We start from the raw sequence: 226,107 nt of genomic DNA, 5'->3' as shown, positions 1-226,107 counted from the left end.
GTCATCACCAGCCAGGCCGCGGCGCCGAGCAGCAGCGCCGCGGTGCCGCCGGTGACCGCCCCGGCCAGCACCGCCGTCGGCGGCACCAGGTACACCAGCGCGAGACCGGCGACCGTACCGAGGAGCAGCAGCGGGTTGTGCCGCAGCTGCGCGTACGCGCTGCGGGAGACCATCCGCCACAGGTCGTGCAGGCGCGGATAGGGGCGCACGCTGTCCACCCGGTCGGCGAGCCCCAGCCAGATGCGGCCTCCGGTGCCCTGTACCGCCCGGGCGAGCGCCACGTCGTCGATCACGGCGTGCCGGATGGCGTCCGGGATGCGCGCCCGCTCCGCCGCGTCGGCGCGCAGCAGGACGCAGCCGCCCGCCGCTGCCGCCGTGCGCGAGCCCTTCCGGCCGATCCGGCGGAACGGGTACAGCTGCGCGAAGAAGTAGACGAAGGCGGGCACCACGAGCCGTTCCCACACACTCGCCACCCGCAGCCGGGCCATCTGCGAGACCACGTCGAAGCCCCCGGTGCCGGCCGCCGCCACCAGCAGCCGCAGGCTGTCCGGCCCGTGCGCGATGTCGGCGTCCGTCAGCAGCAGGTACTCGGGGCCACGCGCGCGTGCGAGACCGATGCCGTGCCGTACCGCCCACAGCTTGCCCGTCCAGCCCGCCGGCGGCTCACCGGGCGAGGTCACCGTCAGCGGCAGCCCGCCGTGGCGCGCGGCCAGCTCCCGGGCCAGCTCCCCGGTGCCGTCCGTACTGCCGTCGTCGACCAGGAACACCTCCGCCCGCCCCGGGTAGTCCTGCGCAAGCAGCGACGGCAGACTGAGCGGAAGCACGCCGGCCTCGTCCCGGGCCGGCACCACCACGCACACGTCCGGCCATTCGGCGGGCTCGCGCCGGGGCGGCAGCCGGACGTCGGTGCGCCAGAAGAAGCCCTGGCAGAGCAGCAGCCACAGCCAGGCGGCGAGGGACACGGCGGCGATCCATGTGAAGGCGCTCACCCGCGCAGTCTGCCCCATCGGGCCTGCTCCCAACGGCCCATCGTCTATCGTGGCCGGGTGAAGATCGCGCTCATCGACTCCGGAATCGGCCTGCTGGCGGCCACCGCAGCGGTACGGCGGCTGCGCCCCGACGCCGATCTCGTCCTCTCCTTCGACCCGGAGGGCATGCCCTGGGGACCGCGCACCCCCGAGGGCATCACCGAGCGTGCCATGGCCGTCGCCGAGGCCGCCGCCGCCCGCCGGCCGGACGCGCTGATCATCGGCTGCAACACGGCGACCGTGAACTCCCTGTCGGCACTGCGCGCGCGCCTGGAACCCGGCATCCCGGTCATCGGCACGGTCCCCGCGATCAAGCCGGCCGCCGCCGGCGGCGGCCCCGTCGCGATCTGGGCGACCCCCGCCACCACGGGCAGCGCCTACCAGCGCGGCCTGATCGAGGAGTTCGCCGGCGGTGTGCCGGTCACCGAGGTGCCCTGCTGGGGACTGGCCGAGGCCGTGGAGCACGCCGACCGGGCCGCCGTCGACGCCGCCGTGACCGCGGCGGCCGCGCTCACCCCCGACGACGTGACGACCGTCGTCCTGGGCTGCACCCACTACGAACTCCTGGCGGAACGTATCCGCACCGCCGTCCAGCGCCCCGGCGCCGCACCCCTCGCCCTGCACGGCTCCGCCGGTGCGGTGGCCGCCCAGGCGCTGCGCCGGATCGGCGCCCGGCCGGCCCCCGACGCGCCGGCCACCGGCACGGTCACGGTGCTGCTCAACGGCCGCGAGGGCGAACTGCCCGAGGCCGCGCTCGGCTACGCCGAGGCCCGGCTGCTGCGCACGGCCAGTCCTGCCGCGTCCCAGTGAACCGTCCGGGGCCGGGGATACCCCCGATGTGAGCAGTCACCCTCCGCAACGCGGTGCCCGCGCAGCGAAACCTGAGTAATCTCGTAGACATGAGGGACCACCCCCGCGACCGCTCTCCGGACGAGGACGCCTCACACCCGGACGTCTGGACCGGGCGCGCCACGAACCGGGTCCAGTGGCTGCTGGCCCTGGTGGGCGCCGCCTGCATGGCGCTCGGTATCGAACTGGCCGTGGACTCCGCCTGGAACTCGGGCGTGACCGCCCTGGTGATGGCCGTCGTGGGCTGTATCGCCGCCGGGCTGCTGGTCCTCTTCGGCACCCTCGCCTTCGTCCATGTCGACCTGCGGCTCGACAGGGAGTGTCTCGAAGTCCGCTGCGGTCATATAGGAGTACCGCGCCGTCGTATTCCGCTCTCCGAGGTGGTCGGCGCCGACTTCTCCCCGCAGATCACCCCGCGCCACTGGGGCGGCTGGGGCTACCGCTGGCGCCCCGAGAAGGGCACGGCCGTCGTCGTCCGCCGTGGCGAGGGCATCGTCCTGCGCCTGTGGGACGGCCACACCTTCACGATCACCGTGGACAACGCCGAGTCCGCGGTGCGTGTCATCCGGGAACGCCTGCGGACGATCACGCCGGGCACGGCGCACTGACGCGGGCCGCACCCGGGGCCGGACCACATGTGGCCGGACCATGTGTGGCGAGTACACATGTGGCCGGGCTGCGCGGCCGTACCGGTGGCCGCGTGCGGGGCCACACAGTCGTACGGCTCAACTGCCTGGCGTCCCCACCCCTCCCGCCACCCACGGGCGTGCCGTCGCCAGACCTGCCAGCAGGCCCGCGCCCGCCGACACCGTCGTGAAGCTCAGCGCGTTGCCGACCGCGGCGATCACGGCCAGGGCGGTGAGTGCCGCGCCCGCCGTGAGGGCGACCGGGGTGGCGCGGGGGGACCGCCACAGGGCGTAGAGGATCCAGCAGAACGCGGTGGCCAGCAGAAGGACGCCGACCAGGCCCTGCTCGGCGGCCAGCTGGAGCGGCGCCGAGTGCGGCTTGCCGTCCGGCAGCAGGGCCTCGGACGCGGTGCCGCTCAGCTCGCCGAAGCGCCCGGGGCCGACTCCCTCGGCGGTGTTCCGTTGCGCGAGACGCAGGGCGTCCCGCCACAGCAGGACGCGATGCTCCGTGAGAGGTCCCTCCAGGGCGGTGGCGAGGCCGGCCGGCAGCACGTCCGCGGCGACCGCCCAGACCGTGCCCGTCACCAGGGCGGCCGCCAGAGCCAGCCCGGCGACCGCCGGACCCCGCCGCCGCATCCGGCCGGCGGCCAGGGAGCAGAGCAGCACGACGGCACTGGCCGCGCAGCCGACTGCGGAGCCCACGGCCGCGCCGGCCAGCACGATCCCGGCGGCCAGCATCCGCAGCCCGAACCGCAGCGCCGGAACCGGCGTCGCCCACGCGGCGCAGCACGCGCCGCCCGTCGCGAGAGCCAGCAGCGCCGCGACGGCACCGGCATGGCCGAGCGGGGTCGCGAACTGGGGGCCCGGCGCCAGCCGGGGCATCGCCACCGCGAACGCCAGCCCGGCCAGCGCGCCGGCACACGGCGCGGCGACCGGCAGCAGCGCCCCGGACACCCGGCCCGCGGCATAGCCCGCGGCCACCGCGAGCACCGCCAGCAGCACGCCCTCGGGCCGTCCGTCACGGCCGGTCGCCGCGATCAGCGGCCACGCGGCGCACGCCCCGAGCACCACGACGCCCACCACGTCAGAAACGTTTCGTCTGTCATTGTCCGCGCCCGTGTCGGCAGCGGACGTCATCCCGGTCGACCCCACCGTCGCCCCCCGTACCCCGGTCCCCCGACCTGCGGCGGGCCCCGCCACCCGCCTCGGCACACCGTAACCGGTGATGCCCGCTTTGTGGATGACTTGCGCGGGAACGGTGTGATTCCTGCATGCCGGGACCGTGCTGTCGGCCGCAAGGTCAACCGCCGTACACTCCCGGAGTGACCGTCACCGCAACCTCCGTCGACCAGTCGGACCAGCTCACGCCGCGCCCCGCGCCCAGCGCACGCGGCCTCCGGCTGCTCCGCCGCCTGGTCCCGGCCGCCGCCTCCGCACTCAGCGGAGTGCTGCTGTACGTCAGCTTCCCGCCGCGCACCCTGTGGTGGCTGGCGCTGCCCGCCTTCGCCGGATTCGGGTGGGTGCTGCGCGGCCGCAGCTGGAAGGCGGCCCTCGGCCTCGGCTACGTCTTCGGGCTCGGCTTCCTGCTGCCCCTGCTCGTGTGGACCGGCGTCGAGGTCGGCCCCGGGCCGTGGCTCGCGCTGGTGGCCATCGAGGCGATCTTCATCGCCCTGGTCGGTGTGGGTGTGGCCGCCGTCTCCAAGCTGCCGGCCTGGCCGGTGTGGGCGGCCGCCCTGTGGATCGCGGGCGAGGCGGCACGCGCGCGCGTGCCGTTCCGCGGCTTCCCCTGGGGCAAGATCGCCTTCGGCCAGGCGGACGGCGTCTTCCTGCCGCTCGCCGCGCTGGGCGGCACACCGGTGCTCGGCTTCGCCGTCGTCCTGTGCGGCTTCGGTCTCTACGAGGCGGGGCGGCTGGCCGTCGAGGGCCGGCGTACCCGCGAGATCCGTCGCGGAGCGGCGGCCGTGGCCCTGCTGAGCGTGGCCGTGCCCGTGGTGGGCGCGGTGGCGGCGCGGTCGCTGGTGAGCGACAAGGCCGAGGACGGTTCGGTCACCGTCGCGGTCATCCAGGGCAACGTGCCGCGGGCCGGCCTGGACTTCGCGTCGCAGCGGCAGGCCGTGCTCGACTACCACGTGAAGGAGACGCTCAAGCTGGCCGCCGACGTCAAGGCCGGCAAGGTCGCCAAGCCGGACTTCGTGCTGTGGCCGGAGAACTCCTCCGACGTCGACCCGTTCTCCGACGCCGACGCGGCCGCCGTGATCGACGGGGCCGCCAAGGCGATGGGTGTGCCCATCTCGGTCGGCGGGGTCGTCGAGCGGGGCGGCAAGCTGCTCAACGAGCAGATCCTGTGGGACCCGGTCAAGGGCCCGACATCGACGTACGACAAGCGGCAGATCCAGCCCTTCGGCGAGTACCTCCCGCTGCGCGGACTGGTCGGCGCCATCAACAAGGACTGGACCAGCATGGTCCGCCAGGACTTCAGCCGGGGCACCAAGCCCGGTGTCTTCGACATCGACGGCACCAAGGTCGGCCTCGCCACCTGCTACGAGGCCGCCTTCGACTGGGACGTGCGGGACACCGTCACCCACGGCGCCGAGATGATCTCCGTGCCGAGCAACAACGCCACCTTCGACCGCAGCGAGATGACCTACCAGCAGCTCGCCATGTCCCGGATCCGCGCGGTCGAGCACAGCCGGACCGTCACCGTGCCGGTGACCAGCGGCGTCAGCGCGATCATCATGCCGGACGGGAAGATCACCCAGAGGACCGGCATGTTCGTGCCCGCCTACCTGGTGCAGAAGGTGCCGCTGCGCACCTCCGAGACGCCCGCGACCAAGCTGGGCATCCTCCCCGAGATCGCGTTGGTGCTGGTCGCGGCGGGTGGCGTCGGCTGGGCGATCGGGGCCGGAGTGCGCGGCCCGCGCGCCGGTGACGCGTAGCCGTACACCCGCTGTACGCCCGGTGGCTTCGGCGGGGCGCGCGGAGCCGGGCGTTAGGGTCGGCGTATGGCTACTCCTGACTTCATCCGCACGATCCGGGCCGCCGCCGGCCACCAGCTCCTCTGGCTGCCCGGGATCACCGCCATCGTCTTCGACGACGACGGCAGAGTGCTGCTGGGCCGCCGCACCGACACCCGCAAGTGGTCGGTCATCGGCGGCATTCCGGAGCCGGGGGAGCAGCCTGCGGCCTGCGCCGTCCGGGAGGTCTTCGAGGAGACGGCGGTGCGCTGTGTCGCCGAACGGGTGGTCCTCGTGCAGGCGCTGGACCCCGTCACCTACCCGAACGCCGACGTCTGCCAGTTCATGGACATCACCTTCCGCTGCCGGGCCGTCGGCGGCGAGGCCCGCGTGAACGACGACGAGTCGCTCGACGTGGCGTGGTTCGACCCGGACGCCCTGCCGGAGCTGAACGAGTTCGGGGTGTTGCGGATCAAGCAGGCCATGTCGGATGCACCCACGTGGTTCGACACCACGGCATTCAGCTGAAGTATGTGTGCTGACGCCATGGGGGAGCGGGTGGCGGCCCCCTAGGGTCGACTCATGAGCCCGCCCAGCACCCGCTCCGCCCCCGGCCGCGCCCCCGTCCTCGATCTGCACGGCCGCACCGCCCTCGTCACCGGTGCTGCCGGGGGCATCGGCCGCGCCTGCACCCTCCGCCTGGTGGCCGCCGGCGCCCGGGTCAGAGCCGTCGACCGGGACGAGGCGGGGCTCGCCGAGCTCGCGGACACGGCCGGGCGGGCCCCGGGCGCGGCGGGCGGCGGCGCCGTCGAACCGTACGTCCTCGACCTCACCGACCTGGACGCGGCCGAACGGGCCGCCGCCGGCACCGACGTCCTCGTCAACAACGCGGGACTCCAACTGGTGCGTCCCATCGAGGAGTTCCCGCCGGACGTCTTCCACACCGTACTGACCGTGATGCTGGAGGCGCCGTTCCGGCTCATCAGGGGCGCGCTGCCGCACATGTACGGACAGGGCTGGGGCCGGATCGTGAACGTGTCCTCCGTCCACGGGCTGCGCGCCTCCGCCTACAAGTCCGCCTACGTGGCCGCCAAACACGGCCTGGAGGGGCTGTCGAAGACGGCCGCTCTGGAGGGCGGGCCCCATGGAGTGACCTCGAACTGTGTGAACCCGGGCTATGTGCGCACCCCACTGGTCGAGAAGCAGCTCGCCGACCAGGCCCGGGCGCACGGCATCCCCGAGGAACAGGTGCTGACCGAGGTGCTCCTGGCCGACAGCGCCGTCAAGCGGCTCGTCGAACCGGAGGAGGTCGCCGAGGCCGTGGCCTATCTCTGCGGCCCCCAGGCGTCCTTCGTCACCGGTACCTCGCTGGTGCTCGACGGCGGCTGGACGGCCCACTGACGGACCGGGCACCCGCCGCCCGCGAGTTTTCCACAGGCCCGACGGGCCGCAGCGGCGATGCGGAATCCTGTGACCATGTCTCGCGATCACGTGCAGTCCATCCGGCGGCCGGCCCCGGCCGCCGGTGTCCTCGACCCGGGTGCCGAAGCACCCGGGGGCGCCGAGCCGGCGTACCTCGAACTGCTGGCCAGGGGCGCCTCGGCGGAGGCGTACGAGCAGCCGGTGCTGCTCGCCCGCGCCGAGAACCGGCCGCCGGAGCGGATCGCCGCGCTGGAGCGGGCCAAGCTCCTCGCGCTGCGGGTCCGCACCGAGCTGGAGGGCAGACGCCGACGCGAGGCCGAGCTGTCCGCCCTGTTCGAGACCGCGCACGACCTGGCAGGACTGCGGGACGTGGACGCCGTGCTCCAGGCCATCGTCCAGCGCGCCCGCTCCCTGCTCGGCACCGACGTCGCCTACCTGAGCCTGAACGACCCGGCGCGCGGCGACACCTACATGCGGGTGACCGAGGGCTCGGTCGCGGCCCGCTTCCAGCAGTTGCGGCTCGGCATGGGGGAGGGGCTCGGCGGACTCGTCGCGCAGACCGCGCGGCCGTACGTCACCGACGACTACTTGAAGGACGACCGCTTCCAGCACACGCTCCCCATCGACGCCGGGGTGCGCGACGAGGGCCTGGTCGCCATCCTCGGCGTCCCGCTCATGCTCGGGCCGCAGGTCATCGGGGTGCTGTTCGCGGCGGACCGGCGGGCACGCGTCTTCGAACGGGAGCAGATCGCGCTGCTGGGCTCCTTCGCCGCGCTCGCCGCGGCCGCCATCGACACGGCGAACCTGCTCACCGAGACCCGTTCGGCCGTGGCCGGACTGGAGCGGGCCAACGAGGTCATCAAGGACCACAGCGCGGTCATCGAACGTGCCTCGGACATCCACGACCGGCTCGCCGAACTCGTCCTGCGCGGCGGCCGGGTCCGCGACGTGGCCGCCGCCGTCTCCCAGGTCCTCGGCGGCACGGTCGAGTTCACCGACACCGCCGACCCGCGGCCGCTGGAGACCTCGCGCACGGAGGGGCACGCGGTACGGCACGGCGGCGACTGGATCGCCGCGGTCGCCGCGGGCGGCGAACTCCTCGGCGCGCTGGTCCTGCGCGGCCGGCCCGCCCTCGACCCCGTCGACCAGCGCACCCTGGAGCGGGCCGCGATGGTCACCTCGCTGCTCCTGCTGGCCGACCGCTCCGCCGCCGAGGCCGAACAGCGGGTGCGGGGCGAGCTGCTGGACGACCTCCTCGACGCCCGTGACCGCGAGCCGCGCCGACTGCGGGACCGCGCCGCCCGGTTGCACGCCGACCTCGACGCCCCCCATGTCGTGCTCGCCGCCCGCCCGGAAGGACCGGCCGCGGACGCCGAGCAGGCGGCGGCAGCGCGCCGCCGGCTGTGGTCGGCGGCCTCCCGCCTCGCCACCAGCCGGCACGGCCTGGCCGCCGCCCGCGACGGCGGCACCGTCCTGCTGCTGCCCCTCGAACCCGGCGACACCGCCACCGACGTGGCCCGGCGCACCGCCCGGCACCTCGGCACCGCCGTCCACCGGCCGGTGACCGTCGGCGCCTCCGCCCCCGTCGCCGACCTCGCCACCCGCCCCGACGCCGGGGCCGCCGCCTATGCCGAGGGCCGCCGCTGCCTCGACGCGCTGCGCCTCCTCGGCCGGGAGGGGGACGGCGCCGCCGCCGAGGACTTCGGCTTCCTCGGCCTGCTCCTCGCCGGCGAACGGGACGTCACCGCATTCGTCACCCGCACCATCGGCCCGGTCGTCGCCTACGACCGGCGGCGCGGCACGGAACTGCTGCGCACCCTCGACACCTACTTCGCCTGCGGGATGAGCCCGGCCCGCACGAAGGACGGACTCCACGTCCACGTGAACACGGTGGCCCAACGGCTGGACCGGGTGGCCCGCCTCCTCGGCGACGACTGGCAGCGTCCCGCCCGGGCCCTGGAGATCCAACTGGCGCTGCGCCTGCACCGGTTGGGGGCGCCGCCGGAGCGCCGCTGACCCCCCGGGGCGGGCGCACCGACGGCGACGGGTGCGAACCGGGCGCCCGCATCGGGGATCTCAGGACGGGCGACCGTCCTTCCGGATGTCCGGGCCGACCGGGGGCGGGACCGGCTTGGTCCAGTCAGGATCGGCCCACCCCTCCGGCTGCTGCGGATCCGGCAGGTCCGGGCGGTACCCGGGGTCCCGTTCGCGGCGCAGTCTCACGCTGCTGTGCAGCACGGCGCCGGCGGGCAGAGGGCGGTGGCGGCGGCCCACGAGAGTCCACAGCGGGCCGTTGCGGTGCACGGGAGCACCGGCGAACTCCTCGCTGACCGCGCACGTCGTGTCGTATGCCTTGTCCCGGAACACCAGGTTCCCGGTGACACCGTCGGTGATCCACTTCAGCGGGATCGCGGAGAGCAGCGGCGCGCCCTCGGCGTGCTCGAAGGTGCCGCCGACGTCGGAGTGCACTCCGGCGAACCACACCTCCTGGGCGGTGTCCGGACGCTCCGGGCGGCGTGTCACCAGGAACTCGCGGTAGGGGCGCCGGGTCTCGTCGAGCGACACGGCGTGCCGGATGCGGGCCGCGTTGGGCAACTGGTGGGTGTACGGCCACTGCAGACTGCCCAGGCGCAGGAGCCCGGCCGCCTTCACGGTGTCCCACACGCCGAGGTAGGCCACGGGCAGGGCGTGGTGGGAGACCTGCCGCAGGTTGTTCTGCTTGACCTCCTCCCACAGCGGTTCGCCCTCGGTGCGTCGGCAGAACGCGTGCGAGAACCTGGCGACCTCCTCCTCGCTCCTTTCGATGTCCTGGTTGAAGGCGTACTTCGCCACCGCGTACGGCACGAGGTTCTCCGAGCCAGGGCGCATGAGCCCGGGCTTGTTGAGCATGCCGACGAGCGCACGGGCGGTGTAGGCGCCGCGGCTGAAGCCGAAGACGTACACCAGGTCGCCGGGATGCCAATGCCGCATGAGGTACGTGTAGGCCTCGGCGAGGTTGGTCCGCAGTCCGCTGCCGAAGGCGAGCCCCCAGAGGCGGGAGAGCCGCCGGCCGACGGGGCCGCCGACGGAGGGGGACGACATGGTCCCCACGCCGGGGTCGTAGTAGACGAGCTGCCGGGCCGGATCGTCCGCGTCCAGCATCTCCATCAGCCGCACCACGTTGGTGGGGTTGTTCGCTCCTACCTGGCAGCCCGTGCCGTCGAGGCAGATGACGATCGCGCGGGGCATGTCAGCGCTCCGTTCCAGCCCTGGACACGGTCGCCGCGCCGGCCGCCGCGAGCGGACCGGCGGCGGTGTGCCGGCCGGCAGGTATCTGCCGGGCGAAGGCCTGCATGGCCACGTCGCTGTCGGCCGGCAGTACCGCCATCAGGCTGTGTTCCTGGGCCTCCGCGATCGATGGCGCGGCCTCGCTGCCCTCGGGGACGAAGGTCAGACGGACCGCCCCGTTGCCCGAGCCGCGACGGTCCACCGGAGCGACGGCTCCGTGGGTGCCGTCCGGCAGTGTCACCCACAGCTGGAAGTCGTCGTACCGGACGAAGTCCGCGCCTTTCACCGGCCAGGGGTAGTGGTGTTCGCCGGGCACCGTGGGGAGGATGCCCTGGTGGTTTCCGTGGCTGAGCGGCACGCACGAGTTGAACAGCGAGTCGGTCCACGCCTCGACCCCGTCGGCGTCCCCGACCGGCGTGCGCAGCAGTTCCTCGGCCTGCTCGTAGCCCAGTTGGGTCAGGGCGGGCAGGGTGCGGGGGAAGGCGGCGACCAGTTCGGCGGCCTCCTGGCGGAGCCGGTCTACCTTCGCGGGGTCGGCGCAGAACTGCATGCTCCACTCGATGCCGACCCGGGCACGGAACATCAGCCAGCGGTCGGCGCCCCTGACCCAGAGACTGCCGCCGTGGTGCATCTCCCAGCGCTCGGAGCCTTTCGGTCCAGGTCCAGGTCCCGGTCCAGGTCCCGGCCCCGGACTGCTGGGCCGGGGGCCGTAGGGAAGGTCGGTGTCGTTCATCTGGCGGAGGATCTTGTGCGCTGTGTCCTTGGCCGCACGGAAGTGCGCCGATTCGAAGCGCTTCGGATGTTCGACGAGGCGGATGTGCCACGGATGGCTCTCCGATTCAACGCCGCCGAGCTGGAGTTCGGGCTGTGCCATGGCAGGCCTCCTAGGCCCGGCCCCACGGATTGCTCCCCGGCTCGCGAGGCGAACCCCCCTTGTCCCATCTGCCGAGCCACTTGCGCGGCGGCCACGTGAGATCGCTTCGGGCACCCTGCCGGCGTCAACTGCGGCGACTGCGGCAATGGGGCACTGGCCGGTCGCGGAACCCACCGTGGGCCGAGGACACCGGCACTCCACAGGGTGGCCGGTTTCTCAGCGACCAGAACTCGCCGCGCACACTCGTTCCGACTGCCCGACCAGTTTACTGCGGCCCGCTCCCGGCGTCGAAGCGATGGCCGGGGCGCATGGTGGCCACACCCATGTGTGTGCGGCCACCATGCCGGCGGTGTCAGGAGTTCTGGCTGAACGCCGAGTCGAAGGAGCCGGCGGGCGGCTCGATCCGGGTGAGTTCCCGGACCCGGGCCAGCGCGTCGGCGGCGCCGACCAGCCGGTCCATGCCGGCGTCCTCCCACTCCACGGAGATCGGGCCCGCGTACCCGATCGAGTTGAGCATCCGGAAGCAGGCCTCCCAGGGCACGTCGCCGTGGCCGGTGGAGACGAAGTCCCAGCCGCGCCGCGGGTCGCCCCAGGGCAGCTGGGAGCCCAGCCGGCCGTTGCGGCCGTCGAGCCGGCGTACCGCGTCCTTGCAGTCGACGTGGTAGATCCGCTCCCGGAAGTCGTAGAGGAAGCCGACCGGGTCCAGGTCCTGCCAGACGAAGTGCGAGGGGTCGAAGTTCAGGCCGAACGCCGGGCGGTGGCCGATCGCCTCCAGGGCGCGCACGGTGGTCCAGTAGTCGTAGGCGATCTCCGAGGGGTGGACCTCGTGGGCGAAGCGGACCCCCTCGGCGTCGAAGACGTCGAGGATCGGGTTCCACCGCTCGGCGAAGTCGGTGTAGCCGCGCTCGATCATCTCCGCGGGGGCGGGCGGGAACATGGCGACGGTGTGCCAGATCGAGGAGCCGGTGAAACCGACGACGGTCCGCACGCCGAAGGCGGCCGCGGCCCGCGCGGTGTCCTTGATCTCCTCGGCGGCCCGCCGGCGTACCCCCTCCGCCTCTCCGTCGCCCCAGATCCGGGCCGGCAGGATCGCCCGGTGGCGCTCGTCGATGGGGTGGTCGCAGACGGCCTGCCCGGTGAGGTGGCAGGAGACGGTCCAGACCTTCAGGCCGTGCTTGTCCAGCAGGGCGCGCAGCCCCGGCAGGTAGCCGGCGTCCCGCAGGGCGCGGTCGACCTCGAAGTGACCGCCCCAGGTGGCGAGTTCGAGGCCGTCGTAGCCCCAGCCGGAGGCCAGCCGGCAGACCTCCTCCAGCGGCAGGTCGGCGAACTGCCCGGTGAACAGGGTGACGGGTCGTGGCATGGTGGCTCCTGTTCTGCGGTGGTCGGGTGGTGGGTGCCCTCAGCCGGTCACGGCCGTCCAGACGCTGGCGGTGCGGGCGCTGGCGGCGACGGCGTCCAGGACGCGCTGGACGCGCAGCCCCTCGGTGAAGGACGGGGTCGGGTCGGCCCCGGCCGCGATCGCCTCCACCAGGTCCTTGACCTGGTGCGTGAAGGTGTGCTCGTAGCCGAGGACATGGCCGGCCGGCCACCAGGCGGCGGCGTACGGATGCTCGGGCTCGGTGGCGAGGACGCGGCGGAAGCCCGCCGTGCGGCTGCTCTCGGCGCGGTCGTAGAAACCGAGTTCGTTGAGCGACTCAAGGTCGAACACGAGCGCGCCGAGCTCGCCGTCCACCTCGATCCGCAGGGCGTTCTTGCGGCCGGTCGCGAAGCGGGTGGCCTCGAAGACGCCGAGGGCGCCGCCGCCGAAGCGGGCGGTGAAGGCGGCGGCGTCGTCCACCGTGACCGGTCCGCGGCCACCCGCCGGGTCCGGGCGTTCGGCGACGAAGGTCTCCAGCACCGCGCTCACGCCGGTGATCGGCTCACCGGTGAGGAACTGGGCCAGGTCGACGGCGTGCGCACCCAGGTCGCCCAGCGAGCCGCTGCCCGCCCGCTCGGCCCGCAACCGCCAGGTGAGCGGCGCCTCGGGGTCCACCAGCCAGTCCTGGAGGTACTGCGCGCGCACGTGCCGGATCCGGCCCAGCCGGCCCTCGGCCACGAGCTGCCGGGCCAGCGAAACCGCCGGCACCCGGCGGTAGTTGAAGCCGACCGCCGACCGTGCCCCGTGGGCGGCGCGGGCCTGCCGCGCCGCCGCGGTCATCGCCTCCGCCTCGGCGAGCGAGTTCGCCAGCGGCTTCTCGCACAGCACGTGCTTTCCGGCGGCCAGCGCGGCCAGGGCGATCTCGGCGTGGCTGTCGCCGGGGGTGCAGATGTCGATCAGGTCGATGTCGTCCCGTTCGACCAGCCGCTTCCAGTCGGTCTCCGTGCCCGCCCAGCCCTGGCGGTCGGCGGCGGCCCGCAGCTCCGCGGCGGAGCGCCCGCACACGGCGGTCAGCTCGGGCCGCAGCGGCAGCTCGAAGAAGCGTGGCGCGGTACGCCAGGCATGGGCGTGCGCGGCCCCCATGAACGCGTAGCCGACCATCCCGACCCGCAGTGTCCCGGCCATGTGGTCAGGCCTCCTCGGGCCGGGCGCCCGCGGGGACGGCCGCCGGGCGCTCGCAGCTGCTGGTGATCCGCACCGCGTGGCCGCTCTCGCCGGCGGCGAGGAGCGACTCCATCACGTCGAGGACGTGCTGGGCGAGTTGCCCGGACGCACGGTGCGGGGTGCCGGCGGCCAGGGCGCGGGCCAGGTCGGAGACGCCGTAGCCGCGGGAGGCGTCCGCGTAGCCGCCCCGGACGGGAAGGTCCTCCCAGCCGTCGCCCTCGGCGCGGAAGAGCCGCACCTGGCCGTCGAAGCCGTTGGGGTCGGGCACGGACAGCGAGCCGGCGGTGCCGTAGACCTCGATGCGGGGCAGCTGGGCGGCCCACACCTCGAAGCTCATCACCAGCGTGGAGAGCGCACCGCTCGCGTGCTCCAGCACCCCGGTGACATGCGTGGCCACGTCGACGGGGAAGTCCGTGCCGGCGCGCGGGCCGCTGCCGATGGTCCGGGTGGAGCGGACGGTGGAGGAGAAGCCCGTGACCCGGCGGACCGGGCCGAGGAGGGTGACCAGGGCGGTGAGGTAGTACGGGCCCATGTCGAGCAGCGGGCCGCCGCCCGGCCGGTAGTAGAACTCCGGCGCCGGGTGCCAGCGCTCGTGGCCGGGCGTGGTCATGAACGCGGTGGCCGCGACCGGGGTGCCGATGTCCCCGGCGTCCAGGGCGGCCCGGGCGGTCTGGACACCGGTGCCCAGCACGGTGTCCGGGGCGCAGCCGACCCGTACCCCCGCCCGTTCGGCGGCGTCCAGCACGGCGCGTGCCTCGGCGGTGGTGGCGGCCAGCGGCTTCTCCCCGTAGACGTGCTTGCCGGCGGCGATCGCCGCGTGGGCGACCTCGGCGTGCGCGGCCGGGATGGTGAGGTTGAGCACGAGGTCGACGTCGTCCGCCGCGCAGAGCTCGGGCAGCGCCAGCGCCCGGGCGCCGGGGACGTCGGCCGCGGCGGTCTTGGCGCGCTCCAGGTCGAGGTCGGCGACGGCGGTGAGCCGCAGGTTCGCCAGCCGGGGAAAGGTCCTGAGGTACGCGCCGCTGATCTGGCCGGCGCCCACCAGGCCGATCCGCAGCGGGTTGTCACGGTGGTTCAGCGGGTCGCCCATCGCAGGCCCCTCCTCAGCATGGTGTCGACCCCGGGAACTTCGAGGTCGGCGAGGTTGTGTCCGACGGCGATGACGAAGACCCGGCCCGCGCCCCAGCGGCGGGTCCAGGCGACCGGCACCACGGTCCCGCCGAGTTCGGGGTGGTCCGGGTCCGGCTCGTACACGGAGTCGGCGAGGACCTCCACGGCCGGGTCCATGTGCAGGTAGTACTGCTCGGTGGTGACGGTGAACGGCTCGATCCCGGCCAGCACCGGATGCCCGGCGTGCTCGGGCCGCGGCCGGACCTCGTACGTGCTGAACTGCCGTGGGTGGTGGACGAACTGCCCGCCCGTCATGAGCTGGTACCGGGTGTCCGAGCGGAACGCGTCCACGATCCCGCCGTGCCAGCCGGCGAGCCCGGTGCCCGCCCGTACGGCGGCCGCGAGGCCGGCGGACTGCTCGCCGGTGATCGAGCCCATCGTCCAGCACTGCACGATCAGATCGGTGCCGGCCAGCAGTCCGGCGTCGAGATAGCTGTCCAGGGTGTCGGAGACGGTGACGGCATAGCCGTCCTCCTTGAGCGCGGCGGCACAGCGGTCGCCGGCCGGGACCGGCACATGGCCGTCCCAGCCGCCGCGTACCACCAGGGCGTGTTTGGGGGTCGTCCCGGGTTGCTCCGTCATGGCGTGCTCGTCCCTTCCGGGTCGGGCGCAGTCCGCCACTGCTCCTCGGCGGTGAAGCCGAGGAGTTCGCGACTGCGGCTCAGGGAGTACGGGGTGCCGAAGCCCTCGGGGGCCTCGGTCACGGGGGTGTCGGGGTGGTAGCGGCCCAGGAGTTCACGGGTGGGCCGCAGCGCGGTGGTGTCGGGGGCGGTGACGTTGACGAGGTGGTGGCCGGCCGGGGCGCGGTCGAGGGCGGCGAGGACCGCCCGGGCCGCGTCCGCCGTGTGCAGCCAGGCCCACAGCCCGCCGCGGTCGTGGCCCGGGTCCCGGTGCACCCGGTCCAGGTGCGCGCGCAGCCGGGCGCCGCTGCCGATGAACGGGAAGCGCAGGCTGAGCACGCTCATCCCGTCGCCCGCGTACTTCCGGGCCGTCGTCTCGGCGATCAACTCGCCGGTGCGCTTGGAGAGTCCGTAGACGTCCTCGGCGAGATACGGGTGCTCCTCGGTGACCGGGATCCCGGTGGGCGAGCGGTCCACCCGCGACCAGGCGAGGCCCAGCGCGGAGAGGCTGGAGACGAACACCATCCGGCGCACTCCGGCCCGGGCCGCCGCGTCGAGCACCCGCCAGGTCCCCTCCACATTGGTGGTGAACACCTCGTCCGGGGTTCCCATGGTGGGCGCGGGCAGCGCCGCGGCGTGCACCACCGCGTCCACCCCGTCGACCAGCCGCCCGATCAGCGCGGGCTCGCGCAGGTCGCCCAGCAGGGTCTCGTCGGCCGTCGGACAGGCCGTGCGGACGCGGTCGTGCGCGCGCACCTGCTCGCCCCGGTCGGTGAGTTGCCGGACGACTTCGCGTCCGACCATTCCCGCCGCACCGGTGACCAGGACTTTCACGTCGGGTGTGTCCTTTCCGCTGGAAGGCGAGCGTGACGCCGGACGATCGAGACCTTAGGAACGGGCCATTTAGCATGTCAATACTCGTGAACGGCCTGTCATTGATGGGGGCCCGATGGTCAAGTGGCGAGTTTGACATGCTAAATTGACGCCCATCGAGATCCCCGCGGACCGCAGGAGGCCGATCGTGGACGGCGGCAGACCCGGGGGCGGCGCGGCCGACGACGCACCTCGCACCCCGCTCTACGCGCAGGTCAAGCGCACCCTCCTGGAGGCCATCGCCTCCGGTGAGTACTCGCCGGGCGTGCCCTTCGTGACGCAGCGGGAGATCTGCGAGCGCTTCGGCGTCAGCCATGCCACCGCGGTGCGCGCGCTGAACGAACTCGCCGCCGAGGGCTGGGTGGTGCGCCGCCGTGGACTCGGCACCTTCGTCGCCGAGCACCCCGGCCAGGGAACGCGGCACGGCGGCGGGAGCGCCGACCGCGCCATCGCCTGCATCCTGCAGTTCCAGGGTCCGCACGTCTCCCAGATCCTGGCCGGGGTCGAGGCGGCCTGCGCCGAACTCGGCTACCGGCTCTACCTGCGGCACTGCGAGGGCGACCCGGAGCGCGAGAGCCGCGCCCTGGTGGACGCCGTCCGGGACGGGGTGAGCGGCATCGTCGTCTACCCCGCGGAGGGCGCGGGCGGCCACGAGGGCTGGACGGAGGTCGAGCGCTCCGGCGTTCCGCTGGTGATGGCCGACCGCTACCGTCCCGACCTGGCCCACGACGCCGTCGTCGCCGACAACACCGCCATCGGACGGGAGTTGACGAAGACCCTGCTCGCCGCCGGGCACCGCACCATCGCCACCCTGTGGGACGAGACCGACACCAGCAGCGTCCGCGACCGGCTCGCCGGCCATGTCGAGGCGCTGCGGCAGGCGGGGCTGCCGATCCGCCCCGACCTCACGGTCCTGCGCCGCTACCGCGACCTCCCGCCCGAACAGCGCCGGGGCCGGCTGGCCGGACTGCTCCGCGGTGACAGCCCGCCGGACGTCCTGCTCTGCTCCAACGGCTATGTGCTGGCCGCCGCCGCGCACGACCTGGCCGCGCTCGGCTACGAGGTCCCCGGCGACGTCGAACTGGCCGGCATGGACGACGCGGGGCCCTTCGACGTGCTCCCCCTCACCGCGGCCGCGGTCTCGCTGCCCTCCCGGGAGATCGGCGACACCGCGATGCGGCTGCTCCACCGCCGGATCACCGAGCGGGCCGGCGGCCGGTCCACGGCCGCGGTCCCCGAGGTGACGGTGCTCCCGGTCACCGTGACGACCCGCCCGCCGACCGCCGCCCACCTGCGGATCGTCGGCGGTACCGCCCTCAGGTAGCCGCGCTTCGAAATCCCGCTTCCCGACGGAAGGACGAGAGTGCCCAGCACACCGCCGCACTCCGGCATGTCCGAACGCACCGACCCCGACCGCCCCCTCGACCCCGACCGCCCCCTCGACTCCGGCCGTTCCTCCGACTCCGGCCGTTCCTCCGACTCCGGCCGTTCCTCCGACTCCGGCCGTTCCTCCGACTCCGGCCGTTCCTCCGACTCCGGCCGTTCCTCCGGCCCCAGCCGTTCCTCCGGCCCCGACCGCCTCTCCGGCCCCGACCGTCTCCTCGGCCCGGACGGTGGACTGCCGCAGGCCAGGCCGCCCTGGACCCACCGCGACAGCCTGCGGATCACCCGGGTCCGCGCCGTCGTCACCGCCCCCGAGGGCACCCCGCTCGTCGTCGTCCGCGTCGACACCAGCGACGACGGCCTGTACGGACTCGGCTGCGCCACCTTCACCCAGCGCTACGCCGCCGTGACCGCCGCCGTGGACGAACACGTCGGGCCGCTCGCCGTGGGCCGCCACCCGGCCGACATCGAGGACATCACCCGGCTCGTCCACTACTCCTCGTACTGGCGCAACGGCCCGGTCCTCAACAACGCGCTGTCCGGGCTCGACCAGGCCCTGTGGGACATCGCCGGCAAGCGCGCCGGGCTGCCCGTGCACGAACTCCTCGGCGGACGCTGCAGGACCGCCGTCGAGGTCTACTCGCATGCGGCCGGCCACACCGTCGCAGAGACCCTCGACCGCGCCGAGGAACTGATCGAGGCCGGCTACCGCAACGTCCGCCTGCAGACCGGCCAGCCCGGTCTCGGCGCCTACGGCGCCCCCGGCACCGGCGGCGGCTACCCGCGCTCACCGCACCCCGACGGCTGGGACCCCGAGCGCTACCTGCGCTCCACACCGGCCCTGTTCGCCGCCGCCCGCGGGCGGCTGGGCGACGGCGTCAACCTGATGCACGACGTGCACAGCCGGCTGACTCCCAAGCAGGCCGTGGTGCTGGCGAGGGCGCTGGAGCCGTACGGGCTGTCCTTCCTGGAGGACGTCGTCGCCCCCGAGTTCTACGACCACCTGCCCGCGGTCCGCGCCGCCTCCCCGGTGCCCGTCGCGGTCGGCGAGCAGCTCGGTTCGGTGCCGGACGCGGTCCGGCTGGTCCGGGACGGCGGCGTGGACCTGCTGCGGCTGCACACCTCCTCGGTGGGCGGGCTGACCCCGACCCGCAAGCTCGTCGCCCTCTGCGAACTCCTGGGCGTGCGCACGGCCTTCCACTCCCCGGGCGACATCTCGCCGGTCGGGGTCGCGGCCAACCTGGCCGTCGACATCTCGTCGCCCGCCTTCGGCTACCAGGAGTCGCACGAGTACAACGAGGCCACCCACGAGGTCTTCCCGGGCACGCCGGTGGTGGCCGACGGCAGTCTGCGCCCCGCCGAGGAGCCCGGCTGGGGCATCACCCTCGACGAGAAGGCCGCCGGGCGGTTCCCTCCGGTGAAGTTCCTCCACGAACGCTGGTCCGCCCAGGTACGGCGGCCCGACGGGGCGCTGGAAGCTCCGTAGCCCGCCCCGGCAACGGGAGACGGGAAACGGGAAACAGGGGGGGGCCGCCTGGACCGGCGGCCCCCCTCGGCAGGTCTCCGCTGCCTACTCCTCCGCGGCCACCGCCGCCGTGGGCGCCGTGCCGACGCCCGTCGAGCCGGTCGCGGCGCCGCCCGCCACGCCCTCCACGAGATGGCGCTGGAGCAGGGCGAAGACGACCAGGATCGGAGCCGCCACGATCACCGTGGCCGCCGCGATGAGCGGCCACTGCGAGGTGTGCTCGCCGAAGAACCCGTACAGCCCGCGGGTCACCGGCCACAGCACCGGATCGTTCAGCATGATCAGCGGCAGGATCAGGTTGTTCCAGGACGCCACGAATCCGAAGACCCCGAAGGTCGCGAGCGCCGGTTTCATCTGCGGGATGACGATCTGGAAGATGAACCGGACGTACCCGCAGCCGTCCAGTGCCGCCGCCTCGTCCAGCTCGCGCGGGATGGACTTGATGTAGCCCACGAAGAAGAAGAATCCGGCGCCGGCGAGCGAGGTGAGGACCAGGAACCCCACCCGGCTGTCGTACAGCCCGAGCGCCCTGGCCTCGACGAACAGCGGGATCAGGCCGCCGGGCAGGAAGCCGGAGAAGACGAAGAAGCCGTACAGCGCGTTGGAACGCTTGAACCAGCCGCGCGAGATGGGGAAGGCCAGGAACACCCCCAGAATGAGGGTGATGACGTCCGGGACCACCGCGTAGATCACCGAGTTGACCATCTCGGTGCCGAAGTTGCCCTGCGTCCATGCGTCGCCGAAGTTCCGCAGCGTCCAGGTGTCCGGCATCCCCGTCGGGTCCTTCAGGAACGACTGGTACGGCTTGAACGCCTGGAGCAGCAGGTAGACCAGCGGCAGGGCGAACAGCCCGGCGGAGACGACGAAGCAGAACAGCTGCGTCCCGGTCAGCCGCAGCCCGCGCAGGACCAGGCGGCGCCGGTCGGACGGGACGGGCTTCGCCGGTGCCGGGGGAGCGGAGCGCCGCTGCGGGCGCGCGGTCTGCAGGCTCACAGCGACACCTCCCGCCTGCGCAGCCCCCACAGCAGGCCGCCGCCGACGACCAGGGTGAAGGCGAACTGCAGCATGGCCAGCATCGAGCCCCGGCCGAGGTCGGAGTTCTGCCCGAAGGCCGTGTCGAACATGTACATCCCCAGGGTCCTGGTGCCGTAGTTGCCGTCGGTGAGCACCAGGACCAGCGCGTACTCGCCGATGCTGCCCATGGCGGTGAGGAAGACGTTCACGGTGGTCGCCGGGGCCAGCATCGGCCAGGTGATCTTCCAGAACGTCTTCCACCGCCCGGCTCCGTCCAGCGATGCCGCCTCGTAGAGCTCGGGCGGGATGCGGCGCAGCCCGGCGATGTAGACGAGCATGGTGTAGCCGGAGAACATCCAGACGTTGATCAGCACGATCAGCCAGATCGCCCAGTCGGGGTTGCCGAGGAAGGCGTTGGCGCCGCCGAACAGCGAGTGGTACGCCTTCTCCGTCGGGCCGTTGTTGGGGTCCAGCAGCAGCGAGAAGAGCACCGCCACGATGGTCACGGAGAAGATCTGCGGCATGAAGATCAGCGCCCGGTACAGGCCGTAGCCCGTCCGCCGGCGCTGGAGTACGAGCGCCAGCCCCAGGCCGACCACGATCTGAAGGATCGTTACTCCGGCGACGTACTTCACGGTCACCACGAGGCTGTCCGACAGGTCGGGCCAGGAACCGGTGAACTCGTTGCGGTAGTTGCACAGGCCGCAGAAGTCGATCGGGGTGCCGGGCAGCCCCGAGTACTGGGTGAGCGAGTAGTAGACGGTGGCCAGCGACGGGTACAGGCCGAACACCAGCCAGCCGACGGTGGGCACCGAGATGGACAGCCAGGGGATCCAGCGCCTGGTCCGCCGGGTGCCGAAGGGGCAGGTGGACACGGTGCGCTCCTAGTGCTTCACGCTTGCGGAGTACGCCTTGGCCGACTCCGAGAGCGCCGTGGTCATCGACTTGTTCCCGAAGGGCTGCACGTCCTGCAGCTTCGGCCCGCCCGCGTAGGTCGAGGACCCGGTGGTCGGAATCCACGGCTGGGTGGAGTTCGGGTAGCCCTTCGACGCGTTGGCGGTCAGCCAGTCGGTCCAGGACAGCGACGGGGTCGGCACGTCGGGCTCGGTGGAGATCGAGCCGGTGGCCTTCACCCAGGCCGTGTAGTTGGTCTTCTCGGTGAAGAAGTCCAGGTATTCCAGGGCCAGTTTCTTGTGCTTCGCCCACACCGGGACGGACCACGACAGGTCGGGGGCGAGCGCCGGCCGGTTCCAGGCGGCGTTGTCGGTGCCGGGGACGGCGAAGAAGCCGAAGTCCAGCTTCGGGTTGGCCTGCGCGATGGTGTTGCCGTCGTACGAGCCGTCCACGAAGAAGGGGTAGTCGTCGGTGTTGGACGCCCACACCCCCGGCGCGGTCTGCGCGGGCACGCCTGCCGCGTTGGGCTCGATGTACGACATGATCTCCGCGTAGCGCCTGGCGGCGTCCTGGTACAGCGGGTCGTCCCAGTTCGCCTTTCCGTCCCAGAAGTCCTGGGCGCGCTGCTGGTAGACGGACTGCGCCTGCGAGGCCGGCTTGTCCTGCATCAGCAGCTGGTTGATGATCCCGGCCCAGATGATGTTCTGGTAGCCGTCCTTGCCGGCCACGTAGATCGGGCTCAGGCCCTTGGACTTCAGCAGCTTGAGGTCGGAGACGAACTCGTCGTACGTGGTCGGCACCTTGAGGCCGTACTTGTCGAGCAGGTCCTTCTTGTACCAGAGGCCGGTGTTGTTGACGTACTCGGCGGTCATCACGCCGTAGATGCCGTCCTGGTAGCCCATCGCGTACTTCTGCGCGGTGAGGTCGAAGCGCTTCATGAACGGCTGCTTGCTCAGGTCCATGAACTGGTTGTTGGCGATCAGCGCGGCGGTCCCGTTGACCTTGATGTCCGTCTGCTCCGGCGGGAACGCCGCCGGGGTGGGCGGGAACTGGGCCAGCACGTCCACGTTCTTCGAGGCCAGTAGCGAGTTCTGCAGCGTCGGCCAGGCGTTGGCGGCGGTCGGTGCGGTCTGCAGCTTGACCTTGACGCCGGGGTGCGCCTTCTCGAAGGCGGCGTTGATCTTCTTGGTCTGCGCCACCGCGGCGGCGTTGGTCCACTCGGCGACGACCAGGGTGTTCTCGGACGAACCCCCGCTGTCGCCGCTGCACGCGGAGAGCCCGGCGGCGGCCAGGGCGCAGGCGGCGGCAGCGGCCAGGACGCGGCTCGTACCGCTGAGCCCGCGGGGCCAAGGGGTGGTGAGGTAACGGCTTCTGTCGGCCATGTCGCTCCTCGGTAGGAGGTACGGGAAACGGCCGACGGGAGTCCCGGAGATTGATCCGAAGCATGTGGCTGCGTGAGCGGTGCGTCAAGGCGATGCGCAGGGAGAATTCTGACGGATGACAAAGAACTTCTCTTACAAAAGGCTGGTGGAAACGTCGGTATCCGCGCAACGGTGGTGGCATTTACGCAGGTGAATGGCACTGAATCGAAATCTTGGGGATGTTCTTCCGCTGAGCTGTTGTCTTGGTAACACTCATGGTTTTCCATAATCCCTGCCGCGCCGACGGGAGGCCCTGGAGAAGCACCGCCGGTCCGTGTCCCCGCTCAACTCACCCGGAAGGGCTCAGCCGATGCTGCGCACGTCGAAGTCCTCGAGACGCAGAACGGTTCCACTGCTCGCCGCCGCCGCGGCGGTCGTCGCCACCGCGGGCACGGTCGTACCGGCCGGCGCCGCGACGCCGGCCGCCACCGCCGCGCGGAGCGGTCCGTCCACCCTGTGGGCGACCCAGCTGCAGTTCGACGACCACGGCACCCCCTGGTCCACGGCCCAGTTCGAGGCCATCAGGGCCAAGGGGATGAACAGCGTCGAGATCAACATGCCTTGGGACCGGATCGAACCCGCCGAGGGCACCTTCGACTTCACCGCGCTCGACACCGAACTCGCCAACGCCGCGGCCGCCGGCATCCGTATCGTGCCGATCTTCTGGCAGGCCGGCTGGGGCGGCAGCCCCGCGTCCTGGATCACCAGCAGGGAGATCACCAGCGGCGGCGGCACCGGAATCGCCCCCGCCTGGTGGGACACCGGCGAACAGCAGGCCTACTTCGACTACGTCACCACCACCGTCCGGCACATCACCGGCAACTCCGGCTACGGCGGCTCGATCCTCAACTACGGCCGCCTGGACGCCCAGTGGGCCAACGACGGCAACGGCGGCTGGGCACCGGCCGACATCGCCTACTTCCACGACCACTGGCTGCCGCGCACCTACGGCACCGTCGCCCGCTTCAACACGGCCAACGGCACCGCCTACGGCTCCTTCGCCGAGGTGCCCGCGGCCACCCCGGGCCAGGCACTGGCCGGCGTCTACCAGAACTTCCGGCAGTGGAGCGTCCAGGACACCTACGACCGGCTGACCGCCGCCGTCCGCAAGGTCTCCCGCGGCCCGCTCTACTACTACTTCGGCGGACACATCGCGAACGCCCCCGACATCGGCAACCTGCCCGACATCTTCTTCGGCCTGGCCCGCAGGTACGACGTCACGGTCATCGAGGACGCCGCCCAGTCACCCGGCCTCACCCTCACCTTCGGCAGCCTGGCCCGCGGCTACCACGTCCGGCTCGCCCAGGAGTGGACCGCGCCCACCGAGGCCGAGATGCCGGCCCAGGCCGTCCAGTGGATCTCCAACTACGGCATGGGCTTCCCCTACGCCGGCGGCGAGGACTTCTTCATCCACGACGGCACCTCCAAGGACGTCATCGCCTACCCCATCTACACCGACGCGCTGCCGACCCTGCAGGGCCTGTCCGGCTCCTACCCGCAGGCACCGGTCGCGGTCTACGTCGACTACTCCAAGGCCTGGGGCAACGCCGCCGGCGGCAGCCTGAACGCCGTCGAGAACCAGCTCACCGCCCTGTGGTCGCGTCACCAGAGCGGGTTCACCGTGGTCACCAGCGACGAGGTGAAGAACCACGCGGCGGACCTGTCCAAGTTCCGCGCGGTACTGCCGCTGAACGGCGCCGACGCCAACGTGACGGCCTACCGGAAGGCCGGCGGCACCGTGCTGGACAGCGGAGACCAGCTCACCCGGTACGCTCCGGCGTACGCCGAACTCGCCAGCGCGCACGCCCTGCAGGTGGTGCCCACCACCGCTGCCGGCCACCACAGCGCACAGCTGGTGCTGGCCGAGATCAACCCCTACTTCCCGTACGACGGCGCCGTCGTCCTGCACCCCGCCGGGCTCGACCTGCGGGCCGGCCGCTACCACGCGGTGGACGCGGCGACCGGCAAGGCGCTGCCGCAGGTGCCGCAGAGCGACGGCGGCGCCTGCGTCCCGCTCCGCATGGGCACGGCCTCGCTCACCGAATGGAAACTGGTCCCCGGCCCGGCACCGGCCGGCACCCCCGTGCCCGGCTCGTGCTCCACCACCTCCGGCGGCGCCACCACCGTGGGCGCCACCGCGGGCGGCAACGACGGGTCGTCGGGCGCCGTCTTCCAGAACGTCGGCGCCACCGGCCTCGGCGCGGACGGCAACCTCGACACCGTCACCCTCGGCGGCCGGAGCGCCTACGAGACCTGGACCACCGCCCGGACGGGAGTCGGCAGCGCGAACGCCTACCTCCAGCTCGACCCGGGCAGCGCCGTGGCCCGCGCGGCCACCGTCACCGTCCAGGTCACCTACTGGTCCGAGGCGGGGCAGGGCTTCACAGTCCAGTACGACACCCCGGCCGACGCCTACCACAACGGGCCGACGGTCACCGGCGACGGCAGCGGCAGCTGGCAGACCGCCACGCTCACCCTCACCGGCGCACAGTTCGACCAGGCCCAGAACCTCCAGGCCGACCTCCGGCTCGCGGCCACCGACCCGGCGCAGCCGCTGTACATCCACAGCATCTCGCTCACCGCCGACGGGAACTGAGGGCGGCCCACCGGCCCACCGGCCCTCCGCCCCGAAGGAGAACCACTGTGCACGACGGCACCGAGCCCGCTCCGGAGATTCCCGGCGTCCGGGCGCCGACCAGCGATTGCGTCCACGGATACGATGCCTTCCGCCGGAGCGGTCCGGAGGGACCGCAGGGAAGGGGGACCACCACGGTGCGACCCACCCCGCCGCCGGTCCCCGGGAGGCCCCGTGTCCCGCCCCCGCTCGTCACGACCCGCCGCACCCGAGGCGGTGCCGGTGCCTGACGCTCCATCCCGGTCATCGGCGGAGGACGAACTCGACGTCCTCCGCCGTTGGGCGGCCGGCCCCGGGCCACGTGCCCTGCGCGCCTCGATCGTCCTGCAGGCCGCCCTCGGCCGCCACAACTCGGAGATCGCCCGCAGGCTCGGCGTCTCCCGGCAGACCGTCGCCACCTGGCGGCAGCGCTACGCGGCCGAGGGCCCGGCCGGGCTCGCCGGCCGCCCGCAGTCCGGGCGCCCCGGGGTCGTCGACGAGGGCGACGTGGTCACCGAGACCCTCCTGGCCCCGCCGGACCGGCGCTCCTCCCGCAGTGTGGGACGGCGGCTCGGCTGCTCGCACACCGCGGTCGCCGCCGCCCGCCGCCGCTGGAACCCGGGCCGGGCGGACCGGGGCCCGCTGCCCCCGCTGACCCCCGCCCTCGCCGACGGCGACGGCGAGGTGTGGGTGGTCGGTGTCCACCACGACACCGGCCGCACCCTGGTGCTGCTCGCTCTCCGGCAGCCCGTACCCGGCCAGTCGGCCGCCCCCGTGCTCAGGCCGCCCACGGACGCGCTGGCGGCCGTGGCCGCCGCGTTCACCGACGCGCTGGACCCGCACGGCCGTGCCGCTCCGGCCGGGCCCGCCGATCCGGCCGCCCGCCCGCCGGGCCGCCCGGCCGCCGAACCCGACCAGGCGGTGAGCGTCTTCCTCGCCGCCGCCCGCCGCGCCCACCCCCGGGCCGACCTCCACCTGGTCGTCCTGCGCGGCCCGGCCGCCGGGCTCGACGAGCTCTGCCGGCGGGCCCGGGTGACACTCCACCAGCCACCCGAGCGGACCGGCCCGGTGTCCTTCCTGCGCGCCGTACTCGCCCTGGACGCCGTCCGGCACCCGTCCTCCTCCGCCCGCGTCCTGCTGGACCTGGCGGCGGACCTGGCCGGCCCGGCACCGGTGCGCTGGATCCGGGAGCCGCTGCCGGCCGCGCCCGGCGAGAGCCCGCCCGGTGCAGCCGGGCCGCTGCGCGCGGCCGCACCGGCCGGCAGCGGCGGTGCCAACCAGATCGACCTCGGCTCGTTCAACGAGTGCGTGGTGATCGAGACGGTGCGGCTGGCCGGGGCGATCACCCGCGGCGAGATATCCGACCGCACCCGGCTGACCCAGCAGTCCGTCTCCCGCATCGCCCGTTCGCTGCTGGACCGCGGCCTGCTCGTCGAGGAACGCCGGCAGCACTCGACCGTCGGCAAGCCGCGCGGCCTGGTCCGGCTGCGGGACGACGCCGCGCACGCCCTCGGCATCCACATCGACCCGGAGGTGCTCACCGCGGTCCTCGTCGACCTCTCCGGCCGCATCGTGGCCCGCCGGGTCGAGAAGATCACCCCCGAGCCGCGACCCGGTGCGGTCGTCGCGCAGATCGCCGCCCTCGGCGAGGCCGTCCTCGCCAACAGCGGGCAGGCGGTGCGCGAGAACAGCTTCCTCGGGCTCGGGGTGGTGGTGCCCGGCCCGGTCGACACCGTCTCGGGCACGGTCCTGGACCCGCCGCTGATGGGCGTCCTCAAGGACGTTCCGCTGCGCAGCCTCCTCGAACAGCGCTTCTCCTGCCCGATCCTGGTGGAGAAGGACTCCACCGCCGCCGCCGTCGGCGAGCGCTGGATCGGCCGCGAGAGCCGCGCCCGCGACTTCGTCTACCTCTACCTCGGCACGGGCGTGGGCGCGGGGCTGATCCTCAACGGCGACATCTACCGCGGACTCACCGCCAACGCGGGGGAGTTCGGGCAGCTGTGCGCGGTCACGCTGGGCCGTGTCGAGCCCTCGGGCCGGCCCGAGGTGCTGCCCGAGTGCAACCCGGCACGCCACGTGCTCACCCGCGCCGACGGCCCTCGCGTGGCGGGTGCGGCCGGCCAGGTGCCGAAGGACCCCCCGACGGTCCGCGAGGCCGCCCAGGCGATCGGCAGGGGCGCCCTGGCGCTGATCGACCTGCTCGACGTCGGCCTGGTCGTGGTCGGCGGACCGTTCTGCACCGGCCCCGCCGCCGACGTCTACCTCACCGAGATCGAACGGGCCGTCAACGACTTCCCGACCGCCCGCAGGCTGCGCCGGGTCCACGTCGAACGCTCCGTGAGCATCCACGAGGCGGCCGCCGTCGGCGCCGCCTCGACCCTCTTCCACGCCGCCTTCACCCCGCGGCTGCGCCGGCACCCGTGAACCCCACGGGTGCCGGCGCGGGCCCTCGGGCGGCTCAGCCCACGGCCACCGCGAACACGTGCAGGGACACCTGGTTCACCGCGACCGGCGCGCCCAGGTCCGGCAGGGTGAGACAGGCCGGGGTCCTCCCGGCCGCCAGCGGCACCGTCTGCGCGTAGACGCTCACCCGCTGGTCCTTCCTGCCGTCCCCCGTGTCGAGGTACGGGGTGGAGGCGAGGATGTCACCGCCGGGCGGGGCGGTGTTGGACCACCAGTCCGGGAAGGTCAGCGAGAACGCCTGGGTGCTGCCGTCGGTGTAGGTGATCAGCCCGGACCCGGACCCGGAGCCGGAGCCGTCGCCGTACGCGCTGGTGCCGAGCAGACCCAGCTTCGTGGCCCCGGCCGGGACCCCGGTGAGCGGGACCGTCTGGCCGAGCGCGGCGATGTTGTCTTAGCCGCCGGTACCGGTGACGGGCCAGTCGTAGCTGAGCCCGCCGGGCACCGAACTGCGGCTGGCCGGACGGCATGTGCTGGCGATCGGCGCCGAGGTCAACGTCGACTACCTGACCCTGCTGGTGGTCGACCTGGCGAACCGTCAGGTGCACCACTGGCACCGCCCCTTCGACGCCCACCGGGCCGGTGCGGAGGCCAGCCTCGCCGCCCTCGCCCAGGCGTGCTCCGCATGGCTGGACTCCCTCCCGGAGCGGCCGGCCGGCGAACGCGCGCCGTTCGTCGCGGGCCTCGGCGTGGCCGTCCCCGGTCTGGTGGACGAGCGCCGCGGGAGGGTGGGCCGGGCCCCCAACCTCGGCTGGCACGACGTGCCGGTGGCCGAACTGCTGACCGCCGGGCTCGGTGACCGCGTCGGCCCGGTGACGGTCGGCAACGAGGCCAACCGGGCCGCCCTCGCCGAGTACCGGGTCGGCAGCCACGCCGGCACCGGGCACCTGGTGTACGTCACCGGCGACGTGGGCATCGGCGGCGGCCTGATCGTGCAGGGCCGGCCGCTGCTGGGCGCCCGGGGGTACGGCGGCGAGGTCGGCCACATGCTCCTGGACCCGGCGGGCCCGCTGTGCGGCTGCGGGCGGCGCGGCTGCTGGGAGGCGTTCGTGGGGCTGGAGGCACTGCTCGCCGAGGTCGCCGAGCCGTCCGCCGGGCCCGGTGCGGGGGAGTCCTCCGAGGAACGGATCGCCCGCGTGGTCCGGCGCGCCGAGCAGGGCGACGCGACCGTGCTGGCCGCACTGGCCCGGCTCGCGGAGCACGTCGGGACCGGCTGCGCCAACATCGCGGCGTTGTTCGACCCCGACGTGATCGTCCTGGGCGGCTACTTCACCGCGGTGGCCCGCTGGATCATGGCCCCCGCCCGCACCGCGCTCGCGGCCCGGCTGCTCGCGCCCCCGGCCCCGGGGACGGGCGAGCTGGCCGTCTCCGGCCTGGGCTTCGCCGCCGCGGCCCGCGGCGCCGCCACGCACATCATCGACCGCGTGATCAGCGATCCCCACCTTCTGCTCGTCACGCGGAGGCACTGACGGGGGGCAGCCGACAACACGCCGTACGTACGTCCTCACCTTGCGTCACTCCGCCGCCGCCCCGCGCCCGCCGCCCCGGGGCCCGCGTCTTGCCCGTCCCGGGGGCCGGGGGCACGCTGGTGGCATGAGCGTTCACGAGAGCCCCACGCTCATCACGTCCGTGCAACGTGCCTTCCGCCTGCTGGAGGCGGTGAGCGCGCACGAGAACGGCGCGCCCGCGAAGCAGCTGGCCAGGGAGACGGGCCTGCCCCTGGCCACCGCCTACCACCTGCTGCGGACGATGGTCCACGACGGGTACCTGCGGAAGCTGGGCGACGGCGGCTTCGTCCTCGGCGAGAAGCTGGGCACGCTGCACGCCACAGGCCAGAGCCAGGCGCTGCTCAGCCGGGTCCGGCCGACCCTCGCCGCGCTCCGTGACGAGCTGGGCACCGCCACCTACCTCACGTTCTACGAGGGGGGCGAGATCAGCGTCGCCGAGATCGTCGACGGCCCGCGCACCCCCCGGGTCGACCTCTGGGTGGGGTTCGAGGACGCCGGGCACGCCACCGCTCTGGGCAAGTCCGTGCTGCGCGAACTGGACGAGGACGCCCGCCGCGACTACCTCTCCCGGCACGATCTCGCCGACCTGACGCCGCGCACCATCACCAGCCTCCCCGAGCTGCTGCGGAGCCTCGACGCCGCTCCTCTGGCGCCGGCCGTCACGGACCTTGAGGAGTACGCACTGGGCACGGTGTGCGTGGCCGTGCCCATCTACCGCGGTGACGTCCTCGGCTCGCTCGGCGTCTCCCTCCCGGCGGAACGGCTCAGCCGCCTCCCGGAGGTCAGGGCCCGGCTGATCCCGACCGCGGACCGTGTGACCAGGGGTCTCTCGCTCACTATCTGAAATCCCGCTCCTTGTGGCTCGCTGACCGAACCCCTTTCCTGGATGAAACGGACAAGCCGGGCTTATGGCCCGCACGGGTGAGGATTGCGGACAGAGACATGAGTCAGGCGCGAGAGCAAGGTGACAGCCACCGGCCGTGGTGGCCGCTCGGGAAACCGGCGGCCGGGCCCGGGGCACCGGTCCCCAGGCGGGCCGCCTCACAGCTGTCCGCCGGCATGCCCGTCGCGCCGGTTCTGATCGTCTTCGGCATCGCGTTCTTCGACGTCGTCGGCGGGTCGGGGATGTTCTGGCTCCCGCTGCTGGCGGCCGGTCCGGCGCTGGCCGCCAGTACCAACGGCCCCCGGGGCGTCCTGTGCGTGGGGTTCCTCGCCGCGGCGCTGGGCGCGAGCCTGGGCGTCCGGGACGCGGGTCCGGGGCACGAGCTGGCGGCCGTTCTCTCGGCACTGCTGGCCGTCACCCTGGCGAGCGCCCTGGCCAGCGCACTGCGCGGTCGGCGGGAACGGGTGCTCGCAGCCGTCCGCTCGGTCGCGGAGGCCGCGCAGCACGCCGTCCTCAAGCCCATCCCGGAGACCGTCGGCCCGTTCCGGGTCGCGGTCCGCTACAGCGCGGCGGCGGCGGAGGCCCGCATCGGCGGCGATCTCTACGCCGTGGTGCCCACCCCGCACGGGGTCAGGCTGATCGTCGGCGACGTACGCGGCAAGGGGCTCCCGGCTGTGGAGATCGCCGCGCTCGTCCTCGGTGTCTTCCGCGAGGCCGCCTACGACGAGCCCGATCTCCTCGCCGTCGTCGGCAGGATCGAGCGCAGCCTGGCGCGCAACCTCGGCCCCGACGACTTCGTCACCGCGGTGGTCGTCGGACACCCGCGCCCCGGGCAGCTGGAGGTGGTCAACTGCGGCCACGCGCCTCCCCTGCTGATACCCGCCTCGGGGGGTGTGTCCGCGGTCGAGGCCACCCACCCGGCTCCGCCGCTCGGACTGCGCGTCCTCGTCGACGAGCCCCCCTGCCTGGAGATCCTGCCCTTCGCCGAGGGCGACCAGCTGCTGCTCTACACCGACGGGGTCATCGAGGCCCGCGACCCGGCCCGTGAGTTCTACCCGCTGGCCGAAAGGGTGGCCCGCCACGTGTCCGGCGAGCCGGAGCACATCCTCTCCGCGGTCCACGACGAACTGCTGGCACATGTGGGCGGCCGGCTGCACGACGACGCGGCGCTGCTCCTGCTCCGCATGCAGGACGTGGCGGAACCGGTTCCGTCCGGGTCGGAGGAATCGGCGGAATCGGAAGATGGGGAAGCGGCAGTCCGGGAAGCGGAGGGGTGCGGGGGCCGCGAGTCCGTCCCCGCGGTGTCGCGCACCCGGTCCGTCGCCTTCAACGCGGACGGGGGGCGGCGGTTCGCCGGCGTGTTCTCGTCGGGGGCCGGCCGCTGACCGAGGGGGGTACCCCCATGCCCGGAGGGGCGCTCACACCGAGACGAGTTCCGCCCACCGGGTGACCGCACCCGGGTGCGTGTGCATGCCGTACCGGGTCGCCAGCGCGTGGACGATCTCCTCGCCCCGGCCGTGCTCGTCCGGGTCTATCCCGGCGGGCGGCTGTCCCGCCGTACGCGCGGGACCCGCGTCCGTGACCTCGATGCGCAGGGTGCCGAGTCCGGCGTCGCGCGTCCACGCGAGCCGCAGCACCGCCGGGGGCAGCGCATGGATCATCGCGTTGGTCAGCAGTTCCGACACCACCAGCAAGGCGTCCTCGATGACGTCCGGGGACACCTTCCAGGCGGCCAGAACCGCGCCGGCCTGCCGTCGTACGTCCGGTACGGCACCGGCGACGGGCGGCATCGGGAAGACGTATTCGCTTGCCCCCCGCACCCGCGTGTTGAGCTGTACCGCCATCTCGTGTCTCCAGGGGTCAGTGCCACAGGCCCTGCATCACGCACCTCGGCACGTCGCCAGGCCTCAAAGCACGCTAAAGAGACACGGCGGGTCGGGTCAATGAACGTGGGTCGGCATTACCGAACGCCGCCCCACGCGCCGCCGCCGCGGCGGCCCTCCGCACGCACGGCAGACCTTCCGGGACGGTAATAAGCTCGCTTCATGACCGGTCCGGTCCAGTCGATCGAACGGGCGGCCGCGATCCTGCGCCTGCTCGCCGGTGGGCCTCGCCGACTCGGGCTCGGGGAGGTGGCGGCCTCGCTCGGGCTGGCCAAGGGGACCGCCCACGGCATTCTGCGCACGCTCCAGCACGTGGACTTCGTGGAGCAGGACGCGACCACCGGGAAATACCAGCTCGGAGCGGCTCTGCTGCACCTCGGCACGAGCTATCTCGACGTCAACGAGCTCCGGTCGCGGTCCATCAACTGGGCCGACGCCCTGGCCGCCCGCAGCGGGGAGGCGGTGCGCCTGGGCACCCCCCTGGAGGGCATGGTCCTGGTCGTCCACCACGTGTTCCGGCCGGACGACACCCTCCAGACCCTGGACGTGGGCGCGCTGCTGCCGCTGCACGCCTCCTCGCTGGGCAAGGTGCTGCTGGCCTACGGCACCGCCACCGTCGACTCCGCCGTGGAATCGGGGCTGGACGCGTACACCCGGCACACCCTGGTCACCCAGGAGCAGCTCACCCGGGCGCTCGCCGAGGTCCGGGAAGCGGGCTGGGCGACCGAGGTCCAGGAGATGAGCATGGGCGAGGCGGGGCTCGCCGTGCCGATCCGGGGGCACGGCGGACTCGTCGTCGGCGCCATCGGGCTGTCCGGCCCCGTCGAGCGGATCTGCGACAGCCAGGGCCGGCCCCGGCCCAGCCTGATCACACTGATCCGGGAGGCCGCGAGAGCGATCTCCCGGGACCTGGGAGCCGCCCGCTGGTAAGTCCCCTCGCCCCCACGCCCACTCCGCGACCCACCGGAAGGCGGACCCGATCATGGTGGAACGCTATGTGATGTCCATCGATCAGGGCACCAATTCCACGCGATGCATCCTGTTCGACCGGGGCGGGCGGCTGGTGTCGGTCGCGCAGCGTGAGCACCAGCAGCACTTCCCCAGACCCGGCTGGGTCGAGCACGACGCGGTGGAGATCTGGCACAACCTGCGACGGGTGATGTCCGAGGTCCTGACCGGCGCCGGTACGGCGGTGGACGCGAGCCAGGTCGCCGCCATCGGCCTGGCCAACCAGCGGGAGACGACCGTGGTCTGGGACCGGCGTACGGGCGTCCCGCTGGGCCGCGCGCTCGTCTGGCAGGACACGCGCACGGCGCCGCTGGTCGAGGAACTCAGGATCCGGCCCGGCGAGGAGTTCTTCCTCGACCGGTGCGGCCTGCCGCCCTCCACCTACTTCTCGGCGCTGCGCATCCGCTGGCTCTTCGACCACGTCAAGGGACTCGAACAGCGTGCGAAGGACGGCGAGGTGCTGTTCGGCACGATGGAGAGCTGGCTGATCTGGAACCTCACCGGCGGTGCCGACGGCGGTCTGCACATCACCGACGCCACCAACGCCAGCCGCACCATGCTGATGAACATCCGCACGCTCGCCTGGGACGAGGAACTCCTGGCGTTCTTCGGCGTCCCGCGTCCGATGCTGCCCGAGATCCGGTCCTCCGCGGAGACCTACGGCGAGGCCCGCTCGCAGCTTCCCGGCGTGCCCATCGCGGCCGCACTCGGCGACCAGCAGGCGGCGCTCTTCGGCCAGACCTGCTTCTCCCCGGGCGAGGCCAAGTGCACGTACGGAACGGGCAGCTTTCTACTGCTCAACACCGGTACCGACGTCGTGCGGTCCCGGCACGGACTGCTCACGACCGTCGCCTACAAGATCGGGGACCGGCCGCCGGTCTACGCCCTGGAAGGCTCGATAGCCGTCACCGGCGCGCTGGTCCAGTGGTTCCGCGACCGGCTGGGTCTGATCAACAGCGCGCCGGAGATCGAGACACTCGCCCGGACCGTCGAGGACAACGGCGGCTGCTACATCGTCCCCGCCTTCTCCGGTCTGTTCGCACCCCGCTGGCGCAGCGACGCCCGCGGGGTCATCGTCGGCCTCACCTCCTACATCACCAGCGGGCACCTGGCCCGGGCGGTCCTGGAGGCCACGGGCTGGCAGACGCGCGAGGTCGTCGACGCCATGAACGCCGACTCCTCGGTGGCACTGAAGGAGCTGAAGGTGGACGGGGGCATGACGGCGGACAACCTGCTCATGCAGTTCGTCGCCGACGTGCTCGACGTGCCCGTCGTACGGCCCATGGTCTCCGAGACGGTCTCCCTGGGGGCGGGCTACGCCGCGGGGCTCGCCGCGGGCTACTGGCCGGACCTTGAGGTCCTGCGCCGCAACTGGCACCCGGCCGCCCGGTGGCTGCCGGGAATGGACCCCGGCCACCGGGAGTCGGAGTACGACAACTGGCAGCGGGCCGTCGAACGGTCGCTGGGCTGGATCAGGTCGCCCGGGTCGTCCTGAGCGTTCTCCTTTCCGGGACCTGTTTTCCGCCGCCAGTTCCCGCGCTTTCTTTCCGTGTCCTTTCCGCTTCCCTTCGGCCTTATGTTGGCTCGGTGGAATCCGGTCCGGGCGGCCCCTAGCGTTCTTTCACGGGCGCTTTCACGGGCGCTTTCACGCAGGAGAAGCGAGCGAGGAGCGAAGGGGGAACATGTCCGTATTTCCGTCCAGTGAAATGGCCGTGAAGGTCTTCAGCAGTCTGTTCACCGTATTGCTGGAGGACGACGATTTCGTGGCGCGGGCCCGGCAGGAGGGACTGTCCGTCCGGCTCGTGCACACGAAGCCCGACTGCGAGCTCTTCGTGTCGCCGCAGGACGGCGTCCGCATCGGCGGCGAACAGGCGCGGCCGGCGGCGATCACCCTCCGGATGTCCTGCGACACGGCGCACGCGCTGTGGATGGGGCGGCTCCTGGTGCCCGTCGCCGTCGCCACGGGCCGGCTCCGGATCCGCGGCAGGGTCGCCAAGGTACTGGAGCTGGTGCCCATGCTGCGGCCCGCGTTCGACCGGTACCCCGACATCGCGGCCGCCGCCGGTATCGGCGCGTGAACCGCCGTGCGGCGAACCGTCCCGAACACCGAACCCACGCACAAGGAGTGACACCGCACGTGAACACCGCTCTCTCCGAATCCGTGTCCGAGGCGACGCTGAACTTCGACGTGCTGCCGAACGACGTCGAGCAGTTCCGGGCGGCCGCAAAGGAATTCGCCCGGAACGTCGTCGAACCCCGCGTACAGGAAATGGACCAGAAACCGGCCGCGCATTTCGACTGGGACCTCGTCGGCCGGGGCCACCGGATCGGTCTCACCCGCGCTGCGGTCCCGAAGGAGTACGGCGGCCTCGGCGTGGGGATGCTGGGCGTCGCCACCGCACTGGAGGAGGTGGCCGCGGTCTGCCCGGGCACGGCACTGGTCTTCGGCGCCACCCTGCTCGGCCAGGCGCCGATCCTGCTGTCCGGCGACCCGCGGCTGCAGGCCCGCTTCCTGCCGCTGTTCTCGGGCGACGAACCGGTCCTCGCCTGCAACGCGGTCACCGAGGAGGACGCCGGCTGCGACCTCATCATCCCCTCCCAGGCGGAACACGCGCGCAACGTGACGACCGCCCGCCGGGACGGCGACGACTACGTCCTCACCGGCCGCAAGCGGTTCATCACCAACGCGAAGGTCGCCGTGTTCGCCTCCGTGTTCGCCACCATGGAGGGCAGCCGAGGGGCGACCGGGCTCACCTCCTTCATCGTCCCCCTCGACCTGCCCGGCGTGGTCCGCGGACCCGTGGCGGACAAGATGGGATACCGCGCCTGCCTCGGCAGCGAGCTGGAGTTCCACGAGGTCCGGGTGCCCGCCGAGTACATGATCGGCGCGGAGGGCGAGGGCATGGCCATCAACATGGCGCAGAGCAACATGGCGCGCGCCGCGGTGGCCGGCATCTCCACCGGCGTGGCCCGCAGCGCCCTGGAACGGGCGATCGCCTGGTGCGGCGAGCGGGTCCAGGGCGGACGCCCCCTCAAGGACCAGCAGTTCACGGCGGCGAAGCTGGCCGGCATGGCCGCCAAGGTCGACGCCGCCCGCATGCTGTACCTGCGGGCGGCGGACAAGGTCGACAACGAACTGCCGCCGCCGGTCTACGAACCGGCCGCGGCCAAGCTGTTCGCGGACCGGACCGCGATCGACGTCGCGGAGACGGCCCTGTCCCTGCTCGGCGCACGCGGCTACCTGCGCTCCTACGGCGTGGAGAAGACGATGCGGGACGCGCTGGGCACCCGCATCTACGAGGGCACCCCCGAGGTCCTGGCACTCGCCGTCACCGAGAGCCTCTACGCCGAGAAGGACGAGTGGTGAGCGCCGCCGGCCGCGCCGCCGGCCCCGCCTTACCCGGTACCCCGGCCCCGGAGCCCGCCGCCGGCCGGGACCCCCGCGCCCGGCGCTACGCCCGGGACATCATCAGCCTCCACGACCGGCTCAGCTACCGCCGGCTGCCCCTGGAGCTGAGGGGCGACCCGCTCTCCCTCGTCGAGGACCCCGACGGTGCCCTGGTCACCGTCACCGGCCGCGACAGCCAGTTCCCCTCCCGCTACCTCAAGGGGATGCTGGGGTTCCGTCTCGCCCAGTACCTCCGGCTGAACTGGATCTCCGCCGAAGCGGTCCACCGCACCGGGGCCTTCCACGAACCGCTGCCGCACTCGCCCGTGGAGAACATCCACACCGTCACGCTGTGCGCGCGCTCCGGGAAGATCCGCGGCTACGTGGGACTGGCCTGCTCGGCGGACCCCGAGAGCCTGCCCCTGGACTCCGCGTGCCGTACCCCGTTCCCGACGGAGGCCGCGCACGGCATCGACCTGCTGGGCAGGTACGCACGGCCCGGCCTGGGCACCCACCAGGCCTTCGAGTTCAAGCGGTTCCTGCGCGACCAGACGATGCCGCGCGACGAGCAGCACACCCGCGTTCCCTGGCACCTCATGCTCGGCATCGGCGAGGCGCTGCTCGCACTGGGCGACGGCGTGCGCGTGGTGCTGGGCGACGCCAAGGAGCACGTCGCCCTGCGCCATCTGCGGCTGGTCGGCTTCGACCTGCACGTCGTCGAGGGCACCGCGCCGTCCCTGTGCGCGTCGGACCCCATGGCACCGATCTACCGGCAGACGGTGGTGGCCAAGCCGTTCGCCGCCCCGGTGCCCGCCGACATCGCCTGGTACCGGGACGTGGTCCGCTCCTACCTCGACGGGACGAGCGACCTGGCCTCCTGGCAGGCCGTGATCACCACCCTGGCCGCACGCAGGACGCGCACGGGACACCGTCCCGACCCCGCACGAGGAGGGACTCGCAGGTGAACGACGGCGACCGGGAACCGATGCCCGAGACGGCCGGAGGGCCCGCGGCGAAAGCGCGGTTCTACGCCGAACTGACCGCCCGCAACGCCGGCGTGGTGCCCGAGGCCGATCAGTGGGCGCTGCGCACGGCCACCGTCCTGGTGGCCGGCTGCGGATCGATCGGCGGCGCGGCCGTCGAACCGCTCACCCGGCTGGGCCTGCAGAAGTTCGTCCTCGCCGACCCGGGGACGTACGAACTCAACAACCTCAACCGGCAGTCGGCGACCGTCGCCGACCTCGACCGGAACAAGGCCGCGCTGGCCGGGGACCGGGTGCGGGCGATCAACCCGAACGCCTCGGTCGAGGTGTTCACCGAAGGGGTCACCGGACAGACCGTCGAGAAGCTGACGGCCTCCTGCCAGGTGGTCATCGACGGGGTGGACGTCACGACCCCCGAGGGCTGGCGGGCCAAGCTCCTGCTGCACCGCCACGCCGTACAGCGGCGACTGCCCCTGATCACCGGCTGGGACATGGCGGGCACCCAGTACGTGCGCTGCTACGACTACCGGTACGTCCGCGAACCGTTCGCGGGGGCCCTCGGCCCGCACGACGCCGACCGCTACGACATGTGGGACCTGCTCCGCCGGGCCGTGCCGCTGCGGCACGTGCCCACCGACATGCTGGCCGAGATCCGGGCCAACCACGCCCGGACCGACTACAGCTTTCCGCAGGTCGCCTACACGGCCATGGCGTTCGGTGTGATCAGCTCCCACATGGTGGTGCGGCTGCTGACCGGGCAGCGGGTGCGGCCCGAGGTCCGTCTCGACGTGCACCAGAAGGCCAGGCCGCTCGGGGAGCGGTGGCGGACCCGGGCGCGATGGCCGGTGGAGCTGGGGGCGCTGCTGCCGGAGCTGCTGCGGCTGGCCCGGCGGTCCGGCGCGGGCCGGGCACCGCTGGCCGCGGTCGACCGCGACGTCTCCTGAGCCGCCGGGCCCGAAGTTCCGACCCACGGCCGCGCGTTCACCGGCGAAGCACCGGGTGCGAACGCGCGGCCGCATGACGCAGGCCGGGCGCGGCCGGGCCGCCGGCGCGCGCCCGCGCAGCCATCGCGACCACGGAGGTGGACATGAGTGTTCGGCAACGGAACGTGCTGTGGACGTTCTTCTGCTGTGGCCTGGGCGTGGCCATGGTGTCGCTCGACAACCTCGTCGTCATCACGGCCCTGCCGTCGATCCGCGAGGACCTCGGCGGGAGCATCCAGCAACTGGAGTGGACCGTCAACGCCTACACCCTGACCTACTCGGTGCTCATGCTGACCGGCGCGGCACTCGGGGACCGGTTCGGCCGGCGGCGGATGTTCGGCATCGGGCTCGGCGTCTTCGTCGTCGCGTCGGCCGGGGCCGCGCTGGCCCCCGGCATCGGCGCCCTGATCGCCGCCCGTGCCGTACAGGGCCTGGGTGCCGCGCTGTTGATGCCGCTGAACCTCACGATCCTCACGGAGGCGGCGCCGGAGCGGCGGCGCGGTGTCCTGCTGGGCGCGATGAGTGCCGTGGAGGGCGTCGCGATCGCCATGGGCCCGCTCCTCGGCGGAGCCGTGGTGGAGCACCTGAGCTGGCAGTGGATCTTCTGGATCAACGTGCCGGTCGGCGTACTGGTGCTGCCCGTCGCCCGGTGGAAGCTCACCGAGAGCCACGGCCCCAGCCCGCGTCTGGACCTGGTGGGCACGGTCCTGGCCAGTGCCGGGCTCTTCGGGATGGTCTTCGGCATCATCAACGGTCACGCGGACCACTGGACCAGTGCCCGGGTGCTGCTCTCGCTGGCCGGCGGCGCGGCCGTCCTGATCGCCTTCGTCGGCTGGGAACTGCGGGTCGAACACCCCATGTTCCCGATGAAGCTGTTCCGCCACCGGACCTTCGGTGCCGTCAACGTCGCCGGGCTGCTGATGTTCGCCGGCATGTTCGGCTCGGTCTTCCTGCTCACCCAGTTCCTCCAGGGCCCGCGCGGCTACACCCCCCTGGAGGCGGGCCTGCGGATCCTGCCCTGGACCGCGGTGCCCGTCTTCGTGGCGCCCCTGGTGGGCCTGGTCTCCGACCGGGTCGGCGGCCGGGCCGTCGTCGCGCTGGGCCTGGCCCTCCAGGCCATCGGACTGGGGTGGATCGCCGCCCGGGTCTCGCCCGAGGTGCCCTATCCGTCGCTGATTCCGGCACTGGTCCTGTGCGGCCTCGGCATGACCTGCTACTTCTCGCCCACCGCCAACATGGTGATGAGCGCGGTCGACGCCGGCGAGCGCGGCATGGCCTCCGGGTCGATCAGTGCCTTGCGTGAACTCGGCGGCGTGCTCGGCATCGCGGTCCTCGCGTCGGTGTTCTCCGCGCACGGGGACCTCACCACCGCGGACCGGTTCACGGACGGCATGGTCCCGGCGGTGTGGACCGGCGTCGCCCTGATCGCCTGCGGGGCGCTGGCGGCCCTGCTGGTACCGCGGCGCCCCCGGGACGGCCGCCCCGCCGACCCCGAGCCGGTCGTGCCGGGGTGCGTGGGCGACCTGGTGTGACGGCATGCCCACCACCGGCATGTCCGGTCGGAGGGGAGAAGGATCGGAGGGGAGAAGGAGAGGAGGGGAGGGGACAGTGCCGAGCGCACCGATCCGGGTCCTGCTGGCGGACGACCGGTCCATCGCCCGCGCCGGAATCCGGTCCGTTCTCGACGAGGACGGCGGCATCGAGGTGGTCGGCGAGGTGTCCGACCTGGCGGGTGCGGTGGGCAGGGCCCGTGCACTCCGGCCGCATCTGGTGCTCGCCGGCGTCCTCCGGGGTGCCGCCGACGCCGTGCAGCTGGTCGGTGAACTCTCCGCGAGCTGCGGCGACGAACGGCCCGGCGTTCTGCTCATGGCCCACGAGGGCGCCCCGGACGCACGGATCGCCCTCCGGGCCGGCGTGCACGGGGTCGTGCTGCCCAGGGTCACGCCGGAACAGCTGCTCTCCGCGATTCACGTCGTGGCCGCCGGCTACCGGATCTTCTTCGAGGAACAGGGTCCTGCGGGGGGCGGCGGCCGGTTTCCCGAGCCGGTGGAATTCCCCGGCGCTCCGGCGGCGGGTGCGGCGGGATTCCAGTCGCTGACCCGGCGGGAGCGGGAGGTGTTCCGGCTGCTCGCCCAGGGACTGAGCAATACGGAGATCTCCGCGGTCCTGGTGCTGAGCGAAAACACCGTGAAATCCCATGTGCAACGGCTGCTGGAGAAACTGCACCTGCGCAACCGGGTGCACGCGGTCATCCATGCCTACCGGACGGGCCTGCTGGCGCAGCCCTGCCCGGAGCCCGTCCGCCGGTGGACCGGCTCCCGCGCTCCGCGGGCGCTCCAGTGAGCCTGCGGTGCTCCGCGCGAGCCCTGTTGAGCGCATGGCGCTCAACAGGGCTGGTCTTGTTGGCTGTTGTGAAGATCAGTCGGTCGAATCGAGGAGATATCCGCGTCCGTTGGCGGTCCGGACCCGCAGCCCGAGGGAGACCACCTTGCGCCGGATTCTCATGATGTGCAGGTCCAGGGCGTTCTGGCTGGCCGTGCCGCGCCGGTCGCGGAGCAGGGCGATCAGTTCGTGCCGGGCCACGAGGGTGCCGTACCGCTCGACCAGTGGCTGCAGCAGGTTCATCTGGGTCGGTGACACGGGCACCATCCGGGTGCCGTAGCGGAGCAGCCCGTCCTGGTCGAGGACGGGGACCCGGTGCGTGCCGGCTCTGGCCCGGAGCGCCGCGACCCGGGCGGCGAAGTCGGCCCTGCTGACCGGCGCCCGGATCCAGTCCTCCCGCGAGTCGCTCGGCACCGGCGGCGTCGCGCCGTTCTCCACCACGAGGAGGCGGAGGATTCCGCGGCGCCGCAACTGTTCCAGTTCCTGCACCTCGACCGGCCAGCGCAGGACGCGTACGTCCTGGGTGGCCTGGAATAACTGCCCCTCACTGTATTGAGGCACGAATTGACTTCTCCTTTCGTACGCGTGGAATAATGCAGGGTTCCGCGGGTTTCGTTCCCCCCTGCGGCATTACTACCTCACTATGCAGGGTGTTCAAGCGTCGCTGCAACAAGTCAATTGGCGGGGCACCGCCTGGTTATCTGCATAAAATAGGACAGGGCGCAGGCTGTTAATAGTTCTAATGGTCCTTTGTGTGGTGCCGCGGGCCCGAGCCGATCTCGTGAAAAGGAGTGAAGCGCCGGGCCGTGCCGGGCGGGTAGATTTCTCCGGGCAGGCGTGCCGACGAAAAAGGCCGGTATTCGAGAAATCCGGGAAAGGCATGGAAAGGGCAGAAGAAATTCTCACCTCCGGGGAATTACTGATCGCCATCATGGCGCTGGTGACGGCGGGGCCCCCTCCGGCGTCCTGGGAGACGCAGGGGAACCTCCCGCCGGCGACGCAAGGCAAGAGACAGGAACACCGCGCGGAAGGAACCCGTCATGCTGCCCGCGACCACTGAAGCGAGCCGGCCCCCCGCCGGCCGGCCCACACCCCCGCGTGCCGAGGTGCTGGTGACGGGCCTCGGAGCGACCACCCCGCTCGGCGGTGACGTGCCGTCCAGCTGGGCGGCCCTGCTGTCCGGCCGGTCCGGCGTGACCCGGCTGGACACCCCCTGGGCCGAGCAGCTGCCCGTGCGCATCGCGGGAGGCATGTGCGAGGACCCCGCCTTCCGGCTGGACCGGATCCGGCGGCGGCGCCTCGACCGCAGTCAGGCGGCCGCGGTGGTGGCGGCCGGGGAGGCGTGGGCGGACGCCGGCGCGCCGGAGGTCGAGCCCGAACGGCTCGCGGTGGTCGTGGGCACCGGCATCGGCGGCGGGCTCACCCTCCTCGAACAGGACGACCGGCTGGAGAAACGGGGCCCACGCGCCATCTCGCCGTACACGGTGCCCATGCTGATGCCCAACGGCAGCGCCGCGGCGGTCGGTCTGCTGCTGGGGGCGCGGGCGGGCACGCACGCCCCGACCAGCGCCTGTGCGTCCGGTGCGGAGGCGCTGGCGGTCGGCACGCTGCTGATCAGGTCCGGCCGGGCGGACGTGGTCGTCGCGGGCGGCACGGACGCCTGCCTGCACCCGCTGGCGCTCGGCGCGTTCGCCCGGATGCGCGCCCTGTCCCTGCGCAACGACGCCCCGGAATTAGCGTCCCGGCCCTTCGACCGGGACCGCGACGGGTTCGTCATGTCCGAGGGCGCGGGCATGGTCGTACTGGAGCGCGCCGGCTTCGCACGGGCGCGCGGCGCGCAGGTGCACGCGACCCTGTCGGGCGCGGGGGTCACGTCCGACGCGTACGACGTGACGCTCCCCGCCGTGGAGGGCCAGGTGCGGGCCATCGGGGCGGCGCTGCGGGACGCGGATCTCGCCGGAGCCGACATCGGCCATGTGAACGCGCATGCCACCGGTACGCCCCTGGGCGACGTCACCGAGGCCCGGGCCGTACAGGAGGCCGTGGGGCCGCATCCGGCGGTCACCGCCTGCAAGTCCGCCACCGGCCACCTGCTGGGCGCCTCCGGCGCGGTCGAGGCCGTCTTCACCGTCCTCACCCTGGCGCACGGCCTGGTCCCGCCGGTCCGCAACCTGGACAGGGCCTCCGACGGGATCGAGCTGGACCTGGTGTCCGGCGCGCCGCGGCGGTCACCCGTCCGGGCGGCGCTGTCCACGTCCTTCGGGTTCGGCGGTCACAACGTGGTCCTCGCCTTCACGAGGTAGGGCGCGGGTCGGCGGCCCGGTCCCGGCAGGACGCCAGCAGGTCCGCGACGGCCGCCGGACGGGTGAGCTGGGGGCAGTGCCCCGCCCCCTCGACCACCGTCACCGGCGTGTCCACCGTGTCCACCGGGTCCGTCAGCGGATCCGCCGACCCGACGACGATGTCCACGGGCAGCCGCAACTCCCGCAGCACGCGGCGGAGTTCGGCGCGCTGCCGGTGGGCGTCGCGCAGGGCGGCGACCACCCGGCGCGAGGTCCCGGCCCGGCGCAGGTCCAGCGCGAGCGCGTCGAGCCCCGGGCCCTCGGACAGACCGAGCGGACGAGCCAGACGGGCGGCGGGAGCCGTGCGCAGCAGGGGCACGGCCAGGGGCGAGCGCAGCACCGCGGCGGTCGGCCGCTGCAGGAAGGCCGGCGCGACCAGCACGAGTGCCGCGAGCCGGTCGGGCCGGGCCGCGGCGTAGCGCAGTGCGGGGCCGCACGCGAGCGAGTGCGCCACCAGCACCGGCCGGGTCTCCACCGGGCGCAGCAGGTCGGCGAGCCAGTCGTCGAGCGTTCCCCGGCCCGCTCCCGACCTGCCGAAGCCGGGCAGGTCGGGAGCGAGGACGGGCGCGTCCAGGCGGTCCGTCGTGTCCGCCCAGGCGTCGGCGCTCAGCAGGAGCCCGTGCAGCAGCACGTATCCGGGGCGCCGCCGCTCCCCGGTCACCCAGGTGCGGGTGCCCGCCACGTCGTGGAAGCCGTAGGGGCGGCGGCACGGCCCGGAGCGGCCGAATCGGGTGGCGACCAGGTCGTCGGCCCACTGGCGCAGCGCCGCCCGCACGGGCGCCATGGACAGCCCGTGCGCCTCGGACAGGGCGCGGGCGGCTGCCGTGTCGTAGCGGTCGGTCGACAGGAACGACAGGGTCTCGGGATCCGCCCGGGTGATCGCGCGGGGCAGCCTACGCAGCAGACCCACCGGGACCGAGCGGCTGGGGGAGCGCACCCCCATGTGCTCCGCGAGCAGGCCGGCCAGCGCGGGCAGTTCGGGGGTGGAGTCGTCCAGCACCCAGTAGGTGCGGCCCGCGCTCCCGGGGTCCTGCGGAAGAGCGGCCAGGAACCGGACGAAGTGGTCCAGGGGCACGACCGGGAGGAAGACACCGGGCCCCCCGGGCAGGGCCCGCAGCCGGCCCTGCCAGAGCCCGCGGACCACTTCGGCCAGGCCGAGGTACTGGCCCGGCCCGATCACCGTGCTGGGATTGGCGATGCTCAACGGAACCCCCAGCTCGCCGGCGCGGGCCCGCACCGCCGCGTCGCCCTCCTGCTTCGACGCCTCGTACGCGCCCAGCCTGCGGTAGTCCGGCGGCCGTCCGGCCGCGACGGCCGCCATGCGGTAGCCGCTGATGTGCACCACCCGGCGCAGTTTCGGCAGGCCCGCCGCCCAGTCGACCACCTGCACGGCACCCGTCACGTTGACCGCCCGCGCCTGTGCCGGCGTGATGCCGAACGCGAAGCGCGCGGCGGTGTTGTAGACGTCGCGGACCCCGGACAGCCCGTCCGCGGGCAGCCCCAGACCGGGGGCGGTGATGTCGGCCCGGACCATCGTCAGGGCGGCACGGTCCACGCCCTGCCCGTCGAGCCACGCCGTCAGCCCGTCACCGGAGCCGCGCACGGCGGCCGCCACCCGGTGGCCCCGGCGCAGGAGTTCCGCCACCAGGGAGCGGCCGATGAAGCCCCCGGCGCCGAAGACGATCGAATCGGTCGAGTCGGTCGAGTCCGAGAGCATGCTGTCTCCTTGCCCGGTCCGTGATGCCGTGTCAGCGCTCGGGGAACCGGACCGGGGCCCCGTCCGCGGAGCGGCTCCCACCGTACCGAAACACCCGGGGCGAAGCGGACGAACCATGCCCGCACCACACGTTCGGGACGATGTGCCCGGAGGTGCAAGCCGCCCTCGCCGCACGTGTGTTCAGGCGGCGGGTCCGGTCCGTGCCGCGGCGGCCGCCCGTGCGGCGAGCACGGCGCGCCCGTGGTCGGACTCCGGGAAACGCGCGAGCATCGCACGCAGTTCGCCGGCGCCGACGTCGGCGCCGAAGGGCTCGGTGCCCGGCTCCAGCCGCACCCCCTCGGCGAGCGGACCGGCCACCACGGGGTCGAAGCCGAACGCGTCGACGAGGTGCGCGACGGCGGCGAGGCCGTCCGGATCGTCGCCGGCGATCGCGATCGCCTTGCGTCCCGGCGTGCCCGCGGGCCGTGCCCCGTCCTCCAGGTCGTGGTAGCCCATGTGGTTGAACGCCTTGATCACCCGCGCTCCGGACAGGTACGCCTGCACGGTCTGGCTGGAGGAGGTCAGCGGGTCGGTGAGGTCCGCGCGGACCCCGTCCACCTCCCACCAGTAGTTCATCGCGTCGACGACCAGCCTGCCCCGCAGCTCTTCGGCCGGAACGCTGCGGTATTTGCCGAGCGGGAGGGCCAGGACGACCACGTCCGCCTCCGCCGCGGCCCGCGCGGCGTCCACCGGGACGGCGCCGGGGGTGAGGACCTCGACGGTGAGGGCGATCGCGGCGGGGTCGCCGGACCCCGCGATCAGCACGCGGTAGCCGGCCGCCAGCGCCAGCCGTGCCAGTACGGTGCCGACCTTGCCGGCGCCCAGGATCCCGACCGTCCGCACCTCGGCGGCCTTCGACTCCGTTGCGTTCACGGCGTCAGCCGGCGAGGAGGTCGCGGACCATCGGGACCACCTTCGTGCCGTACAGCTCGACGGCGCGCAGGCGGGCGCTGACCGGCTGCGCCCCACTGGTGTAGATCAGGTCGAACCGGCCCACGCCGAGCGCCTTGACGGCACGGGCCATCTTGCGGGCGACCGTCTCCGGAGAGCCGATGTACAGGGAGCCGTGCTCGATCTCGGCCTCGTACTCCTCCTTGCGGACCGGCGGCCAGCCCCGCAGCGCGCCTATGCGGTCACGGATCACCCGGTAGTACGGCCAGTGCTGTTCCCGGGCCGCCTCGTCGGTGTCGGCGATGAACCCCGGCGAGTGCATCCCGACCGGGTGCGCGGTCGTACCGAACTGGCCGGCGGCGCGCCGGTAGAGGTCGATGTACGGCGCGAAGCGCTCGGGAGTGCCGCCGATGATGGCGATCATGAGCGGGAAGCCGTAGCGGGCGGTGCGGATGACCGACTGCGGGGTGCCCCCGACTCCGACCCAGGTGCTCAGGTGCCCCGACTCGGTCTTGGGGAAGACGTCCGCGGCTTCGAGGGGGGCCCGCTTGGTGCCGCTCCAGGTGACGGGCTTCTCCTCCAGGAGCTTGGCGAACAGCTCGATCTTCTCCTCGAACAGCACGTCGTAGTCGCTCAGGTCGTACCCGAAGAGGGGGAACGACTCGGTGAAGGAGCCGCGGCCCAGGATGACCTCGGCCCGGCCGTTCGAGAGCGCGTCCACGGTGGCGAAGCGCTGGAAGACGCGGACCGGGTCGTCGGAGCTCAGCACGGTCACGCCGGAGGCCAGCCGGATCCGCCGGGTGCGCGTGGCGATGCCGGCGAGGACGGTCTCCGGGGTCGACACCGCGTACTCCGGGCGGTGGTGCTCGCCGAGGGCGATGACGTCGACGCCGGTCTCCTCGGCGAGCACGGCCTCGTCGACGACCTGCCGGACGGCCCGCGCGTAGGAGACCGGGGTTCCCGAGTCGTCCTGCGGGACGTCGCCGAAGGTGTCGAGACCGAAGACGAGATCGGACGCGGAGTCGGGTACGGGGTCTGACGCGGGGGCTGGCATGACAGGGCTCCTTCGAGTGGTTGACGTGTCAATCATCGCTCGCATATGATTGACATGTCAACAAGAGGAGCGGCGGCACGATGACAGCGCGGCGCAGGGAATTCCCCACCCCTGAAGAACTGCGGATCTGGCGGGACTTCATCGAGACGACGGAGGCGCTGCGCGCCGAGCTCTCGTCCCGCCTGCAGCGCGAGAGCGCCCTGTCGCCGGGTGACTACGCCGTGCTCCTCGCCCTGCGCGAGGCGGACGGGCGGCGGCTGAGGTCCTCCGAACTGGCGGCCCGCGTCGGCTGGGAGCGCAGCCGCCTCTCGCACCAGATCGGCCGCATGGAGCGGCGCGGCCTGCTCCGGCGCGAGGAGTGCGTCACCGACAGCCGGGGTGCCGAGGTGGTGCTCACGGCGGAGGGCGCGGAGGCGTTCCGGAACGCGTCCCTGCCCCATCTGCGCGCCGTGCGGGAGCTGTTCGTGGCCGCCCTCACCCCGGACCAGCTCGCCGCGGCGCAGCAGATCACCACGGCGCTGCGGAACCACCTGACGGCGCCCGAAGCCTGAGGCCCGCGGAGCGCTCTGCCGGAACGCTGCCCCATCAGGGCGTTCAGGGAGCGTCCGTGCTCAGTCGCTCAGTTCGGCCGCCCGGCGCACGAACGTGTCGTACAGGTCCCGCGCGGCCTGCGGCACCGACTCGGCCGCGCTCATCGTCGCCCCGGTCCGCTTGCGCTCCAGCAGGTCGACGCCCAGCTCCCGCTCCAGGTTCCGGACGGTTTCGCTCAGGGCGGGCTGCGACAGGCGCAGTTCGTCGGCCGCCCGGCGCAGTGAACCGAGCCGGGTCACGGCCGCTATGTATTCCAGCTGTTCGGTCCGCACCCCGGCAGAATGAGCCGCTTCCAGGGGCGCGTTCAAGGGTTTTCCTGTCACACGTTCGTGAAATCCAATGGTCCGCGATACGAGACCGGTCGGGTTTTCCTTGACGGCCTTCGGCGCGGACTGCGACCATCGACGGCATGAAGATGCGACTGGACCTCACGCGGCGACGCCACGTCGACCTCGCGCGCGTCTCCAGCGCCTCCTGTTGCGCCGCGGCCTGATCACCCCGCCACGATCCGCCGCACTTCTCTCGCCTTCTTTCGCTTCCTTTCACCTCCCTTTTCCCGCCTGAATTCACCGTGCGGTGCCCGCGTCGTCCCGGGCCCCGTGAATTCTCGCGTGCCCGAAAAACCGCGACAGGAGTTCCGCATGCCCGTCGCGCCCGTGAAATCGTCCAGTACCGCGACGGCTTCCGCACCGGCCGTAGACCGCCTGGGGGGAGGCCCGGCTCCCGGACACCGGGCCCGAGTCCGCCCGGGCCCACGCCCGACCTCCCGCTCGACGAGGCGTTCCGCGCCGTCCCGGCCACCAGAAAGAGGCAGCTCCATGGCCACCGTCCTGTCCGTCTCCGGCAGTCCCTCCGCCTCCTCCCGCACCGGCCGCCTGCTGCGCCACCTGGACCAGCGGCTGACCGCCCAGGGCCACGAGGTCGTCCCGCTCGACGTCCGCACCATCCCCGCCGAGGCCCTGCTCGGCGCCGACTTCCGGCACCCGGCGATCGTCGAGGCGACCGAGCTGTTCGCGCGCGCCGACGGGGTCGTGGTCGGCACCCCGGTCTACAAGGCCTCGTACTCCGGCGTCCTCAAGGCCCTGCTCGACCTGCTCCCGCAGTACGCGCTCACCGGCAAGACCGTGCTGCCCCTGGCCACCGGCGGCTCCGTCGCACACGTCCTCGCCATCGACTACGCGCTGCGCCCGGTCCTCAACTCCATGGGTGCCGCCCACATAGTCCAGGGCTGGTTCACCCTCGACAAGGACATCACCGTGGGGGAGGACGGCACCCTGAGCCTCGCACCGGCCGCCGCCGAGGCGCTCGTCCCGGTCGTCGACCGGTTCTCGGCGGCGCTCCCCGGCCGCACGCCCGTCCTGGCCGTGGCGAGCTGACCCGATGACCGCCCACGTCATCGCCGACGCCACCGAGGCCCTCGCCGTCGCGACCGCCCTGGCCGACGAGTTCCGGGCCGGGGCCGGCGAACGGGACGCCGGACGCCGCCTGCCCCGGGCCGAGCTGGACCGGCTCTCGGCCTCGGGGCTGCTCGGCGTCACCGTGCCCGCCGAGCACGGCGGAGCCGACGTCGACGCCCTGACCCTCGCGGAGATCTTCCGGCTGCTCGGCTCGGCCGACGCCAGCCTCGCCCAGATCCCGCAGAGCCACTTCGTGTACGTCAACGTGATCCGCCGTCAGGGCACCGAGGAGCAGCGGAAGTTCTTCTTCGCGGAGCTGCTCGCCGGCAGCCGCTTCGGCAACGCCCAGTCCGAGGCGGGGACGAGACACGTCCAGGACATCCGGACCCGCCTGGAACGGCACGGCGACGGCGGCTGTCGGCTGACCGGGGTCAAGCACTACTCCACCGGCGCCCTCTTCGCCGACTGGATCCCGGTGCTCGCCCGCGCCGAGGACGACAACCTGCACGTGGCGTACGTCCCCCGGGACGCGCCCGGCCTCACCGTCGTCGACGACTGGGACGGCATGGGGCAGCGCACGACCGCCAGCGGGACCGTCCGGCTGGACGGCGTGACCGTGCCCGCCGACCGCGTGCTGCCGCACCATCTGACCTTCCAGGGTCCCCAACTCCACGGTGCGGTGGCCCAGTTGCTGCACGCGGCCATCGACGTGGGGATCGCCGGAGGAGCGCTGGCCGAGGCCGCGGAATTCGTACGGACCCGGAGTCGGCCCTGGTTCGAGAGCGGGCTGGAGTCCGCCGCCGAGGACCCGCTGCTGATCCAGCGGTTCGGTGAACTCGCCGTCCAGGTACGGGCGTCCGAGGCCCTGCTGCGGGAGGCCGCCCGCGCGGTCGACGCGGCCGGCACCGACCTCACCGACGCGTCGGCCGCCGAGGCGTCCGTCGCCGTGGCCGCCGCGAAGGTGCAGGCGTCCGGCGCGGCCGTGACCGTCGCCGGGGCGCTCTTCGAGGTGTCCGGGACCCGCTCGGCCCTCAACTCCCTCAACCTGCACCGGCACTGGCGGGACGCCCGGACCCACACCCTGCACGATCCGACCCGCTGGAAGATCCAGCACATCGGCCGGTACGTCCTCAACGGCATTCTGCCGCCCCGCCACGGCCTCCTGTGACCACCCGCTGCCTTCGATCGGAGACCCCCGTGTCCCTCACCTTCCACTGGTTCCTGCCCACCAACGGGGACAGCCGGCATGTCGTCGGCGGCGGCCACGGCACCCCGGCGACGGCCTCCGGACGGGACCGGCCGCCCACGGTCGCCTATCTGAGCCAGATCGCCAGGGCCGCCGAGGATCTCGGCTTCGTGGGGGCGCTCACCCCGACCGGCGCCTGGTGCGAGGACGCCTGGCTGACCACGGCGATGGTCAGCCAGCACACCGAGCGGCTGAAGTTCCTGGTCGCCTTCCGGCCGGGGTTCGTCTCGCCGACGCTCGCCGCGCAGATGGCGTCCACCTTCCAGCGGCAGACCGGCGGACGGCTGCTGCTGAACGTGGTGACCGGAGGCGAGAGCCACGAGCAGCGGGCCTACGGGGACTTCCTCGACAAGGACGCCCGGTACCGCCGTACCGGTGAGTTCCTGGAGGTCGTACGGGGGCTGTGGGAGGGCAAGGCGGTCGATCTGGAGGGGGAGCACCTGCGGGTCGAGGACGCCAGGCTGGCCCGGGTGCCGGAGCCGGTGCCCGAGGTGTACTTCGGGGGGTCCTCGCCGGTCGCGGGCGAGGTCGCGGCCCGCTACGTCGACGTGTACCTGACCTGGGGCGAGCCGCCGGCCCAGGTCGCCGGGAAGATCGCCCGGATCCGGGGGCTCGCGGCGGCACAGGGGCGCACCCTGCGGTTCGGGATCCGGCTGCACGTCATCACCCGGGACACGTCCGGGCAGGCGTGGGCCGAGGCCGGCAGGCTGCTGGACGGGTTCGACCCGGAGACCGTGCGGTCGGTGCAGTCGGGGCTCGCCCGCAGCGAGTCCGAGGGGCAGCAGCGGATGCTGGCCCTGCACGGCGGACGGCGGGACGCGCTGGAGATCCACCCCAACCTCTGGGCGGGCATCGGGCTGGTGCGGGGCGGCGCCGGGACCGCCCTGGTCGGCTCGCACGACGAGGTCGCCGAGCGGATCAAGGAGTACGCGGCGCTGGGCATCGAGGAGTTCGTGCTCTCCGGGTACCCGCATCTGGAGGAGGCGTACTGGTTCGGGGAAGGGGTGCTGCCCCGGCTGGCCGCGCAGGGCGTGTGGCGGCACCCCGCCGGGGCGGGCGAAGTGGCGTCGGCGCAGGTGCCGTTCGCGTCCTGAAGGTTTCTGTCCGGCGGCGCTCTGTCCGGCGGCGCCCTGCGCCAGGGCGAACTCGGCGCGTCGCTCGGCCGGGACCGCGCCCGCATCTCCCGTCGGCCCACCCGCATGGCCGGGCGCGGACTTGTGGCCCGTGAGCGCGGCGACGGTCACGCGCCCGTCGCCGTCACCCTCACCGGCGACGGGCGCGCGCCCGTCGCCGCCGTGCGCCCCGGTCCGGAGGCCGCGGTCCGCCGCCGCCTCACGGACAGGCTCTCCGCGGCGGAGGCCGCGATGCTGAACTGCGTGCTCCGCAGGCTCCAGCCGGGGCCCCGTCGCCCGAAGAGAGCAGCAGAACTTGCGTCACTCGTCCGGCGGGCCTGGCGTGCACTCGGTCGGTGCAGCCGGGAGCCTAGGATCCATCACCGGACAAACGGGGCATCTGTTGCCTTGTCGGCATGGGCGGGTCCACCTCGAGACCGAAGGAGACGGGATGTCGCACCGCGCCGGACGAACCCGCTGGAGACGCTTCGCGGTGGTCCTGGTGCCCGGCGTCGCCGCCTGCGCGACCGTCGGCATCGCCATGGCGCAGGGTGTGCTCGCCGCCTCGTTCTTCATCTCCGGTCAGCAGTTCCAGGTCTCCGCCGACAAACTGACGGCCCGCGGGTTCAGCCTCTACGGCATGGTGGACGTCACGAGGAAGCACGAACTCGTCCCCGTCGTGGTCTCCGGTTTCCGGCACGCCACGGTCGACGGGCTGTGCCAGTCCGTCGTCGTCGACGTCCCGGTGCTGGGCACGCAGACGCTGCGGCTCACCGGCGGTGACGGCCGGCCGGCCGAGGCCTCGAACCTGTTCATCGACGCCACCAGCGAGTCGGTCGGCGACGCGTTCTTCGGCGGCCTCGACATCGGCGTCGCCCAGGGGGCCGTCACCAAGGGACCGGTCAGGTCCGGGGACCGGAACTCGCGCTTCTTCGATCCCGACGGCGTCGCCCAGCAGGCGACGTCGACCACCCTGAACGACGTGCGGGTGAGCGCGGTCGCGGTCTCCGCCGGCACCTTCAACATCCCGGGTCTGCGACTGCGGGTCCTCCAGGGCAACCGCGCATGCTTCTGACCCGGGTGGCCGCCGCGCACGGGGGCCGTGCGTCCGGGCGCAACACCTCCCCGCGGGACCGCAACCCCACTCATCAGGACAGGACGCGTGATCACCAACCCTTTCGGCAGCGGACGTGAACTGGTCGCCAGGGCGCCGGAGTTCCGGAGCAGGTTCCGCACCTGGCGTGGCGGACGTCCCTTCTGGGCCGGGCTGTTCACCTTCGCCGCCGGTCTGCCCATCCTCTACTGGCCCTACGCGAACCTGAACCTGGGCGGGATCCCGCTCGCCCTGTCGACCACCTCCGGCGCCGGGTCCCTGCTGATCGGAACCCTGCTCCTGTCCCTGGGCATCGCGCTCTGCTGCCGCCCCCATCTCCGGGTGTTCGCCGGGATCGCCACCCTCCTGCTCGCCGTCGTCTCCTTCCCCGTCGCGAACTTCGGCGGTCTCTTCCTCGGCGTGGCCCTCGGCCTGGTCGGCGGCTCCCTGGCCTGCGCCTGGCTGCCGCCCCCGGCCGGCGAGCCGCCGACGGCGCCGGACGACCGGGCGGCCGTGCCGGGTGCGGGCGCCGCTGCGGCCGCGACGGGGGAGGGGCGCAGTGGCACCTGACCCGCGCACCGGTAAGGGCGTTCCCGCGCTCCGCCGGGTGGCCCGGCCTCTCGCGGCCGCCCTGGCCGTGGCCGGCGTGGCCGTGCTGCTGCGCCTCGACGTGCCGCACGTGCCCGGCGTCGCTTCCGGCGCACGGCTCGGTTCCGCGCCCCTGGTCCGTCCCGCGAAGGGCCCCTGTGTGCTCCGTGCGGACCGGCTCGTACTCCGCGGCGCGAGGTTCCGCGGAGTGGTCTCGGTGCGTACCGGGACCGGCAGTGTCCGGGCCCTGAAGTTCACCGTACGGTCGCTGGACGCCGTCAACCTCGACCTGACCGCGGGCCGGGGCCGCGCGGCGATGCGGCTGCGGGCGAGGCCGGCGACCACCGCCACGCTCAAGGGGCAGGGCGCCGGCGGGGTGACGACCCTCTACGTCCGCAAACTGACCGGCAGGGTCACGGGCCTCGGCGGCGGCCCGCTCCCGGCCGACCGCACCGTCTCCGTCACCCCCGACGCGGTACCCCGCTGGCTCTCGCACCCGGCCACCCGCACCCGTACCATCACGCTCGCCGCGGCGACCGCCTCCCAGATCACCCAGTTCGGCGGCCGGCTGTCCATCAGGGGTCCGCAACTGCGGACCACGGCGCGGGTCCCGCACGGTGCGTGACGCCGGGCGGGGTGCCGGTGGGCTCAGGTTCCCCGGCCGGGGTCCGTCGGCCTGGCATCGGGCGGCGGTTCCGGCCGGAGTTCCGCCACGGTGCGCAGCGCCGCCTTGAAGGCGGCGTACTCCTGCTCGCCCAGCGCCCTCGCGTGGCGCTCCTCGATCGAGCGCATGACGGCGGCGGCCGCCGCCATCTGCAGCAGGCCGCGCTCGGTGGGGCAGACCAGTTTGGCGCGGCGGTCCGCGGGGTCGGGTCTGCGTTCGACGTAGCCGAGGCGTTCCAGGTCGTCGATGAGGGTGCCGGCGACCTGCTTGTGCCGGCCGGAGGCGCGGGCACGACGACCGGGTCCGGGAGGCCGTGGAGGCCACCGGCCGCCGGAAGCTGGTCTTCGCCGGGGTGTCGCTGGAGGTGTGCGTCGCCCTGCCCGCGATCTCCCGCGACGGCCGCCGGGTACGACGCCTACGTCGCCGTCGACGCCTCCGGCACCTTCAGCCAGGCCAAGCGCGAGGCGGGACTGCTGCGCATACAGGGGGGCGTCGTCGTCAGCGACTACGCCACCCTCATGGTCGAGGCGCTGGGCGACAACGCCCTGCCCGAGGCCGCGGCCTGCTACGCAGCCCTCGACATGCCGTTCGCCGTCCTGGTCGGGCAGATCTCGGCGGCCCACCGGGCCTGGCCCGGCGACACCCGGTGCGGGCGGCTGTCACACCGCCTGCAGCACCGCGTGGGCGATGCCCGTGAGATTGCCCTGGGCGGCGAGGATCTCCCGGCGCCCCGATCCGTCGAGACCGGCCGCGTAGACGGATCCGCCGAGGTCGGTCACGTACATGCGGCCGCCGTCCGGGTCGAGGGCGATGCCGATGCCCTCCATGAGATGGGTCAGGAGGATCTCGGACGTCCACCGGCCGTCCGGCTGGTCCAGCGGGGCCCGGTTGACGGTGTTGCCCCGCGGCGGGTCCCCGCGGTCCGTCCAGTACAACGCCCTCGCCTTGAGGTCGAGTTCGAGGTCGATCGGTTCCGGCAGCCCCTCGAACAGCACCTCGACGTCACCGCGCCGGTCCGGTGGCTGCCCGGCGGGCAGGGCGATGCCGGCCCGCAGGATCCTGCCGAGCCCCGCGTCGCTCGGCCCCTTCTGGGACCAGTACAGGTGCCCGCCGACGGGGTCGACGGCGACGCCCACGCACCACCTGGTCGCGTCCCGGGCGTCGTCCTCGCCCTCGCCGGTCCGGACGAGCGTCTCGACGCCGGAGCCGTCGAGTTCGCAGCGCATCACGCGCATGCCCTCGCGGTCACCCCAGTACAGCTTCCGGTCGGACGCTTCGAGGTGGAGCTGCTTCGGCGTGTGCGTGGCGCCCTCGGCGACGATCGTCGTCCGGTTGCCGCCGGCCAGGTCCACGCGCTCGACGGAGCCGTCGTCCGCCGCCGGGACGCCCATGTTCGTCCAGTAGACGTGCCCGGCGCCGACGTCGACGGCGACGCCGTCGGGGATCCGGCACCCGGTGACCAGGACGGTCTTGTCCGAGCCGTCGGGGTGCACCGAGAACAGGCGGCCGCCGCCGCTCGCCTCCAGCACGAACAGTCTCTCCCCGCCTCCCATCACGGTCCCTCCTCCGCGTCCGGCCCGGTCGCCTTCCCGGCCTCGGCCGACGGCCCGGACGACGGGTCCTGCTGCGCGCGCACGGCCAGCAGGGCCGCGAGCATGGTGTCCCGGCGCGCGGACAGTTCGTCGATCGAGTGGCCGTCCGCCTCCTTGAGGACACCGCTCACGATCGTGTCCCTGAGCTCGGGCGTGAAGTCGGGGGTGCGCAACTGGTCCCAGGACGCCGCCATGCGCGGCATGAGGGTGTCCATGAAGTGCTGGATGCCGCCCTCGCCGCCGCCGAGGTGCCACAGCAGGGACGGGCCCATGACGCCCCAGCGCAGCCCCGGCCCCCAGGACACCGCGTCGTCGGCGTCCGCCACGTCGAGCACGCCGTCCTGGATCAGGTACACGACCTCGCGGTACAGCGCGACCTGGATGCGGTTGGCGACGTGCCCGGGCAGCTCCTTCTTCAGGTGGATCGGCCTCTTGCCGATCGAGGCGTAGAACGCCATGGCGTCCCGGACCGTCTCCGGGGCGGTCCGGGCGCCGCCGACCACTTCCACCAGGGGGATGATGTGCGGCGGGTTGAAGGGATGGCCGATGACGGTCCGCTCCGGGTGCCGGCAGTCGGCCTGGATGGCGCTCATCGTGATGCCCGACGAACTCGACGCGATGATCGAGTCCGGTGGTGTGGCGTCGTCGAGGTCGGCGAACAGCCTGACCTTGAGCTCCGGGCGTTCGGGCGCGTTCTCCTGCACGAAGTCGGCGTCCGCGACGGCCTTCCGCATGTCCGGGGTGAAACCGAGGCGGTCGGGTGAGGCGCCGGGGGCGAGCCCGATCGCGGCGGCCGCGTCCCAGGCGCCTGCCACGTACGACCGCAGGGCCGTCTCCGCGGTGGGCGCGGGGTCGGTCGCCGTGACGTCGAAGCCACGGACGAGATAGTGCGTCGCCCAACTGGCACCGATGGTGCCGGTCCCGACGATCGCCACGCGGTGGACGGCCTGGTGCGATGTCATGGCTGATCACTGCTCCTGATCGTTGGCCACGGGGGGTGTGGAGGTGCCGTGCGGCGGCCACGGGACCACCCTCGGCCCGGTGGCCCGCCGGCGCATCGGGCTGCGCGCCCAGGAATCGGGAGGGTTCTTGGTCCCGCGGTACAGGGCCCGCCCCCGTGCGCAGAAGCTCCAGGCCAATTGGTATAAGAGCACCAAATCGTCCGGCAATCTGGTGTTCCGCGCCCAGTGGCTCTGTCCCCGTCGGCTCCTAGCGTCGTTCGCACCGACCCCATCGGACTCCCGACCGGAAGGAACGGCAGATGAAGACGGCACACGGCGCGGCAGCCGATCAGGGCCGCGCTCCCGCGAGCCCCGACGGGAACTCGTCCGGGGTGGAGCCGCCCGTTCTGGGCGGATCGGAGTTCTCCGACTACTTCCTGCTGGACAACCTGCTCACCGACGAACAACGGGCCCTCAAGCAGAAGGTCCGCGCGTTCATGGACCAGGAGGTCATCCCGGTCATCAACCCGTACTGGGAGCGGGCGGAGTTCCCCTTCGAGCTGGTGCCCAAGCTGGCGCGGCTGGACATCGCGGGCTTCCAGATCGCCGGGCACGGCTGCCCGGGGATGAGCAACGTGACGGCCGGCCTGGTCATCCTCGAACTGGCCCGGGGCGACCTGAGCATCTCGACCATGATGGGGGTCCACTCGGCCCTGGCCATGACGTCCATCGCCCTGCTGGGCTCCGAGGAGCAGAAACAGCGCTTCCTTCCTGCGATGGCACGCATGGAGAAGCTGGGCGCCTTCGGCCTGACCGAGCCCACGCACGGCTCGGACGTGGTCAAACTGGAGACGACCGCGCACCGTGACGGCGACTCGTACGTCATCAACGGCCACAAGCGGTGGATCGGCAACGCCACCTTCGCCGACTACTCGGTCATCTGGGCCCGCGGCGACGACGGGCACGTGGGCGGCTACGTGGTCGAGAAGGGCACGCCCGGGTTCGACGCCCAGGTCATCAAGGGCAAGACGGCGCTGCGCTGTGTCCAGAACGCGCAGATATCCCTCACCGACGTTCGGGTGCCGGCCGCGAACCGGCTGGCGAACGTCCACACCTTCCGCGACACCGAGAAGGTCCTGCTCGCCTCCCGCTTCTGCGTCGCCTGGGAGTCGATCGGGGCCGCGGTCGCGGGCTACGAGACGGCCCTGGCCTACGCGAAGCAGCGCAGGCAGTTCGGCATGCCGCTGGCCGCCTTCCAGCTCATCCAGTACCGGCTCTCCCGGATGCTCGCCGACATCACCGACATGCTGTGCATGCAGTTCCGGCTGAGCCAGCTGCTGGACGAGGGCGAGTACTCGATGCCCCGGGTCGCGCTGGCCAAGATGCACTACACCGAACGGGCCCGGGCCATCCTCGCCGACGCCCGCGACATGCTCGGCGGCAACGGGATCCTGCTCGACTACCACGTGGCCCGCCACCTGTGCGACATCGAGGCGATCGACACCTACGAGGGCACCGACACCGTGCAGGCGCTGATCGTCGGCCGTGACATCACCGGCTACAGCGCCTTCGTGCCCACGGCGCCCAGCCACCACTGACCCGGCGCGTGCCGCGGCGCCCGTCCCGGCGGGGCACCCACCCGGGCGCCGCGCGCGGCCCATCGAGGACAAGGAGACGTCATGAGCGACACGCCCCTCCTGGAGGGACTGCACGTCGTCGACCTCGCGAGCTTCATCGCCGGGCCCGCCGCGGCCACCATCCTCGGCGACTTCGGCGCCGACGTCGTCAAGGTGGAACCGCCGGGGGCCGGCGACGCCTACCGGTCGCTCAGCCGCATGCCACCGAACCCCCGCGTCGAGGGGGTCAACTACCCCTGGCAGCTGGACAACCGCAACAAACGCAGCCTCGCGCTCAACCTGAAGGCGCCCGGCGCCCGGGCCGTGGTCGAACGGCTCGTCGCCTGGGCGGACGTCCTGGTGACCAACTTCCCGCCGCACACCCGCGCGAAGCTCGGCCTGGAGTACGACGACCTGGCGCCCCTCAACGCCCGGCTGATCTACGCCGACGTCACGGGCTTCGGCGAGGAGGGCCCGGACGCGCACCTGCCCGGGTTCGACGTGACCGCGTTCTGGGCCCGCAGCGGCCTCATGGACGTCACGCGCCAGCACGACGCGCCCCCGGCGATCAACGCGTTCGGATCCGGCGACCACCCGACGGCGATCACCCTGTTCGCCGGGATCATGACCGCCCTGTACCGGCGGGAGCGGACCGGCGAGGGCGCCCGCGTCACCGCGTCACTGGTCGCCGAGGGCGCCTGGGCGGCCGGCATGTGGCTGCAGGCCGTCCTGGTGGGCGGGAAGGCCCCCCGCCCGATCGACAGGACCGACCCGCCGAACGCGCTCGCCAACGCCTACCGCACCGCGGACGACCGCTGGCTGCTGCTGGCCTTCGCCAACGAGGACAAGCAGGTCCCCCTCTTCCTCCAGGCGATCGGCCACCCCGAGGCCGCCGAGAACCCGCACTACGCCGACTCGCAGAGCCGCCGCGCCCACGCCGCCGAGATCGCCGGCGTGCTGGACAGGACGTTCGCGGCCCGTCCGCTCGCCGAGTGGCGGCAGGTGCTGGACGCGGTGGGCCTCACCTACGGAGTCGCCCAGACGATCGAGGAGTTCGCCCACGACCCCCAGCTCGTGGCCAACGGGATCCTCGTGCCGATCGACGACGGCAGCCCCGAACCGCACCTGACGGTCGACAGCCCCGTGCGGCTCGACCAGGAGCCGAAGGTCCGTCCGCGCCCGGCCCCCGACCTCGGCGAACACACCGAGTCCGTGCTCCACGACCTCGGCTACGACGCCACCGCGGTCGAGGAACTGCGCAAGGCCCGGGCCGTCGCCTGAGGCCGCAGAGGCGGAAGACCGGGGAGAAGAAAGGAAACACGTCATGACCACGGCCACGAACGCACCGACCGTACGGACCGAGGAGATCGACGGCATCTTCGTGATCACGATCGACCGGCCCCGGGCCCGCAACGCCATCGACGGTGCCACCGCCCGCGCCCTCGCCGCCGCCCTTGACCAGCTGGAGGCCCGCGACGACCTCAGGGTCGGCATCCTCACCGGGGCCGGCGGGGTCTTCAGCGCCGGGATGGACCTCAAGGCCTTCGCGGCCGGCGACAAGCCGATCGTCGACGGGCGGGGCTTCGCCGGGATCACCCGCGCCCGGATCAGGACCCCGCTCATCGCCGCCGTCGAGGGCTACGCGCTGGGCGGCGGCACCGAGATGGCACTCGCCTGCGACATGATCGTGGCCGCACGGAACGCCACCTTCGGCCAGACCGAGGTCCGCTACGGCATCGTGCCGCCCGAGGGCGGCATGGTCCGCCTCCCCGAGCGCATCCCGCACAACATCGCGCTGGAACTGCTGCTGACCGGCGAGCCCCTGCCGGCGGCGCGTGCCGAGCGCTTCGGCCTGGTCAACGAGCTCACCGAACCGGGCCAGGCGCTGCAGCGGGCCCTCGAACTGGCCAGCAGCATCGCGCTCAACGCACCGCTGGCCGTGGAGGCCGTGAAACGCGTCGTCAACGAGCGGCGGGCGTTCAGCGACGCGGACGCCTTCGCCGACCAGGACCTCATCGCCGACCCGGTACTGGCGTCCCAGGACGCGCAGGAGGGCGCCCACGCCTTCGCGGAACGGCGTCAGCCGCACTGGGAAGGCCGCTGACCCGAGCCGTGCCGTTCAGGCCCCTTCGGTGTTCGTGCGCAGCAGCGTGGAGCCGAGGTACCGGACGGCACGCAGCGCGATCTCCAGATCGGTGTGTTCCTTCTGGATCGGGTGCCCCATGATCTCCTCGGCCTTGCGGATGCGGTACTGCACGGTGTTCTTGTGCAGGATCTGGGCGCTCGCGGTGGCGGTGTAGCTGCAGCCGCTGTCCAGGAATATCTGGGCGGTCTCCCGAAGGCGTGCGCTGTTCTCGTCGTCGACGGCCAGCGGACCGAGCACGCCCCACACCCAGGAGCGTATGTCGTCGACGTTCGTCGCCATCAGGGCAATGGGAGCCACGGTGGAGAACTGCGTGAACAGGGGGACCGGGTCGGCCACCGCCGCGAGTTCCTGCACGCGCAGTGCCTGCCGGTGGGTGGCGCGGAATCCCTCGACGTCGTAGCCGACGCCCCCGGCGCACACGTGGACGGAAGGATCGCTGTGCTCCAGCGCCGCCGGCACCTTGTCCCAGCAGACGTCGCTTTCCTGGCCCAGCGGCAGCCAGACCCAGGACACGATCGCGTCCCGGGGGACGAACAGCGGCCGGGCGGAGCAGCCGAGCCGCTGGGCGATCTCGTCGGTGATCCGGTGCAGCCGGGAGAGCCCCTCGCCGCCGTCCGCGGCCGTGGGCAGCCAGGCCACCAGCCCGAGATGGTGCTGCCGCAGCCGGTAACCGAGGGCCGGTTCGACCCGGTTGAGGTCGACGTCGCCCGCGGCGAGGATGTCACGCACCCGGGCGGCGCGCGCCGCCGTCTGGCTGAGCAGCCAGTTGTCGCGTTCGTGCTGGTAGACCGCGATGACCTGCTCGGTGACCCGGTCGATGTAGCCGAAGCTCGTGTGCAGCATGCGCCGGTTGGTCGCGACGGCCAGGTCCTCTGCGGCGTTCTGCCGGCTCAGCTCGTCCAGACACCATTGCAGGAAACGCCAGTGCCCTATCCGGTAGGCCCTGATCAGCGCGCTCAGGGGAATGCCCCGCTGGGCCAGTCGCCGCGCGTATTCGAGGGCGGCGGCGGGCCCTTCGACCTTCTCCAGGGGAATGTCGTTCTCGAAGACGTGCAGCAGCGTGCCGGCGTTCTCCGTGATGCTCGCCCGCAGGATCCTGACGATGGTCGCGTCGCCCCTGAGCTCCGCAATCTCGGCAAGGACGTAGTCCCCGATGTCGCGGCCGACCTCCGGAAGTTGTGACCCTACGTTCTCCGCGACCACGGACAGTTGCTTTGCGGCCTCCGGGTGCTCCGCAGCCATGCCTCAAAGCTAACCGCAGAATGGTCCGGCGGCACCAATTCCGGCCCCGGGGTCGTATCGCGGGCCCAGTGATTTCCCCGCGCCCCGCGCCTAGCCTCTGCTCATTCGAGTCCTCTGCTCATTCGAGTCTTCGGGTTTTTCGAGTACCCGGGTTTTCGAGTACTGGGGAACTGCCCGGGAAGCGCCTCGACAGGGATGCGACATGAATCTCTCCCACCACGTGCCCGACAGCGCCCGGACGCATCCGGACCGCCCCGCGCTCCGCCTCCAGGACACCGTCGTCACCTACCGCGAGCTCGACCGGGACAGCGCCCGCATGGCCGGACTGCTCCGCGACCGTGGGGTGAAGCCCGGCGACCGGGTCGCGCTCATGCTGCCCGACGTTCCCGAGTTCGCCGTCGTCTACTACGGCGTACTCCGGGCCGGCGGCATCGTCGTGCCGATGAACCCCCTGCTCAAGTCCCGTGAGGTGCTGTACTACCTCGGCGACTCCGGGGCCCGGTCCCTCTTCGCCTGGCACGACTTCGCCGACGCGGCGACCGCCGGTGCGCGGCAGGCGGACGCGGAGGCGGTCGTCGTCCGTCCCGGCGCCCTCGGCGCGCTGCTGGAAGCCGCCCGGCCCCTCGACGAGTTGACGGACCGTCACGACGACGACACCGCGGTGATCCTCTACACCTCGGGGACGACCGGCCGGCCGAAGGGTGCCGAACTGACCCACGCCAACCTGGCCCGGAACTGCGACGTCGTGGCCGGCGAGCTGTTCCGGCTCACCGCCGACGACGTGATCTTCGGCGGACTGCCCCTGTTCCACGCCTTCGGGCAGACCTGCACCCTCAACGCGGCCGTGGCCTGCGGCGCGTGCCTCACCCTGCTCCCGCGCTTCGACGCGGCGCAGGCCCTCGGGATCCTCGACGCACACGGGGTGACCGTCTTCGCCGGGGTGCCGACGGTGTACAGCAGGCTCGCACGGCACCCCGGCAGGGCGGGCTACGACGTCTCCCGGCTGCGCGCGTGCCTCGCCGGCGGCGCCGAGCTGCCCCTCCAGGTGCTGTACGACTTCCAGGCCGCGTTCGGCTGCGTCGTACTCGAAGGCTACGGACTGTCGGAGACCTCGCCCGTCGTCTCGGTCAACACCGAGCAGGCCGGACCCAGGCCCGGCTCGGTCGGCACCCCGATCCCGGGTGTGCGGGTGCGGGTGGTCGACGACGGCAGGGAGGTGGCACGGGGGGAGACCGGCGAGATCGCGGTCCGCGGGCACAACGTGATGAAGGGGTACTGGCAGCGGCCCGAGGAGACCGCCGCCACGATCCGGGACGGCTGGCTGTACACCGGGGACCTCGGGCGGGTGGACCGGGACGGGTATCTCTGGATCGTCGGCCGGAAGAAGGACGTGATCATCCGGGGCGGCTACAACGTGTACCCCCGTGAGATCGAGGACGTGCTCTACGAGCACCCGGCCGTCGCCGACGCCGCGGTCGTCGGCATTCCCGATTCCGACCTGGGCGAGGAGGTCGGCGCGGCGGTCGTGCTCCGGCCGGGGGCCCGGGCGACGGCCGAGGAGCTGCGCGCGTACGTCAAGGGGCAGGTCGCCGCCTACAAGTACCCGCGGAAGGTGTGGATCGCGGACTCCCTGCCCAAGGGGCCCACCGGCAAGATCCTCAAGAAGGAGATCGTGCCGCCGGCCGGGTGACGAGCCGGGCGGCGGACGAGGCCGCTCGTCAGCCGCCGGGGCACCTCGTGGCGGCTCCCTCGACGCGCCGGCCGCCCGGGAGCGTCACCGTCACCGGCCCGGGTTCCGTGTCGGGGTCGGCGATGCGCTGCGCCGCGTCGGCCGTGCAGGCGAGCTGCGCGGCCGCCAGTCCGGGATCGCCCGGCTCGCCCGCCGCGGACGACAGCCGGACGGAGACCCGGTGGCCGCTCACCGTCACCTTCACGAGGTCCGCCCAGGGCGGTGCCTCGGGCACGACGGCGGCACCGCCGTTCGCCGGGACGGTCGGCACCGCCGACGGCAGCATGCCCGTGGGCAGGGGCAGCCGTGTCGTCAGTCCCTCGCTCCGCTCCGCCCCGGTCGGGCCCAGGAGCAGATCGCGCACCGCCGACTCGACATCGCCCGGCGCGGCGGTCGGACGCCGGACGGCGGCCAGGGCGCCGTCCCGCACGAAGTACAGCCGCGTCGTCGGCACGACGCCGGCGGCGGGACCGCCCGCCTGCACCACGCCCGTCGTGGGGATGCCGCAGGAGGCCAGTACGCCCGCCATCGCGGGCACCAGGAGCGCGCCGCGGGCCCGGCGCCCGACGGTCACCACCGGTCCTCCCGGGGCGGCTCGTCGGCCGGCAGCGGCAGCCGTACGGTGAAGACGGCGCCGCCCCCGGGCCGGTTCGCGGCGCGGACCGTGCCGCCGTGCACCCGGACGTTCTCCGCGGTGATCGCGAGGCCCAGGCCGCTGCCCTCGGTGCGGGTGCGGGCGGCGTCCGACTTGTAGAACCGCTCGAAGACATGCGGCAGTACGTCGTCCGGGATGCCGGGTCCGCTGTCCAGCACCTCGATGACCGCGAGCCGCGCCCCGCCCTGCTCGCCGCCGGGTGCCCCGCCGTCGTACAGGCGCAGCGCGACGGGCCGGGCGCCGTGCCGCAGCGCGTTGCCGACCAGGTTGGCCACGACGACGTCGAGGCGGCGCGGGTCGACGCGGCCGCGCAGGGTGCCGGGCGGCGGCAGGGCGCAGTCCACCAGGCCGGTCCAGGCGCGGGCGTCCAGGGTGCGCCGCAGGGACTCGGCGAGGTCGATCTCGTCCAGGTGCAGCACCGCGGCGCCCGCGTCGAAGCGGGAGATCTCCATCAGGTCGTCCACCAGTCTGGCCAGCTTCACGGTCTCCTCGCTGATCAGACGGACGGCGGTGGCGGTGTCCGGGTCCAGGCGGGCGGCGTCCTCGTCGAGGACGTCGGTGACGGCGGACATGGCGGCGAGGGGCGTGCGCAGTTCGTGCGACACGTCCGCGGCGAACCGGCGGGCCCGGGCCTCCATGCCGCGCAGCTCGGCCACCGACTCCTCCAGCGCGGCGGCCGTCTCGTTGAACGTGTGGGAGAGATCGGCGAGTTCGTCGGACCCGTCGACGGCGAGCCGGGTGTCCAGGTGCCCCTCGGCGATGCTGCGGGTGGCGCTGCGCAGGGCCCGCACCGGGCGCAGCACCCCGCGGGCGGCGAGCAGCGCCAGCAGCACCGCGAGGGTCAGCGCGGGCACGGCGGCGCGCTCGGCGGCGCTGACCAGGGCGTCGACGTAGGCGCGCTCCGTGGCCTGCGGCACCGTCAGGAAGACATGCACACCGGAGGTGTACACGCCCCTCGCGGGCGCCTCGGCGAAGGTGACCGACATGCCGACGACGAGTGCGGTGCGGTCGCCGACGGCCACCCGCTGGAAGACCGTGGCCATGCTGGAGCCGACGGCCTCGCGCACGGCCGGGGTCAGCTCCGCGAAGCGGTCGCCGGGGGCGGAGGTGGCGCTCAGGCTGCCGTAGGTGGCGAGCACCCGCCAGGTACCGGAGGGCTCGGAGCGGGCCACGTCCGCGGCGAACCGGGCCAGCGCGGCCTCGTCCGGCGGGAAGGCGAGGTCCGGGGCGAGCCGGCCGACCTGGGTGCGCAGCTGCTGGATCACCGCGTCCTGGCTCTGCTGGAGCACCCCGGTACGGGCCTCGCGGAAGGTCAGGGCACCGGTGGTGGCGGCCGTGACCCCGGCGACCAGCGTGAAGGCGAGCACCAGGCGGATCCGCAGACCGCGCAGCTGCGGGAGGCGCGGGCGCCTCACCGGGCCGCGAACCGGTAGCCGAAGCCGCGCACGGTCTGGATGTGGCGCGGCTCGCGCGGCGGCTCGCCCATCTTGGCGCGCAGCCGCCGCACGCAGGCGTCCACCAGCCGGGCGTCCCCGTGGTAGCTGTGCTCCCAGACCGCTTCGAGGAGCTGCTGCCGGCTGAACACCTGACCGGGCGAGGCGGACAGGGTGAGCAGCAGCCGGAGTTCGGACGGGGCGAGCGGGACCGGCACCCCGTCACGGGTGACCGAGAGCCCGGCCCGGTCGACGGACAGGTCCCCGTACGTGTCGATCTTCGGTATGCCGCCCTCGGCGGGCGGGCCGCCCGCCCGGCGCAGCACCGCGCGGATACGGGCCTCCAGCACCCGCGCCTGCACGGGCTTGACCACGTAGTCGTCGGCGCCCGCCTCCAGGCCCACGACGATGTCCTCGTCGTCGCCGCGCGCCGTCGCCATGACGATCGGCAGGGTCTGGTCGAGGCCGCGGATCCGGCGGCAGACGTCGAGTCCGGGCATCCCGGGCAGCATGAGGTCCAGCACCACGACGTCCGGCCGGAAGGACCGCACCTGCTCCAGCCCCTCCTCCCCGGTCGCGACGGCGGCGAGCTCATGACCCTGGCGGCGCAGGGCGAGGGCCACCCCCTCCCGTACGGCACGGTCGTCTTCGATCAGCAGAACGCGTGGCATGCGCTCAGTATCCGCAGAAGATTCGCACAGCCGTCCGTTTGTTACGGGATGATCATATAAACCTGCGGCACCTCGCCCGTTATCTTTTCGTTATTGCTTGCGCCAGGTCCGATCACATTCCGATCACAGCCTGACGGTCATGACCACGCGCACAGCACGTTCGTCCGGTGGCCGTCGCCGGCACGGCCCCTCCCATGCCGTCCCCCGCGGGCGGCAGGGAAGAGGGCCGGTCTGGGGAGCGGTGGCCGCGCTCGCGGTCCTGGGGGCCGCAGGCTTCGTGGCCGTCGACGGGAGTCCGGCCGGTACGGGGGCGGCCCACGCGGGCGCCCGGGGCGGGCCCACCGAACGCGCCCGGTCCGGACTCCTCGGTGGCACCGGTACGGCGCACCGCTCCCCGTCGCCCGCTCCGGCCACCACCTCCGCCTCCCCGAGCCCGAGCCCGAGTACCTCGCCCACCCCGGAGATACCGGCCACCGGACCGGGCACGTTCGCCACCGCACCGGGCGACAGCACCCGGGTCGGCTCCGGCAGGCTCCTGCGCTTCCGGGTCGACGTCGAGAACGGCATCGACCTCTCCACGGCGGACGTCGCCCGGCAGGTCGAGCGCATCCTCGCCGACCCGCGCGGCTGGACCGCCGGCGGCAACTCGGCGTTCCAGCGGGTGTCGAGCGGTCCGGCCGACTTCGTCGTCCGGGTCGCGACGCCCGGGACGGTGGACAGGATCTGCGGCCGGTACGGGCTGGACACCGGCGGCGAGGTCAACTGCGACGTCGGCGGGCAGGTCATGGTGAACCTCAAGCGCTGGCTGCTCGCGACCCCTGTCTACGCCCACCGCGTCAAGGACTACCGGGCGCTGATCATCAACCACGAGGTCGGCCACTTCCTCGGCCACGGGCACGTCGGCTGCCCCGGCGCCGGGCAGCCGGCCCCCGTGATGATGCAGCAGATCAAGGGCATGCACGGCTGCCTGCCCAACGTCTGGCCGTACGACGCGAAGGGCCGGTACCTGACCGGACCGGCCGTGACCTGACCCGGCCGTGACCTGACCCGGCCGCGGCCGCCGCGGGCGGCCCCGGCGGCGGGACGTGAAGGCTCAAGTGAGCTGATACCCTCCGGAAGTGACCGCCCCCGACCGGACCCGACCGGACGACGAGCCCGCCGACCGGTGGCTCACGCCGGCCGAACTGGCCTCCTGGATGTCGGTGGTACGGCTCATCACCCGGCTGCCCTGGGCCCTCGACGCCCAGTTGCAGCGGGACGCCGACCTCAGCATGGTCGAGTACATGGCCATGGCGATGCTCTCCGAGGCCCCCGACCGGACCCTGCGGATGAGCACGCTGGCCGAGGTCGTCAACTCCTCGCTGTCCCGGCTCTCGCACCTCATGAAGCGGCTGGAGAAGCGCGGCTACGTCCGGCGCGAACCGGACCCCGGGGACGGGCGGTTCACCAACGCCGTCCTCCTGCCCGACGGCATGGCCAAGCTGGAGTCGGCCGCCCCCGGCCACGCGGCGAACGTCCGGCACCTCGTCGTGGACAACCTGACCGCCGAGCGCCTGCGCCGGCTCGGCCAGGACGCCGAGCGCATCCTCCAGCGCATCGACTCGCCCGTGCGCTGAGCCCCGGAGCGGTTCCGGTCCCGGTCGTCCACGATGCGCCGCTCCCGGCGGCGGGCCACGGACCTGCCGCGCAGGCCGCCTTCGAGGGCATCTGCCCCACGGACTCGCGCGCCGGGGTCCGCGCAGCCGAAGCCGGATCTGCCGACGGCGACCGACAGGTCACAGCACCGGCAGCCGCTCCAGCGCCTGGAGCGGCCGCGGATGGAAGAGGCGCAGCCGGTGCACCCGGCCGGCCCCGTCCAGCGTCATGAGCCAGGCCACGGCGGGCGGGCAGTGCCCGGGGTCGTCCGCCGGGTTGACGATGTCCATCTCCCAGACGGCCACCGACCGTCCGGCGACCGCATGGACGAGCCGCTGCCGTACCCCGGCCGCGATGTCGCCGTCCATGGCACGCACCAGCAGATCTCCGCCCCCGACCCGGTCGCCGCCCCTGAGCAGCGCGACCTCGGGCGACCAGCGTTCGGTGAGGAGCGCTCCGAAGTGCCCGCTCTCGGCGGCGGCGAGGGTCTCCCGGGCCTGGGTACGGCTGTCCCGGGTGCGCCGTGCGGTGTCGCCGTGCGTCGCGTCCGCCGTGCCGGCCAGGGCCGCCGCGAGCTTGGCCCGGCCCTGGCTGAGCCGGCTGCGGACCGTGCCCACGGGGATCCCGCAGACACCGGCTATCCGCTCGTACGAGGTGACACTCGTGGTGAAGTGGCGCAGCACCAACGGCAGCCGCAGCGCGGGGGAGAGTTCCTCCAGCGCCTCCCAGACCCAGTCCCGCAGCGTGCTCTGTTCCAGCCACTGCTCCGGACCGGCCTGCGTGGCGGGCAGGTGCAGGGCCTCGTCCACCGGCCGGACCGGAACGGCGTCCCGCAGCAGGGAGCGGGCGGCGTTGCGCACGATCATCCGCAGCCACGGGCCCACCGCCCCCGGGTCGCGGACGTCGCCGATCCGCCGCAGCGCGGTCAGGGCCGCGTCCTGCATGACGTCCTCGGTGTCCGGGCCCGGCCCGAGCAGGCTCAGCGCCACCGCGCGCATCCCCGCGCGGTGGCGTTCGAGCAGCAGTCCGAGGGCGCCGACCTCGCCCGCCTGCGCGGCCCGGGTGAGCACCGCGTCCTCGATGCGCGCGGCCTCGGCCGTCTCCCGGCTCGTCATCTCGGCCTTTCTGTTCTCGCGGACTCCGTCGGTCCCGGGCGGGTCCGGTGAAGTCCGTTGCGGTTCGGCAGCGCCCCCACAAGGGGCGCGAGGAACTGCGTGACCAGCCACGGCGCCGCAGCAGGCAGACGGCACAGCACGGCGTTTCCAGCGGAGCGCTCAGCCGTCGTCGGACCCGTCGCCGAGTTCCGGCAGCCAGCTGCCGTGGAAGCCCGCCGGGACAGCGTAGGGGAGTTCCACCACCGCCTGCTCGGAGAGGTCCGCGGCGTCGAGGACGAGCAGCTCCCCGGCCCTGCCGTCGTCGTCGGAGACGAGCGACAGCAGCCAGCCCTCGTCCTCGCTCCGGGCGTCGGCCGCCGGGACGAACACCGCCTCACCCGCGTAGCGGGCACCGGGCGTGGCATGGACCCGGGTGGTCTCGCCCGTGAGGTCGTGCTTGGCGATGCCGTCACCCGAGACGGTGTACAGGTAGCGGTTCCGGCGCCCGGTCAGGGTCTCGTTGTGGGTGGGGAACTCGGCGTCCCGGTCGTCCAGTTGACGCTCGGTGACCCGGCCGGTGGCCGGGTCCAGGGTCCAGCGGTACAGCACCGCGGGCGTCTGCACGAGGCCCGGCTCCGGCACGACGGCCGGGCCGGTGGGCCCGCCGATGTCGCCCCAGGCGTGCTCGAACCTGTCGTGGTCGTAGCGCACCGCGTCGAGGACGATCCGTCCCCCGGCGTCCTCGTGGGCGTTGCCGACGTGGAAGACGTAGCAGGGATCGACGTCGAACCAGCGCACCTCGGTGCTGCCGGGCGTGCGGGACATGATGCCGAGCCGGGCGCCGTAGCCGTCGTCCCACTGGTAGGGCATGCCGCCGCGGCCGGCGAGTTCGGGCCGGAAGACGACGGGCAGGTCCATCCAGACGATGTGGTGCTCGGTGATGGCGAAGTCGTGCATCATCGTCGGGCCGGGCACCTCGACCGGACGGCTGTCGAGCAGCTCGCCCTCCGCGGTGACCCGGTGGTAGGTGAGGTACGGCGGGGCGAACCCGGTGCCGAACAGGTGGAGTTCGCCGGTGACCGGGTCCTCCTTGGGGTGTGCGGTCATCGCGGTGGTCAGCCTGCCGCCGAAGTCGTAGGGCCCGACCGTCTCCAGCGCCGGGGTGACCCAGTAGGGGAAGCCGACCTCGCACAGCGCAAGCACCGTGTCCGCGTGCCGGATGACATGGGTGTTGCCGGGAGTCGCCGTCAGGTCGAAGGTGCCGTCCGCGCGGACGAAGGGGTGGCCCTCCCGCTCCCGGGTGCGGATCCACCGGTTGCGGTACCACTCGGCGCGGCCGTCGCGCAGCCGGATGCCGTGGAGCATGCCGGGGCCGGTGAACCAGTGGCCGGCGTCCTCGCCGGGCAGCGGGTTGGGGCCGTTGCGCAGGTAGCGGCCGTCCAGCTCGGGCGGGAGGGTGCCGCGCACGGTGAGGTCGAAGGCGTCGTGCTCCTCGGCGACCGGCGCGAAGCGGCCCCGGAGGTAGAGGGGAGGGATGGTCTCTTCGGTCATGGTGCTTTCCTTGTCCGGGCCGGCGGGGCGGTGCCGGCCGCGTGCTGGATCAGGTCCGGGGCGGCCGCGGGTCACTCGGGTACGGACATCAGCCCCTGCGACTCCAGCAGCCGCCGCTGCACCCGCTCGGGGTAGACCTTCGTGAAGACGATCGGGGCGGCGAGGCCGACGACGTGGGCCGTGATGCCGACCCACGCCCGGGCGTCCACCGCGCCGCCCACGGCGAGGACCACGGCGATGAAGGTGAAGCCGGCTCCCCAGGCGCTGGTGATGCGGTTGTTGACCTGGAGGAACTCCGGCATGTCCCAGTACTCGCGCGGCGTCTGGCGCTTGGCGATGCCCAGCGTGAAGGGGCGGCGGATCGCCATGGATCCCCAGGCGGTGGCGGCCAGCCAGGCGAACGAGAGGACGTCGCTGTGGTCCTTCAGCGCCGAGCCGGGGTCCGCGACGGAGACGGCGCCGATCGCGACGAAGTAGACGATGGTGCTGATCTCCAGGATCAGCGCGTCGAGGTCGACCCCCCGCCGCACGTCCTGGAGCAGGAGCAGCACGCCCGAGACGACACCGCCGAGCGCACCCCACCGCCAGTCGACGAAGCCCGAGACGACACCGGCGACGATCCAGGGGACGAAGCCGCGCAGGTAAGCCATGAAACCCATTGAGTGTTCCTTGCCGAGTGAAGACGAAGATGACGACGAAAGGGACGGCCGCGCAGGGGGGTTGCCGCGCGGCCGTTCGTGAACCGACGCGAACTAGATGCGGGGCGGACGGCAAAGTTCGACCACGGGACTGTGACCCTCGTCACGGTGGCCCGCTGGCATACTGACCGGCGTGATGCGTGCGGGGGCATGGCGGGACACCTGGCGCCGGCTGCGCCGCCGGATCGCCCAACGGCCGTACATCTACGCGGTGTTGCTCGGGCTCCTCGCGGTCTCCGAATCCCTCGCGGAGTTCGTCGCCGGCCACGGCTCGGTCCCGCGGCTGTTCGCCGACGCCGCCTCCGGCGGCACCGGCCGCTTACAACTCACCCTGATTTTGGGGTTGTTCTGCCTGGCGACCGCGCTGCCGCCGCTGTTCCTGCGCCCGTCGGCGGCCGGCGTCACGGTCACCGCCGCGAGCCTCGGCTCGCTCACGATCCTGCACACCCTGACGGCCGCGGGACTCGCCGCCCAGCTCGTCGCCCAGTACCGGCTGGCCCGCACCGGTGGCACGCTGCTCGCGCTCCTGCTCGGCGCGCCCTTCCTCGCCCTGGCCCTCGCCACGGCCACCGGCACGGCCGCGGACCCGGGCCCGGGCCCGGGCCCGGCGGCCCGCACGGTACTGCTCGCGGCGCTCGCGCCCGCCGCCGCCTGCGCCGGGCTCGCCGCGCGGGCCGCCGAACACCGCCGCGCGCACTCCGCCGCACGCCGGGTCATGGCCGTGACCGAGTGGGAGAACGCGGCGCGCGGCGAGCGGGCCCGGATCGTCCGCGAACTCCACGACGTCGTCGGCCACCACCTCTCCATGATCGCCGTGCAGGCGGAGACCGCCCGGGTGGCCACCCCCGGCATGCCCGCCCAGGGCGCCGAGCGCCTCCTCGGCATCGGGGACACCGCACGCGCCGCGCTCACCGAGATGCGCCGGCTGCTCGGCGTGCTGCGCGCGGACACCGGCTCCGCGACCGGTGCCGAGCGCAGCCCCCAGCCCGGCCTGCGGCACCTCGACGACCTCCTCGACGAGGCCCGTTCGGCCTCCGGCGGCTCCGTCCGGCTGGTCCTCAGCGGCTTTCCCCGCGCCCTCGACCCCGGTGTCGAACTCGCCGTCTACCGGATCGTCCAGGAGTCCCTCACCAACGCCCGCAAGCACGCCCCGGGCGCCGCCGTGGACGTCGAGCTGAACTACGCCGCCGACCGCCTGCACCTGCGCGTCCGCGACAACGGACCGGGCCCGGACACCGGCCGGCCCGCCGACGGCCACGGCCTGCTGGGGATGCGCGAGCGGGCCGCGGCGGTGGCCGGGGACGTCCGCACCGGCTCGGCGGACGTCGGCGGCTTCCTGGTGGCCGCCCGCTTCCCCGCGCCGCCGCACGAGGACCCCGAGGCCAGGACGGAAGAGACCGCATGAGCGTCCCCACCCCGCCGATCCGCGTCGTGATCGCCGACGACCACCTCGTCGTCCGGACCGGCTTCGCCGCGATGCTGGACTCCCAGCCCGACTTCACGGTCGTCGGCACCGCCGCCGACGGCACCGAGGCGGTCGGCGTGTGCCGTGAGACCGGCCCGGACGTCGTCCTGATGGACATCCGCATGCCGGGCCTGGACGGCATCGAGGCCACCCGCCGGCTCCTCGGCGCCGCACCCGGGCGGACCGGCGGGCCCCGGGTCCTCATCCTCACCACCTTCGACCTGGACGAGTACGTCTACGACGCCCTGCGCGCCGGCGCCAGCGGCTTCCTGCTCAAGGAGGTCACCGCCGAGCGGCTCTTCGACGCGGTCCGGGTCGTCGCCGCGGGGGAGGCACTGCTCGCCCCCGCCATCACCCGCCGGCTCATCGACGAGTTCGCCCGCCTGCCCGACCGGTCCGCCGCGAGCGGCCCGCCGCCCCGGCTGGGCACCCTCACCGCCCGCGAGACCGAGGTGCTGCTGCTCGTCGCCGAAGGCCTGTCGAACCCCGAGATCGCGGCCCGGCTCGTCGTCGGCGAGGAGACGGTCAAGACCCACGTCAGCCGGATCCTCGCCAAGCTCGGCCTGCGCGACCGCACCCAGGCCGTCGTCGCCGCCTACGAGTCGGGACTCGTCGTCCCCCGTGCGAGGGATGCGAAAGCTGGCTCCGAGGGGTGACGCATCCGGCCGCCGCGCTTCCTAGCCTGGCGGTCATGGAGACGACGATCGAGGTCAGGGACTTGCACAAGCGCTTCGGGAGCGTGCGGGCGCTGGACGGGATGGAGTTCACCGTCCGGCCCGGACAGGTCACCGGCTTCGTGGGCCCCAACGGGGCGGGCAAGTCCACCACGATGCGGGTGATCCTCGGCCTGGACCGGCCCGACGGGGGCAGCGCCCTCGTCGGCGGCCGCCGGTACCAGGAGCTGCGCACCCCCTTCACCCACCTCGGCGCGCTGCTGGACGCCGCCGCGGTCCAGCCCGCCCGCACCGCCCGCCACCATCTGCTGTGGCTGGCGCACTCCCAGGGGCTGCGCGCCGGACGGGTCGAGGAGGTGCTCCGGCAGGTCGGTCTGTGGGACGTGGCCGGCCGGAAGGCGGGCGGCTTCTCGCTCGGCATGCGGCAGCGGCTCGGCATCGCGGCCGCCCTGCTCGGCGACCCGCCCGCGATCATGCTGGACGAACCGTTCAACGGGCTGGATCCGGACGGCTTCCGGTGGATGCGCGGCTTCCTCGCGTCCCTCGCCGCGGAGGGCCGCGCCGTCCTCGTCTCCAGCCACCTCATGGGCGAACTCCAGGACACCGCCGACCACGTGATCGTCGTCGGCCGGGGCCGGGTCGTCGCCGACATGAGCGTGCGCGAGCTGCTGGAGTCCGTCTCCCGCGGCCAGGTCACGCTGCGCACCTCCGCCCGCGCCGACGCCATGACCGTGCTCGCCCGCGCGGGCGCCACCGTCAGCTCCGCGGCCCCCGACACGGTCACCGTCACCGGGCTGCCCGCCGAGCGGGTCGTCTCGCTGCTCGCCGGGCACGGCGTGCCGTTCGCCGAGGTGGCCGCGCACCGCGCCTCCCTCGAAGAGGCCTACATGGAACTGACCCGCGACGCCGTCCAGTACCGGGGGACCCTGCCCGAGGAGGCCGGCCGATGACCGGGGCCGGCCTCGGCGCGTTCGGGGCGCTGCTGCACGCCGAGTGGACCAAGTTCCGTACCGTGCGCGGCTGGTGGGTGGGCAGCGTGGGCGCCGCCCTCGTCCTCTGCCTGGTCGGGCTGCTCGCCACCGCGGCCGGCAACGAGGGCTCCGGCTCGGCCCTCCCCGTCGGCCCGGGCGGCGAAGCGGTCAACGACGACTTCTCGTTCGTGCACCGGCCGCTGACCGGCGACGGCACGATCACCGTCGCCGTGACCTCGCTCACCGGTGTGATCGCCACCGGGCCCGGCCGCACCCGGTCCGGCCTCGCGCCCTGGGCGAAGGCCGGGATCATCGTCAAGGACGGCCTGACGCAGGGCTCGCCGTACGCGGCGGTCATGGTCACGGGCGGCCACGGGGTGCGGATGCAGTACGACTACACGCACGACGTCGCCGGAACGGCGGGCGCGGTCTCCGCGTCGTCGCCGCGCTGGCTCAGACTGCGGCGCACGGGCGACGTCCTCACCGGCTACCGGTCGGCCGACGGCCGCACCTGGAGCGTGGTCGGCACCGCCCGGCTCGCGGGGCTCCCGGACACCGTCCAGGCCGGGCTGTTCGTGACCTCGCCGTCGGCCGAGCAGTCCACCGGCACCGGCTCCGGCTTCGCGCCCGCGGTGGCCACCGGCAGCTTCGACCGGATCACCCTGAACGGGGGCTGGACGGCGGGCAGTTGGCGGTACCGGCAGGTGGGCCGGGGGGCCGGGGTCTCGGGCAGCTACACCGAGGACACCAGGGGCGCGGCCGTCCGGACGGGTTCCGGTTCCGCCGCCGGCTTCACCGTGACCGGGGCCGGGGACATCGCGCCGGTCGTCGGCGGCCCGGCCGCCGCCGGGGTGCGGAGCATCGAGAACTTCCTCGTCGGCGCGTTCGCCGGGCTCGTCGTGGTCGTGGTGGTCGCCGCCGGATACGTCACCGTCGAGTACCGGCGCGGACTGATCGGCCTCACCCTCGCCGCGAGTCCGCGCCGCGGCCGGGTCCTCGTGGCCAAGGCCCTTGTGGTGGGCACGGTCTCCCTGGTCGCCGGGACGGTAGCCGCCGCCGTGACGGTCCCGCTCGGCGGACGGCGTTCACGGGCCGGCGGCTTCCCGGTGCTCACCGTGCCGGCCGGCACCGAGGTGCGGGTCGTCGTCGGCACCGGCCTGCTGCTCGCCACCGCCGCCGTCCTCGCCCTCGGCGTCGGCACGATCCTGCGGCGCGGCGCCGTCGCCGTCACCGTGGTGGTCGCCGGCACGGTCCTGCCCTACCTGCTCGCGACGGCGTCGGTGCTGCCCGACGGGGCGGCCGAGTGGCTGCTGCGGGTCACGCCGGCCGCCGGGTTCGCCGTCCAGCAGAGCGTCGTACGGTACGAGCAGGTGGTGACCGACTACTCGCCTTCGTCCGGGTACTTCCCGCTCTCGCCGTGGGCCGGGTTCGCGGTGCTGTGCGGCTACGCCGCCGTCGCGTTCGGCACCGGCGTCGTGCTGCTGCGCCGGAGGGACGCATGAGGCGCGCCTGCCACGCGGAGTGGACGAAGCTGCGCACCGACGCCGCCCATGTCCGGCTGCTGCTGGGCGTGCTGGTGCTGACCGTGGCGGTGGGCGCCGGGGTGGCGACGACCTCCCGGTGCGACGCCGCCGGCTGTGGCGGCGACCCCGTGCGGCTGTGCCTGACCGGGGTGATGGCGGGTCAGGTCGCGGTCGTGGTCGTCGCCGTCCTGACGGTGGGCGACGAGTACGGGACCGGCATGATGCGCACGACCCTCACGGCGGTCCCGCGACGGCTGACGGTCCTGTGCGCCAAGGCCGCCGTGCTCACCGCCGGGACGCTGGCGGCCGCGACGGTCTCGGTGCTCGGCTCGCTGCTGGCCGGGCGGCTGGTCGAGCCGGGCCGCGGCTTCACCCCGGAACACGGCTACCCGGCCCTGTCGCTGACCGACGGGCCCACCCTGCGGGCCGCGGCGGGGTCCGTGCTCTACCTGGCCCTGATCGGCCTGCTGAGCATGGGACTGGCCCTCGTCGTGCGCGACTCGGCCACCGCGATCGGCATCGTGCTGGCCCTGCTGTTCGTCCTCCCGGTCCTCGCCCGCGTCGTGGCCGACCCGGACTGGCAGCGGCACCTGGAGCAGTTCGCGCCGATGACGGCCGGCCTGGCCGTCCAGGCCACCGTCGGCACCGACCGGCTGCCCGTCGGCCCCTGGCAGGGACTGGGCGTCCTGGCCCTGTGGGCGGGTGCCGCCCTCACGGCGGGCGGCCGGCTGCTCCGCTCGCGCGACGCGTGAACCGGCCGCCCGCCGCGGGCGGGTCAGCCCTCGATCCAGCCGTGGTTCTTGGCGAACTGGGCCAGCGCGCCCCGGACCCGCACGATCTCCTCGGCGGTGAGTGTGGGCGCCGACGCGAGCAGCGTCTCGGTGACCTCGCGGGTGAATTCGTCCGCGCTGAGCAGATCGCACAGCGAGTCGTCGTCCGGACCGAGCGTGCGGACCTCGGCGCCCCGGGCGAGCCGGACACCGGACGCCTTCGGACCGCGCTCGCCGGCCTCGATCTCGAACTCCACCGCCACGCCCGGGCGGACGTACGACTCCGACATCTGCATGTCGTTCACGTGCAGGAAGACGTCCTCGCCACCACCGTCCGGAGCGATGAACCCGTAACCGCGCGAGCTGTCGAACCGCACCACACGACCACTGACCATGAGAAACCCCCAACCAAACCGGGCCACCTGCCCGGACACCTGGGCCCGATGGTAGTCAAGTCCGGCCCCGTCGGTCGACCTGGCCCACCGGCCGCGGTCGCGGAGGTCGGAACTCGGTGCGCCGACAAAGAAGTTGATATGGAAAGCTGTCGCCTGCCGTCGGTGAGCCAAGGGGGGCCGGGACGGCCGTTGAGAGGAGCGCACGTGACGCAGGACGGCAACGGGTCCGTGGAGATCGACACCAGCAAGCCGCATCCCGCGCGGATCTACGACTACCTGCTGGGCGGCAAGGACAACTACGAGGTGGACCGCAAGGCCGGTGACCAGCTCGCCTCCGTCGCGCCCGAGGTGTGGATATCCGTGCGGGCCAACCGCGGCTTCCTGCGGCGCGCGGTCCGGCACGTCATCGACAGCGGCGTCCGCCAGATCCTCGACATCGGCACCGGGCTGCCCACCTCGCCGAACGTGCACGAGGTGGCCCAGGAGCTGGCCCCGGACGTCCGGGTCGCCTACGTCGACAACGACCCGATCGTGAAGGCCCACGGCGACGCGCTGCTCAGCCGGGCGGGCAGCACCGGCATCGTCCTCGCCGACCTGCGCGACCCGCAGGCCGTCATCGACCACCCCGAGGTCCGCCGGATCATCGACTTCGGCGAGCCCGTCGCGCTGTTCCTCGTCGCCATCCTCCACTTCATCCGTGACGAGGAGGAGCCCGAGCGGATCGTGGCCACCCTGCGCGACGCGCTGCCGGCCGGCAGCTTCCTGGTGCTCTCGCACGCCACCGACGACTTCGCCGAGCGCAGCGAGGCCCAGGCCGTCTACAACAACGCGACCGCCTCCATGAACCTGCGCCCCCGGGCCCGGATCGAGCGGTTCTTCGACGGGTTCGAGCTGGTCGAACCCGGCGTCACCCAGGTCCCGTTCTGGCGCCCGGACACCACCCCGCCGGCCGGCTCGGAGGCGATCGGCTTCTACGGCGGCGTGGCCGTCAAGAAGGCCTGAGCGGTCGCCGGGAGGGCCTGAGCCGCCGTCCCGGCGCACCGCGCCGCCGTCAGGGCACTCCGAGCTCGAACAGGGCGTAGCCCGCGTACGAGCCGGAGGCCAGGGCCGCGATGCCCAGCAGGACGCACAGGCAGGGCAGGCTGACGCGGCGCAGCGCGACCGCCAGGGGGACGAACAGCGGGAAGGCGGGCAGCAGGTAGCGCGAGACGTTCGCGAAGTACTGCTGACTGCCCAGTACCAGGGCGAGGGTGAGCACCGTGTGGACGACGAGGACCACCGGCGGCCGCAGCCGGAACAGCAGCGGCAGCAGGGCCAGGTCCAGCAGGACCACCCCGACCCCGATGACGTCCGCGAAGGGGAGCGCGAAGAGATAGTCGAAGTGGCCCACGGGGACGGAGGTCAGGACGTCCAGGGTCTGGCTGCCGTAGTCGAACTCGTGCCCCCACGCGCCCGACTGGAGCGCGAAGTAGCCGCCGTAGTCGCCCATGCGGTGGCCCACCCAGCCCAGATAGCCGAGCAGACCCAGCGGGGCCACGAGCATCGCGGTCAGCGGACGCGCCACGCCGTCCTGGCGGCGGCGCAGCGCGAGGAGCGCGGCCAGGGCGAGCGCGGCGACCAGGGCCGCGGCCGTGGGCCGGTTGAGGCCCGCCGCGAAGGTCAGCACCCCCGCCGTCAGCCAGCGGCGGGTCAGCACGGCGTACAGGGCCCAGGCGGCCAGGGCCACGTACAGCGAGTCCGAGTAGACCGCCCACTCCACGCCGGAGCCCGGCCACACGGCCCACAGCCCGGCCGCCGCCAGCCCCGCCCGCCGGCCGCCGAACCACCCGGCGACGGCGGCGATCCCCAGTGCCGCGGCGAACGACGCCACGACCGACACCAGCAGCCCGGCACCGAACGGACCGAGACCGGTGACCTCCATCGCCGTCCGCATCAGCGCCGGGTAGAGCGGGAAGAACGCGGCCGAGTTGCCCTGGAGGGTGATCAGCCCGGTGGCACCGGGGACCGGGACGAGCGCGGGGTGGTAGCCGTGCAGGGCGATCTGCTGGTACCACCAGCCGTCCCAGGTGCCCAGCACGTCCCAGGTGTGCGCGCCGCCGCCGAACCGCGGATGCTTCCTGCGGAAGTCCCCGGCGGAGTCCAGCAGGTACATGAAGGAACCGAAGCCGGCGAGCTTCAGGACGCCGTACATCGCGAGGACCGGGCCGTAGCGGCGGGCGGTGTCGCGCAGGCGCTGTCCGGGGCCCGGCGCGGCGGTCCCGGATGCGGCGGGCGGGGACGGTGTGGTGCTCTTCAGGGGCGTGGTCATGAAGCCGCGCGCTCCGTCCGGCGGCGCCGTCCGCCGAAGGCCGGACGGGCGAGGAGGAGGGCCAGGTGGGCGGCGGCGAGCACGGCGAGTTCCGCGCGGAGACCGGTGCCGGGGGCCGTGTGCCGCAGGACGGCGATCGAGCCGGCGGTGACCGCCAGCCGGGCGGCCAGGGCGGGTGGCGCGGACAGCGGGAGCCGGCCGAGGACCGGCTGGGCGAGGGTCCAGCAGGCCAGCAGGGCCAGTGCGTTGGCCACCTGTGCGGCGGCGGTCGGCCGCAGCGCCGCGTACAGGAGCAGATGCGCGAGGGCCATGACGGCGGCGGGGACGGCGTACGACCGCGGCGGCCGCCGCGACGGCAGCGCGCCCCGGGCCAGCGACCGGCCGACCCGCGCGATGCCGCGCAGATCGGCGAGCGCCGTGGACAGCAGCGCGACCCGGCTGTCCGGGTCGTCCACCCAGTCGACCGGCACCTCGTGGATCCGCAGCCCGGCCCGCTCCGCGATCACCAGCAGCTCGGTGTCGAAGAACCATCCGGGGTCCCGCACCAGCGGCAGCAGCCACGCGGCGGCGTCCCGCCGTACGGCCTTGAACCCGCACTGCGCGTCCGAGAACCCCACCGACAGGGTGCAGCGCAGCAGGACGTTGTAGCAGCGGGAGATGGCCTCCCGCTTCGGGCCGCGCACCACCCGGGCACCGGGCGCCAGCCGGGTGCCGACGGCCAGGTCGGAGTGGCCCGAGAGCAGCGGGGCGACGAGCGGCAGCAGCGCCGCGAGCCCGGTCGACAGGTCCACGTCGAGGTAGCCGACGACGGGTGCCGACGACGCCGACCAGGCCGCACGCAGCGCCCGCCCGCGGCCCTTCTCGGCCAGGCGGGTCCACTCCACCTCGGGCAGCTCGGCGGCGAGCCGGGCCGCGATCAGCGGGGTCGCGTCGGTGCTGGCGTTGTCGGCGACGGTGATCCGGAACGGGTACGGGAACGTCTCCCGCAGATGGGCGTGGAGCCGCCGCACGCTGGGCTCCAAGTCCTTCTCCTCGTTGAACACCGGCACGGCCAGGTCGAGGACCGGTTCGCCGCGGTGCCGAGGGGGCGGCGGCGCCGGGACGGGCAAGGTGACCCAGGGCTGATTCATGGCGTTTTTTCGCATTCGTACTCGATTTCAGGGCGCGCCGAGGCGACACCCGGTGGTGACGGGGGACAGGGGTGCCGTCCGGTAGCGGGCGGCTGAGCGGTCGCTGTCGGACCGAACCGGGCCCGGCCTACGAGCCGTTCGACGGGTCGGAGCCCCCGGTCGCGGGTGCCGACGGCGGGAACGCGGTGGCGGTGGAGCCCCCGGACGAGCCCGCCGTGGCGCTCCGGGTCGTGCCCGCGTCCGGGGTGGAGGTCTCCGTCGAGGTCGAGGTCGAGGTCGAGGTCGAGTTCGGGGTCGGTGAGGACGAGGCGGTATGCCCGCTCGTCGCCGACGGGGTGTCCTCGGGCGTGGCCGTGCCCCCGGGCGGGGGCGCCGAGGTCGTGGCAGCGGAGGCCGGCGCACTGGGCGAGAGGCTCGGCGTCGGTGCCGGACCATCGGCCGGGCTGGTCGCGGGCCAGGGGTGCGGCGCGCTCGGCTCCACACGGACGCCGGAGTGGGGCCACAGGAACAGGCCCAGGGCGAGCCCCGCGGCCGTGAGGACACCGCCGGCCGCCCGCTGGGCCGCCCGGACCCGCCGCCGCGCCAGCACCCCGGCCCGCAGCCGGTCCCGGTGCCGGGGCTCGAAGGGCACGGTGTCCCGGTCGTCGTGCATCAACTGCGTCAACTGCCGCTCGAAGTGATCCATGGCCTCTCCCTCACCCCACCGGCTCGATCGCGTCCGCCAGCAGCTCCCGCAGCCGGGCCACCCCGCGCGCGGCGTGCGACCGGGCGGTGCCCACCGGGCAGCCCAGCACCTCGGCTACCTGCCGGTCGGGCAGATCCTGGTAGTACCGCAGCACGACCGCGGCCCGCTGACGCGGGGTCAGCAGCGCCAGCGCCGACTCCAGCCGGGAACGCTCGGCGACGACCGCCGACATGTCGCCGGCCGCCGCGACCTCGGGCAGTTCCTCCACGGGGCGCTCGCCCCACCACCGGCGCCGCGCGGAGCGGGCCGCGGCACGCGCCAGGATCTTCCGGACGTACGCCTCCGGCGCCTCGTCGGCGACCTTCGGCCAGACGAACCACAGCCGGACCAAGGACTCCTGCAACAGATCCTCGGCCCGATGCCGATCGCCACCGGTGAGCAGACGGGCCAGATGGCACAGCCCCGACCAGCGGGCCGCCACGAACTCGTCGTACTCACCGGCCCGAGCCTGCTCCATTCCCACGGTCCCCGCTCTCCCCGGCTGCCTACACCTGGGAAAAGGCCCTGGGGGCGGCAGAACGCTGCACTCGGCCGGGGTGATCCCCGTCACGTGCGGACCGGGGCCGTAATTGCCTGGCAGACCAGGGCGAGGCCGTCGTATGCTCCCCGCGATGACCACTCACTCTGCTGTCAGATTGGGGGTCCCGTCCACGTCAGGTGAGTGCTGATGGCCACTCACCTCACGGACGGGGACACCCGCCTTTCGCTGTGGCGGCGCGTGCGCGAGTACGCCGTGCCGCCCACCATGATCGAGACCGCTACCGCCCGCCGCACCGCCGGGGACTGGGCGGGGGCCTGCGCGGCCGCCGGTTTCGACGTCGACCTCGACCTGCGCCGCATCGCCCGCGCGTGGGGCCGGGACGCCCAGGTACGGATCCGCGCCGACCTGCGCCGGCTCGCCCCCGACCTGCTGCGCTGGCATCTGCCGAGGATCGCGCCCGACGGGTTGCTGCGGCCGGGACTGACCATGCCGCTTGCCCGCTACGACACCGGGGAAGGCTCCCTGTGCCTCGTGGTCCGGACGCCGCCCGCCTGGGCGGACGCCGGGCAGCGGATCAGCCTCGCGCTGTGGGACGGCACACCGAGCGAGCCGGCCGCCCGGGGGCATCCGCATCCGCGCCCCAGCCGGCGGTTCCGCTTCGACCTGCACCGCCATCTGTGGGACGCGGACGCCGCGGGCGAGCTGCGGGCCCGGTCGGGTGCCGACCGGACCCCGGACCCCGACCGGACCCAGGGCGGTGAACGGCTCCCGTTCGGCGGCCGACTCCCGTTCGGCGAGCAGGCGTTGTGCGCCACGGACCGCTGGGCGGACGAGGCGCGGATCGTGCTGGGCGCCGAGGGGCGGGACAGCGGCACCGTCGTCGTACGCCTGGGCGGCCGGCTGCGGCTCGCGTTGCACCTGGCGGCCGACGGGACCGTGACCACCGCGCGGGACACCACCGCACCGGACACCACCGCACCGGACACCGCGGTCCGGGCCACCACCGCCCGGGAGGCGGGTACCGGCGTGCGACCCGTCCTGCCCGACGCGGCGACCTGGATCCTTCCCGATCTGGAACTGCTGCGCGCCGGGCTGGTCGACGCCGGCCGGCTGCATCCGCTGGTCGCCGCGGCGCTCGTCCCCGGGCACGCCCCGGCCGCCCGGGACCCGTATCCCGACCCGGCCCGGCAGCCGGGACTCGTGGAGTGCCGGGGCGCCCCGCACCGGATCGGCCTGGTCGACGGGGTGCTGTCCGCACTGGACCACTCCCCGGACGAACTGCGGCGCGAGGAACTCCTGGTGGCGCTCGGCGGTCCGCCGCTGCCCTGTCTGCGGGTCATCGACGAGGCGCACCGCCGCCCCGACTGCCTCACCGGCGTCCGTGAGCGCCTCGACCACGGGGACATCGCCGGCGCGCTGGCCGTCGTCGAAGGACTGCTGGGGCCCGAAGCCGTGCTGCGCGACGGGCCGTTGAAGGACGAACTGGCGGCGGCCGCGCACCGCCGGATCGCGTACGGCCTCTACCGGGCGGGCCTCGCCGGATCCCGCAGCGGGCCCGTCCGCGCGCGGCGACGCCGCTCCGTCCGCGACCCGCGCCTGGGCCCGCGCTCCGCCAACCGGCGCTGAAACCCACCCCCTTGCCCTCTCACACCCCCAGGTGATCACTCATGACCAATGCTGCCCCCGACCAACTCGCCGTCGCGGACGCCCTGTCGGCCCTGCTCGGCGACTCCACCACCGAACCCCGGCCCGACACACAGCTGGCGGCGCTCACCCTCGCCGTCGCCGCCGACCTGCCCGTCCTCCTGTGGGGCGAGCCCGGCATCGGCAAGACCGCAGCCCTGAACCGGCTGGCCGAAGCGCTCGACCTGCCGCTGACCACGGTGATCGCCAGCGTCCACGAGCCGTCCGACTTCTCCGGTCTGCCCGTCGTGGGAGACGACCCCGCCGTCCAGGGCGTCCCGATGGCCCCGCCGGACTGGGCGGTACGGCTGGTGCAGGCCGGCCGGGGCCTGCTGTTCCTCGACGAACTGTCCACCGCACCCCCGGCCGTGCAGGCCGCCCTGCTCCGGCTGGTCCTCGAACGCCGGGTGGGCGCGCTCCGGCTCCCGCCCGGCGTTCGGATCGTCGCCGCCGCCAACCCGCGGTCCTCGGCCGCCGACGGCTGGGAGCTGAGCCCGCCGCTCGCCAACCGGTTCGTGCACCTCCAGTGGGCCCACGACCACGAGGTCGTCGTCCGTGGTCTCGGCGGTACCTGGCCCCGGGCCGTCCTGCCCCGGCTCGACCCCGACCGGCTGCCCGCCGCCGTGGACTTCGCGCGCCGCGCGGTGTGCGGCCTGCTCGCCACCCGCCCCACGCTCGTCCACCGGCTGCCGAACGGCGAGATACGGCGGGGCGGCGCCTGGCCGTCGCCCCGGAGCTGGGACATGACCCTGCGCCTGGTCGCCTTCGCGCACGCGTCCGGCTCCTCCCGGGACGTGCTCTCCCTCCTGGTCAGGGGAACGGTCGGGGACGGCCCGGGACTCGAACTGCTGGCGAGCGTCGACCGGATGGAACTCCCGGATCCCGAGACGCTGCTCGCCGACCCGGACGCGGCGGACCTTCCCGAGCGCGGCGATCTGCGCCAGGCCGTGCTCGACGGCGTGGTTGCCGCGGTCCGCGAACGGCCCGACCGGACCCGCTGGGACGCGGCCTGGGCCCTGCTGGTGCGGGCCCTGGAGACCGGAGCCCCCGACCTCGTCGTCGTCCCCGCCACCACGCTGGCCTCACTGCGCCGGGACGACTGGGACGTCCCGGCGGCCGTCGAACGGCTCGCGGGAGTGGTGGCCGTGTCCCGCCGCGCCGACCGGGCCGCCGGACGCGTCGCCGCGAAGGCCGGCCGATGAACGACGAGCCGGGCGCCGAGCCCGGAACCGAGCCCGGAACCGAGCCGGGCGCTGAGCCGGGAACCGAGCCCGGAACCGAGCCGGGCGCCGAGCCGGGCGCCGGATCCGGCGCCGTACCGGCCGGGGCACTGGACCTGGACAAGCTCTACGCCGCCCGGCTCCAGGCCGCCCGGGCCCGGCCCTACCTCGCCACGGCCCTGTTCGCCCTGCACGTCGTGGCGGACCGGCGGGTGCCGACCATGGCCGTAGACAAGCACTGGCGGTGCTACGTCTCGCCCGCGTTCGTGGACCGGATGCCGGAGGAGGACCTGGCCGGGGTGTGGGTGCACGAGGTGTCGCACCTGCTGCGCGACCACCACACGCGCAGCGACCGGGTCGCGCGGGAACGCGGGCTGGCCGGGGCCGGTGAGCGGCTGCGGATGAACATCGCGGCGGACCTGGAGATCAACGACGACGCGTACGGCGACGGGCTGGCGCAGCCCCGGGGCGCCGTCCGGCCGTACATGCTGCGACTGCCCGAGGGCCAGCTGATGGAGGACTACCTGCGCCAGTTCCGGCTCGGACCGCTGACGCAGGATCTCACCTGGCTGGACTGCGGCAGCGGGGCCGACGGCCGGGACCGGGAGTGGGACCTGGGGCCGGACGGCGCGCACGGCCTCAGCGAGCAGGAGCGGGACGGGGTCAGGTTCCGGGTGGCGCAGGCCATCACCGGCCGCCCGGGCAGCACCCCGGACGGCTGGCGGCGCTGGGCCGAGGACGCCTTCCATCCGCCGCAGCCCTGGCGGGAGCTGCTGGGTGCGGCGGTCCGCTCGGCGGCCTCGGCCGCGGGCGCCGGCGACGACTACAGCTACGGCCGCCCGTCGCGCCGCTCGGCCTGCCTGCCCGGTGTCGTCCTGCCCAGCCTGCGCCGCCGCCCGCCCCGGGTCTCGGTCGTCATCGACACCTCCGGCTCGGTCAGCGACGCCGAACTGGGCAGTGCCCTGCTGGAGGTGGCCGCGATCGCCCGCGCCGTCGGCGGCCGCCGCGACCTGGTCTCCGTGCTGTCCTGCGACGCGGCCGCCCGGACCGTGCAGCCGCTGTGCCGCGCGGAGGGCATCGCGCTCGTCGGCGGCGGTGGTACGGACCTGCGCGCGGGCTTCGCCAGGGCGCTGCGGGCGCGGCCGGCCCCGGACGTCGTGGTGGCCCTCACCGACGGGCAGACACCCTGGCCGCAGGCACAGCCGGCCTGCCGGACGGTGGTGGGCCTGTTCCCCCGGCAGTACAGCGACGCGTCGTGGGAGGAGGACGACCCCGACTACGTACCGGACGCACCGCCCGCCTGGGCGCGGGTCGTGGAGATCGGCTAGCGCGGCCGACCCGACCCGACCCGGTCCGGCCCGGTCCGGACAGGTGGTCGGCCGGTGCGGGGCGCGGACCGGACGATAGTTTCATGTGGTCGACACCCATCCGGCGCCCGGCGGCGCCCAGAACGGAGGACGAACATGCCCGACACCCCGCCCGTCACTCTCCAGGACGTGCACGACGCGGCAGCGCGGATCAAGGGAGTGGCGCACCGCACCCCCGTGCTGCGCTCGCGCACCCTGGACGCACTGGTCGGTGCCGAGGTCTTCCTGAAGTGCGAGAACCTCCAGCGCATCGGCGCCTTCAAGTTCCGGGGCGCCTACAACGCCGCGTCCCGGCTGTCCGCCGCGCAGCTCGCCCAGGGCATCGCCGCCTACTCCTCGGGCAACCACGCCCAGGCCGTCGCCCTCGCCGCCCGCGAACTCGGCACCACCGCCGTCATCGTGATGCCCGAGGACACCCCGCGCGCCAAGCTGGCGGCGACCGCCGGATACGACGCGGAGATCGTGACGTACGACCGCTACACCGGTGACCGGGTCGCCATCGGCGAGGCCCTGGCCGCCGAACGCGGGCTCGCCCTCATCCCGCCGTACGAGCACCCGCACGTCATCGCGGGGCAGGGCACGGCCGCACTCGAACTCATCGAGGAAGTAGGCGAGCTGGACGCGCTGGTGGTGCCCGTCGGGGGCGGCGGGCTGATCGCGGGCAGCGCCACCGCGGCCAAGGGACTGCTGCCCGGGATCCGGGTCGTCGGCGTGGAACCGGAGGCGGGCGACGACACCAGGCGCTCCCTGGCGGCCGGGCACCGGGTGTCGATCCCGGTGCCCCGGACCATCGCCGACGGCCAGGCCGCGGACATCCCCGGCGAGCTGACCTTCTCCCTCAACCAGCGCCTGGTGGACGACATCTCGCTGGTCTCCGACGACCAGATCCGGGATGCGATGCGGTTCGCCTTCGAGCGGCTGAAGACCGTCCTGGAGCCGAGCGGCGCCAGCGGTCTGGCCGCGCTGCTCGCCCACCGGGTGGCGCCGCTGCCGCGCCGGATCGGGGTCGTCCTGTCCGGGGGCAACGTGGGCGCGGAGCGCTTCGCGGAGATCATCGCCGCCTGACCGGGAAAGAGGCGGAGGCCGCGGCCGACGCGGGCGGAGACCGGGGGTCAGGAGCCGGCGTCCTCCTGCTCGGCGAGCCGGCGCCGGGCAGCTGCCCGGCCGATGGGCAACTCGACGGCATCGGCGACCCGTTGGAGGCCGCCGCACGCGCCCTGCTGCCGACCGTCCTCCTGGAGCCCGCGCTGACGGCGCTGCGCCGCATGGCCCGGGAGAACGCGTCGGCCCACCGGCACACGCCGTAGCCGGGCGCCGGACTACCGCGCCGGACGGGCCGCGGCCTGCTGCCCGGAGCGGGAACTCAGCAGTCGCGGAACTCCGGCGACTGGTTGAGGATCTGCGCGCGCGTCGAGGTGAAGCGGGCGTGCGTCTCGCCGCCCCGTGCCCCCGGCGGGAACACCGCGACCCGGTGGCAGTTCTGGAAGGCGAGGGCGACCCCGAAGTGCCGTTCCAGGCTGCCGCGGATCGCGTCGGAGGACAGCGCCCGCAACAGCTGCCCGCGCTCCCTCTCCGAGGCAGGCGGGGTCTGGTTGTCGGCGAACTCGGCGCTGCCGCCGCGCAGTTCGGCGGTCAGCCGGGCGACGAGGTCGTACGCGTACGGCAGCGAGGTGCGGACGGTTTCCACGAAGTCCTCCTCCCGCACGGCGCCGTTCTCGGCTTCGGCGAGCAGCTGCGGGGAGACGTCGAGCGACATGTGACGGTGTCCTGTTCTTTCGAAGCGGTTGCGGAAAAGGGAAATCGGGGGGAATCAGGGTGAATCAGGGGGAATCGGGGTCTCAGGCGAAGGCGGGCAGCGCCGCCGGCCCGTGCCGGAAGTCCGGGTCGACCTGGGCGGCCAGATCCTGGCCCGTCGCCGCGTCGGCCCAGGCGGCGGCATTGCGCAGATGGAACTCCACGGCGTGCCGCTGGAAGGACTCCCAGTCCTTGCCCCGCGCGTCCACGGCGGCCCGCAGCCGGTCCAGCGCAAGGGAGTTGTGCGGTTCCAGCGCACCGCTGCCCCGCCCCTGCTCCTGGGCGCGGACGTACGGCGACAGCTCGCAGTGGGCCACCAGGTCGTCGCCCACCTGTTCGCGCAGGAAGGCGAGGTCGTCCGCGCCGGTGACCTTGTTGCCGACCACGGCGACCGGGATGCCGAACTCGGCCGCGTGGTCGCGGTACTGGCGGTGGACGGACAGGCTCTTGCGGGTCGGCTCGACCACCAGGAAGGTCATGTCGAAACGGGTGAACAGACCGGAGGCGAAGGCGTCGGCGCCCGCCGTCATGTCGACGACCAGGTACTCGCCGGGGCCGTCCACCAGATGGTTGAGGTACAGCTCCACCGCGCCGAGCTTGGAGTGGTAGCAGGCCACCCCGAGGTCGCTCCCGGCGAAGGCCCCGGTGACCATCAGCGGTACCCCGCCGACCTCCTGGACGTGCCGGGAGTGCACCTCGTCGTCGCCGAGCAGCCGCAGCAGCCGCGAGCCGCGCCCCGCCGGGGTCGTCTTGACCATGGCCTCCCGGGACGTGATGCGCGGGTTGGTGCCGCGCAGGTAGTCCTTGATCTCGCCGGTCCGCGCGCTCAGCGGCGGCGCCGCGAAGAGTTCGTCCTCGTCGAGGCCGAGGGCGTGGGCCAGGTGCTGGTTGATGTCACCGTCGATCGCGACGACCGGCGCGCCGGACCGTGCCAGGTGACGGGTGAAGAGGGCCGACAGCGTCGTCTTGCCGCTGCCGCCCTTGCCGACGAAAGCCACACGCATCGCTAGCAGCCACCCTCGCTTTTGAAAATGGATGTCATGAGCAAAGGTTGTCGGGGGGCTGCCTGCAGTGTCAAATCCGGTTGCCCCCATCGGGTTGCGGCCCCGGACCGGGCCCGCCGCCCTGATCGCGTCCGATCATTCGTCCTTGACCCCTCTGACCGGGCCGACCTAGCCTCCAGCCAACACACCTGGACAGATGGGCCGACGATGGCGGACGCACGGGAACCCGGCAGACAGCTCCAGGTCGAGACGCACGGGCTCGACGTGATCGGCGACGCCGACCGCAAGGGCACCCCGCGCACCCTGTTCTGGCCCTGGTTCGGCGCGAACGTCTCCGTCCTCGGGCTGAGCTACGGCGCCTTCGCGCTCGGCTTCGGCATCTCCTTCTGGCAGGCGCTCGCCGCGGGCGTCCTCGGCATCCTCGCCTCCTTCCTGCTCTGCGGCTTCGTCGCGGTCGCCGGGAAGCGGGGGTCGGCACCCACCATGGTGCTCAGCCGGGCCGCGTACGGCGTCCGCGGCAACCGGCTGCCCTCGGTGGTCTCCTGGGTGCTCACCGTCGGCTGGGAGACCGTCCTGATCGCCCTCGCCACCATGGCCACCGCGACCGTCTTCACCCGGCTCGGCTGGGGCGGCGGCACCGGGACCGAGGTGGTCGCGCTGATCGTGGTCTGCGCGCTGACCGTGGCCGGCGGTGTGGCGGGCTTCGACCTGATCATGCGGCTGCAGACCGTGATCACGGTGGTGACCGCCGTCCTCACCGTCGTCTACGTCGTCCTCGTCGCCGACCACATCCACTGGGCGACGGTGCGCGCGATCCCCTCCGGCTCCGCCCAGGAGTTCATCGGCGCGCTGGTGTTCATGATGACCGGCTTCGGCCTCGGCTGGGTCAACGCGGCCGCCGACTACTCCCGTTACCTGCCGCGCGCCTCCTCCAGCCGGGGCGTGATCGGCTGGACCGCCTTCGGCAGCTCCGTCGCCCCGCTCCTCCTGCTGGTCTTCGGCCTGCTGCTCGCGGGCTCCTCCACGACCCTGAACAAGGCGATCGCGGCCGACCCCATCGGCGCGCTGACGACCATCCTCCCCACCTGGTTCCTGGTCCCCTTCGCCGTCGTCGCCGTCCTCGGCCTGGTCGGCGGCGCGGTCCTGGACATCTACTCCTCCGGGCTGGCCCTCCTCTCCGCCGGACTGCCCGTGCCCCGCTACCTCGCCGCCCTGGTCGACGGCGTCCTGATGATCGCCGGCGCGGTCTACATCGTCTTCTTCGCCGACGACTTCCTCGGCCAGTTCATGGGCTTCCTCACCACCCTCGGCGTGCCGATCGCCGCCTGGTGCGGGATCATGCTCGCCGACCTGGCGCTGCGCCGCCGCGACTACGACGAGACCGACCTCTACCGCCCCGCCGGCCGCTACGGCGACGTCCCCCTCCTGCCCCTCCTCCTCACCCTGGCCGCCACCGCCCTCGGCTGGGGCCTGGTCACCAACACCGCGGCGAGCTGGCTGACCTGGCAGGGCTACCTCCTGGACCCGTTCGGCCTCGGCGGCAGGTCCGGCGCCTGGGCGTACGCCAACCTCGGCGTCCTGGCCGCCCTGGCACTCGGCTTCCTCGGCACCCTGGCCCTCGGCCGCGCCCGGGTCCGGACCCAGGAGAGCCTCCCGGCCACCGCCCCGGCGACGACCGCATGAAGGTCCCTCCCGGTCTCCTGGCCGTCATCGACATGCAGCACGTGTTCGCCGACCCCGTAAGCCCCTGGGCCGCCCCGCGCTACACCGAGGCGGCCGCGGGCGTACGACGCCTGCTCCCGGCGTTCGCGAGCCGCACCGTCTTCACCCGCTTCGTCGCCCCCGCCCACCCCACCGGAGCCTGGCGGGCCTACTACGACAGCTGGCCCTTCGCCCTCCAGCCCCCGGACGCCGAACTCTGGCGCCTGACCGACGACTTCGCACAGCAGGCCGAAGTCGTCCTGGACTCCCCGACGTTCGGCAAGTGGACCCCCGAAGTCGCCGCCCTGGCCGCCCAGCACGGCCGCCTGGTCCTGGCCGGCGTCAGCACCGACTGCTGCGTCCTGTCCACCGCCCTCCCGGCGGCCGACGCCGGCATCGAGGTCCTGGTCGTCGCCGACGCGTGCGCGGGCGCGGACGACGACTCGCACGCGAAGGCGCTGCACCTGCTGGACCTGTACCGGCCACTGATCCGGGTGACGACGACGGCCGAACTGCTGAGCTGAGCACGCCGAATGAAGTCAACCGTGCGGCTGCAGCGCCCCGTAAGGGGCGCTGGGGGTACCCCCGGCCGAAGGCTGGGGGAGGAACTGCGCGACCAGCCACGACCGCGCCCCAGACGACCGACGACGCGGCCCCCAGCGGAGCGCCTAGTCCCGGCGGGACACCTCCACGTTCTCCAGGACGCCGAGGGCGTCCGGGACCAGGACGGCGGCCGAGTAGTAGGCGCTGACCAGGTAGGAGGCGACCGCCTGTTCGTTGATCCCCATGAAACGGACGTTCAGGCCCGGCTCCTTCTCGTCCGGCAGGCCCGTCTGGAGGAGGCCGATCACGCCCTGGTTCTGCTCACCGGCCCGCAGCGCGATGATGGACGAGGTGCGGGCCGCGGTGACCGGGATCTTCCCGCAGGGCAGCAGTGGCACGCCCCGCCAGGCCGGGAGATGGTGGCCGCCGAGCTCGACGCTCCCGAAGTACAGGCCGCGCCTGTTGCACTCCCGGCCGAACGCGGCGATCGCCCGGGGATGGGCGAACAGGTGCGTGGTGTCGCGCCGCATGGCGAGCAGCTCGTCGAGGTCGTCCGGGGTGGGCGGACCCGAGTGCGTGGAGATCCGCTGCCCGTGGTCGGCGTTGTGCAGCAGGCCGAAGTCCCGGTTGTTGACCAGCTCGTGCTCCTGGCGCTCCCGCAACACCTGCACGGTGAGCCTCAGCTGGTGCTCGGTCTGGTCCATCGGCCGGCTGTAGAGGTCGGCCACCCGGGTGTGCACGCGCAACACGGTCTGGGCGACGCTCAGTTCGTACTCGCGGGGCGCCGGCTCGTAGTCCACGAAGGTGTGCGGGATGTCCGGCTCGCCGGCATGGCCCGCGCTGAGCGCGATCTCCGCCTCGCCGAAGGTGTTCGTCTCCCGGTGCCCGTCCAGCCCCGCCAGTTCCACGTGCGCCCGCAGGTCGGCGTGGCGGCCCGCCACCTCCTGGTACGCCGTGTGCGGCAACGCCAGCACGGTGGTGGCCGTCGCCGCGCGGGCCGTGAACTCCCAGCCGCCGTCGAGTCCGGCGAGCACATGGCCGCCGAAGGTGTCGCCGTCCGCGAGCAGACCGACGACCGCCTCGTCGCCGTAGGGACCCGCCCCGACCTGCTCCACCTTGCCGTGCGCGATCAGATAGACATGGTCGGCCGGGCGGCCCGCCGCCGCGATCACCTGCCCGGGCTCGTACTCCCGCTGCTCGAACCGGGCCGCCAGCGCCTGCAGCGCGGTGCCGTCCTCGAAGCCGCGCAGCAACGGCAGTTCGCCCAGCTCGGCGGGGATCACCGCGACCTGCGCACCGGTCTGCACGAAGGTCACCCGGCCGTCGCCGACCCGGTACGACAGTCTGCGGTTGACGCGGTAGGTGCCGCCGGGCACGTCCACCCACGGCAGCGTCCGCGTCAGCCACCGTGAGCTGATCTCCTGCATCTGGGGTGCGGACTTGGTCGTCGTGGTGAGATTCCGTGCCGCGGCGGTACCGAGGCTCTGCTGCTCCCGCTCCTCGGCGTCCGCCGCGGGCGTCGTACCGGTCTCGACCGACATCGCATTCCTTCTCTCGTGTCGCAAGGGTGACGGTTCGGACACGTACCGTCACCTTCCGCGGCTACCCCTACCCCGGTGCCCGCGCCACGAGTGATGCCGGGGGACGGAGCGCGAGGCACGTGCCGCCGGGAACTGCCTCCGCACCACCCCTCACTCCGCCCCGCACCACCCCTCGCCGAAGGCCCTGCCGGTCCGGGCGAAGGTCCTGCCGGTCCCGGCGCATGCCCCGGCCCCGACCGGGTACGCGTGCCGTGGCCGCCCGGCACCCTGCCGGACCCGCGGCCCGTACCACCACCGCTACCTGGGGATCTGCCATGGAGACACCCGCACACGACTTCCCGACGCCGGCCCAGCGGGCACTCGACACGCTGGCCGTGAACGCCGAGGACCACGACGCGCTGGACACCCTGGCCCACAGTGACGTGCTGGTCCCGGTGCCGGACGACGCCGCGGAGGCGGCCGACCCCGCGATGATCGCCCTGCCCGTCCTGGAATGCCCCGACGGCGACCCCGTCGTCCCCGTGTTCACCTCGGAGGGGGAGCTGACCGGCCTGCTGCCGACGGTCTCCCGCTACCGCGTGGTGCCGCTCGGCGCGCTCGCCTCGCAGTGGCCCGAGGACAACCTCTCGCTCGCCATAGACGGCAGCTCCGCGCACGCGCTGACGCTCACCTCGGAGGGCGTGCGCACCCTGCTGGCCCGGCCGGCGGGCTGAACGGGGGCTCCGGTCACCAGGAGGCCGGCACCCGGGCCAGAATGGCGCCATGGAATGGATCTCCGGGGTGGCCGGGGGACTGGTACTGATCCTGGTCCTGCGCAGCATCCTGCGCACGCTCGTGGTCCCCCGGGGCCTGTACTCCGTACTGGTGTACCGGCTGTGGTGGGGCCTGCGCCGCGTGCTCTGCTTCACCGCGCACCGCGGCGGCTACCGCGCCATCGACCGCGCCCAGACCTGGCTCGCCCCGCTCATGCTGGTCGGCATGCTCGCCGCCTGGCTCGGCGGGGCGTTCCTCGGCTTCGGCATGCTGCTGTACGCCTTCTCGCCGCTGTCCTGGAGCACCGCGTTCCGGGAGGCGGGCTCCAGCCTGTTCACCCTCGGGTTCGCCAGCGGCGCCCGGCTGCGGCTGTCCGCGCTCGACTTCGTCGCCGCCGCCACCGGCCCGGTCTTCATCGCGCTGCAGATCTCCTACCTGCCCACGCTGTACGCCGCCTACAACCGCCGCGAACTGGAGGTCACCCTCCTCCAGTCCCGGGCCGGCGAACCCGCGTGGGGACCGGAGATCCTCGCCCGGCAGTGGCTGGTCGACACCGAGACCGCGCTGCCCGAGCTGTACCGGTCCTGGGAGCGGCTGGCCGCCGACATGGGGGAGAGCCACGCCACCTACCCGGTGCTGCTGGCGTTCCGCTCGCCCCGCCCCTACCGCAGCTGGCTGGTCGGCCTGATCGCCGTCATGGACGCGGCGGCCATGCAGCTGGCGCTGGCCCCGCGCACCGCCCCGCCGGAGGCCCGCCTGGTGCTGCGCGCCGGCTTCACCGCGCTGCGCGACATCGCCGCGTCGGTGCGGGCGACCTTCGACACCGACCCGGACCCGGACGCCCCCATCGAGCTGACCTACGGCGAGTTCGAGGAGGCCGTGACCATGCTGGAGAAGACCGGTTTCCGCGCCGAGCGCGGCACCGCGGAGGCCTGGCCGCACTTCCACGGCTGGCGGGTCAACTACGAGGCGGTCGCCTACGAGCTGTGCCGCCGCTGCGACGCCGTACCCGCGCTGTGGACCGGTGGCCGTGACTTCGCGTCGGAGCCGATTCCGCCGCTCCGCCCGGTGGACCGGCGGCCTCCCGAAGGACGGCCGGAAGTTCCCCCTTCCATCGGGTAGCGCGGCCCATCCTGAGGGAAGATCCCAGCAGGGGCCGGGGAGACCGAGAGGGGCGGATCGTCGTGAGGGTCGTCCTGCTGGGCACCGCCGCCGGCGGCGGGTTCCCGCAGTGGAACTGCGCCTGCGCGCTGTGCGCCGCCGCCCGGGACGGCAAGCTGCCCTCCCGCACCCAGGAGTGCGTCGCGCTGACCGGCAACGGCCGGGACTGGTGGCTGCTCAACGCCTCCCCGGACATCCGCGCCCAGCTCACCGCCACGGCGGCGCTGTGGCCGGGACCGGGCCCCCGGGACACCCCGGTGCGCGGCGTGCTGCTCACCGACGCCGAGGCCGACCACGTCACCGGCCTGACCGTGCTGCGCGGGGCGCCGGACCTCAAGGTGTACGCGGCCCCGCCGGTGCGGACGGTGCTGGCCCCGGCCCGGGCCGCCCTCGACCGCTACGCCCCCTGGGAGTGGGCCGACAGCCTGGCCGACGGCGGCTTCGTGCTGGCCGGCGGCCTGGTGGTCACCGCCCACCCGGTCGGCGCCAAGGTCCCGGCGTACGTCCCGGCCGCGCTCGCCGAGGCCGACGGCCGCTGGGTCACGGCGTACCGCGTCGAGGACCTGGCCACCGGGGGAGTGCTGCTCTACGCGCCCTGCGTCGGCGCCTGGAGCGACGTCCTCGACGACCTCTGCGCGGAGGCCGACTGCGTCCTGCTCGACGGCACCTTCTTCACCGCCCGCGAGATGGGCACCACGGTCCGCTCCGGACCCCGGCAGGCGGCGATGGGCCACCTCCCGGTCTCCGGCGCGCACGGCAGCCTCGCCGCCCTGTCCCGCCATCCCCGCACCCGCCGGATCTACACCCACCTCAACAACACCAACCCCCTGGTCGACCCGGCGTCCCGGGCCCGCGCCCAGGTGGCCGCGGAGGGCGTGGAGGTGCTTCCCGACGGGATCGAGTTCGCGCTCTAGAGCCGCGCTGGGCGCGGGAATTCGCCCTGTCGTGCCGGTGGGTCGCGGGTAGGCTGTTTTCGGCCGCCGCGGGCAAAGGCGTGCTGGGAAAGCCGCTTCAATCTCCGAGATTGTGACCGAGAGGTCTGAGCCGGTTCGAGTCCGGTAGCCCGCGGCGGCACGCCTCAGGCCGACTCCAGGCATGCCGCGGGACATGCGGGCCGCTCCCCGCGGGCCGGTGGGGGCTGGTCGCGCAGTTCCTCCCCCAGCCTTCGGCCGGGGGTACCCCCAGCGCCCCTTGCGGGGCCGCGAACCGCTCAGGCGTCCGTCCCGTCGAGCATCCGCCCCAGCACCGCCCGCTGCAGCGGCCGTACCTCGGCGTGCAGGGCGCGGCCCTTCGCGGTGAGCGCGACCCACACGCCGCGCCGGTCCTCGACGCAGACCGAACGCTCCACCAGGCCGTCCTTCTCCAGCCGTCCGATCAGCCGGGAGAGCGCGCTCTGGCTCAGGTGGACCCGGCCCACCAGGTTCTGCACCCGGCAGTGGTCGCCCTCGGCCGGGGTCTCGGTGGCGAGCAGGTCGAGGACCTCGAAGTCACTCGCGCCCAGCCCGTGCGGATGCAGTACCCGGTCGATCTCGCACATCGTGCGCGCGTGCACCGACAGGATGTCCCGCCACTGTTCTTCCAGCCGGGCCTCGGCCGTCTTCACTGCCATACCCGCACCGTAACACCGATCAGGCCAATTGTTGAGTGCGCAACTAGTGCGGGTGCAAGCAGTCGGCCGCTGCTCAGCCCACCGGGTCCTGGAGCAGGCCCACCATGTTGCCGTCGGCGTCCTTCACCGAGGCGACCAGCCGCCCGTTGCCGACGTCCCGCGCGTCCTGGACCAGCTCCGCACCCGCCGCCAGCAGCGCCGCCAGCCGCTCCCGCAGATCGGTGACGTGCCAGAACGGCGTCGGCCCGGTCAGCCCCTGGGCATGCCCGTTCGGGTCGAGACCGACGTCCTGCCCGGCGGCCTTGAACCCGACGTAGTACGGCTCGTCGGCGTACGGCTCGACGCCCAGCAGCGCCGTGAACAGGGCCTTGGCCCCCGCCGCGTCCTTCACGGGGTAGATGATCGTCTGCACGCCTTCGCTCATGGCGTCCTCACTCCTTGCTACGGGGAACCGGCGCTTTCCGGCCGGTGACCCCACGCTAGGACGCGGCAGCCCACCGAGGCTTCTCCAATCCTGACCGCTTGCCGCCCTCGCAGAAAGCGCCCCCGAAGGGGCGCTGGGGGTACCCCCGGCCGAAGGCTGGGGGAGGAACTGCGCGACCAGCCACGACGGCGCCGCAGACGACCGACGGCATCTCACGGCCCTCCCAGCGGAGCGCTCACGTCGATTCGCGCCGCACCAGCTCCGTCGGCAGGATCACCGCCGCCGGATCCTCCCCGCCGATCTGGGCGAGCAGCACGCGGACCATCTCCGCACTGATCCGGTCCCACGGCTGGCGGATGGTCGTGAGCGCCGGGCTCACCGCCGTGGCCGCCGGGGAGTCGTCGAAACCGCCGACAGCGATGTCATCCGGCACCCGCTTGCCGGCCCGCTGCAGCACCGCGAGCACGCCCTGCGCCATCAGGTCGGAGGCCACGAAGACGGCGTCCAGGTCCGGGGCCTGCGCGAGCAGCCGCTCCGCCCCCGCCTCACCGCTCGCCTTGCTGTAGTCCCCGGACACCACGAGCGCCTCGTCGATCTCGACGCCCGCCTCGGTGAGGACCTCCTTGTACCCGGCGAGCCGCTCGACACCGCCCGGGGTGTCGAGCGGGCCGGTGATCATGCCGATCCGGCGGCGCCCCAGCGACAGCAGGTGATGGACCATGTCCCGGGCGCCGTCGCGGTCGTCGGCGGCCACGTAACTCACCTTCGAGCCGAGCCCGATCGGCTTGCCGCAGGCCACCAGAGGCACGCCCGCCTCGCGCAGCTCCTGCGCGACCGGGTCACCGGAGTGACTCGACACCAGCAGCACCCCGTCGACGTGCCCGGCCGTGATGTACCGCGTGATGCGCCGCCGCTCGTCCTTCGTGCCCGCCAGCATCAGCAGCAGCGGGATGTCGTGACTCGCCAGCGCCTGCGTGCAACCGCTCAGCAGCACGTTGAAGTTGGGGTCCTCGAAGAACCTCTCCTGGGGCTCGGTCAGCAGGAACCCGACCGAGTCCGAACGCCCGGTGATCAGCGAGCGGGCGTGCCGGTTCACGACGTAACCCGTCCTGCGGATGGCGTCGTTGACCGCCTCGGCGGCGGCGGGACTGACGTAGTGCCCGCCGTTGAGCACCCGCGAGACGGTGCCCCGTGAGACACCGGCCTCGCGCGCCACGTCATGGATCGTCGGCGGTTTGCGCCGGCCCCCCGTACCACTGCTCATGGTCATGACTTTACGGCCCCGGACAGCAGGTCAAGGCTCCAGAAGCGCTGAATGACCAGGAAGAGCGCGATCAGCGGCAGCACGGCCAGGAACGCGCCGGTGATCACCAGGGTGTACAGGGCCGGAGTGTTGGAGCCCTGCTCCAGGAGCGTGTACAGACCTAGGGTGAGCGGGAATTTCTCGTCGTCGCTCAGCATGATGAACGGCAGCAGGAAGTTGTTCCACACGGCCACGAACTGGAACAGGAACACCGTCACCATGCCGGGGATCATCATCGGCAGCGCGATCCGGGTGAAGATCCGCCACTCGCTCGCCCCGTCCATCCGCCCGGCCTCCACCACGTCGGAGGGCACGGCCGCGGCCGCGTAGATCCGCGAGAGGTAGACGCCGTACGGGGACAGGATCTGCGGCAGCAGCACGGACAGGTAGGAGTCCGTGAGGTTCGCCTTGGCGAGCAGCAGGTACTGCGGGATGGCGAGGATGACCGGGGGCATCAGCACGCCGGCGAGCAGCACGTTGAAGATCGCCTCGCGGCCGCGGAAGCGGTAGGTGGCGAGCGCGTAGCCGCTGACCGCGGACACGGCCGTCGAGAGCAGGGCGCCGAGACCGGCGTAGAGGGCCGAGTTGCCCATCCACTTCCAGTAGATGCCGTCGCGGTAGGCGCTGAGGTCCTTGAGGTTGTCCAGGAACCCGGTGCCGGGCAGGAAGGTGAAGGTGGAGAACAGTTCGCTGCCGGACTTGGTGGAGGCGATCACCACCCAGGCCACCGGGAGGAGCGTGTAGATGGCGCCGAGGACGAGCGTGAGGGTCGGGATCAGGGCGGTCCGGCGGCGCAGCGGCGGCCCCTGGGCGGTGCCGGGCGTCGTACCGGCGGCCGGGGCGGCCTTGCGGACGGCAAGAGAACTCATGCCGATGCCTCCTGCCTGTTGCGGCGGTTCGCGGCCCGCAGGAAGCCGAAGGACAGCGCCAGCGTGGCGAGGGCGATCAGCGTCGCCTCGGCCGCCGCCGAGTAGATGTCCCCCTTGCGGAAGGCGTCCTCGTACACCTTCATCAGCGGGCTCCAGGTCGTGTTGACCGAGTTGGTGAGGGGCTTGAGGGTGGTCGGCTCGTTGAAGACCTGGAGGGTCGCGATGATCGAGAAGAAGAAGGTCAGCACCAGCGAGGGCGCCACCATCGGGATCTTGATCTTCAGCGCGGTCTGCAGCGGGGTGGCGCCGTCCAGCTTCGCCGCCTCGTGGACCTCGGCCGGGATGGACCGCAGCGAGGTGTAGATGACGATCATGTTGAAGCCGGTGCCGCCCCAGACCGCGATGTTGGACAGGGCCAGGTACAGCGGTCCGCCGTCCAGCAGGTTCGGCTGCGGCAGGTGCAGCTTTTCGAGCACGTAGTAGAAGGGGCTGACGTCCGGCAGGTACAGGAATCCCCACAGCAGCGCGGCGACCACGCCGGGGATGGCGTACGGCAGGAAGATCGCGAGCCGGGTGAACGGGGCGAGCCGGACCCGCTCGGAGTCGAGCATCAGGGCGAACAGGAGGGCGAGGCCCAGCATCACCGGGACGACGATGCAGCCGTAGCCGAGGACGCGCAGCGCACCGTCGTAGAACTCGTTGTCGGTGAGGGCGTCCCGGTAGTTCTCCAGGCCGGCCCAGACCTCGCTGCGGGCGCCGGCGCCCAGGCCGAGCCCGGAGACGTGCACCTTGCGGAAGCTGAGCCAGACCGCGTAGCCGATGGGCAGCGCGAAGAACAGTGCGAAGAGGATCGTGGCGGGGAGGAGGAAGAAGTAGGGGGCGCTCCGCGCTCGTTTGAGGGTGGTGGTGGGAGACGGGTGGGCGTACGGGGCCCCCTTGACCCCGTACGACCTCCGGCCGGCGGGGCTGGTCACTGAGCGACCTCGAAGCCCTGCTTCTTCATGTCGGCGACCGTGTCGTCCTGCATCTTCTGCAGGGCGGCGGTGAAGTCCGACTTGTTCTTCGCGGCGGCGCCGAACGCGTCGTTGAAGGACGTGTAGGCGACGTTCACGTTCGGGCCCCAGGCGGAGGGCGCCGTGGTCTTCGCGATCTCGGCGGCCTTGGTGTAGAAGTCCGGCTGGTTCGAGAAGTAGTCGGGCGAGGTGGCGAAGGCGCCGCTGGTCTGGGCGTTCGTGGCGGCCGGGTAGATGCCGCTCTCCTTGGCCAGTGCGTTGAGCGCCTCGCCGTCGGTGTTCAGCCAGGCCGCGAACTTGGCGGCGGCGGCCTGGTGCTTGGAGTCCGTGGTGACAGCGGTGGAGGAGCCGCCCCAGCTGCCGGTGACGTTCTCGGACGCGGACCACTGGGGGAGCGGGGCCATCGCCCACTTGCCCTTGGTGTCGGGCGCCGCGGTGGTCAGCGTGCCCGGCGCCCACACCGCGGAGACCCAGGCGATCTGCTTGCCGGTGTCCAGCGCCTTGTTCCAGGCCGGGGTGTACATCGGCTGGTTGTCGATGGCGCCCTCCTTGACCAGGCCGCCCCAGAACGACGCGACCTTCTGGGTGGCCGCGTCGTCGATGGCGACCTTCCACTTGTCGCCGGAGGTGGTCCACCACTTGGCGCCGGCCTGCTGGGCGAGGCCCGCGAAGAGGCCGGAGTCGTTGGCGGAGAACGTGGTCAGGTCGAGGTCGGGTGCCTTCTTCTTCAGCTGACGGGCGTCCTGGGCGAACTCGTCCCAGGTGGTGGGCACCTTGAGGCCGTACTTCTTGAACAGGTCCGCGCGGTAGTAGAACATCATCGGGCCGATGTCCTGCGGCACCGCGTACACCGCGTCCGTGCCGAGGGTGACCTGCTGCCACACCCCGTCGGCGAACTTGCTCTTCGCGTCGCCGACGCTCTTCGATATGTCGGCGACCGCGTCGTTGCTGACCAGCGTCGGGAGCGCCTGGTACTCGGCCTGCACCAGGTCGGGGCCGTTCTTCGCCTTGTGCGCGGTGAGGATCTTGGTGACCAGCGTGTCGCCGGACGCCTGCTTCTTCACCGTGACGGTGATCTGGTCCTTCTTGCCCTCGCCCTTGTTCCACAGGTCCACGACCTTGTCCATACCGGGCGCCCAGGCCCAGTACGTCAGCGAGACCGGACCGGAGTCGGCCTTGCTGTCGTCGTCGGACGAGCCGCAGGCGGCGAGGGCGGTGGCGCCGAGCGAGACGGCGACGACGGTTGTCACGAGGCGACGGCGCTTCGTGTGCGGCATGGATCTCTCCCCTGACCTGGGCCCCCGCCCGTCGCGGGGACCTGCCATGCAGATGTGTGAGCGTTCTCAGACCCGGATCATCGCCCGTCGCGAGTCCGTGTCATGCTCTGTGAGCGTTCACAGTAGAGAAACATCCCGGACACTTGTCAATGGTTGTTGCTGTGCGGTTATGTTGGGCTCACGCCACGATCGTTGTGTGTGAACGTTCCCAAATGATCGATTAAACGGGAGAGATCCATGCCGGACACCACCCCCAGGGGCCTGACCAGGCTCGCCTTCGGCGGTGACTACAACCCCGAGCAGTGGCCGGAAAGCGTCTGGCAGGAGGACGTCCGGCTGATGCGCGAGGCCGGGGTCACGATGGCGAGCGTCGGGATCTTCTCCTGGGCCCTGCTGGAGCCGACCCCGGGGGAGTACGACTTCGGCTGGCTCGACCGGGTCCTGGACCTGCTGCACGAGAACGGCATCCGCGTCGACCTCGGCACCCCCACCGTGGCACCGCCCGCCTGGTTCTACCGCGCCCACCCCGAGGCCCTGCCGGTCACCGCGGAGGGCGTGCGCTACGAGTTCGGCTCCCGCGGCGCCATCTGCCACTCCAACGCCGACTACCGCGCGGCGGCGGCGGACATCACCACCCGCCTCGCCGAGCGCTACGGCGACCACCCGGCCCTCGCCCTGTGGCACGTCCACAACGAGTACGGCGTCCCCGTCTCGGCCTGCTACTGCGACTCCTGCGCCGCCCACTTCCGCCGCTGGCTCGCCGACACCCACGGCACCGTCGACGCGGTCAACGAGGCCTGGGGCACGGCCTTCTGGGGCCAGCACTACACCGACCTGGCGCAGATCAACCCGCCGCGCGTCACGCCGACCGTCGGCAACCCGGGCCAGGCCCTCGACTACAAGCGGTTCACCGACGCCACCATCCGCGAGAACTTCCGCGCCGAGCGCGACATCCTGCACCGCCTCTCGCCCGGCGTCCCGGTGACCACCAACTTCATGACCGCGCTCAGCCAGTGCGACTCCATGGACTACTGGGCCTGGGGCCGCGAGGTCGACCTGGTCACCAACGACCACTACCTGATCACCGACGGCCGCCGCACCCACGTCAACCTCGCGATGGCCGCCGACCTCACCCGATCGGTCGCCGCCGGCGCCCCCTGGCTGCTCCTCGAACACTCCACCTCGGGTGTCAACTGGCAGCCGCGCAATCCGGCCAAGGCGCCCGGCCAGATGGCCCGCAACTCCCTCGCCCACGTGGCCCGCGGCTCCGACGGCGCCCTGTTCTTCCAGTGGCGGCAGTCCCGGCGCGGCGCCGAGAAGTTCCACTCCGCGATGCTCCCGCACGGCGGCACCGAGACCCGGGTGTGGCGCGAGGTCGTCGAACTGGGCGCCTCTCTCGACTCGTTGAGCCAGATCAAGGGCACCCGCACCCAGGCGGACGTCGCCGTCCTGTGGGACTGGCAGTCCTGGTGGGCGCAGAACCTCCAGTGGCGCCCCAGCGAGGACCACGACCCGCGCGAGCGCGCCGACGCCTTCTACGAGGCCCTCTACGACCGCCACCTCACGGTCGACTTCGCCCACCCGGAAAGCGACTTGTCGGCCTATCCCCTTGTCGTCGTACCGGCCCTGTACCTGATGACGGAGGCGGCCGGGAACAACCTCCGCGAGTACGTCGCGAACGGCGGCACCCTCGTCGTCTCGTACTTCTCCGGGATCGTCGACGAGCACGACGCCGTGCACGAGGGCGCCTACCCGGGCACCCTGCGCGAGACCCTCGGCCTCACCGTCGAGGAGTTCTCACCCCTCCTGAAGGACCAGCGGGTGCGGCTGACCGGCCCGGACGGCTCCGAGCTGACCGGCGACGTGTGGACCGAGTTCGTCGTCCCCGGCGCCGCCGAGACCGTCTGGAGCTACGCCGACGGCCTCACCGCCGGCTGCCCGGCGGTCACCCGGCACCAGTTGGGGGAGGGCACCGCCTGGTACGTGTCCACCCGCCTCGACGCCCACGGCCTGGACGCGCTGCTCGGCCGGGCCGCCGAGGACGCCCGGGTCGCGCCCCGCGCCGAACTGCCCCGCGACGTCGAGGTGGTCCGCCGCACCGGCGAGTCCGGCACCTTCCTGTTCGCGATCAACCACACCGCCACCGACGCCAAGGTGCCCCTGGAGGCGCACGGCACCGAACTGCTGACCGGCGAACGCGCCGCGGGCCGGCTCGCGGTCCCCGCGGGCACCGTCCGGGTCGTACGACTCGACGGCTGAGCCCACCGAGACTCCCCTCCGTCCGCGAGTGCCACGAGAGCCGCGGGCGGAGGGGCCCTCCTCCGGCCCCGTCGGAGGACCCCCTCCCCAGTCACGTCGAAGGGACGACGGACGATGATGTTCCATCCCAGACGCACTCTCAGAGCCCTGCTGCTGCCGCTCCTGGCCGGGCTCGCCCTCACCGCCCTCCCCGCCCAGACCGCGCAGGCGGCCAGTACGCTCACCAACGGCGGCTTCGAGTCGGACGGTGCGGGCGTGGCCACGCCCACCGGCTGGTCGGAGTACGGCGACACCGGCGCCTCGTACACCGAGTCCGGCGGCCACAGCGGCAGTTACCGCCTCAGCCACTACTCGGCCGCCGCCTACAAGGTGGAGACGTACCAGTACCTGTCGGGTCTGACCAACGGGAACTACACGCTCACCGCTTGGACCCGCTCCAGCGGCGGGCAGAACTCCGCCTACATATCCCTGAAGAACTGCGGGAGTTCGGAGCAGCGGACCGACCTGCCCGTCTCCACCAGCAGCTGGGTGCGGATCGTCACCTCGATCGCGGTCACCAACAACCAGTGCACGATCAGCATTTACTCCGACGCCAACGCGGGCAACTGGATCAACGTCGACGACGTGACGTTCGCCTCCGGCTCGACGGGCCTGTCGATCAAGGGCGCCGACATCTCGTCACTCGCCAAGAGCGAGGCCAAGGGCGGGGTCTACAAGACCAGTTCCGGCACCACCGGGGACGCGGTCACCATCCTCAAGAACGCCGGGATGAACTACGCGCGCCTGAAGGTCTGGGTCAACCCGGCCGACGGCTACAACGACAAGGCCCACGTCCTGGCCATGGCCAAGCGGATCAAGGCCGCCGGCATGAAGCTGCTGGTCGACTTCCACTACTCGGACACCTGGGCCGACCCGGGCAAGCAGACCAAGCCCGCCGCCTGGGCGAACGACTCCTACAGCCAGCTGAAGACCGACGTGTACAACCACACGTACGACGTCCTGGGCGCGCTGAAGGCTCAGGGCACCACCGCGGACATGGTCCAGATCGGCAACGAGATCAACGGCGGCATGCTCTGGTCCGAGGGCTCCACCGACAACTGGTCCCAGCTCGCCGGCCTGATCAACTCCGGCTACAGCGCGGCCAAGGCGGTCTCCTCCAGCACCCAGGTCGCCCTGCACCTGGCCAACGCCGGCGACGACGCCACCGTCCGCTGGTGGTTCGACAACGCCAAGACCTACGGCATCAACTACGACGTGATCGGGCTGTCGTACTACGGCTACTGGCACGGCTCGCTGGCCGCCGCCCAGACCACCCTGGACGACGTGGCCTCCCGCTATTCCAAGCCGGTCTTCGTCGCCGAGACCGCCTACCCGTTCACCCTCGCCCAGGACGACTCGCTGGAGAACCAGATCGACACCAGCGGCGAACTGGTCACCGGCTACCCGGCCACCGCCGCCGGCCAGCTGGCCTGGATGAACGCCGTCGCGAACATCGTCGAGGCGGTCCCGAACGGCCGTGGCCTCGGCGTCTTCTACTGGGAGGCGACCTGGACCGCCGTGACCGGCAACGGCTGGGACCCGACCGACGCCACCTCCGGCAACGGCTGGGAGAACCAGGCCCTGTTCGGCTACGACGACAAGGCGCTCTCCTCCATGGCGTGGTTCAGCCACCGCTGAACCACCACTGACGGGGGCCCGGCCGTAAGGGGACGGCCGGGCCCCTCCGCCGTGGTCCGTACCCGCTCCGTGGGCAAGTCCCCGACCGGCCGAACTCGTACGGTCGTTCGATCTCGGACAACGCGGCCCGACTCCCTCACGCGGGGGCTTCGGCTGCGGGACAGTGGGAACACACACTGCGAGGAGGCAGGAACGGAGGCCGGTCGGATGCTGAGGAACGCCACGAGCGCAAGCCGTCTGGAGATTCTGGACCTGCTCAAGGATCCGGCGGCCCACTTCCCGCCCCGGCGCCACGCCGACCCCGTCGAGGACGGCGTCACCGTCCGGGCCGTCGCCGCCAGGCTCGGGGTCTCCCGCAAGGTCGCCGGCGCCCATCTGGACCTGCTGGTACGTCTCGGCCTGCTCCGCACCAAGCGCATCCGGCACCGCGTCCACTACCGGCGCGACGAGATCCGGATCGCCGAAGTGGCCCGGATGTTCGAGAAGGGCTGGTGAGAGCGGTTACCCCTGCCACCATGGGACTCATGGACCGACCCACGCGCCTCGTCCCCCTCCACTACGTCGCCGTCGGCGGCCGGGGCCCGGAGGACGTGGTGACCGATCCCGACGGCCGGATCCTGACCGGCGTCGAGGACGGCCGCATCCTGCGTCTGGACGGGCTCGGCGACCCGGACACCGCCCGGGTCCGCACGCTCGCCCGCACCGGCGGCCGCCCGCTCGGACTCGACCTGCTCCCCGACGGCGACCTGCTGGTCTGCGACGCGGAGCGCGGCCTGCTGCGCGTCGGCCTCGCCGACGGCGCCGTGCGCGTCCTCGCCGACACGGTCGAGGGGGAGCCGCTGCGGTTCGCGAGCAACGTGGTCGCCCTGCCCGACGGCACCGTCTACTTCACCGCCTCCAGCCGCCGGTTCCCCCTCGACCAGTGGATCGGCGACATCGTCGAGCACAGCGGCACCGGCCGCCTGCTGCGTCTCGCGCCGGGTGCGCGCACGGCCGAAGTGGCCTGGGAGGGCTTCCAGTTCGCCAACGGGCTGACCGTGAGCGGCGACGGCACCTTCCTGATCGTCGCCGAGACCGGCGGCTACCGCCTCACCCGCTACTGGCTCACCGGCCCGCGGGCCGGCCGCGCCGAGTTCTTCGCCGAGCTGCCCGGCATGCCCGACAACATCTGGCGCGACGGCGACCTCGTCTGGGTCGCCCTCGCGGGCCCGCGCAACCCCCCGCTCGACGTCTTCCACCACAGCCCCCTCGCGGTCCGCCGGGCGGCCGCCCGGGCCGCCGTGCACGCCCCGTACCGCCCCGTCGGCACCGTCGCCGTCCTGGCCCTCGACGACCACGGCCGGGTCGTCCACCACCTCGCCCGCCGCAACTCCGGCTTCCGCATGGTCACCAGCGTCTGCCGGACCGGCCGCCACCTGGTCCTCGGCAGCGTCCGGGAGCCCGGCGTCGCGGTCTGCGCGGCCCCCACCGCGAAGTGACCGCCGGGTACGTCCGGCGGTACCCTGAGGCACCCGTCAGGGGCGGTGCCGAACAGGAGACGTACGACCATGACAGCCCCGGAAGCCGAGAGCCTCCGTGTCCAGCCGGGCCCCCAGCGGCGGCCCGAGTGGCGTGCCCAGGCACCGGTCGTCGCGGTGGTCGCCGCCGGCGGCGCGCTCGGCGCCGTGGCCCGCTACGCCCTCGCCCTGGCCCTGCCCACGGCCGCCGGGGGATTCCCCTGGGCGACCTTCTGGACGAACGTCATCGGCTGCGCGGTGATCGGCGCGTTCCTGGTCCTGATCACCGAAGGACTCCCGGCGCACCGCCTGGTCCGCCCCTTCTTCGGTACCGGCGTCCTCGGCGGCTTCACCACCTTCTCCACCTACGCCGTCGACATCCAGAAACTGGTCGACCACGGCCGGCCCGGCACCGGCCTCGCCTACCTCGCCGCGACCCTGTGCGCGGCCCTCGCGGCGGTGTGGTGCGCCGCGACCGTGACCCGTCGTGTCCTCACCCGGAGGCAGCGATGACGAGACTGACCGGCCGCGCCCTGCGCCTGACCGTCTATATCGGCGAGGACGACATCTGGCACCACAGGCCCCTGTACACGGAGATCGTGCACCGGGCGCACACCGCCGGGCTGGCCGGCGCCAGCGTCTTCCGGGGCATCGAGGGGTTCGGCGCCTCCTCGCGCATCCACACCTCGCGGCTGCTGTCGCTGAGCGAGGACCTGCCGGTCGCGGTCGTCGTCGTGGACACGGAGGAGCGGGTCCGGGCGTTCCTGCCGCAACTCGACGAACTGGTGACCGAGGGGCTCGTGACCCTGGACGACTGTGAGGTCATCAGGTATGTCGGCCGCACGCACGAAACAGGCGACACGGGCAAAACGGACGTGAAGGGTAAGAAGTCGTTGTGAACTGGCTGTTGGTGGTCCTCGGCGCCATGGTCGGTGCTCCGCTCCGCTATCTCACCGACCGCGCCGTCCAGGCCAGGCACGACTCCGTCTTCCCCTGGGGCACCTTCGTGGTGAACGTCACCGGCTGCCTGATCCTGGGCCTGCTGACCGGCGCGGCGACGGCGGGCGCGGCGAGCCCGCACCTCCAGCTGCTCCTCGGCACCGGGCTGTGCGGGGCGCTGACGACGTACTCGACGTTCTCCTACGAGACCCTCCGGCTCACCGAGACCGGCGCCGGGCTCTACGCTGCCGCCAACGTCGTCGCGAGCCTCGTGGCGGGGCTCGGGGCGGCTTTCGCCGGGGTGGCGATCGCCCAGGCCGTGTGGGCCTAGGACTTGCTTCACACCCGCGCACTGTAAGACTGTCTACAGCACTGTCGACCAAACTCTGCAGAACTGGATCCCATGAGCGCCATCTCCGTCGGTCAGGCCGCCGTCCTCGGGGTAGTCGAGGGGGTGACCGAGTTCCTTCCCGTGTCCTCCACCGGTCACCTCAAGATCACCGAGGGGCTCATGAACATCCCCGTCGACGACCAGTCCGTCGTCGGGTTCTCCGCCGTCATCCAGGTCGGGGCCATCGCCGCCGTGCTGGTGTACTTCTTCAAGGACATCAAGCGGATCGTCTCCGCCTGGGGCCGGGGACTGGCCAACAAGAACGAGCGCTACCACCACGACTACAAGTTCGCCTGGTGGGTCATCTACGCGACCATCCCGATCGTCCTGGTCGGCCTCGCCGCCAAGCCGCTGATCGACGGCCCGCTCGCCTCTCTCTGGGTGGTCGCCGGCTCGCTGATCGTGGGCTCCGGCGTGATGTGGGCGGCGGACCAGATGGGCCGCCACAAGCGCGGTGAGGACGACACCTCCTTCAAGGACGCGATGCTGGTCGGCTGCTCGCAGATCCTCGCCCTGCTCTTCCCCGGCTTCTCCCGCTCCGGCGCCACCATGTCCACCGCGCTCATCCTGGACCTGGACCGCGTCGCCGCCACCCGTCTCTCCTTCTTCCTCGGCATCCCGGCCCTGACCGGCGCCGGCATCTACGAGCTCAAGGACGCGCTCGGCGCGGGCGTGGGCGCCGCCCCGCTGGCCGTCGGCACGATCGTCTCCTTCGTGGTCGCCTACGCCTCCATCGCCTGGCTCCTGAAGTTCGTCGCCAAGCACTCCTTCAACGCCTTCGTGATCTACCGGATCGTGATCGGCCTGGCGGTCTTCGGCCTGCTCGCCACGGGCACCATCAACGCCTGACGGCCGCCGTTCCACCGGTCACCGCTCCGCCACGGGGTGTGATGCCTGCATTCAGGCGTCGCACCCCGTGAATGTTTCCTTTCGCGACACCTTGACAGCCTCGTCCCGCAACCCGGAACATCTCACCCGTGAACCTGTCAGACAGCCCGACAGCCGGACAGCCCCCGCGGCGTGTGAGCGCCATGGAAGCGGTACTGGCGCACCTGCGCGCCGCCATCGAGCGCGGCGAGTACGCCGTGGGCGACAAGCTCCCCTCCGAGGCGGAGCTCTGCCGCACCCTGGAGATCAGCAGGCCCGTCCTGCGCGAGGCCCTGCGGGCCCTGCAGACGATGGGCCTGACCGTCTCCAAGACCGGCAAGGGCACCTTCGTGGTCGCGAGCGCCGTCGAGGACCCCACCTTCGGCGACTACGCGGCCAGCGACCTGCTCGAAGTGCGCCGCCACATCGAGATCCCGGTCGCCGGGTACGCGGCGCTGCGCCGCACCCCGGAGAACCTGGACCACCTCGCCCATCTGCTCGACCGCATGGAGCGGGAGACGGACACCACCGCGTGGGTCGCGATGGACACCCTCTTCCACCTGGCCGTGGCCGAGGCCGCCCAGAACCCGGTCTTCCGCCGGGTCATCGAGGAGATCCGGGACGCACTGGCGCGTCAGTCGGCCTTCCTCAACGAACTGGGCGGCCGCCGCGAGCAGTCCAACCGGGAGCACCGGGCCATCGTCGAAGCCCTGATCGACGGTTCCGAACCCGACGCCGTGGACGCCATGAGCCACCACCTCGACCGCGTCGAGACCACCCTCACCCACATCGTGCGCCCCGCGCGCACGGACCAGCACCAGGAAGGCGGAACCGAGGCGTGAGCGAACAGCACCTCAAAGACGAGACGCGCCCCTCGTCCCGTCACGTCGACGCCGGGGACCACGGCTACAGCAAGTCGCTGAAGCACCGGCACGTCAACATGATCGCCATCGGCGGCGCCATCGGCACCGGCCTCTTCCTCGGCGCCGGCGGCCGCCTAGCCGACGCCGGCCCCTCCCTCTTCGTCGCGTACGCGGTCTGCGGCGTCTTCGCGTTCCTCGTCGTGCGCGCCCTCGGCGAACTCGTCCTGTACCGCCCGTCCTCCGGCGCGTTCGTCTCGTACGCCCGGGAGTTCCTGGGCGAGAAGGGCGCCTACACCGCGGGCTGGATGTACTTCCTGAACTGGGCGACCACCGGCATCGCCGACATCACCGCGGTCGCCACCTACACCCACTACTGGGGGATGTTCTCCGACATACCCCAGTGGGTGATCGCCCTCATAGCCCTGGCGGTCGTCCTGACCGTGAACCTGATCTCGGTCAAGATCTTCGGCGAACTGGAGTTCTGGTTCGCGATCGTCAAGGTCAGCGCCCTGGTCGTCTTCATGGTCATCGGCATCTTCCTGCTGGTCACCCAGCACCCCGTGGACGGCACCACCCCCGGCCCGTCCCTGATCACCGACAACGGCGGCATCTTCCCCAACGGCCTGCTGCCCATGCTGCTGATCATCCAGGGCGTCGTCTTCGCCTACGCCTCGGTCGAGCTGGTCGGCGTCGCCGCGGGCGAGACCGAGAACCCCGAGAAGATCATGCCGAAGGCGATCAACTCGATCATGTGGCGGGTGGGCCTGTTCTACGTCGGCTCGGTCGTCCTGCTCTCGATGCTGCTGCCCTGGAACAAGTACACGGCGGGACAGAGCCCCTTCGTCACCGTGCTCTCGCACATCGGCGTCCCGGCGGCCGGCGGCGTGATGAACCTCGTCGTCCTCACCGCGGCCATGTCCTCGCTCAACTCCGGCCTCTACTCCACCGGCCGCATCCTGCGCTCCATGGCCGTCAACGGCTCCGCCCCGAAGTTCACCGCGAAGATGAGCCGCACCCAGGTCCCGTACGGCGGCATCCTGCTCACCAGCGGCATCTGCGTCCTCGGCGTCGGCCTCAACTTCGTGGTCCCCGCCGACGCGTTCGAGATCGTCCTCAACTTCGCGGCGATCGGCATCATCTGCACCTGGGGCATGATCATGCTCTGCCACCTGCTCTTCTGGCGGAAGACCCAGAACGGCGAACTCACCCGCCCCGGCTACCGGTTGCCGGGCTCCCCCTGGACCGAGATCGTGACGCTGGCGTTCCTCGCCGCCGTCCTGGTCCTCATGTACGCCGACGGCGGCGCCGGACGCACCACCGTGCTGTGCCTGCCGCTGATCGTCGCCGCGCTGGTCGCCGGCTGGTACGCCATCCGCGGCCGCCTCGCGCGCACGTCCACCGGATCCGGCGCGTGAACCGCGTACCGGTCCGTCCCACCTCACCCGAGACCAGGCAGTGATGTACAGCAGTTCCCCCGCGGACCCACCCATCGTCCGTGAACCCCTCCACGCCCCCGTCGCCCACCTCATCCGCGGCGGGGTCGTCGAGGGCATCCACTACGGCTCCGTCGTCGTCCTCGGCGCCGACGGCCGGGTCCAGTTCCAGCTCGGCGACATCGAGGCCGCGTTCTACCCGCGCTCGGCCCTCAAGCCCGTCCAGGCCGTCGCCATGCTGCGGGCCGGGCTGCCCCTCGACGGCGACCTGCTCTCGCTGGCCGCCGCCAGCCACTCCGGCGAGGAGCGGCACCTCGCCGGGACCCGGCGGATCCTCGGCCTCGCCGGACTGACCGAGGCCGACCTGCGCAACGTCCCCGACATGCCGTACGGCTCCGCCGTGCGGGACGAGTGGATCCGGGCCGGCCGGCAGCCGTCGCGGCTCGCCCAGAACTGCTCCGGCAAGCATGCGGCGATGCTGTGGACGGCGAAGCTCAACGGGTGGTCCCTGGAGGACTACCTCGATCCGGCGCACCCGTTGCAGCAGGCGATCGCCGAGATCGTCGAGGACCTGACCGGGCAGCGGGTCGCGGCGACGACCGTGGACGGCTGCGGGGCGCCGCTGTTCTCCGTCTCCCTGCACGGGCTGGCGCGGGCGGTCTCGAGGATCGTCGCGGCAGAGCCGGGTACGCCCGAGGCGAAGGTCGCCGACGCGATGCGGGAGCACGCGGAGATGGCGTCCGGGGCGGGGCGTGACGTGGCCGCGCTGATGGCCGCTGTGCCGGGGCTGCTGGCCAAGGACGGCTTCGAGGGCGTCGAGGTGGCCGCGCTGCCGGACGGCCGCGCCGTCGCCGTGAAGATCTCCGACGGGGCGGACCGGGCGCGCGTTCCGGTGGCGGCGGCCGCGCTGGCCCGCGCCGGGGTGGATCCGGGGCTGCTGACCGGGTTCGCCGGGGAGGCGCTGCTCGGCGGTGGCAGGGAGGTCGGGCGGGTGCGGCCTGTTCGCTCCCTGGAGCCGGTTTCGGTTTGCGCCTAAGAGGCTGGGTGGCCATGTCGTGGGCGACTGCGGGTCGTCCGGGGCTGGTCGCGCAGTTCCTCCCCCAGCCTTCGGCCGGGGGTACCCCCAGCGCCCCTGACGGGGCGCTGTAGTTCCGGGCTTGGAAAGTTCACTCCCTCCGAAAGAGGAAATCCCACCCTCATGACCACCACCGTCGTCACCCGAAGCGAACACGACCTGCTCGGCGACCGTGACGTGCCCGCCGACGCCTACTGGGGTGTGCACAGTCTGCGTGCCACCGAGAACTTCCCGATCACCGGTACGCCGATCTCCGCCTACCCGCACCTGATCGACGCCCTCGCCGCGGTCAAGGAGGCCGCCGCTCTCGCCAACGAGGAACTGGGGCTGCTGGCGCCGGAGAAGGCCGCGGCGATCGTCGCGGCCTGCCGGGAGATACGGGCCGGGAAGCTGCACGACCAGTTCGTGGTCGACGTCATCCAGGGCGGAGCCGGGACGTCGACGAACATGAACGCCAACGAGGTCGTCGCCAACCGGGCGCTGGAGTTGATGGGGCATCAGAAGGGCGAGTACCGGTACCTGCACCCGAACGAGGACGTCAACCTCGGTCAGTCGACCAATGACGTCTACCCGACCGCCGTCAAGATCGCGACGGTCTTCGCGGTGCGTGGCCTGCTCAGGGCGATGGCCGTGCTCCAGGACGCCTTCGGCCGCAAGGCCGTCGAGTTCCGCGACGTGCTCAAGATGGGCCGTACGCAGTTGCAGGACGCCGTTCCCATGACGCTCGGGCAGGAGTTCTCCACCTTCGCCGTCATGCTGGACGAGGACCGCAGCCGGCTCGCCGAGGCCGTCGAGCTGATCCACGAGATCAACCTCGGTGCCACGGCGATCGGGACCGGCCTCAACGCGCCCGCCGGCTACGCCGAGTCGGCCCGCCGGCACCTCGCCGAGATCACCGGGCTGCCCCTGGTCACCGCCGCCAACCTGGTGGAGGCGACCCAGGACTGCGGTGCCTTCGTGCAGATGTCCGGCGTGCTCAAGCGGATCGCGGTCAAGCTCTCCAAGAGCTGCAACGACCTGCGGCTGCTGTCGTCCGGGCCGCGGGCGGGGCTCGGCGAGATCAACCTGCCGCCCGTGCAGGCCGGTTCGTCGATCATGCCGGGCAAGGTCAACCCGGTGATCCCCGAGGTCGTCAACCAGGTCGCCTTCGAGGTCATCGGCAACGACGTCGCCATCACGATGGCCGCCGAGGCCGGGCAGCTCCAGCTCAACGCCTTCGAGCCGATCATCCTGCACTCCCTGTCGGAGAGCATCACGCACCTGCGGAACGCCTGCCTGACGCTCGCCGAGCGCTGTGTGGACGGCATCACCGCCAACACCGAGGTGCTGCGGGCCACCGTCGAGAACTCCATCGGCCTGGTCACCGCCCTCAACCCGTACATCGGCTACACGGCGGCCACCGACATCGCCAAGGAGGCCCTCGCCACCGGCCGCGGGGTCGCCGAACTCGTCCTGGAGAAGGGCCTGTTGCCCGCCGAGCGGCTCGCCGGCCTGCTGCGCCCCGAGGTCCTGGCCGGCAGCGGCTCGCCCCTCGCCTGACCTGCGAACACGCACCAGGACCGGTCCGGAGGCACAATGGTGATCATGACAATGACGTCGTCCCAAACCTTCCTGCCGGTCCTGGAGCGCATCGCCGAGGAGATAGCGCGGACGCCGGGTCGCGGCCGTCCCGCCGACTACATCCCGGCGCTCGCGGCCTGCGATCCCCGCAGCTTCGGCATGGCCGTCGCCGAGCTGGACGGCACGGTCTACGGCGTCGGCGACTGGCGGCAGCCGTTCTCCGCGCAGTCCATCACGAAGGTCTTCACCCTCGCCCTCGACCTGGCCCGCGAGGGCGACGAACTCTGGGAACACGTCGGCCGCGAACCCTCCGGCAACCCCTTCAACTCCCTGGTCCAGCTGGAGTACGAGAACGGCATCCCGCGCAACCCCTTCATCAACGCGGGCGCCCTCGTCGTCACCGACCGCCTCCAGACCCGTACCGCGGACGCGGCCGGCGAGCTGCTGGCCTTCCTGCGCGCCGAGAGCGGCAACGCCGACCTGGACTTCGACCGGGAGGTGGCCGCCTCCGAGTCCGAGCACGGCGACCGCAACGCCGCGCTGGCCCATTTCATGGCGTCCTACGGCAACATCGACAACGAGATCCCGGTCCTCCTCGACCAGTACTTCCGCCAGTGCTCCGTCGCCGCCTCCTGCGCCGACCTCGCCCTGGCCACCACGTTCCTGGCCCGCCACGGCATCCGGGCCGACGGCTCCCGCCTGCTGACCAGGAGCCAGGCGAAGCAGGTCAACGCCGTGATGCTGACCTGCGGCACGTACGACGCGGCGGGCGAGTTCGCGTACCGGGTGGGGCTGCCGGGCAAGAGCGGGGTCGGGGGCGGGATCATCGCCGTGGTGCCGGGGCGCTGCACCCTGTGCGTGTGGAGCCCGGGCCTGGACGAGCGGGGCAACTCGGTGGCGGGGGTGGCCGCCCTGGACCGGTTCACGACGCTGACGGGTCTGTCGGTGTTCTAGAGGCCCGGTGCGGGTCGTGCGGCTCGGTCACGGCCTTCGGGACGCCGCACGGAGCTCGGCGTACAACTCCGCCCCGGTCCAGGTGCGCGGGGTGGCCTCCGCCTCGTGCACCAGAGCCGCGAGCCTGGCGTTGGCGCCGGCCCGGTGTCCGTGGCTGCGGGCGACGGCGACGATCTCGCCCTGCAGCGAGTCGATCTCCGTCGCCCGGCCGCGTTGCAGGTCCTCCCACATCGAGGAGCGCGCGTGGGCGTCGATGCGCAGGGAGGCTGCCGCCACCCGGCGGAACAGGGCGTCCGGCAGTCCGAGCACGTACGGGGTCAGGCGGGGCGAGGCCGGCCCGAGGCGGGCGGGGGCGATCCCGGCGGCGCGGTAGGCGGCGAGGGCCTCGCGCTGGCACAGGGCCAGGCAGCGGCGGAACGCCCGTCGGCCGAGCTGGTCGCGCAGCGGCAGCCCGGACAGCGCGTTGACCGCGTTGTTGAGGTTCATCAGCAGTTTGGCGTGCTGCACGGCGGTCATGTCGGTGCGGGCCTCGACGGCCAGGTCCGCGCTGCGCAGGGCCGCGTGCAGGGTGTCGTCGGGCTCGGTCATGAGCGTGCCCGGCATGCCCTGGTGCACGGTGCCCGGTTCGGACTGGACCACGTTGTAGGGCACCATCCCGGCGAGCACGGTGTGTCCCGGCAGGGCGGCGCGCAGGGTGGCGGGGTTGTGCAGCCCGTTCTGGAAGCTGACCACGACGGCGCCGGGAGCGAGGTGGGCGGCGAGGTCCTCGGCGGCGGGCGCGGTGCCGGCGGTCTTCACCGTGACGAGCACGTAGTCGGCGTCGGCCGCGGCCGCGGGCCCGGTGGCGAGGGTCAGCCGGTCGGGTGCGAGGTGCACGGGCGGGCGGCCGGAGGCGGTGAGCGTGAGCCCGCGCTCGCGCAGTACCTGCGTGCCGGACGGCCGGCCGATGAACACCACCTCGTACCCGGCGGCGACGAGGCGGCCGCCGAGATGGCAGCCTATGCTGCCGGCGCCGAGGACGGCGAAACGGGGCTTCGACACGGGTGACCTCCGGTGAATCGGCGGTGGGCCCGGGGTGTTCGCCGGGCGCCGCGGCGGACGCGCGGTCCGCCGGACCCGGCGGAGAGGGAGCCCGGAGGCCGCGTCGGTCACCCTACCGATCTAGGACCGGGTGCCATGTCGTACCGGGCAGCGGGACTCTCGACGCCCTCCCACCCGCATCCGGCCACGGTCCACCACCCACAGGTAACAACCAGGCCCCTCCCAAGAAAACACCTCGTCGCTTTCCGGCCACCCGCAATTGACACGCTGACCCAGTGTTGGCCATGGCTTTCCCCGTCGATCTACGCCGCTGCCAGGTACTCGGACTGGCCGGCACCGCCTTCCTCGCCCTGGGAGGTGAGACAGCCGGTGCCCTGCCCGTGGAGGATCTGCTCGCGCCCAGCTCCGTACAGGCGGCGTTCGGCCTGGTCGGCGTCTACTTCGGCGTCGTGCTGCTGATCGCGGCATGGCTGCTGCTGGGGCGCCTCGTGCGCGGTTCCGAACCGCCCACCCCGCGACAGCTGTTGCTGGTCCTAGCCGTCTGGGCGGCCCCGCTGCTGCTGGCGCCGCCGCTGTTCAGCCGGGACGTGTACAGCTACCTCGCGCAGGGCGCGATGGTCGACGCGCACATGGACGTCTACACGTCGGGACCCGCCCAGCTCGGCGGCCCGCTGGCCGACGAGGTCGCGCCGGTCTGGCAGAACACCGCGGCCCCGTACGGACCCGCGTTCATGGGCGTGGCCTCGCTGCTGTCCGGGCTGACCCGGGGCGAACTCCCGGCCGGGCTCTTCGGGATGCGGCTGGTCGCCCTGCTCGGCGTCGGCCTGATGGCGGCCGCGCTGCCCCGGCTCGCCCGGCACAGCGGCGCCGACCCGGCCGCCGCGCTCTGGCTCGGCGCCCTCAACCCGCTGGTGCTGCTGCACCTGGTCGCGGGCGCCCACAACGACGCGATCATGCTCGGTCTGCTGGGCCTCGGCCTGGTCGCGGCGCTCGGCCGCTGGCCGGTCCTGGGAGCCGTACTGGTCACGCTTGCGGCGCTGGTGAAGGCGCCCGCGGCGCTCGGTCTGCTCGCGGTGATCGTCGTACAGGCGCGCAAGGGCCGCAGTCCCGTACGGGCCACCCTGACGACGGCGATCGCCTCCGGGGCGACGACGGTGGTGGCGACCGCCGTCGCCGGGACGGGGTACGGGTGGATAAGGGCGCTCGACACGCCCGTGTCCCCGCACAACTGGGCGCTCAGCAGCCTGCTCGGCCGGGCCACCGGCCGGATCCTCGAACACTTCGGCAGCGATCTGGCACCGCTCGCCGTCCCGGCCTGGCATCTGCTCGGGCTGGCGCTCACCGCGGTGACCGTGCTGCTGATATGGGTCCGGCTGCGGCCCCGCCCGGTCTACGCCCTCGGCCTGAGCCTGGCCGCGGTCGCCGCGTTCGGGCCGGCGATCCGCCCCTGGTACGCCATCTGGGGCCTGTTCCTGATAGCGGCGGCGGCGCCCAGCACCTCGGTACGGCACCGGGTGGCGGCCGTCACCGGCGTGCTCGCCCTCGCCGTGCTGCCGAGCGGCGGCCCGGCCGACATCGGCCAGCTGGTCCTCGCCGTCTCCGGCGGGGTGCTCGGCGTGGTCGTGCTGTGGCAGGCCCACCAGGCCGCGCAGGCCCCGGCCGTGGGACGTACGGCATGAGAGGCCCGATGCGACCGCGGACCGACCGGGGCAGGCTGCTGCTCGTCCTGGTCCTCGTCGCCGCCGTGACCGCGTTCACGGCCACCGTGCCGCTGCTGCGCGACTGGTTCGACCTGCGCGTGTACTACGGCACCGTGCACACCTGGGTGCACCACGGCGGGCGGATCTACGACTACCGGGTGCCCGGGACGGAGTACGGGTTCACCTACCCGCCGTTCGCGGCCGTCGGCATGCTGCCCATGGCGCTGGTGGGGCTGCATCTCGCCATCGCGGCCTCGCTGCTGCTGAACCTGGCCGCGCTGGCGTTCGTGCTGCGCATCCTGGCCGGTCCCGGCTGGCGGCGCTGGGGCTGGTACCGGTGGGCGCTGGCGCTGTGTGGGCTGGCGCTGTTCGAGCCGCTGCGGGACACCTTCAGCTTCGGCCAGGTGAACCTGATCCTGCTCGCCCTGGTGCTCGCGGACTGCTGTCTGCTGCGCAGCGGGCGGGGCCGCTGGGCCGGGGTCGGCATCGGGCTCGCCGCCGCGATCAAGCTCACGCCGGCCCTGTTCATCTTCATGCTGCTGATCGGCCGCAAGTGGCGGGCGGCCGGTGTCGCCACGGCCGTGGCGCTCGCCGCGACCGGGCTCGCGGCCTGGGCCGACCCGAGGGCGTCCCGGTTCTACTGGACCCAGGCGCTCTGGGACACCAGCCGGGTCGGCCGGCTCGACTACGTCTCCAACCAGTCGCTGCAGGGCGTGCTGGCCCGGCTCGGCCATCCGGACAAGCCGCTGTGGGCGATCGCGGTGCTGCTCACGCTGGCCGTGTGGGCGTGGCGGACCCGCAAGGCCGTGGCGGCCGGCGACTGGACGGCCGCCTTCGCGCTCACCGGCCTGGCCGCCTGCCTGGTCAGCCCGATCACCTGGGTGCACCACCTGGTGTGGGTGCTGCCGTCGTTCGTGCTGCTGGCGCGTGCCGGGCGCCCGCGGACCGCGGGTGCCCTCTACGCGATGATGTGCACCAGTGTGGTGTGGCTGTGGTTCGACGACGCGTCCGGCATCGACGGGTTCCTCGGCAGCAACATCTACACCTGGATCACGCTGGGGCTGCTCCTGGGACTGCCGGTCGGTCAGTCCCGGCCGGAGCGTTCGCCCCTGAGCCGCATCGCCAGGGTGACGGCGCCCGCGCCGAGCACCGCCAGCCCCGCGACGACGGCGGTCTCCGACCAGTCGGAGTCGTCGTCGGGTGCCGTGGCCGCCGCCATCGGTACGGTGCTCGGGCCCGGCCGGGGCCGCGGCCTGGCCCGCAGAGCGTCCAGCGAGCCCACCGGGTCGACCCGTCCGGCCGCCCCGAAACCCCAGTCGAGCAGCTGACGGGCCTCGTCGTACACGCCGCCGTCCTGAGGGTTCATCACCGTCACGAGGAGGGTGTGCCCGCCGCGCCGGGCGGCGGCGACGAGGGTGTTGCCGGCGTTGCTGGTGTAGCCGTTCTTGATGCCGATCAGGCCGGGATACCGCCCCACACCGTCCGCGCCGGTCAGCAGCCGGTTGGTGTTCTCGATGCCGAACGACCAGCCGGCACCGTCGGGGAAGCGGGCCTCGGCGGTCGAGCAGTACCGCGCGAAGTCGGCGTTGCGCAGCCCCTCCCGGCCGAACACCGCCAGGTCGAACGCGGAGGAGACCTGTCCCGGCGCGTCGTAGCCGTCGGGGGACTCGACGTGGGTGTCCAGGGCGCCCAGGGCACGGGCGTTGGCCTGCATCCGGGTGGCGGTGCGCCGCCAGCCCCCGTCGAGCGCGGCGAGGACGTGCACGGCGTCGTTGCCGGAGCTGAGGAAGACCCCGCGCCACAGGTCGGCCACCTGGTAGGTGTGGCCCGCCTCGACCCCGACCACGCTGCTGTCCTCGGGGACGTCCGCCAGTTCCCTCGACGTCACGCGGTGCGGGAGGTCGGCGGGCAGGACGGGCAGCACGGTGAGCGCGAACAGGGTCTTGAGGGTGCTGGCCGGTGGCAGCCGGCGGTGTGCGTGGCTGGCCGCCAGCACCTGGCCGGTGTCCGCGTCGGCGACCAGCCAGGAGAGCGCGGAGAGGTCCGGGAGCGCCGGGGCACCGGGGTGCGGCCGCACCTGGGTGCCGGAGCGGTAGAGCAGCGACGGTCCGGGCACCACCGCCCTCGGGGGCGGGGCCGGGTCGAGCGCCGCGGTGCCGGCGGTGGCCGCGCCGGGCGCCAGCGCCAGCAGGCCCGCCAGGCAGACGGAGCAGGTCGTCACCGCCGCTCGCCGAGGGAATCGGTCAGAGAATCCGATCGTCATATGATCAACGTAGGAACGGGGGCGGTGTCCGGCGCGCTGCCAGGGCCGGTCGGAGGCGGGGAGCACCCGGATGCCGCACGCCCGGCCCGGTGCGCACCCGTGGGCGGGGCTGCCGGGCTCAGCCGGCCGGCAGGGTCGGCTGCACGCGCCGCAGGAAGGCCGCGTTGTCCGGGGTCTCCCGCAGCCGCTCCAGGAGCGTCTCCAGACCGCCCGGAGCGCCCTCCCGGCTCTGCAGGGCCCGGCGCAGCCCGCGGACGGCGGTCAACTCGGCCGGGGTGAGCAGGAGTTCCTCGCGGCGGGTACCGGACGGGGCGATGTCCACGGCCGGGAAGACCCGGCGGGCGGCCGTCTCGCGGTCCAGCCGCAGCTCCATGTTGCCGGTGCTCTTCAGCTCCTCGAAGAAGTAGCCGTCGGCCCGGGAGCCGGTGTCCACCAGGACGGTGGCGAGGATGGTGAGCGAGCCGCCCTCCTCGGCCTTGCGGGCGGCGCCGAAGAACCGCTTCGGGCCGAGCAGCGCACCGGCGTCGACACCGCCGCTGAGGGTACGGCCGTTGGAGGCGGCCGCGTTGTTGTGGGCCCGGCACAGCCGGGTCAGGGAGTCGAGCAGGATGACGACGTCCCGGCCGTCCTCGACGAGCCGCTTGGCGCGCTCGACGACGAGTTCGGCCAGCGCGATGTGCTCCTTGGCGGGCCGGTCGAAGGTGGAGGCGTACACCTCGCCGCGCACCGAGCGCCGCATGTCGGTGACTTCCTCCGGGCGCTCGTCGAGCAGCAGCACCATGAGGTGGCACTCCGGGTGGTTGCCGGCGACGGCGGCCGCGAACTGCTGGAGCAGCACGGTCTTGCCGGTCTTCGGCGGGGCCACGATCAGCCCGCGCTGCCCCTTGCCGACCGGCGCGAGCAGGTCGGTGACCCGTCCGGCGAGCCCGGCGGCGGGGTGTTCGAGGCGGATCCGCTCGTGCGGGTGCAGCGGGGTCAGGTCGCGGAAGTGACGGCGGCCGCGCAGCTCGTCGGGCGTACGGCCGTTGACGCGCGTGATCCCGGTCAGCGTGCGCCGGTCGCCGCGGACGCCCTCGACGAGGTCGCCCTTGCGCAGGCCGTGACGGCGGATCAGCGCCGGGGAGACCTGCGGGTCGGCGGGGGAGGCCAGGCAGTCCGGGGCCCGCAGCTGCCCCTTCCCGCCCGCGTCGATGTCGAGGACACCGGTGACCGGCCGGGCGGCGGGCCGGTCCTGCTGCTGTACAGGGGGTTCGAGTGTGGTGGTCATGAGAGGTGGTCCTTTCGCGGACGGAAGACATGAGTGAAGGGGGAGTGGGCCGCGAGCGGGAGGCATGTGCGCAGGCCTCCGTGCGGCGCGGAACGGCACCTCGGAAACGGCGGAGAAGCCCTGGTCACGAGGTGGTGCTGAGAAGCCGGCGGGCCGGTCGGGAAGCGACGGGCGATGCGGCTGGGGGAGTGGAACCGGCACTCGGCGCCCGACGGAGGGGCGCTCACACGTGCTGATCGCACTATACCCGGGGTTCCGCGATCGTCAACATGGCTCCGGTCGCCGATATTCCCGCCGCCGGCCATTCCGTGCCGGGCCGTACCGGCCGGGAAATGCTCCTTCCCTCCGGCCCGCGGGCGCCTACGATCGGCCGTGTCCGCGTCGTACCGCTGTCAGGAGCCCTGGTGGAGACCTCGTCCGCGCCGTACCGTCCGGACCCCGCCGGCGGCTGCCCGCACGCCGACAACGCCCGGCTGCTGGCGCGCGGCGCCGTGACCCCGGTCGTGCTGCCCGGTGGCGTCGAGGGCATGGCCGTGCTCGGACACGAGGCGCTCAGGGAGTTCCTCCAGCACCCCGAAGTCGCCAAGGACGCACGGCACTTCACCCAGCTGGGGGAAGGCCGCATCCCCGCGGGCTGGCCGTTGCTGACCTTCGCCACCGTGCGGGGCATGACCACCGCCGACGGCGCCGACCACCGCAGGCTGCGCGGACTGGTCAGCCGGGCCTTCACCCCGCGCCGGGTCGAGGAACTCCGGCCCTGGGTCGAGGAGTTGACCGGCACCCTGCTCGACGACCTGGAGCGGGCCGCGGCCGACGGCGACGGCGTCGCCGACCTGCGCCGGCACTTCGCACTGCCGCTGCCCATGGGCGTGATCGGCGAACTCCTCGGTGTGGACGCCGAGTTCCGCGACCGGCTGCACCACCTGACCAACCAGGTCGTGGCCACCGACATCGCACCGGCCGAGGCCGTCGCCGCCAACCGGGAGCTGGTCGCCGTCCTCGGCGCCGTCGCCGCCGCCCGCGCCGAACACCCCGGTGACGATCTCACCAGCGCCCTGATCGCCGCCCGCGACGAGGACGGAGACCGGCTCGGCCAGGAGGAGCTGATCGGCACCCTGGTCCTGATGATCATCGCCGGGCACGAGACCACCCTCAACCTGATCACCAACGCCGTGCGTGCCCTGTGCGGCCACCGCGACCAGCTCGACCTCGTCCGCAAGGGCGCCGCGGGCTGGGCGGACGTGGTGGAGGAGACGCTGCGCTGGGACGCGCCGGTCAGCTACTTCCCGTTCCGGTATCCGGTGCGGGACCTCACCGTGGACGGGACCGTGATCCCCGCGGGCACCCCGGTCCTGGCCGGCTACTCCGCCGCCGGACGTGACCCGGCCGCGCACGGCCCGGACGCCGACCGGTTCGACGTCACCCGGCCCACCCGCACCGACGCCGTCCGCCACCTCTCCCTCGGCCACGGCGCCCACTACTGCCTGGGCGCTCCGCTGGCCCGCCTGGAGGCCACGGTCGCCCTGGAACGGCTCTTCGACCGCTTCCCGGCCCTCGACCTCGCCGTCCCCGGGGACGGCCTCGCCCGGCAGGCCAGCTTCGTCGGCAACAGCGTGCGCGCCCTCCCGGTACGGCCGCACCCGCGGCCCGGCGGCTGAGGCGCATACCAGCCATACGAACCCCCGATGGCGATTCGCTGACGCATTTCTTGTTCTGGCCATAGGCCCTACCTACGCTGCCACCACCGCACTTCGGCGGCATGGACAAGGGACTTGGCAATCATGGGTCGACTGGCCGGGAAAATCGCATTCATCAGTGGAACGGGGGCCGGAATCGGCCGGGCCGCGGCACAGGTGTTCGCGGCCGAGGGGGCCACCGTATTCGGCTGCGACATCGACGAGAAGAGCGCCGCGGAAACCGTGGAACTCGTCGAGAAGGCCGGCGGTGTCATGCGTTCCCTGGCGCCGGTCGACCTTTCCACCGAGGCCGGGGCGCGGGAGTGGATCGAGGCCGGGATCGCGGAATTCGGCGGGATCGACATCCTCTACAACAACGCGTCCGCCCTGCGGAACGGCCCCTTCGAGACGATGCCCGCCGAGGACTGGTACTTCACCATCAGGAACGAGCTGGACATCCCCTACTTCTGCACGCAGGCGGCCTGGCCGCACCTGATCGCACGCGGTGGCGGAGCCGTCCTGAACGTCGCCTCCGTGGCCGCCGTGCGCGGCGCGCCCTTCATGCCCATGGTCCCGCACGGCGCCGCCAAGGGCGGGGTCCTCGCGATGAGCAAGCACCTGTGCGCGGCCGGCGCCCCGCACCGCATCCGCGTCAACACCATCGCCCCGGGCATGACCCGCACCTCGGCCACCGCACCCTTCCTCGACGACCCGAACGGTCCGAAGGCACAGCTGGAGGCGCGGATCCCGGTCGGCCGGGTCGGGCAGCCCGAGGACATCGCCCGCGCGGCGGCCTTCCTCTGCTCCGACGAGGCGGCCTTCGTCAACGGCGCCGACCTCATGGTCGACGGCGGCGACAGCGCGATGGCGGGCTGAGCGCGGATGCACGCACGACTCGACCACGTGGGCGTCAACGTACGCGACCTGCCCGCCCAACTCGACTGGTACCAGACGGTCTTCGGACTGAAGACCGTCTTCGAGTTCCGTCTCGACGGCCCCGGACTCACCGGCGTCGTCCTGGAACACCCGCACGGCTGGCGGCTCGAACTGCTCGCCAGACCCGGGTCCGTACCCGGCCTCCGGGCACCGGACCCGATGACCGCGGCCCTCACCGAGGGGTACGGGCACTTCGCGGTCACCACCCCCGAACTCGACCCCGTGTACGCCGCGTTGGTGGCACACGGAGCGGGCGAGGTCCTCGCCCCCGGTCCGTCCCCCGAACCCGGGGTGCGGATGGCCTGGGTCAAGGACCCCGAGGGAAATCTCATCGAACTCATAGAACGCGGCGGACTCGGCGAGCACGGCGAACTCGCCGAAGCCGAAGAGCGCGGCACCACCGTTAACCCGTGAGATGGAGTAGGGAATGACCAACGCTGTGAAAAGACTGGACGTGGGCACGCTCGTAGCCTGCTGTCTGGCAGTTGCCGCCGCGCAGCTGTGCATTACCGTCCCCTCGCCCATCAACGGCGAAATCCAGAGCGCATTCGGCGCCTCGGGATCGCAGGTCGCCTGGGTCACCTCCGCGTTCATTCTGCCCACCGCGATCCTGGAACTGAATTTCGGTGTGGTGGGCGACCTTTTCGGCCGTAAGCGGCTGCTGGTCCTCGGCGGATTCGTGCTGGCGCTCGGGGAACTCCTCAACGCCACCTCCCAGAACATCACCATGCTCTGGATCGGCCAGGCCCTGGCCGGCATCGGCGCCGCCGCGCTCTTCCCCAGCTCCCTGGCCGTGATCGCGGCCGCGACACCCGAGGAGAAGGACCGCGCCAAGGCGGTCTCCACCTGGGCGCTGAGCATCTCCCTCGCCTCCGCCGTCGGCCCGCTCTCCTCCGGGATCCTGGCCACGGTCGCCGACTTCCGCTGGGCGTTCGTGCCGCCGGTCGTCCTCGGCATCGCGGTCGGCATCGCCTGCTGGGCGCTGGTCACCGACTCCAAGGCGCCCGAGGGCCGCGCCCTGGACTGGCCGGGACAGATCAGCATCGCCGTCGGCCTCACCGCCCTGCTGTGGGGCATCATCGAGGGCGGCGACCGCGGCTGGAGCAGCCCCTCGATCGTCTTCGCGCTGGCCCTGGCCGCCGTGGCCCTGGTCGGCTTCGTGCTGGCGGAGCAGCGGGCCGCGTCCCCGATGTTCAACCTGGAGCTGCTGAAGATCCCGTCGTTCGCGGCGGCCGCGGTGGTCGCGCTGACCGGCATGTTCGGCTTCATCGGCACCGCCTACTGCGTCTCCATCCGGCTCGGCGCGGTGATGCACCTCAGCGCCCTGCGGGCCGGCATGCCGTTCGTGATCCTCCAGCTGATCCCGCTGCTCCTCGCCCCGGTGCTCAGCAGGATGCTGACCCGCGTCGAGCCGCGGTGGCTGCTGATGGGCGGCCTGCTGCCGATGGCCGCCGGCCAGTTCTGGATCGCCGCACTGCCCATCACCACCACCTCCCTGGCGGCCTTCATCGGCCCGGTGCTGCTGCTCGGCGTCGGCTTCATCTGCGTGGTCTCCTCGCTGACGTCGGCGGCCGTGAACGCGGTGCCGATCGAGATGACCGGCATGGCGAGCGGCGCGACCAGCCTGGTCCGCGAGTTCGGCCAGGGCCTCGGACCGGCCGTGATCAGCACCATCGCGATGAGCGCGGCCTCCTCCGCGCTGGTCGGCAAGCTGAGCGGTGCCGACGCGGGCATGGAGGCCGCGGCCGGTCCGCTGGCCGTGGTCAACGCGGGCAGCGACAGCGCCCGGGCCGCCGCGCAGGACGCCCTCGCGCACGGCATGGCCCTCGGCGTGGTGATCTGCGGCTGCGCCTCGCTGCTCGGTGCGCTGGTCACCCTGCTGCTGGTCCGCAAGAACACCGCACGGGCGACGGCCCAGCTGCCGGTGCAGCCGGCATCCGCCTGACCGCCGGCGCGACGAGAAGGCCGGGGCTCCTGCCCCGGCCTTCTCGGTGCGCCAGCTCAACTGGCGTGCAACAAACGGGCCTTGGCCGGTAACGGATGTCCCCGGACCATAACGATCCCGGTCCTGACAGGGACTTGACGTCCGGTTATGCCGTATCTTCACGACATGTCCACGCCACCGCAGCAGCCGCCGTCCTCTCCGCAGCAGCCGCCGTCGTCGTCGGCTCCGCAGCAGTCCTCGCCGCCCCCGCAGCAGCCGGACCAGCCCCCGGCGGCACCGCCGCAGCCCCAGCAGCCGCAACCGCAGCCGACCGCGTACCCGTATCCGAACCCGCAGTCGCCGCCCCCGCAGAACCCCTACGCCCAGGCCTCGCCGCAGCAGGCCAACCCCTATGCCACGCAGCCCGGTTACGGCTACCCGCCGCCGGCCGCACCGCCGGCGACCGGCCCGAACACGGCTGGCAGAGCCGTGCTGTGGGCCGCCGTGGGCGCGGTCGTCGCCTCCGCCGCCTGGGCGGGCGGCCTCTTCCTCACGGGCGGCTTCGGCACGAACGCCGACCTGCGCGGCTACCGGGCGCCCGCGAACCTCTGCTCCAGCGCCGACTACTCGTCGTTCAAGGACGAGTACCCCGTGGACGACTCGTCCCCCACGAAGAACGCGATGAAGGACCCGGCGCTGGACGAGAGCGACTGCAGTCTCAGCCTCAAGAAGACCAGCTCGAGCTACGGCGACGCCTACCTCACCATGCAGGTCGACCTGCACAGGAAGACCGACCCGGGACCGGAGTTCACGGCCACCTGGAAGAACTACGGCGACAGCCACAGCGACTACGACGTGACGCCCGTGCAGGGCATCGGCGACGAGGCCTACCTGGTCACCCAGGACACCAGCAACGGCTCCTCCACCAGCGGCTCGCGGTACGCCACGCTCGCGGTACGGGACGGCTGGATGACGTACTCCATGTCCTACAGCGCGTACTTGTCCACGTACGACAGCGACACCGACCCGCCGACCCTCGGCGACGTCACCGGCTGGCTGAAGACCGACACCAGGTCCACGCTGGAGCAGCTCAAGGACTGACGGCTCAGTCCTGGTCGAGGGCGTTGGTGATCGCCTTCACCGGGCCGTGCGCCGCGTAGCCGCCGTCGACGGTGATCTCCGCGCCGTTGACGTAGGAGGCCTCGTCGGAGAGGAGATAGACGACGAGCGGCGCCACCTCGTCGACCGTGCCCGGGCGGCCCTGCGGCGTCATGGCGAGGTGGGCGGCGACGAACACCGGGTCGGCGGTGGCCATCAGCGGGGTCTCGATGAACCCGGGGTGGACGACGTTCGTGCGGATGCCGCGCGGCGCCAGCTCCAGCGCCGCCACCTTCGACAGGCCGCGCAGCGCCCACTTGCTCGTCGTGTACGCCACCGCGTGATGCGCGGTGAGCCCGGCCACCGAGCCCACGTTCACGATCGAGGAGCCGGCCGGCATCAGCGGGGCGAGGGCCTGGATGCCGAGCAGCGCGCCGGTGGTGTTCACGGCGAAGGCCCGGTTCCAGTCGGCGAGTCCGACGTGGCCAAGACGGCCCCGCATCGGGATGCCCGCGTTGTTCACGAGGCCGTGCACGGTCTCCAGGGAGGCGGCAAGGGCCGCCCAGTCGTCCGGCGAGGTGACGTCCAGGTGGACGTAGCGGACGTCGAGCCCGTCGGCGCGCAGCGACGCGGCGAGCTTCTCGCCGGCCTCGTCCAGCACGTCGGTCACGATCACCGCCGCGCCCTCCCGGGCGGCCGCGGCCGCCTCCGCGGCCCCCTGGCCCTGTGCGGCTCCGGTGACGACGACGGTACGGCCCGCCAGGCGCGTGCGGCTCACGGCTTCCTCCAAGAGGGGTACGGGAGAGGTCCTCCCGTCCACGCTAGGAAGCCGCGGACAGCTCCGGAAACACGCTCTCCGAATGGGTGGCATCCGCCCCGGCGATCTCCGGCGGCGCCTCCTCGCCCAGCGCCGCCCCGACCCTGCGCACGGTGTCCCGCAGCCAGCGGTGCGCCGGGTCCGCGTGCCGGTTGTGGTGCCAGTACATGGCCTCCACCAGCGGCACGTCCGGGAACGGCGCCGGTACGACCGCGCAGCGCGCGAAGCCCTCGTAGCGCCGGGCCAGCCGCTCCGGGACCATGGCCACCAGGTCCGTACCGCTCACCAGGAACGGCAGCACACTGAAGCCGGGCGTGCTGACCTGCACCTTCGGGGTGATCCCGAGGGTCTCCAGCTGGCGCTCGGCGGGCGTGTGGCTCTTGCCGATGGCGCAGGCCGCGTGCGGCATCTCCGCGAGGTCGCGCAGGGTGAGCCGGCCGTCCACCAGGCGCGGGTTGCCCGGGTCGACGATGCACACGAACCGGTCGTGCATCACGGCTTCGCTGACCCCGGGCAGCTGGTAGCCGAGCGGCACGATCATCAGGTCGTGGCAGCGCAGGTGCGTCTCCGTCTCCAGCTGCCCGTCGACGATCGGGTGGAAGTCGATCCGCACACCCGGCGCCTCGGCCGCGATCACCCGCAGCAGCGGCTCCACGAACACCGTCATCACGTAGTCCGACATGACCACGGAGAACCGCTGGCGGCTGCGCGCCGGGTCGAAGTGCCGGGTCAGCGACAGCGCCTCCTCGGCCTTCTGCAGCGAGCCCTGGACGACCGGCAGCAGCCGTTCCGCGAGCGGTGTCAGCTCGTACTCGCGGCCCACCCGGATCAGCAGCTCGTCGTTGAAGTGCCGGCGCAGCCGGGCCAGCGAGCCGCTCATCGCGGACTGGCTGGTGGACAGCCGTACCCCGGCGTGGGTGACGTTCTTCTCCTCCAGGAGCGCTTCCAGTGCCACCAGAAGATTGAGATCGATCGCTCCGAGACCCACGAGTGTCCCCTTCCGGCCGGCCACGTCCTTGAAGCTTCGGTGAAACGCGAGGTTAACCAGCGGACGGCCGTCGAGGAAGGGGGTCGGGGCGACTCTCAGGAAGATGCGATGCCAGGCATGCCGTCGCCGGATACCCGCAGGTGGGGGGCCTGCGCGCACCACAGGCCCCCCACAGCTTCGGGTGCTAGGGGCGCGGGGTGCGGCCCCTCTTGCGGGCCCGCGGGAGGTACGCGTCCGCCCGCCCGGGCACGATCCGGTTGGCGAGCGTGCCCAGCCGCTCCACGGTCAGGGTCACCTCGTCGCCGGGCCGCAGCGGGGGCGGGGTGCGCTCCCCGGCCCGGCCCCAGAACTCCGCCAGCGCGCCCCAGCCGCAGGTGCCCGAGCCGAGGATGTCGCCGGGGCGCACCCAGGCGTCCCGGCTGGCGTAGGCGGTCATCTCCTCGAAGGTCCAGGACATGTTGGCGAGGGTGTCCCGGCCGATCAGCCCGCCGTTCAGGGTGACCGTCATCTCCAGGTCGAGGAAGCCCTCCGCGTCGCGCCGGTCCTCGACCTCGTCGGCGGTGACCAGGCAGGGACCGAGCGTGTTGGCGAAGTCCTTGCCCTTGGAGAAGCCGAGGCCCAGGTTCTTCTCCGGCTTCTGCAGATCACGGGCCGACCAGTCGTTGAAGACCAGGTAGCCGACGATGTGGTCCCGCGCCTGCTCGGGGGTGAGGTCCCGGCCGCTGCGGCCGATCACCGCGCCGACCTCCAGCTCGAAGTCCAGCACCGAGCAGCCCGCCGGGACCGGCACGTCGTCATGGGCGCCGTAGGCCGCGTGCGGGTTGGTGAAGTAGAAGTTGGGTGCCCGGTACCACTCCTCCGGGACGTGCTCCAGACCGTCCAGCGACTTCGACACGCCCTCGATGTGCGCCTCGAACCCGACGAAGTCCCGGATGGACGGCGGCTTCAGGGGCGGCAGCAGCCTGACCTGATCCACCGTCAACTCACTTGGCGTACCGAGGGCTTCGGCACCGGCCGCGGACAGCACGCCGGCCTCCACGAGCGTCAGGACGCTCACCCCGTCGGGCAGCGGGTGGACCACCCCGTCCCGCACCACCCCGGCGCGCTCCTCGCCCTCGTGCTCGTATGTCGCGAAACGCATGGCTGCTCACTGCTCCCAGTGGTTGGTGTTGGTGACGGTCCCGGCGCTCAGGTGGCCGGCGAACACGCCCTTGGGGTCGCGGGCGGCCCGGATCCCGTTCAGCCGCCGCCACTGCTCGTCCCCCATGAACCGCAGCTGCCGTACCGTGAAGTCGGAGTCGCCGAGGTACTGGCCCGCGGTCACCGGCCGCATCGCCGCCATCGCCTCGTCCAGCCAGCCGCGCAGCTCCGCGTCCCGGCCGGGGGCGTCGTGCACGACGTAGCTCGCGCAGTAGATCTCCGACTGCAACGAGAAGGCCATGTCGGGGAGTTGCCGTAGTGGCGCCATCGAGAACCAGATGGAGAAGGTCTGCCGGGTCGGATGCTCGGTGAACGCCTTGCGGATCGCCGGGACGACCTCCTCGGCGCTGCCGGTCAGCCAGGCGTTGTCGACGAAGTAGCGGTGACCCTCCGGGTTGGCGGTGCGCTGTCCGGCCAACTGCTCGGCGAGGGTGGTGGGTTGCGCCTCGACGCGGAACAGCGCCCGGTCCGCGTAGGGATTGGCGTGCAGGGGCGCGAGCGCCTCGGCCGCTTCTTCCGGGCTGTCGGTCATCGAGACGCCGGTGACCAGCAGCACCGGTCCGTCGAGGTCGGGCGGGGTCTGGGTGAGCGCGACGATCTCGACCAGGTCGGAGACCGTGTGGTGGACGCCGTGCAACCAGGTCATGACCTCGTCGAAGAGGTCGAGGGGGTAGGCGTGCACGGTGTGCGCGAGATGCCGGGGGAGCGGGCGGGTGCGCAGGTGGAAGCGGGTGACGACGCCGAAGAAGCCGGGGCCCGCCCCGCGCGCCGCCCAGAACAGGTCGCTGTTCTCGCTCTCGTCCGCCCTGACCAGTTCGCCGTCGGCCGTGACGACGTCGATCGCCACGATGTTCTCGGCCGCCCACCCCCAGCCGCGCGCGTTCCAGCCCTGCCCGCCCTGCAGCAGGAAGCCGCCGATGCCGACGGACGGGCAGTGCCCGCCGTTGAAGAAGCGCCCGAACGTCCCGAGATACGGGTTGAGTTCGTCACCGCCCTTCACACTCGGGGTGGCCGTCACGATCCCGGTCGTCTCGTCGTACGCCATCTCGCGGTGGCCGCCGAGGTCGATCAGCAGCGCGTCCCGGCGCACCGACCAGGCGGCCCAGCTGTGCCCGCCGGAGCGGACGGCGACCTGCCAGCCGCGCTCCAGGGCGAGCCGTACGCCCTCGACGACGTCCTGTTCGGTGACCGCCCTGAGCACGGCGGCGGGGGTGCGGTCGGCGGGGCGGCGGGCGTTGAAGATCCTGCCGTACACGGCCTCCTCGAAGTCCTCGTCGCCGGGGAGGTGGAGGGTGCCGGAGAATCGGTTCGTGTTCACGGGCGGCTCACTTGACTGCGATGGGATTGACGGGGGCACCGATGGCACCGGTCACCGGCAAGGGTGCCGCGACCAGCAGGAACTCGTGGACACCGTCGGCCGCGCAATCCTCCGCGAGGGCCTCCAGGTCCCACATCTCGCCCAGTGGCAGACCCATGTGGGGGACGGCGATCCGGTGCAGCGGCGACTGCACCGGACCGGCGAATTCGTGCGGCCGCACTTCGAGGCCGTACGTGTCGGTGGCGACGGCCGCGATCTCCGTGCGGTGCAACCAGCCGAGGGTGGTGAAGGACAGGCCGGGCGCGTCCCCGGCCGCGTACCCGGCCCACGCGCCGAGCCGCCGTACCCGGCCGAGCTGTCCGGTGCGGACGAGAACGATGTCACCCCGGCGCACACTGGAGGTGGCCCCCTGCGCCTCGACGGTGTCCCGCAGGTGCTCCTCCAGGATCGGGAAACCGTCGGGGAGTTCACCTCGCGCGTCGCCGACCGCCCGGCCGACGTCGAGCAGCACTCCGCGGCCGGTGAAGGCGTGGCGCAGGTGCTCGATGCCGGTCACGGCGTCGCCTTCGTCGGTGGCGGTGGACGAACTGCCGTGCCATGACTGCTCGGTGTCGTGGCCGAGACCCAATCCGTGCCACCGTGTGGTGGCCCGGGGCCCGGCCTCGTGGATCTCCTGGGCCAGCGAGACGGAGCGGCCGCGCCGGACCAGACCCGCGGCGTGCGCGCGGATCGCGTCGTCGACGAAGTTGAGCGTGCCCAGTACGTCGTCCTCGCCCCAGCGGCCCCGGTTGCGGTAGGCGGCGCGGGCCTTGGCCAGCTCTTCCTCGACGGGCCCCAGGATCATCGGGTGTGTCCTTTCAGCAGCAGGTCGAGCGCGTTGCCGCCGGCGATCGCGTCCCGTTCGGCCGGGTCGAGGCCGGCCGCGTCCAGGCGGGCCACCGGGTCGGTCACCCCCATGTCGAAGGGGTGGTCGGTACCGAGCACCACCCGGTCCGCGCCCACCTCCTCGACCAGATGGCGCAGTGCGCGCGGGGTGTAGACGAGGGCGTCGAACCACATCCGCCGCAGATAGGAGCTGGGCGGTTCGGCGCAGCCGCGCGCGTCCGGCCGTACCTGCCAGGCGTGGTCGGAGCGGCCGATGTACGTCGGCAGGTAGCCGCCGCCGTGCGCGGCGACCAGCTTCAGGCGCGGGAACCGGTCCAGGACGCCCGTGAAGATCAGGTGGGAGAGCGCGACGGTGGTCTCGGTGGGCTGGCCGACCGTGTTGCCGAGATAGCGCGTGGCGAGCCGCTCACCGAGCGAACAGCCCCACGGGTGGACGAACACGACCGCGCCCAGCTCCTCGGCCTTCAGCCAGACGTCGTCGTGCGCCGGGTCGGCCAGCTCGCGGCCCTCGACGGTGGTGGAGACGCTGATGCCGTACAGGCCCAGCTCGGTGACCGCCTTGTCCAGCAGGGCCACCGCGAGGTCCGGGTGCTGGAGCGGTACCGTGCCGAGGCCGTACAGCCGGCCGGGCGCGGCGGCGCAGTGCGCGGCCACCGCCTCGTTGACGGTACGGGCCAGTTGCACCGCGAGGCCGGGGCCGGCCCAGTAGTGGTGCATGGGCATCGGGCCGACCACCTGGAGGTCGACGCCCATCGCGTCGAGGTCGGCCAGTCGGGTGTCGACGTCCGTCAACCTGCCTGCCAGGCCCTGGAGTTGTGCCTTGTTGGCGGCCAGTGACTCGGGGGAATGGGCGCGCTGCTCGGCGGCCAGCTCGGCGGCGAAGCCTGTGGTGCCTGCCACGAGGGCGTCGGCCTCCGGCACTGCGAGATGGCCGTGGAAGTCGACGACGGGCGTGCTCATGCGGCCACCGTCAGGGAGGCGAGCGTCTCCGACATGATCCGGGCCGGGTCGGCGCCCGGGGTGTCCGGGTGGATCTCCCAGTCGGCGAGCTGCAGGGAGTTGTCCAGCACCATGCGGACGCGGGGCAGCCGCCGGGCCATGAAGCGTGCCAGTGCCCGGGGCAGCGGCTCGTCGGCGGTGACCAGCTCGGCCAGCAGCACCGCGTCCTCCATGCACATCGCGGCACCCTGCGCGATCAGCGGCGGGCAGGCGTGGGCCGCGTCCCCGATCACCATGGCCCGGCCCCGGTGCCAGTCCTCGTCGACCAGGACCGCCTCGATCCAGCGGTAGTCCACCGCCGTGTCGTCCGGCAGCGAGGCGAGGATCTTCCCCCAGGTGCCGCCGTACCCGGCGCCGCGCTCACGCAGCAGGTCCAGCGAGGCGCGCGGCCCGATCAGGGAGGCGTCCAGGTTCTCGTCGAGGAGGTAGGCGTAGCACTGGTCCTCGGAGATCGGGCTGTAGCCGGCCTTGTAGCGGGGACCGCCGTAGTACACCTCGGCGCAGTCCATCTCGGCCGGGCGCCGGGCCACCACCCGGAAGATCGACATGCCGACCGGGCGCGGCCCGGTGGTGATGCCGATGAGCGCGCGCATCGCCGAGTTGATGCCGTCCGCGCCGACCACCAGGTCGTAGCGGCCGGTGGAGCCGTCGGTGAAGGTCACGTCCACATGGTCGGCGGACTGGTCGAGGCCGCGCACGCTCAGGCCCAGGCGGACGGTGACGCCGTGCGCGTACACCGCGTCGCACAGCGCGTTCTGCAGGTCCGAGCGGAGCGCGCCCGCCGTGGACGGCAGGTCCGCGCCGCCGGTGTGCGGGGTCTCCAGCTCGGTGATCAGACCGCCGTCCGCCCGGCGCAGCCGCATCAGGTCGAACGGCACCGCCCGGGCCAGCACCCGGTCCAGCACGCCCACCGAACGCAGCGCCTTGAGGGCGTTGCCCTGGATGGTGATGCCATGGCCCACCCCGAACCACTGGGGCGAGACCTCGACGAGCTCCACCCCGACCCCGCGCTGGGCGAGGGCGAGACACAGCACGCTTCCGGTGATGCCGCCGCCGACGACGAGCACCTTGTTCACGGGCATGGGCGATCCTTGCGAAAGTAGAAAGGCAGGTGGTGGGGGCCGGCAGCTTTCAGCCGGTGAAGCGGGGGCCCAGCTCGCGGTAGTGCTCGACGGCCGGCGGGGCGGCGAAGAACGGGCCGACCAGGGCCCGCCAGCGCGCGAACCGCTCCGACTCCCGGAAGCCGACCGTGTGCGCCTCGACCGACTCCCAGCCGACGAGCAGCAGGAAGGTCCGCGGCCGCTCCGCGCCACGCAGCAGCTCGGCCCAGCGGAACCCGTCCGCCTCGGCGAGCACCTCGCGGGCCTTGCCGAAGACCTCCTCGAATTCCGCTTCCCGGCCTTCCTCGACGGTCAGCTCGGCGTGCTCGACAACCACGGTGCGCTCCTCGGTTCGGGGTGGCACCGAGCCTGATCGGCGGTAGGTGCAGGGTCAACGGATCGAGGCATCGGCAAGGGGGACGTCATCCATCCCGTACGGCGATGGAGCCGCAGATGGGGGCACGGAACCGCAGGCGATGGCAGGCATCGCGAACGGCCATTTCCGCCGACCGCCCGCGATGCCTAGCGTCGAAGGCGAGCCCGCACCCGTACGAGGAGAGCCGCCCGTGCCCGAACCTTCCCCCTCCCACGCCGGACCCTTCGCGCTCGGCACCTTCAGCGACGGAGCGGCCCCCTTCCCCGGCCTGGTCGCCGGCGCCCGGGTCCGCGACCTCTCCGGCACGGTCGCGTCGGTACGCGCGCTGGTCGAGGACTGGGACACCTGGCTGCCCCGCCTGCACGAGCTGGCCGCGGCCCCCGACGGCCCCTGGCGCGACCTGGCCGACCTGCGGGTCCTGACGCCGGTCGAGCCGGGCCAGATCCTGCAGAGCGGCGCCAACTACCGCAAGCACGTGGTCGACCTGGTCGCCGCCGAGAAGGAGAGCGTGCACGGCGCCACCCCCGAGGAGGCCCGCGCCGACGCCGAGAAGATGATGGACGAGCGGATCCGCTCCGGCGTCCCCTACATCTTCCTCGGCTCACCGCGCGCGCTGTGCGGGCCGTACGACGACGTCGTGCTGCCCGCGCTCGGCGAGCAGCACGACTGGGAGCTGGAACTCGCCCTGGTCATCGGGAAGCCGGGGAAGGACATCCCGGCCGCGGAGGCGATGTCGTACGTCGCCGGGTACACGATCAGCAACGACCTCACCACCCGCGACCGGCTGTACCGGCCCGACCTGAAGGCCATCGGCACCGACTGGTTCACCGCGAAGAACGCCGACACCTTCCTGCCGACCGGACCGTTCCTGGTCCCCGCGGAGTTCGTCGGCGACCCGGGCGACCTGCGGATCACGCTCCGGCACAACGGGGTGATCCGGCAGGACGAGTCCACCAAGGACATGATCTTCGACATTCCCCGGCTGATCGCCTACGCCTCCACGACCACCACCCTGCGCCCCGGCGACCTGCTGCTCACCGGCTCCCCGGCCGGCAACGGCGCTCACTGGGGGGTCTTCCTCAGGCCCGGAGACGTGATCGACGCGGAGATCACCGGCCTCGGCCATCAGCGCAACACCGTCAGGAGCCACGCATGAGCTTCCAGCCCATCACCCATCTGCGCCATGTCGACCTGGCCGTACCCGACTTCGCCGTGCAGCGGGCCTTCTACGGCACCACCTGGGGCCTGACCGAGGTAGCCAACGACAGCGGCATCGCGTTCTTCGCCGCCGAGGGCAGCCCCGAGCAGTACGTCGTGCGCATCCGCGAGGACGAGCGGAAGCGGATGGACCTCGTCGCCTTCGGCGCAGTGTCACCGGCGGCCGTCGACGAACTCGCGGTACGGCTGGGCCGGGCCGGCGTGCGGATCGTCCACGAGCCCCGCGCACTCGACACCCCCGGCGGCGGCTACGGGCTGCGGTTCTTCGACCCCGACGGGAGGGTCGTCGAGGTCTCGGCCGACGTGGCCACCCGCGCCCACCGGAAGATCGAGGAGCGCGAGGCCGTCCCGGTGCGGCTCTCGCACTGTGTGGTCAACTCCCAGGACCCGGAAGGCCTGCGGGACTTCTACATCCACAACCTCGGCTTCCGGCTCACCGACACCCTGTACTCCACGCACATGGGTGACCTCATGTACTTCCTGCGGTGCAGCCCGCTGCACCACTCCTTCGCCATCGCGCGCGGCCCCCATGTGTCGCTGCACCACGCCTCGTTCGAGATGCGGGGGGTGGAGGAGTACATGCGCGGCACCGGGCGTGCGCTGCGCGCCGGGACCCGGCTCACCTGGGGCCCGGGACGGCACCTGGCGGGCGACAACACCTTCTCCTACTTCCACGACCCGCACGGCAACACCGTCGAGTACACCACCGAGCTGGCCGTCCTCGAAGAGGACCTGTGGCACCCCGGCCGGCACGACGTGGACGACCCGGTCACCCAGGACCAGTGGGGCACCGCCGACCCGATGAGCGAGTCGGTCGCCAAGGAGCAGTTCAACGACCCCGACGTGCTCTTCGAAGCGCCCCCGGTGTAACCCCGATCCTTCCGAGAAAGGCCGCAGTTGTGGCAGAGATCCTGAAGCACGCCGTACCCAAGGCCGAGGTGGCCGCCTCCCTCGACCAGGTGCGTGAGACGGTGGCCGGTGTCATCGCGGACGTCCGCGAGCGCGGTGACGCGGCCGTCCGCGCGTACTCCGAGAAGTTCGACAAGTGGAGCCCCGACTCCTTCCGGCTGAGCGCGGAGGACGTCGAGAAGATCGTCGCCTCGGTGCCGCAGCAGGTCATCGACGACATCACGTTCGTCCAGGAGCAGGTCCGCACCTTCGCCCGCCACCAGCTCGACTCGATGGGCGAGTTCGAGGTGGAGACGCTGCCGGGCGTGCGGCTCGGCCAGAAGCACATCCCGGTACAGGCGGCCGGCGCCTACATCCCCGGCGGCCGCTACCCGCTCACCGCCTCCGCCCACATGACGATCGTCACCGCCAAGGTGGCGGGCGTGCCGCGCGTGGTCGCCTGCACCCCGCCGATCCACGGCGAGATCCCCGCCGCCACCGTCGCCGCCATGCACCTCGCGGGCGCCGACGAGATCTGGCTGCTCGGCGGCGTCCAGGCGGTGGCCGCGATGGCCGTCGGCACCGACACCATGGAGCCCGTCAACCTCATCGCGGGACCCGGCAACGCCTATGTCGCCGAGGCCAAGCGCCAGCTGTTCGGCGAGATCGGCATCGACCTGTTCGCCGGACCCACCGAGATCCTGGTCCTCGCCGACGACCGGGCCGACCCGTTCGTCTGCGCGGTCGACCTGCTCTCCCAGGCCGAGCACGGCCCGGACTCCCCGGCGGTCCTCATCACCACCTCCCACGAGGTCGCCGAGCAGACCATCGCCGAGGTCGAACGCCTCCTCCCCGGCATGCCCACCCGCGACTTCGCGGAGCCCGCGTGGCGCAACCACGGCCAGGTGCACGTCGTCGGCTCGGTCGACGAACTGTACGAACTCGCCGACGCGTTCGCCTTCGAACACGTCGAGGTGCTGACCGCCGAACCGCGCCTCGCGCTGGAGCGGATGACCCAGTACGGCGCCCTGTTCCTCGGCGAGGGCACCTGTGTGTCGTTCGGCGACAAGGTGATCGGCACGAACCATGTGCTGCCCACACGTGGTGCCGCCCGCTACACCGGCGGCCTGTGGGTGGGGAAGTACCTCAAGACGGTCACCTACCAGGAGGTCACCGACACCGCCTCGCAGGCCCTGCTCGGGCGGCTGTGCGGGCGCGCCTCCCGGGTCGAGCTGTTCGAGGGCCACGCCCGCTCGGGCGACGTACGGGCCGCGAGGGCCGCGGGCGACGCGCTGCCCTGGAACGAAGCGTGAGCCTCGACGGCCGTACGGCACTGGTCACCGGCGGGGGAGGGCCGCTCGGCCGGGCCTTCGCGCTGGCGCTTGCCGGCGCCGGCGCCCGGGTGGTCCTGGTCGGCCGGAACGAGCAGGCCCTGGCGGAGGCGGCGGCCAAGGTGGGCGACGCGGCCCGCACGGCGGTGTGCGACGTCTCGGATCCCGCGTCCGTACGCGCCCTGGCCGCCGCACTCGCCGACGAGGACGTGTCGTTGCTCGTCAACAACGCCGGTGTCGCGGGACCGGTGCGGCCGCTCGTCGACATCGAACCCGGCGAGTGGGACGACGTGTTCGCCGCCAACGTGCGCGGTGTCTACCTCATGTGCCGGGCCTTCCTGCCGCCCATGCTCGCCGCCGGACGGGGCGACATCGTCAACGTCGCCTCGGTCAGCGGCAAACGCCCGCTGCTCAACCGGACGCCGTACACCGCCTCCAAGATGGCGCTGATCGGCCTCACCCGGACGCTGGCGGGCGAGGTGGGCCCGCACGGTGTCGCGGTCAACTCCCTCTCCCCGGGCCCGGTGCGGGGGCCCCGCATGGACCGCAACTTCCGGCTCACCGCCGAACTCACCGGCTGCACCGTCGAGGAGGCGGAACGGGACTTCGCCTCCCGGGCGGCGCTCGGCCGGCTGGTGGAGGAGGACGAGGTCGCGCGGGCACTGGTCGCCATGCTGGCGATGCCCGGGTTGTGCGGGGCGGACATCGACCTGTCGGCGGGGATGGTCGCACCGGCGTAGGCACACGGTCGGGTACGGCGAGGTGGACGGCGCACAGGCCGTCCGCCTCGCCGTCGTGTGCACCCACCGCCGGGGACTGTGGCCACTCTGTGTGATCGCCATGAAGCAGGCCGCACGATCGAAGGCATCGGGTTCCGGAATGCGTGTGTGCAATGCCTGTCCCGGGTTTCCCAGGGCTGATTCACTCCGACCTGCACACCTCTGGTGCTCCCGTCGCCTCGGTTTCGTCGGGCGACTCGTAACTCTGCGCGACGGCGCACTCGCGCACTCCATCCGTGGAAAGGCCTGCAATGACGCTGACATCCCGACGCTCGTTCCTGATCGCCGGTTCCGCCACGACAGCGGCCGTGCTCGTTCCGGTCGCCTCCGGCACCGCCACCGCCGCGCCGAAGGCGTCGGGCAGGACGATCTCCGTCGCCGCCGGGGAGACCTACGAACTCGCCGCGACCACCCGGGTCAGCCAGTTGACCATCGGCGACGGCGGCCGGATCGTCGCCCCGGACGGGTACGACATCAGCCTCACCGTCGACGGCGTGGAGACCGGCCAGCTGCTGACCGCGACCGGCGCCACCGGGACCCTCGTCCAGGCCGGCACCTACCGCGGTGACGTCGTCCTCACGGTCGCGGGGTCGAACGACGTGACCTACCAGACGCTGACCTTCCCGTTCCGGCAGGCCCTGTACGTCGGTGCGGACGGTGTCGACTCCGCGAAGTCCGTGCTCTCCGCCGTACGGGGCGGCAAGGTCACCGACACGGCCGCCCGGAACGTGTCGATCGCCTCCACCGGCGAGTGCTTCAACGGCGTCTACGTGGAGAGCGGCGACTACACCCTGCAGGGCCCGACCATCACCCTGGACGGCAACGGCCGTTCGGACTTCGCCGGGTACGGCGCGGCCGTGGTCGGCGACGGCTCCGCGACCAGGCTGGTCGTGGACGGCGCCCGGATCAGCAACAAGGGCGTGGTCCGCACCACCGTCATCGCCAACGGCGGCGCCAACGTCCTCGTCAAGGACTCCTTCCTGCGGGCCCGCAACGGCGTCCTGCCCGCCGACTACCAGGCCACCGTCGAGACCCCGTACATGGAGTCGGTGCCCTGGATGCTGGGCCTGGACGGCAACGTCCGCGCCACCAACCTGATCGGCGCGGGCAGCATCGCCACCTACCTCAACTCGACCGTGTTCTCCGAGACCTGGGGCGCGCTGTCGGTCGAGGGCGGCAGCGGCCTGAAGCTGACCGCGATCAACAGCCATGTCGGCAATACCGGCGACTACGGCTACGGCACCTACGCCATCGGCGACGCCACCGTCCGCGTGCTCGGCTCCCGCTTCGACGTCGGCTCCTACGCGACGATCATCGCGGGACCGGCCGCCGTCGTGCACTACGGCGACAGCACCCGCGCCGCCGTCGCCGCCCTCAACACCGAGCTGGAACTCGGCCTGTCCAACGCGGAGTTGCGGGGCATCCCGGAGCGCAGCACGGTGGTCAACTCCGGCCACTTCGGCTACATGTTCTTCGGCGCCGGCCAACTCACCCTCGACGGTGGCACCGTCGTCAACTCCGAGCGGGCCACCTTCCTCAACAAGGGCCAGCAGACGACCATTTCGGTGGACGGCTCGCAGGGCGCCCGGCTCAACCCGCGGGACGGCATCATCCTCCAGATGATCGAGCTGGACGACCCGGGCCCGGTCCCCGTCAACGGCAAGATGATGAACATCGGCGTCTACACCGAGCCCACCACCGACCCGGCCAAGAACTCCTCGTTCGACGTCACCGCCGTCCACGCCACCGACGGCGCCGCCACCTTCAGCTCCATCAGGCTGAAGGGCGACTTCTACAACGGCATGCGCAACGGCAAGAACATGGTCCTCACCTTCGAGGACTCGTCCGTCCAGGGCGTCATCTCGGCGACCGGGGCCAAGCACCGGGTGTCCTCGATCGACTCGTCCACCTTCTACGAGCTGGGCATCGTCACCAACACCGTGCAGGCCGCCGTCAACAACGGCGTGGTCGTGCGGCTGAACAGCGGCTCGACCTGGACGGTCACCGGGACGTCGTACCTGACCAGCCTCACCCTCGCGGCCGACGCCGCGGTGCGGGCGCCGCGCGGCCGGACCGTGACGCTGACGGTCGACGGCACCGAGACGGCGATCACCGCGGGCGCCACCTACACGGGCGCCCTCACGCTGACCGTGGCGTGACACCGGACGGCGCGGGCGCGGCCCCCGCCGGGCCGCGCCCGCGCCGTGTGCTCCCGTAAGCTGGCCGGATGTTCAGCCCCGAAGGCCCGAGCCTCCGTGAACTCACCGTCCAGGCGCTGTCCTCGGTGGAGCGCGGCTACGACCTGCTGGCCCCGAAGTTCGACCACACCCCCTTCCGGACACCCGACCCGGTCCTCGACGCGGTCGCGAAGGCGCTCGCTCCGCTCGGCCCGTTCGAGGACGGCCTCGACCTGTGCTGCGGGACGGGAGCCGGTACCCAGGTGCTGGCCAGGGTGTGCCGGCACAGCGTCACCGGGGTCGACTTCAGCGCCGGCATGCTGGAGGTCGCCCGCCGGCAGCCGACGCCCGGGGGCCCGGACGTCACCTATGTGCGCGGCGACGCCCGGGCCCTGCCGTTCGGGCCCGCCTTCGACCTGGTCGTCAGCTTCGGGGCGTTCGGGCACTTCCTGCCCCGGGAGCTGCCCGGCCTCTTCGGCCAGGTGCGCGCGGTGCTGCGGCCGGGCGGGACCTTCGCCTTCCCGGTGCTCGCGCCGCCGCGGCCCACCAACCCCGGGTTCTGGATGCTGCTGGGCTTCGACGCCGTGATGCGGGTGCGCAACGCCCTGTGGCGGCCCCCGTTCGTCATGTACTACCGGGCCTTCAGGCTCGGCGGCGTGCTGGGGGAGCTGGCGCGGGCGGGGTTCGGCACGGACCTGTACCCGCTGCCCGAGTTCGGCGAGCGCGACGACGGCAGCCCGCGCGCCCGGCTGGTCGTGGCCCGGCTCGGTCAGCCCGCCGCCGGCACCGTGAACTCGTAGACCAGCGCGTCCTGCTGGGCGTCCACCACCAGGTCGGTGATCTCCAGGGGGCGGGCGTACTGGTCGTGCACCCGGCGGGTCACCCGCACCGAGGACGCGTCCGCGACCTGGGTGATGGAGTCCCGGTGGTGCAGCGTGAGGCCCGCCTTGCGCATCCAGTCGTAGGCCCGGCGCAGCTGCGCGGCGGCACAGCCGTCGGCCCGGTCCCGGTAGCGGCCCAGTTCCTCGACCTCGGTCAGGGCCACCGCGGAGAACGAGGTCACGGCGGAGCGCAGGGCGTGGCCGTCGGGGGAGGCCGACTCGTAGCGGTGCACCAGGGTCGGGCGGTGCGGGGCCAGGCCGAGCGCCGCCGCGTGCTCGGGCGACGGCTCCTCCCAGGTCACCGTGGCCCGGTCGACGGCACCGTGTTCCGTGGGCCCGGCGCCCACCGGGAAGGCCAGCGAGACCGGGCTCTCCACCGGCCGGCCGGGCAGCGTCGCGTGGCTGCCGCGCCGGTCGGTGGCCACCAGTCCGCTGTGCCGCAGCACCTCCAGCGCCTGCCGGACGGTCTCCCGGCTGACCTCGAAGTGCCGCGCCAGCTGCCGTTCCGCGGGCAGCCGTTCACCCGGCGGCAGGGTGCCGTCGCGCAGTTCGCCGAGGAGTTGTGTCGCGATCCGCCAGTACAGGGGCTGCCCTTCGGTCTCGGAGTGGTCGTGGGGGGTGGTGCGGGCCATGCCGCGCCTCCTGTGGGTGACAGGTCCTGGTCACCGGGCACGCGGACAGGCGTGCTGACGCCTGCCGGCGGGCCCGATGACAAGACGTAGCCGTGCGGGTTCGTTCCGCGACCACATCTAGCATTGGTCTAAACCATCAGGGAAGAGCGGCTGACGGGTTCGGCCGAAACCGTGCGGGCCTCACAGACTCGCGTAAACGGCGTTGACCAGGGCCGTCTTCCGGGGGTCGTCCGCGATCCGCGGTCCCATGCGGTTCATGACGTATCCGAGGGAGACCCCCGCCTCCGGGTCGGCCAACCCGCAGGAGCCGCCGAACCCGTCGTGCCCGAAGGCCCGCGGGTTCGGTCCGTACGAGCCGTTCGGCCCGCTCAGCCACAGCCCCAGCCCGATCTCGGTCTCGTGCTCGAAACCCGCCCCCAGCACCAGATCGCGGCAGCTGCCCTGGCCCTCCCGCACCCGCTCGGCAGCCTCCGGCGACAGCACGCGCCGGCCGCCGTACTCGCCCCGGCCGGCGAACACCCCGTACAGCGCCGCGACCGCCCGTGCGGTGCCGTGCCCGTTGGCCGCCGGGATCTCGGCCGCCCGCCACTCGGGGGTGTTCGCCGCGCTCGCGCCGACGCCCGGGTTGGCCAGGGCGGCAACGGCGGCCGGCGCCATCTGGCTGAAGATCGCAGCCTGCTCGCTGTCCGACACGACCCGGGGATGTTCCAGCTCGGCCGCCCGGCCCGATTCCTTCTCCGGCAGCCCGACGGTGAAGTCCACCCCCAGCGGCCCGGTGACCTCCCGCTCCAGGAACGCCCCCGGCAGCAGCCCCGACACCCGCCGCACCACCTCGCCGACCAGGAAGCCGTAGGTCAGCGCGTGGTACCCGGACCGCGTCCCCGGCTCCCACCAGGGCTCCGTCGCCGCCAGCCGCGCGGTCGTCAGCTCCCAGTCGTACAGGTCCTGCAGCGAGTGCGGCTCGCGCAGCCCGGACAGCCCGGCCCGGTGCGCGAGCAGATGGCGGACCAGGACCCGCTCCTTGCCGGCCGCCGCGAACTCGGGCCAGTAGGCGGCCACCGGCGCGTCGAGGTCGAGCAGGCCCCGGTCCGCCAGGATGTGCGCACACAGCGCCACCGGGCCCTTGGTGGTGGACCACACGTTGACCACGGTGTCCCGCTCCCACGGCCGGCTGTGCGCCGGATCCGCCCAGCCGCCCCAGAGGTCCACCACCGTCTCGCCGCCGACCGTCACCGCGACGGCGGCACCCAGCTCCTCCCGGTCCCGGAAGTTCTCCTCGAACGCCTCCCGCACCGCCGCGAAACGCGGATCGCAGTGGCCGTGGACCTGCGGCTGCGGCTGCGGCTGCGGCTGCGGCTGTGACTCGTGCTCGGACATGCGCCCTCCGTCGTACGCCGGAAAACCCGGACCGCGACGCTGCGGCCCGGGCACCCCGAACGTACCGACTGGTCGGACTGGAGGGAAGCGCAGCGGGAAGAACGGACGGGAGGTCAGAGCAGGAAGAGCCGCCCGGCCGGCTCCTGGTGCCCGTCGGCGGAGTGCCAGTAGTCCCGGCTCTCCACCGCGAGCCCCTGCGCGTCGAAGCGCACGAACACGCACCCGGCCAGCGTGACCGCCGCGCCCCCCTCCTCGGACCGGACGCGGAACTCCGCGGCCGCGACCCCGTCCGGGCCCACCAGCGGCGCCGAGAACCTGATGTCCGTCACCCGCTCCGCCTCGAACGACCAGCGCAGGTAGGCGGCGAGTTCGTCGCGCCCCCGGTGCGGGGCGCGGAACGGCATCGAACGGTGCACGCAGTCCTCCGCGTACAGGGCGAGCAGCGCGTCCACGTCGTGCGCGGCCCAGCCCCGCTCCCAGACCCGGACGAACCGCTCGGCGGCCTCCCGCGTGTCCATCTCCGCCGCCTCCTCAGACGTACGAACGCAGCCAGCGCGCCTTCGCCGCCTCGTGGTACGGGCCGCCGCCCTCGTGGTCGTTGAAGTCGTACACCTCGATCGTCTTGTCCTCGTGCGCCCAGGAGTTGAAGGCCGCGTAGACCGTGGAGGGCGGGCAGGTCTGGTCCTCCAGGGCCGCCGAGAACAGCGCCGGGGCCCGGCCGCGGGCCGCGAAGTGCACCCCGTCGAAGTACGAGAGGGTGCGCTGCACCTCCGCCGAGCGGCCGCGGTGGGTCTTGAGGAACAGGGCGATCTCCCGGTACGGGTGACGGTCCGTCAGGGTGGTGGCGCGCGGGAAGTCGCACAGGAACGGCACGTCCGGCGCGACCGCCACCAGGTCGGGCACCAGGCCGCCGACCGCGATGGTGATCCCGCCGCCCTGGCTGGCGCCGAGCGCCACGGTCCGCGCCGCGTCGGCCAGCGGATGCGAGCGGGCCGCCTCCACCGCGCGGACCGCGTCCGTGAACACCCGGCGGTAGTAGTAGTTCTCGGGCGCGTCGATGCCCCGGGTCATGAACCCGGGGTACGACGGCGCGCCGCCCACCGGGTCCGCGGTGCCGCCCCCGCCGCCCCAGGCGCTGCCCTGGCCGCGGGTGTCCATCGTGAAGTGCGCCCGTCCCGTCGACGCCCAGAGCAGGTTCTCGTGCGCCAGCCCGCGCCCGCCGCCGTACCCGACGAACTCCACGACCAGCGGCAGCGGCTCGGTGGCGCCGGCCGGCAGCCGCAGCCAGCCCCTGACCGGGTGGCCGCCGAACCCGGCGAACGTCACGTCGTAGACGTCGACCGTGGACAGCCCGGCGTCGACCGGCTCGAAGCGGGCGCCGAGATCGTGCTCGCGGGCTTCCTGGAGCGTCTTGGACCAGAAGGCGTCGAAGTCGTCCGGTGCCACCGACTCGCTGCGGTGTTCGCGGAGCTCGTCCAGGGGAAGGTCGAACAGGGCCATCAACAACCGCCTCGGTGAAGGAAAGGTGCGGATGATCACACCGTACGTGGGTGGTCCGACGAATCGCCAGGCCTCTGCGCCGACCGACTCCTACGATGAACCCATGCCCTCAGCTGTCGATCTGCTGGTCAGAGACGCCGGACTGCTCGTCGTGGACGGCGGGCGGGAGATCCCGGGCGGCTGGGTGGCCCTGGCCGGTGGTCGGGTCACCTCGGTCGGAACGGCCGGCGGCGAGCCCGCGGCCCGTACGGTCCTGTCCGCGTCCGGACGGCTCGTCACCCCCGGCCTGGTCAACACCCACCACCACATCTACCAGAACCTCACCCGCTCCTACGCCCCGGCTGTCAACGGCTCTCTCTTCGAGTGGCTGACCACCCTCTACCCCCTGTGGGCCGGCCTCGACGAGGAGGCCGCCTACGTCTCCGCGTACGTCGGCATGGCGGAACTCCTCATGGGCGGCTGCACCACCTCCTCCGACCACCTCTATGTGCACCCGCGCCCCGGCCTGGTCGACGCCGAGATCCGCGCCGCCCGCGACATCGGCTTCCGCTTCCACGCCACCCGCGGCTCGATGACCCGCTCCGTCGAGGACGGCGGACTGCCGCCCCGGAGCGTCACCCAGACCACCGACGAGGTCCTCGCCGACAGCGAACGGCTGATCAAGGCCCACCACGACCCCGCGCCGGGCGCCCTGGTCCGGGTCGCGCTCGCCCCCTGCTCACCCTTCTCGGTGACCAGGGAGGTGATGACGGCGAGCGCCGAACTCGCCGAGCGGTACGATGTCCGGCTGCACACCCACCTCGCCGAGGACCACGACGAGGACACCTACTGCCTGGCGACCTACGGCTGCCGTCCCGTCGAGTACTTCGAGGACTGCGGCTGGCTGGGCGACCGCACCTGGGTCGCCCACTGCATCCACCCGAACGACGACGAGCTGCGCCGGCTCGCCGCCGCGGGCGTCGGCGTCGCGCACTGCCCCAGTTCCAACATGCTCATCGGCGGCGGCACCGCCCGGGTGCGGGAGATGCGCGAGCTCGGAATGCCCGTGGGCATCGGCTGCGACGACTCGGCCTCCACGGACCACGCCTCCCTCTGGATGGAGACGCGCAACGCGCTGCTGCTCGGCCGCTACCGGGGCGGGCCCGCCGCCATGACCGCCCGGGACGCCCTCGACATCGCCACCCGCGGCTCGGCCCGCTGCCTGGGCCGCGCCGACGAACTCGGCCACCTGCGCCCCGGCGCCTGCGCCGACCTGGTCGTCTGGGACCTCCACGAGGTCGCCCTGGCGGGTGCCCTCACCGACTCCGTGGAGGCCTGGCTGCGGTGCGGACCCGCGCGGGCGTGGACGACGGTGGTCGGCGGACGGGTGCTGGTCGACGGGGGCGAGCCCGTCCTGCCCGGGCTGGCGGACGCACTGCGCACGCACGCGCGCGTGGCCCGCCGCCTGCAGGCGGCCGGCTAGCGGGTCTCAGGCGCGCCCACGGGTCCAGTCCGGCCCGGTGCGTGCCCACTCCTGCTCCCACTCGGCGAGCCGGTGGCGCAGCGCCACCCGGCGCACGACGCCATGGCCGAGCAGCACCACGGCCGCCGCGCCGCTCGCCCCGCACAGGCCCACGGTGACCGTGTGCTGCCAGACGGCGATGTCGTCGGGCGGCGGGGCCACCCCGTGCCCCTGCCGGTCGAACCACACGTCCACCACGTCACCGGTCCTGGTCCCGGCCGGCACCCGGGCCAGGGCGGTCCTCGTCCCCTTGCCGGGCACGGTCCAGCGGACGTTCGTCTGGTAGGCGTGCGCCCGGTCGCCGCCCTGCACGGACGGCAGCTGGTCCGGGGCGCCGCCGACGACGAGGGCGCGGACCATGTGCCGCTCGGACCGCTCCACCGCCGCCACCGACCGTGCCTGCTCATGGGCCCACAGCCCCGCCACCGCCCCCACCAGGGGCGCGCCCGCGCACAGCAGGACCGCGACCGCCAGCGCGATCCACGTCTCCACCACGTCGGACTTGCGCCGCAGCGGGTTCTGCCGCCAGCGCCAGCCACGCACCCGGGTACGCATGTCGACCTCCTCGCCGCCACAAGAGCCGGAGAGCCGGAGGGCCGGACAGCCGGTCCGCAGCTCCCAGCGTGCCCCCGCTCGCATGCGAGCGTCCACACGGGACTGGTACCCCGTACGGAGCACCTCGCCCACCCTCCGGGACCAGGGACACGGCACGGACCGAAGCACGCGGCCCGCCGCGCGCCGCACGCCCCGCCCCAACACCCCGCGCGCACCCGGACCGCAAGTCCGGGCAGGTCGCCCTCGGGGCACGGACTTCACGAGGAAACGGGGTGAAGTCCAGGGTGCGCGAGGAGGCCGGCGAGCGGATCGAGCGGGACATGGCGGTGAGCTACCCGAGCCGCTTCGCGGTGCTCCAGGGGCTCGCCTCCCGACCGGGCACGGCACGCCCGGACACCGCACCCCGTGCTCGCGTGTTCGTCATGGACGCCCCGGACCTCGACGCGCACAGCGGCGCGCTGTTCAACGGCAAGGCCCGCCCCATCCTGCCCTCCGCGGACCTGGACAAGGAGCGCGTCGGCAGGTTCATGGCGGCCTCGGACGACCTGCTGCGCCGCGCGCTCGCCTGAGACGGCGGACTCGGGAGCGGCCGGCGGGTCCGCGGGCGGTTCAGGAGCGGCACACCCGCCGGACGATGTCCTGCCACCCGTCCGCGAGCCTCCGCTCGGCGTCCTGCTCGGCCTGACCCAGGTCGGTGGAGGAGATGTACAGGAGGAGCGGTCCGTCGAGGGCGGCGGTCAGTTGCACGGCGAGCAGATCACGGTCGGCGGGCCCTAGCTCTATCTGGCCCAGGAGCATCCGGATGTGCATCCGGGACAGCGGCGTCTGGCTGCGGGCGGGCACGGGCTGCCGTCCGTCGAGCGCGGAGCGCGCGATGTCGTGGTGGTCGATGAGGAACCGGACGCGGGCCTTGCCGTAGGCGACCAGGCGCTCCAGCGGCGGTGCCCCCGGTCCCAGGGGCGGTGGTCCGGACAGGACGCGTTCCTGGAAGGCGTACTCGCCGTCGTCCAGCAGGGCCTGGAAGATGCCGGCGCGGGTCTTGAAGCGACGGAACACGGTGCCCTTGCCCAGCCCCGAGCGCTCGGCGAGCGCGTCCATCGTGATCCGGTCCGGCCCGCACTCCGCGAGCATCTCCCGGGCGGTGGCCAGGAGGCGCTGCCGGTTGCGTGCGGCGTCCACGCGCTCGGAAGGCGTTTGTGACAAGTCGGTCCGTTCCACGCGGCCACCATACGTCGGCGCCTGGGGGCACCGATGTCCCGGCAGTAGCGGGGTATAGTCCGTTTATGGCCCTGTAGGCGCGTGGCAACAGGCTGCCGCGGCCGGGCCGATCCTTGTATTGGATGGTGCAGACATGCCGCTCACCGGGGAATACGAGCCGAGCGCGTTCGACTTCGCCCGTAATCAGGTCGAGCTGTACGAACGTTCCGGTGGCACCGAGGGCACGGACAACCAGGGCAGGCCGGTGATCGTGCTGACGTCGGTGGGTGCCAAGAGCGGGAAGCTGCGCAAGACACCGCTGATGCGCGTCGAGCACGCCGGGGAGTACGCCGTCGTCGCCTCCCTGGGCGGCGCGCCCAAGCACCCGGTCTGGTACTACAACCTGGCCGCGAACCCGCATGTGGAACTCCAGGACGGCCCGGTCAGGAAGGACTACCGGGCCAGGGAGGTGCACGGCGAGGACTACGAGGTGTGGTTCGAGCGGGCCGTGGAGACCTGGCCCGACTACGCCGAGTACCAGAAGAAGACCACCAGGAAGATGCCCATCTTCGTGCTCACGCCCTTCGACGCGTAGCGAACGGCTGCCGGGTCCGGGCGGCGGGACCCCGGCCGTCCCGCCGCCCGGCCTCCGGCGTTGCCGGGACGCCCAGGTCAGGCCCCCGATCATTGCGGCCTCATGAACGATCCGCGGGTGCGGGAATAGCTTCCGCGTGGTCGTCCTTGCCGCTGAGTGCCGCTGCCGGGACACCGGTGACAGCACCAGAGAGCGAGGAAACACGATGCCCAAGGCGTACGTCTACACCAGGCACGGCGGGCCCGAGACCGAGGCCTTCGCGGAGCTGGACCGGCCCGTGCCCGGCCCCGGCGAACTGCTGATCGCGGTCCGCGCGGCGGGGGTCAACCCCGTCGACTGGAAGCTGCGGGGCGGCTTCCGCCGCCCCGGCCAGGGCGAGCCGCGCTTCCCGGTCGTCCTCGGCAGCGAGGCCGCGGGTGTGGTCGAGGAGGCCGGCGAGGGCGTGACCGGCTTCGCGGTCGGCGACGAGGTCTTCGGCAACACGTCCGGCGGCGCGTTCGCCGAGTACGCCCTGCTGACGGCGTCCGTGGCCGCGCACAAGCCGGCCGCGCTGTCCTTCGCGGACGCCGCCACCCTGCCGGTCGCCGGGGCCACCGCCTACGACGGCGTGCGCCAGCTCGACCTGCCCGAGGGCGCGACCCTGCTGGTCACCGGCGCGGGCGGGGGAGTCGGCGCGGCGGCGCTGCAGATCGCGCACGCCTGGGGGCTGCGGGTGGTCGGCGTGGCGAGCGAGGCCAAGAAGGACCTCGTGGAGTCGCTGGGCGCCGTGCACGTGGCCTCCGGACCGGGGCTGGCCGACCGGGTGCGGGCGGCCGCGCCCCAGGGCGTGGACGGCGTCTACGACCTGGTCGGCGGCGAGGTGCTCGCCGAGGCCGCCGGACTGCTCGCCGACCGCACCAGGCTGATCACCGCGGGCGCCCCGCCCGAGACCGTCGCCGCGCTGGGCGGGGCCCGGGTGGAACGCGCGCGCACCGCCGCGGTCCTGGACGAGGTCGCCGAGCTGGTCGTGGCCGGGGAACTCGACCCGCACGTCTCGCGGACCTTCCCGCTGGACAAGGCCGACGAGGCGCTGCGCGCCGTGGAGGACGGGCACGCCCTCGGCAAGATCGTGATCGAGGTCGCCGCATGAGCGTCCCGAACGCCCGCGAGGACGCTGCGCACATCCTGGACAACCCCGCCCGCGCCTCGCTCACCGGCCCGCACGCCCGCTTCGCCGAGCGGCGCGGACGGGTCCTGCGCTACCCCGTCGACGTCTCCCCGTGGCTGGCGCTGCCCGACGACCCCGGCGCCGACGACTGGGCGGACCTCGCCGCCCTGGCCGGCCCCGGCGCGGAGGTCCCGCTGCCCGGCTACCGCGGTGAGCTCCCGGCGGGCTGGGAACCCACGATGAACATCGCCGGCGTACAGCTCGTGGACGAGGGCATGGACGCGGTGCCGGAGCCGGCCGCGGTCCGGCTCGGACCGGCTGACGTACCGGAGATCCTCGACCTGGTCGAGCGCACCCGCCCCGGCCCGTTCCTGCCCCGCACCATCGAGCTCGGCACCTACCTGGGCATCCGTCGCGACGGCAGGCTGATCGCGATGGCGGGGGAGCGGCTGCACCCGCCGGGCTGGACCGAGATCAGCGCGGTCTGCACCGACCCGGCGTACCGCGGTGAGGGCCTCGCGACCCGGCTCATCCGCGCGGTCGCCCACGGCATCCGGGAACGCGGCGAGACGCCCTTCCTGCACACCGGCGCCGAGAACACCACCGCGATCCGGCTGTACGAGTCGCTCGGCTTCCGCCTGCGCCGTCGTACCGCCTTCGTCGCGGCCAGGGTGCCGGAGCAGCTCGGTCAGTCGTCGGCGGAGCCCGCCGGGGTCCCCGCGTTGTAGCGCTCCAGGTAGCCGGCGAACCTCACCAGGTCGGCCTCCGGCCAGTCCGCCAGCCGCTCCCGGAAGGCGGCCCGGCGGCTCTGTGTGACCTGGGCCAGGATCTCCTCTCCCGCCTCCGTCAGATGCAGCACCTGGACCCGGTGGTCCTCCGGGTCCAGGCGCCGCTCGATCAGCCCCGCCCGCTCCAGTGCCGCCACCTGCCGGCTGACCGTCGACTTGTCCAGCGCGTAGTGCGCGGCCAGGTCGGTGGCCCGGCAGCCGTCGCGCTCCTCCAGATGCCCGAGCAGCGTGTACGACACCAGCGACAGCTCGGGGTGCATACGCCCGGCCGACGCCCGGGCCCGGCGCGCGAACGTCGTCATCTCGCGCTGGATGGTCTCCACCGCCGTCTCCGCCCTTGTCACGGGAACACCTTCGACGGCCGCGTCCGCCACAGCAACGCCCTCACCGGAATACCTCCTCCGTCGATCTAGTTGTATAGTACAACTTGACAGTGAGTTGTATAAGCCAACCAGTTTGGCCCGTAGGTTCTGGAGGTCGTACGCGATGAGGTCACCGGCACTGCGCCATGTGCTCACGCACCTGATCACCCCGCTACTGATGTGCCTGGGCATGGGGCTCGCCTACATGGGCGCGTTCGTCCACCCGGAGCCCAACCACATGCCGGTGGCCGTGGTCGGCGCCGGACCGGAAGCGAAGGTGTTGGCGCAGACCATCAAGGACACCGCCGGCGACAAGCTCGACGTCCGTACCGTCCCCACCCGCGCCGCGGCCGTCGACCTGCTCAGGTCCCGTACCGTGACCGGCGCCTACGTGCCGAGCGCCAGGACCCCGGAGCTGATCGTCGCGGTCGCCGCCTCGGACACCGGCGCCACGGCCGTCGAGCAGGTCTTCATCCCGGTCGCCGCCAAGGAGGATGTCGCCCTCAAGGTCACCGATGTCGCCGAGCCGGTCGCCGACGACCCCACGGGACAGGGCCTCTTCTTCCTGCTCATCGCCGTGAGCATCGGCTCCTACGCCTCCGTCGCCGCCCTCGGCGCGGCCGGCGCGGCGCTCCCCATGCGGATACGCGCCCTGCTCGCGCTCGGCGTCTCCGCCGTCGTCAGCGGCATCGGTGCGTTCCTCGCCGGACCGGTGTTCCACCTCGCCCGGCACGACCTGGCCGGGGTCTGGGGCATGGCCTGGCTCTACTCCGCCGGGATCCTCCTCATCGGCGTCGGCCTGCACACCTTCCTCAAGCGGTGGACCACGCTGACCATGATGGTGCTCTTCGTGATGCTCAACTTCACCAGCTCCGGCGGGTTGTTCCGCCCCGAACTGCAGAACGGCTTCTTCGGCACCCTGCACGCCTTCTGGAACGGCGCCGGCTTCGTCGAGGGCGTCCGCAGCCTGCTGTACTTCGGCAGCGACGGCCTGAGCCGGAACGTGTGGACCCTCGCCGTCTGGCTGCTGGCCGGCCTCGCGATCACCGCCCTCGCCGCGGCCTACGAGCGGGCCAAGGCAGCGCAGGCCGCCGCCGTGGTCGTACCGGATTCCCCGGCCGGACTGACCGGCGAGGCGGCGGAAGCCGAGGAGGAGGCCGAGGAGACGGTCGGCGTCTGACCGGCCGGTCGGCGGACCGCCCGGTCGGCAGGCCGGCCGGGCGGTAAACCATGTGACCGGCGCTCCGGCGCCCGGATAGGCTCCCCGGCGATGACCTCACTCTCCGACCCCGACACCACCGGCGCCGTCGTCTCGGCCCTGCGCGCCGCCGGCTGCGTCTTCGCCGAGGACGAGGCGGAGCTGATCCTCGCCGCCGCCCGCACCCCGGACGAACTGGCCGCCATGGTGGACCGGCGCTCCGCCGGACAGCCCCTCGAACAGGTCCTCGGCTGGGCGGAGTTCCACGGACTGCGCGTCCTCGTGGAGCCCGGGGTGTTCGTGCCCCGCCGCCGTACCGAATTCCTGGTCGACCAGGCCCTGGCCGAGACCCCCGGCGCGTCCGTCGTCGTGGACCTGTGCTGCGGCTCCGGTGCGGTCGGCGCGGCTCTCGCCGCCGCCCTCGGGGACGTCGAACTCCACGCCGCCGACATCGACCCGTCCGCCGTCCGCTGCGCCCGCCGCAACATCGCCCCCTACGGCGGCCACGCCCACGTCGGCGACCTGTTCGACGCCCTGCCCGCCGACCTGCGCGGCCGGACCGGCATCCTCGCCGCCAACGTGCCCTACGTCCCGAGCGGCGAGGTCGGACTGCTGCCCGCCGAGGCCCGCGAACACGAGCCGCTGGTCGCCCTGGACGGCGGCGGCGACGGTCTCGACGTACTGCGCAGGGTCGCCGCGGGCGCGCGCGAATGGCTCGCGCCCGGCGGCTGCGTCCTGGTCGAGACCAGTGAGCGCCAGGCCGAGGACGCCGTCGACACCTTCCGCGCCGCCGGGCTGACCACCCGGCTCGCGGTCTCGGCGGAGCTGTACGCGAACGTCGTGGTCGGCGTACGTGACGGGGACCGTGCCTGACGGGACCCCGATGTGCGGTGGCGACTCCGCGGGCGCGAACCGGTCGGTCGGTATCGACGTGGAGGGACCGGCCGCGGCCTGATCAGGCGATGTGCTCCCGTGCCGTCCGCAGGATCGTCTCGGAGAGCGCGGGATCGGCCTCCGCCACGGCCCGCGCCAGCGTGAGCGCGCCGATCATGGTGGACAGCGCGGCGAAGTCCGGCGCGGAACCCTGCTCGCGCTCGGGCCTGTCCAGGTTCCTGAGGCGGGTCAGCGCCTCGGCCATGCCGGTGACGCCGGACGCGAAGACACGCTGGATCCCCGCGGGGCTGCGGCTGGCGTCGCGCGCCAGCGCGGCGACGGTGCAGCCGTCCTCTGGCATGTCCCGATGTGCTGCCGACACATAGTCCCGGACGAAGCGCTCCAGCGCCGGCGCGGCATCCGGGTCCCCGTCACCGGTGCCGTCCGCCGCCACGGCGTCGACCGCGGCGACGCTCTCGGCCACACCGCGTTCGCACACGTCGGCCTCCAGCGCGTCCTTGGAGTCGAAGTAGCCGTAGAAACCACCGTGGGTCAGCCCCGCGGCCTTCATCACGTCGGAGATCGTCACACCGTCGAAGCCGCGCTTCCTGAACTGCCGTCCCGCACTGGCGACGATGTTCTCGCGGTTTGCGGTCACTTGCTCACGGGATGCACGCATCGCCCCACCTCCGGCTGAACCAGCTCTCGCTTGACACTTTACATGACGGTCATCATGATTAAGTTATTCATGACGCTCATCATGTAAACGTGGTGAGCGAAAGCGAACGAGGAGAACCGTGACCCCACGCAGCTACCCCCCGGAGCGGACGGCGCTGATCGTCGTCGACCCCCTGAACGACTTCCTCGCCGAGGACGGAAAGCTCAGCGGCCAGATCGGACCGATGCTGGACAAGCTGGACCTGCGCGCACAGCTCGGCCGCCTGATCGGTGCCGCACGTGCCGCCGGTGTGATGATCTGCTACGCCCCGCACGGCCTGAACGACGACGCGTTCGCCGGCGTCAAGCACGTCCTGCCGCGCTTCCGGTTCGCGCTGGACAACCAGGTCTTCTGGGAAGGCACCTACGGCGCCGACTTCTACCCCCCGCTGCGGCCGCGGGACGGCGATGTCGTCGTCGGCCGCCACCACATGTTCGACGCGTTCGCCGGCACCGACCTGGACGAACAGCTCGGCAGCCGCGGCATCGAGAAGGTGGTGCTCGCCGGGCTCACCTCGCAGACCTGCGTCGAGGGCACCGGGCGGCACGCCCTGGAGGCCGGCTACCACGTCACCTTCCTCCTCGACGCCGTTGCGGAGTTCACCGAGGAGGCCCACCGGGTCGCGCTCGACATCTCCTATCCGACCTTCGGGCACGAGACCGTCACCGTGGACGAGTTCCTCGCCGCCGTCGAGCCCGTCGCGACTGCCTGAGGGCAGGAACCGCAGTTCAGAAAGGCAATCCCATGGCAACTGTGTCCGTTGTCCACCACTCCCCGCACGGGCACACCCGTGCGCTGGCCGAGCACATCGCACGGGGTGTGAAGACCGTGCCCGACGTCGAGGTGCAACTGATCGAGATCCTGGGCGAGCAGGTGTCGCAAGGCCGCTGGTCGGACGAGGAGACGATGGAACTGCTGAAGCGGTCCGACGCGATCCTGTTCGGCGCGCCGACCTACATGGGCAGTCTGTCGGCCGTGTTCAAGGCGTTCCTGGAAGGCGCGTTCCATCCGTTCCTGGGACAGGAGTGGAAGGACAAGCTGGCCGGAGGCTTCACCCACTCGGCCGCCCAGAACGGGGACAAGCTGTTCTCGCTGCAGCAACTGGCCGTCTTCGCGGCCCAGATGAACATGCAGTGGATCTCGGTCGGTGACGCGGCCGGCAACAACTGGACCGGCGGCACCGTCCACGACGTCAACCGGCTGGGTTCCTGGCTCGGCGTGATGGGCCAGACCAACGTGGACGAGGGCCCGGGCGCGGTCGGCGCGCACGGCGACCTGGTCACCGCCGAACGCTACGGCGCCCGGGTGGCCGAGCTCACCGCCCGCTGGGTGCACGGACGGCCGTACGAGATCCGGCGCAACACGCTGGAGGACTTCCGGGAGATCTCGGCACGCAGCGCGGCCGAGGCCGGGACACGGATCTGAGTGGAGGACATCCGATGTACCTGCACGTGACCGGAACGGTCACCGATCCGGGCGGGTTGGCCGCCCATGCGGAGGGCGAGGCCCGGGTGCTCCGGGAGCTGAAGGCGGACGGCGTCGTGCTCGCGGCGTTCCGGCGCGACGACGGGCCGGGCGCGTTCCTCGTCGTGGAGGCCGACAGCCTGCAGGACGCCCGGAACAAGCTGGGCCGACTTCCCTATGCGGCCCACGGCCTGCTGACGTTCGAGTACGTCGAGGTCAGCCGGTTCTGAGGCGTGCCGCCGTCCCGGATGCTCCGGCAGACCCCGGGAAATCCGCCGGCCGGCTCCGGAAGGCTCAGTTCCGGAGCCGGCCGGCGCGCGTCGACCCGCGCGCCGCCGGCGCGGCATTCCTCGTCGGTCGCGGTGCTAGGTGGTCGCCCCGCTCCCCGAAGGGCTCGGCGACGGTGAGCGGTCGCCCGGGCGCTGCCACGGGCCGCCGTGGTCGTGCATGCCGCCGCCCCGGCCCATGCCCATGAAGTCACCCGAGAAGGCGCCCGAGGCGGTCGGCTTGCCGTCGTCGCCGCGGGTGCCGATCAGGAAGGCCTTCGCGTCCTTCTTCAGCGTGTCGGAGTCACCCCGCACCTTCACGTCCGAGCCCACGGTCCACGTCCACGACGTGCCGTCGTCGCTCTTCACCGTGACCTGGTCGCCGTCCACCTTCTCGACCGTGCCCCGCTGCCAGACTCGCACCACGTACTTGCCGGTGTCCGGGTCCTTGACGGTCGCCTCGCCGTGCACGCCCATGCCGCCCATCCCGAACCAGCCGTGCCCGGGTCCGCGCCCGTCCGGTGCGGAGGGCGCCGACGGCGCACCGGAGGCGGCCGGGGACGCGGCAGTGCCGCTGTTGTTGGAACCGGCGGCGAACGCCACCGTGCCGCCCAGGGCCAGCGCCCCGGCGACGAAGGCCACGGTCACCGCGCGCACGCGGAACGACTGGCGGCGCCACCGGTCCCGCAGCGGTGCCCCGGGCTCACGGTCCGGCCCCGGACCCGAGAGAACCTCCGACGGGGCTCCCCACTCCGGGGCGGCGGTCTGCGGGGGACGGTCGGGCATCGGCGGGATCGACGGTCCGGTTCCGTCGACGTCACGGCGGTGTTCCTGCTCCGGTTCGTGCGTCACGGCTCGCTCCCATCGGAGAACGGCGGCACGCGGCATCGCACGACGCATGCCTCTCTGTGAATTGTGGGAGTTCGCCGATAAGAACCCGGTAATCAGTTCCTGTGAATGCGATGAATCCGCACCGGCGCGCCCGGCGTGTCCGGCGCCCCGGCGGCCCCTCCTCGGCTACGGCAGTTCCCGGGCCCGCGCGATGAGCAGCGCCACGTCGTCGTGGTTGTCGGGGTGGTGCAGCTCCCGCAGCAGCAGGTCGCAGACCTCCTCCAGCGGGCGGGCGGGGCCGTCGAGCAGGGCCAGCAACTCGTCGAGGCGCTCGTCCAGGGAATGCCTGCGGGTCTCCACCAGGCCGTCGGTGTAGAACACCAGCTCGTCGCCGGGCTCGAAGTCGACGGTCGTGGTGGCGAAGGCGACCCCGCCGACGCCCAGCGGGACCCCGGTGGGCAGATCGAGGAGCTGCGGCGGACGGCCGGGGCGGACCCGGGCCGGGGGCAGATGGCCGGCGTTGGCGATCCGGCACCGGCGCAGCTGCGGGTCGTACACGGCGTACACGCAGGTCGCGATGGAATGGTCGAGGCCCGACGTGGTCTTGTCCAGGTGTTCGAGGAGCACCGCCGGATCGAGGCCCAGCGCGGCCAGGGTGGTGGTCGCGGTGCGCAGCCGGCCCATCGTCGCGGCCGCGTTGATGCCGCTGCCCATCACGTCGCCCACCACGAGGGCCGTACGGCCGCCGTCCAGCGGGATGACGTCGAACCAGTCGCCGCCCACCTCGACGGTGGCGCCCGCCGGCTGGTACCGGGAGGCGACCTCCAGACCCGGGGTCACCCGGGGATGCGTGGGCAGCAGGCTGCGCTGGAGGGTCAGCGCGGTGGTGCGGGCGTTCTCGTACCAGCGGGCGTTGTCGATCTGCACGGCCGCCCGCGCCGCCAGCTCCCGGGCCAGCAGCAGGTCGTCGTCGTCGAAGGACGCCGGATGGCGGGTGCGCTTGAGATCGAGGGCGCCCAGCACCTCGCCGCGCGCGATCAGCGGCACGGCCAGATACGAGTGCACCCCCGCCCGGCCCAGCAGCACCGCGGCCTCGGGGGAGGGGGCGATCCGCGCCAGGTCCTCGTCCTTGACCTGCGGGACGACGACCGACTCCGCGCTCCGTACGCACTCGGTGACCAGCCGGTCCGGTGCGTACCGGGCGACCGTGCCCGGCGCGTCGGCGGCCTGGACCGCGTCCGCCCGCTGCTCGGCGCGCACGGCGAGGACCCGGAGCACGGCCGGCTCGGCCGGACCGGGGGTGCCGCTCCGGCCCTCGACCACCGTGTCGAGCAGCTGAACGGCGGCCACGTCGGCGAGCTCCGGCACGGCGACGTCGGCCAGCTCCCGGGCGGTGCGCTCCAGGTCCAGGGTGGTGCCGATACGGGCGGAGGCGTCGGCGATCACGGCCAGCCGGCGGCGCGCGTTCTCCGCCTCCACGCCGGCCCGGTACGGCTCGGTGATGTCCACCACCGAGGTGGCCACGCCCAGCACGTTGTCCAGCGCGTCGTCCAGCCGGTAGACCGACACCGACCAGATGTGCTCCACGTCCGGATCGGCCGGCGTACGGCCCACCGCGGACTGGTCGATGACCGGCTCACCGGTCCGCAGCACCCGCAGGTAGGCCGACTCCAGGGCGTCGGCGTCCAGCGAGGGCAGTACCTCGCCGATCGTCCGTCCCACGTGCTCCGCGGCCGGGACGCCGTTCATCCGCTCCATCGCCGGGTTGACCGACACGAAGCGCAGGTCCGTGTCGAACACGGCCAGCCCGATCGGCGACTGCTGCACGATCCGCTCGGACAGCGCCACGTCCTGCTCCAGCCGGCGCACCGTCGACTGGTCGGCCGCCAGACCCAGCGCGAACACGTCGCCGTTGTCGTCCATGAGCCGCATGTTGCGGAACTCGACCACATGGGTGGAGCCGTCCTTGTGCCGGATCGGGAAGCCTCCGGCCCAGCTCCGCCCGGTGCTCATCACGTCCGCGAACAGCTTGCCGACCAGCTCGATGTGGCGCTCGTGCACCATCAGCCGGGCCGCGTACTGGCCGAGCGCCTCCTGCGCCGAGTAGCCGAACAGCTCCTCCGCCTGCGGGCTCCACAGCACGATCCGCCCCTGGGCGTCCAGCACGACCGAGGCCACGCTCAGGACGTCCAGCAGCCCGCCCGGCCGCACGGGTCCGCGTACGGACTCCCGGCCCCCCGGCACCGAGGACTCGGCTGGACTCATCGCACGCACCGCCTTCGAGCTTCCGCACGGCACGCCGTCCCCCGTGCCGACTCCCCTTGTTCTATCGCGCTCACACCCGACTCTCCGATGCCACCGCCGACTTTTCCACCATCTCTCAACACGGCGGCATCCGTACGGCGAAGCGGCCACCGGGGCGGCAGTGGCGTGAGTTCACCTTCCCGTCCCGTCATTGGTCTGTACATGTCCGGCGGGGCCGCGCCAGACTGACCGGCGCACGCGCCTCCCACCCCCACCGATACCGAGGAGTAGGCTTCCATGCCCGCGTCCACCCGGCAACGTTGTCACGCAGGCCTGACCGCCCTGGTCGCCCTCGCCACCACCATGGTCCTCGCGACCGCCGCCCCGGCCTCCGCCGCCGACACCTGGACCGAGACCGGCTCCGACCACGCCGATGCGCTGAGCGAGAGCCAGGGCCTCACCTCGGTCGAGGTCCCGGCCGGCAGCCCCAACCGGTACACCGGAGTCGGCACCATCCCGCTCGGCGTCTACGCCCGCGGCTGGAACCACGTCGGCGACCCCGACGAGTCCTACGACGGCTACTACGTCGAGCCGTACCAGGCGGACTCCAGCACCTACAAGATGTACCGGGTGCAGGCCCCCGACGGCACCTGGTCGGAGTACGTCCACACGCTCGTCTCCGGCGAGGCCCTCAACAACTCCTGGTCCGCCATCACGCCCGACAGCCAGTACATGCTCTCCGGCGAGTACGGCACGATGACCCGCTTCCTGGTCTTCCCGACGCCGGGCGCCAACAAGAGCACCTCGCCGTCCGCGAACCTCCCGCTGGCCTCCGTCGTCAACCTCGACCACGCCGTGCGCGACGTGCAGGGCTGCGACTTCACCGGCGCCACCACCCTGCTGTGCTCGTCGGACGACCCGGACGGCAGCCTCTTCGGCTACACCAAGCCGCTGCTGCAGATCGACCTGTCCGCCCAGCCCGGCTCCGCGAACGTCACCGGGCACGTCACGGCCCTGCGCCAGCTCCCGCTGCGCAGCTCCTGCTCCGGCACCTTCGAGGCCGAGGGCATCGACTACGACCGGCGCACCGGCACCCTTCGGGTCATCGTGATGTCGCCCGGCATCTGCGTCCTCACGGACAGCCAGACCTACAAGTTCACCCGGAGCTGAGCCCGCGGCCGCCTGCCGCGGCGGGTGGTGCAACGCCCGGAGATCGGTGCTTTTCTGTTGGCATGGCGTGGTTCGCGGGGGAACCCGTGCTGCCGCGCCATCGCCATGAGAGGAGCGATCACGATGGTCCGTGAGCGACTGCACGAGGAACCCGTCTCGCTGGAGATCAGCGGATGCAGCAAGGAGGACGCCCGGATCGTGTTCGACGCGCTGTGCCAGTGCTTCGAGTCCGACCGGGCCGCCGAGGACGTGCCGCAACAGCTCCACGAGACCCGCCCGATGGTGTGGCTCGGCACGTTCGAGGTCACCGACGCCCACGAGTGCACCCTGCCGCCCCGGCTCTCGGCCCCGGTCGAGGCCGACGCGCAGGGCGGCTACTGGGCCATCAGCCGGCTGCACAAGACCCTCGACTCCCTGTTCGCCGTGCGGAACCTGTCCTCCGCGTCGGGGGACCAGGAGAGGGAGCTGCATGTGCTGCTGGAGAGCCGGGGGGCGTAGCGCACCGGTTGAGAACCCAGTGATATGTCACATGCCACCGGCTCCGGCCTTGTGCAACTAGTTGCATAAACCGTGCGCGGTCCTCTACAACTACGGTGACGACACCGCGCACGGAGGCCCCCATGAGCCGTTACCCCCACCTGCTCGAACCCCTCGACCTCGGCTTCACCACCCTTCCCAACCGGGTGCTCATGGGCTCCATGCACGTGGGCCTGGAGGAGGCCGAGCGCGGCTTCGAGCGGATGGCGGAGTTCTACGCGGCCCGGGCCCGCGGCGGGGTCGGCCTCATCGTCACCGGCGGCATCGCGCCCAACGAGGAGGGCCGGCCCTACGAGGGCGGCGCCAAGCTCACCACCGAGGAGGAGGCCGGGCAGCACCGGGTTGTCACCGAGGCCGTGCACCGCGAGGGCGGCCGGATCGCGCTGCAGATCCTGCACTTCGGCCGGTACGCCTACCACCGCGACCTGGTCGCCCCGAGCCCCCTCCAGGCCCCGATCAGCCCCTTCCCGCCCCGTGAGCTGACCGACGCCGACGTCGAGCGCACCATCGACGACTACGTCCGCGCCGCCCGGCTCGCCCGGCAGGCCGGCTACGACGGCGTCGAGATCATGGGCTCCGAGGGCTACCTGATCAGCGAGTTCGTCGCCGCCGTGACCAACCGCCGCACCGACCGCTGGGGCGGCTCGTACGAGAACCGGATGCGGTTCCCCGTCGAGATCGTCCGCCGGGTGCGCGAGGCCGTCGGCGAGGACTTCATCATCGTCTACCGGCTGTCCATGCTGGACCTGGTCCCCGGCGGCTCCTCCCTCGACGAGGTGATCACCCTCGCCCGGGCCGTCGAGGCCGCCGGGGCGACCATCATCAACACCGGCATCGGGTGGCACGAGGCCCGCATCCCGACCATCGCCACCTCGGTCCCGCGCGGTGCCTACACCTGGGTCACCAAGAAGCTGATGGGCGCGGTGTCCGTGCCGCTGGTCGCCACCAACCGCATCAACACCCCGGAAGTCGCCGAGGAGCTGCTCGCCGAGGGCTTCGCCGACATGGTCGCGATGGCCCGCCCGATGCTCGCCGACCCCGACTTCGTCGCCAAGGCCGCGGCCGGCACGCCCGAGGCCATCAACACCTGCATCGGCTGCAACCAGGCGTGCCTCGACCACTCCTTCGGCGGGAAGATCACCTCCTGCCTGGTCAACCCGCGCGCCTGCCACGAGACCGAGCTGGTCCTCGCCCCGACCCGGCTGAAGAAGCGCGTCGCGGTGGTCGGCGCCGGACCGGCCGGCCTCGCCTGCGCGGTCTCCGCCGCCGAACGCGGCCACGAGGTGACCCTGTTCGACGCGGCGGCCGAGATCGGCGGCCAGCTGAACGTGGCCCGCAAGGTCCCCGGCAAGCAGGAGTTCGACGAGACCCTGCGCTACTTCCGCCACCAGCTCGACGCCCACGGCGTGGACGTACGCCTGAACACGACCGTCGAGCCCGGGGACGTCACCGGCTACGACGAGGTCGTGGTCGCCACCGGCGTGACCCCGCGCACCCCCGACATCCCGGGCGTCGACCACCCCCGCGTCCTCGGCTACCTCGACGTGCTGCGCGACAACGCCCCGGTCGGTGACCGCGTCGCCATCCTCGGCGCCGGCGGCATCGGCTTCGACGTCGCCGAGTACCTCACCGACGGCGGCGACAAGGCGAGCGACGACCCGGCGACGTACTTCAGGCACTGGGGCGTCGACATGGACTACCGGAGCCCCGGCGGGCTGGCCGCCCCCGAGCGCCCCGCGCCCCCGCGCACCGTCCACCTGCTCCAGCGCAAGACCGGCAAGGTCGGCGCCGGGCTCGGCAAGACCACCGGCTGGATCCACCGCACCGAGCTCAAGCACCGGGGCGTCACCATGGTCCCGGGCGTGCGGTACGACCTGATCGACGACGCCGGACTGCACGTCACCGTCGACGGCGAGAGCACGGTCCTGGAGGTCGACACGGTCGTGCTGTGCACCGGGCAGGAGCCGCGCCGGGGCCTGTACGAGGAGCTGGTCGCCGCGGGCCGCAGCGCGCACCTCATCGGCGGTGCCGACGTCGCCGCCGAACTGGACGCCAAGCGGGCCATCAAGCAGGGCACGGAACTCGCGGCCGCGCTGTGAGCGCCCGTCCCTAGGATGAGCCCATGTCACTCCCGCACGCGATCCTCACCGCCCTGCTCGAAAGGCCGTCGTCGGGGCTTGAGCTGACCCGCAGGTTCGACAGGTCGATCGGCTACTTCTGGTCGGCCACGCACCAGCAGATCTATCGCGAGCTCGGCAGGCTGGAGGCCGAGGGCTACATCCGCACCCTGCCGGCCGAGCAGCCGGCCCGCGGGCAGAAGAAGAGCTACGAGGTCCTGCCCGCGGGCCGTGCCGAACTGGCCCGCTGGACCGCCGCCGCCCAGGATCCCAAGCCGCAGCGGGACGTGCTGCTGCTGCGGCTGCGGGCGGCGGCGGTGGTCGGCACGGACGGACTCGAAGCCGATCTGCGCCGCCATCTGGAGCTGCACCGGCGGCAGTTGGCGGAGTACGAGGAGATCCAGCGGCGCGACTTCCCACCGGGCAAGGACGCCCCGGAGGACCGGCTGCGGCACCTGGTGCTGCGGGCCGGCATCGACCTGGAGACCTTCTGGACGCAGTGGCTCGGCCATGCCCTGGAGGAGTTCGGCGAACTCCCCGGCCCGTCCTAGAGCCGGTAGGGCTTCGAGCGCTTGCGCAGGTACCAGCCCGTGGCGATGACGCCCGAGCCGACCAGCGCGGCGCCGATGCCCAGGGTGAGCGGGCCGTAGTCGCGGGCGGCGCCGCCCAGACCGCCCATCACGCCCCGGGCGGGAGCGGGCGGGACCGGCTTGGCGGCCGAGTTGCCGGTCGAGTTGGCGGTGGAGGAGGTCGTCGGCGCGGCGGGGGCGGACGAGACGATCACCGACTGGGTGCCCGCCGTACCGCCGTTGGAGCAGACGACGACCACCGTGTAGGTGCCCGGCGACACCCCCGACCAGGCGGCGGACTGGCTCACCGTGGTGCCCGCCAGGGCCACCTGCCGCCCCTGGGCGAAGGCGGTCTGACCGCTGTTGAGCAGCGAGGCGTTGCCCCAGCTGCCGTTGCTCTGGGTGCAGGCGCTGGTGACCACCGAGACCGTGGTGCCGATGGTGCTCACCGAGATGCCCGAGAGCGCGGCGGACGGGCCGGCGAACCAGGTCGGGACAGCGGCGGCGGCCGCCAGGGTCAGGCCGGAGCGGAGGAGAAGTCGTGTAGTGCGCATGGTCTGCCCTCCGGCGGCACGGTCGGCGGAACGTCCCTTGCGCCGCCGAGGGTGGGGAAACGCCCGTGCTGCCTCGGGTTCAGCGAAAGGGGCCCCGGCCGGTCCCGCACCCGGAGGGCGACCGGCCAGGTGAGTTCTTCCTCCGTCCGGCCCAGGCCGGGATGCGCGTCAGGACCCTGTCGTCACGGTCCGCTCCGCCGACCAGCCGCCCCAGGTGCCGTCGGGCAGCCGCGCCCGGAGCCGCACCTGGTGCCGGACCCCATGGTCGCGGCCCACATAGAAGCTGTAGGCCGACCGTCCCTTGGGCGGAGTGCCGCCCCACACCAGGGAGGTGGTCGTACCGCCGTCGAGCCGGATCTGGTATTCGGTGACCACACCGTCCACCTGCGGCGGGTCCCAGGCCAGATCCAGGTAGCAGGCCCCGCTCTCCTCGTGGGTGCGGGCCGTGAACGCGGTCGGCGCGGTGTCGCGGCCGTCGCCGCTGCCGGGTGTGGTGAGGCGCACCGCCGTACTGGCGGGCGAGAGGTTGTCGGCCGCGTCCCGGGCCCGCACGGTGAAGACGTAGCGGGTGCCCGGCCGCAGTCCCATGACCACCGCCGCGGTCTGGTTCCCGCCCACACTGTGGATCTTGGCTCCGCCCTGCCAGATGTCGTACGACACCACGGCCCGGTCGTCCGTCGAGGCGCCCCAGGACAGCTGTACCGCGCGGCTGCCGACGGTCCGGCCCGCCGGCCGTGCGGGCCGGGTCGGTGCCGAGCGGTCGGCCGCGGTCATCGCGGGGGTGGTGGCCCGCACCGCACGGCTGCGCGGTCCGAGGCTGCCGTCCCCGCCCCGGGCCCGCACGGTGAACACGTACTCCGTGGACGGCCTGAGCCTGGTGACGTCCACCATGTGCTCGGAGCCGGGTACCTCCTCGACCTTCGTGGTGCCGCGATACACCGCGTAGGCGCGGACCCCGGAACCGTTTGGCAGCTCGTTCCACATGACGTGCACGCTGGTGGCGCTCCCGGCGGCCGCGGTCACCCCTGTCGGGGCGCCGGGCAGCCTGTCGCTGTCGCCGTCGGCGGCGCCGCCCCGGCCGCAGGACGTCACGAACAGCAGGGCGCAGACCACGACGGCAACTCGGCGCACGGTTCCGCCTCCCCGGGGTCGGCAGCACGGCAATGGTCCGGACCAATATGACTGCCCGGGATGCGGACATCAAGAGGGCCGTATTGCAGACGCCGGGGGAGAGTTACGTATGCTGAGGGTCCTGCGGTCGAACTTCCTGGAAGAACAGGGGAGTTCGCGCCTGTGGCGCGGAACGCTGTCGTCGCTGATCCCGCGCCGGCACGGGCGGCCGGGGCGGTCTGGGCCGGCACCGGCTCAGCGCCCCGGTCCTCGGCGGCCGCTCACGATGTGTCAGTTTCGTTGCGCCGAACGGCCCTGTACAGCCTCCACGTGCTGGCCCGGCCGCCGGACCCGCACCATCTTGTTCCGGGTGACTCCATGTCCCCCACGAAAAGGGTCCCTCATCGTGCGTGTCCAGTCGCTGACGCTGGCCGCGGCCGGCGCCGCCCTGCTCGCCCCCGCCACACTGCCCGCCCCCACCGCCTCGTACGCGGCCCCCGGTGTCCGGCACCGGATCTCCGCCACCGACCTGCTGGCCCGGGTCCGGGACTGCAACCAGGTCTCCCGGGGCCGCTTCCGCTCCGATGCCGGCACCGCCGCCACCGTCCCCGTGTGCGGCACCCGGCAGGCCGTCTTCTGGAAGGCCGACCTCGACATCGACTGCGACGGTCAGCGAACCGCCCACTGCAACCGCGCCGCCGACCCGGCGTTCACCGCCGCCACCGCCTACCAGCAGTCCAACGGCCGCCAGCTCAACGCCGAGAAGCTGCCCTACGTCGTCGTACCCGGCCCCAGCCGCCGCTGGAACCACCGGAAGTCCGGCGTCCGGGGCGGCGCGGTCGCCGCGGTCATCTACAAGGGCCGGGTCCAGTACGCCGTCGTCGGCGACACCGGACCGCGCGACATCATCGGCGAGGCCTCCTACGCCACCGCGAAGGCGCTCGGTGTGAACCCCGACCCGCGGGTCGGCGGGGTGCCGTCCGGTGTCACCTACATCGTCTTCAAGGACTCGGCGGTCGAGCGCATCGAGGACCGTGCGGAGGCGGAGGCGGAAGGGCAGCGGCTGGCGGCGGAGTTCACCGGGGACGGCTGACCGGCGGGCCGGCCGCCCCCGGCGGCGCGGGTCAGACGGCCGCCCAGCCGTTGTCCACCGGCAGGATCGCGCCGTTGATGTTGCTCGCCGCGTCCGAGGCCAGGAACACGATCGCCGCCGCCTGCTCCTCGGGCTCGGAGACCTGGCCCACGTTGCCGAAGTACGGGCCGAGCGCGGCCGGCCCGTGCGCGCCGTCCTCCAGGTCGATCTGGATTCCGGTCCTGGTGCCGCCGGGTGCGATGGCGTTGGCCCGGATGCCCTGGTTGCGGTACATCACCGCCAGGTTCTTGGTCAGGCCGACGACGCCGTGTTTCGAGGCCGTGTAGGCGGCGCCCGCCGCGCTGCCGCGCAGGCCGGCCTCGGAGGCGGTGTTGACGATCGCGCCCCGGCCGGCCGCCAGCATGTGCGGCAGCACGGCCCGGGTGAGCAGGAAGGGCGCGGTGAGGTTGACCCGTATCACCCGCTCCCACTCCGTGTCGCTGACGTCCGCCAGCGCCGACATCCGGTCCATGATCCCGGCGTTGTTCACCAGGACGTCCACCCCGCCGAACCGTGCCACCGCGGTCGCCACCACCTCGTCCACCACGGACTGCTCGCCGAGGTCGCCGGTGACGGCCACGGCGGTGCCGCCGGCCTTCTCGATCTCCGCCACCGCCGTGCCCGCGGCCTCGGCGTTCAGGTCGGCGAGGAGGACCCGGGCCCCCTCCCTGGCGAAGGCCAGGGCGGCGGCACGTCCGATGCCCGATCCCGCGCCGGTGACGATGACGGCGCGCCCGTCGAGTCCGCTGGCCATGTGGTGCTCCCATCAGGTGGTGCGAGGCGCTCGGCGCCCGGTACGGCTCATACCGTACGACTTAATGTCGTCGAGTGACATAAATTCGCGGCGAGAATTTTCCATCACCTCGGTTCCTCGGGGACAATCCCGGTGCAGCAGCCACCGGCACGGGAGGGACAGATGACCGCAGGGGGACGCACGGGCCGGCCGCCCCTGACCGAGGAGCGCAAGGCCGAGATCAGGCTGGAGATCGCCCGCGCCGCGGTGGACCTGTTCGTCGCCCAGGGCGTGGCCGCGACCACCGGCGAGCAGATCGGGCAGGCGGTCGGCGTCTCGGCGCGCACCGTGTGGCGCTACTTCCCGAGCAAGGAGGCCTGCGTACGGCCGCTGTTCGCGGCCGGTATCGAGGCCGTCGCCGACTGCCTGCGCGCCTGGCGCCCCGGCCAGCCGCTGCAGGAGGCCTTCGAGGACGCCGTACCGACCGACAGCCGACTGGTGCGCAGCCCGGACCGCGCCACCATGGGCGCCCTGGTCCGGCTCACCCGCGACGAACCGGGCCTGCGCGCGGAGTGGCTCCAGTCCTACGACGAGGCCGAACCGGCGTTCGCCCGTGCCCTCGCCGACCGCTCCGCGCTCGCCGCCGACGACCTGCGGCCCACCATCCAGGCGGCCATGTTCAACGCGGCCCTGCGCGCGGCCGTCGAGCACTACGCCTGGCGCGTCGCCGACGGGACCACCGACCCCGCCACGGCGGAGGCCGAGCTCACGGCGACCATGCGCTCGGCCCTCGCGGTGGTGGCGGAGGGGCTCGCCTAGCGACGGCTGTTGTAGGCCTCCGCCCGCAGCGCCGGACGGCCCGCGGAAACAGCCCCCGACGGCCAGGACACGCTGACGGCCTGTGTTTCTCCGGGCAGCAGCCACAGGTAGTTGTGGCTGTAGAGCGCCGGCAGCACACGGTGACCGGTGGACTCGTCCACCAGGGACAGCCGGACCATGGCGGCGACGGCCGGGCCGCGGTTGCGGACGGTGGCCGTCAGGGTGCGGCGGTCTCCCGAGCGGGACACCGGCCCGGCCGACACGGACACGGTCACCTGCCGCGCCCTGCCGAGGGCCTGCATGGCGGCGGGGTCGCGGTAGCGCCAGTACGTGTTGCGGGACAGCTCCTTGCCGTCCGCGTCGGCCAGGGTCAGCCGGAGCAGGTGCAGGCCGGGCAGGTCGTCGCTCCAGCCGGCGGTGAACGCCTCGGCGGTGGCGGCCCGTGCCACGTCCACCTTCGCCGTCCGGGCGCCGCCGAGCTGCCGGCCGGACAGGTCGTACAGCCGGGCCGTGACGGAGGCGCCGCGGAGGTCCGCCCGGGTGTGGTTGACCGCGAGGACCTGCCAGTTCACCGGATCGGCCTGGACGTGCAGCGGTTCACAGGCCGAACGGGCGCCGTAGTACGTGCCGTTGACGTCGAAGTCGTAGTCGTAGGTCTGCCAGACGGTGCTGTGCCACGCAGGGTGGGACATCCACAGCATCAGGCCGGTGGCGTTGTCCCAGAGGTTGGCGTTCCAGGCCTCGAACATGGCGCGGGTGTTCTCGAAGTTGACGAACTGCGCCTTGCGGGCGAAGTCGTCCAGGCCGGTGGCCTCGCCCAGGCGGCTCTCGACGGCCGCCTTGTAGTTCTGCGGCGCCTGGTTCCCGCGCTCGCTCCAGTCGTGGTAGTACCAGGCGCCGCCGATGGGCCACTCCGGCTCGTCGCCCGTCAGGTTGCGCAGGCTCGCGGCGGTGGAGACGACCGGCATGCCGATCTCGGTGTGGAAGCCGAAGTCCTTGCTGCCGTAGGTGCCGGGGTCGAAGTACTTCTCCGGCTCCACCCAGCCGTAGGGACCGCCGCCCGTGACGATGCCGCCCGCCGAGTTGTTCTGGTAGAGCAGCCCGGGCACCTGCTGCTCGACGGCCTCCCGCATGCCCTTGTCGATCGCGGCCGGCGGGTTGCCCTCGTTCGCCCCGCACCACACGGCCACACAGGGGTGGATGCGGTACCGCAGCACGGTGTCCCGGGCGATCGAGTTGAAGGCGTCGTGGTCCGGCGGGTCCATGCCCCAGGCGTTGGGGAAGTCGTTCCAGACGAGGATGCCGTGCCGGTCGCAGGCGGCGAAGAACTCCTCCCGGTCGCTGCTGCCGACCCAGTTGCGGATCATGGTGAAGTTCATGTCGCGGTGCATCCGCACGGCCGCGTCCATCCGGTCCGCCGGCATCCGGCGCAGCAGTTCGTCCCAGCCCCAGTTGCCGCCCCGGGCCAGCACCGGCACGCCGTTGACCGTGATCCGCAGCGGATCGGGGGCGTTCGACACGGACTTGACGTCGGTCCACTGCTCGCCGTCGGCGGACACCTGGATGACGTACGTCTTCGGGTACGCCGTCTCCCAGACGACCGCCACCCGGTCGAAGGACCGCGCGGAGCCCAGGTCCACCCGGATCCACTGGTGGTCCTCGTACTGCGACGACCAACGGGTGCCCGCGTCGCCGTCGGTGGCGTTCGAGGCGGGGTGGTCGGACTCCTCGGTGGAGGCCGTCGCCGTCCGGTGCAGGGCGAGGTCGGTGCCGGGAGCGGTGCTGTCGATGACGCCGAGCGACCACAGCGAGTTGCCCCAACTGGTGTTGCGCAGCCCGCAGTCGAGGCGGACGTAGCGGGCACTCTGCCGGTCGAAGTCCTCGACCTGCAGGCTCGCGTTGCCGTCGTTGAAGGGCAGCGGCACGGCCGAGTTGTCCACCGCCCGGACATCGGTCCACTCGGTGCCGTCGGCGGAGACCTGCACCACGAAGGTCCGCGCGTACGCCCGCTCCCAGGTGAGGTCGACCCGGTCGAAGGACTGCGACGAGCCCAGGTCGACGCTGATCCACTGGTCGTCCTCGTACGCCGAGGACCAGCGGGTGTCCGGGTCGCCGTCCGTCACGTTGGCCGGTCCGTGGTCGTCGCCGTCCGTGCTGGAGGCGTCGGCGGACGCGTGCAGGGCGAGGTCGGTGGCCTGCCGGGTGCTGTCCCGCACCGCCAGGGTCCACAGCGAACTGCCCCAGGAGGTGGCCCTGGTACGGCAGTCGATGCGGACGTGCCGGGCCTGCTGCCGGTCGAAGGCGACGGTCTGGGTGTACGCGTCGCCGGACGCGGTGAACGGCAGCGGCACCTTGTACTCGTAGCCGAACTGGCGGATGCCGAAGCGGGTGGTGCGCCGGTCGCTCTCGGTGCCGTCGACCGACGCGGTCAGCGTGAGGTCGTACAGGTCCGGCTCGCCGAGGCCGTTCGGCCACCACAGCCTGGGACTGCTCAGCCGCAGCTGCCGGAAGGCGTCGGGGGCGAAGACGACGTCGGTGCTGCCGCCGGCCGGCACGGTGACCGTCCTGGACACCCGGACCTCGCCGAACGCCGCGGTCACGGTGGCCGAGTGGTCCGCGGTGTCGGCGTTGCGGACGGGGACGACGACGGTCAGCTCGGCGACGGAAACGTCCGGCAGGTTGGGCAGGTTCGTGTCCACGCGGGGGTCGCCGATGACGACCTGCCCGGTGGATCTGAGCCGGACGTGGTTCCAGATGCCCGCCGCGCGGTCGCGGACGGCCGGCATCCAGTCCCAGCCCGAAGAGGCCAGGTAGGTGGGGGAGTTGAGGTTCATCTGCCCGGCGCCCGCGTCCACCCACGACTCGCCGAGGGGGCCCTTGTCGCCGGGGCTGCCGGGCACGGGCATGGGGGTGATCCGTACCGCCAGCGCGTTCGCCTGGTCCGCGGCGAGCAGCCCGGTCACGTCGTGGGCGGAGCGGGCGAACGGGTAGGTCAGGCCGCCCACGCTCTCGCCGTTCAGCCAGATGTCGGCCCGGTGGTTGACGCCGTCGAACTCCAGCCAGATCCGGCGCCCGGACCCCGTGCGCAGGCCCCGCGGCAGCTCGAAGTCCCGCTTGTACCACCAGGAGTGCCGCGACAGCGCCTCCGGTATGCGCAGGTTGTTCAGACCGGACACCGGGTCGGGCAGCCTGCCCTGGTCCACGAGGGAGCCCAGGACCGTGCCGGGGACGGTGGCGGGCAGCCAGCCGCTCGTGTCGACGCCGGTCTTCGACAGACCGGGGCCGTCGTCGCCCGCCCAGTCGTCCAGGGTGAGCCGCCAGCCGGACTCCAGCGGCACGGTGCCGTCGTCGGCCACGGTCAGCCCGGGCGCCGCGCCGTGCCGGGTGCCCCAGTCGGTCCAGCCCGTCGCCGGGGGACGGTGCCCCTGGGGGATGCCGTACACCTCGAAGCCGTTGAGGCCCAGCGGCAGGGGACCGGAGCGCCTGCGGCACGTCATCCGCACCCGGCGTGCCGAGGCCGGGCGGGGCAGCCGGACGTCCACCACACCGCCGGTGCCGGCGGTCGTGCGGTGGACACTCGTCCACGACTTCCCGTCGAGGGACGTCTCGACCACGAAGTCGAGCGCGTAGCTCGACAGGATCTCCTTGCCGGTGGTGCCGTCGGCCGGGTTCCCGGTGGCCGGCGGTGTGAACACCGGGTCGGCGGCGTCCGCTTCGAAGGTCAGGCGGATCCGGGTGACCTCGCACGCCGCCTGCAGGTCCACGGCGATCCACTGCGGGTCGCCGTCCCCGGCCCGCCAACCGCTGCCCCGCACGCCGGGTGCGGACAGCCGGTCGACGGCGAAGGAGCCCGGGGTGGCGGCGTAGGCGGTCGAGGAGACCGAGACGGGCCGGTGGAGGGCGAGTTCACCGGGCGCGGCGGGCCCGGCCGGGGTGCCGGCGGGAGTGGCGGCCGCGTCTGCCGCCGGGAACACCGAGCCGAGTCCGAAACCGGCCAGCAGGGTGGAGCCCGTGGCGACTATGGACCGCCGCGACGGATGGCGCGACGGATCCGGCTGATCTGTCATGATTCTGACGTCCCATCAGAAAGCGGCGGGGTGGGCCGGATCGGCTCCGGACGCCCCGCGTCGAGCACAATGACAACGTTGCCAAAGGCTGTGGCGCCACGGGCTTCCTGTCAAGACCTGATGCGTGGATCGACAGCTGCCCGGCAGGCGTGCGGCCTGGGCGGGGTCAGTGGGTGGGGTGGTTTCGGCATTCGCTTACGCGAAGTTCCTGGTGGCGGGGAATGCGGGTGTACCTCCGGCTGGCCCGGTGCGGTCCGAGCCCGGACGCGGCCCGGGGGCTGTCACCGGGTCGGCCGATGGGGTGGTGGTCACCGATGTGACGGCACGTCAGTACCCGAAACGGGTACAGCGATCCGAAGCGACGGACTTCGTTCAACCCGGCGGTGGTCGAGGTGATGACAGTTACAGACGTGAATGATCCCGGCCGCAAGCCGCCCGGCGTGTGGTGCCCGCCGGAAGCCGAGGGGCGGCGCGCGCCGTGACGGGCACCCTGGACGCCGTCACCCGGTACCTGGCCGCGGCCGGCGATCCGCCGCAGCTCCTCCCCGCACGTCAGCAGATGGCCTTCACCCTGGGCTTCCACATCATCCTGGTGCCCTTCGGGGTCGCGCTCACCACGCTGATGCTCATCGCCAACCACCGCGGTCTGCGCCGGGGCGACGCCGAGGCCCTGCTGCTGGCGCGGCGCTGGTCCAAGGTCGCCGCCGTGCTGTTCGCCGTCGGCGCCATCACCGGCACCGTCCTCTCCTTCGAACTGGGCATCCTCTGGCCCGGCCTGATGGGCCGGTTCGGCGCCGCCTTCGGCTTCCCCTTCGCGATCGAGGGGCTGTTCTTCTTCCTCGAAGCGATCTTCGTGTCGATCTACATCTACGGCTGGGACCGGCTGTCGCCGTGGACGCACTTCTGGACCGGCGTCCCGGTGGCGCTCTCCAGCATCGGCGGCGCGGCGGCCGTCATCGCCGCCAACAGCTGGATGAACCAGCCCGGCGGAGTCACGCTGCGCGACGGCCGGGTCGTCGCCGTACGACCCGCCCAGGTCTTCTTCAACGGGGCCTTCTGGTGGGAACTGCTCCACATGCTGCTCGCCGCCTACATCGTCGCGGGCTTCACGGTGGCGAGCGTCTACGCGGTCGGCATGCTGCGCGGGCGGACGTCCCGCTACCACCGCACCGGCTTCCTCACCGGCTTCGTCACCGCCGCCGTGGCGCTGCCCCTCCAGGTCGTCGTCGGGGACACCATCGCCCGGTACGTCTTCCAGGCCGAGCCCGCCAAGTTCGCGGCCGTCGAACTGCTGCCGGCCACCGGCACCCACGTTCCCGAGACCCTGGGCGGCGTCCTCGTCGACGGACGCGTCAGGTACGGGCTCCCCCTGCCCGACATGGCGTCCCTGCTCGCCGGCTTCCGGCCCGGCACCCGGATCCTCGGACTCGACGCGATCCCGGCCCGGGTACGCCCGTCCGACCAGGCCGTCAGCACCGTCCATCTCGCCTTCGACGTCATGGTGGGGCTGTCCTTCGCCCTGCTCGCGCTGGCCGTGTGGTTCCTCTGGCTGTGGTGGCGGCGTCGTCCGATCGCCGCGCAGCGCTGGTTCCTGCGCTGCTGCGCGGTGAGCGGTCTCGCCGCGCTGGCCTGCCTGGAGACCGGCTGGATCGTCACCGAGGTGGGCCGCCAGCCCTGGACGGTCGTCGGATACCTCCTCACCCGGGACGCGGCGACCACCCGCGGCAACCTGTGGTTCCTGTTCGCCGCGGTCCTCGTCATCTACGCGGCCGTGGGAGCGGGCGCCGCGACGGTGCTCCTCTCGATGAAACGCCGGTGGCAGACCGAGGGCGGCGACAGCGTGGCCGTTCCCTACGGACCCGGTGCCGGCCCCGATCTCGCCGGCGTGGCCACGGGAGCCGAGAAGTGACGGCGAACCTCGTCGCCGTCTTCCTGTTCATCGGCGTCGTCGCCTACAGCCTGCTGGGCGGCGCCGACTTCGGTGCGGGCTTCTGGGACCTGACCGCGGGCGGAGCCGACCGGGGCCGGCAGCCGAGGCACCTGATCGACACCTCGCTCGGCCCGGTGTGGGAGGCCAACCACACGTGGCTGGTCTACTGCCTGGTGTTTTTGTGGTCGGGCTTCCCCACCGCGTTCACCGCCATCACCACCACGCTGTACCTTCCCCTGGGCATCGCCGCCCTGGGCATCGTCCTGCGCGGCGCCGGCTTCGCCTTCCGCAAGGCCACGCTCCGCACCGGTGAACAACGTGTCTACGGCGCCGCGTTCGCGGCCTCCTCCGTCCTGACGCCCTACTGCTTCGGCTCCATCGCCGGCGCAATCGCCTCCGGACGGGTGCCCACGGGGGGCGACGGAGACGCCGTCGGCAGCTGGCTGAATCCCACGGCGGCGCTCGGCGGCGTGCTCGCCGTCCTGGTCTGCGCCTACCTCGGCGCCGTCTACCTGAACGTCGCCGCCCGGCAGCAGCGTTCGCCCGCTCTGGAGCGCTGCTTCCGTGACCGGGCCCTGCTCGCCTCGGTGCTGACCGGAGCCGTCAGCGTCGCGGGCATCTTCGTCCTCCGGCAGGACGCCCCTCGTCTGTTCCACCAGCTCGGCCACCGTGCCCTGGCGCTGGTCGTGCTCGCGGCGCTCTGCGGCATCACGACCGTGCTCCTGCTGCTCCGCCACCGGAGTACGGGTCTGCGCGCGCTCGCCACCGCGGCGGTCGCGCTGGTCGTCCTCGGCTGGGGCGTCGCCCAGTACCCCTACCTCCTCGGCACCCACCTGCGGATCGCCGACGCGGCAGCGCCGGACGCCACCCTGAAGGTGACGATCGGCGTGGCCGTCGTCGCGGGGCTCCTCATCTTCCCCTCCCTGGCCCTCCTCTTCCTGCTCGCCGGCCGGGGACGACTCCGGCCGGCACCGCAGGAGAGCGTGCCGGCCCCGCCGCCCCGCGATTCCTGAAATCGGCCAGGTCTCGCCTCCGAGGCCCGCTGGACCCTGCCATGACCAGGGAGTGCTCAGACCTTCCGGTAGGTGTACGCCTCGGCGGCCGCCGCCTCCACCGCGTCGAGGTCGGCCCCGGTGGTCGCCGTGACGACCGCGGCGACCGCGCCCTCGACGAACGGGGCGTCCACCAGGCGGGTGCCGTCCGGGAGTTCGTCGCCCTCGGCGAGCAGCGCCTTCACGGTGAGCACCGCGCTGCCCAGGTCGGTGAGGACGGCGACCCCGGCGCCCCGGTCCACGGACGCCGCGGCGGCGGCGATCAGCTCGGCGCTGGTGCCCAGCCCGCCGCCCTCGGTACCGCCCGCCGCGGCGACCGGTACCGGCGTGCCACCGCCCGCCAGGCCCTTGGCCAGCTCCGCGACGGACGCCGCGACCTCCGCGCTGTGCGACACCAGCACGATCCCGACCAGCTTGCCGTCACTCACCGGCTGCCTCCGCGAGTCCCGCGACGAGGAGCGCCGACGAGGTGGCGCCCGGGTCCTGGTGGCCGATGCTGCGCTCGCCGAGATAGCTCGCGCGGCCCTTGCGGGCCTGCAGCGGGATCGTCGCCTCGGCGCCCTGCTCGGCGGCGGCCCGCGCCGCGCCGAAGCCGTCGCCGAGCGCGTCGACCGCCGGCACCAGGGCGTCGATCATCGTCTTGTCGCCGGGCGCGGCCCCGCCGAGCGCCATGACCTTGTCCACCCCGGCCCGCAGCGCCTCGGCGAGCTCGGCCTCGCTGACCTCGGCCGCGTCACCGAGCGCCTTCCCGGTGCTGCGCAGCAGCGTGCCGTACAGCGGGCCGGAGGCGCCGCCGACCGTGGAGATCAGCCGGCGCCCGGCGAGCGTCAGGACGGCACCCGGGGTGGCGGGCGCGTCCTTCTCCAGCGTGGCGACCACCGCCTTGAACCCGCGCTGGAGGTTGCTGCCGTGGTCGGCGTCCCCGATGGGGGAGTCGAGGGCGGTGAGCCGCTCCGCCTCGCGGTCGACGGAGGCGGCGGTCGCCGCCATCCAGCGGCGGAAGAAGTCGGCGTCGAGCACTGGATCTCCTTGCGTAGCGGTACGGACGCGGGTCGGTGCCGGTGGGTGCTGCCTGTCCCTCACATGCCCCAGCGCAGCGCCGGTGTCCGCACCGGCGCGTCCCACAGCCGCAGCAGTTCCTCGTCGACCTGGCAGAGCGTGACCGACGCACCGGCCATGTCCAGGGAGGTGACGTAGTTGCCGACCAGTGTGCGGGCCACGCTCACCCCGCGCTCGGCGAGCACCCGCTGGACCTCGGCGTTGAACCCGTACAGTTCGAGGAGCGGGGTCGCGCCCATGCCGTTGACCAGGACGAGGACGGGGTTGCGCGGCGGCAGGTCCTCCAGGACGGCGTTGACGGCGAAGTCGGCGATCTCGCCGGACGTCATCATGGCGCGCCGCTCCCGGCCCGGTTCGCCGTGGATGCCGATGCCCAACTCCAGCTCCCCCGACGGCAGATCGAAGGTCGGGGTGCCCTTGGCCGGAGTGGTGACGGCGCTCAGTGCGAAACCGAAGCTGCGGGAGTTCTCGTTCACCTGGCGCCCGACGGCCTCCACCCGCTCCAGCGGCTGCCCCTCGGCGGCAGCCGCGCCGGCGATCTTCTCGACGAACAGGGTGGCGCCGGTGCCGCGCCGGCCCGCGGTGTAGAGACTGTCGGTGACGGCCACGTCGTCGTTGACGAGCACCTTCGCGACCTGGATGCCCTCGTCCTCGGCGAGCTCGGCTGCCATGTCGAAGTTGAGCACGTCACCGGTGTAGTTCTTCACGATGAACAGCACGCCGGCGCCGCTGTCCACGGCCGCCGCGGCCCGGGCCATCTGGTCGGGGACGGGAGACGTGAACACCTCGCCCGGACAGGCGGCCGACAGCATCCCGGGACCCACGAATCCGCCGTGCAGCGGCTCGTGCCCGGAACCGCCGCCCGACACCAGCGCGACCTGCCCGGCGACGGGCGCGTCCCGCCGTACGATCACCCGGTTCTCCACGTCCACGGTGAGGTCGGGATGGGCCGCCGCCATGCCGCGCAGCGCGTCCGCCACCACGGTCTCCGGAACGTTGATCAGCATCCTCATGCCGTCCTCCAAAATACGTTACCAGGCTAGCCTCTGACCTGCTCCTTTGCAGGCCGGAGGAGGTTTCTCCGGCTCCTGCTCCCGGCGCCCCGCCGCGGTCCGGTGCGGGTCGCAGCGGGGCCGGTTCCGACTCGGTGCCGACTTCGGTGACCGTTCGTCAAGTACGGGTGGCGGCAGGGACAGGGACCGCGATCGGCGTGGTTCTCCTCAGCGCAGTATCGACCTTGAACGCGCGAAGGTCACCTGGGCGGACTCGTGAAGCGAAGCGGAGGGGTCAGGCTGCTTCCTGGCAGCCTGTGACGCCGGGGATCGCGCGTCGGCCGGGTCCGCCGCAGTGTCGCCGTCGGCCTGACGGCCCGCATTCGGCAGGCGGCTGCCGAACTCGCCGCTCACCCGGGCACGGTGGACTTCGCGGCGCCGCCCCGCCCGTGACGCGATGACCGCGCACGGATGAGCGCTGCTCGCGGACTGCGCATCGTCGCGGCGGGGCGGCATGCGCGGACGTCGAGGGGCAGGCGGCAGTCATTGCCCGGATCGGCCAAGGTGTCCGGGGGCCGGCCGGGGGCTGATGGGCATGCCCGGACGGCCGCAGCCGGATCGTGCTCGTGCGGGGGACGACGGCCACGAGATGAGTTCCGGGAAGGGGGCACGGTCGGCCCGCCACATGCCCTGCCGGGCCCGGAGCACGCCGGCGGGGGACGCCGCCGGAAGCGGGCGGCGGCTCGGGCTCCGGCTTGAGGCCGTCGGCGATCGGATAGACAGTGAGAATCATGAACCGGCACCGGCAGCCACCGCGGCGGGCTCCGTGGATCGTGGGCGGAGCGGCCGTCGTGGCCGTGGGGGGCGGTCTGGCGGCGTGGGCGCTGCTGTCGTCCGGCGGTGGCGGTAGTGCCCCCCACGCGACGTCGTCACCCGGGGTGACGGCCTCGCCGTCGACGCCGAGTCCGTCGCTGCCCTCTTCGTCCCCCTCATCCCCTTCGCCGTCCCCTTCGCCGTCCCCTTCGCCGCGGCCGTCGGCCCCGAGTTCACCGGCCCCGGCGACGCCGAAGCCCCCGCACACCGCCGCGCCCAGGCCGCCCCGGACCGTACCGCCGGTACCGACCGCCACCCGGCCGGCGCCCCACCGGACGACCCCGGCTCCACCACCGCCGGTGCGCGGCACGCCGACCACGAGGCCGGCACCTCCCGCCACGCAGACGCCCAGACCGACCGTGACCCCGCACGGGCCGACCCCGACCCCGTCCCCGCCCTCGCTCCCGCCCTCGCCGTCCCCCACGACGACGCGGCCTAGCCCGTCCCCGTTCACCTCGCAGCCCGCGCGGACACCGGTGCCCGTGACCCCCGCCCCGACGATCACCGGCAATGCGCCGGGAACGACCACCTGGGTCACGTCCCCGGAGGCGCTGGCAGCCGCCAAGCGGATGGCGGCTGCCAAGGTGGTCGGCGACCCGGTCTGCTCGCTGTCGGCCGTGGGACAGCCGAACCCGAGCCTCGTGCCGCAGGTCCGGCGGATCGCCGTCGGGCACTATGGCGACTACTGGTGCCTGATCTGGTAGCCCGCCACGGGCACAGCGGCACAGCGGCACAGCGGCACAGCCGCGGCCGGGCGCGCCGGGGGGGGCAGGCATCGCACGGGGTGCGTCCGGTGACACGTTCACTCGAATGGGTGACTGGGTGATCAGGCGTCTGGCCACCGCATGCTGTCCCCTGATCGGCGGAGCCCCGCCGGCCGGTGATGCCGGTGGTGCCGGCGGTGCCGGCGGGAGTCAGTGGCGCGGGGGGGGCGGGGGCCGGCCCGGCGCGCCCCGGGGGCCACCCCCGGGGGGTGGCCCGGGCGGGGGGCCCCCCCGGCGCCCCCGGGGGGGGGCGGGCGCCGGGGGCGCGACGCCCGCGGGGGGGGGGGGGGGGGGGGGGGGGGGGGGGGGGGGGGGGGGGGGGGGGGGGGCGGGCCCCGCCGCCGGTGTCCATCGCGGGTCTCTGCCGCTGAGGGCCAGCGCACGGTCGAGCACGGGTGCGTCCGGGTCCTCGGGTACCTCGTCGCCGAGCAGGCCGAGCCCGCGCATGCGGGGTGCCTCACGCGAGTACACCGCGAACGCGGCTTCGGCCAAGGACGCGGGAACGGTGTGCCGTTGCCCCGTCGCCGCCGTCATGTCCCAGGCGTGCACGGTGAATTCGGCGACCAGGATCCCGCCGAGCGCGCTCGCGGGCATGGGCGGCCCGCCGAGGCCGGCCTCTCCCTCCCACGCGGCCGGCCCGGACCAGGCCCTGGCCGCCGGTTCCGCACAATCGGCCAGGAGCCGGGCCCACTCGGACTCCGGCCGTTCGGCGAGGAGGGGCACCGGGTTCGCGGTCAGCAGGCCCGGATCCGATGCCGTGCGGTCGCCCGTGTCCCTCGTCATCAGCAGCATCATGGTGATGTGATTGATGAGGTCCTTCACCGTCCACGCCGAACACGGCGTCGGATTGCGGTACCGGTCGACCGGTACAGCGCGGACCACGTCCACGACCAGCTCGATACTCTGCGTCAACTCCCGTGCCCTCGTCGCCGGCAGCATGGCGCGTCCCTCCTTCTCATGGCCCGGGCCAGGGCGAGTGGTGCCGTCCCGTCGGCCTGCCGGGCAAGAGCACGGATCCCTAGTCGATGAAGACGCTCCACGCGGTGGCGTTGAGGTTGTCGGCGAGGAAGATGTCGGTCCCTCCCAGGCGCTTCTCCCAGGACGGCATGAGTTCGGCCGCGCGGGCGGTGACCGCGTCCATCCAGACCTTGATCTCCGCCTGCCTGTTGTTCGCCGGCACCTTGGCGGCCGCCGCGGCTTCCTTCATGTCGACCGTGCGCAGTGCCTCGGAAGCTGCGGCGCGCAGGTCCCGTATGTACTCCCGGTTCGTGGCCACGTCCTCCGGCGTGCCGGGCAGCGCCATGTGGCCGGTGACGACGGTCTCGTAGTCGTACTCCAGCAACTGGTCCATGGCGTCGAAGTACGCGGGCACGTGCGCGGAGAAGTACAGCCGGAAGAACGGCGCGCTCTTCGGGCTGAAACTGTCCATCGCTCCCATGAGTTTCAGCTCCGGCAGGTGGATGAACAGGTTGCCGGCCTGATGCCAGTCTCCCGTGTAGTCGAGGACGAACCGTACGCCGTCGACGTCCATCTCCTTGCGCCGGCCGCTGAAGGTCTCGGTGGGCAGCGGGCGCCGGTCGTCGTTCTTGACCTCCTTGATGAACTCGCCGGTGATCTCATGGGAGATGATCTTCAGCCCGTTCCGCTTCAGCAGGTGAGCCGCCCCGATGTGGTCGGCGTGCGCGTGGCTGTAGATCAGGTGGGTGAGAGGCTTGGGGGTGACCGACTCGATCGCCTCCAGCAGCCGCTCCCCGAGGAACGGCGAGGCGTCCACGAGGACGACGCCGTTCCGCGTCTCCACGAACATCGTGTTGACCATCCCCTGGGTGACGAAGTGGGCACCTCCGCCCAGGTCCTCGACGACATACCCGGACTCCGGGATGTCCGGGCCCAGGGCGAAGTCGGGCACAGGCGCGAACTCGGTCATGGTGATCTCCTTCGGGTGTCCTCCGGCTGCCTCACCGGAGGAGATCGTCCCCTTTTCGGCCAGCATGACCCGCTGTGCCGGTGTGTGGGCGGCTCAGGGGCGCCCTGCCGAACCTAGGTCCGAGTGGTCCACCTTCAGCGGACCGTCACAGGATGATCGCCCAGGGTGCCGCGACCGGCGTGCTGGTCGCGGCCTCAACGCCTGTGGGCACTGTCGCTCACCGCGGTGACCGGATGAGGGGGAGGCGGGGCGCGGGGATGCCGGGATGAGCCCGATGAGCGGGATGAGCGGGATTTTCGCGGTGCTCAGTTCGAGGGCGCCTCGGAAGAACCGCGTTCGGGTACGCCCGCCGGGGCGCTCCAGGCGGCGAGCACGCGGAGCGTCTCCGCGGAGGCCGAACCGGGTTCCGCGGTGTAGAGGCAGATGCTCAGACCGGGGTCGGCGGGCAGGGCCAGGATCTCGTAGGAGAGGGTGAGTTCGCCGACCACGGGGTGCTTGAGGCGGCGGGTGCCGTGGGCGCACTGGTCGACGCGGTGACCGGCCCACCAGGCGGGGAACTCGGGAACCGTCACGGAAAGTTCCGCGACGAGTTCGCTCAGCAGCCGGTCGTCGGGGTGGCGGCCGGCGGCCAGCCGCAGACTTGCGACGATCGCCTCCGCGATGTCCTCCCAGTCCTGGTACAGGTCGCGGGCGGCGGGGTGGAGCAGGACGTACCGGGCGAGGTTGCGGTCGCGGTACGGCAGCGCGTCGAAGTCCGTGATCAGCGCTTTGGCGAGGTGGTTGGCGCCCAGGACGTCGGTGCGATGGTCGAGGACCAGGGCCGGCGAGACGTCGTCGAGGACGTCCAGCATCTGGTGGACGGCCGGACGCAGCCGCGGAACCGGACCCGGACGGTGCCGGTCGGTGCCGGGTGTCCGGGGGCGGGCGAGTTCGAGGAGGTAGCCGCGTTCGGTGTCGTCCAGGCGCAGGGCGCGGGCCACCGCTTCCAGTACCGTCTCCGAGACGTGGGGGTGCCTGCCCTGTTCGAGCCGGGCGTAGTAGTCGGTGCTCACCCCGGCCAGGCGGGCGACTTCTTCGCGGCGCAGCCCGGGGACCCGGCGGGTACCGCTGCCGGATGCCGTTCCGCCGTCCTCGGGGTCGGGGCGCACGCGGGCCCGGCGTGAGCGCAGGAAATCACCCAGCTCACCGGTCTGGTCCATGCCTCCAGTGATACCACCGCGGCGGTGTGAACGCCGGGGAACCGGGCGCGGTCACGATCACCGGTGTCCCGGTCGGTGCGCCACCGCACCGACCGTGGCCGCCGGACCGGCGATCCGCCGTCGGCCTCACCCGTCGGCGAGAGTCGCCTGCAGGGTGACTTCCGGGACACCCGCCAGCGCACGGCTGACCGGGCAGTTCGCCTTGGCCGACGCGGCGAACTCGCGGAACTCGGCCTCCCCGATCCCGGGGACCCTGCCCCTGGTCACGAGTTCGATCCTCGTGATCGTGGGAGCGCCGTCGACCGGCCGCAGCGTCACCGAGGCGTCCGTGTCGATGGACTCGGCGGGGAAGCCGGCGTTCGCCAGAGTGCTGGCCAGTGCCATCGAGAAACAGGTGGCATGAGCCGCACCGATGAGCTGCTCCGGGTTCGACCCGGGGCCGCCCTCGAAGCGGGACTTGTAGGTCACGCCCCCGGTGATGCTGTCACCGGCGACGAAGGTCCCGGACCCGCTGGGGATGTCGCCGTTCCAGGTCGCATGTGCTTTCGAGACGGGCATGGGTCCTCCTGGTGTGGACGGTCGGGTCGGCGAAGCCGCCGATGCCGGCATCGTTCCCGACGGTGGGGGCCCGCGACATCACCTGTACAGGTGATCGGCAGCGACCGCCGGCGAACTGCCACGCCCCCTGCGCCCCGGCGATCTCGCCCGCCCGGCTCCGCGCGGGCGCCCGCGACCAGGTCATAGCTGCGGCGACCCCGCGTGCGGGGACGGTACCAGGGCCTGGAGCGCGGACAGGGCGCCGTCGGCGACCGGGGACGGCGGGGCCGCCTCGGGCGGCACCCTGCGGAAGGCGCTCGGGGACATGCCGTAGACGGCACGGAACCGGCGCGAGAAGTGGTAGGCGTCGGGGAAGCCGCACCGCAGGGCTATGGCGCGCAGCGAGAGGTTGCTCAGCCACAGCAGCGGCTCGGCCCTGGCCAGGCGGAGCCGTTCGAGCCCGGCGACGGGGCTGACGCCCAGGTGCCGCCGGCAGATCCGGGACAGGGTGCTCTCCGAGACGCCGGCCGCCCGGGCCAGCCGCTCCAGGGGGAGCGGGCGGGCGACGCCGTCCGACCAGTGGCGGCGGACCGCGGCCATCATGGCGAGCAGCGGCTCCGGGAGCGCCGGTGGGCCGGTGCCGGTGCCGTGCACGAAGGTGAGGAGCAGCAGCCGCAGAGTCTCCTCGGCGTGCCGCTCCCAGCCCGGCGGGCGGGCCGCGCCGAGCGTCAGCAGGTACTGGCAGAGCGCGGCCGTCGGGTCGCCCCGGCCCGTCAGGTCGCGGACGACCGGCCAGCCGGTGTCGTCGGTGGGTGCCGGGTCCCCCGGGGCGGTGGGCAGCCGGAAGTGCGTGTACGCGTGCCGGGTGGGACGGCGGGCGTCCCAGTGGAAGGTGTCGCGCATACCGGGGCGCACCAGCAGCAGCGAGCTGGGACTCAGGGGCACGGTCAGGCCGCCGCAGACCCAGCGGGCGCTGCCGTGCAGCAGCCAGACGAATTCGTACGACGCGGCGTCCCGGGGGCCGAAGACCGAACCGGGCGGGTAGTCGGCGACGGCGGGACCGAGCCGGGACAGCAGCGCCGGGGTCGGCGGCGGGACGCGGTCCGTCATGGTGGCCTCACCTGTCACAGCCCCCGGACCGGTCGCGCCGCACCCGGGGCCTGCGCACGTCGGCGGTGCCCTTGTAGGCGTACGGGTCCCGGCCCGCGACCAGCACGATGTCCCGGAAGTCGGCCTGGGCCATGGGAACTTCGGCCTCGGGAGGCGCCCAGGGCAGGAGGGACGAGGCGCTCATGTAGTGGTTGACCAGGGCCCGGCGGAAGCCCCGCCGGCCGGTGTTGGGCAGCGACCTGTGCAGCAGATAGCCGTTGAAGAGCAGCACCGATCCCGCGGAGACCTCGACCGGGAGCGCGTCGGCGTCGTCGTAAGGGAAGCCGTAGGACTCGACCGTGCAGTCGTAACGGGCGTCGTCGTGCTGCCGGTTGGGGTAGATGACGCCGGGGTGGTGCGAGCCCGGCAGGACCCAGAGGCAGCCGTTGTCGACGGTGGCGTCGTCGAGGGCGAGCCAGGCGGCGGTCAGTGACCGGTCCCGGGTGGGGATGAACATCTCGTCCTGGTGCCAGGCCTGGCCGGGCTTCCCCTCGGACTTGACGAACAGCATCGACTGCATCGCCTTGACGTCCGGCCCGATCACCTCGGTCAGCGGTCCGACGACGGCGGGATGGCGCATGGTGCCGAGCATGAGCGCCGACAGCTTGTGCGGATAGTGCACGCACAGGAACCGCCGTACCGTCTCGTCGTCGCTCTCGCCCGCGACCGGCGGCGGCGCCCCCTCGACGGCACCCCGGTGGCCGCGGCAGATCCGCACGGTCTCCGCCCGCAGTTCCGCCACCTCCTGCGGTGTCAGGGCGTCCGGCAGCACCGCGTAGCCGTCCCGGTCGAAGCGGGACGCGAGGCTGTCGTCGACGGTGTTGTCGGCCATGTCCCCGATGTTCGTGGACATCGGGTCCGCGTGCCATGGCTCACCCGGGCACGGGGATGGCGAATCCGGTCACGGCGCAGGATCCGATCATCTGTCAGAAACAAGCCTGACAAAGGGCGTTCACGTGTCTTGACGGCTTTCGTCGCATCCGAGTAGCGTCATTCGGCACTTGCTAATACGTATTAGCTGGGAGTGCTCATGGCCCCTCCCGAACGGCGCAGACGCTCCACCCAACGGGACATCGCCCGGCGCGCCGGCGTCTCCCAGGCGACGGTGTCGCTGGTGATCAGCGGAGGCGCGGCGAGCGCGCAGATCGCGGAGCCGACCCGGCGGGCCGTGCTGGCGGCCGCCGAGGAACTCGGCTACGCGGCCAACGTCGCCGCGCGCAGCCTGAAGGGCGGCCGGAACCGGCTGCTCGGGCTCTACACCTTCGAGTCGGTGTTCCCGACCGACCAGCGCGACTTCTACTACCCGTTCCTGCTCGGCGTGGAGGAGGAGACGGCACGGCAGGGCTACGACCTGCTGCTGTTCTGCTCGGGCGGGAGCCCGGCCGGTGCCGCGAGCACGGGCGGCGCCACGGGTGCTGCCGGTGGGCCCGGGCCGGAGCGGTCCATCTACGCCGGCGGCACCAACCGGCTGAAGATCGCGGACGGCTGCGTCCTGCTCGGCCGCAACGTCCGCCGCGAGGAGCTGTCCGCGCTGGTCCGGGAGGACTTCCCGTTCGTCTTCGTCGGACGCCGCGAGGTGGACGACGGCGAACTCTCCTACGTGGCCGCCGACTACGTCTCGGCGACCGCGGCCCTCGTCGCCGAGCTGGCGCGGCTCGGCCACCGGCGGATCCTGTACCTGCGGGCTCCGGAGGACAGCGAACCCACCCGGGACCGAGAGGAGGGATACCGGCGCGGGCTGGCCGACGCGGGCATCGCCGTGGACGAGACGCTGGTCCGGAGCCTGCCCGATCCGGCGGACCTGACGGCCGAGCGGCTGGCACGGTGGATCGAGGAACTCGGGATCACCGCGCTGCTGGTCGAGCCGACCGAGGACGACCGGCTCACCGGGGCGCTGGCGACGCTGGCCGGCACGGCACGGGTCCGGTTCCCGCAGGACTGCTCGCTGGCCCTGCTGGGCGACCCGCCGTCCTGGACACCCCAGTCACGGGACTGGACCCGGTTCTCGCTGCCCCGCGCCCAGATGGCGGGGGAAGCCGTGCGGGTGCTGGTCGAGCTGCTCGACCAGGAGACTCCCGAACCCCGGCAGCTGACCGTGCCCTGCGCCTTCGTGGCGGGCGACTCGGTCGGACCGGTGCCGGCGGCACCGGCGGCGCACACCGGTGGCTGGGGGCCGGGCACATGATCCGGATGATCGTGCACCGGCTGCTCATCGGGGTCTTCGTGATGTGGGGCGCCGCCTCCCTGATCTTCCTCATCGTCCGGGCCGCCCCCGGCGATCCGGCGACCGTCCTGCTCGGCCCGGACGCCACCCGCAGCCAGATCGACCAGCTGCACTCCTCGCTCGGCCTCGACCGGCCGCTCGGGGCGCAGTACCTCAGCTACCTCGGCGACGTCTGCCGGCTCGACTTCGGCCAGTCGCACTGGCTCGGCAGGTCCGCGATGGGCGCGGTCCTCGACCGGCTGCCCGCCACCGTCGACCTCACCGTGACGGCCACCGTGATCGCGGTGGTCGTGGGACTGACGCTCGGCATGCTGGCCGGGGCGCGGCCGGGCGGCCTCCTGGACCGGGTGGTCTCGGCCTGCACGATCGCCCTCCAGTCGTTCCCGACGTTCTGGATCGGCATCATGCTGGTGCTGGTCTTCGCCCTGACCCTGCGGCTGCTGCCCAGTTCCGGGGTCGGCACCCCCCAGCACCTGGTGCTGCCCGCCGTCACCCTCTCGTTCCCGTTCGTCGCGATCATCGCCCGGCTGACCCGGACCAGCCTCGCGGAGACGATGCGCGAGAGCTACATCCAGACCGCGCTCTCCAAGGGGCTGACCGAGCGTCAGGTGCTGTTCGGTCACGCCCTGCGCAACTCGCTGATCCCGGTGGTGACCGTGGTGGGCGTCCAGGTCGGGGCGCTGGTCGGCGGCGCCGTGATCGTCGAGAACGTGTTCGCCTGGCCCGGTCTCGGATCGCTCGTGGTGGAGGCGGTGGCCAACCGCGACTACACGGTCGTCCAGGGCGCCACCCTGCTCATCGCCGGCATCGTCGTCGTACTCAACCTGATGGCCGATCTGCTCATCGCCCAACTGGACCCGCGGATCCGGACGGGAGCCGTCTGATGGCCGACCTCGCCGTCGCCGCCGGGAAGCCGGCGGCAACTCCGCGGCGGGCACCGCGCTCGCTCCTGTCCCGGGTCCCCGCCGTGGTCGTGGGCTGCTACCTGCTGGTGGCCGTCGCCGGGCCGCTGCTGATCCACTACGACCCGGTGCACACCTCCCTGGACGACCGGCTGCTCGCCCCCGGCGCCAAGGTGTCCACCGGGGGCACGGCCTGGCTCGGCACGGACGGGCTCGGCCGCGACATGTTCGCCCAGATCGTCTACGGGGCCCGGACGGCGGTGCTCATCGGCGTGTCCACGGTCGCGCTGTCCGGTCTCGTCGGGGTTCTCCTCGGGTCCGTCGCCGGCTACTTCCGGGGCGTCGCCGACGCCGTGCTCGCCCGGGTCTTCGACGTCCTGCTGGCCTTCCCCGCGATCCTGCTGGCGATCGTGATCGCGGGCGCCTTCGAGCGCAGCGCCCTGCTCGTCGTCGTCGCGCTCTCGGCGACCGGCTGGATCGGCTTCGCCCGCGTCACCCGGGGCATTGCGCTCTCCCTCCGGGAACGGCCCTGGGTCGACGCCGCCCGGGTGCTGGGCGTGCCCGGCCGGACCGTCCTCGTCCGGCACGTGCTGCCGTTCACGGCGGGACCGGTCGTCGCCCTCGCCACGCTCGAATTCGCCCTGGTGGTGCTGGCGGAGGCGGGGCTCAGCTTCCTCGGCATCGGGCTGCCCCCGTCCACCGTCTCGTGGGGGCAGACCATCGCCAACGGCAAGGAGTACCTGGAAACGCAGTGGTGGATCTCCACCCTGCCGGGCATCGCCCTGTCCCTCCTGATCGTCAACGTGGGCATCCTCGGCGACCAGCTGACCGCCCGCTACGGGCGCGGCCGCCCCTACTAGCGCCCCCCTGCCGGAACCCCCGGCCCGCCGTACGAACGCACAGCGACGCACAGCGCCTCACCCACCGGCTGACTCCGACCGACCCTCGATCGAGAGGAGCACCATCATGACCAGGACGCGTGAGCACGGGCGGAGCCGGCTGATCCGGCTCGCCGCCACCGCCACGGCGGGCGCGGCGCTCCTCGCCGCCTGCTCGACGACCACCGGCGGTGACGACAACGGGGGCGGTTCCGCCTCGGGAGATGTGACGGTCGCCGGCACCTATCCGATCGAGAGCCTGGACCCGCACGGAGCCCAGGGCGCCTCCACGGGCACCCAGCTGGCCGCCCAGGAGATCTTCAGCAGACTCGTGAAACCCGCCGCGGACGGTACCCTCGAAGGCGACCTCGCCACCTCCTGGAAACCCGACAAGTCCGTCACCAGCTGGACGTTCACGCTGCGCTCCGGCGTCACCTTCTCCGACGGCTCCGCGCTCGACGCCGACGACGTGGTCGCCTCCTTCCAGCGGATGATCGGCCTGAACGGCCCCAACGCGGGCAACTTCCCCGGCGACACGATGACCAAGGTCTCCGCCACCGAGGTGGTCCTGCACAGCCCGGCGCCCGACGCGTCCGTCCCCGGCAAGCTCGGCACCTTCTACGTCCTCCCGTCGGGCGTCGGCAAGGACGACACCGCCTTCTTCAACCACCCCGTCGGCTCGGGGCCGTTCACCGTCGACGCGTTCACCCCGAGCGGGTCGCTGGTCCTGGTGCCCAACAGGAAGTACCGGGGCACGAAGCCCACCCTCGGCAAGGTCACCATCCGGAACATCCCCGAACTCGCGGCCCGCATGACCGCGCTGCGCACCGGCGAGGTGGACGTCGTCTGGGGCATCCCCGACGACCAACTCGCCTCCCTGAAGGGCCAGAAGAGCCTGACGGTGCAGACCGTGCCGAGCAGCGCCGAGTTCACTATGTGGTTCAACTCCTCGATCCCCGCCCTCAAGGACGCGAAGGTGCGCCGCGCCATCTGGCAGGCCGTCGACTTCGGGACGATCATCGACAAGCTCTATCCCGACACTGGCAAGGCGGCCGACGCACCCGTGACGGGCGTCGTCCTCGGCCACGTGGCGCAGCCCGCCGTCGCCTACGACCCGGCAGCCGCCAAGGCGGCCCTCACCGCGGCCGGATTCGACTTCTCGAAGAAGCTCCGGCTCCAGTTCGCCAACGACGAGTTCAAGCCCTTCGTCCAGGCCGTCGTCTCGGACCTGCAGAAGGTCGGCGTGCAGGTGGAGGCGCTGGAGAAGGAGCAGGCCGTCTTCACGGAGGACCTGCTCGCGCTCAAGTGGGACATCAACTTCCAGCAGCTCGCCACCCCCAGCTACGACGCGGCCAGCAACCTCGGCCGCCTCTACACCTGCGCGGCCAAGCGCATGGGCTACTGCAACAAGCAGCTGGACGGCCTGCTGGCGGCGGCCGGCGCGACGGCCGACAAGGCCAAGCGCACCGACCTCTACGGCCGGGCCAGCAAGATCATCTGGCAGGACGCGGTCGGCATGTACCCGATGTCGGTGAGCATCGCCTACGCCTGGAACAGCGACCTGAAGGGCTTCGTCCCCGACGCCAGCGGGCTGCCCGACTTCGCCGGCGTACGGACCGGCGGCTCGTGACCGCCGCCGGAACCGCCCGCGAACACGGGGCCGGGAAAGCGGTGGCCGCGACGGACGGGCCGGTCCTGCGGATCGAGGACCTGGTGGTGGAGCTGCCCGGCCCGCGCGGCACCCGGACCCGGGTGCTGGACGGCGTCTCCTTCGACGTGCCGAGGGCCACCACCGTGGGGCTGATCGGCGAGTCCGGCAGCGGGAAGACCATGACCGCCCAGGCGGTCCTGGGCCTGCCCCCCGAGGGCGCCACCCTGGCCGGCCGGCTGCTGTGGCACGGCGAGGACCTGCTCGCCGCCGACCCGGCACGGCGCCGTGCGGTACGCGGCCGGGAGATCGCCATGATCTTCCAGGACCCGCTCGCCGCCCTCAACCCGACCCAGCGGATCGGCCGCCAGGTCGGCGAGATACCGCGCCGCGACCGGCTGCCGCGCGCCGAGGTGAGACGCCGGGTCCTCGAACTCCTCGACCGGGTCGGCGTGCCGGATCCGGAACGGCGGCTGCGGGCCTACCCGCACGAACTCTCCGGAGGCCTGCGCCAGCGTGCCGTGATCGCGATGGCGCTGGCCGGAAACCCCGCGCTGCTGCTCGCCGACGAACCCACGACCGCGCTCGACGTCACCGTGCAGTCCCGGATCCTGCGGCTGCTGGCCGACATCCAGGCCGCGGACGGCCTGGCGATGCTGCTGGTCAGCCACGACCTGCGGGTCGTCTCGCACGTCGGCGAACGGGTCGTGGTGATGTACGCCGGACGGGTCTGCGAACACGGGCCCGCCCGTGCCGTCCTGCGGCGGCCCGCCCATCCCTACACCGCGGCCCTGGTGCGCAGCGTGCCCGCGGTCCGGACCCGTACCGCACTGGCCGACCCGCTGCCCGGCGCCCCGGCGACACCGGCGAACCGGCCGGCCGGCTGCGCCTTCCATCCGCGCTGCCCCCTGGCCCGCGCCCGGTGCCGCGCCGAGCGGCCCCAGGTGCGGGAGGTCCTGCCGGGCCGCTGGAGCGCCTGCCACTTCGCCGAGGAGGTGCCGCAGCCGTGAGCACCCGAGAACACACCCTCCTCGACGTCCGCGACCTGTACGTCGGCTACGGCGGACGGCGGGGCGGCCAGGTCGCCGTGGACGGGGTGAGCCTGTCGGTGGCGGCCGAGGAGACACTCGGGCTGGTCGGCGAGTCGGGCTCCGGCAAGACGACCGTCGCCCGGTGCGTGGCCGGACTGCTGCGGCCCGGTGCCGGAACCGTCGCCTTCGAGGGACGGCCGCTCGGCCGCGCGGGGCACCGGCCGCCCGAACTGCAGCGTGCGGTGCAGATGGTGTTCCAGGACCCGCGCTCGTCGCTGAACCCGCGCATGACGGTCGCCGCGGTCATCGGCGAGGTCTGGAGCACCCACCCGGTCACCGCACCCGAGGGCGACCGCACCGAGGCACTGCACCGGCTCCTCGCCGACATGGGGCTCGACCCCGAGGTGGCGGCGCGCCGCGCGGGGGACCTGTCGGGCGGCCAGTGCCAGCGGGTCAGCATCGCCAGGGCGCTGGCCGTACGGCCCCGGCTGCTGGTCTGCGACGAGGCGGTGTCGGCGCTCGACGTCTCGGTCCAGGCCCAGATCCTGCGGCTGCTCGTCGACCTGCGCGCGCGGCACCGGCTCGCGATGCTGTTCATCTCGCACGACCTGGGAGTGGTGCACCAGATCGCCGACCGGGTGGCGGTGATGCGCCGGGGCGTGATCGTGGAGGAGGGCCGGACCGGCGAGGTGCTGACCGCGCCGCGCCACGCGTACACGCGGGCGCTGCTGGACGCGGCCCTGGACCTGGACGACGCGGTGCCCGGGGACGGCGCCGCCGACGGCAAGGCGGTCGTATGAACGAGCGGCACAGTGCCGTGACTCCGGCACCGACCGGCTGGAACACCTGGGACGTCCGTACCCACACCGGCATGAACCGGCTGCCGGACGGACCGCGGGTGCGGTTCGGCGTCCTCGGCCCCGAAGGCCCGGTGCTCGACGGGTTCACCTGGCGCGACGGCCTCGAACGGCTCGGCCCGCACACCGTGGACGGCAGCTACGCCGAGGTGACGGTACGGGCGGCGGGCCACCGGCTGCGGCTGGAGTTCGCGGGCGGCCCCGGGGACGTGCTGGATGTGCTGGCCGAGAGCACGGGGGTGGTCGTGCTGTCCGTGGAGGGCCTGGACGGCATCGAGCAGCAGACGGACCTGGCCGCCACCGTCTGCGTGGGCGGCATCCGTTGGACGGTCACCACTTCGGCACCGGCCCGCAGAATCGAGGGCCCGGAGGGCGCGCTGGTGCTGGCCTTCGACGGCGCCGTGGAGGTACGGCTCGCGCCCCGAAGGGGCGCGGGGCCGTATCGATCTGCGGCTCCGCCGCGGGGCGCGCCCAGCCACAACGGCCCGGCAGCCGAACGACGACAGATCGCGGCCCGCACCGCGGAACGCACCTCGCTCCGCTCCACCGGCTGGCTCGGCCACGCCGCCGACGCCCTGACCCGGGCCGTCACCTGGAACACCGTCTACGCCCCGGACATCGGCCGCGTCCTGACCCCCACCTCACGGGACTTCGTCAGCGCCGGACGCAAGGGCTTCTACGGCACCTGGGCCCTGCACGCCTGGGACACGTTCTTCACCGGGCTCACCGCCTCCGCCGTCGACCGGGACTACGCGCGCGGCATCTTCCAGCAGATCCTCCCGTACGCGGACGGGGCCGGCATGATCCCGAACCGGGTCTCGGACGACAGGGGCCGCACCGACGACCGCTCGCAGCCGCCGGTCGGCGCGCTGACGGTGTACCAGGCCTATCTGGCGGGCGGTCTCGCGCCCGGGACCCGCGACACGGCGCTCCTCGACACCACCTTCCCGGCGCTGCTGGCCTGGCACGACTGGTGGCCGCGGGCCCGCCGCGGACCGCACGGGCTGCTCGCCTGGGGCTCCGACCCGGTCGCGGGCGACTCCGCGTCGGCCACCCTGGACCGGGCCAGACGCGAGTCGGGCCTGGACGACTCGCCCATGTACGACGAGGCCCGGTACGACCCGGCGACCCGCACCATGGACCTCGCCGACGTCGGCCTGAACGCCCTGCACATCGCCGACGCCGAGGCGCTGGCGGACATCGCGGGCCTCCTGGGGCAGCGCGCGACGGCCGACCGGCTGCACGCCGAGGCCGCCGCGGCCCGGGCCGTCGCCGACCGGCTGCTGTGGGACGACGAGCGCGCCGGCTACCGCAACCTCACCTCGGCGGGCACACACGATCCGCACGTCTCCCCGACGATGCTGTACGCGCTGCTGGGCGGCCTGCCGGAACCCGGCCGTGCGGCGGCGGTGGCCGCCGACCTGCTGCGGCCCGACGTGCTCGGCGGCGTGCGGCCCCTGCCCAGCGTGGCCCGCAACGACCCGGGTTTCGCCGCGACCTACTGGCGCGGCCGGATCTGGGCGCCGATGGCGTACCTCGCGGTACGCGGGCTGCGGCGGTACGGGCTGACCGGGCTGAGCCGGCCGGTGGTGGGGGACCTGCTGCGGCTGTTCCTCCACGAGTGGCACGAGCACGGCCACGTCCGGGAGAACTACCCGGCCCTCGACGGCGAGAACCTGACGAACCTCCGGAAGCGGTCGGACGGGCTGATGGCCTGGGGCGGGCTGCTGGCGTACCTCGCCTTCGGCGAACTGGCCGACGCGCGCCCGGAGGGCTGGCGGTTCGCCCACCCGGGCGAGCCGGCCGAACTGGGCAACCTGCCGCTGGGCGACGGCCGCCTCGACGTCCGGGCGGCCGACCGGCTCACCGTCCGCCTCGACGGACGTGCGCTGCTGGACATGGCGCCCGGCGTCGTCGTACGGGACTACCGGCGGACCCGTGACCGCGTCACCGGGACCGCCGAGGGCAGCGGCGACCTGCTCGTCACCCCGCCGGACGGCGGCCCGCCCGTGCCGGTGGACGTACGGGGAGCACCCCGGAGCTTCGGCTTCGGTCCGCACGGCGCCGGTGACCCGCAGGAAGGGAGTGGCGCATGAGTACGCCGACATCGGCGGTCGCGGACATCCTCGTCGTCGGCGGGGGACTCGGCGGGGTGGCCGCGGCGCTGGCCGCCCTCGACCGCGGCCGGTCGGTCCTGCTCACCGAGGAGACCGACTGGATCGGCGGCCAGCTCACCAGCCAGGGCGTACCGCCCGACGAGCACGCCTGGATCGAGCAGTTCGGTGCCACCCGGACCTACCGCGCGCTGCGCGAGGCGATCCGGGACCACTACCGGACCTGGTACCCGCTCACCGAGGAGGCCAGGCGGCGCCGGTACCTCAACCCGGGCGAGGGGCGGGTGAGCCCGCTGTGCCACGAACCCCGGGTCGGCGCCGCCGTCCTGGAGGCCATGGTCGCGCCGTACCTGGCCGCCGGCCGGCTGCGGATCCTGTACCGGCACCGTCCGGTGGCCGCCGCCGTGGACGGCGACCGGGTGCGGTCCGTGGTCGTCGAGGGCCCCGACGGCACGCGGGCCGAGGTGTCGGCGCCGTACGTCCTGGACGCGACGGAACTCGGCGACCTGCTGCCGCTGACCGGCACCGAACACGTGACGGGCTTCGAGTCACGGCGGGACACCGGGGAGCCGAGCGCACCCGACGAGGCGCAGCCGGCCAACATGCAGGCGTTCTCCTGGGTGTTCGCCGTCGACCACGTGGCCGGGGAGGACCACACTGTCGACCGGCCGGCCGGCTACGGCCGCTGGGCCGCCTACCACCCCCCGCAGTGGCCGAACCGGCTGCTGAGCCTCAGCGCCCCCGACCCGAGGACGCTGGAGACCGTACCGCGCGGGTTCACCCCGAACGCCGACTCGGGACCGGTCGTCGCCGACCAGAGCAAGGACGCGGGCGACAAGGAACTGTGGGAGTTCCGCCGGGTGTTCTCCCGGAAGCTGTACCGGCCGGGGTTCGCCGCGAGCGACGTGACCATCGTCAACTGGCCCATGATCGACTACCTGCCCGGCCCGCTGATCGGGGTGGACGACAAGGAGCGGGACCGGCACCTGGCGGCGGCCCGGGAGCTGAGCCTGAGCATGCTCTACTGGCTGCAGACCGAGGCCCCCCGTCCGGACGGCGGCACCGGCTGGCCCGGACTGCGGCTGCGCGGCGACGTGCTGGGCACCTCCGACGGGCTGGCCAAGGCGCCCTACATCCGGGAGTCGCGCCGGATCGTCGCCCGGCGCCGGATCGTCGAACAGGACCTGTCCCTCGCCGTGCGCGGCGAGCACGGCGCGGTGCGCCACCCGGACTCGGTCGGCATCGGGATGTACCGGATCGACCTGCACCCGTCCACCGGCGGCGACACCTACATCGACGTGGCCAGCAGCCCCTTCCAGATCCCGCTCGGCGCCCTGCTGCCCGTGCGGGTGCGGAACCTGCTGCCGGTGTGCAAGAACATCGGCACCACCCACATCACCAACGGCTGCTACCGGCTGCACCCCGTCGAGTGGAACATCGGCGAGGCGGCCGGGTCGCTCGCGGCGTACTGCCTCGACCACCGGCTGGATGTGGAGCAGGTGTACGAGGACGCCGATCAGCTGCACCGCTTCCAGGACGAGCTCACCCGGGCCGGGGTGGAACTGGCCTGGCCCGAGGTAAGGGGGTACTGATGGGTGGTCCTGAAGCGCCCCGGAGGGGCGCGGGGCTGCATCGACATGCGGCTCCGCCGCGGGGCGCGACCAGCCACGACGGCGCTGCAGCCGGACGACCGCGCGTCGACGGACGCGAACTGCTCACCGGTGTCGTCGTGCCGCTGGTCACCCCGATGGACCGGCCGGGACACCCCTCGGCCCCGGCCGCCGACGCCCTGCTCGGCGCGGTCGCGGCGGCCGGCGCCCGCGGCCTCATGCTCTTCGGCAGCAACGGCGAGGGGCCGCTGCTGCCCACGGCGGAACTGGGCGAGTTCGCCTTCGGGGTGGCCGAGCGCTGGCGTGAACTCACCCGCGGCGGACCGGTGCTGGTCAACGTCACGGCCCCCGGCACCGCCGAGGCGCTGGCCCGGGCGGAGGCCGTCCGCCGCGCCGAGCCGGACGCCCTGGTGCTCAGCCCGCCGATCTACTTCCACCACCGGCACGACGAGATCGTCGCCCACTACGCCGCCTTCGCCGCACTCGGCGTCCCCGTCGTCGCCTACCACGCCCCCCGCTACGGCAACCCGCTGACCCCGGCCCTGCTCGACGAACTGACCGCCCTCCCGCACCTGGTGGGCATCAAGGACAGCTCCGGCGACCGCGCGCTGTTCGGCCACGCCCTCGCGGCGGCCCGGCGGCGCGACGGCTTCGGGGTCAGCCAGGGCGCGGAGCGGCAGGCGCTCGACGCGCTGCGGCTCGGGGCCGACGGTGTCGTCCTCGGGGTGGCCAACCTGGCGCCCGCGGTGACCGTCGAGCTGTGCCGGGCGCACCGCGAGGGCCGGGACGAGGACGCGCGGCGCGCGCAGCAACTGCTCGACCAGGTACTGGCGTTGCATACCGTACGCCCCGGCGTCCCGGCGGTGAAGGCCGTCCTGGCCGGGCGCGGACTGTGCCCGCCGCATGCCGCGGCGCCCTTCACCCCGTGCTCCGAGGGGGAGCGCAAGGCGCTGCTCGACCTGCTCGCCCCCCTCGACGCGCATCTCGTACGTGCCTGATCCCCGGTCCGCGCCCGTGCCCTCTCCGGTCCGCGCTCCCTCCGTCCCGCCCGAAAGGGGTGGCCCCATGTCCGACGACAGACCGCACCGCACCGCCATGAACCGCAGATCCTTCGCCCTGGGCGTCGTCGGCGCCACGGCGACCGCCGCGTGGGGACCCGTGGCCCTGGGGTCCGCGGCACAGGCCGCCGACCGGTCGTCCGCACCGGACCGGCACGGCGCCTTCTTCGAGGAACAGACCCTCTGGGACTCCGCCGAGGGGCCGCTGGTGAGCTACCACGTCCACGCCCTCGCCGTGCTGCCCGACGACACGATCCTGGCCGTGACCGAGGGCCGCCACGAGGTGTGCGACGCCGGCCCGCGCGACCTGCTGCTGCGCCGCAGCACCGACGGCGGCCGGACCTGGGAGGCGAGCCGCACCCTGGTCGCCTCCGTGGACGGCGAGTCCTGGGGCAACCCGGCGCTGGTCGTGGACCGAGAGACGCGGGAGGTCTTCCTCTTCTACATGCTCTCGCTCCGGCTCCCGCAGAACACCTCCTGCTCGGGCGACTCCGGCGAGCTGTCCGTGATCTCCAGCCGCGACAGCGGCCGGAGCTGGGGCGAACCACGCAGCCTGGCGGGCCTGTTCGACGCCTTCCCCTACAACTGGGCGCTGCACGGCCCCGGTCCGGGCCACGGACTCCAGCTGCGCTCCGGCCGGCTGCTGCTCAACTGCCTGCACCGCAGGGTGATCGTCGGCAACACCGTGGCCCAGCGGTACTACGGCGTCGCACCGCTCTACAGCGACGACCACGGCGCCACCTGGCACGCGGCCGGCGAAGTCCCCGTACAGGTCGCGTACCCCGTCAACGAGGCGCGGATGGTGCAGCGCTCCGACGGCACCGTGCTCGTCAACGGCCGCTTCGCGTCGGGGGGTGAGAACCAGCGCATCGCCTCCGTCAGCGCGGACGACGGCACGACCTGGTCGCAGCCGGCGCTCGACGGCAGCACCGGCTCGTTCAACGCGGTGGACGCCGGCCTGCTGCGCTACACCGGCGGTCCGGGCAGCCGGCAGCCCGGGCGCGTGCTGTTCAGCCGCCCCGACTCGCCCGTCAGGTACAACATGACGGTGGCGGTCAGCTACGACGAGGGCTTCTCCTACCGGTACCAGCGGGTCGTCAACGAGAACCGCTCCTTCTACTCGGACCTCGCCCGGCTGTCCGACGGCACCATCGTGCTGCTCTACGGCTGCGACGGCGACATGGCGAGCGTCCCGCAGCGGGTCGACGTCTGCTGTTTCTCGCTCGACTGGCTGACCCGGGGCCGCGACAGCCTGCACGGCGGCCCCCACCACCGGGAGGTCGTCATCGCGTTGGCCGCAGCGGACCGCGAGGTCACCGGCGGTGCCGTGGAGACCGTCCCGGACCCGCTCGCGCGCCGTGGCGAACGGCTGGTCCTCACCCCCGAACAGGTCGGCGACAGCGTCGAGTTCACCTTCCGGGTGCCGCACACCGGCGACTACGAACTGCTGCTGCGCCACTACCGCTCGGCGGACGGCGCGCTGACCACGGTCACGCTGGACGGCACCCGGCTGCCCGCCCACGCGATCGACACCACCGCGCAGACGGCCGACGGCTTCGACCTGGCCCGCCTCGGCGCCACCCGGCTGCGCGCGGGACGGCACACCCTGCGCTGCGCGGTGACGGCACCGGGCCGGGGCGGCGGCACCCGGCTCGGCCTCGACTCGCTCAGCCTGGTCGAGGCGCCGGGCTCCGCCGACGTACGCGCCGAGGTGGTCGTGGACAACGACCGGCTGGGCTTCGCCGTCGTCAGCGGCAGCTGGCCGACCGCCACCGCCGACCCCGGCTACTGGTCCGGCAATTACCGTACGGCGCCCGCCGGTTCGGGCCAGCGCAAGGTGCGGTGGCAGCCGGCCGTGCCCCAGGACGGTGTGTACGAGATCCAGGTGTCCTACCCGCCGTCGGCCAACCGGGCGAGCAACGCCCCCTACACCGTCGTCGACGCGGACGGCACCACCACGACCGTACGGATCGACCAGCGGGCCGCGGGCACCACCGATCCGCGCGGCGGTACCTGGGTCCCGCTCGGCGAGTTCCCGCTCCGGGCCGGTCTCGGCATGTCGGTCGAGCTGACCAACGACGCCGACGGCGTGGTGGCCGCCGACGCCGTCCGTCTGCTGGGCCCGCGGACCTGAGCCCCGGCGTCAGGGCCGGGCGGCGGCCGTGAGCGCCGTGAGGAGGCCGTCGGCCAGCAGCTCCACGCGCGGCGCGGCGCCCGCCGCCACGGTGGCGCGCAGGACCGCCCTCAGCTGGGCTTCGGGGAACGTGTCGGCGTAGGCGCGGGCGTCGTCGCCCGCGTACGCCGCCGCGAGTGCCGTGCCGAGGGCCTGCGCGTGGGCCTCGGCGCAGGCGCGGGCGTTCGCCTCGGTGGCGAGACGGGCGTACGCGTGGCCGTACCCGTCGGCCTCGGGCGCGGAGTACCCGTTGGCCAGGGCGTGCTCGCGGGCGCCCGTGTGGCCCTCCGCGTAGGCGGAGGCACGGTCGTAGGCGGCGTCGTGCAGCCGCAGCAGGAGCGGGCCGAGAGCGGACCGCCAGGCGGTCCGGTCGGCCGGCGTGCCTGCGGCCGCCGCGCGGTGCAGGGCCGTCGGCGCGGCCGTGTCCGCCGTGCCCGCGAGCAGCGGCAGCACGGTGTCCGCCTGCCAGACGTGCACGGCCCGCAGCCCGGCCGGAGGCCTCGCGGTGCCGAGCAGACCGTGCAGACGGACCGCCCAGGCGTCCGCGGCGGCCGGCGGCAGCTCACCGTGGAGGGCGGTGGCGAGCTGCCACAGCCAGGCGGGCGCGCCGGCCGCGGGCGGCTCGGCGGCTCCGGTCCGCAGCGCGGTGAGAAAGGCCGCCGGGGCGGCCGTGGTGGTGACCATGTGCGCTTTCCTCGTGGCGGCGGGTCAGGCGGTCAGGGACGTGCCGTCGATCGCCACCCGGCGACCCTCCCTGGTGTGCGGGAAGTAGTCCCACACCGCGTGGTGCTGCACACTGCGGTTGTCCCAGAACACCAGCGTGCGCTCCTGCCAGCGGACCCGGCAGTGCAGCAGCGGGGTGCGGGCTATGTGCCCGTACAGCATCCCCAGCAGGGCGTCGCTCTCGGCGCGCGACAGCTGGGTGATGTGCGAGGTGTAGGGGGCGTTGACGAACAGCAGCTTGCGGCCGTTCTCCGGGTGGCGGACCACGACCGGCTGCTCGGTGCGCGGCACGTCGTACTCGGGCGGCGGGGTCAGCCCGGCGTCCGTCCAGGGCTTGGCGCCGTCGTGGAGGGCGGTCAGGCCGTCCAGGAAGCCGCGCAGGGCGGGGGAGAGCAGTTCGTAGGCGAGATGCATGTTGGCGAACAGGGTGTCGCCGCCGCTGCCGCCCTCGGGGATCGTGGTGATGTACAGCATGGAGCCGAGGGAGGGCTCGGCGTCGGCGGTGCCGTCGGAGTGCCAGCCGTTGCCCGCGACGGCCTTGGAGTCCTTGTCCGCCCTGATCTCCAGGATGTGCGGGTCCGACCCCTCTTCGGCGAGGGCGACGGGGTGCAGCTCGCCGAAGACACCCGCGAACCGCTTGTGCTCCTCGGGGGTCAGGTCCTGGTCGCGGAAGACCAGCACGTGGTGGGTGTGGAACGCGTGCCTGAGCTCCTTCTCCTGCTGCGGCGTCAGCTCACGGGAGAGGTCGAGCCCGGTGACCTCGGCGCCCAGCACCGGGGTGATCGGGGCGACGGAGAGGGTGTCGTAGGGCTCGGCGGGGCGGGTGGTGAGCCGTTCCACGGCGCGCAGTGCGTAGTCCTCCATGAGGGACCTCCTTGGGCTGGACGGGCTGGACGGGCTGGACGGGACGGACGGGACGGACGGGGCGCCGGGTCAGAGCCCGGCGTCGAGGAGTTCGGCGACCACCAGGCGGCCGAAGGCGAGGTTGCCGTGGATCGTGTCGTCGGCCTGGCAGAAGACCGGCCGCTGGTGCCCCGCGCCGTCGGTGACACGGGCCCGCAGGTCGATCAGCTCCACACCGCGTGCGGCCAGTTCGGTGCCGATGACGTCCTGGGCGGCGAAGAAGACGGCCGGTTCGGACATGCCGGGGACGCGCTGCGGCGGCATCGGGGCCAGCACCCGCAGCCCGAGGGCGGCCGCCCGGTCGTAGAAGGCGAGCGCGCCGCGGACACCCGCCCGCACCAGGTCGGCGAACAGGCCGCTGCGCAGGAACCGTTCGGGCACGGTGCCGTGCCGGTCGCGGTGGACGTCCCAGTTCTGCCGGGTGGCCACCGTGTGGGCGCTCAGCCCGAACGTGCACACCAGCGGCACCCCGAGCCCCGCGAACCCGGTCACGCCGAGCCGCTCCAGGAACTCCCGGACCAGCTGCCGCGCCGCCGCGTCCCGGAAGACCAGGTCACCGTGGCCGTCGCCGTCGCCCTCGCCGTCGTCCGCGTCGAGGAACGGCCCGAGGAAGTCCCGCCCCGAGCCGACCGGGCCGCCCACGAAGGGCAGTCCCGCCTGCTGCGCGGCCCGCCCGACACAGCCGGCGTGCGAGTCACCGAGCAGGAGGAACCGGGCCGGACCGGGGGGCGTAGTAGTCGAGTACGGCGTCGTCACACCAGTGGTCCTCTCCGCCGGCGGGGCCGGCGACGGGGGCGGTCCGTGCGGGCGCGGGCGGCGCCGGGTCCGGTTCGGGCCGCAGGGCCCGGAAGAAGTGCCGCATCACGAAGGCCACTCCGTCGGGGGTCACCGTGCGCAGGTTCGGCCCGTAGCACGCCGCCCGGTACGGGAAACCCGTGACGATCTCGTACGACGGGAAGTAGTCGACGTCGTCCGACGCGTCGGCGAGCTGGCCGGCCGCCGCGCGCAGCACCGACTTGGAGTGGGTGGTGGCGACCAGGGCGTGCCGGCCGGTGGCGGTCGCCGTCAGCGGGACCGGGGAGACCGTGAGGATCGTGCGCAGCCCGGAGTTGACGCCGCGCGCCATCGCGAGCACGTCCGTGAGGTCTCGGTGCACCCGGTCCACCGTGTGGTTGTGCAGGACGTGCCGGCCGGGGTCGTAGCGGCCGCGCACGGTACCCGGGCACACCGGCAGGACGGTGCCGGTGCGGACGTCGTGCCAGGCCTCGGTCAGCCCCAGGGTGAACACCAGTACGTCGGCCGCGGTGAGGGCGGTGCGGATCGCGTCCAGGGTGACCGCGCGGGCGCGCAGCACGTCGTCCGGCGAGCGGTGGCCGTCCGGTGCCACGGCCGGCCGGTAGGGGTCGTGGAAGGCCCCGTCCTCCTCCCACACCTCCTCCGGCGGCTTCTCCTCGCCCAGCGCCCAGGCGACCCACTGGCGCAGCGCGGCGGCCGTGTAGATGTTTCCGGTGCGGAAGGAGAAACGGCGGTAGCCGCGCGCCGCCTGCTCGGCGGCCGTCAGCCCCGGGGGCGGGAGTTCGGCGTCGTACCAGTGCATGCCCTCCGCGAGGAGGGCCCGGCCGATGTGCGCGGCGAAGCAGGAGCCGGCGGTGACGACGGGATCGTCCTGGCCGATGGGGAACTTCGGCGTCCACAGGCCGTCGATGTCCGCGGGGTCGCGCTCGGCGACCGCGGTGCGCCAGAACGACCGCGCGGGCAGGCGGGTGTACGGATGCTGCACGGGTGGTCTCCTCAGGTCCGTCCGGCGGGCTGCGGCCGGGCGCCGGACTCGGACTCGGACTCGGACACGGACACGGACCCGGACCCGGACCCGGACCCGGACCCGGACCCCGTCTCGGTCTCGGTCTCGGCGAGGGCGGCGGCGATCTCCCGGACGTGGGGCTCGGCGACGATCTGGTAGTGGTCGGCGTCGACGTGGTGCAGCCGGAACGGCGCGGGCAGATGCGGGTCCCATGCGCCGGGGGCGGTCGGTTCGGGCGCGAGCACGGCCTCGGCCACCGGGCGTGCCGCCAGCCACACGTCGGCGGGCGTCCGGTGCAGCCGCGGCAGCCGGTGCCCGGCCATGGCCGCCAGGTTGGCCCGGCAGCAGCGCGCGAGCCGCTCGGCGTAGCGGTGCCCGGACTCCGCGAGGGGGGCCGCGGTGCCCGGACCGGGTGCGGCGGTGCGGTCGGCCCGCGCCGTCGGCCGGCCCGCGCCGTTTCCGCTCAACTCGCGGGCGAAGACGGCCTGTATCTGCTCCTCGTCGTAGCCGGCCAGGCGCTGCCCGGCCCCGGGCGGTGGCGGGTCGAGGAGGTGGAGGGCGGTCACGGGCCGGTCCTCGGCCTCGGCGAGCGCGGCCATCGACAGCGCGGTCCACGCCCCGAACGACCAGCCGGCGAGCGTCAGCCGGCGCCCGGGTTCCGGGAACTCCCGTCGCAGGGCGGCCAGGTACCGCGCGGCGCGCTCGTCGATGGAGCGGCCGTCCGGCAGTTCGGAGGCGCGCAGTCCGGGGTCGGCGATCAGGCAGACGGTGCGGTCCGCGGGCAGGGCGGCGACCAGGGGCCGGTAGGCCTGGACGTCCCCGCCCACCGGATGCACCAGGCACAGCACGTCCGGCCCCGGGCCGTGCTGCCACACGTCGACGTCCACCGTGCCGTGCGGGCGGACACCGCCGCCGAGGTGGCCGAGGATCTCCGCGAGGCTCACCCGGTGGCTGAGCCTGGACAGTTCGATGTCGGTGCCGTGCCGGCGCTTGATCTCGTCGAGCAGCTCCAGCAGGGTCAGCGAGTCGGCGCCCAGGTCGTAGAGGGCGGCCTGCGGGTCGACGGCGTCCACGCCGAGCAGGTCGAGCAGGACCGCGGTGATGTCGGCGTTCACGTCCCCCTGCACGGGAGCCGTGGGTTCGGCGGGGGTGCCGGGTTCGTAGAAGGACCGGGCGGCCGTCAGGTCCGTGGTACTGACCACGAGGTACGGCAGTTGCAGGTGGAGCGCCCGCTCGAAGACGGCCGTACCCTCCTCGGGGGTGAGCGCCACGGTCAGGTGGTCCCGGTGCCGGGCGTCCGCCCGGGCGGCGTGCCGCTGGGCCATGCCGACGCCCCGCCACGCGTCCCAGCCGACGCTCGTGCGTACGGTGGCGTCGCCACCCGGCGCGCTGCGGTGGGCGTAGGCGTCCAGGCAGGCGTTGGCGGCCGCGTAGTCGAACTGGCCGACCCCGCCGAACCGGGCCGCCGTCGAGGAGCAGTACAGGACGTAGTCCGGGGCGTGCTCGGCGACGAGCAGTTCGACGAGCAGGGCGCCGCGCAGCTTGGCGGCCGTGACGTCACGGGCCGCGGCCGGCTCGCGCCGGGCCAGCAGGCCGCCCGCGGCGGCGCCGACGGCGTGCACGATACCGGCCGGGGAGTCGAGCAGCGGGGCCAGCCGGTCCGCGACCGCGGCGGGGTCCTCCGCCGCCAGGTCGGCCGTCACCAGGGTGACGCGCTCGCCGAACGGCCGTAGCCCGGCCGGTACTTCGGCACCGCGCGACACCAGGACGACGCGGTTCCCGGGGCGTTGCAGGAGGCTCGCGGCCAGGGTGGAGCCGATGCCGCCCGTGCCGCCGAGGATCAGATGGGTGCCCGGCACGGCGGCGGGGCGGGCTGCCTCGCCGACGGGCACCGGCACGGTGGTGCGGTGCCACCAGAAGCCGTCCCGCAGGGCCGTCGCCCGGTCGGTGCCGGTGAGGGCGTCGTCGAGGAGCAGGTCGGGCAGGTGGGCGGCCCAGCCGGCCGGACGCGGGCCGGGCAGGTCGGCCCAGCGCAGGGTGACGCCCAGTTCCTGCCGGGGGACCTCCAGGGCCGCGGCGAGCAGACCGGCCTCGGGGGTGTGCACGGTCCCGGTGACCGGCTGCGCCCGCTGGGACAGCAGCCAGGCCCGCGGCCGTTCCGCTTCCGGCCGGCCGGCGAGGGCCAGGGCCAGGGCGGCGACCGTGTCGAGACAGGCCCACTCGGCCGTCTCCAGGGCGGACAGGGTCGGGCTGCCGTCGAGGGCGAGCGGAAGCGCGTGCAGCCAGTCGACGGCCGGCTCCTCCGCGCCGGTCAGGCCGTCGAACAGGGCGGCGAGCTGCCCGGCGTCGGCGACATCGGCCTCGTAGCGGTCGTCACCGAGCCGGGTCAGGCCCTGTCCGGCGCGCACGGTCACCACCCGCGCGTAGTGGCGTGCCAGGAACCGCCAGCTCTCGCCGTCCTGCCCGGGACCGATCACCACCACGGCGGTACGACGGGACACCGGGGCACCGGTGCGGGCGCGCCGCGAGCGGGTCCACAGCGGCTGGTGCAGCCACTCGGCGGCAGGCAGCCGGGAGATCCCGGACGGTTCCCCGGGCGTCCCGGACGCGCGGGGAAAGTCGTACACGGCGGTGTCGAAGGCGGGCGGCGGGAAGTCCCAGGGCGCCCCCGCCGGACCCGCCGGCCACGCGACGGCGCGGCCCGCGGCCCACGCCCCGACGAGGGCGTGCGGGTCGACGCACCCGACCGCCGGCGCGTCCTGCGCCGGGGGAGCGGTGACGGCCGGCAGCGCGCGCAGCCAGGCGACCGCCGAGGCGGCGTCGGGGCAGACGGCCGCCGCGCGGTGGGCGAGGGCGGGGCGGCCGGACTGGAGGTGGCGCAGCACCTGGTGGTAGGCGTCGGGACGGGCCGTGAGGTAGTCGGCGACCCGGAGCGCGTCCGCGCGGACCGCGGCCGCCGAGGCGGCGGACAGCACCAGGCACGGCAGCGGCTCGGGCAGGAACGGGGCGGCCGCCGGCTCCGGTTGCTCCAGCAGCACGTGGGCGTTGGTGCCGCCGATGCCGAAGCTGCTCACCCCGGCCACCCTGGGCGGCCCCGCGGGCCAGGGCTCGGCGGCGACCGGGATCCGGAACGGGCCGTCGGCGATCTCCGGGTTGAGCCGGCCGAAGTCCGCCGTCGGCGGCACGACCCCGTGGTGCACGGCGAGCACCGCCCGCACCAGGCCGGCGACGCCCGCCGCCGCGCCCAGGTGCCCGATCTGGCTCTTCACGGACGACAACGCGACCCGCGCGTCCGCCGCCAGCCCGTACGCCTGAACCAGCGCGGCCGCCTCGACCGGGTCGCCGAGCCGGGTACCGGTGCCGTGCGCCTCGACGTACCCGACATCGCCCCCGCGGCGGCCGCTGCGGTCCAGTGCCGCGCGGACCGCGGCCCGCTGCCCGGGCAGCGACGGGGCGCTGTAACCGAGCTTGCCGGAGCCGTCGTTGTTCAGCCCCGAGCCGGTGACGACCGCGTACACCGTGTCGCCGTCCCGGCGGGCCGCCGCCAGCGGCTTGAGGACGACCACGCCGCTGCCGCTCGCCCCCACGGTGCCCTCGGCGTCCGCGCTGAAGGGCCGGCAGTGCCCGTCGGGGGAGAAGATGTGCTGCGGCCGGTAGGTGTAGCCGTCGGTCAGCTCCGTGTCGACGAGGACCCCGCCGACGAGCATCACGTCGGCGTCGCCCTGCCGCAGCATCCCGGCGGCGACGTGCACGCCCGCGAGCGAACTGGAGCAGGCGGACTGGAGCGTGAACGCCGGTCCGGTGAGCCCGAGATGGTAGGCGGCCTTGGTGGCGAGGAAGTCCTTCTCGTGGTGCAGGGCGAGCCGGAAGGAGTCGGGCAGCAGGTCCGGGTCGCCGTCGCGGAGCATGCGCTGGAAGTAGGTGTTCTCGCCGCACGAGGCGACCAGGCCGACCCGCAGCCGCGCCGGGTCGCCGATTCCGGCGTGGGCGAGGGCCTCGGCGCAGTTCATCAGCAGGTGGCGCTGCTGGGGGTCCATCAGCCGGGCCTCGTGCGGGCTGATCGTGAACCGGCCCGGGTCGAAGTCGAGCAGTCCCGCCAGCTGGCTGCGGGCGCCCACCCGGGTGCCGTCGGCCGCGGCGAAGTGCTCGATACCGCGCCGGCCGGAGACGACCAGGTCCCAGAACGCGGCCAGGTCGGGCGCGCCCGGCAGCCGTACGGCCATGCCGACGACGGCGACCGGCTCGTCCGCCCGCCGAGCGCCGCCGGACGGCTCCGGCGGCCGGGCCGGGGCGTCGCCGGTGGTGCCGTCGCCGGTGACCAGCCGGGCCAGGGCGCGCAGGGTGACGTGCTCGAACAGGTCCGGTACGGAGAACGGGAGATCGCCCTCGCCCGCGCATCTGAGCTGGAAGCGCATCAGGTCCAGGCTGGTGGCCCCGGCGTCGAAGAACCGCTCGGCCACGTCCACGGTCCGCCCGGTCGCCGCCCGGAACAGGTCGGCCAGCCGCCGTTCGAGCGGCGACGGCCCGCCGCCGGCGCGGTCGTCCGGCGACAGCCCGGCCTCCCCGCGGCCGTCCGGCGACAGCGCGACGCCCGCCCGGCCGCCCGGGCGCAGTTCGCGCCCCGGCGCGGTGAGCGCCGCCCGGCGGTCCAGCTTGCCGCTGGGCGTGCGCGGCAGGTCCGGCACCCTGTGATAGGCGGCGACCCGGACGTAGGCGGGCAGCAGCCGTGCCAGCCGCCGGGTCAGGTCCGCGGGGTCGGGATCCTCGCCCCGGCACTGGAGGACGGCGACCAGCCGGCCGTCCAGGACTCCCGCGACCGCGTTGACCACCCCGGGACACCCGAGCAGCGCGGCCTCCACCTGGCCCGGCTCCAGTCGGTGACCGCCCAGTTTGACCTGGCCGTCGTCGCGTCCCGCGTAGTGCAGCAGACCGAGCCGGTCGAAGCGGGCGCGGTCCCCGGTGCGGTAGAAGGTGCCCAGTTCGGGGTCGTCGACGAACCGGTCCTCGTGCGCGGCGGGGTCGCCCAGGTAGCACCGGCCCGCCATGGGACCGCCGACGAGGAGGTCGCCCGTCACCCCCGGCGGCACCGGCAGCCCGCCCTCGTCGACCACCCGCAGCACCGCCCCCGCCACCGGGCGCCCGATCGCGGGGCGCGCCGGCCAGCGGGCCGGGTCGCCGTCCAGGCACAGGGCGCTGACGACATGGGTCTCGGTGGGGCCGTAGTGGTTGAAGAGGCGGGCGCCGTCCGGCAGTCCCGCGAACCACCGCCGGATCGCGTCCGTGCACACCAGCTGCTCACCGGCGGTCACGACGTCGCGCAGCCGGGACGGGAACACCCCGGCCCGCACGCCGTGTTCGGCGAGCAGCTGCAGCGCCACGTACGGCAGGAAGATCCGCTCCGCCCCGCCCGTCTCCAGCTGCCGCAGCAGCGTGGGCATGTCCTGCCGCCAGACCGGTCTGACCAGGCGCAGTTCGCCGCCGGAGCAGAGGGTGGTCAGGATCTCCTGGAAGGAGACGTCGAAGGAGAGCATGGAGAACTGCTGGGTGACGGCGGGCCGTTCGAGCCCGCCGCCGGTCCGCTGCCAGGTGAGCAGGGAGCACAGGGTGCGGTCGGGGACCTGGACGCCCTTGGGGGTGCCGGTGGAGCCCGACGTGAACAGGGTGTAGAGCGGCCGGAGTCCGCGGTGCCGGTACGGCACGGGCGGCGCGGTGGGCGTGCGGCTGAGGGTGACGACGTGCCGGGGCAGGTCCGGCGGGGCGATCGTGGCCAGGACGTCCAGGTCCTGGGCGCCGGTCAGCACGCACAGCGGGGCCGCGTGGTCCAGCACATGGCGCAGCAGGGCCGGCGGATAGGCGGGGTCGAGGGGGACGACGGTCAGGTTGCGGCGGGCCGCCGCGAGGAGGGCGACGACGTGCTCGACGGACGGCTGCAGGTAGAGGGCCACGGACGCCGAGGCGGCGGGATCCTCGGGCACGCTCAGGAGTGACGCCAGCTCGTTGGCCTGGGCGTCCAGTTCGGCGTACGTGAGGGTGATGCGGCCGAGGGTGACGGCGGGCGCGTCCGGAGTCCGGGCCGCCTGGCGGGCGAAGCCCTCGGCGACCGTCGTGAAGTCGGCCGCGGCGGGAGCGCCGTGGGCCGTCGCCGCCGCGCGGTGCGGGGCGACGAGTTCGCGCAGGGTGACGTCACCGTCGCCGGTCAGCCGGTCCAGGGCCCGCCGGAACAACCGGGCCGCCGCTTCGGCCCGTTCGGTGCCGAAGTCGTCCCGGTACTCCCACAGGCAGCCGAACCCCGACTCGTCCTCCACCACTGACAGGGTCAGCGCGCACTTGGCCTCCGCGGGCTCGAGCCACCGGGGCTCGATCGCGCAGTCCGCCAGGCGCAGTGCGGAGAACTCCGTGTTCTCCAGCACGAACATGTAGTCGAAGAGGGGGGAGCGCTCCCGGAACGCCCGGTCGGTGAGCAGGTCGGCGAGGAGGACCTCCTGACCTTCCAGAACCCGGCGCACGGTGCCGGCGTGCGCCGTGAGATGGGTGCGCAGGGAGTCGTCGGGCCGCACGGCGAGGTCGAGGAGCACGGTGTTCGCGAACATGCCGACGCTCTCGGCGAACTCCGGGCGCGGCCGGTTCGCCACGGGCGCGGCGACCAGCGGCCGGGCCTGCCCGGTCACGCCGTACAGGCACGCGGCGAACGCCGACACCAGCAACTGGAACCTGGTCAGGCCGAGTTCCCCGGCACGCCGGTCCAGTGCGGTACGGCGGACCGGGTCGAGGGAGGTGCGCAGCAGCCGCGCCCGCGGCCGGGCCGACGGCGCGGACCGGGGCGCGGGCAGGGCCGGTGACGGTTCCGGCGCGTCGGCGTAGTGGTCGCGCAGCCGGGTGCGGTGGTGTTCGTAGGCGGGTGTCGCGCGCCAGTCGCGCTGCCAGCGGGCGAGGTCGAGAGGGCCCGCGACCGGGGCCGGACGCTCCGCCTCGCCCGCGTAGGCGTCGGAGAGGTCGCGGAAGAGGAGGCTGAGCGACCAGCCGTCCACGGCCGCGTGGTGCAGGTGCAGAAGCAGCAGGCCGCCGTCGGCCCGCTCCGCCCACGCGGCCCGCAGCATACGGGGCTCGGTCAGGTCGAAGCGGTGGGCGAAGAAGCGGTCGGCGGTCTCCTGCCAGGGCTCCCCCTCGCGGGTGTCCAGCGGCTGCCAGGGGTCGTACGCCGCCTCGGTCCGCTGGAGCAGGCCGTCCGGGGCCGGCACCAGCCGGGTGCGCAGCGCGGGGTGCCGCGCCACCAGCGAGCGCAGCGCGCGGCGCAGCGCCTGCGGGTCGGCGGCGCCCCGGACCCGGAAGGCGAGCGGCACGTCGTAGGAGCGGTCGTCGGGGTCGCGCCGGTGCAGGAGCCAGAGCCGCTCCTGTTCGCTGGTCGCGGGCGCGGTCGTGCCGTCCGGGGCGGGCGGCACCGGCGGACGGGAGTCCGCCCCGGCGGTGCGGACGGCCTCCGCGAGGGCGGCGAAGTCGGCCTCCAGAACCTGCCCCTGGGGGATGTCGACGCCGTACCGCTCCAGGATCTCGAAGCGGAACCGCAGCGCCTTCAGGGAGTCGCCGCCGCTCGCGGTCCAGCGGTCGTCGGGACGCAGCCCGCCGACGGCGAGGACCTCCTCGGCGATCTCCAGGACGGGACGCTGCTCCGCACTCACCGCGACCGCGTCCGCACGGGTGCCGCGCCACGGCGCGGCCGCGTCGCGCAGCAGCGCGGCCTGGTCGACCTTGCCGTTGGCGGTCAGCGGGAGCTCCGCGACGACATGGGTGTGGTGCGGGCGCATGTACGGCGGCAGGGCGGCGCCGAGGTGGCGTTCGTAGTCGGGGAAGGAGAGGTCGTCGCCGAGGACGAGGAAGGCCAGCAGCTCGTGCCGGTCCGCCGTGTCGCGCCGGGTGCAGACGTGGGCGCGGCGCACGGCGGGCAGGGCCAGGATCCGCTGCTCGACCTCGCCCGGTTCGATCCGGAAGCCGCGCACCTTGACCTGCCGGTCGGCGCGTCCGACGTAGACCACGCGCCCCTCGGCGTCCCGGCGTACCAGGTCACCGGTCCGGTACCAGCGGCGCGGGGTGCCGTCCCCGTCCGCCGGCCGGACGAAGCAACGCTCGGTCAGCTCCGGGAGGTTGCGGTAGCCGCGCGCCAGCGCCGGTCCGCTGAGCAGGAGTTCGGCCACCTCGCCGTCCTCCGCGGTGCGCCCGTCCATGGTGCGCAGCAGCACCCCGGTGCCCGGCAGTGCGGTGCCGATCGGGATCGAGTCGCCTTCGAAGTCCCGGGGGATCGGGTGGCACAGGGCGAACGTCGTGGCCTCGGTCGGCCCGTACACGTTGTGCAGGACGGTCGCGGCGTCCGGGTTGGCGGCGTACCAGGTGCGGATCGCGCGCGGGTCGAGCCGTTCGCCGCCGACGAGGACCCGGCCGGCGTCGGCGAAGCAGCCGGGGACCTGGTCGACGACCGTGTTGAAGAGCGCGACCGTGATGAACACGGTGTCGACCCGGCGTTCGCGCAGTACGGCCGCGAGCCGGTGCGGGCTGTGCACCTCGGGGTCGTCCAGTACGACGCAGACGCCGCCGGTGAGCAGCGGGGCCCAGACCTCGAAACTGAGCGCGTCGAAGGCCGGGTTGGACAGGCAGGCGAAGCGGGCGCCGGGCCGCGGGCCGAGCCAGCCGGGGCCGGGGGCCAGCCGGAGCACACCCGCGTCGGTGACCTCGACGCCCTTGGGACGGCCGGTGCTGCCGGAGGTGTAGAAGACGAAGGCCGTGCCGTCGTCCCCGGCGGGTGCGGGCGGCGCGGCGGCGGTGGCGGGTGCGGCCGGACCGAGGAGCAGTTCGGCGTCGATCCCGTGGGCGTGTCCGGTCGTTCCGTCGTGGACGACCGCGACGGCGCCGGAGTCGTCGAGGATGTGCCGCTGCCGGTCGGGCGGGCTGAGCCGGTCGAGGGGGACCACGGTGGCGCCCGCGCGGCGGATGCCGAGCATGACGCACACCAGCTGCCAGGAGCGGGGCAGGCAGACCGCGACGGACTGCCCGGCGGCCACGCCCCGTTCGCGCAGCCGCGCGGCGACCCGGCCGCTGAGCAGGTCGAGTTCCGCGTAGTCGAGCAGGCGGTCGCCGTGCTCGACGGCGACCGCGGAGGGCGTGCGGTGCGCCTGGGCGATCACGGCCGCGGCGAGTCCGGTCCCGGCAGGTCCGGTCCCGGAGGGTACGGAGGGTACGGTGCGGTCGGTCATCGCGTCTCTCCCGCCGGTACGGCGACGGAGCGCGCCGCGGGTGCCGGCCGCCCCTCGTGATGGGCGAGTTCGGCGGCGAGCAGCGCGGCCACCCGGGCTGTCTCCGCGCCCTCCAGGATCTCCCAGTGGTCGCAGGCCATCGTCTCGACCCGGAACTCGCCCTGCGCGCGCCGCCGCCAGAAGGCGCGGACCTCGGCGGGGAAGGCGGTGTCGGCACCGTCCGGCACCGCCTCGGCGAGAACCAGCCGGGCCGGGGAGGGGGCCGGGACGTGCGCGCGGGCGGTGAGCCGGTTGTGGTTGTAGATCCGGAAGTAGCGGTCCACCTGGGCGTCGTCGATGCCGGGGTACATCCCGTTGAACCGTACGAGCTTGTCGCGGAACTCGGCCGCGTCGACGGCGGTGATCGCCGCACGGGCCCCGGGGTCGTCGGTCGCCTGCGTGTCGAGCAGGACCACGCTCACGTCGCTCCGCCCGGCGGCGCCGAGCAGGCGGCCCATCTCGTGGGCGACGAGTCCGCCGTAGGAGAGACCGGTCAGGACGAGCGGGCCCGCGCCGAGGGGTTCGAGGAGGCGCAGATACGCCTCGGCCATGGCCTCCACGCTGGGCAGTACGTCCTCTCCCGGGTTCACGCCGGGGGACTGGATGCCGTACAGGCCGGTGTGCGCGGGCAGATGGGCGGCGAGGGGCAGGTAGCAGAAGGCGGTGCCGCCGGCCGGGTGGACGCAGACCACCCGGGGGCCGGTGCCCCGGCGGAACTCGATCAGGCTGCCCGGGGCGCGGTGTGCGCCGTCCTCGCGCAGCAGCGCCGCCAGGGCCTCGATCGTCGGACGCACCATGACCTCGGCGACCGGCAGCCGGCGGCCGAAGACCTCGGTGACCTCGTGGGCCATCTTGATGGCGGACAGCGACGTGCCGCCGACGTCGAAGAAGTTGTCGCCGACGCCGATGGAGGGGTGGAGCAGCACGCCCTGCCATATCCGGTACAGGGCGTGCTCGACGTGGTCGCGCGGGCTCGCCGTGTTGACCTGGTCGTTCGTCTGCTCGTGGACGAGGCGCAGCAGGGCGGCGCGGTCGAGTTTGCCGCTGCGGCCCAGCGGCAGGGTCTCCAGGTCGAGGACGACGGCGGGGACCATGTAGTCCGGCAGGCTGCGGGCGAGGGCCGTGCGCCAGTCGGCGCCGGCGCGGGCCGGGGCGGCACCCCGGCCGACGGCGGCCACCAGCCGGGGCCGGCCCGCCGGGTCCTGGTCGGCGAGGACGACGGCCTCGCGGACGCCGGGCAGCCGCGTCAGCGCCGCGGCTATCTCGCCCGGTTCGATCCGGAAGCCGCGCAGCTTCACCTGGTCGTCGGCGCGCCCCGCGTAGTGGAGCAGGCCGTCGTCGCCCCAGCGGGCCAGGTCGCCGGTGCGGTAGACGCGGGCGCCGGGCACGAACGGGTCCGGCAGGAAGCGTTCCTCGGTGAGGTCGGGGCGGCCCAGATAGCCCCGGGCGAGGCCCGCCCCGCCGAGGTGGATCTCCCCGACGACACCGGGCGGCACCGGCTGCATCCGGGCGTCCAGGACGTAGCAGCGGGTGCCGGGCAGCGGACGGCCGATGGGGCACGGGCGGTCCAGCGGGCGGGGGTCGTAGTGGGCGGTGCTGTAGAGGGTCGCCTCGGTGGGGCCGTAGCCGAAGCAGACCCGCAGGCCGGGCAGTCGTTCGGTCATGCGGTGCAGCGCGGCCTCGGTCAGCGACTCGACCCCGGTCAGCAGCCTGCGCAGGCGCAGGCCGCGCAGCCGCCCGTCCGGGTCCTCGTCGGCCCACTTGACGTAGGCGGGCGGCAGGAAGGCCTGCACGATCCCGTGTTCGCGCAGCCAGGCGAAGAACTCCTCCGGGTCGCCGCGCAGTTCCTCGGGGACGATGTGCAGCACACCGCCGGTGGTGAGGGGCAGCAGGAGTTCGTGGACCGAGGCGTCGAAGCCGATGCTGGACCAGGCCGAGCCCGCCTCGCCGGGAGCGGTGCCCATCCGGTCGTGCCAGACCGAGAACAGGTTGAGGACGCTGCGGTGCTCGACGGCGACGCCCTTGGGACGCCCCGTGGACCCGGAGGTGAAGATCACGTAGGCCAGTTGCTCCGGGGCCCGCGGGATCCCGGCCGGCGGCCGGTCGCCGGCCGTGCCCTCGGCCTCCACCGTGCCGAGGTCGAGCCAGTCCGGCGGCCGGTCCGCACCGCGGTGGTCGCTGAGGACCACGGGGCACACGGCGTCCTCGACCATGGCCGCCAGGCGCTCCCGGGGCTGCCCCGGGTCGAGCGGGAGGTAGGCGGCACCCGCCTTGAGGATGCCGAGGACGCCGACCGCCAGGTCGCAGGTGCGGCGCGCGTGCAGCCCGACGACGTCGCCCGGGCGGACGGAGCGGGCGACGAGGGCGTGCGCGAGCCGGTTGGCACGCCGGTCGAGCGTCGCGTAGTCCATCGTGTGCGCGCGGTCGACGACGGCGGTGGCGGCCGGGTGGGCGCGGGCCCGGGCCTCGAAGAGCCCGGTGAGACCGGACGCCGTGCGCAGCGCGGTCGCGACCGCGTCGGACGGGCCGTCGCCCTCCTCCCGCTCCCGCGTGGCGTCGCCGGCGCCGATCAGCTCCAGCCGCTCGCGCGGGTCCATCAGCTCCAGGGTGTCGACGCTGCGGTCCGGGTGCCGGGCCATGTCGGTGAGCAGATGACGCAGGTGTCCCGCCCAGCGTTCGGCGGTGGCGGTGTCCAGCAGCGCGGTCGCGTGGTCGAGGTGCCCGGTGACCCGGCCCTCCGACTCGGTCGCCGACAGGGCGAGGTCGAACTTGGCCGGGGCGTGGGCGATCGGCAGCGGCGCGGCCTCGACCCCGGGCAGCTTCAGCAGGTCGTGCCGGTCCGGTACCCAGGCCAGCATGGTCTGGAACAACGGGGTGTGGGCCGCGCTGCGGGGCGGGTTCACCACCTCGACGATCCGCTCGAACGGCAGGTCCTGGTGGGCCAGGGCGCCGCGGACCACCGCCCGGGTCCGGGCCAGCGCCTCCGCGGCGGTCGGGGAACCGGACAGGTCGACGCGCAGCGGCAGCGAGTTGACCAGGAAGCCGATGAGCCCGGCGGTCCCGGGGCCGCGGCGGCCCGCGACCGGACTGCCGACAACGATGTCCTGCTGTCCGGAGAGCCGGGACAGCAGCACGGCCCAGCCGGTCAGCACCGCCACGAACAGGGTGGCCCCGTGTTCCCGGGCCAGGCCGCGCAGCGCGGCCGTGACGTCCGCGTCCAGCTCGAACCCGACGCGACCGCCGTCGTAGCCCTGCTCGGCCGGCCGCGGCCCCGGCAGCGGCAGTTCGAGCACGGGCGGGGCGTCGGCCAACACGTCCTTCCAGTAGGCCTCCTGAGCGGCGAGGGCACCGCCGAGCACGGACTCCCGCTGGGCGTCCGCGTAGTCCGCGTACTGGAGCCGCGGCTCCGGCAGCCCGTCCGGCACGCCCGTCGCCAACGCCTCGTAGACCGCCGCGACTTCCCTCATCATCACGTTCATCGACGCGCCGTCGTAGATGCTGTGATGGAACGTCAGCAGCAGCACGTGACGCGCGGTGCCGAGGACGAGCAGCCGGCCCCGCCAGAGCGGACCGGCCGCCAGGTCGAACTCCCTTGCCGCCTCTGCCTGTTGACATTCGGCCACCCGCCCGTCGGGGTCGGCCGCGGCGCCGAGGTCCTCGACGTCCAGGGTGGTGCCCGAGCCCGGCGGGTCGATGTGCTGGCACACTCCGCCCCCCTCCGCCACCAGCCGGGTCCGCAGGGTCTCGTGCCGGTCGGTCAGGGCGTCGAAGGCGGCGGCCAGGACGTCGCGGTCGAGCGGGCCGGTGAGGAGGAAGGCGAGGGTCTCGTTGTAGGCGGTGCTCCCGCCCGGGAGCTGGGCCAGGAACCACAGCCGCTGCTGGGCGAAGGACGCGGGCCGGATCCGGTGGGCCGGGTCGGTGGGGGTGGGGCGGGGAGTGTTCTGCACCGGCAAGGCCTGGCCTTCCTGTCGGGGGACGGGACCGGGGACGGAACAGGGCACGGCGGACGGCGGCATCGCGCGAAGTGCCGTAAAGGGTGAGGGGGAGAAGGGGGGGAGGGGGGAGGGGGATGCGTAGGTATCGGTGAGTGGGGGAGAACCGACGGGGGATACGCGTGGTGCAGTTGCGCACACTGGGGCGTCAGGTGTGCGGAGTTTCTGAGGGGGCTCCGTGACGCAGTTGTGATCATCAGTCACATGCCGAGGGCATGTCAACACTTGACTTTTCTGAGGGGAGTTGACCTAACCCGGCAGGCTCCTCCCGAGGTGGGGCGATTGCGACCGACCCCGGTGTGCGGTCCCCGGCGCGGGCTCATGGTGCAGCCCGCTACACCACGGATCCGGGAGCGGGCTTCCTCGTACCGCGGAGCGGACCCCGGAATCGTGGATGCGGGAGATCGGCCGCGGCGGCAACGGACCGACGGTCGGATCGTCCCCTCGCATCCGTCTACCGAAGGACAGTCCCATGCATCCGCTCGCCCGTGTGAAGGCGTTCGTCTCCGATCTGCTGCTGTGGTCGTGCTTCGCCGGAGGACTGGCCGCGAGCTCCGCGTCGGGTGCCGTCCTCGACGGCACCCGGAAGGACATCGCCACCTACGTCGGCATCGGCGTCTCGCTCCTGGCGGGCTCGCGGATCGCGAAGAAGCCGAGGATCAAGGCGTTCCTGGCGCGGCGGGGCACGCTCTGGTTCCTCTTCCTCTTCAACGCGGGGGCCGCGGCAGCCATGTACGTCGCGATGGACGGCGTGAAGGGGATCATGGGCGCCGCGTTCATGGGCCTGGTGTCCCTGGGGGCGGCCGGCGGCCTCGTCGCGAGCCACCGCAGGCCGAAGCCGGCGCGGGCGGCCGACCAGTCCTGGTCCTGAACGGCGGCGGGACCGGCCGCCCCCTCGTGCCGCTTTCGCCGGTGACGGGTGGGCCCGGCGCGCCGCATCGTTCTCCGCATGCAGGGAAGCCCACTGTCTTGCTTGAGTCACGCAAGGTTTCAGGGACGCCCAGGGTGGGCCGAAGCCGGGCTTGACCTCAAGTCCGGTTGAGTTTCTAGGTTGGGCCCTGCCGATGCCGACCCGCCGGAGAGGAAACGACCATGAGGACACTGGTGCTCGGAAGGACGCCCGCCAGGGTGACGGCGGTCCTGGCCACGCTGCGTACGGACGGCTTCGACGCGGAGGGGGTGAGCACCGACGAGGAGGCTCTGGAACTCCTGGCGACCGAGGAGTTCGCAGTGCTCGTCATCGGCGGGGGCGTGGGACCCGAGTCCCGCGTGGCGATCAAGGACTTCGCGGCGGAACACCGGGTACGGCACGTGATCGACGGCGCGCTGTCGGAGCCGTTCGACGTCTATGTGCGGCGGGAGTTCGAGCCGCTGATCCGCATGGCCGCCGCCGAGGGGTGACGGCCATGCACCGACCGGACGGCCCCTAGACCGCCCGCACCTGCTGGGCCTGCGGGCCCTTCGTGCCCTGCCCGATCTCGAACTCGACCCGCTGGCCCTCGTCCAGGCTCCGGTAGCCGCTGCCCTGGACCTCCGAGTAGTGGACGAACACATCAGGGCCGCCCCCGTCCTGTTCGATGAACCCGAACCCCTTCTCCGCGTTGAACCACTTGACGCTGCCCTGAGCCATTCCTGTTTCCCTTGTCTCGTCGCCACGACCCGGATCGTCGCGGACCGCGACCATCCTCCCCCCATACCGGGAGGGCAAACGCCGTCCGACCAGAACCACCCGGATGGGGCAGCCCCGCGGACGCGGAGAGACCGGTCCCGGCTCCAGCGGGATGGGCGCTGCGGCGGACAGGCCGAAGGACGACGTGTGCACGCCGTGACGCGGTCGCCGGGCCCCGCCGGAGCCCGTCAGCGCTTTTCCGCCAGGCTCTGGGTGCCGAGCACCGAGATCAACTCCAGCTTCTCGGCGGCCTCGGTGCCCGGCTCGGCCGAGTACACCAGGATGCGCAGGTCGTGCTCCTCGACCCGGAGGTGGTCGCAGTCCAGCGTCAGGGCGCCCACCTGCGGATGCTCGACCGTCTTGCGCGACGCCTCCAGCCGGCCCACGACCCCCGCGTCCCACAGCTCCGCGAACCGCCTGCTCCCGGCCCGCAACTCGGAGATCATCCGCTGCAGTTGGCGGTCGGCCGGATAGCGGGCGGCCGTCGAGCGCAGCTCGGCGACCATGCCGGCCTCGAAGGCCCGCCGCTCCTCGGGCGTGTGCCGCACCCGGCTCGGCCGGCCGAGGAAGTTGCGCCACACCCCGTTGCGCTCGAAGCCCCGAAGCCCGGAGGGATCGCCCATCAGCGCCGCGTACATCGGGTTGGTCAGCAGCAGGGTCATGGCCGCGTCGGACACCGCGACGGGCGTGCCGGCCAGCCGGTCGAGGAGCCGCTGGACGCTGGGTGTGAGGTAGGCGGGCACCATGTCGGGACCCGGTGGCACCAGCCCCGCCAGCCCGAACAGGTACGTCCGCTCGTCCGCGGACAGCCGCAGCGCCCGGGCCAGCGCCTCGACCACCTGCACGGACGGATTGCTCGCCCGGCCCTGTTCGAGGCGCGTGACGTAGTCGACCGAGATCCCGGCCAGCAGCGCCAGCTCCTCACGCCGCAGCCCCGCCGCGCGCCGCTGCCCGCCGGCCGGCAGCCCCGCGGCATCCGGGGCGACGCGGTCGCGCCAGCGCCGCAGCGCCTGTCCGAGTTCCGTCGCCGTCATGCCTCCAGTCAACACGGTCGGCCCCGGCCGTGCCTGGTACCCGCAGTCCCAGGAAGAAGGGTCTTCTGGCTGCTCCCGCGGCCCGGGAGCAGTCTGGGGGCATGACGACAACACTGATCACCGGAGCCAACAAGGGCATCGGCCACGAAACCGCCCGCCGACTCGTCGCCGCAGGCCACACCGTGTACATCGGAGCCCGGGACGCCGAGCGCGGACGCCGGGCCGCCGAGGAACTGGGCGCCCGGTTCGTCCTCCTCGACGTCACCGACGACGCCTCGGTCGAGGCCGCGGCCAAGCGGATCGAGGCCGACGGCGGCCTCGACGTCCTGGTCAACAACGCCGGGATCGAGAGCAGGAACGCGGACAACAGCGTCCCCACGGCCCGGACCGTGACCGCCGACCAGATGCGGAACACCTTCGAGACGAACGTCTTCGGTGTCGTCCGGGTCCTGCACGCCTTCCTGCCCCTGCTGGAGCGCTCGGCGGCACCGGTCGTGGTCAACGTCAGCAGCGGCCTTGCCTCGCTGACGGCCCTCTCCGACCCCGACCACCCCGCGCACTTCTACCCGGGTATCGCCTACCCGACGTCCAAGACCGCGGTCAACATGCTCACCGTGCAGTTCGCGAAGGCGTTCCCGGCCCTGCGGATCAACTCGGTCGAGCCCGGCTTCACCAAGACGGACCTGAACGGGAACACGGGCACGCAGACCGTGGAGCAGGGCGCCGAGATCATCGTGAGGATGGCGCAGATCGGCCCGGACGGACCAACCGGCGGCTACTTCGACGTCGACGGCCGGCTGCCCTGGTGAGCCCCGGCTGAACCCGCCGCGGCCCGGTGCCCGGTGCGCCCTGCGGCGCCCGGGTGCCGGGCGGTCAGCCGAGGCAGATGACCAGCAGGCAGAGCTGCGAGGGCGAGGTCGCCGACGCGGTCGGCGCGGGGCTCGCCGACGATGCCGAGGTGCCGGTGGCGGCGGCCGTCGTGGTGGTGGCGGTGGGCGTGGCCGTCGGATCCGCCGTCGCGCCGGCGGTGGTGGTGCCGGACACCGCGGCGGCGGTGTGCGGCCGGGCGGCGGTGGCCGCCGTGCCGGCCGGGGCGGCGGCGGTCGCCCGACCGGGCGTCGCCGTGGCGTGCGGCACGCCGGTGCTCTGCTCCCGGGGGGCGTTCGCCGTCGCCGGGCGGGCGGCGGTCGCGGGGTCCGGGGCCCGGTGCCGGCCGGTCGGTGCCGACGCCGCCGGATCGAGGTCCGTGGCCTGCTCGTCGGCGAGGCCCATGGGCCGGTTGTCCGGGGCCGTGGCCGCCTGGGCCCGGTCGCCGCCCTGCCGGTCCAGGGAGGCGACGGTCAGCCCGCCCCCGACCAGGGCGACCGCGGTGGCCACCACGGCCCGCCGCTGGTTCTTCTTCCAGCGGGCCCGCTGACGCCGCCGTGCCGCCCGGCCCAGCGGTGCGGGCGGTGCCGCGTCGGGGCCGTCGTACGGGTCCTCGGCCGCTGCCTCCTCGGCGTACGCGTCCGGTTCGGGCCACCCGGTACCGGCCGGGGCCTGCCAGGCCGCCGGGCCGGCCGATGCCGGGGCCGGGACGGCGCGCGAGGCGATGTCCGGGGCGTAGGCGCCGCAACCGGGGCACGCCAAGGCGCCGTTGAGGTGCCGACGGCACGAGGAGCAGTAGTCCATCCGCGTCTTCCTGACTCGACTGCGCCGGCGGCGTCCCGCGCCGTGGCCTGAACTCGATCGCACGAGGGATCGAACGGCCAGAACGGTAGCGAGCCTTTGGCCAGGCAGTGTGCAGCCTGTGTGTCGCTTCTGCGCAGATGCCGCCCGGGTCCGCGCACCGCCCGGTCCGGACGGGTCCCGGTGTCGTACCCGGGGAGGAGCCGGCGGCCCGGACACGTACTGCGGTTTCAGTAGCCCGTCCTGCGGATTCGGCAGCCCGCAGTGCCAGTAGCCGCACGACGACGCGGGAGCCCCCGCCAGGACAGTCTGGGTGACCAAGCGAGAACGGATGTGGAGTTCCCTGACGTGGCTACTTTTCTGTATCGACTGGGCCGACTGGCCTTCCGGCGGCGCGGATACGTCGCCTTGCTGTGGCTGGCCGTCCTGGCCGCCGTAGGACTGGGCGCGCTGCAGGCGCCGGGCGCCGCCGACGAGGAGTTCTCGACGCCGGGCATCGAGTCCCAGAAGGCGTTCGACCTGATGCAGGAGCGCTTCCCCGGCGCGGCTGCCGACGGCGCCACCGCACGGGTCGTCTTCGTCGCCCCGCACGGGCAGAAGGTGACCGCCACCGCGAACAGGAAGGCCGTCGAGGAGACGGTGGACGCCCTGGGCGACGGCACCCAGGTGGCGGGGGTCGCGGACCCCTTCACCGCGAAGGCGGTCAGCAAGGACGGCACCACCGCCTACGCGACCGTCACCTACAAGGTGAAGTCCTCCGCCCTCACCGACGCCAGCCGAACGGCGCTGGAGAACGCCACCGGCCAGGCACGCGACGCGGGCCTCACGGTCGAGACCGGCGGCTCCGCCATGGACAGCGGCGCCGGACCCGGCGGCACCGCCGAGATCATCGGCATCGCGATCGCGGCCGTCGTCCTCCTGGTCACCTTCGGGTCGCTGGCCGCCGCCGGGCTGCCGTTGCTGACCGCGATCCTCGGCGTCGGCATCAGCATGTTCACCATCACCGTGCTGGCCGACGCCCTGGGGCTGTCCACCAGCACCGGCACCCTGGCGATGATGCTGGGCCTCGCCGTCGGCATCGACTACGCCCTGTTCGTCGTCTCCCGCTACCGGGAGGAGCGCGCCGGCGGCCGGTCCCCGGAGGAGGCGGCCGGCCTCGCGGTCGGCACGGCCGGCTCGGCGGTGGTCTTCGCCGGCCTCACCGTGGTCATCGCCCTGGCCGGTCTCTCCGTCGTCGGCATCCCGATGCTGACCAAGATGGGTCTGACCGCCGCAGGCGCGGTGGTCGTCGCCGTGGTCATCGCCCTGACCGTCGTGCCGGCCCTGCTCGGATTCTGGCCGAACGCCGTACTGGCGGGCGCCGCGCGCAGGCGGGAAGGCGGCCGTCGTCGGCTGTTCCGGGCCAAGCAGGCGCAGCAGGCGCAGCAGGCGGAGCCCCAGGGCGACAACCGGGGCACCCGGTGGGCCCGCTTCGTGCTGCGCCGCCCGCTCCCCGTGCTGCTGCTCGGTGTCGTCGGGCTCGGCGCCCTCGCCGTCCCGATGACCCAGTTGCAGCTCGGCATGCCGGGAGACGAGGCCAAATCCACCTCCACCACCGAGCGGCGCGCCTACGACGACCTGGCCAAGGGCTTCGGCCCCGGGTTCAACGGCCCGCTGACCATCGTCGTGGACGCCAAGGGCGCGGACGACGCCAAGGGCGGGGTGAGCACGGTCCGGGAGCGGATCGCCGCCACCGACGGGGTCGTATCGGTGTCGCAGCCGCGCTTCAACAAGGCGGGCGACACGGCGGTGTTCACCGCCACCCCGTCCACCAGCCCCACCGACGAGAAGACCAAGACGCTCGTCAAGACGATCCGCGGCGAACGCCCGGCCATCGAGTCGGCGGGGGGCGCGTCCTTCGAGGTCACCGGCACCACCGCGCTGAACATCGACATCTCGGGCAAGGTCCAGTCGGCCCTCGTGCCCTACCTCGTCACCGTCGTCGGCCTCGCCGTCGTCCTGCTGCTGGTGGTGTTCCGGTCCCTGCTCGTCCCGCTCAAGGCGGCGCTCGGCTTCCTGCTCTCGGTCCTCGCGGCCCTCGGCGCGGTCGTCCTGGTCTTCCAGCAGGGACACGCGGCCGGACTGTTCGGGGTGGAGCAGACCGGGCCGATCATGAGCCTGATGCCGATCTTCCTGGTGGGCATCATCTTCGGCCTGGCCATGGACTACGAGGTCTTCCTCGTCTCCCGGATGCGGGAGTCCTACGTCCACGGCGAACCGGCGAGGGAGGCGGTGGTCTCCGGGTTCCGGCACAGCGCCCGGGTCGTCGTGGCCGCCGCCCTCATCATGATCGCGGTCTTCTCCGGGTTCATCGGCGAGGGCGAGTCCATGATCAAGATGATCGGGTTCGGCATGGCCACCGCCGTCCTCCTCGACGCCTTCGTCGTCCGGATGGCGATCGTGCCCGCGGTCCTCGCCCTGCTGGGCGACCGGGCCTGGTGGCTGCCGAAGTGGCTGGACCGCCTGCTGCCCCGGGTGGACATCGAGGGCGAGGCCCTCAGCCGCGGCCCGGCCGCCGGGACGCTCGCCGACCCGGACCCGGCCGCGGACGAGACCGCCGAGGTACGCGTCTGACCGGTGCCGACCGGCCGGTGGGCCGCCCGTGGCACAGGTCACGGGCGGCCCACCGGGCGTTCCACCGCGGACATCGGCCACCATGGGGCCAGGCCCCTCACCCGGAGAGACACATGACCACCAGCTTGGACAGGGGAACGGGGCGCCACCGCTGCCTCGTGGACGCAGCCACGGGCCTGGCGCTGCTCGCCTGCGTGACCCTGGGCGCCCTGCTCCGTTTTCCCGGCCTCAGCCAGCCGCAGGAACAGTGGCCCGCCACAGCCATCGCGGCCGTCACCTGCCTCGCCCTGCTGTGGGCGCGCATCCACCCGCGCACCGTCGCCGCCGTGGCCATGGCCGGTACGGTGGCCACCCTCGCCCAGGGCTACATTCCCACCCCCCTCATGCTGGCCCCGCTCATGCTGGCCCTGTACTGGGTGGCCGCCGTGACCGAACGGAGCGTCGCGCGGGCGTTCGGGCTGGCCGCCATGGCCGTGGTGGTGATCGCCGCCGTGCTCGACAACCCCACGACCGACATGCTGCTGCTGCGCACCGTCGGCCCCGTCCTGTGGCTGCTGCTGCCCCTCGTCGGCGGCAGCAGGGCCCGGCTGCGCACCGCCTACCTGGAGTCCGTACAGGCCCGGGCCGCGTACGCCGAACGCACCCGGGAGGAGGAGGCCCGGCTGCGGGTCGCCGAGGAACGCATGCGGATCGCCCGCGAGCTGCACGACGTCGTCGCCCACCACATGGCCGTCGCCAACGCCCAGGCCGGCACCGCCCGCCACCTCGTGCCGACCCGGCCCGAGCAGGCGCTGGCGCTGCTCGACGAGCTGACGGTCACCACGTCCTCCGCACTGATCGAACTCCGGGCCACGGTCGGGGTGCTGCGGCAGTCCGGCGACCCGGACGCCGAGTCCCTCGAACCCGCCCCCGGCCTGGACCGGCTGCCCGACCTGGTCTCGACCTGCGCCGGCGCCGGGCTCGACGTCACCCTCACCACCGACGGCGAGCCGCGGCCCCTGTCACCGGGCGTGGACCTGACGGCGTACCGGATCATCCAGGAGGCCCTCACCAACGTCACCAAGCACGGCGCCGGCCAGGGCGCCGACGTCCGGCTCACCTACGAGCGGACCCGGCTGCTGATCTCGGTCACCAACGACGGCACTCCCACCGCCCCGCCGGCCGCCGACGGCGGCTACGGCCTGATGGGCATGCGGGAACGCGCCCACTCCGTCGGCGGCGACCTGCGGGCCGGACCCCGCCCCGGAGGCGGCTTCGAGGTCGCCACCGCGCTCCCGCTCCACTCCCTCGCACCGGAAGAACCGGAGGCCGCCGCGTGAGTATCCGTGTCCTGCTCGCCGACGACCAGGCCCTGCTGCGCGGCACGTTCCGGCTGCTGATCGACTCCTGCCCGGACCTGGAGGTGGTCGCCGAGGCCGCCGACGGGCAGCAGGCGGTGGACCTGGCCCGCACCCACCGCCCCGACATCGTCCTCATGGACATCCGCATGCCCGGCACGGACGGCCTCGCCGCCACCGCCGCCATCTGCGCCGACCCGGAACTCGCCGCGACCCGCGTCCTCGTCCTCACCATGTACGAGACCGACGAGTACGTCGCCCGCGCGCTGCGCGTCGGCGCCAGCGGTTTCCTCGGCAAGTACGTCACCACCGACACCCTCCTCGACGGCATCCGCACCGTCGCCGCCGGCGAGGCACTGCTGTCCCCGGGCGCCACCCGCGCCCTCATCACCCGCTTCCTCGCCGGCCCGGCCGCCCCCGGCAACCTCCTGGCGCCCCCGGAGCGCCTGAACGACCTCACCCCGCGCGAACGGGAGGTCACCGCGCTCGCCGCCCGCGGCAGGTCCAACGACGAGATCGCCGGGGAACTCGTCCTGAGCGTCCTGACCGTCCGCAGCCACATCCAGCGCGCCCTGACCAAACTCGGCGCCCGCGACCGCGCCCAGCTCGTCGTCATCGCCTACCAGACCGGCCTGGTGCGCCCCGAGTCACGGCAGGTCTGAGCGCGGGGCCGCCCCGTCGCCCGCACCGGTCCCCGTCCGACGGGACCGTCCGGCCGCCCCGCAACCGGAGCGTCAGACCACGCCGGTACGCACGCGGATCAGCGTCTGCTGCCCGTTGGCCACCAGGGTGCGTTCGCCGTCGTCCCGGACGCCGTACACCTCCAGCCGGCACACGGTCAGGGTCCGGCCGGACTTCAGCACCGTGCCGATCGCCTCGATGCGGTCGCCGACGGCGGGCGCCAGCAGGTTGATCTTGTACTCGACGGTGAGGACCTCACTGTCCTCGGGGAACAGCGTGAGCGCCGCCTAGCCGCCGGCGCTGTCGGCGACCGCACTGGTGGCGCCGGCGTGGATGCAGCCGTGCTGCTGGGTCACCTCGGGACGGGCCGGCAGCACGATGTGCACCCGGCCCGGTGCGATCTCCGTGATCCGCGCGCCGAGGTGGGCCATCAGCCCCTGCCCGTCGAAGCTGTCCTGAACACGCTTGCGGACCAGGGGACTTGCCCCCTCCTGCCGCGTCCGGTCGTTCACGTACGTGCTCTCCCTCCGAGGTCCGGGCACGCTTCACCGCGTGCGGAGAGCCGTACCGAGCAGCGGACGGGAGGCCCCGCCGCGCCCGCGGCACGTTAATGGAGTTGCCCGGCCGCGGGACGGTTGTGGAGGCTGGCGCGGTGAAGTCTGTGCTGTGGCCGTTCGACCTGTCCTGGGACGAGGTGGACCCCGCCCGTCATCCGTTCGACCCCGTTGCGGCGGCGCGGGTGGTGCGCGCGCTCGGTCCCGCCCGACGCGTGCCGAGCCGTCCCGACGTGTCGGCCGCCGATCCGGCGATGAGCCACTGGAGCCATGGCGAGGGCAATCTCTGGGCGAGCTCCATGTCGTATGCCCTGATGCGGCGTTACGGCCGCTGGGCCGTGGGCTGGCGCTGGGCGCACGACGAAGGGGACTTCGACGGCGGGCCCGTCGGGAGCTGGTGCTGCCCGCGGGATTCGGTCACCACCCCGGAGGAGACGCTCGACCGGGTCGTCGCGGCGCTCTGCGAGTGGCGGGCGTGGCTGGAGAGTCTCGCCGGGCGGTTCGAGGCGTACCCGCTGGATCCGGCCGGTATCGAGGACCAGCGGATCCTGTGGGAGCGCGCGGCCCGGAACCTGATCCTGCAGGTCGTCGACCGCACCGGCTGCGGCAGCGGCTGGTACGGGCACTGCCAGCAGGTGCTCGGCTGGTTCCTCGACCGGTGGGGAATCGCACCGGACCACGCCCGCGACCTCGTCGACGAGGCGGTCGGCGGTCGGTTCCGCAGCTGGGCCGGCCCCGACACGGAACTGGTCGACGACATCGCGGAGCGCCTCGCGCGGTCGCTGCCGCCGTCCGGCGGACCGCGGCCGCCCGCCGGGCCGGCCGTCGACCACCTGGCACAGTGGCTCGCCGTACGCGGGACCGCGGCCTGGCGGGAGGCCTCCGACCGCGGCGGGGAAGGGCCGGTGACACCGGCGTGCGACGGCGCGGCCGAGGACATCCGCGCCTTCGACCAGGCACTGGACCCCGCCCGCGCCGAGGGACTGCTCGCCGCGCTCGACCGGCTCCGGGCCGACGCGGCGCACGGCGCGCCGCTCGACTTCGCACTGCTCCAGGGCTGGCAGCAGCACGTCCTCGGCACCGCGCGGCCGCCCGCGTTCCGCACCCTGCCCGCCTTCGCCAAACGCGGTCGGGAGCGCTACGGCATCGCCCCGGACACCCGGGCCCGCCTCGACGCCTGCCTTGCGGAGAGCGCCGGGAGCGCCGGGTGCGCGGAGAGTGCCGACAGCTCCGGCAGCTCCGGCAGCTCCGGCAGCTCTGACAGCTCTGACAGCTCCGGCTGTACCGGCAGTTCCGGCAGTGCCGAGGGCACCGGAGCGCCGCTCCCGCTGACCGCCCGTGCCGCCCGCGCGTACCTCGACGTCTGCTTCTTCCACCCCTTCGACGACGGGAACGCCCGCTCCGCCTTCCTCGCCCTGGTCTTCGTCCTCGCCCGCGAGGGCGTCACGCTGGACAGCGTCAGCCTGCTCCGGCGTGTCTCCTTCCAGGCCGACCGTTCCCGGGACGCGGTGGCGCTCACCAACTACATCGACCTCCATCTCGCGGAGACCCGGCGCCGGGCCACCGCCCCCGCCTCCTGACCCGGTCCTCTCCGGTCAGGGGGCGGAGGTCCCGTCCGCGGCCTTCCAGCCCCAGGCGGTGAGCATGCCAGCCGACAGCGCGGCGCACTCCTCGGAGTCCAGGTACCGGACCGCCGCGTCCACGGTCGCGTCGTCGACCAGGCCGGTGGCGAGCATCGCCGCCCGGCTCCGCTCCCAGGTGTCCGCCCAGAAGCGGCTGACGGGACTGCCCGGCAGCAACGGCGGCACATGGATCTCGGCGGCCACGGAGCGCAGCCCCGCACCGCGCAGCAGCTGCGGATACGACGGCACCCAGGAGACGTCCGTGCCGATGGTGTCCCGCAGCCCCTGCCACATGGCCCGCATCACCGTGGTGTACGGCGTGCCGGGCGTCCGGTCGCTCGTCAGGTCGACCGCGTCGCCGAGCACCAGCACACCGCCGGGCGCGACGAGTTCGGCCAGCGTCGTGATCAGGCGCTCGTGCTCGGGCAGGTGCATCAGCACGAAGCGCGCGTGGACGAGCCGGAACCGGCCGGGGGCGATGTCCGGGGCGCCGTCCCGGTCGGTGCCGTCTGCGGTGGTGATCCCGTCCGCGGTGGTGATGCCGGCGGCGGTGGTGAGGCCGTCGGTCGTGATGTCGGCCTCCAGCACGTCGAGCCCGGGCCGCTCGGCGAGGAACCGGACGTCGCGGTCCACGGCGAGCACGCTCTCCACCCCGGCCTCGTCCAGCAGCCGCCGGGCGACCGTGCCCGTGCCGGCCCCCACGTCGAGGCAACGCCACCCCGGCCCGGCGCCGAGCGCCCGCAGCCGCGCCATGGTGATGTCGTCGTAGGCAAGGGCGCCGACGTCGATGCGCCGGTCCTCGCCGGCCTGTCCGGGACGGAAGACGGCCTCGCCGTAGCGGCCGCCGCCCGGCGCGGCGGTCACACCGCCGCCTGGGTGGGGCCGGGACTGCCGTCCGGGTCGGACAGCCGGATCCGGGGGGCGCCGCAGAGTCTCATGGCCGGGCCTTCGCATCTGGTGGGGTACCGGGCGGCCCGTCCCCGGGGCCGCCGCCCCGCCGATCCTCCACCGGCGGCCGCCCGCACGGCCGAGGCGCGCCGGGCGGGCGGCCGATCGGCCGAAGGGCCGGGCGGGCAGTCCCTCCGCCCGCCGGAGGACCCGGACGCTCCGGCCCCCTCCGCCGGATCTCCGGCAGATCGACGGCTGATACAACTATCTCCGCCGCACACGAGCACACGAGTCGTGCCGGGGGCGACCGTCACAGCGGAACACGGTCGAGGAAGCCAACCGGCCAAGAGGATCAGGGTCGCCATGCCGCACATCACCGTCGACTACTCCCCGCGGATCGCCGACTCCTTCGACCTGCGGGTCTTCGCGGCGGAGCTGCAGCCGACGGTTCTGGAGGGCAGCGGCTCGGCGGGCACCTGCAAGATGCTGTTCCGGCAGGCGCCCGGGCCCCGGACGGCGGACCGGCACGGCGATGCGGCGGCCTTCGTCCATGTGGAGGTGGGGCTGCTCCCCGGGCGGCCCGACGCGGTCAAGGCCCGGCTGTCCGAGGACGTGCTCGCACTGCTGGAAAAGCACCTGGGGGTGGGCACGGCCCACGCCGTGGTCTGCTCCGTCGAGGTGCGCGAACTGGGCTGCTCGTACCGTCTCCGGACCTTCTGAGCCGGGCTCGACGCGCGCGGACGAGGCACCCGGCCCCGTCCGCGGACCCGGGCGGTGCCCCCGTCGTCAGGCGGTGTGCAGGGCCGCGTGCAGGGTGCGGGCGGCCAGGGTGATGGCGGCTTCGGCGGCGTGGGTCTCGCGCAGGGCGTTGAGCATGACGA

General features: G+C 73.2%; 199 protein-coding genes, 1 tRNA gene and 4 pseudogenes (1 of these 204 only partly in view). 115 read left to right on the top strand and 89 right to left on the bottom strand.

What is annotated here, in order from left to right; genetic code table 11:
• Positions 1–1,007, bottom strand: partial view of a glycosyltransferase gene (locus ACFZB3_RS29015; RefSeq protein WP_391380259.1) — the 5' portion only. The gene continues 187 nt to the left of window position 1, outside the view; only the first 1,007 of its 1,194 coding nucleotides appear in the window; its start codon is at positions 1,005–1,007; the stop codon falls past the left edge of the window.
• A 39-nt stretch (positions 1,008–1,046) separates the two neighbouring features.
• Between ACFZB3_RS29015 and ACFZB3_RS29010 the strand changes: the two genes are divergently transcribed.
• Positions 1,047–1,838, top strand: coding sequence for an aspartate/glutamate racemase family protein (locus tag ACFZB3_RS29010; protein WP_391380257.1), 792 nt, complete (start codon positions 1,047–1,049; stop codon positions 1,836–1,838).
• Positions 1,839–1,927: 89 nt separating this feature from the next.
• Complete coding sequence (locus ACFZB3_RS29005) at positions 1,928–2,485, top strand: hypothetical protein (protein ID WP_391380254.1); 558 nt, start codon at positions 1,928–1,930, stop codon at positions 2,483–2,485.
• A gap of 117 nt (positions 2,486–2,602) precedes the next feature.
• Here ACFZB3_RS29005 and ACFZB3_RS29000 read toward each other — a convergent pair whose 3' ends face one another.
• Complete coding sequence (locus ACFZB3_RS29000) at positions 2,603–3,640, bottom strand: O-antigen ligase family protein (RefSeq protein ID WP_391380252.1); 1,038 nt, start codon at positions 3,638–3,640, stop codon at positions 2,603–2,605.
• Between the two features lie 185 nt (positions 3,641–3,825).
• Between ACFZB3_RS29000 and lnt the strand changes: the two genes are divergently transcribed.
• The 4 genes from lnt to ACFZB3_RS28980 all read left to right on the top strand — a co-directional run bounded on the left by lnt (position 3,826) and on the right by ACFZB3_RS28980 (position 8,895).
• Positions 3,826–5,439 (top strand): apolipoprotein N-acyltransferase, encoded by a 1,614-nt coding sequence (lnt, locus tag ACFZB3_RS28995; protein ID WP_391380250.1) that lies wholly within the window; start codon positions 3,826–3,828, stop codon positions 5,437–5,439.
• Positions 5,440–5,505: 66 nt separating this feature from the next.
• On the top strand, positions 5,506–5,985 hold the full coding sequence (locus ACFZB3_RS28990) for an NUDIX domain-containing protein (RefSeq protein ID WP_391380248.1): 480 nt from the start codon (positions 5,506–5,508) through the stop codon (positions 5,983–5,985).
• A 54-nt stretch (positions 5,986–6,039) separates the two neighbouring features.
• Positions 6,040–6,858, top strand: a complete 819-nt coding sequence (locus ACFZB3_RS28985; protein WP_391380246.1) for a 3-hydroxybutyrate dehydrogenase — start codon at positions 6,040–6,042, stop codon at positions 6,856–6,858.
• 75 nt (positions 6,859–6,933) lie between these two features.
• Positions 6,934–8,895: a GAF domain-containing protein gene (locus tag ACFZB3_RS28980; RefSeq protein ID WP_391380244.1), complete on the top strand. Its 1,962-nt coding sequence runs from the start codon at positions 6,934–6,936 to the stop codon at positions 8,893–8,895.
• 60 nt (positions 8,896–8,955) lie between these two features.
• Here ACFZB3_RS28980 and ACFZB3_RS28975 read toward each other — a convergent pair whose 3' ends face one another.
• The 7 genes from ACFZB3_RS28975 to ACFZB3_RS28945 form a co-directional block, all read right to left on the bottom strand.
• Entirely contained in the window at positions 8,956–10,107 is a 1,152-nt protein-coding gene (locus ACFZB3_RS28975; protein ID WP_391380243.1) for a phospholipase effector Tle1 domain-containing protein, read from the bottom strand.
• Between the two features lies 1 nt (position 10,108).
• Entirely contained in the window at positions 10,109–11,020 is a 912-nt protein-coding gene (locus ACFZB3_RS28970; protein WP_391380241.1) for a DUF6424 family protein, read from the bottom strand.
• A gap of 352 nt (positions 11,021–11,372) precedes the next feature.
• The gene (locus ACFZB3_RS28965; protein WP_391380239.1) at positions 11,373–12,380 is read right to left on the bottom strand and encodes a TIM barrel protein; all 1,008 of its coding nucleotides are present in this window, start codon (positions 12,378–12,380) and stop codon (positions 11,373–11,375) included.
• Positions 12,381–12,419: 39 nt separating this feature from the next.
• Positions 12,420–13,562 carry a Gfo/Idh/MocA family oxidoreductase gene (locus tag ACFZB3_RS28960; protein ID WP_391380237.1) on the bottom strand — a complete coding sequence of 381 codons (1,143 nt, stop codon included), beginning with the start codon at positions 13,560–13,562 and terminating at the stop codon, positions 12,420–12,422.
• Between the two features lie 4 nt (positions 13,563–13,566).
• Entirely contained in the window at positions 13,567–14,688 is a 1,122-nt protein-coding gene (locus ACFZB3_RS28955; RefSeq protein WP_391380234.1) for a Gfo/Idh/MocA family oxidoreductase, read from the bottom strand.
• Positions 14,673–15,350 carry a ThuA domain-containing protein gene (locus tag ACFZB3_RS28950; protein ID WP_391380230.1) on the bottom strand — a complete coding sequence of 226 codons (678 nt, stop codon included), beginning with the start codon at positions 15,348–15,350 and terminating at the stop codon, positions 14,673–14,675. The genes ACFZB3_RS28955 and ACFZB3_RS28950 overlap by 16 nt, the downstream gene beginning before the upstream one ends.
• Positions 15,347–16,222 carry an NAD-dependent epimerase/dehydratase family protein gene (locus ACFZB3_RS28945; RefSeq protein WP_391380227.1) on the bottom strand — a complete coding sequence of 292 codons (876 nt, stop codon included), beginning with the start codon at positions 16,220–16,222 and terminating at the stop codon, positions 15,347–15,349. The genes ACFZB3_RS28950 and ACFZB3_RS28945 overlap by 4 nt, the downstream gene beginning before the upstream one ends.
• Before the next feature lie 187 nt (positions 16,223–16,409).
• On the opposite strand from ACFZB3_RS28945, the gene ACFZB3_RS28940 reads away from it, so the two are divergent.
• Positions 16,410–17,585, top strand: coding sequence for a substrate-binding domain-containing protein (locus tag ACFZB3_RS28940; RefSeq protein WP_391380225.1), 1,176 nt, complete (start codon positions 16,410–16,412; stop codon positions 17,583–17,585).
• Between the two features lie 39 nt (positions 17,586–17,624).
• Complete coding sequence (locus tag ACFZB3_RS28935; protein WP_391380223.1) at positions 17,625–19,130, top strand: enolase C-terminal domain-like protein; 1,506 nt, start codon at positions 17,625–17,627, stop codon at positions 19,128–19,130.
• A gap of 84 nt (positions 19,131–19,214) precedes the next feature.
• Here ACFZB3_RS28935 and ACFZB3_RS28930 read toward each other — a convergent pair whose 3' ends face one another.
• The 3 genes from ACFZB3_RS28930 to ACFZB3_RS28920 are packed head-to-tail and all read right to left on the bottom strand — an operon-like array spanning position 19,215 to position 22,459.
• Positions 19,215–20,162 carry an ABC transporter permease subunit gene (locus ACFZB3_RS28930; protein WP_391380221.1) on the bottom strand — a complete coding sequence of 316 codons (948 nt, stop codon included), beginning with the start codon at positions 20,160–20,162 and terminating at the stop codon, positions 19,215–19,217.
• A complete protein-coding gene (locus ACFZB3_RS28925; protein WP_391380218.1) occupies positions 20,159–21,058 on the bottom strand; it encodes an ABC transporter permease subunit in 900 nt (299 codons plus the stop codon). The genes ACFZB3_RS28930 and ACFZB3_RS28925 overlap by 4 nt, the downstream gene beginning before the upstream one ends.
• 9 nt (positions 21,059–21,067) lie before the next feature.
• Positions 21,068–22,459, bottom strand: coding sequence for an extracellular solute-binding protein (locus tag ACFZB3_RS28920; RefSeq protein ID WP_391380216.1), 1,392 nt, complete (start codon positions 22,457–22,459; stop codon positions 21,068–21,070).
• Between the two features lie 349 nt (positions 22,460–22,808).
• On the opposite strand from ACFZB3_RS28920, the gene ACFZB3_RS28915 reads away from it, so the two are divergent.
• Entirely contained in the window at positions 22,809–25,094 is a 2,286-nt protein-coding gene (locus ACFZB3_RS28915) for a beta-galactosidase (RefSeq protein ID WP_391380214.1), read from the top strand.
• Positions 25,095–25,355: 261 nt separating this feature from the next.
• Positions 25,356–27,536: an ROK family protein gene (locus ACFZB3_RS28910; RefSeq protein WP_391380212.1), complete on the top strand. Its 2,181-nt coding sequence runs from the start codon at positions 25,356–25,358 to the stop codon at positions 27,534–27,536.
• 34 nt (positions 27,537–27,570) lie between these two features.
• Here the strand turns inward: ACFZB3_RS28910 and ACFZB3_RS28905 are convergent, their stop codons facing one another.
• On the bottom strand, positions 27,571–27,702 hold the full coding sequence (locus ACFZB3_RS28905; RefSeq protein WP_391380210.1) for a hypothetical protein: 132 nt from the start codon (positions 27,700–27,702) through the stop codon (positions 27,571–27,573).
• Positions 27,703–28,042: 340 nt separating this feature from the next.
• Here ACFZB3_RS28905 and ACFZB3_RS28900 point away from each other — a divergent pair, with 340 nt between their 5' ends.
• From ACFZB3_RS28900 to ACFZB3_RS28890, 3 genes are all read left to right on the top strand, one after another.
• A complete protein-coding gene (locus ACFZB3_RS28900; protein WP_391380208.1) occupies positions 28,043–29,041 on the top strand; it encodes an ROK family protein in 999 nt (332 codons plus the stop codon).
• Positions 29,042–29,165: 124 nt separating this feature from the next.
• Positions 29,166–29,924: an IclR family transcriptional regulator C-terminal domain-containing protein gene (locus tag ACFZB3_RS28895; RefSeq protein ID WP_391380206.1), complete on the top strand. Its 759-nt coding sequence runs from the start codon at positions 29,166–29,168 to the stop codon at positions 29,922–29,924.
• 98 nt (positions 29,925–30,022) lie between these two features.
• Entirely contained in the window at positions 30,023–31,348 is a 1,326-nt protein-coding gene (locus ACFZB3_RS28890) for a SpoIIE family protein phosphatase (RefSeq protein WP_391380204.1), read from the top strand.
• A 33-nt stretch (positions 31,349–31,381) separates the two neighbouring features.
• On the opposite strand, the gene ACFZB3_RS28885 is transcribed toward ACFZB3_RS28890, so the two are convergent.
• On the bottom strand, positions 31,382–31,807 hold the full coding sequence (locus tag ACFZB3_RS28885; RefSeq protein WP_391380201.1) for an ATP-binding protein: 426 nt from the start codon (positions 31,805–31,807) through the stop codon (positions 31,382–31,384).
• A 201-nt stretch (positions 31,808–32,008) separates the two neighbouring features.
• On the opposite strand from ACFZB3_RS28885, the gene ACFZB3_RS28880 reads away from it, so the two are divergent.
• The 8 genes from ACFZB3_RS28880 to ACFZB3_RS28845 all read left to right on the top strand — a co-directional run bounded on the left by ACFZB3_RS28880 (position 32,009) and on the right by ACFZB3_RS28845 (position 40,551).
• Positions 32,009–32,776, top strand: coding sequence for an IclR family transcriptional regulator C-terminal domain-containing protein (locus ACFZB3_RS28880; RefSeq protein ID WP_391380199.1), 768 nt, complete (start codon positions 32,009–32,011; stop codon positions 32,774–32,776).
• A gap of 52 nt (positions 32,777–32,828) precedes the next feature.
• Complete coding sequence (gene glpK, locus ACFZB3_RS28875) at positions 32,829–34,349, top strand: glycerol kinase GlpK (RefSeq protein ID WP_391380197.1); 1,521 nt, start codon at positions 32,829–32,831, stop codon at positions 34,347–34,349.
• 187 nt (positions 34,350–34,536) lie between these two features.
• Positions 34,537–34,932 (top strand): hypothetical protein, encoded by a 396-nt coding sequence (locus ACFZB3_RS28870; protein ID WP_391380195.1) that lies wholly within the window; start codon positions 34,537–34,539, stop codon positions 34,930–34,932.
• A gap of 59 nt (positions 34,933–34,991) precedes the next feature.
• Positions 34,992–36,221 (top strand): acyl-CoA dehydrogenase family protein, encoded by a 1,230-nt coding sequence (locus tag ACFZB3_RS28865; protein ID WP_391380193.1) that lies wholly within the window; start codon positions 34,992–34,994, stop codon positions 36,219–36,221.
• Positions 36,218–37,207, top strand: a complete 990-nt coding sequence (locus ACFZB3_RS28860) for a hypothetical protein (RefSeq protein ID WP_391380191.1) — start codon at positions 36,218–36,220, stop codon at positions 37,205–37,207. Before ACFZB3_RS28865 ends, ACFZB3_RS28860 begins: the two co-directional genes overlap by 4 nt.
• Complete coding sequence (locus tag ACFZB3_RS28855) at positions 37,204–38,169, top strand: ThiF family adenylyltransferase (RefSeq protein WP_391380189.1); 966 nt, start codon at positions 37,204–37,206, stop codon at positions 38,167–38,169. The genes ACFZB3_RS28860 and ACFZB3_RS28855 overlap by 4 nt, the downstream gene beginning before the upstream one ends.
• A gap of 143 nt (positions 38,170–38,312) precedes the next feature.
• Positions 38,313–39,740, top strand: coding sequence for a DHA2 family efflux MFS transporter permease subunit (locus tag ACFZB3_RS28850; protein WP_391380187.1), 1,428 nt, complete (start codon positions 38,313–38,315; stop codon positions 39,738–39,740).
• 76 nt (positions 39,741–39,816) lie between these two features.
• Complete coding sequence (locus ACFZB3_RS28845) at positions 39,817–40,551, top strand: LuxR C-terminal-related transcriptional regulator (protein WP_391380184.1); 735 nt, start codon at positions 39,817–39,819, stop codon at positions 40,549–40,551.
• A 75-nt stretch (positions 40,552–40,626) separates the two neighbouring features.
• On the opposite strand, the gene ACFZB3_RS28840 is transcribed toward ACFZB3_RS28845, so the two are convergent.
• Complete coding sequence (locus ACFZB3_RS28840; RefSeq protein ID WP_391380182.1) at positions 40,627–41,151, bottom strand: winged helix-turn-helix domain-containing protein; 525 nt, start codon at positions 41,149–41,151, stop codon at positions 40,627–40,629.
• A 479-nt stretch (positions 41,152–41,630) separates the two neighbouring features.
• Here ACFZB3_RS28840 and ACFZB3_RS28835 point away from each other — a divergent pair, with 479 nt between their 5' ends.
• Complete coding sequence (locus ACFZB3_RS28835; RefSeq protein WP_391380180.1) at positions 41,631–42,893, top strand: beta-ketoacyl-ACP synthase II; 1,263 nt, start codon at positions 41,631–41,633, stop codon at positions 42,891–42,893.
• Here the strand turns inward: ACFZB3_RS28835 and ACFZB3_RS28830 are convergent.
• From ACFZB3_RS28830 to ACFZB3_RS28820, 3 genes are all read right to left on the bottom strand, one after another.
• Entirely contained in the window at positions 42,883–44,649 is a 1,767-nt protein-coding gene (locus ACFZB3_RS28830; protein WP_391380178.1) for an alpha/beta fold hydrolase, read from the bottom strand. The two genes, ACFZB3_RS28835 and ACFZB3_RS28830, sit on opposite strands and share 11 nt — an antisense overlap.
• A gap of 180 nt (positions 44,650–44,829) precedes the next feature.
• On the bottom strand, positions 44,830–45,561 hold the full coding sequence (locus ACFZB3_RS28825; RefSeq protein WP_391380176.1) for an NAD(P)-binding domain-containing protein: 732 nt from the start codon (positions 45,559–45,561) through the stop codon (positions 44,830–44,832).
• A gap of 4 nt (positions 45,562–45,565) precedes the next feature.
• Complete coding sequence (locus ACFZB3_RS28820) at positions 45,566–46,633, bottom strand: Atu2307/SP_0267 family LLM class monooxygenase (protein WP_391380174.1); 1,068 nt, start codon at positions 46,631–46,633, stop codon at positions 45,566–45,568.
• An 80-nt stretch (positions 46,634–46,713) separates the two neighbouring features.
• On the opposite strand from ACFZB3_RS28820, the gene ACFZB3_RS28815 reads away from it, so the two are divergent.
• Positions 46,714–47,184, top strand: coding sequence for a MarR family transcriptional regulator (locus tag ACFZB3_RS28815; protein WP_391380171.1), 471 nt, complete (start codon positions 46,714–46,716; stop codon positions 47,182–47,184).
• Positions 47,185–47,316: 132 nt separating this feature from the next.
• Here the strand turns inward: ACFZB3_RS28815 and ACFZB3_RS28810 are convergent.
• Positions 47,317–47,496 (bottom strand): annotated as a pseudogene (locus tag ACFZB3_RS28810) (LysR family transcriptional regulator); the annotation flags it as partial.
• 137 nt (positions 47,497–47,633) lie between these two features.
• Between ACFZB3_RS28810 and ACFZB3_RS28805 the strand changes: the two are divergent.
• The 7 genes from ACFZB3_RS28805 to ACFZB3_RS28775 all read left to right on the top strand — a co-directional run bounded on the left by ACFZB3_RS28805 (position 47,634) and on the right by ACFZB3_RS28775 (position 53,285).
• The gene (locus ACFZB3_RS28805) at positions 47,634–47,717 is read left to right on the top strand and encodes a putative leader peptide (RefSeq protein WP_350760414.1); all 84 of its coding nucleotides are present in this window, start codon (positions 47,634–47,636) and stop codon (positions 47,715–47,717) included.
• Positions 47,718–48,042: 325 nt separating this feature from the next.
• Entirely contained in the window at positions 48,043–48,600 is a 558-nt protein-coding gene (gene ssuE / locus ACFZB3_RS28800) for an NADPH-dependent FMN reductase (RefSeq protein WP_391380168.1), read from the top strand.
• Positions 48,601–48,604: 4 nt separating this feature from the next.
• Entirely contained in the window at positions 48,605–49,789 is a 1,185-nt protein-coding gene (locus tag ACFZB3_RS28795; RefSeq protein ID WP_391380166.1) for an SfnB family sulfur acquisition oxidoreductase, read from the top strand.
• A gap of 29 nt (positions 49,790–49,818) precedes the next feature.
• Complete coding sequence (locus ACFZB3_RS28790) at positions 49,819–50,961, top strand: LLM class flavin-dependent oxidoreductase (protein WP_391380164.1); 1,143 nt, start codon at positions 49,819–49,821, stop codon at positions 50,959–50,961.
• A 469-nt stretch (positions 50,962–51,430) separates the two neighbouring features.
• On the top strand, positions 51,431–52,054 hold the full coding sequence (locus ACFZB3_RS28785; RefSeq protein ID WP_391380162.1) for a DUF6230 family protein: 624 nt from the start codon (positions 51,431–51,433) through the stop codon (positions 52,052–52,054).
• Positions 52,055–52,141: 87 nt separating this feature from the next.
• The gene (locus ACFZB3_RS28780; RefSeq protein WP_391380160.1) at positions 52,142–52,642 is read left to right on the top strand and encodes a DUF6114 domain-containing protein; all 501 of its coding nucleotides are present in this window, start codon (positions 52,142–52,144) and stop codon (positions 52,640–52,642) included.
• On the top strand, positions 52,632–53,285 hold the full coding sequence (locus tag ACFZB3_RS28775) for a hypothetical protein (protein WP_391380158.1): 654 nt from the start codon (positions 52,632–52,634) through the stop codon (positions 53,283–53,285). Before ACFZB3_RS28780 ends, ACFZB3_RS28775 begins: the two co-directional genes overlap by 11 nt.
• A 23-nt stretch (positions 53,286–53,308) precedes the next feature.
• Here ACFZB3_RS28775 and ACFZB3_RS28770 read toward each other — a convergent pair whose 3' ends face one another.
• The 4 genes and pseudogenes from ACFZB3_RS28770 to ACFZB3_RS28755 all read right to left on the bottom strand — a co-directional run bounded on the left by ACFZB3_RS28770 (position 53,309) and on the right by ACFZB3_RS28755 (position 55,878).
• Positions 53,309–53,473 carry a hypothetical protein gene (locus ACFZB3_RS28770; protein WP_391380649.1) on the bottom strand — a complete coding sequence of 55 codons (165 nt, stop codon included), beginning with the start codon at positions 53,471–53,473 and terminating at the stop codon, positions 53,309–53,311.
• Positions 53,474–53,494: 21 nt separating this feature from the next.
• A pseudogene (locus ACFZB3_RS28765) lies at positions 53,495–53,947 on the bottom strand (MarR family transcriptional regulator); the annotation flags it as partial.
• Positions 53,948–53,983: 36 nt separating this feature from the next.
• Positions 53,984–54,877, bottom strand: coding sequence for a 3-hydroxyacyl-CoA dehydrogenase (locus tag ACFZB3_RS28760; protein ID WP_391380156.1), 894 nt, complete (start codon positions 54,875–54,877; stop codon positions 53,984–53,986).
• Positions 54,877–55,878 (bottom strand): 3-hydroxyacyl-CoA dehydrogenase NAD-binding domain-containing protein, encoded by a 1,002-nt coding sequence (locus ACFZB3_RS28755; RefSeq protein ID WP_391380154.1) that lies wholly within the window; start codon positions 55,876–55,878, stop codon positions 54,877–54,879. The genes ACFZB3_RS28760 and ACFZB3_RS28755 overlap by 1 nt, the downstream gene beginning before the upstream one ends.
• Before the next feature lie 299 nt (positions 55,879–56,177).
• Here ACFZB3_RS28755 and ACFZB3_RS28750 point away from each other — a divergent pair, with 299 nt between their 5' ends.
• The 3 genes from ACFZB3_RS28750 (at position 56,178) to ACFZB3_RS28740 (ending at position 59,577) form a co-directional block, all read left to right on the top strand.
• Positions 56,178–57,455 (top strand): acyl-CoA dehydrogenase family protein, encoded by a 1,278-nt coding sequence (locus ACFZB3_RS28750; RefSeq protein ID WP_391380152.1) that lies wholly within the window; start codon positions 56,178–56,180, stop codon positions 57,453–57,455.
• Positions 57,456–57,536: 81 nt separating this feature from the next.
• Positions 57,537–58,754, top strand: coding sequence for a CoA transferase (locus ACFZB3_RS28745; RefSeq protein ID WP_391380149.1), 1,218 nt, complete (start codon positions 57,537–57,539; stop codon positions 58,752–58,754).
• 43 nt (positions 58,755–58,797) lie between these two features.
• Positions 58,798–59,577, top strand: coding sequence for a crotonase/enoyl-CoA hydratase family protein (locus ACFZB3_RS28740; RefSeq protein ID WP_391380147.1), 780 nt, complete (start codon positions 58,798–58,800; stop codon positions 59,575–59,577).
• Positions 59,578–59,592: 15 nt separating this feature from the next.
• Here the strand turns inward: ACFZB3_RS28740 and ACFZB3_RS28735 are convergent, their stop codons facing one another.
• Positions 59,593–60,861, bottom strand: coding sequence for a helix-turn-helix domain-containing protein (locus ACFZB3_RS28735; protein ID WP_391380145.1), 1,269 nt, complete (start codon positions 60,859–60,861; stop codon positions 59,593–59,595).
• 202 nt (positions 60,862–61,063) lie between these two features.
• Between ACFZB3_RS28735 and ACFZB3_RS28730 the strand changes: the two genes are divergently transcribed.
• A complete protein-coding gene (locus tag ACFZB3_RS28730) occupies positions 61,064–62,551 on the top strand; it encodes a long-chain-fatty-acid--CoA ligase (RefSeq protein WP_391380143.1) in 1,488 nt (495 codons plus the stop codon).
• 28 nt (positions 62,552–62,579) lie between these two features.
• On the opposite strand, the gene ACFZB3_RS28725 is transcribed toward ACFZB3_RS28730, so the two are convergent.
• Genes ACFZB3_RS28725 through ACFZB3_RS28715 form a run of 3 tightly spaced genes read right to left on the bottom strand, consistent with a single transcriptional unit; the run spans position 62,580 to position 65,349 of the window.
• Positions 62,580–63,164: a hypothetical protein gene (locus ACFZB3_RS28725; RefSeq protein ID WP_391380139.1), complete on the bottom strand. Its 585-nt coding sequence runs from the start codon at positions 63,162–63,164 to the stop codon at positions 62,580–62,582.
• Positions 63,161–64,660: an ATP-binding protein gene (locus ACFZB3_RS28720; protein WP_391380137.1), complete on the bottom strand. Its 1,500-nt coding sequence runs from the start codon at positions 64,658–64,660 to the stop codon at positions 63,161–63,163. Before ACFZB3_RS28720 ends, ACFZB3_RS28725 begins: the two co-directional genes overlap by 4 nt.
• Positions 64,657–65,349 (bottom strand): response regulator, encoded by a 693-nt coding sequence (locus tag ACFZB3_RS28715; protein WP_391380135.1) that lies wholly within the window; start codon positions 65,347–65,349, stop codon positions 64,657–64,659. Before ACFZB3_RS28715 ends, ACFZB3_RS28720 begins: the two co-directional genes overlap by 4 nt.
• A gap of 139 nt (positions 65,350–65,488) precedes the next feature.
• On the opposite strand from ACFZB3_RS28715, the gene ACFZB3_RS28710 reads away from it, so the two are divergent.
• Entirely contained in the window at positions 65,489–66,379 is an 891-nt protein-coding gene (locus ACFZB3_RS28710; protein ID WP_391380133.1) for a DUF3152 domain-containing protein, read from the top strand.
• 88 nt (positions 66,380–66,467) lie between these two features.
• Entirely contained in the window at positions 66,468–66,965 is a 498-nt protein-coding gene (locus ACFZB3_RS28705) for a MarR family transcriptional regulator (protein WP_391380131.1), read from the top strand.
• Positions 66,966–67,124: 159 nt separating this feature from the next.
• Here ACFZB3_RS28705 and ACFZB3_RS28700 read toward each other — a convergent pair whose 3' ends face one another.
• The 3 genes from ACFZB3_RS28700 to ACFZB3_RS28690 form a co-directional block, all read right to left on the bottom strand.
• On the bottom strand, positions 67,125–68,099 hold the full coding sequence (locus tag ACFZB3_RS28700) for a sigma-70 family RNA polymerase sigma factor (RefSeq protein ID WP_391380129.1): 975 nt from the start codon (positions 68,097–68,099) through the stop codon (positions 67,125–67,127).
• 159 nt (positions 68,100–68,258) lie between these two features.
• On the bottom strand, positions 68,259–69,629 hold the full coding sequence (locus ACFZB3_RS28695; protein ID WP_391380127.1) for a carotenoid oxygenase family protein: 1,371 nt from the start codon (positions 69,627–69,629) through the stop codon (positions 68,259–68,261).
• A 71-nt stretch (positions 69,630–69,700) separates the two neighbouring features.
• Positions 69,701–70,288 (bottom strand): hypothetical protein, encoded by a 588-nt coding sequence (locus ACFZB3_RS28690; RefSeq protein ID WP_391380126.1) that lies wholly within the window; start codon positions 70,286–70,288, stop codon positions 69,701–69,703.
• 175 nt (positions 70,289–70,463) lie between these two features.
• Here ACFZB3_RS28690 and ACFZB3_RS28685 point away from each other — a divergent pair, with 175 nt between their 5' ends.
• From ACFZB3_RS28685 to ACFZB3_RS28665, 5 genes are read left to right on the top strand one after another with little or no spacing between them, the layout of a single operon-like run.
• Positions 70,464–71,732: a histidine kinase gene (locus ACFZB3_RS28685; RefSeq protein ID WP_391380639.1), complete on the top strand. Its 1,269-nt coding sequence runs from the start codon at positions 70,464–70,466 to the stop codon at positions 71,730–71,732.
• The gene (locus ACFZB3_RS28680) at positions 71,729–72,448 is read left to right on the top strand and encodes a response regulator (RefSeq protein WP_391380124.1); all 720 of its coding nucleotides are present in this window, start codon (positions 71,729–71,731) and stop codon (positions 72,446–72,448) included. Before ACFZB3_RS28685 ends, ACFZB3_RS28680 begins: the two co-directional genes overlap by 4 nt.
• Positions 72,449–72,483: 35 nt before the next feature.
• Complete coding sequence (locus tag ACFZB3_RS28675) at positions 72,484–73,416, top strand: ATP-binding cassette domain-containing protein (RefSeq protein ID WP_391380122.1); 933 nt, start codon at positions 72,484–72,486, stop codon at positions 73,414–73,416.
• The gene (locus ACFZB3_RS28670; RefSeq protein ID WP_391380120.1) at positions 73,413–74,939 is read left to right on the top strand and encodes an ABC transporter permease subunit; all 1,527 of its coding nucleotides are present in this window, start codon (positions 73,413–73,415) and stop codon (positions 74,937–74,939) included. Before ACFZB3_RS28675 ends, ACFZB3_RS28670 begins: the two co-directional genes overlap by 4 nt.
• On the top strand, positions 74,936–75,712 hold the full coding sequence (locus tag ACFZB3_RS28665) for an ABC transporter permease (RefSeq protein ID WP_391380118.1): 777 nt from the start codon (positions 74,936–74,938) through the stop codon (positions 75,710–75,712). Before ACFZB3_RS28670 ends, ACFZB3_RS28665 begins: the two co-directional genes overlap by 4 nt.
• A gap of 23 nt (positions 75,713–75,735) precedes the next feature.
• Here ACFZB3_RS28665 and ACFZB3_RS28660 read toward each other — a convergent pair whose 3' ends face one another.
• Complete coding sequence (locus tag ACFZB3_RS28660; RefSeq protein ID WP_391380116.1) at positions 75,736–76,125, bottom strand: cold shock domain-containing protein; 390 nt, start codon at positions 76,123–76,125, stop codon at positions 75,736–75,738.
• A 204-nt stretch (positions 76,126–76,329) separates the two neighbouring features.
• On the opposite strand from ACFZB3_RS28660, the gene ACFZB3_RS28655 reads away from it, so the two are divergent.
• The gene (locus ACFZB3_RS28655; RefSeq protein WP_391380114.1) at positions 76,330–77,127 is read left to right on the top strand and encodes an SAM-dependent methyltransferase; all 798 of its coding nucleotides are present in this window, start codon (positions 76,330–76,332) and stop codon (positions 77,125–77,127) included.
• Between the two features lie 49 nt (positions 77,128–77,176).
• Here the strand turns inward: ACFZB3_RS28655 and ACFZB3_RS28650 are convergent, their stop codons facing one another.
• The 4 genes from ACFZB3_RS28650 to ACFZB3_RS28635 form a co-directional block, all read right to left on the bottom strand.
• A complete protein-coding gene (locus ACFZB3_RS28650; protein ID WP_391380112.1) occupies positions 77,177–78,433 on the bottom strand; it encodes a hypothetical protein in 1,257 nt (418 codons plus the stop codon).
• A complete protein-coding gene (locus ACFZB3_RS28645; RefSeq protein ID WP_391380110.1) occupies positions 78,430–79,563 on the bottom strand; it encodes a glycosyltransferase in 1,134 nt (377 codons plus the stop codon). Before ACFZB3_RS28645 ends, ACFZB3_RS28650 begins: the two co-directional genes overlap by 4 nt.
• Positions 79,564–79,690: 127 nt before the next feature.
• A complete protein-coding gene (locus tag ACFZB3_RS28640) occupies positions 79,691–80,248 on the bottom strand; it encodes a hypothetical protein (RefSeq protein WP_391380107.1) in 558 nt (185 codons plus the stop codon).
• 10 nt (positions 80,249–80,258) lie between these two features.
• The gene (locus ACFZB3_RS28635; protein ID WP_391380105.1) at positions 80,259–80,765 is read right to left on the bottom strand and encodes a SigE family RNA polymerase sigma factor; all 507 of its coding nucleotides are present in this window, start codon (positions 80,763–80,765) and stop codon (positions 80,259–80,261) included.
• A gap of 210 nt (positions 80,766–80,975) precedes the next feature.
• On the opposite strand from ACFZB3_RS28635, the gene ACFZB3_RS28630 reads away from it, so the two are divergent.
• The 4 genes from ACFZB3_RS28630 to ACFZB3_RS28615 all read left to right on the top strand — a co-directional run bounded on the left by ACFZB3_RS28630 (position 80,976) and on the right by ACFZB3_RS28615 (position 86,124).
• On the top strand, positions 80,976–82,415 hold the full coding sequence (locus ACFZB3_RS28630) for a hypothetical protein (protein ID WP_391380103.1): 1,440 nt from the start codon (positions 80,976–80,978) through the stop codon (positions 82,413–82,415).
• Between the two features lie 41 nt (positions 82,416–82,456).
• Positions 82,457–83,674 carry an AAA family ATPase gene (locus ACFZB3_RS28625; RefSeq protein ID WP_391380101.1) on the top strand — a complete coding sequence of 406 codons (1,218 nt, stop codon included), beginning with the start codon at positions 82,457–82,459 and terminating at the stop codon, positions 83,672–83,674.
• Positions 83,671–85,020, top strand: coding sequence for a VWA-like domain-containing protein (locus tag ACFZB3_RS28620; protein WP_391380097.1), 1,350 nt, complete (start codon positions 83,671–83,673; stop codon positions 85,018–85,020). Before ACFZB3_RS28625 ends, ACFZB3_RS28620 begins: the two co-directional genes overlap by 4 nt.
• Positions 85,021–85,155: 135 nt before the next feature.
• Positions 85,156–86,124, top strand: coding sequence for a pyridoxal-phosphate dependent enzyme (locus ACFZB3_RS28615; protein ID WP_391380094.1), 969 nt, complete (start codon positions 85,156–85,158; stop codon positions 86,122–86,124).
• A gap of 298 nt (positions 86,125–86,422) precedes the next feature.
• Here the strand turns inward: ACFZB3_RS28615 and ACFZB3_RS28610 are convergent, their stop codons facing one another.
• Together ACFZB3_RS28610 and ACFZB3_RS28605 are read right to left on the bottom strand one after the other, a co-directional pair.
• Positions 86,423–86,815 carry an SCO5389 family protein gene (locus tag ACFZB3_RS28610; protein ID WP_391380092.1) on the bottom strand — a complete coding sequence of 131 codons (393 nt, stop codon included), beginning with the start codon at positions 86,813–86,815 and terminating at the stop codon, positions 86,423–86,425.
• A gap of 82 nt (positions 86,816–86,897) precedes the next feature.
• Complete coding sequence (locus tag ACFZB3_RS28605) at positions 86,898–87,857, bottom strand: adenylyl-sulfate kinase (protein WP_391380090.1); 960 nt, start codon at positions 87,855–87,857, stop codon at positions 86,898–86,900.
• 207 nt (positions 87,858–88,064) lie between these two features.
• Between ACFZB3_RS28605 and ACFZB3_RS28600 the strand changes: the two genes are divergently transcribed.
• Together ACFZB3_RS28600 and ACFZB3_RS28595 are read left to right on the top strand one after the other, a co-directional pair.
• Positions 88,065–89,540 carry a cytosine permease gene (locus tag ACFZB3_RS28600; RefSeq protein WP_391380088.1) on the top strand — a complete coding sequence of 492 codons (1,476 nt, stop codon included), beginning with the start codon at positions 88,065–88,067 and terminating at the stop codon, positions 89,538–89,540.
• Positions 89,537–90,082, top strand: coding sequence for an isochorismatase family protein (locus ACFZB3_RS28595; protein ID WP_391380086.1), 546 nt, complete (start codon positions 89,537–89,539; stop codon positions 90,080–90,082). Before ACFZB3_RS28600 ends, ACFZB3_RS28595 begins: the two co-directional genes overlap by 4 nt.
• Before the next feature lie 144 nt (positions 90,083–90,226).
• Here the strand turns inward: ACFZB3_RS28595 and ACFZB3_RS28590 are convergent, their stop codons facing one another.
• A complete protein-coding gene (locus ACFZB3_RS28590; protein ID WP_391380084.1) occupies positions 90,227–91,642 on the bottom strand; it encodes a family 2B encapsulin nanocompartment shell protein in 1,416 nt (471 codons plus the stop codon).
• A 314-nt stretch (positions 91,643–91,956) separates the two neighbouring features.
• On the opposite strand from ACFZB3_RS28590, the gene ACFZB3_RS28585 reads away from it, so the two are divergent.
• The 4 genes from ACFZB3_RS28585 (at position 91,957) to ACFZB3_RS28570 (ending at position 94,624) form a co-directional block, all read left to right on the top strand.
• On the top strand, positions 91,957–92,355 hold the full coding sequence (locus ACFZB3_RS28585) for an SseB family protein (protein WP_391380082.1): 399 nt from the start codon (positions 91,957–91,959) through the stop codon (positions 92,353–92,355).
• Positions 92,356–92,404: 49 nt separating this feature from the next.
• The gene (locus ACFZB3_RS28580) at positions 92,405–93,517 is read left to right on the top strand and encodes a hypothetical protein (RefSeq protein WP_391380080.1); all 1,113 of its coding nucleotides are present in this window, start codon (positions 92,405–92,407) and stop codon (positions 93,515–93,517) included.
• 62 nt (positions 93,518–93,579) lie between these two features.
• Positions 93,580–94,470: a pyrroloquinoline quinone biosynthesis protein PqqB gene (gene pqqB, locus ACFZB3_RS28575; RefSeq protein ID WP_391380078.1), complete on the top strand. Its 891-nt coding sequence runs from the start codon at positions 93,580–93,582 to the stop codon at positions 94,468–94,470.
• Positions 94,471–94,538: 68 nt separating this feature from the next.
• A tRNA-Arg gene (locus tag ACFZB3_RS28570) sits at positions 94,539–94,624 on the top strand.
• Positions 94,625–94,766: 142 nt separating this feature from the next.
• Here ACFZB3_RS28570 and ACFZB3_RS28565 read toward each other — a convergent pair.
• The 6 genes from ACFZB3_RS28565 to ACFZB3_RS28540 form a co-directional block, all read right to left on the bottom strand.
• Complete coding sequence (locus ACFZB3_RS28565; RefSeq protein ID WP_391380074.1) at positions 94,767–95,165, bottom strand: MarR family transcriptional regulator; 399 nt, start codon at positions 95,163–95,165, stop codon at positions 94,767–94,769.
• Between the two features lie 73 nt (positions 95,166–95,238).
• Entirely contained in the window at positions 95,239–95,589 is a 351-nt protein-coding gene (locus ACFZB3_RS28560; protein WP_391380072.1) for a VOC family protein, read from the bottom strand.
• A gap of 235 nt (positions 95,590–95,824) precedes the next feature.
• Entirely contained in the window at positions 95,825–96,859 is a 1,035-nt protein-coding gene (locus ACFZB3_RS28555; protein ID WP_391380070.1) for a substrate-binding domain-containing protein, read from the bottom strand.
• Positions 96,856–97,761, bottom strand: coding sequence for an ABC transporter permease subunit (locus ACFZB3_RS28550; protein WP_391380067.1), 906 nt, complete (start codon positions 97,759–97,761; stop codon positions 96,856–96,858). The genes ACFZB3_RS28555 and ACFZB3_RS28550 overlap by 4 nt, the downstream gene beginning before the upstream one ends.
• On the bottom strand, positions 97,758–98,735 hold the full coding sequence (locus ACFZB3_RS28545; RefSeq protein WP_391380065.1) for an ABC transporter permease subunit: 978 nt from the start codon (positions 98,733–98,735) through the stop codon (positions 97,758–97,760). The genes ACFZB3_RS28550 and ACFZB3_RS28545 overlap by 4 nt, the downstream gene beginning before the upstream one ends.
• On the bottom strand, positions 98,732–100,051 hold the full coding sequence (locus tag ACFZB3_RS28540; protein WP_391380063.1) for an extracellular solute-binding protein: 1,320 nt from the start codon (positions 100,049–100,051) through the stop codon (positions 98,732–98,734). Before ACFZB3_RS28540 ends, ACFZB3_RS28545 begins: the two co-directional genes overlap by 4 nt.
• Positions 100,052–100,288: 237 nt before the next feature.
• Here ACFZB3_RS28540 and ACFZB3_RS28535 point away from each other — a divergent pair, with 237 nt between their 5' ends.
• The 13 genes from ACFZB3_RS28535 (at position 100,289) to ACFZB3_RS28475 (ending at position 113,565) form a co-directional block, all read left to right on the top strand.
• Positions 100,289–102,310: a beta-galactosidase gene (locus tag ACFZB3_RS28535; RefSeq protein ID WP_391380061.1), complete on the top strand. Its 2,022-nt coding sequence runs from the start codon at positions 100,289–100,291 to the stop codon at positions 102,308–102,310.
• A 117-nt stretch (positions 102,311–102,427) separates the two neighbouring features.
• Complete coding sequence (locus ACFZB3_RS28530; protein ID WP_391380637.1) at positions 102,428–103,987, top strand: glycosyl hydrolase 53 family protein; 1,560 nt, start codon at positions 102,428–102,430, stop codon at positions 103,985–103,987.
• Positions 103,988–104,194: 207 nt separating this feature from the next.
• Positions 104,195–104,482: an ArsR family transcriptional regulator gene (locus ACFZB3_RS28525; RefSeq protein ID WP_391380059.1), complete on the top strand. Its 288-nt coding sequence runs from the start codon at positions 104,195–104,197 to the stop codon at positions 104,480–104,482.
• Positions 104,483–104,511: 29 nt separating this feature from the next.
• Positions 104,512–105,465 carry an SMP-30/gluconolactonase/LRE family protein gene (locus tag ACFZB3_RS28520; RefSeq protein WP_391380057.1) on the top strand — a complete coding sequence of 318 codons (954 nt, stop codon included), beginning with the start codon at positions 104,512–104,514 and terminating at the stop codon, positions 105,463–105,465.
• A gap of 69 nt (positions 105,466–105,534) precedes the next feature.
• Complete coding sequence (crcB, locus tag ACFZB3_RS28515; RefSeq protein WP_391380054.1) at positions 105,535–105,996, top strand: fluoride efflux transporter CrcB; 462 nt, start codon at positions 105,535–105,537, stop codon at positions 105,994–105,996.
• Positions 105,993–106,382 carry a DUF190 domain-containing protein gene (locus ACFZB3_RS28510; RefSeq protein WP_391380052.1) on the top strand — a complete coding sequence of 130 codons (390 nt, stop codon included), beginning with the start codon at positions 105,993–105,995 and terminating at the stop codon, positions 106,380–106,382. The genes crcB (ACFZB3_RS28515) and ACFZB3_RS28510 overlap by 4 nt, the downstream gene beginning before the upstream one ends.
• A complete protein-coding gene (gene crcB / locus ACFZB3_RS28505) occupies positions 106,379–106,753 on the top strand; it encodes a fluoride efflux transporter CrcB (protein ID WP_391380050.1) in 375 nt (124 codons plus the stop codon). The genes ACFZB3_RS28510 and crcB (ACFZB3_RS28505) overlap by 4 nt, the downstream gene beginning before the upstream one ends.
• A gap of 72 nt (positions 106,754–106,825) precedes the next feature.
• Positions 106,826–107,662 carry an undecaprenyl-diphosphate phosphatase gene (locus ACFZB3_RS28500; protein ID WP_391380047.1) on the top strand — a complete coding sequence of 279 codons (837 nt, stop codon included), beginning with the start codon at positions 106,826–106,828 and terminating at the stop codon, positions 107,660–107,662.
• Positions 107,663–107,844: 182 nt separating this feature from the next.
• Positions 107,845–108,522 (top strand): FadR/GntR family transcriptional regulator, encoded by a 678-nt coding sequence (locus tag ACFZB3_RS28495; protein ID WP_362580114.1) that lies wholly within the window; start codon positions 107,845–107,847, stop codon positions 108,520–108,522.
• On the top strand, positions 108,519–109,958 hold the full coding sequence (locus tag ACFZB3_RS28490; protein WP_391380045.1) for an amino acid permease: 1,440 nt from the start codon (positions 108,519–108,521) through the stop codon (positions 109,956–109,958). The genes ACFZB3_RS28495 and ACFZB3_RS28490 overlap by 4 nt, the downstream gene beginning before the upstream one ends.
• Before the next feature lie 43 nt (positions 109,959–110,001).
• Positions 110,002–111,012, top strand: a complete 1,011-nt coding sequence (locus ACFZB3_RS28485; RefSeq protein ID WP_391380043.1) for an asparaginase — start codon at positions 110,002–110,004, stop codon at positions 111,010–111,012.
• A gap of 162 nt (positions 111,013–111,174) precedes the next feature.
• Complete coding sequence (aspA, locus tag ACFZB3_RS28480) at positions 111,175–112,590, top strand: aspartate ammonia-lyase (protein WP_391380041.1); 1,416 nt, start codon at positions 111,175–111,177, stop codon at positions 112,588–112,590.
• Between the two features lie 36 nt (positions 112,591–112,626).
• Entirely contained in the window at positions 112,627–113,565 is a 939-nt protein-coding gene (locus ACFZB3_RS28475; protein WP_391380040.1) for a glutaminase, read from the top strand.
• 27 nt (positions 113,566–113,592) lie between these two features.
• Here the strand turns inward: ACFZB3_RS28475 and ACFZB3_RS28470 are convergent, their stop codons facing one another.
• Positions 113,593–114,606 (bottom strand): 2-dehydropantoate 2-reductase, encoded by a 1,014-nt coding sequence (locus ACFZB3_RS28470; protein WP_391380037.1) that lies wholly within the window; start codon positions 114,604–114,606, stop codon positions 113,593–113,595.
• Between the two features lie 284 nt (positions 114,607–114,890).
• Between ACFZB3_RS28470 and mptB the strand changes: the two genes are divergently transcribed.
• Positions 114,891–116,285: a polyprenol phosphomannose-dependent alpha 1,6 mannosyltransferase MptB gene (gene mptB, locus ACFZB3_RS28465; protein WP_391380036.1), complete on the top strand. Its 1,395-nt coding sequence runs from the start codon at positions 114,891–114,893 to the stop codon at positions 116,283–116,285.
• A gap of 8 nt (positions 116,286–116,293) precedes the next feature.
• Positions 116,294–117,634, top strand: a complete 1,341-nt coding sequence (locus tag ACFZB3_RS28460) for a glycosyltransferase 87 family protein (RefSeq protein WP_391380034.1) — start codon at positions 116,294–116,296, stop codon at positions 117,632–117,634.
• Positions 117,635–117,723: 89 nt separating this feature from the next.
• Here the strand turns inward: ACFZB3_RS28460 and ACFZB3_RS28455 are convergent.
• Both ACFZB3_RS28455 and rho read right to left on the bottom strand, forming a co-directional pair.
• Positions 117,724–118,569 (bottom strand): annotated as a pseudogene (locus ACFZB3_RS28455) (D-alanyl-D-alanine carboxypeptidase family protein); the annotation flags it as partial.
• A gap of 118 nt (positions 118,570–118,687) precedes the next feature.
• Entirely contained in the window at positions 118,688–119,836 is a 1,149-nt protein-coding gene (gene rho / locus ACFZB3_RS28450; protein ID WP_391380033.1) for a transcription termination factor Rho, read from the bottom strand.
• Positions 119,837–120,240: 404 nt separating this feature from the next.
• On the opposite strand from rho, the gene ACFZB3_RS28445 reads away from it, so the two are divergent.
• The 5 genes from ACFZB3_RS28445 (at position 120,241) to ACFZB3_RS28425 (ending at position 125,473) form a co-directional block, all read left to right on the top strand.
• The gene (locus tag ACFZB3_RS28445) at positions 120,241–121,494 is read left to right on the top strand and encodes a cytochrome P450 (protein ID WP_391380031.1); all 1,254 of its coding nucleotides are present in this window, start codon (positions 120,241–120,243) and stop codon (positions 121,492–121,494) included.
• A 123-nt stretch (positions 121,495–121,617) separates the two neighbouring features.
• Complete coding sequence (locus ACFZB3_RS28440; RefSeq protein WP_391380029.1) at positions 121,618–122,388, top strand: SDR family oxidoreductase; 771 nt, start codon at positions 121,618–121,620, stop codon at positions 122,386–122,388.
• Between the two features lie 6 nt (positions 122,389–122,394).
• Entirely contained in the window at positions 122,395–122,862 is a 468-nt protein-coding gene (locus ACFZB3_RS28435) for a VOC family protein (RefSeq protein ID WP_391380027.1), read from the top strand.
• A gap of 13 nt (positions 122,863–122,875) precedes the next feature.
• Positions 122,876–124,393 (top strand): MFS transporter, encoded by a 1,518-nt coding sequence (locus ACFZB3_RS28430; protein ID WP_391380025.1) that lies wholly within the window; start codon positions 122,876–122,878, stop codon positions 124,391–124,393.
• 165 nt (positions 124,394–124,558) lie between these two features.
• On the top strand, positions 124,559–125,473 hold the full coding sequence (locus ACFZB3_RS28425; RefSeq protein WP_391380023.1) for a hypothetical protein: 915 nt from the start codon (positions 124,559–124,561) through the stop codon (positions 125,471–125,473).
• A gap of 4 nt (positions 125,474–125,477) precedes the next feature.
• Here the strand turns inward: ACFZB3_RS28425 and ACFZB3_RS28420 are convergent, their stop codons facing one another.
• The 8 genes from ACFZB3_RS28420 to ACFZB3_RS28385 form a co-directional block, all read right to left on the bottom strand.
• Positions 125,478–126,248 carry an SDR family oxidoreductase gene (locus ACFZB3_RS28420; protein WP_391380021.1) on the bottom strand — a complete coding sequence of 257 codons (771 nt, stop codon included), beginning with the start codon at positions 126,246–126,248 and terminating at the stop codon, positions 125,478–125,480.
• A gap of 43 nt (positions 126,249–126,291) precedes the next feature.
• Entirely contained in the window at positions 126,292–127,242 is a 951-nt protein-coding gene (locus ACFZB3_RS28415; protein ID WP_391380019.1) for a LysR substrate-binding domain-containing protein, read from the bottom strand.
• A gap of 217 nt (positions 127,243–127,459) precedes the next feature.
• A complete protein-coding gene (locus ACFZB3_RS28410) occupies positions 127,460–128,416 on the bottom strand; it encodes a fumarylacetoacetate hydrolase family protein (RefSeq protein ID WP_391380017.1) in 957 nt (318 codons plus the stop codon).
• Positions 128,417–128,422: 6 nt separating this feature from the next.
• Entirely contained in the window at positions 128,423–129,793 is a 1,371-nt protein-coding gene (locus tag ACFZB3_RS28405; RefSeq protein ID WP_391380015.1) for an FAD-binding protein, read from the bottom strand.
• A gap of 7 nt (positions 129,794–129,800) precedes the next feature.
• Positions 129,801–130,637, bottom strand: a complete 837-nt coding sequence (locus ACFZB3_RS28400) for a cyclase family protein (RefSeq protein WP_391380012.1) — start codon at positions 130,635–130,637, stop codon at positions 129,801–129,803.
• Positions 130,634–131,638 (bottom strand): amidohydrolase family protein, encoded by a 1,005-nt coding sequence (locus tag ACFZB3_RS28395; protein ID WP_391380010.1) that lies wholly within the window; start codon positions 131,636–131,638, stop codon positions 130,634–130,636. The genes ACFZB3_RS28400 and ACFZB3_RS28395 overlap by 4 nt, the downstream gene beginning before the upstream one ends.
• Positions 131,635–132,759: an FAD-dependent monooxygenase gene (locus tag ACFZB3_RS28390; RefSeq protein WP_391380008.1), complete on the bottom strand. Its 1,125-nt coding sequence runs from the start codon at positions 132,757–132,759 to the stop codon at positions 131,635–131,637. Before ACFZB3_RS28390 ends, ACFZB3_RS28395 begins: the two co-directional genes overlap by 4 nt.
• A gap of 49 nt (positions 132,760–132,808) precedes the next feature.
• On the bottom strand, positions 132,809–133,114 hold the full coding sequence (locus tag ACFZB3_RS28385) for an antibiotic biosynthesis monooxygenase (RefSeq protein ID WP_361282222.1): 306 nt from the start codon (positions 133,112–133,114) through the stop codon (positions 132,809–132,811).
• A gap of 229 nt (positions 133,115–133,343) precedes the next feature.
• On the opposite strand from ACFZB3_RS28385, the gene ACFZB3_RS28380 reads away from it, so the two are divergent.
• The 6 genes from ACFZB3_RS28380 (at position 133,344) to ACFZB3_RS28355 (ending at position 140,346) form a co-directional block, all read left to right on the top strand.
• A complete protein-coding gene (locus ACFZB3_RS28380; RefSeq protein ID WP_391380006.1) occupies positions 133,344–134,309 on the top strand; it encodes a fumarylacetoacetate hydrolase family protein in 966 nt (321 codons plus the stop codon).
• Positions 134,306–135,241, top strand: coding sequence for a VOC family protein (locus tag ACFZB3_RS28375; protein ID WP_391380004.1), 936 nt, complete (start codon positions 134,306–134,308; stop codon positions 135,239–135,241). The genes ACFZB3_RS28380 and ACFZB3_RS28375 overlap by 4 nt, the downstream gene beginning before the upstream one ends.
• A gap of 29 nt (positions 135,242–135,270) precedes the next feature.
• Positions 135,271–136,572, top strand: coding sequence for a histidinol dehydrogenase (gene hisD, locus ACFZB3_RS28370; RefSeq protein WP_391380002.1), 1,302 nt, complete (start codon positions 135,271–135,273; stop codon positions 136,570–136,572).
• Positions 136,569–137,330: an SDR family NAD(P)-dependent oxidoreductase gene (locus tag ACFZB3_RS28365; protein WP_391380001.1), complete on the top strand. Its 762-nt coding sequence runs from the start codon at positions 136,569–136,571 to the stop codon at positions 137,328–137,330. Before hisD ends, ACFZB3_RS28365 begins: the two co-directional genes overlap by 4 nt.
• Before the next feature lie 290 nt (positions 137,331–137,620).
• A complete protein-coding gene (locus ACFZB3_RS28360) occupies positions 137,621–139,528 on the top strand; it encodes a hypothetical protein (protein ID WP_391380000.1) in 1,908 nt (635 codons plus the stop codon).
• Between the two features lie 68 nt (positions 139,529–139,596).
• Positions 139,597–140,346, top strand: coding sequence for a methyltransferase domain-containing protein (locus tag ACFZB3_RS28355; protein ID WP_391379998.1), 750 nt, complete (start codon positions 139,597–139,599; stop codon positions 140,344–140,346).
• Here the strand turns inward: ACFZB3_RS28355 and ACFZB3_RS28350 are convergent.
• The 4 genes from ACFZB3_RS28350 to ACFZB3_RS28335 form a co-directional block, all read right to left on the bottom strand.
• Positions 140,316–141,059 (bottom strand): GntR family transcriptional regulator, encoded by a 744-nt coding sequence (locus ACFZB3_RS28350; protein WP_391379996.1) that lies wholly within the window; start codon positions 141,057–141,059, stop codon positions 140,316–140,318. The genes ACFZB3_RS28355 and ACFZB3_RS28350 overlap by 31 nt on opposite strands.
• 180 nt (positions 141,060–141,239) lie before the next feature.
• Positions 141,240–142,436: a serine hydrolase gene (locus ACFZB3_RS28345; RefSeq protein WP_391379993.1), complete on the bottom strand. Its 1,197-nt coding sequence runs from the start codon at positions 142,434–142,436 to the stop codon at positions 141,240–141,242.
• A 113-nt stretch (positions 142,437–142,549) separates the two neighbouring features.
• Positions 142,550–142,954, bottom strand: coding sequence for a nuclear transport factor 2 family protein (locus ACFZB3_RS28340; RefSeq protein ID WP_391379991.1), 405 nt, complete (start codon positions 142,952–142,954; stop codon positions 142,550–142,552).
• 13 nt (positions 142,955–142,967) lie between these two features.
• Entirely contained in the window at positions 142,968–143,936 is a 969-nt protein-coding gene (locus tag ACFZB3_RS28335; RefSeq protein ID WP_391379989.1) for an acetylxylan esterase, read from the bottom strand.
• Between the two features lie 103 nt (positions 143,937–144,039).
• Between ACFZB3_RS28335 and ACFZB3_RS28330 the strand changes: the two genes are divergently transcribed.
• Positions 144,040–145,398 (top strand): 8-oxoguanine deaminase, encoded by a 1,359-nt coding sequence (locus ACFZB3_RS28330; RefSeq protein ID WP_391379987.1) that lies wholly within the window; start codon positions 144,040–144,042, stop codon positions 145,396–145,398.
• Positions 145,399–145,404: 6 nt separating this feature from the next.
• On the opposite strand, the gene ACFZB3_RS28325 is transcribed toward ACFZB3_RS28330, so the two are convergent.
• A complete protein-coding gene (locus tag ACFZB3_RS28325) occupies positions 145,405–145,992 on the bottom strand; it encodes a hypothetical protein (RefSeq protein ID WP_391379985.1) in 588 nt (195 codons plus the stop codon).
• Positions 145,993–146,264: 272 nt separating this feature from the next.
• Between ACFZB3_RS28325 and ACFZB3_RS28320 the strand changes: the two genes are divergently transcribed.
• Positions 146,265–146,561 carry a hypothetical protein gene (locus ACFZB3_RS28320; protein WP_391379983.1) on the top strand — a complete coding sequence of 99 codons (297 nt, stop codon included), beginning with the start codon at positions 146,265–146,267 and terminating at the stop codon, positions 146,559–146,561.
• Positions 146,562–146,601: 40 nt separating this feature from the next.
• Here ACFZB3_RS28320 and ACFZB3_RS28315 read toward each other — a convergent pair whose 3' ends face one another.
• Positions 146,602–147,210 (bottom strand): TetR family transcriptional regulator, encoded by a 609-nt coding sequence (locus ACFZB3_RS28315; RefSeq protein WP_391379980.1) that lies wholly within the window; start codon positions 147,208–147,210, stop codon positions 146,602–146,604.
• 133 nt (positions 147,211–147,343) lie between these two features.
• On the opposite strand from ACFZB3_RS28315, the gene ACFZB3_RS28310 reads away from it, so the two are divergent.
• The 3 genes from ACFZB3_RS28310 to ACFZB3_RS28300 all read left to right on the top strand — a co-directional run bounded on the left by ACFZB3_RS28310 (position 147,344) and on the right by ACFZB3_RS28300 (position 149,659).
• The gene (locus ACFZB3_RS28310; RefSeq protein ID WP_391379978.1) at positions 147,344–147,784 is read left to right on the top strand and encodes a nitroreductase/quinone reductase family protein; all 441 of its coding nucleotides are present in this window, start codon (positions 147,344–147,346) and stop codon (positions 147,782–147,784) included.
• 205 nt (positions 147,785–147,989) lie between these two features.
• A complete protein-coding gene (locus ACFZB3_RS28305) occupies positions 147,990–148,913 on the top strand; it encodes a zinc-binding dehydrogenase (protein WP_391379975.1) in 924 nt (307 codons plus the stop codon).
• The gene (locus ACFZB3_RS28300) at positions 148,910–149,659 is read left to right on the top strand and encodes a GNAT family N-acetyltransferase (protein ID WP_391379973.1); all 750 of its coding nucleotides are present in this window, start codon (positions 148,910–148,912) and stop codon (positions 149,657–149,659) included. Before ACFZB3_RS28305 ends, ACFZB3_RS28300 begins: the two co-directional genes overlap by 4 nt.
• On the opposite strand, the gene ACFZB3_RS28295 is transcribed toward ACFZB3_RS28300, so the two are convergent.
• Positions 149,620–150,021, bottom strand: coding sequence for a MarR family transcriptional regulator (locus ACFZB3_RS28295; RefSeq protein WP_391380634.1), 402 nt, complete (start codon positions 150,019–150,021; stop codon positions 149,620–149,622). The two genes, ACFZB3_RS28300 and ACFZB3_RS28295, sit on opposite strands and share 40 nt — an antisense overlap.
• Before the next feature lie 184 nt (positions 150,022–150,205).
• On the opposite strand from ACFZB3_RS28295, the gene ACFZB3_RS28290 reads away from it, so the two are divergent.
• On the top strand, positions 150,206–151,261 hold the full coding sequence (locus ACFZB3_RS28290) for a hypothetical protein (RefSeq protein WP_391379972.1): 1,056 nt from the start codon (positions 150,206–150,208) through the stop codon (positions 151,259–151,261).
• Positions 151,262–151,351: 90 nt separating this feature from the next.
• Positions 151,352–152,152 (top strand): putative protein N(5)-glutamine methyltransferase, encoded by an 801-nt coding sequence (locus ACFZB3_RS28285; RefSeq protein ID WP_391379970.1) that lies wholly within the window; start codon positions 151,352–151,354, stop codon positions 152,150–152,152.
• 82 nt (positions 152,153–152,234) lie between these two features.
• Here ACFZB3_RS28285 and ACFZB3_RS28280 read toward each other — a convergent pair whose 3' ends face one another.
• Positions 152,235–152,810, bottom strand: coding sequence for a TetR family transcriptional regulator (locus tag ACFZB3_RS28280; RefSeq protein ID WP_391379968.1), 576 nt, complete (start codon positions 152,808–152,810; stop codon positions 152,235–152,237).
• Positions 152,811–152,949: 139 nt separating this feature from the next.
• Between ACFZB3_RS28280 and ACFZB3_RS28275 the strand changes: the two genes are divergently transcribed.
• The 3 genes from ACFZB3_RS28275 to ACFZB3_RS28265 are packed head-to-tail and all read left to right on the top strand — an operon-like array spanning position 152,950 to position 154,564.
• Positions 152,950–153,582, top strand: coding sequence for an isochorismatase family protein (locus tag ACFZB3_RS28275; protein WP_391379965.1), 633 nt, complete (start codon positions 152,950–152,952; stop codon positions 153,580–153,582).
• 32 nt (positions 153,583–153,614) lie between these two features.
• Positions 153,615–154,295: an NAD(P)H-dependent oxidoreductase gene (locus ACFZB3_RS28270; protein WP_391379963.1), complete on the top strand. Its 681-nt coding sequence runs from the start codon at positions 153,615–153,617 to the stop codon at positions 154,293–154,295.
• 14 nt (positions 154,296–154,309) lie between these two features.
• Positions 154,310–154,564, top strand: a complete 255-nt coding sequence (locus tag ACFZB3_RS28265; RefSeq protein WP_391379961.1) for a YciI family protein — start codon at positions 154,310–154,312, stop codon at positions 154,562–154,564.
• A 135-nt stretch (positions 154,565–154,699) separates the two neighbouring features.
• Here ACFZB3_RS28265 and ACFZB3_RS28260 read toward each other — a convergent pair whose 3' ends face one another.
• Together ACFZB3_RS28260 and ACFZB3_RS28255 are read right to left on the bottom strand one after the other, a co-directional pair.
• Positions 154,700–155,452, bottom strand: a complete 753-nt coding sequence (locus tag ACFZB3_RS28260; protein WP_391379959.1) for a hypothetical protein — start codon at positions 155,450–155,452, stop codon at positions 154,700–154,702.
• A 165-nt stretch (positions 155,453–155,617) separates the two neighbouring features.
• Complete coding sequence (locus tag ACFZB3_RS28255) at positions 155,618–157,696, bottom strand: SpoIIE family protein phosphatase (RefSeq protein ID WP_391379957.1); 2,079 nt, start codon at positions 157,694–157,696, stop codon at positions 155,618–155,620.
• A gap of 276 nt (positions 157,697–157,972) precedes the next feature.
• Between ACFZB3_RS28255 and ACFZB3_RS28250 the strand changes: the two genes are divergently transcribed.
• The 4 genes from ACFZB3_RS28250 to ACFZB3_RS28235 all read left to right on the top strand — a co-directional run bounded on the left by ACFZB3_RS28250 (position 157,973) and on the right by ACFZB3_RS28235 (position 162,050).
• Positions 157,973–158,845 carry a hypothetical protein gene (locus ACFZB3_RS28250; protein ID WP_391379955.1) on the top strand — a complete coding sequence of 291 codons (873 nt, stop codon included), beginning with the start codon at positions 157,973–157,975 and terminating at the stop codon, positions 158,843–158,845.
• Positions 158,846–158,968: 123 nt separating this feature from the next.
• Positions 158,969–159,343, top strand: coding sequence for a hypothetical protein (locus ACFZB3_RS28245; protein ID WP_391379953.1), 375 nt, complete (start codon positions 158,969–158,971; stop codon positions 159,341–159,343).
• A 122-nt stretch (positions 159,344–159,465) separates the two neighbouring features.
• On the top strand, positions 159,466–161,481 hold the full coding sequence (locus ACFZB3_RS28240) for an FAD-dependent oxidoreductase (RefSeq protein ID WP_391379951.1): 2,016 nt from the start codon (positions 159,466–159,468) through the stop codon (positions 161,479–161,481).
• A 23-nt stretch (positions 161,482–161,504) separates the two neighbouring features.
• Positions 161,505–162,050, top strand: coding sequence for a helix-turn-helix transcriptional regulator (locus ACFZB3_RS28235; protein WP_391379949.1), 546 nt, complete (start codon positions 161,505–161,507; stop codon positions 162,048–162,050).
• Here the strand turns inward: ACFZB3_RS28235 and ACFZB3_RS28230 are convergent.
• Both ACFZB3_RS28230 and ACFZB3_RS28225 read right to left on the bottom strand, forming a co-directional pair.
• On the bottom strand, positions 162,047–162,622 hold the full coding sequence (locus ACFZB3_RS28230; RefSeq protein WP_391379947.1) for a hypothetical protein: 576 nt from the start codon (positions 162,620–162,622) through the stop codon (positions 162,047–162,049). The genes ACFZB3_RS28235 and ACFZB3_RS28230 overlap by 4 nt on opposite strands.
• Positions 162,623–162,790: 168 nt before the next feature.
• Positions 162,791–163,753: a fibronectin type III domain-containing protein gene (locus ACFZB3_RS28225; protein WP_391379945.1), complete on the bottom strand. Its 963-nt coding sequence runs from the start codon at positions 163,751–163,753 to the stop codon at positions 162,791–162,793.
• 385 nt (positions 163,754–164,138) lie between these two features.
• Between ACFZB3_RS28225 and ACFZB3_RS28220 the strand changes: the two genes are divergently transcribed.
• A complete protein-coding gene (locus ACFZB3_RS28220) occupies positions 164,139–164,825 on the top strand; it encodes a glycoside hydrolase family 75 protein (protein ID WP_391379943.1) in 687 nt (228 codons plus the stop codon).
• 31 nt (positions 164,826–164,856) lie between these two features.
• On the opposite strand, the gene ACFZB3_RS28215 is transcribed toward ACFZB3_RS28220, so the two are convergent.
• Positions 164,857–165,618: an SDR family NAD(P)-dependent oxidoreductase gene (locus tag ACFZB3_RS28215; protein ID WP_391379941.1), complete on the bottom strand. Its 762-nt coding sequence runs from the start codon at positions 165,616–165,618 to the stop codon at positions 164,857–164,859.
• A gap of 162 nt (positions 165,619–165,780) precedes the next feature.
• Here ACFZB3_RS28215 and ACFZB3_RS28210 point away from each other — a divergent pair, with 162 nt between their 5' ends.
• Positions 165,781–166,416, top strand: a complete 636-nt coding sequence (locus ACFZB3_RS28210) for a TetR family transcriptional regulator (RefSeq protein WP_391379940.1) — start codon at positions 165,781–165,783, stop codon at positions 166,414–166,416.
• Here ACFZB3_RS28210 and ACFZB3_RS28205 read toward each other — a convergent pair.
• Positions 166,413–170,483, bottom strand: coding sequence for a discoidin domain-containing protein (locus tag ACFZB3_RS28205; protein ID WP_391379938.1), 4,071 nt, complete (start codon positions 170,481–170,483; stop codon positions 166,413–166,415). The two genes, ACFZB3_RS28210 and ACFZB3_RS28205, sit on opposite strands and share 4 nt — an antisense overlap.
• A 478-nt stretch (positions 170,484–170,961) precedes the next feature.
• Between ACFZB3_RS28205 and ACFZB3_RS28200 the strand changes: the two genes are divergently transcribed.
• Together ACFZB3_RS28200 and ACFZB3_RS28195 are read left to right on the top strand one after the other, a co-directional pair.
• Entirely contained in the window at positions 170,962–172,392 is a 1,431-nt protein-coding gene (locus ACFZB3_RS28200; protein ID WP_391379936.1) for a cytochrome ubiquinol oxidase subunit I, read from the top strand.
• A complete protein-coding gene (locus tag ACFZB3_RS28195) occupies positions 172,389–173,426 on the top strand; it encodes a cytochrome d ubiquinol oxidase subunit II (RefSeq protein WP_391379933.1) in 1,038 nt (345 codons plus the stop codon). The genes ACFZB3_RS28200 and ACFZB3_RS28195 overlap by 4 nt, the downstream gene beginning before the upstream one ends.
• A gap of 56 nt (positions 173,427–173,482) precedes the next feature.
• Here ACFZB3_RS28195 and ACFZB3_RS28190 read toward each other — a convergent pair whose 3' ends face one another.
• From ACFZB3_RS28190 to dhaK, 3 genes are read right to left on the bottom strand one after another with little or no spacing between them, the layout of a single operon-like run.
• Positions 173,483–173,893: a PTS-dependent dihydroxyacetone kinase phosphotransferase subunit DhaM gene (locus ACFZB3_RS28190; protein ID WP_391379931.1), complete on the bottom strand. Its 411-nt coding sequence runs from the start codon at positions 173,891–173,893 to the stop codon at positions 173,483–173,485.
• Entirely contained in the window at positions 173,886–174,485 is a 600-nt protein-coding gene (dhaL, locus tag ACFZB3_RS28185) for a dihydroxyacetone kinase subunit DhaL (RefSeq protein WP_391379929.1), read from the bottom strand. Before dhaL ends, ACFZB3_RS28190 begins: the two co-directional genes overlap by 8 nt.
• A 59-nt stretch (positions 174,486–174,544) precedes the next feature.
• The gene (gene dhaK / locus ACFZB3_RS28180) at positions 174,545–175,537 is read right to left on the bottom strand and encodes a dihydroxyacetone kinase subunit DhaK (protein WP_391379927.1); all 993 of its coding nucleotides are present in this window, start codon (positions 175,535–175,537) and stop codon (positions 174,545–174,547) included.
• A 1,328-nt stretch (positions 175,538–176,865) separates the two neighbouring features.
• Between dhaK and ACFZB3_RS28175 the strand changes: the two genes are divergently transcribed.
• Positions 176,866–177,093 carry a hypothetical protein gene (locus ACFZB3_RS28175; RefSeq protein ID WP_391379925.1) on the top strand — a complete coding sequence of 76 codons (228 nt, stop codon included), beginning with the start codon at positions 176,866–176,868 and terminating at the stop codon, positions 177,091–177,093.
• 210 nt (positions 177,094–177,303) lie between these two features.
• Here the strand turns inward: ACFZB3_RS28175 and ACFZB3_RS28170 are convergent, their stop codons facing one another.
• From ACFZB3_RS28170 to ACFZB3_RS28145, 6 genes are all read right to left on the bottom strand, one after another.
• A complete protein-coding gene (locus ACFZB3_RS28170) occupies positions 177,304–178,092 on the bottom strand; it encodes a TIGR03086 family metal-binding protein (RefSeq protein ID WP_391379923.1) in 789 nt (262 codons plus the stop codon).
• Between the two features lie 79 nt (positions 178,093–178,171).
• A complete protein-coding gene (locus ACFZB3_RS28165) occupies positions 178,172–179,080 on the bottom strand; it encodes an MBL fold metallo-hydrolase (protein WP_391379921.1) in 909 nt (302 codons plus the stop codon).
• A gap of 305 nt (positions 179,081–179,385) precedes the next feature.
• On the bottom strand, positions 179,386–180,279 hold the full coding sequence (locus ACFZB3_RS28160) for a helix-turn-helix domain-containing protein (protein WP_391379919.1): 894 nt from the start codon (positions 180,277–180,279) through the stop codon (positions 179,386–179,388).
• Between the two features lie 126 nt (positions 180,280–180,405).
• Positions 180,406–180,837, bottom strand: coding sequence for an OsmC family peroxiredoxin (locus ACFZB3_RS28155; protein WP_391379917.1), 432 nt, complete (start codon positions 180,835–180,837; stop codon positions 180,406–180,408).
• 180 nt (positions 180,838–181,017) lie between these two features.
• A complete protein-coding gene (locus ACFZB3_RS28150; RefSeq protein ID WP_391379915.1) occupies positions 181,018–181,926 on the bottom strand; it encodes a helix-turn-helix domain-containing protein in 909 nt (302 codons plus the stop codon).
• Positions 181,927–181,933: 7 nt separating this feature from the next.
• The gene (locus tag ACFZB3_RS28145) at positions 181,934–182,818 is read right to left on the bottom strand and encodes a phytanoyl-CoA dioxygenase family protein (RefSeq protein ID WP_391379913.1); all 885 of its coding nucleotides are present in this window, start codon (positions 182,816–182,818) and stop codon (positions 181,934–181,936) included.
• Between the two features lie 177 nt (positions 182,819–182,995).
• Between ACFZB3_RS28145 and ACFZB3_RS28140 the strand changes: the two genes are divergently transcribed.
• From ACFZB3_RS28140 to ACFZB3_RS28095, 10 genes are all read left to right on the top strand, one after another.
• Positions 182,996–184,150 (top strand): substrate-binding domain-containing protein, encoded by a 1,155-nt coding sequence (locus tag ACFZB3_RS28140; protein WP_391379911.1) that lies wholly within the window; start codon positions 182,996–182,998, stop codon positions 184,148–184,150.
• Entirely contained in the window at positions 184,147–185,073 is a 927-nt protein-coding gene (locus ACFZB3_RS28135; RefSeq protein WP_391379909.1) for an ABC transporter permease subunit, read from the top strand. Before ACFZB3_RS28140 ends, ACFZB3_RS28135 begins: the two co-directional genes overlap by 4 nt.
• Positions 185,073–185,951 (top strand): ABC transporter permease subunit, encoded by an 879-nt coding sequence (locus ACFZB3_RS28130; RefSeq protein ID WP_391379906.1) that lies wholly within the window; start codon positions 185,073–185,075, stop codon positions 185,949–185,951. Before ACFZB3_RS28135 ends, ACFZB3_RS28130 begins: the two co-directional genes overlap by 1 nt.
• Before the next feature lie 106 nt (positions 185,952–186,057).
• The gene (locus ACFZB3_RS28125; RefSeq protein WP_391379904.1) at positions 186,058–187,599 is read left to right on the top strand and encodes an ABC transporter substrate-binding protein; all 1,542 of its coding nucleotides are present in this window, start codon (positions 186,058–186,060) and stop codon (positions 187,597–187,599) included.
• Positions 187,596–188,627, top strand: coding sequence for an oligopeptide/dipeptide ABC transporter ATP-binding protein (locus ACFZB3_RS28120; RefSeq protein ID WP_391379902.1), 1,032 nt, complete (start codon positions 187,596–187,598; stop codon positions 188,625–188,627). Before ACFZB3_RS28125 ends, ACFZB3_RS28120 begins: the two co-directional genes overlap by 4 nt.
• Positions 188,624–189,448, top strand: a complete 825-nt coding sequence (locus tag ACFZB3_RS28115; protein ID WP_391379900.1) for an ATP-binding cassette domain-containing protein — start codon at positions 188,624–188,626, stop codon at positions 189,446–189,448. The genes ACFZB3_RS28120 and ACFZB3_RS28115 overlap by 4 nt, the downstream gene beginning before the upstream one ends.
• The gene (locus ACFZB3_RS28110) at positions 189,445–191,601 is read left to right on the top strand and encodes a trehalase family glycosidase (protein ID WP_391379899.1); all 2,157 of its coding nucleotides are present in this window, start codon (positions 189,445–189,447) and stop codon (positions 191,599–191,601) included. Before ACFZB3_RS28115 ends, ACFZB3_RS28110 begins: the two co-directional genes overlap by 4 nt.
• A complete protein-coding gene (locus ACFZB3_RS28105; RefSeq protein ID WP_391379896.1) occupies positions 191,598–193,211 on the top strand; it encodes an FAD-dependent oxidoreductase in 1,614 nt (537 codons plus the stop codon). The genes ACFZB3_RS28110 and ACFZB3_RS28105 overlap by 4 nt, the downstream gene beginning before the upstream one ends.
• Positions 193,211–194,227, top strand: a complete 1,017-nt coding sequence (locus ACFZB3_RS28100; RefSeq protein ID WP_391379894.1) for a dihydrodipicolinate synthase family protein — start codon at positions 193,211–193,213, stop codon at positions 194,225–194,227. The genes ACFZB3_RS28105 and ACFZB3_RS28100 overlap by 1 nt, the downstream gene beginning before the upstream one ends.
• 67 nt (positions 194,228–194,294) lie before the next feature.
• Complete coding sequence (locus ACFZB3_RS28095; RefSeq protein WP_391379892.1) at positions 194,295–196,421, top strand: exo-alpha-sialidase; 2,127 nt, start codon at positions 194,295–194,297, stop codon at positions 196,419–196,421.
• 9 nt (positions 196,422–196,430) lie between these two features.
• On the opposite strand, the gene ACFZB3_RS28090 is transcribed toward ACFZB3_RS28095, so the two are convergent.
• From ACFZB3_RS28090 to ACFZB3_RS28065, 6 genes are all read right to left on the bottom strand, one after another.
• Positions 196,431–197,144 carry a hypothetical protein gene (locus ACFZB3_RS28090; protein ID WP_391379890.1) on the bottom strand — a complete coding sequence of 238 codons (714 nt, stop codon included), beginning with the start codon at positions 197,142–197,144 and terminating at the stop codon, positions 196,431–196,433.
• Between the two features lie 24 nt (positions 197,145–197,168).
• Positions 197,169–198,047 (bottom strand): TauD/TfdA family dioxygenase, encoded by an 879-nt coding sequence (locus ACFZB3_RS28085; RefSeq protein ID WP_391379888.1) that lies wholly within the window; start codon positions 198,045–198,047, stop codon positions 197,169–197,171.
• 69 nt (positions 198,048–198,116) lie between these two features.
• A complete protein-coding gene (locus ACFZB3_RS28080) occupies positions 198,117–198,842 on the bottom strand; it encodes a hypothetical protein (protein WP_391379886.1) in 726 nt (241 codons plus the stop codon).
• Positions 198,781–199,866 carry a GSCFA domain-containing protein gene (locus tag ACFZB3_RS28075; RefSeq protein WP_391379884.1) on the bottom strand — a complete coding sequence of 362 codons (1,086 nt, stop codon included), beginning with the start codon at positions 199,864–199,866 and terminating at the stop codon, positions 198,781–198,783. The genes ACFZB3_RS28080 and ACFZB3_RS28075 overlap by 62 nt, the downstream gene beginning before the upstream one ends.
• An 11-nt stretch (positions 199,867–199,877) precedes the next feature.
• Positions 199,878–209,129 (bottom strand): amino acid adenylation domain-containing protein, encoded by a 9,252-nt coding sequence (locus ACFZB3_RS28070; RefSeq protein ID WP_391379882.1) that lies wholly within the window; start codon positions 209,127–209,129, stop codon positions 199,878–199,880.
• Positions 209,126–213,184, bottom strand: coding sequence for an amino acid adenylation domain-containing protein (locus ACFZB3_RS28065; RefSeq protein ID WP_391379880.1), 4,059 nt, complete (start codon positions 213,182–213,184; stop codon positions 209,126–209,128). Before ACFZB3_RS28065 ends, ACFZB3_RS28070 begins: the two co-directional genes overlap by 4 nt.
• 448 nt (positions 213,185–213,632) lie before the next feature.
• On the opposite strand from ACFZB3_RS28065, the gene ACFZB3_RS28060 reads away from it, so the two are divergent.
• Both ACFZB3_RS28060 and ACFZB3_RS28055 read left to right on the top strand, forming a co-directional pair.
• Entirely contained in the window at positions 213,633–214,031 is a 399-nt protein-coding gene (locus ACFZB3_RS28060) for a hypothetical protein (RefSeq protein WP_391379878.1), read from the top strand.
• Between the two features lie 221 nt (positions 214,032–214,252).
• Entirely contained in the window at positions 214,253–214,561 is a 309-nt protein-coding gene (locus ACFZB3_RS28055; protein ID WP_391379876.1) for a hypothetical protein, read from the top strand.
• A 25-nt stretch (positions 214,562–214,586) separates the two neighbouring features.
• Here ACFZB3_RS28055 and ACFZB3_RS28050 read toward each other — a convergent pair whose 3' ends face one another.
• Positions 214,587–214,790 carry a cold-shock protein gene (locus tag ACFZB3_RS28050; protein WP_181809315.1) on the bottom strand — a complete coding sequence of 68 codons (204 nt, stop codon included), beginning with the start codon at positions 214,788–214,790 and terminating at the stop codon, positions 214,587–214,589.
• Between the two features lie 227 nt (positions 214,791–215,017).
• Complete coding sequence (locus tag ACFZB3_RS28045) at positions 215,018–215,863, bottom strand: helix-turn-helix domain-containing protein (protein WP_391379874.1); 846 nt, start codon at positions 215,861–215,863, stop codon at positions 215,018–215,020.
• A 101-nt stretch (positions 215,864–215,964) separates the two neighbouring features.
• Between ACFZB3_RS28045 and ACFZB3_RS28040 the strand changes: the two genes are divergently transcribed.
• Positions 215,965–216,672 carry an SDR family NAD(P)-dependent oxidoreductase gene (locus ACFZB3_RS28040; protein ID WP_391379871.1) on the top strand — a complete coding sequence of 236 codons (708 nt, stop codon included), beginning with the start codon at positions 215,965–215,967 and terminating at the stop codon, positions 216,670–216,672.
• 64 nt (positions 216,673–216,736) lie between these two features.
• On the opposite strand, the gene ACFZB3_RS28035 is transcribed toward ACFZB3_RS28040, so the two are convergent.
• The gene (locus ACFZB3_RS28035) at positions 216,737–217,534 is read right to left on the bottom strand and encodes a hypothetical protein (RefSeq protein ID WP_391379869.1); all 798 of its coding nucleotides are present in this window, start codon (positions 217,532–217,534) and stop codon (positions 216,737–216,739) included.
• Positions 217,535–217,879: 345 nt separating this feature from the next.
• On the opposite strand from ACFZB3_RS28035, the gene ACFZB3_RS28030 reads away from it, so the two are divergent.
• The 3 genes from ACFZB3_RS28030 to ACFZB3_RS28020 all read left to right on the top strand — a co-directional run bounded on the left by ACFZB3_RS28030 (position 217,880) and on the right by ACFZB3_RS28020 (position 222,143).
• The gene (locus tag ACFZB3_RS28030; protein WP_391379867.1) at positions 217,880–220,144 is read left to right on the top strand and encodes an MMPL family transporter; all 2,265 of its coding nucleotides are present in this window, start codon (positions 217,880–217,882) and stop codon (positions 220,142–220,144) included.
• Positions 220,145–220,257: 113 nt separating this feature from the next.
• On the top strand, positions 220,258–221,463 hold the full coding sequence (locus ACFZB3_RS28025) for a histidine kinase (RefSeq protein ID WP_391379865.1): 1,206 nt from the start codon (positions 220,258–220,260) through the stop codon (positions 221,461–221,463).
• The gene (locus ACFZB3_RS28020; protein WP_391379863.1) at positions 221,460–222,143 is read left to right on the top strand and encodes a response regulator; all 684 of its coding nucleotides are present in this window, start codon (positions 221,460–221,462) and stop codon (positions 222,141–222,143) included. The genes ACFZB3_RS28025 and ACFZB3_RS28020 overlap by 4 nt, the downstream gene beginning before the upstream one ends.
• A 72-nt stretch (positions 222,144–222,215) precedes the next feature.
• On the opposite strand, the pseudogene ACFZB3_RS28015 reads toward ACFZB3_RS28020, so the two are convergent.
• A pseudogene (locus tag ACFZB3_RS28015) lies at positions 222,216–222,593 on the bottom strand (PaaI family thioesterase).
• Between the two features lie 263 nt (positions 222,594–222,856).
• On the opposite strand from ACFZB3_RS28015, the gene ACFZB3_RS28010 reads away from it, so the two are divergent.
• Positions 222,857–224,296, top strand: coding sequence for a Fic family protein (locus ACFZB3_RS28010; RefSeq protein WP_391380632.1), 1,440 nt, complete (start codon positions 222,857–222,859; stop codon positions 224,294–224,296).
• A 15-nt stretch (positions 224,297–224,311) separates the two neighbouring features.
• On the opposite strand, the gene ACFZB3_RS28005 is transcribed toward ACFZB3_RS28010, so the two are convergent.
• Positions 224,312–225,202, bottom strand: coding sequence for a methyltransferase domain-containing protein (locus tag ACFZB3_RS28005; protein WP_391379861.1), 891 nt, complete (start codon positions 225,200–225,202; stop codon positions 224,312–224,314).
• A gap of 387 nt (positions 225,203–225,589) precedes the next feature.
• On the opposite strand from ACFZB3_RS28005, the gene ACFZB3_RS28000 reads away from it, so the two are divergent.
• Positions 225,590–225,946: a 5-carboxymethyl-2-hydroxymuconate Delta-isomerase gene (locus ACFZB3_RS28000; RefSeq protein WP_391379859.1), complete on the top strand. Its 357-nt coding sequence runs from the start codon at positions 225,590–225,592 to the stop codon at positions 225,944–225,946.
• The last annotated feature ends 161 nt before the right edge of the window (positions 225,947–226,107 follow it).

This window comes from Streptomyces sp. NPDC008092 (genome assembly GCF_042957285.1).
Taxonomy (GTDB): Bacteria; Actinomycetota; Actinomycetes; order Streptomycetales; family Streptomycetaceae; genus Streptomyces.
This window is presented reverse-complemented; position numbering and strand designations above follow the sequence as displayed.

What these genes read in the sequence shown, in the direction of transcription:
- ACFZB3_RS28700 (WP_391380129.1), bottom strand. Translation starts at nt 68,099, where the DNA reads ATGACGAGCCGGGAGACGGCCGAGGCCGCGCGCATCGAGGACGCGGTG.
- ACFZB3_RS28760 (WP_391380156.1), bottom strand. Translation starts at nt 54,877, where the DNA reads ATGGGAGGCGGGGAGAGACTGTTCGTGCTGGAGGCGAGCGGCGGCGGC.
- ACFZB3_RS28640 (WP_391380107.1), bottom strand. Translation starts at nt 80,248, where the DNA reads ATGGATCACTTCGAGCGGCAGTTGACGCAGTTGATGCACGACGACCGG.
- ACFZB3_RS28535 (WP_391380061.1), top strand. Translation starts at nt 100,289, where the DNA reads ATGCCGGACACCACCCCCAGGGGCCTGACCAGGCTCGCCTTCGGCGGT.
- ACFZB3_RS28850 (WP_391380187.1), top strand. Translation starts at nt 38,313, where the DNA reads ATGAGTGTTCGGCAACGGAACGTGCTGTGGACGTTCTTCTGCTGTGGC.
- ACFZB3_RS28290 (WP_391379972.1), top strand. Translation starts at nt 150,206, where the DNA reads ATGAGGTCACCGGCACTGCGCCATGTGCTCACGCACCTGATCACCCCG.
- ACFZB3_RS28525 (WP_391380059.1), top strand. Translation starts at nt 104,195, where the DNA reads ATGCTGAGGAACGCCACGAGCGCAAGCCGTCTGGAGATTCTGGACCTG.
- ACFZB3_RS28770 (WP_391380649.1), bottom strand. Translation starts at nt 53,473, where the DNA reads ATGGCGGCGGCCGCCGCCGTCATGCGCTCGATCGAGGAGCGCCACGCG.
- ACFZB3_RS28695 (WP_391380127.1), bottom strand. Translation starts at nt 69,629, where the DNA reads ATGACCGAAGAGACCATCCCTCCCCTCTACCTCCGGGGCCGCTTCGCG.
- ACFZB3_RS28250 (WP_391379955.1), top strand. Translation starts at nt 157,973, where the DNA reads ATGCCCGCGTCCACCCGGCAACGTTGTCACGCAGGCCTGACCGCCCTG.
- ACFZB3_RS28085 (WP_391379888.1), bottom strand. Translation starts at nt 198,047, where the DNA reads ATGGAGGACTACGCACTGCGCGCCGTGGAACGGCTCACCACCCGCCCC.
- ACFZB3_RS28495 (WP_362580114.1), top strand. Translation starts at nt 107,845, where the DNA reads ATGGAAGCGGTACTGGCGCACCTGCGCGCCGCCATCGAGCGCGGCGAG.
- ACFZB3_RS28150 (WP_391379915.1), bottom strand. Translation starts at nt 181,926, where the DNA reads ATGACGGACCGCGTCCCGCCGCCGACCCCGGCGCTGCTGTCCCGGCTC.
- ACFZB3_RS28475 (WP_391380040.1), top strand. Translation starts at nt 112,627, where the DNA reads ATGGTGATCATGACAATGACGTCGTCCCAAACCTTCCTGCCGGTCCTG.
- ACFZB3_RS28750 (WP_391380152.1), top strand. Translation starts at nt 56,178, where the DNA reads ATGAAGACGGCACACGGCGCGGCAGCCGATCAGGGCCGCGCTCCCGCG.
- ACFZB3_RS28795 (WP_391380166.1), top strand. Translation starts at nt 48,605, where the DNA reads ATGACCGCCCACGTCATCGCCGACGCCACCGAGGCCCTCGCCGTCGCG.
- ACFZB3_RS28155 (WP_391379917.1), bottom strand. Translation starts at nt 180,837, where the DNA reads ATGCCCGTCTCGAAAGCACATGCGACCTGGAACGGCGACATCCCCAGC.
- ACFZB3_RS28595 (WP_391380086.1), top strand. Translation starts at nt 89,537, where the DNA reads ATGAAGGTCCCTCCCGGTCTCCTGGCCGTCATCGACATGCAGCACGTG.
- ACFZB3_RS28485 (WP_391380043.1), top strand. Translation starts at nt 110,002, where the DNA reads ATGTACAGCAGTTCCCCCGCGGACCCACCCATCGTCCGTGAACCCCTC.
- ACFZB3_RS29005 (WP_391380254.1), top strand. Translation starts at nt 1,928, where the DNA reads ATGAGGGACCACCCCCGCGACCGCTCTCCGGACGAGGACGCCTCACAC.
- ssuE (WP_391380168.1), top strand. Translation starts at nt 48,043, where the DNA reads ATGGCCACCGTCCTGTCCGTCTCCGGCAGTCCCTCCGCCTCCTCCCGC.
- ACFZB3_RS28070 (WP_391379882.1), bottom strand. Translation starts at nt 209,129, where the DNA reads ATGACCGACCGCACCGTACCCTCCGTACCCTCCGGGACCGGACCTGCC.
- ACFZB3_RS28170 (WP_391379923.1), bottom strand. Translation starts at nt 178,092, where the DNA reads ATGCTGCCGGCGACGAGGGCACGGGAGTTGACGCAGAGTATCGAGCTG.
- ACFZB3_RS28680 (WP_391380124.1), top strand. Translation starts at nt 71,729, where the DNA reads ATGAGCGTCCCCACCCCGCCGATCCGCGTCGTGATCGCCGACGACCAC.
- ACFZB3_RS28100 (WP_391379894.1), top strand. Translation starts at nt 193,211, where the DNA reads ATGGGTGGTCCTGAAGCGCCCCGGAGGGGCGCGGGGCTGCATCGACAT.
- ACFZB3_RS28110 (WP_391379899.1), top strand. Translation starts at nt 189,445, where the DNA reads ATGAACGAGCGGCACAGTGCCGTGACTCCGGCACCGACCGGCTGGAAC.
- ACFZB3_RS28740 (WP_391380147.1), top strand. Translation starts at nt 58,798, where the DNA reads ATGACCACGGCCACGAACGCACCGACCGTACGGACCGAGGAGATCGAC.
- ACFZB3_RS28950 (WP_391380230.1), bottom strand. Translation starts at nt 15,350, where the DNA reads ATGACGGAGCAACCCGGGACGACCCCCAAACACGCCCTGGTGGTACGC.
- ACFZB3_RS28360 (WP_391380000.1), top strand. Translation starts at nt 137,621, where the DNA reads ATGACGCTGACATCCCGACGCTCGTTCCTGATCGCCGGTTCCGCCACG.
- ACFZB3_RS28820 (WP_391380174.1), bottom strand. Translation starts at nt 46,633, where the DNA reads ATGCCAGCCCCCGCGTCAGACCCCGTACCCGACTCCGCGTCCGATCTC.
- ACFZB3_RS28565 (WP_391380074.1), bottom strand. Translation starts at nt 95,165, where the DNA reads ATGGCAGTGAAGACGGCCGAGGCCCGGCTGGAAGAACAGTGGCGGGAC.
- rho (WP_391380033.1), bottom strand. Translation starts at nt 119,836, where the DNA reads ATGACCACCACACTCGAACCCCCTGTACAGCAGCAGGACCGGCCCGCC.
- ACFZB3_RS28245 (WP_391379953.1), top strand. Translation starts at nt 158,969, where the DNA reads ATGGTCCGTGAGCGACTGCACGAGGAACCCGTCTCGCTGGAGATCAGC.
- ACFZB3_RS28530 (WP_391380637.1), top strand. Translation starts at nt 102,428, where the DNA reads ATGTTCCATCCCAGACGCACTCTCAGAGCCCTGCTGCTGCCGCTCCTG.
- dhaK (WP_391379927.1), bottom strand. Translation starts at nt 175,537, where the DNA reads ATGAGGATGCTGATCAACGTTCCGGAGACCGTGGTGGCGGACGCGCTG.
- mptB (WP_391380036.1), top strand. Translation starts at nt 114,891, where the DNA reads ATGGCTTTCCCCGTCGATCTACGCCGCTGCCAGGTACTCGGACTGGCC.
- ACFZB3_RS28660 (WP_391380116.1), bottom strand. Translation starts at nt 76,125, where the DNA reads ATGGTCAGTGGTCGTGTGGTGCGGTTCGACAGCTCGCGCGGTTACGGG.
- ACFZB3_RS28880 (WP_391380199.1), top strand. Translation starts at nt 32,009, where the DNA reads ATGACCGGTCCGGTCCAGTCGATCGAACGGGCGGCCGCGATCCTGCGC.
- ACFZB3_RS28440 (WP_391380029.1), top strand. Translation starts at nt 121,618, where the DNA reads ATGGGTCGACTGGCCGGGAAAATCGCATTCATCAGTGGAACGGGGGCC.
- ACFZB3_RS28310 (WP_391379978.1), top strand. Translation starts at nt 147,344, where the DNA reads ATGCCGCTCACCGGGGAATACGAGCCGAGCGCGTTCGACTTCGCCCGT.
- ACFZB3_RS28980 (WP_391380244.1), top strand. Translation starts at nt 6,934, where the DNA reads ATGTCTCGCGATCACGTGCAGTCCATCCGGCGGCCGGCCCCGGCCGCC.
- ACFZB3_RS28090 (WP_391379890.1), bottom strand. Translation starts at nt 197,144, where the DNA reads ATGGTCACCACCACGGCCGCCCCGGCGGCCTTTCTCACCGCGCTGCGG.
- ACFZB3_RS28650 (WP_391380112.1), bottom strand. Translation starts at nt 78,433, where the DNA reads ATGACCACGCCCCTGAAGAGCACCACACCGTCCCCGCCCGCCGCATCC.
- ACFZB3_RS28990 (WP_391380248.1), top strand. Translation starts at nt 5,506, where the DNA reads ATGGCTACTCCTGACTTCATCCGCACGATCCGGGCCGCCGCCGGCCAC.
- ACFZB3_RS28240 (WP_391379951.1), top strand. Translation starts at nt 159,466, where the DNA reads ATGAGCCGTTACCCCCACCTGCTCGAACCCCTCGACCTCGGCTTCACC.
- ACFZB3_RS28235 (WP_391379949.1), top strand. Translation starts at nt 161,505, where the DNA reads ATGTCACTCCCGCACGCGATCCTCACCGCCCTGCTCGAAAGGCCGTCG.
- ACFZB3_RS28350 (WP_391379996.1), bottom strand. Translation starts at nt 141,059, where the DNA reads ATGGCCCGCACCACCCCCCACGACCACTCCGAGACCGAAGGGCAGCCC.
- ACFZB3_RS28205 (WP_391379938.1), bottom strand. Translation starts at nt 170,483, where the DNA reads ATGACAGATCAGCCGGATCCGTCGCGCCATCCGTCGCGGCGGTCCATA.
- ACFZB3_RS28690 (WP_391380126.1), bottom strand. Translation starts at nt 70,288, where the DNA reads ATGGGTTTCATGGCTTACCTGCGCGGCTTCGTCCCCTGGATCGTCGCC.
- ACFZB3_RS28970 (WP_391380241.1), bottom strand. Translation starts at nt 11,020, where the DNA reads ATGGCACAGCCCGAACTCCAGCTCGGCGGCGTTGAATCGGAGAGCCAT.
- ACFZB3_RS28025 (WP_391379865.1), top strand. Translation starts at nt 220,258, where the DNA reads ATGACCACCAGCTTGGACAGGGGAACGGGGCGCCACCGCTGCCTCGTG.
- ACFZB3_RS28830 (WP_391380178.1), bottom strand. Translation starts at nt 44,649, where the DNA reads ATGCTCTCGGACTCGACCGACTCGACCGATTCGATCGTCTTCGGCGCC.
- ACFZB3_RS28400 (WP_391380012.1), bottom strand. Translation starts at nt 130,637, where the DNA reads ATGATCCTGGGGCCCGTCGAGGAAGAGCTGGCCAAGGCCCGCGCCGCC.
- ACFZB3_RS28675 (WP_391380122.1), top strand. Translation starts at nt 72,484, where the DNA reads ATGGAGACGACGATCGAGGTCAGGGACTTGCACAAGCGCTTCGGGAGC.
- ACFZB3_RS28895 (WP_391380206.1), top strand. Translation starts at nt 29,166, where the DNA reads ATGAGCGTTCACGAGAGCCCCACGCTCATCACGTCCGTGCAACGTGCC.
- ACFZB3_RS28540 (WP_391380063.1), bottom strand. Translation starts at nt 100,051, where the DNA reads ATGCCGCACACGAAGCGCCGTCGCCTCGTGACAACCGTCGTCGCCGTC.
- ACFZB3_RS28890 (WP_391380204.1), top strand. Translation starts at nt 30,023, where the DNA reads ATGAGTCAGGCGCGAGAGCAAGGTGACAGCCACCGGCCGTGGTGGCCG.
- ACFZB3_RS28340 (WP_391379991.1), bottom strand. Translation starts at nt 142,954, where the DNA reads ATGGACACGCGGGAGGCCGCCGAGCGGTTCGTCCGGGTCTGGGAGCGG.
- ACFZB3_RS28270 (WP_391379963.1), top strand. Translation starts at nt 153,615, where the DNA reads ATGGCAACTGTGTCCGTTGTCCACCACTCCCCGCACGGGCACACCCGT.
- ACFZB3_RS29000 (WP_391380252.1), bottom strand. Translation starts at nt 3,640, where the DNA reads ATGACGTCCGCTGCCGACACGGGCGCGGACAATGACAGACGAAACGTT.
- ACFZB3_RS28630 (WP_391380103.1), top strand. Translation starts at nt 80,976, where the DNA reads ATGGCCACTCACCTCACGGACGGGGACACCCGCCTTTCGCTGTGGCGG.
- ACFZB3_RS28715 (WP_391380135.1), bottom strand. Translation starts at nt 65,349, where the DNA reads ATGCCACGCGTTCTGCTGATCGAAGACGACCGTGCCGTACGGGAGGGG.
- ACFZB3_RS28520 (WP_391380057.1), top strand. Translation starts at nt 104,512, where the DNA reads ATGGACCGACCCACGCGCCTCGTCCCCCTCCACTACGTCGCCGTCGGC.
- ACFZB3_RS28600 (WP_391380088.1), top strand. Translation starts at nt 88,065, where the DNA reads ATGGCGGACGCACGGGAACCCGGCAGACAGCTCCAGGTCGAGACGCAC.
- ACFZB3_RS28915 (WP_391380214.1), top strand. Translation starts at nt 22,809, where the DNA reads ATGCTGCGCACGTCGAAGTCCTCGAGACGCAGAACGGTTCCACTGCTC.
- ACFZB3_RS28050 (WP_181809315.1), bottom strand. Translation starts at nt 214,790, where the DNA reads ATGGCTCAGGGCAGCGTCAAGTGGTTCAACGCGGAGAAGGGGTTCGGG.
- ACFZB3_RS28955 (WP_391380234.1), bottom strand. Translation starts at nt 14,688, where the DNA reads ATGGGCGACCCGCTGAACCACCGTGACAACCCGCTGCGGATCGGCCTG.
- ACFZB3_RS28060 (WP_391379878.1), top strand. Translation starts at nt 213,633, where the DNA reads ATGCATCCGCTCGCCCGTGTGAAGGCGTTCGTCTCCGATCTGCTGCTG.
- ACFZB3_RS28130 (WP_391379906.1), top strand. Translation starts at nt 185,073, where the DNA reads ATGGCCGACCTCGCCGTCGCCGCCGGGAAGCCGGCGGCAACTCCGCGG.
- ACFZB3_RS28285 (WP_391379970.1), top strand. Translation starts at nt 151,352, where the DNA reads ATGACCTCACTCTCCGACCCCGACACCACCGGCGCCGTCGTCTCGGCC.
- ACFZB3_RS28105 (WP_391379896.1), top strand. Translation starts at nt 191,598, where the DNA reads ATGAGTACGCCGACATCGGCGGTCGCGGACATCCTCGTCGTCGGCGGG.
- ACFZB3_RS28435 (WP_391380027.1), top strand. Translation starts at nt 122,395, where the DNA reads ATGCACGCACGACTCGACCACGTGGGCGTCAACGTACGCGACCTGCCC.
- glpK (WP_391380197.1), top strand. Translation starts at nt 32,829, where the DNA reads ATGGTGGAACGCTATGTGATGTCCATCGATCAGGGCACCAATTCCACG.
- ACFZB3_RS28145 (WP_391379913.1), bottom strand. Translation starts at nt 182,818, where the DNA reads ATGTCCACGAACATCGGGGACATGGCCGACAACACCGTCGACGACAGC.
- ACFZB3_RS28395 (WP_391380010.1), bottom strand. Translation starts at nt 131,638, where the DNA reads ATGAGCACGCCCGTCGTCGACTTCCACGGCCATCTCGCAGTGCCGGAG.
- ACFZB3_RS28510 (WP_391380052.1), top strand. Translation starts at nt 105,993, where the DNA reads ATGACGAGACTGACCGGCCGCGCCCTGCGCCTGACCGTCTATATCGGC.
- aspA (WP_391380041.1), top strand. Translation starts at nt 111,175, where the DNA reads ATGACCACCACCGTCGTCACCCGAAGCGAACACGACCTGCTCGGCGAC.
- ACFZB3_RS28095 (WP_391379892.1), top strand. Translation starts at nt 194,295, where the DNA reads ATGTCCGACGACAGACCGCACCGCACCGCCATGAACCGCAGATCCTTC.
- ACFZB3_RS28300 (WP_391379973.1), top strand. Translation starts at nt 148,910, where the DNA reads ATGAGCGTCCCGAACGCCCGCGAGGACGCTGCGCACATCCTGGACAAC.
- ACFZB3_RS28390 (WP_391380008.1), bottom strand. Translation starts at nt 132,759, where the DNA reads ATGCCCGTGAACAAGGTGCTCGTCGTCGGCGGCGGCATCACCGGAAGC.
- ACFZB3_RS28255 (WP_391379957.1), bottom strand. Translation starts at nt 157,696, where the DNA reads ATGAGTCCAGCCGAGTCCTCGGTGCCGGGGGGCCGGGAGTCCGTACGC.
- ACFZB3_RS28555 (WP_391380070.1), bottom strand. Translation starts at nt 96,859, where the DNA reads ATGACCATGAGCAGTGGTACGGGGGGCCGGCGCAAACCGCCGACGATC.
- crcB (WP_391380054.1), top strand. Translation starts at nt 105,535, where the DNA reads ATGACAGCCCCGGAAGCCGAGAGCCTCCGTGTCCAGCCGGGCCCCCAG.
- ACFZB3_RS28045 (WP_391379874.1), bottom strand. Translation starts at nt 215,863, where the DNA reads ATGACGGCGACGGAACTCGGACAGGCGCTGCGGCGCTGGCGCGACCGC.
- ACFZB3_RS28585 (WP_391380082.1), top strand. Translation starts at nt 91,957, where the DNA reads ATGGAGACACCCGCACACGACTTCCCGACGCCGGCCCAGCGGGCACTC.
- ACFZB3_RS28345 (WP_391379993.1), bottom strand. Translation starts at nt 142,436, where the DNA reads ATGTCCGAGCACGAGTCACAGCCGCAGCCGCAGCCGCAGCCGCAGCCG.
- ACFZB3_RS28965 (WP_391380239.1), bottom strand. Translation starts at nt 12,380, where the DNA reads ATGCCACGACCCGTCACCCTGTTCACCGGGCAGTTCGCCGACCTGCCG.
- ACFZB3_RS28460 (WP_391380034.1), top strand. Translation starts at nt 116,294, where the DNA reads ATGCGACCGCGGACCGACCGGGGCAGGCTGCTGCTCGTCCTGGTCCTC.
- ACFZB3_RS28590 (WP_391380084.1), bottom strand. Translation starts at nt 91,642, where the DNA reads ATGTCGGTCGAGACCGGTACGACGCCCGCGGCGGACGCCGAGGAGCGG.
- ACFZB3_RS28835 (WP_391380180.1), top strand. Translation starts at nt 41,631, where the DNA reads ATGCTGCCCGCGACCACTGAAGCGAGCCGGCCCCCCGCCGGCCGGCCC.
- ACFZB3_RS28960 (WP_391380237.1), bottom strand. Translation starts at nt 13,562, where the DNA reads ATGGCCGGGACACTGCGGGTCGGGATGGTCGGCTACGCGTTCATGGGG.
- ACFZB3_RS28325 (WP_391379985.1), bottom strand. Translation starts at nt 145,992, where the DNA reads ATGCGTACCCGGGTGCGTGGCTGGCGCTGGCGGCAGAACCCGCTGCGG.
- ACFZB3_RS28920 (WP_391380216.1), bottom strand. Translation starts at nt 22,459, where the DNA reads ATGGCCGACAGAAGCCGTTACCTCACCACCCCTTGGCCCCGCGGGCTC.
- ACFZB3_RS28975 (WP_391380243.1), bottom strand. Translation starts at nt 10,107, where the DNA reads ATGCCCCGCGCGATCGTCATCTGCCTCGACGGCACGGGCTGCCAGGTA.
- ACFZB3_RS28620 (WP_391380097.1), top strand. Translation starts at nt 83,671, where the DNA reads ATGAACGACGAGCCGGGCGCCGAGCCCGGAACCGAGCCCGGAACCGAG.
- ACFZB3_RS28295 (WP_391380634.1), bottom strand. Translation starts at nt 150,021, where the DNA reads ATGACGACGTTCGCGCGCCGGGCCCGGGCGTCGGCCGGGCGTATGCAC.
- ACFZB3_RS28885 (WP_391380201.1), bottom strand. Translation starts at nt 31,807, where the DNA reads ATGGCGGTACAGCTCAACACGCGGGTGCGGGGGGCAAGCGAATACGTC.
- ACFZB3_RS28375 (WP_391380004.1), top strand. Translation starts at nt 134,306, where the DNA reads ATGAGCTTCCAGCCCATCACCCATCTGCGCCATGTCGACCTGGCCGTA.
- ACFZB3_RS28645 (WP_391380110.1), bottom strand. Translation starts at nt 79,563, where the DNA reads ATGAATCAGCCCTGGGTCACCTTGCCCGTCCCGGCGCCGCCGCCCCCT.
- ACFZB3_RS28160 (WP_391379919.1), bottom strand. Translation starts at nt 180,279, where the DNA reads ATGGACCAGACCGGTGAGCTGGGTGATTTCCTGCGCTCACGCCGGGCC.
- ACFZB3_RS28635 (WP_391380105.1), bottom strand. Translation starts at nt 80,765, where the DNA reads ATGGAGCAGGCTCGGGCCGGTGAGTACGACGAGTTCGTGGCGGCCCGC.
- ACFZB3_RS28805 (WP_350760414.1), top strand. Translation starts at nt 47,634, where the DNA reads ATGAAGATGCGACTGGACCTCACGCGGCGACGCCACGTCGACCTCGCG.
- ACFZB3_RS28815 (WP_391380171.1), top strand. Translation starts at nt 46,714, where the DNA reads ATGACAGCGCGGCGCAGGGAATTCCCCACCCCTGAAGAACTGCGGATC.
- ACFZB3_RS28745 (WP_391380149.1), top strand. Translation starts at nt 57,537, where the DNA reads ATGAGCGACACGCCCCTCCTGGAGGGACTGCACGTCGTCGACCTCGCG.
- ACFZB3_RS28165 (WP_391379921.1), bottom strand. Translation starts at nt 179,080, where the DNA reads ATGACCGAGTTCGCGCCTGTGCCCGACTTCGCCCTGGGCCCGGACATC.
- ACFZB3_RS28670 (WP_391380120.1), top strand. Translation starts at nt 73,413, where the DNA reads ATGACCGGGGCCGGCCTCGGCGCGTTCGGGGCGCTGCTGCACGCCGAG.
- ACFZB3_RS28550 (WP_391380067.1), bottom strand. Translation starts at nt 97,761, where the DNA reads ATGAGTTCTCTTGCCGTCCGCAAGGCCGCCCCGGCCGCCGGTACGACG.
- ACFZB3_RS28560 (WP_391380072.1), bottom strand. Translation starts at nt 95,589, where the DNA reads ATGAGCGAAGGCGTGCAGACGATCATCTACCCCGTGAAGGACGCGGCG.
- ACFZB3_RS28055 (WP_391379876.1), top strand. Translation starts at nt 214,253, where the DNA reads ATGAGGACACTGGTGCTCGGAAGGACGCCCGCCAGGGTGACGGCGGTC.
- ACFZB3_RS28410 (WP_391380017.1), bottom strand. Translation starts at nt 128,416, where the DNA reads ATGCGTTTCGCGACATACGAGCACGAGGGCGAGGAGCGCGCCGGGGTG.
- ACFZB3_RS28785 (WP_391380162.1), top strand. Translation starts at nt 51,431, where the DNA reads ATGTCGCACCGCGCCGGACGAACCCGCTGGAGACGCTTCGCGGTGGTC.
- ACFZB3_RS28685 (WP_391380639.1), top strand. Translation starts at nt 70,464, where the DNA reads ATGCGTGCGGGGGCATGGCGGGACACCTGGCGCCGGCTGCGCCGCCGG.
- ACFZB3_RS28985 (WP_391380246.1), top strand. Translation starts at nt 6,040, where the DNA reads ATGAGCCCGCCCAGCACCCGCTCCGCCCCCGGCCGCGCCCCCGTCCTC.
- ACFZB3_RS28430 (WP_391380025.1), top strand. Translation starts at nt 122,876, where the DNA reads ATGACCAACGCTGTGAAAAGACTGGACGTGGGCACGCTCGTAGCCTGC.
- ACFZB3_RS28610 (WP_391380092.1), bottom strand. Translation starts at nt 86,815, where the DNA reads ATGTCGCTCGACGTCTCCCCGCAGCTGCTCGCCGAAGCCGAGAACGGC.
- ACFZB3_RS28210 (WP_391379940.1), top strand. Translation starts at nt 165,781, where the DNA reads ATGACCGCAGGGGGACGCACGGGCCGGCCGCCCCTGACCGAGGAGCGC.
- ACFZB3_RS28230 (WP_391379947.1), bottom strand. Translation starts at nt 162,622, where the DNA reads ATGCGCACTACACGACTTCTCCTCCGCTCCGGCCTGACCCTGGCGGCC.
- ACFZB3_RS28500 (WP_391380047.1), top strand. Translation starts at nt 106,826, where the DNA reads ATGAGCGCCATCTCCGTCGGTCAGGCCGCCGTCCTCGGGGTAGTCGAG.
- ACFZB3_RS28870 (WP_391380195.1), top strand. Translation starts at nt 34,537, where the DNA reads ATGTCCGTATTTCCGTCCAGTGAAATGGCCGTGAAGGTCTTCAGCAGT.
- ACFZB3_RS28330 (WP_391379987.1), top strand. Translation starts at nt 144,040, where the DNA reads ATGCCCTCAGCTGTCGATCTGCTGGTCAGAGACGCCGGACTGCTCGTC.
- ACFZB3_RS28605 (WP_391380090.1), bottom strand. Translation starts at nt 87,857, where the DNA reads ATGCGTGTGGCTTTCGTCGGCAAGGGCGGCAGCGGCAAGACGACGCTG.
- ACFZB3_RS28735 (WP_391380145.1), bottom strand. Translation starts at nt 60,861, where the DNA reads ATGGCTGCGGAGCACCCGGAGGCCGCAAAGCAACTGTCCGTGGTCGCG.
- ACFZB3_RS28730 (WP_391380143.1), top strand. Translation starts at nt 61,064, where the DNA reads ATGAATCTCTCCCACCACGTGCCCGACAGCGCCCGGACGCATCCGGAC.
- ACFZB3_RS28355 (WP_391379998.1), top strand. Translation starts at nt 139,597, where the DNA reads ATGTTCAGCCCCGAAGGCCCGAGCCTCCGTGAACTCACCGTCCAGGCG.
- ACFZB3_RS28135 (WP_391379909.1), top strand. Translation starts at nt 184,147, where the DNA reads ATGATCCGGATGATCGTGCACCGGCTGCTCATCGGGGTCTTCGTGATG.
- ACFZB3_RS28580 (WP_391380080.1), top strand. Translation starts at nt 92,405, where the DNA reads ATGGAATGGATCTCCGGGGTGGCCGGGGGACTGGTACTGATCCTGGTC.
- ACFZB3_RS28000 (WP_391379859.1), top strand. Translation starts at nt 225,590, where the DNA reads ATGCCGCACATCACCGTCGACTACTCCCCGCGGATCGCCGACTCCTTC.
- ACFZB3_RS28265 (WP_391379961.1), top strand. Translation starts at nt 154,310, where the DNA reads ATGTACCTGCACGTGACCGGAACGGTCACCGATCCGGGCGGGTTGGCC.
- ACFZB3_RS28335 (WP_391379989.1), bottom strand. Translation starts at nt 143,936, where the DNA reads ATGGCCCTGTTCGACCTTCCCCTGGACGAGCTCCGCGAACACCGCAGC.
- ACFZB3_RS28615 (WP_391380094.1), top strand. Translation starts at nt 85,156, where the DNA reads ATGCCCGACACCCCGCCCGTCACTCTCCAGGACGTGCACGACGCGGCA.
- ACFZB3_RS28305 (WP_391379975.1), top strand. Translation starts at nt 147,990, where the DNA reads ATGCCCAAGGCGTACGTCTACACCAGGCACGGCGGGCCCGAGACCGAG.
- ACFZB3_RS28665 (WP_391380118.1), top strand. Translation starts at nt 74,936, where the DNA reads ATGAGGCGCGCCTGCCACGCGGAGTGGACGAAGCTGCGCACCGACGCC.
- ACFZB3_RS28755 (WP_391380154.1), bottom strand. Translation starts at nt 55,878, where the DNA reads ATGACATCGCACCAGGCCGTCCACCGCGTGGCGATCGTCGGGACCGGC.
- ACFZB3_RS28625 (WP_391380101.1), top strand. Translation starts at nt 82,457, where the DNA reads ATGACCAATGCTGCCCCCGACCAACTCGCCGTCGCGGACGCCCTGTCG.
- ACFZB3_RS28035 (WP_391379869.1), bottom strand. Translation starts at nt 217,534, where the DNA reads ATGGACTACTGCTCCTCGTGCCGTCGGCACCTCAACGGCGCCTTGGCG.
- ACFZB3_RS28125 (WP_391379904.1), top strand. Translation starts at nt 186,058, where the DNA reads ATGACCAGGACGCGTGAGCACGGGCGGAGCCGGCTGATCCGGCTCGCC.
- ACFZB3_RS28425 (WP_391380023.1), top strand. Translation starts at nt 124,559, where the DNA reads ATGTCCACGCCACCGCAGCAGCCGCCGTCCTCTCCGCAGCAGCCGCCG.
- ACFZB3_RS28065 (WP_391379880.1), bottom strand. Translation starts at nt 213,184, where the DNA reads ATGCCGCCGTCCGCCGTGCCCTGTTCCGTCCCCGGTCCCGTCCCCCGA.
- ACFZB3_RS28040 (WP_391379871.1), top strand. Translation starts at nt 215,965, where the DNA reads ATGACGACAACACTGATCACCGGAGCCAACAAGGGCATCGGCCACGAA.
- ACFZB3_RS28140 (WP_391379911.1), top strand. Translation starts at nt 182,996, where the DNA reads ATGGCCCCTCCCGAACGGCGCAGACGCTCCACCCAACGGGACATCGCC.
- ACFZB3_RS28710 (WP_391380133.1), top strand. Translation starts at nt 65,489, where the DNA reads ATGACCACGCGCACAGCACGTTCGTCCGGTGGCCGTCGCCGGCACGGC.
- ACFZB3_RS28215 (WP_391379941.1), bottom strand. Translation starts at nt 165,618, where the DNA reads ATGGCCAGCGGACTCGACGGGCGCGCCGTCATCGTCACCGGCGCGGGA.